Origin of the sequence: Actinomyces ruminis (assembly GCF_002154335.2) — a bacterium.
Taxonomy (GTDB): Bacteria; Actinomycetota; Actinomycetes; order Actinomycetales; family Actinomycetaceae; genus Actinomyces; species Actinomyces ruminis.
Genome location: NZ_MTPX02000042.1, coordinates 1 through 218,067, shown reverse-complemented (window position 1 = coordinate 218,067; position 218,067 = coordinate 1). Strand labels below are relative to the sequence as shown.

The window sequence follows — 218,067 nt, the reverse complement described above, 5'->3', positions numbered from 1 at the left end:
CGCCAATCACACCGCCCCCCATGGCGGCGGCCGCGCCTGCGGCACCCCGTGCAGGACGCTACCCCCCACACCGCCGGTGCGGCCCGCGCCGCCCACGCCCAGGCCTGTCAGCCCCCCGCGGCCCCGTCGCCCCGGGCCGGGCCGACGCTTGGGACTGGCGATTGTGGGCATTGCCTGCTGCTGCATCGCCGCGATTGTGCTGATCTGTTCGACCGGCCGCATGGGGCCACTGGCGGCAGGGGTCGCCATCGTCGGCACCATCACCGCATTGCTGGGGGCAGGCATCGTCATCAGCGCCCTGCGCGGGCGCCGCGGCGGCTGGATGACCGCCGCAGGCTGGCTCGCCGTACTGGTGGCCCTGCCCACAGTGGCAATCGGCGCCAACATGTCCGGAACTGTCCTAAGCGCGCGCGACTTCACGCACGGCGCCCCCAACAACACCGTCACGCTGACCTGGGACGATCTGGAACCGCAACTGGCCGCGGGCGACGGCAACGCGGACATGGTGGTGGACCTGGGCGACTACGCGGTGGGAAGCGTCGTCCTAGACCTGCGCGACATGCCGGCCGGTGCGGAGCCGCACACACGGGCGCGACTCAGCGTCGGCGTCGGCGACGTCAAGGTGCGCACGGCCACGGGCCAGAACCTGGCCGTGGACGCGGAGGTGGGCATGGGTGAGTTCACCGCCGACTTCAAGGACAACTGGCTCGCCGACGGCCAGCCGGTCAGCGACGGCGGCTACTGGCAGGAGGACCGCTACCGGGTCGATGGAACCAGCATCAACAACTACGGCGTCGCCCACTGGCAGGTGGACGAAACCACTTCGGTCACCTCGCCGGCCGCCCGGACCTCCGGAACCGCCCTCATGCTAGACATCGAGGTGGGCACGGGAAACGTTCGCATAGACGAGCAACCCAGCGAAGTTACCTGGTACGGAAACCAGAACAACGAGGTGTGGATCGTCTGGTACTGGGTGGACGCCGACGGCGACTCCCATGAGGAACTCCCGGTTCCCGGCATGACGCACGACGCGATCGACGACGACACTGCTTCTATCTGCGCGAACGCCGCGGCGGACGCCCGGGCTACCGAGGCCGCCACGGAGGACGGCGCGGAAGACGAGGATCCCTATGAAGACGACTATTGGGACGGCAGTTGGTATGACGTCTCCAGCCTGACGGGGGCCGGCCGGGAGGCCTGGGACAACTGCGTGAGCGAGGCCCTGGAGTCCGGCTCCAGCCCCATCGCCGACGCGCAGGCCGAGGCATCCGCCTCACCCTCGGCGCAGCCCTCCGGTGAGCCTTCGGCAGCCGCCACGGCCACGCCGACCGCGACTGACTGACTTGCGACCAGCTGTTTAGGAGATAACCATGAGCGAGAACACCAGCAACGCGGACGGCCGGCCCGCAGCGGCCGCGGACGTAACCGACGTCGCGGACACCACCGGAACCGAGCACAACGACACCACCGCCGTCCTGGATGTGAGCCCAGCGGAAGCGACCCGCAAGCTGGACGCCACCTCCCCCGACGCTCCCCCTACCGCCCCGCTGCCCCTGGGGGCGTCGGACTCACCCGACCCGGCCACCACCTGGCAGCTGCCGGCGGGTAAGCCGCCCGAGTCCCCGGGCCCGCAACCGCCTCATGACCTGCCGCCGCTCACCCCGGAGCGCGACGTCTGGAGCGCGCCGCGCAAGCACACCGACGCACAGGACAACGGCGTCACCTCCGGCTCGGCCCCGGGCGCACCGCGGGGCGTGCGGGCCGGCACCCTGGTGTGGGGGCTGATCCTGCTGGTGCTGGGAGGGTTGTTGCTCGCCGTCGCCGTGGGCGTGCAAGTCGACCCGGTCACCGCGGTGATTGTGCTGCTGGCGGGAATCGGCGTGGCGCTGTTGGTCACTGCGCTGCTGCCGCACCGCAGGGCAGACGGGCAGTAGCAGTCAGTAGGCCTGGCAGGCCGGACACCAGAACAGGCGCCGCCCGGCAACCTCCCGCTCCGCGACGCAGGTGCCGCAGCGCAGGCAGGGCCGCAGGGCCCGGTGGTAGACGTACCAGCGCCCGGCCTCCGCATCACCCTCGGGCAACGGCTCGGGCACCTCCGCGGCGTCGACCGTGGTGATGAAGCCGGTGGCGACCCCGTACTCCATTAGTGGCACCAGGTCGTCCCAAATCTCCTGCAGCCGCGCGGCACTGATCCGCTTGCCCTGCCGGAATGGGGACAGGCCGACGCGGAACAGGACCTCGGCACGGTAGATATTGCCGACCCCGGCCAGAATCGACTGGTCCATCAGCAGCTCACCTATGTTCCGCTTGCGGCGGCGAACGGCGGCGATGAACGCCTCGGGATCGGCATCGGGGCGCAACGGGTCCGGCCCCAGGCGACGGCGCACCGCGGCCACGCCGTCGGCATCCAACAGTTCGCAGGCGGTCGGTCCGGTCAGGTCCGCCACCCCGTGCTCCCCGGCGAGCCGCAGCCGGACGGCGCCGCGAGGTTCGGGCGGGGTCCACTCTCCGGGCGCGGCGGGGGCCGGCTGCTGCCCGTCGAGGCCGGACAAGGCGGAGCCGCCGCCGTGCGCGAGGGGCTGCTCGCCCCGCTCCCCCACTCTGCGGCGGGGCGCGCCGATGGAGTGGGGCGCGGTGAAGGCGCTGTCGCCGGCGAAGGTCCACGAGCCGTACAGGCCCAGGTGTATGCGCGTCCAGGTCACGTCCGGGGCATCCTGGGGAAGGTCGGCTACCGGCGCGAAGGCCACGAACAGCTGCTTGCCGTGTGCCTGCGCCCCCAGGAGCACCTGCCCGTTCAGGCGGGCGGCGCCGGCGGCGAAGCGTCCCTGCGGCGAGGACACTTCCAGGCGCTGGCCGCCATACAACTCGGTGAGGGCAGCTGCAAGGCGGTGGACGGTGTGACCTTCGGGCATACCGGGAACGCTACCTGCCGACTAAGGCGGCGTAGCGGGTGATCTCAATCCTGGGGATGGTTGCGGTGTGCCTCGTAGGCGGCCATCTGGTCGATGCGGTTCTGGTGGCGCTTCTCGCCGCTGAAGGGCTCGGAGATGAAGGCGTCCAGGATCCGCACCGCTTCCTCGGTGCTGTGCATGCGGGCGCCCAGCCCGGCCACGTTTGCGTTGTTGTGCTGGCGGGCGAGCCGAGCGACCTCCTCGTTCCACACCAGTGCGGCGCGCACGCCGTCTACCAGGTTGGCGGCGATCTGCTCACCATTGCCGGAGCCGCCGAGCACCACGCCCAGGCTGCCCGGATCGGCCACCACCGCCTCGGCGCAGGCGATGCAGAACTCCGGATAGTCGTCCATGCGGTCGTAGACGTAGCAGCCGTGGTCGATGACCTCGTGGCCGGCCTGCCGCCAGTGGTCGACGAGAATGCCCTTGAGTTCGAATCCAGCGTGGTCGGTGCCGATGTGAATGCGCATGAATGAATTGTGCCTCACGCGAACAAATCCGGCGCCCTCCAGCTGCGGATACGGGCGGATGTGCACCCGCGGGCTAGCGTTGCGCCATGACTGAACCGACCGCTTCTCCCGCCGACGCCCCGACGGCGCCCACCGACTCCGACGCCGCCGTGCTGGCGGGCGTGTATGACACCGCCGCCGCCGATGCCTCCGTGCGCCCGCAGGATGACCTGTACCGCCATGTGAACGGGACGTGGCTGGCGACGACGACGATCCCCGCCGACCGTCCGGCCACCGGTTCATTCCTGGTGCTGCGCGACGCCGCCGAGGCCGCCTGCCGTGACATTCTCGAGGAGCTGGCCGACGCCCCGCACGACGACGTTCCCACCACCTCCGCGGGCAAGCTCGGCGCGCTGTACGCCGCCTTTCTGGACGAGGAGCACGTGGAGCAGCTCAGTGCCGACCCGCTGATCCCCGAGCTGGAGCCCGTGCTCGCGGCGGCGGACAAGGAGGCGCTTGCCCATGCCCTGGGCGCCCACCTGGCCGCCGGCTTCACCGGGCCGGTAGCCATCGACGTCGAGGTCGACCTTAACGACCCGGACCGCTACACCACCTGGATGGCCCAGTCGGGCCTGGGCCTACCCGACGAGTCCTACTACCGCGAGGAGGACCGTGCCGAGATCCGCCGGGCGTACGTCGCCCACGTGGCACGTATGCTGGATTTGGCGGGTCTGCCGCAGCAGCTGGGGGCCGACGCCGACGCACTGGCACGGCGCATCATGGCGTTGGAGACCGCACTGGCCAAGGGCCACTGGGACGTGGTGGCCTGCCGGGACATCGAGAAGATCAACAACCCCACCGCCTGGGACGACCTGGTCGCCTCCGCGCCGCTGTTCCCATGGCAGGCCTGGCGCGAGGGCGTGAACGCGGCGGTGGCGGACGCCGGCGCGCAGCCCGGCATGCTGCTGGCCGAGACCATCGTCGAGCAGCCCGACTACCTGTCGCACCTGGCGCAGGTGTGGCACGAGATGCCGTTGGCCGACCTGCGTGCTTGGGCCGCCTGGCATCTGGTGCACGGCCGCGCCACCCTGCTCTCGCGGGACTTCGTGGAGGAGAACTTCGACTTCTACTCCCACACGCTCCAGGGGGTGGACGAGCTGCGGGCCCGTTGGAAGCGCGGTGTCGGCCTGATCGAGGGCACGCTGGGCGAGGCCCTGGGTGAGCGGTACGTCGCCCGGCACTTCCCGCCCGCCCACAAGGCGCGCATGGAGCAGCTGGTCGCCCGCCTGATCGAGGCCTACCGCCAGTCGATCTCCGCCCTGGACTGGATGAGCCCGGCCACCCGCAAACGCGCCCTGGAAAAGCTGTCCCTGTTCACCCCGAAGATCGGCTACCCGAGCAAGTGGCGCGACTACAGCGCCGTCACGGTGACGCCCGGCGACGTCGTCGGCTCGGTGCGCTCGGTGGAGGCCTTCGAGCTGGCCCGCTCCCTGCGCAAGCTGGGCGGGCCGGTGGACCGGGAGGAGTGGCACATGACCCCGCAGACGGTCAACGCCTACTACAACCCGACCATGAACGAGATCGTCTTTCCCGCCGCGATCCTGCAGCCGCCCTTCTTCGACCCGGACGCCGACGACGCCGTCAACTACGCCGGCATCGGCGCCGTGATCGGCCACGAGATCGGCCACGGCTTCGACGACCAGGGCTCCACCTTCGACGGGCACGGCAAGGTGACCGACTGGTGGACCCAGGCCGACCGCGAGGCCTTCGAGGCCCGCACCCATGCACTGATCGCTCAGTACGACGCCTACCGCCCGGAGGCATTGGTCGCCAGCGCGCAGGCCGAGGGCAAGGACGCCGACGCGTCCCGCATGTCAACGGGGAACTCACGATCGGGGAGAACATCGGCGACCTGGGTGGTCTGGGCATCGCGCTGAAGGCCTATGCGCTGGCCCTGGCGGACGCCGGGATCGAGTCGCTGCAGCAGGCGCCGGTAATCGACGATCTCACCGGCCTGGAGCGCTTCTTCTACTCGTGGGCACGCATCTGGCGCAACAAGAGCCGAGACGACTACGCCGAACTGCTGCTGACGATCGACCCGCACTCCCCCGCAGAGTTCCGCTGCAACGGGATTGTGCGCAACGTGGACGCCTTCTACGAGACCTTCAACGTAACCGAGGGCGATGCGCTGTGGCTGCCACCCGAGGAGCGCGTGACCATCTGGTGAGGCTTCGGGATGGGAGAGGCAGTGTGCATGACGACGTCGGCACGCCGCCTCTGCCGGTCGACGGCCCCGGGCCATGCATCGGCGTGTGACCGGCTCACGGTGACCTCCGCGCGGCTCGTGAGTCGACAGGAACACATGTCCATGGGAACCGACATATGAGGACTCCTCCCCGCCACCACCTGGCCTAGACACATATTCGCAGCTCTTCCGGTTTGAGGGTGTGGTGGTGGGTTGTCGACGTGATCGTGGTGTCTGAGCTTGGGCTATTGGTTGGTGTGGTTCGGGGATGTCGGGGTGATTACGGTCTGGCGGATAAGTCGGTGTTGTGCTTGGTGTTCGCGGGTTCTGTATGGCCACAGGGGACTGTGGGAGCACGGTGTCCCGTGGGTAAGCAGTCCTGGGCCGACCAGTCGGCTGCCTCGGCGGCAGGGGTGTTTCGCCGCCGGGGTGCCGGGCGTCGGCATGTTCCCGCCCCCGCCCGCCCGTTGCCGGCAAGGCGTGCATCCCAGGCGCTCGTCGGCGCCCCCTTCTTCCCCGGGTTTGGACCGCCAAACTGCGGTCGGACCCTCTAACTGCGGTTGGACCGCCTGTCTGCGGTTGGACCGCCTCAAACGCACTCTCAGAGGGTCCAAGCGCGGGAACCCGGTCCAAGCGCGGGAACCCGGTCCAACTGCGGGGACCCGGTCCAAACACCGAGGGGTTGACAACAGGCCTCCCCACAACCGAGGCGAAGCACCACGCTCGCGCCAACAACCCGTGATCGTTCGGCACGAGCTACGCTGCGAGGGTCGTGCTCGGGCGCAGGAGGTCGTACTCGGCTGGCCGGGTCGTTTTGAGGCTTGCGAGGACGTCTTCGGGCTCGCGAGGGCGTTCTCGGGCTGACAAGGTCGGTGCCGGGCAGGCAGGGACGTCGTCCTTGATCCACCAGGCTCCACCCTGAACACCCCACCCATCGCGCCACCAGGATGCGCGCGCCAATCATCACTCGGCGAACCGCCACCCGTCGGCCGCCACAGCCTCAAACACGAAGAGCCAGGCTCGGCGGGCCCTAGGTCCTAGCTTTGAGACTGATGCGACACGCGTGATGCCGCCTGGAACCAGAATCACAAACAGATCACACAAAAAGCGCTTGTCTCCAAACCGAGATCCAGGAAGGCTGGGCTCAGTCCGGCGCCGCCCCGCGCCGTAACCGTCTATCCCATCTGGAGGTTCCATGCGTCTCGGACGCTCCATCACCGCCATCGGTACCGCCGCACTCGTTGCCGCCGGCGCCGTCGTATCGACTCCGGCATTCGCCGACACCACCGATTCCGGCTTCACGCTCGACGCCCCCGACAGCCGCGTCGTCGACCCCAACTCGTCTATCACCGTAACCGGCTCCGGCTGCGGCACCTCGGAGAACCCGGGCGCAGTGGCCGTCGCCCTCACCAACAATGTGGACGGCTCCACCTACTCCACGCCCGTCACGGTCGACGCCGGTGCCGACGGCACCTGGACCGCCACCGTGGACCTGTCCGCCGCCGTCGCCGAGGTCGGTGGCGACCCCAACGTCGACCCGTGGTACATCGCGGCTCAGTGCACCACCTACAACGGTGACACGAGCGATACGGCCGGCGAGCGGATCATCCTGGACGGCACCGACTTCACCGGCAAGTACACGCTCAGCGGCGAGGCCGGCTCCCAGACCTTCAAGATCACGGCCTCGGGCCTGACCCCGGGCGAGACCGCCACCGCTGTCCTGATCCGCCAGGCCGACGCCGAGTCGGCCGACGCCACCCCTGTGGCCACCATCGGCTCCGGCACCGTTGACGCCGACGGCAACTTCAACGGCACCTTCCCCGCGCCCTCCGTCCCCGACGGAACCTACGTAATGCGCGTGACCGGCTCCCGCTACGGCGAGGGCGGCGACTCCACCTCCCTGATCACCGTCGCTAACGGCGCGTACAACCTCTCCGCCCGCGATGACAGCTCCGACGACACCGCCATCGCCCAGAACGACCCCACCACGACGACGGCGGATGACACCTCCGCGACCGTTGCGGTCGCTGTTCCGGCCAAGGCCTCCGGCAAGGAGCTGGCCAAGACCGGTGGTGAGGGCCTGGCCCCGGTCATCCTCGCGGCCGGCCTGCTCGCCTCCGGCGCCGTGCTGCTGCGCAGCCGCCGTCACGCCTGACTGGTGGCTAGTCTGCCCGGGTGATGACCTCCTCGCTAACTCGCCCACAACGGCAGGCATACTCGCCCGCGCACCAAGCGCTTTCCGCCTGGTGGGCGCGGGTGCGTGTATGGGGGCGCAGGCGTCCGCTGCGTGCCGCCGTCTGTACTGTCCTTGCTGTGCTACTGGTCCTCGGAGTGGGAGACCTATGCGTGTTGTGGACCCGCCTGGACCGCTTCAACGTCGATCTGCCCGGCCATGCCTCCGGGAGCGTCACCGCCACGGGGGACGCAGCGGAGACCTGGCTGGTGATCGGCACCGATTCGCGCACCGATCTGCCCGACGGGCCCGCCCGCTACGGCGGCGTCGAGGAGGTGGGCGAAGGAGCGCGCGCCGACGTCGTCGTGCTGGTGCAGCCGGCCGCCTCCGGTGTGAACGTACTGGTGCTGCCGCGTGACTTGATTGTGGCGCAGGGCCAGCTGTTCGCGGAGCGCCTCGCCACGTCCTTCCTGCAGGGGCCGCAGTACACGGTTAATGCCCTGTGCTCCGCCTACGGTGTGGCCGCCGACCACGTGGTCACCGTCGATATGGCCCAGTTCGCCGACATCGTTGATTCCCTGGGCGGGGTCGACGTGGCGATCGACGAGCCCGTACGCGACGCCTACTCCGGGCTTGAGATCGATGCCGCGGGCACGCAGCGCCTAAACGGCGTGGATGCCCTGGCACTGGTACGCTCCCGCCACCCGGAGGTGCAGCGCAATGGGCAGTGGGTGGCGCTGTCGGAGCAGGAGGGCGCAGAACGACGCAGCCGCTTCACCGGCGTCGTGATGCGCGCCGTCATGTCCGCCCTGTCGGAGCGAGCCCGTAGTCCTTTGGCACTCCAGTCGTTGGCATGGACGCTCACCGGAAACCTCGGGGTCGACTCCGGCACCGGTCTGCTGGACCTGGCCCGACTTGCCCGCGCCGTCAGCGGCTCGGGCGAGGGCGCTACCGCCGTCAACCTGGTGGAGGTTCCGGCAGGGCCCGTGGAGGACGGCTTCGCGGCACCGCCGACGGAGCAGACCTATGCCACCCTGGCCGCCTACGGGTACACGCCCGGCGCCTGCACCCCCGCCGACTGACTCGCCGAGATCGGTAGAAACCACGCATGGCGGCCCCGCACCGGCTGGGGATCAGCGGCGCAGGTAGTCGCCGACGGCGCGGCGCAGGTTCTCCTGGCCGTGGCGCAGGGCCTGCTCCAGGGGCTCGTCGGGCGGGCCGACCTTGACCAGGTCGCGCACCCCGTGCTCGAGCAGGTTCTCCGCCCCGTCCTTGATGCGCCCGGCGAAGACGACGCAGGGCACGCCCGCCCCGGCGGCGACGCGGGCGACCCCGGCGGGCGTCTTGCCCGCCAGGGTCTGGGCGTCCACGGATCCCTCGCCGGTCAGCACCAGATCAGCTCCGACTACGGCGTCGCCCAGGGCGACGGCGCGCGCCACCAACTCGACCCCGGGCTCGAGCTCGGCGCCGAGGAAGACCCGCAGGGAGAAGCCGAGTCCACCCGCGGCACCGGCCCCGGGCACGGCCGCCTCTTTCCCGTGTCCAGATACCCGGGCTACGTGGGCCAGGGCCCGGTCCAGAACCGACACCCACTCGGGGGTCACGCCCTTCTGGGGCCCGAATACGGCGGTAGCGCCGTCGGGGCCGGCGAGCGGGTTGGTCACATCACAGGCCACCTGGAAGCGGACTCGGGCGAGTTCTGGGAGCAGGCCGTCCAGGTCGATGGCGGCTATCCGTTCGAACTGCTCGGGGTAGGGCGTGACGGGTTCGCCGACGGCGTCGAGGAGTCGGGCCCCCAGGGCGGTGAGCATGCCCAGGCCGGCGTCATTGGTGGCCGACCCGCCAATGCCGAGGATGATGCGCCGGGCTCCGCGGCCGACGGCGTCCTTAATGAGCAGCCCCAGTCCGGCGGTGTTGGAGTGCAGGACATCCCGGTCGGCGGGGTCGATGAGCTCCAGGCCGGCGCAGCTGGCCACGTCCATGACAGCGCGGTCACCGTCGAGCCCATAGGCGGCCCGGATAGGCCGCCCCAGGGCGTCGACGGTGGGCACCGTGACGACCTCGGCGCCCCAGGCGGCGGCGATGGCATCCACGAAACCCTCCCCGCCGTCGGACATGGGCACCATGACCGTCTCGGCTTCGGGGTAGACGTCGTGCACGCCGCGTTGCATGGCCCGGGCGGCTTGCAGTGCCGTCATGTTCTCCTTGAAGGAGTCGGGCGCCAAAACGATCTTCACGGTGCTGTCCTTCCTCTCCGGTCGCGGCGGGGCCTCGGCGTACGCCTTAGGCAGTCTTCACCGGAGTGAGCGGCTCACGCCCGGCCAGCACGGCGAGAACATTGTCGACGGCGAGCCGGCACATACGGTCACGCGTCGCCTCACCCGCGCTGGCGGTGTGCGGGGTGAGCACCACCTGCGGCCGGGCGATCAGCTCGGGGTTGACGTGCGGCTCCCCCTCGAAGGTGTCGATGGCGGCGCCGCGCAGGTGCCCGGAGTCGATCGCCTCGATCAGCGCCTGCTCGTCCACGATGCCGCCGCGCGCGCAGTTGACCAGGTAGGCGCCCGGCTTCATGGCAGCCAGTGCCTCCCGGTTGATCAGGTGGCGGGTGGAGGGCAGCAGCGGTACGTGCAGAGAGACGACGTCGGCGCTCACCAGCAGTTCCTCCTGGCTGACGATCTCGACGCCCTCGACCGTGGAACCCAGCGGGCGGGTGGCATCGGTGGCGATGACACGCATGTCGAAGGCACGGGCGCGCCGGGCCACGGCCATGCCGATGCGCCCCAGGCCGATGATGCCCAGGGTGGCACCGGCGGAGATGTCCAGTCCGACGAACATGCGCGGCCCCCACACCCACTGGTTGCCCTCACGGATGAAGCGGTCGGCCTCGACGATGCGCCGCCCCAGGGCCAGGATGAGGGCGAAGGTGTGGTCGGCGGTGGCACCGTCCAGCACCCCGGGGGTGTTGGTTACCGTGACGCCGTGGCGGGCGGCGGCGGCAAGGTCGATATTGTCGAAGCCGACGGCCACATTGGCCACCACCTTCAGGCTCGGCCCGGCGGCCGCGAAGAACTCCTCGTCTATGCGCTCGGTGAGCGTGACGATGGCGGCGTCCTTCCCGGCCACCCCGTTCCAGCAGCTCCGCCCGAGCGGGCGGCGCCTCCTGGCCGACGTCGAAGCTGACCCCGGCATGGGAGTCCAGCTCACGGGTGACGGCGTCGGTCAGCAGCCGGGCGACGTACACGGACTGGGACGGCTTCACAGCCTCCACACTATTTGTAGATGTAGTCATGGAATTGCCTTTCGTTAGAGGTGACAGTTGAAGATGGGCGGCCGCGGCAGTCAGATCTCCGGCAGCGGCTCGCGTCCGGTCGCGTCGGTCCAGGAGGCGCGGAAGGCGTCCCAGCGGTCATCGTTGATGGCCACCCAATCCGGCCGCGGGCTGACCCGCCGGGAGGCAACCTCCGGCAGAACCAGGCCGGCCACGGTGGCGCCGCACATGCCCGCCGCCCCAATGGCCGGCAGGTAGGACTCGTCGACCAGGTCCAGATCGGCGTCGAGGATGTCGGCGAGCATCTGGGGGAAGGCCTCGTCGGCCCCGAAGGCGCCGGTGACGTAAATGGAGCCCGAGCCCTTGGACACGCAGGAGCCGAGCACCATGCGGTCCACTAGCAGGACGCCGTCGACTATGCCGCGGGCCACCTGCGCGCGGCTGGTCTCACGGGTGATGTCCACCAGTCGGGCGCAAGGCGCCTCGAACCACAGCGGTCCCCGCTCCCGCATGACGTGCGGGATGAAGAACGGGGCGGTAACCGCGTCCTCGCGGGAGATGTCGTAGGCGGTGCGAATCATCTCGGCGACGCCGCCGCCGGCCTCGCCGAAGCCGGCCACCAGCGCCCCGGTGGCCAGGGCGTCGCCGCCGTTGGTCACACCGTTGATCAGCCACTCCCCCGGCCGGTTGCCACAGCGTTGCAGGGCCGTGGCGCGCGTGTCCGGGGCGTCCAGGCAGGAGTTGATCACATGGGTGGTGCCCATGATGAAGAAGGGCTTGGTGCCCGGTCTGGTGCCCAGGGCATAGGAGGCGGCGGGGGTGTCGGCCGAGCCGACCGACACGGGAATACCCTCGGGCAGCCCGAATTCGGCGGCCGCCTCCGCGGTGACCGTGCCGAGGATCTCCACCGCGTGCTTGACCGGCGGGAGCGACTCCGGGTCGATATCCAGCAGGTCGATGGTCTCCTGAATCCATCCCCGTTCCGGCTCCAGCGTGTTGAAGATGCCGGAGTAGGAGGCCTGGGTGGGGTCCAGGGCGGTGCGCCCCGTGAGCAGAGCGCCGAGCCAGGTGCCGGCCATGCCGAAGGTGGCCATGCGGGCGAAGGCGTCTGCGTCGTGGTTGCGCAGGTAGGGGTGCGCCAGGGCCATGAAGGTCGACTGCGAGGGGTGATTCCCCGTGGCCGCGAGTGCCTGCTCCGAGCGCTGATCCGAGAACTGGTTGAAGTAGTAGCGCAGGATGTTGTTGTCCCACACCACTCCCAAGCCGCAGGCCCTTCCTACGTCGTCCAGCGGCACGGCGACCGGGCAGTGGACGTCGATGCCGACGCCGGCGGCGCCGGCCAGGGTCGGTCCCAGCTCGGCCAGCGCGCCGCGGATGGACTGCTCCCAGGCCCGCGGGTCCACGCGTCCCTGCACGGAGCGGGAACGCGGGTGGGCGCAGCGGGCGCGGGCAATCACCTCCCCACCGGCGTCGACGACGACGGCCTTGGTGGCCGAGGTCCCCAGGTCGATTCCGACGAATGTGCTCATCATTGAACCTCCGTCATCCTCTCGTCTTGGCGGCACCGACGGCCGTCAGTCCAGCAGCTTGACGGCCTCGGAGGGAACAACGCCGTCGTGCACCACCGCGCGCAGCGCCCGAACCATCTTGGCGGGGTCCTCGGCCTGCCAGATGTTGCGCCCGCAGGTCATGCCCACACCGCCGGCCTCCATGACGGCCGCCGCCTGCTCCAGCACATTGATGGGCTTGGGGGCGGGCGCGCCGCCGGCGGCGACGACGGGCGTGGGGACGGCGTCGACGACCTGCTTGAACTCCGCCGCGGAGCCGGTGTACCAGGTCTTGACGATGTCGGTGCCGCATTCGGCGGCAGCGCGGGCCGCGTAGACGACGGACTCGGTGGAACCCTTGCGGTCGCCCCACAGCTCCCCGGAGGGGTAGGCGTGGCAGATGACCGGCATGCCCCACTTGTGGGCTTCCTCGGTGGTCGCGGACATCATCTCCAGCATGGCGACCTGGTTCTCCGAGCCAGCGGAGATGCCAATGGCGAGTGCGTCGGCGCCCAGGCGGATGGCGTCGTGAACGTTGCCGACCGTGGCGTCGTAGGTGGGGTGGAAGTCGACGCAGAAGGTGGAGCCCTTGATGATGAGCGGCACGGTGACGTCGTTGTCCCACAGCAGGTGGCCGGCAATGCCCTTGAAAACGGTGAAGGCGTCGGGCTCGCCCTCGATGATCCGGTTGAAGGTGTTCTTGATGTCGGCCAGGCGCGGGGCGACGCCGCGGGGGACGGCCTGGTCAAGAGCCACCGACATCATGCGGCCGTCCGCGCCGAGCAGGCGCCGCAGGCGCAGCTGGCGGCCGAGGGCGGGAGTGGTGCCGACGGGGTTGAGCGAGTAGACGGACATGGTTCTTTCTCCTTGTCGGTGTGTTGATGCGTGGCTCGACCCTGCGCCGGGCCACTCGGGTGAAATCAGTCAGTGAGTCGCAAAAGGGTGTACTGGCCGAGACTCGCGGCGTGAACGCGAGCCGGAAGGGCGGTTGGGAGGAGTCGCCGGGCGTCAGGCCCAGACGTCGACGCCGACGCGCATGTCGGCACCGGAGGCGGCCAGGTCGATGGCCTCCACGGCGCGGTCCAGCGGCAGTTGGGTGCCGATCAGATCGGCCACCTTCAGCCGACCGTCGTCGATCATCGGAGCCACCTGCTGGAAGTTCTCCAGGCGGCAGGAGGAGGCGCCGACGATTTCGTACTCGTTGTAGTGGATGTCGTTGGCGACGAACTCGAGCTTGGCCTCGGAGTTGAAGCCGGCGAACACGGAGATGCGGGCGCCGGGGGCGAGCACGCCCAGGTAGGGGGTCATCGCCTCGGGACGGCCGATGGCCATGATGACCACGTCGATGCCGTCGGGGGCGAAGTCACGAATCCGGTCGGCGATGTCGTCGCTCGGGGCGAGCACCAGGTCGGCTCCGGAGGCGCGGGCGATATCGTGGCGGGCCTGGTTGGGCTCCACGGAGATGACCTGGCGCACACCTTGGGCCTTGGCCAGACGGATGTGGATCAGGCCGAGTGGGCCCGCCCCGGCCACCAGCACGGTGTCCGCCCCGGCGACCTTGGCCAGGTTCTGGCCGTTCAGGGCGCAGGAGACCGGCTCGACGATGGCGGCCTCCAGAGCGGAGACATGGTTGATCGGGATGAGGTTCTCACGGGCCCGGGCGGGGACCCGCACGTACTGCGACAGCCCGCCGTCGAGCTGATAGCCGAAGGCGACGCGGTTGCGGCAGATGTTGGGGTGGCCCTTGGAACAGGCCGAGCAAGTCCCGCACGGGACCAGCGGGTAGACGCAGACCTGGTCGCCCATGGACACGCCCTCGGGCAGGTCGCCATTCACGGCTACCACCTCCCCGGCGAATTCGTGCCCCAGCGTGGAGGGCAGGGAGACGTTGCGGGTCTTGCGGCCGGTGTAGATGCGCACGTCCGTCCCGCACAGCAGGGCCCCGGTGACCTTGAGCAGGACGTCACCCGGCTCAAGCTCGGGGATCGGAACCTGCTCGATCCGCATGTCGTTCGGAGCGTGCAGTACGGCCTTGCGCATGGTGGCCCTTAGATCGACGGTCGTGTTGACAGTCGCATTGCTGGTCATGGTTCTTCCTTGGAATTACGTGAGTCTTTGGGGCTCTGCTCGCCGGCGAGCAGAATGGTGGTGGCGCCGCGCTCCTCGAGGGCATCGATCTGCTCGGAGGAGGCTTTGACGTCGGTGATAAGTCCCCATTCGTGGGGCAGCGGGGACCAGTAAGGGTAGTCGGTGTCGTCGTCAAGCTTGGAGGAGTCGGCGATGACATACACCTGGGAAGCCTGGCGCAGCATCATCGACTTCAGCCGGGACTGGTCGTAGGTGCGCGAGGCGATGCCGCGCTCGGCGCTTACGGCGTCGGCACCGACGAAGGCGATGTTCCCGTAGATGCGGGACAAGGTCATCTCGGCGTCACCGCCGCAGATGGTCTCGTTGATGCCACGCAGGTTGCCGCCGAGAACGAGCACATGGACCTTGTCCTGTCCCACGAGCTGGTTAATGCAGCGCAGCCCGTTGGTGACCACGGTGAGTTCGAAGCGGTTGTCGATGGCGGTGGCAATACGTTCCGCCGTGGAACCGGCATCGAGGATCACCAGATCACCCTCATTGATGAGGGAAACTGCCACCTGGGCGATCGCCTCCTTCTCAACGGCGTTGCTCACCTGACGCTGCGCCATGGTCAGCTCACGCCTGCCGGGGGCCAGCGAGGCACCCCCGTAGGTGCGGGAGATGATCTCGTCCTTCTCCAACAGGGCCAGATCGCGGCGAATGGTGACCACGGATACATCCAGGGCCTGAGCCAGCTCATTCACCGACGCACGCTTGTCCGATCCCTCGCCGAGCATCTCAACGAGCCGGGCGCGCCGCCGGTCCCCCTTGGTACGGGGCTCGTCGGTGACGCCGGAGCGAACGGTGATGGCCATGGTGCCTCCCTGATCGTTGAGAATCGCTTCTGAATGCATCGTCCCACCTCCTTTCGTCGTTGTGGCGGTGTCGTGTGGTGTGAGTGGCGATTGACCCGTGTGGAGCGCGCCCACCGAATTGCGGATTCCAAGCCAACGGGGCCGTTCTCCCTGTCCCCGTCTTGGCGCGGTCTATTCCTGTTCTCACACGGTGATCACGTCCCGGGAGAAGTCGATCTGCTCTACCTTCGGGAGCATCAGGGCGAAGACCAGTGCGCCGATAATGCATACTCCGCCGGACAGCAGCAGCGGAAGCCCGAAGGTGCCGGTGGCTCCATACAGGAAGCCGATGACGATCGGGTTGAGCGCCGAGCCGATGTTGGAGAAGAAGTTCTGCGTACCGCCCAGCACACCGACGGTGGACGCGGGCACGAAGTCCGCGGGCAGGCACCAGATGGTGACGATAGTGAAGGCGGAGCCGAAGTAGGACACCGACATGAGCGCCAGTGCCAGGCCCGCCGTCGGGACGAATGCTGCCGCTCCGATGACGGCGCACAACAGCATGCCGACCACCAGGCAGGTCTTGCGCACACGAGTCACTGACCAACCGCGCTTGAGCAGGGCGTCGTTGACCAGGCCGCCGCTCCAGGACCCGATGATCGAGCAGATCGGGGGAATCGCCCCGAACAGACCGAGCTTGAGTAGGTCGAAACCGCGCTCGTCAACCAGGTAGGTGGGGAACCAGGTGAGGAAGAAGGTCACCGCGAAGTTGACGCAGAAGAAACCGATCATCATGGCCCACACGGCCCGCTTGCGCAGTAGGACGAGCACCGGGATGGCCTTTTCGGTGCCGGCCGCAGCCGCCTCGCGTGCCTCCTGCTCACGGCCCTCGTTGATGATTGCCATCTCTTCCTCGCCGATGCGACCAACGAGTTCCGGGCGACGGTATAGGGTCCACCAACCGAGCGCCCACAGGATCCCGAGCACCCCGGCGATCAGGAACACCCAGCGCCATCCCCAAAGGCCGATGATTCCGGCGATGACGGGGGTGGCGATGGCCGAGCCGATGCGCGCGCCCGAGTCGTACACGGAGGTGGCGCGGGCACGTTCCCGCTGGGGGAACCACCGAGACACGGTCTTGGCGGAAGCCGGATATGCGCCGGACTCGCCGATGCCCAGTCCCAGGCGCAGTCCGAACAGCATGCCGAAGCTGCTGGCCAGGAAGGTGGCGCCGGTGCACACCGACCACACGAACACCGAGGCGCCGAACATCACGCGCTCGCCGAACTTGTCGATGAGCGATCCCGCAGGAATCTGCATGATCGCGTAGGACCAGGAGAACGCGGAGAGGATGAGGCCCTGCTCACCCGGTGTGATGTCAAAGTCCTTGGTCATGTAGGGCAAGGACACAGAAATCGCTGAGCGATCGATGTAGTTGATAGCGAGCCCGAGGGCACAGACGACGGCGACGATCCACCGCCAGTTGGTCTTACCGGGCCTGCGCACCCGGATGTCTGCTGGTGCCGTCATGGATACCTCCTTGTACCTCGATAGTGAACGGTTCACTCACGCGAGGAACCGCGAACGATCACGCCGATCATTCCGACACAACAAGCATGCGGCGCTCGCACGCCTTCGTCAAGAGTGTTCGATCGAATCGATCTCTATATTGAACGTTTCGATCATCCCGTTCGCCCACGCCTGGGCCTTTGGTACTAACTCACGATCAATCGGCGTCGAGCCCTCCCTTCGCCGCATCCCGGCCACTGCTACGTCACGCGCCCCGATTTCTGGCCCTCGGCGCGCAGTGGGACAATCGCCCGGGACCTCGCGGCTCGCACCGCGGTTCCCAGAGCATCTGCCACTACGACTGAAGGAGCTTTCGTGCCCGGTCAGAACCTCACCCGCGAGGAGGCAGCGGCACGCGCCGCCGTCGTCTCCACCGACAGTTACGACGTCGTCCTGGATCTGTCCGGCGCCGCGGACCCCGCCAACGCCACCTTCCGTTCCACCACGACGGTCCGCTTCACCGCCACCCCGGGAGCCTCCACCTTCATCGACCTGATCGCCCCAGCCGTGCATGCGGTGACGCTCAATGGCGTCGAGCTCGACCCGCGGCAGGTGTTCGCTGACTCGCGCATCGCGCTGGCGGACCTCCAGACGGACAACGAGCTGACCGTGGTAGCCGACTGCGCCTACATGCACACCGGCGAGGGCCTGCACCGCTTCACCGACCCGGCCGACGGCGAGACCTACCTGTACACCCAGTTCGAGGTGCCCGATGCCCGCCGCATGTACACCGTGTTCGAGCAGCCCGACCTGAAGGCGATCTTCCGCTTCACCGTCACCGTGCCCGAGGGCTGGACGGTCCTGTCCAACTCCCCCACTCCCGTGCCCACGCCTGCCGCCGCCGGCACGCACACCTTCGCCTTCGCCCCCTGCGAGCGCATCAGCTCCTACATCACGGCAATCGTCGCCGGCCCCTATGTGGGCGCCACCGATGTCTACACCGCCGCCGACGGCCGCACCGTTCCCCTGGGCGTCTACTGCCGCAAGAGCCTGGAAGAGTTCATGGATGCCGAGGAGATCCTATCGATCACCAAGAGCGGCTTCGCCTACTACGAGGAGCTGTTCGGCACCCCTTACGCCTTCACCAAGTACGACCAGGCCTTCGTGCCCGAGTTCAACGCCGGCGCCATGGAGAACGCCGGCATCGTCACCCACCGCGACGACTACATCTTCCGCTCCCGGCCGGTGCAGGCGCGCGTCGAGCGCCGCGCTGAGACCATCCTGCACGAGCTGGCGCACATGTGGTTCGGGGACATGGTCACCATGAAGTGGTGGGACGACCTGTGGCTGAACGAGTCCTTCGCCGAGTACTGCTCCACCCTCGCCGTCGCAGAAGCCACTCGCTGGACGGACGCCTGGACCACCTTCCAGGTGCTGGAGAAGAACTGGGCCTACAACCAGGACCAGCTCTCCTCCACCCACCCGATCGCCGCGGACATCAACGACCTGCACGATGTGGAGGTCAACTTCGACGGCATCACCTACGCCAAGGGCGCCTCCGTGCTGTCGGCGCTGGTGGCGTATGTGGGCCGCGAGTCCTTCTTCGCGGGCATCAAGAACTACCTGGCGGCACACGCCTACGCCAACGCCACCCTGGCCGACCTGCTCGGCGAGCTGGAACGAGTCTCCGGCCGCGACCTGTCGGCCTGGACCCGGGTCTGGCTGCAGGAGGCGGGCGTGACCACCCTGCGCCTGGAGCTGGACGCCAATGCCGACGGCTTGATCACTTCCGCCACGATTGTCCAGGAGATCCCTGCGGGTTCCCCGGCCTCACTGCGCCCCCACCGGGTGGTGCTGGGCGCCTACACGCTCGGATCCCAGATCCCGGCCGCACTGGAGCGCACCGGCCGCGTCGAGCTCGACGTCGTCGGGGCACGCACCGAAGTGCCCGAGCTGGTCGGCACCGCTCGTCCCGACGTCTTCATCCTGAACGACGAGGACCTCACCTACGCCAAGGTGCGCCTGGACGACGCCTCGCTCGCCACCGGACTGGCACATGTGGACGCCTTCACCACCTCGCTGCCGCGCTCGCTGCTGGTGGCCAGCGCCTGGGACATGGTGCGCGACGGCGAGCTGCCGGCCGCCGACTTCCTCGCCGCGGCACTGCGCGCGCTGCAGACCGAGACGCATTCCAGCGTGGTGCAGGGGCTGCTGGCGCGGGTGGCGACCTGCCTGTCGGCCTACCTGCCCCCGGCCGAGCGTCGGGACGCGGCCACCGCGACCACCGACACGCTGCTGGGCCTGGCGCGTTCCGCCGAGGCCGGTAGCGACAAGCAGCTGCAGCTGGTGCGCGCCGTTGCCGCCCACGCCGTTGCCGACTCCCAGCTCGACGCCGTCTCCGCCTGGCTGGATGGCTCCGCCACCCTGCCGGGCCTGGTCGTGGACCAGGACCTGCGCTGGGAGCTGCTGGTGGGCCTGGTCGCCGCTGGACGCTGCGGCGAGCCGGAGATCGCCGCTGAGGAGGCGCGGGACCGCACCACCACGGGCCGCGAGCGCGCCGCCCAGGCACGCGCCGCCGTGCCCACCGCGGAGGCGAAGGCGGCCGCCTGGCGCGAACTGGTTGACAACGCCGGCCTGCCCAATGAGACGCAGGTGAAGATGCTCGCCGGCTTCAACATGGTGGAGCGCAACCCCGAGTTGCTGGTCCCCTTCATCTCGGAGTACGTAAAGGAGGCCGACGGCATCTGGAACTCGCGTACCTTCCACATGGCCGAGAACCTGCTGGAACGCCTGTGGTCGTCCGCCACTGTGGGGCTGCCCGACGTCGCTCCGGCCGCGGCGCTGGAGAGCTGGCTGGCCGCACATGCGGATGCGCCCGCAGCCTTCCGCCGCATTGTCAGCGAGAACCTCGATGACACTCGCCGCGTGATGAGCGTGCAGGCATGCACCCGCTCCACCGCAAGCTGACCGGCGTCGCCCCGTCCGTCCTCCCCACCGAGGTCGGTTGATATGGCGGCGGGCCGAGCACACGGCGCTCGACCCGCCGCCATCACGGCACGGTTAGTCGGAACGCCGCTTGCCCGTGGACTGCGCAGCGGTTTCCTGAGCGGCCGCAAAGCTGTCGCCGTCGTCCTCACGACCGGGGGTCTTGAAGCCGAACCTGGTGATGAGGAAGCGGAACAGGAAGTAGTAGATGAGGAAGTAGGCCAGGCCCACCCCGAGCAGGGCGACCGGGCCGGCCAAGGTTCCGCCGGACAGCTCGGCGGACTTGCCGAAGTTCAGCAGGTAATCGATACCGCCCGCCGAGAATGCGAAGCCGTCCTTGATGCCGAGGGCGTTCACCAGCGCCAGGGAGGTGCCTGTGAGGACGGCGTGGACCGCGTACAGCGGGAAGGCAACGTAGGCGAAGGCGTACTCCAGGGGCTCGGTGATACCGGTGACGAATGCGGTCAGCGCCACCGAGATCATGAGCACGCCGGTGGTCTTGCGCCTAGCGGGCAGAGCGCTGCGCCAGATCGCCAGGGCCGCACCCGGCAACGCGAACATCATGATCGGGAAGAAACCCGTCATGAAGGAGCCGGTCCAGGCATTCGTGCCATCCACCCCGGAGAAGAAGCAGGTCAGGTCGCCGTGGAGAGTCTCACCTGCCGCATTGGTGCAGTCGCCCAGCTGGAACCACGGGATGGAGTTGAGCAGGTGATGCAGACCGAAGGGGATAAGCAGGCGGTTCACGGTGCCGAATACGAAGGCCGCCAGAGCAGCGGCGACGCCGCCCTCCGTGCCGGCGGTCATCAGCCAGCCGCCAAGCTGATCGTTAATGAGCCAGTTGAACGCAGGATACAAGGCACCCATGACCAGGGCGACGCCGATCGCCGCCACCGAGGTGACGATCGGGACGAAGCGGCGGCCGCCGAAGAAGGCCAGCCAGTCCGGCAGCTTGATGCGGTAGTACCGCTGCCACAGTCTGGCCGCCACAATGCCGATGACAATGCCGCCGAGTACACCGTAGTTGATGGTGTTCTCCGCCGGGGTCTCACCGCCCGCCCCCCAGTAGGGCGCCAGCGCGCCAAACACCCCTTGAAGCACCAGGTAGCCGAACAGGCCGGCAATGGCGGTGGACCCGTCCGCCTTCCTCGCAAAGCCGATGGCCACACCGACCGCGAAGATCAGCGGCAGGTTGTTGAACACGGCGTTGCCGGCGGCGGCCAGCACGTCTGCCACCGGCTGCATCCAGGCCACATGTGCAGCCAGCCCGTCAGCCCCGAGCATGTCCGCCTGGCCGAGCCGAAGCAGCAGGCCTGCGGCGGGGAGCGTGGCGATGGGCAGCATGAGCGAACGGCCCAGGCGCTGAGCCACAGCAAAGGCACCGCCCGAGCTCTGTTTCTTGTCAGACACGATCAATTCCCTCCAGTCATGTGAGGGTGCGGCACCGGTGCCGCACCCTGGGCAGCTCGTGTAATCGCCGGTCCGCGGGCTCGCCCTTGAACACGTCCGGTCCGGCGTCTCCAGTGCAAGCCCTGCACCGCTGGTTGTCAAGGATCGTGCATCTACCCCGCGAACCGTCGCGACAAGTGGCGAACCGTCACGCCCCACCTGCCACACACCCGGACCCACGCATCAACCGTCACTCGGCGACCTCTACCCGCCAGCTCACCGCATCCTCATCCCGGAAGAGCCCGTACCCCTGCCGTTACCATGGCCGGTAGCACCGGTCGCTTCCGGCCGACTGGGCGATGGGGCACACGCGCGCCGTCGACCGGCCCGCACCGTCACGGCCGACGTGCGGCTCACCGAGGAGGACACACATGTTTCAGGCTTCAAGCGGCGTCGGCACCCCCGCCGGATCGGACGACGACACCCACGCATTCGGCGCAGGCAGCCAGGCCCCGGAGAGCGTCGTCGTCCGCGCGCCCCTGACCGGCTGCGTGGTCGCCGTCGCCGATGTGCCAGACCCGGTCTTCGCCACCGGCATGCTCGGTCCCGGTGTGGCCGTCGACCCGGACCGCGCGGGCGGGGATACCGTCAGTGCACTCGCCCCCATCGCTGGGACGGTCGCCAAGATTCATCCCCATGCCTTCATCGTGACCGACGCTGCGGGGCACAGTGTCCTGGTGCACCTAGGGCTGGACACGGTGCAGCTCGACGGGGCTGGCTTCACGCTGCATGTTGCCGAGGGAGACGGCGTCGCCGCGGGCGATCCCGTGGTGACCTGGTGCCCGGCCACCGTCGAGGCCGGTGGCCGCAACCCGATCGTGCCGGTCATCGCCTTACAGGCCGAGGGCACGCAAGTCGTCCCCGGCGCCACGGGCGGACACGTGGAGGCCGGCGCGCCCCTCTTCACCTGGGGTTGAGCGGCCACCACTGGCGTGGCCGGCGCCGGTAGCCGCCGAAACCGCTATCCATGCCGCGACGCGGGCGAGCGCACGACTCGCCCCGCCGTCGCGGCATATCAACCGAGCTCGCCGGTGATATCTACCGATCGCGGTCAGTCAGCAGCGGAACTCGTCGCGCACGGCGCCCAGCAAGCTGGCCAGGCGCACGTTGTCCGGCAGGTCCTCCACCAGCACTACCTCACCCGATCCGTCTGCCAGCGGCATCTTCCAGTTCGGGTATTCCTTGTCGGTACCGGGCTGGTTCTGGGCGCGACGCTCGCCGACGCCGTCTACCAGTGACACCCCGACCAGCGCCGAGGGGGTGCGCACCACGTAGCGGTACAGCGCCTCTACGGTCTCCCTCTCGGAGGGATTGTCTCCCAGCAGGTTGTGCTCGCGTAGGCGGGTCAGCATGCGCTCGCGCTCAATGCGGGCCTCGGTGCGCACCTGCTCGATGGGCTCGGTCAGTAGCCCGAGCCGCTCGCGCAACGTCACGTGCTCATCGGCCAGATAGCCCGCGGTGGGCGGCAGGTCGTGGGTATTGACGGTGGACAGGGCGAGGTGCCGGTAGGCGCCCGGCTCTAGCGGCCAGCCATCCTCATCCTTCTCGAACCAGAGCACGGAGGTTCCCAGCACGCCGCGGCTGGCCAGGTACTCGCGCGCCCACGGCTCCACGGTGCCCAGGTCCTCACCGATGATGACGGCGCCGGCGCGGTGTGCCTCCAACAGGACGACACCGATCATCGCCTCGTGGTCGTAGCGCACGTAGGCGCCCTGATCGGCGCGCAGACCGTCGGGAATCCACCACAGGCGGAACAGGCCGATCACGTGGTCGATGCGCAGCGCACCCGCATGCCGCAGCACGGTGCCGACCATCTCCCGCAGGGGGGCGTAGGCGGTCTCCGCCAAGCGGTTCGGGTCCCACGGCGGCTGGGACCAGTTCTGGCCCAATTGGTTGTACATGTCCGGCGGGGCGCCCACCCCGACGCCGGAGGCGAAGGCGTCAGGCTCGGCCCAAACGTCAGCGCCCTGCGGGTGCACGCCGACGGCGAGGTCATCCATCAATCCCAGGCTCATGCCGGAGGCCTTGGCCTGTGCCTGGGCCCGTCCCAGCTGCTCATCGACGATCCACTGCAGCCAGGCGTAGAAGTCGATGCGGTCCTTCAGCGTGCGAGCCTCGTTGGCGACAAAGGCACTGGAGGCGTCCTTGAGGTTTTCGGGCCAGTCCGCGAAGCTGCCGTACTTCTCCATCAGCGCACACCACAGGGCGAAGCGTTCCAGCCCCACCCCCTGGGCGGCGCGGAAGCGCTCGAAGTCGCGCTGGCGGGAGCGGGAGCGGCCGGCGGCGAAAATGACCTCCAGGGCCTCGCGCTTGGCCTTCCAGGCGGTGTCGCGGTCGATGGCGTCGGCGCTGAGGTTGGCGTCGGTCACCTCCTCATGCGCCCACTGCACCAGAGAGCGCCGCGGCCCGGACAGGCGCGATACCTCCAGGATGTTTTCGGGGCGGATGTAGATGGGGTTGACGAAGCGGCGAGTGACCGGCAGATAGGGCGAGGGGGTCATCTCGCCGACGGGCTCGGCGGCGTGCATCGGGTTGATAAGCAGGAAGTCGGCGCCCTCGTCGCCCAAGAATCCGAGCAGCTCGGTGAGATCGTCGGCGTCGCCGATCCCCCAAGAGCCGCGGGAACGTACGGAGTACAGCTGGGCCATGATCCCCCAGCCACGGCCCCCCAGGGAGGCGGGCAGATCGAGGTGATCGGGAGTGACGGCTAACACTGCGCTTGCCGAGTAGGTGCCACGGTCCGGGCCTGCGTCGACGTCGGCGATGATCGTGTGCCAGCCCAGCGGCAGGTCGTCGGGGATGACGAAGGAGGCCTGGCCGGTGAGCACGCCGTCGACCTCGCGGGGAGCGGTCCAGTCGTCGGCCTGCAGCAGCTGCAGGGTGTCGCCCTTCTCCAGATCGACGTGCATCCGGACATGGGCGCCGTCGGGCAGGTGCGCGGGAATGGTCGACTGCGTGCCGGCCCGCACCACCACGGTGGGGGGAAGGGTGCGCCGCCAGGGGGCGATATCGACCTCACGCAGGGATTCCTCGACCTCCTGCGAGTCGCCCGCCTTGACGCCCAGGGCGGCCAGGACGGCGACCAGGGTGGTGCGGGAGGGCGCGGCAAGGTTGCCGTGGTAGTCCCAGTACTCGGTGGAGACCCCGTGGGCCTCGGCAAGCTGCTTCAGGCGCTCGTCGGGGATGTCGGATGCGGCGTTGGAGTCGGTCATGGCGGTTCAGCCTCGTGCTCGGTCGCGCGTGCGCGCGAGGGCGTCCCCGGTGGCATGGGGCGCAGGAAGAAGGTGGTCGCAAGGGACGGCCCGTCGGCTGCGCCGACGCGACTGCGCGGTCGGCGCAGCGACGGGAACATCCCTTGCAGCAAGCGTTTCACACGATCCGCGCTAACGCCAGTCGCCCACGCCGACGACGGCAACCAGGGTTCCTTCTCAACCCCACCCACTTGGCGTCGAGCGGGGCGCGGCAGCCCAATGCGGCGGCCGGGACGGTCGGCCACCGGGAAGGAGGCGGCGGCCGACCGGCCGAATCAGTCGAGTTCGGCGATCTCCTGTGCGAGGGTGTCCGCGGTCGGACCGACAACTACCTGCACCACACGACCGGAACGGACCACCCGAAGGCGCCGGTGGCACGTAGAGCCTCCTCGTCAACCTTCTCCTGGTCGACTACCTCCACCCGCAAGCGGGTGATGCAGGGCTCCAGGTCGGAAATGTTCTCGCGCCCACCCAGGCCGGCGACGATCTCAGCTGCAGTACTCATGCGTGCTCCTCGGGGTTCTCGTGCTCGCCGTCACTTTATCGCAGTTCGAGGCGCTCGGGGGACAGGTCCGGGACCCGCCTATCTGTCAATCGTCATTCATCCGATGGCAAAATCGTTCCCCAAGCGCCCAAGTCGGTGCACAATGAGCCGTGACACTCGTCTCCATCGCCGTTGAGGAGCACCGCATGGCCCCGTCCGCCGCAAACCCCAACTCTCTAGCCGGTATTGGCGTGAGCCCCGGGCTCATCGCCGGCCCCGTCGCTCGCATGGCCCCCGGCATCGCCGAGCCCGAGATCGCCACTCTGGATCCGAGCCGCGACACCGAGAAGGAGTGCGACCGCGTCGCCGCGGCCGCGCAGACCGTGAAGAAGAGCCTTGAGCTGTCCGCCGCCGAGGCAAAGGGTGATGGCCGCACCCTGCTGGAAACCACTGCACAGATGGCCGCCGACCCGACACTGACCTCCTCGGCACAGGCCATGATCCGCGAGCGCCGCCTGGTGCCCGAGCGGGCCGTGTGGGAGGCGGCGGGAACTCTCGCCTCCATGCTGGAATCACTTGGCGGCTACATGGCCGAGCGCACACGCGACGTACAGGACGTGCGCGACCGCATCGTCGCGGTGCTGACCGACTCCCCCATGCCCGGTATCCCCCGCCTGCCTGAGCCCTTCGTGCTGGTGGCCGAGGACCTCGCCCCCGCCGACACCGCCCTGCTGGACCCGGAGAAGGTCGTCGCCTTCGTGACCTCCGAGGGAGGCCCGACCTCCCACACCGCGATCCTCGCCCGCGCACTGGGCATCCCGGCGATTGTCGGCACCGGCGCCGCCGTCACCGACCAGCTGTCCGACGGTGACATCGTCCTGGTGGACGGCACCAAGGCACTATCGTCGTCGACCCCAGCGAGGATCAGCTGCGGCGCGCCCGCGAGCTGGCCAGCCGTGTACGCGTATTCAACGGGGACGGCGCCACCAAGGACGGCCACGAGGTACAGCTGCTCGCAAACGTGGGCGACGGCGCCGCCGCCCGTTCGGCTGCAGCGGCCAACGCCATGGGCGTGGGCCTGTTCCGCACCGAGTTCTGCTTCCTGGACCAGCCCGAGGAGCCCAGCGTCGACGACCAGGTCGAGGCGTATAAGGCGGTTCTGGCGGCCTTCCCCGGCAAGAAGGTGGTAGTGCGCACGCTGGACGCCGGTGCCGACAAGCCGCTGCCGTTCCTCACCGACGCCACCGAGGCCAACCCGGCCCTGGGTGTGCGCGCCTACCGCACCACACGCCGGGACCCGGAGGTACTCGACCACCAGCTGGAGGCCCTGGCCAAGGCGGAGGCCGAGACCGAGGCCAAGGTGTGGGTCATGGCACCGATGATTTCCACGGCGGAAGAGGCCCAGGCCTTCACCGAGAAGGCCCGCTCCTACGGGCTGAAGACCGCGGGCATGATGATCGAGGTGCCCTCCGCCGCGATCATGGCGGACAAGATGTTCGAGTACGCCGACTTCGCTTCCATCGGCACCAACGACCTCACCCAGTACGTGATGGCGGCCGACCGGCTGCTGTCCTCGCTGGCGGACCTGTCCACCGCCTGGCAGCCGGCCGTGCTGCGCCTGATCAAGCAGGCCTGCGATGGTGCCGCCCCGCACGGGCGCCCGGTGGGCGTGTGTGGTGAGGCCGCCGCCGACCCGGCGCTCGCAACGGTGCTGGTGGGCCTGGGCGTGGCCAGCCTGTCCATGACCGCTCGCGCCCTGCCCGACGTCGACGCCGTCCTGAAGTCGGTGGATCTGGCCGAGTGCCAGCGGCTCGCCGGCCTTGCAACCAGCTCGGCGACCGCCGAGGAGGCCCGGCAGGCGGTGCGCGCCGAGCTGCCGATCCTGGAGGAGCTTGGTCTTTGACGCAGCCGTATCCCGTTCCCCCCGCCACCACCGAACCACTCGGGTCCGTTACACGGATCCTCGCCCTTGAAGAGGTGACCGGCGAGGGGGACGGGATGGAAGCGTTCACGGGTTCTTCGCTTCCCCAGATCTCCGGCCGCATCTACGGCGGGCAGGTGGTTGCCCAAGGTCTGCTGGCCGCCGCGGCCACCATGGTTAACGATGGCGACGGTCCCCGGCAGCCGCACTCCGTACACGCCTTCTTCATGCGCGGCGGTAAGCCGGGCCAGCCTCTGCGCTTCGAGGTGGAGCGGATGCATGACGGCCGTTCCTTCTCTCAGCGGCGCACCACCACAACCCAGGACGGCGTGCCGATCCTGACGATGATCTCCTCCTTCCAGGAGCAGCAGGAAGGCACCGAGGTGCAACTGCAGGCACCCGACGTGCCGCAGCCCGAGGAGTTGACCAGCGCCCTGGAGATCTTCCGTTCCATCGACCACCCGGTGGCCAAGTTCCTGGGACGAACCACCGCCTTCGACATCCGTCACGTAGAGGGCAATATCTATCTGCGTCCCGGCAAGCAGGTGGAGGGCCGACAGCACCTGTGGGTGCGCTCGCGCGGGGCGCTTCCGGCAGACACCACACAGACGGTGCACCGGGCGCTGCTGACCTACATGTGCGACCAGGTCATGCTGGAGCCGGCGCTGCGCAGTCAGGGACTGTCGTGGCGCAGCGAAGGCATGAGCCTGGCGACCCTGGACCACGCTCAGTGGTTCCACCGCGACGTCGACGCGGGCGACTGGCTGCTGTTCGTGCAGGACTCCCCCACCTCCCAGGGCGGGCGCTCCATGGCCCGGGCGGAGGTGTTCGACTCCGCCGGGCGGCTGGTCTCCACCATCGCGCAGGAGGGCATGATCCGCACTCCGACCGCTACTTCACACGGCAGCGGCGACTGGGCGATCCGCATGGCCGAGGGCGATGACGGCGGGCCGATTTCGGACGCCGGGGCTCCACAGGCCTCGGTCTGACGCCGTCTGCCGACCACCGACCGACTACTGAATGCGACGCTGTTGCCTCCCCTGCGCCGCCCCGCGGGCCATCGGGTCTGACGCCTTCATTCTGAGACGTCCATCTCTTGGATCGTCGCGCTTGCAACTGGCATGTCAGCGAACCAGTGATAAACGCAACATGCTACAACCAAGATCCGTCCAGAAACGCCGTTGCGCACCCCTGACGGTGAGTATGATGCACAATTGAAACTTGCCGCCGCGGAGTTCCGTCATCACTCTGTCCTGCGCTGTTGCGCGTTGGGGCAGAAGTGTCATTTTCCGTGGCGGCCGGTCCGGCTACTGGTCAACCCCCTTACCCGCTTTAGGAAGGAGCATCATGCGCTCCCGCGCAGCTTCACGTCTTCTGGCTGTGCTTGCCCTGGGAGTACTGGCCCTGGCTGTGGTCGTCCCCGCGGCGTTCCACACCAAGGCAAGTGCTGTTGAAGGCAATTGCACCGCCACCTCCGAGACCCCCGACATCTCGCTTCTCAAAAACAACGAGCCGGTGTCCGCCGAAAACACGGCGGTCGCCTGGGAAATGTTGAAGCTACAGTTCAACCTCGATCTCAATGACGGCCACTGCGCCGGCCAGACCTATGAGATCGACACACCGGCCGAGCTGCGTTTCGACTCCGGCACCACCTGGAACCTCGACACCGAGGACGGCTTCACCGCCGCGACCATGACCTATGTCGCCGACGAGGACGCGGACACCGGCCGCCTGGTCATCACGCTTACCGATTACGTCGAGTCTCATCAGGACATCACGCTCACCGGCTGGATCGACACCCGGCTGACCAGCGTCATCACACCGTCCACGACCCAGACGCTCACCTTCAACGCCAACGGTCAGGTCACAACCGTGGAGGTTCCCGTCGGCGTGTGCAAGGGCAACTGCACCGAGATGCCCAGTGCTCTCGCGAAGTTCGGCTCCGCGCCCGATCCTGGCGCAGATGGTGTGAGCAATGGCAGCGTTACTATTCAGACTCCCACCATCACCGAGGAGATGGCCGCAGGCGCCGATTCCGTGACGCTTGAATGGGCCGACACGCTGACCTCTCCGAACCAGGCATTCACGTGCGATGCCTCCGCTTACTCCTACACGGGCCGTAATGTGTGGGGCGACCCCACCGGTGGCACCAGCGCCCAGGTGACGGTCACCAGTTGCACCGACACCACCATCACCGGAACGATCACGATTCCGGCGGGTCAGTTCGCCCGGATCACTCTGCCGATGACCTTCACCGGTGCCGGCCCCTGGACGGACCAGGCCTCGCTCCTCGTCGGCAGCCGTACCTTGGACGATGAGACCACCGTGGTCCTTCGCAATGGCGGCGGCTCCGCCAGCGGCAACGTGCCGGTCACCCCGACGCCGTCGGAGTCGCCCACCCCGAGCGAGTCTCCGACGCCGTCCGAGTCGCCGACCCCGACCGAGTCCGCCACTCCCTCTGAGTCGCCCTCCGCAACTCCGAGTGAGTCGGCCTCGACGACACCCAGCGCTTCGGCCACGACGCCTGCGGCGAGCACGGCTGGCGCCACCACCGCGCCCGCGACCACCCCGGCCGCCACGACGCCCGCCCGCCCCTCGTTGGCTCGCACCGGCGCCAACAGCCTGGCGCTGGTGCTCGGCGCCGGCTCCCTGCTGATCGTTGGCGCAGTTGCTCTCCAGCGCGCCCGCGCTCGCGAGTGAGTCTCTGAGCCCCAGGCTGCCGGGCTGAACATTCGGCCAGGTAGCAAGCGGGTGGGGCCACGGATCGAACCGATCCGTGGCCCCACCCGCTTATTAGAAGGTTGTCGCCGTGGGCACGGCGCAAGACCAGGGGGAGCTGGAGTATTGCGGGAACCTCAGGCGGTCATGGCCTAGAGGGATTATTCCGGGACGGTGCTTGACAGCCACAGGTAAACGTGCCGACCGTGAGATCCACGGTCCCCGCAGGCAAGACCGCATTCGGCTGACACGCACCTCAGGATGGACGCCCAACTCATCGGCGATCTGGCTCTTCCGGTTTGAGGGTGCGGCGGTTCAGACCGGGCTGTGATGCCGGTGGCCGCATCCGGGCATCACCTCACGTACGACTTTCCGCCACACGTACGGTTTTCCGTCTTACGTACGCGTTTTGGAGTTCTACGGGGTTCTAGCGCGGAGAAACCTCACGCGTACGTGAGAGGCGAATGCGTACGTGAGAGGCGAATCGACAGCTGCCATCGACGGACCTACGTCCCTGCGCTTCCAAACGCGACTCCATCGCCTCGCAAACTCGAGCAAGCTCGGCTTGACTCGGCTCAGTCGCGCGTGTTCGCCCAGCGACCTGCAACGCGACTCCATCGCCTCGCAAACTCGAGCAAGCTCGGCTTGACTCGGCTCAGTCGCGCGTGAGCTTCCTATAGGTGACGCGGTGGGGGCGGGCGGCCTCGGCGCCCAGGCGCTTGACCTTGTTCTCCTCGTAAGCGGCGAAGTTCCCCTCGAACCAATACCAGGAGGCCGGGTTCTCTTCGGTTCCCTCCCAGGCCAGGATGTGGGTGGCCACGCGGTCCAGGAACCAGCGGTCGTGGGTGATGACCACTGAGCAGCCCGCGAAGTTCAGCAGCGCATTCTCCAGGGAGGACAGCGTCTCCACGTCCAGGTCGTTGGTGGGTTCGTCCAGCAGGATCAGGTTGCCGCCCTGCTTCAGCGTGAGCGCCAGGTTCAGGCGGTTGCGCTCACCACCGGAGAGCACCCCGGCCGGCTTCTGCTGGTCGGCGCCCTTGAAGCCGAAGGAGGCCACGTAGGCGCGCGAGGGCATCTCCACCTGGCCGACCTGGATGTAGTCCAGCCCGTCGGAGACGACCTCCCACAGGGTCTTGTTCGGGTCGATGCCGGCGCGGGTCTGGTCCACGTAGGACAACTTGACCGTCTTGCCGATCTTGAGCTCGCCGCCGTCGAGCGGCTCCAGGCCCACGATCGTCTTGAACAGCGTGGTCTTGCCGACCCCGTTCGGGCCCACGATGCCGACGATGCCGTTGCGCGGCAGCGTGAAGGACAGGTTGTCGATGAGGGTGCGGCCGTCGAAGCCCTTCTTGATGTTGGTGGCCTCCAGGACCTGGTTGCCCAGGCGCGGGCCCGGCGGGATCTGGATCTCCTCGAAGTCGAGCTTGCGGGTGCGCTCGGCCTCGGCGGCCATCTCCTCATAGCGGGCCAGACGCGCCTTGGACTTGGCCTGGCGGCCGCGCGCGGAGGACCGCACCCACTCCAGCTCATCCTTCAGGCGCTTGGCCAGCTTGGCGTCCTTCTTGCCCTGGACCTCCAGGCGCTTCTCCTTGGTCTCCAGGTAGGTGGAGTAGTTGCCCTCATAGGGGTACAGGTGACCGCGGTCGACCTCGGCGATCCACTCGGCCACGTGGTCCAGGAAGTAGCGGTCGTGGGTGACCGCGATGACGGCACCCTTGTATGCCTTCAGGTGCTGCTCGAGCCACAGGACGGACTCGGCGTCGAGGTGGTTGGTGGGCTCGTCCAGGAGCAGCAGGTCGGGGGCCTCCAGCAGCAGCTTGCACAGGGCCACACGGCGGCGCTCGCCACCAGAGAGGTGCTTGACCTCGGCGTCCGGCGGCGGGCAGCGCAGCGCGTCCATGGCCTGCTCCAGCTGCGAGTCCAGGTCCCAGGCATTGGCGGCGTCGAGCTGGTCCTGCAGGGTGCCCATCTCAGCCATCAGGGAGTCAAAGTCGGCGTCCGGGTCAGCCATGGCGGCCGAGATCTCGTTGAACCGGTCGAGCTTGCCCTTGATCTCGGCCACGCCCTCCTCGACGTTGCCGAGCACGGTCTTCTCCTCGTTCAGCGGCGGCTCCTGCAGCAGGATGCCGACGCTGTAGCCCGGGGACAGCCGGGCCTCGCCGTTGGAGGGCTGGTCGATGCCCGCCATGATCTTCAGGATCGAGGACTTGCCGGCGCCGTTGGGGCCGACCATGCCGATCTTGGCTCCCGGGAGGAAAGCCATGGTGACGTCATCCAGGATGACCTTGTCACCGTGCGCCTTGCGCGCCTTGATCATCTGGTAGATGAATTCAGCCACAGGTCTGATACGCCTTTCAAAGGGGTTGCTCGGATTCACTCGCGCCCCGACGACGATGCTCCCCCGACTGCGCCGGGGTGCGGCCCTCGTCGTCGGCACGCACCGCCGCCCAGCCTACGGGAGCCGCGGACCCGGGGCGACGGCGCGGGCCAGTGACGCCGTGCACGTGCGCGGCCGCCGCTGAGCATCGGTTGACGGTTTATCGACATCAAGACCGCGTCGCAAGGCGCGGTCCGAAACACACCTGGAGGCCCGGTCGCCCCGACGATGAGAGAACTCCCAGGTCCCAGGGGCTCGCGCCGGGACAGACGTGTCCAGATATAGCTCGGACTCACGCACGGATGACGGCCGTCCGAATGCCTACCGTTCAGAGATCACCCGGCCTGGCGTTTGAGTGCAGGCACCTACCGCGCCATTGCGCGACCGGCGCGCGTCTTGTGCAGAAGCAGCACGATCGCCCCGGCGACCAGCCACAGACAGCCGATGACAACCCAGGTGACCGGCTCGTCAACGGGGACGCCGGTGCTAACCGCCAACAGGTTGGAGAGATGGAATCCGCCGTGGGCACCGATGGCCGCCCAGGTCGAGCCCGACACCCAGCGTGCAGCCATCGCCGCCGCCCCGAAGCCGAAGGGCATGGCCAGATAAGTCACGTGCTCGGCCCATCCCTCCTGGCCGCCCTGTGAGATCAGGTGCATGACGGTGAAGGCAACTACCGAGACGGCCGCCGCCGTCCGGGTGGAGCCGAGTGAGCGGAACAACCAACCGCGCCACACCAGTTCCTCGGGGATTCCCTGCAGAAAGAACCCCAGGGCGATCTGAATCAGGATCGCCGACCACCACGTGTCGCCCGGCATGGCGGGCTCCTCCCGAGCAATGCCGAGCGCTTCACCTACGGCACCGGCCAGGGCCATGACCATGAAGGCGGTGATGATCATGCCGACGCACCAGGCCAGCGCACGCGGGCTCGGGCGCATTGCCAGGTCGGCTGATCGGGCGTGATCCAGACGGGTGATCAGTATCCGGGCACACAGGAAAGCGCACACCGTCGCCAGGGACATGATCGCGAGCGCTGCCAGGCATACCAGCAGCAACCCCGTATTCCCCCAGCCGAAGACCTTCCCGTCCAGCAGCGCCTCAACTCCCGGAATTGCCATGACGAGCGTCGGCACCGTCGCGCTCAGCAGCATCACCGCGATGGCAATCACCACCCGCAGCACGGCGCCGCCCGGGCCCGGCCGGCTTGCTCGCGCCTCCGGCTCCGCCTCGGTTTTGACTCCTGCCCCGGTGATCTCGTGTGCGCTCATATCGATCACACTAAGTGGTGTGGGTCACCTAATCCAGAGCCAGTGCCGATAACCAGGGCCGACACGCCGCGGACTCAGGGAACCGTCCGGGGCCTCCCCGAGGGCCTTTACCGTCCTGTGCTCGTCCGGCTATGGTTCACAGGCATGGATCAATTGACCCGTCCCCGGAAGGCCGAAGCGGGTGACAAGATTGCGGTGCTGTCGCCGTCGCTGGCGGTGCCCGCGATCGGTCCCGCTGTTCATGAACAGGCGCTGGAGCGACTCCACGCCATAACCGGTCTGGTGCCGGTGGAGTTCCCCACGACCCGCCGTCTCGGAGCCGGCGCGCGCGAGCGCGCCGATGACCTGAACGCCGCCTTCGCCGATCCGAGCATTCGCGCGATCATCGCCACCGCGGGCGGTGACGACCAGGTGTCCATCCTGCCTTTTCTGAACTCCGAGCCCGTCCTGAAAGACCCCAAGCCGGTGCTCGGCTACTCGGACAACACCAACCTGCACCAGTGGCTGTGGGAGCACGGCGTGTGCAGCTTCCACGGCGGCGCCACCCAGGTTCACCTGGGACCCGGGCCCGAGGTCGACACCGTTCATCGCGCCTCCTTGCGTGCGGCACTGCTGACGGGTGAGACTCTGGAAGTCACCGAGCCGGGAGAGTCGGAGGACTTCGGCAAGGACTGGGCCGATCCGCAAGCGCTGAGCGAATACGGGACCCGCGAGCAGACGGCGCCTTGGCTTTGGGACGGGCCTCCCACAACAGTCAGCGGGCCCGGCTGGGGCGGATGCTTGGAGGTGCTGGTGCTCGGCCTCGCCGCAGGGCGTATCCATGCAGACGCCAGAGACCTTGATGGCTGCGTTCTGATACTGGAAAACTCCGAGACGCCCAAAAACGCCTCTCGCGCTAGATCGGCGCTAGACATCACAATCTGTCGGTGCACGTATGACGCCGGTAGACGCTCGTGCCGTCTAGCGATTGGCTACGGACAGGCTAGACGTGCACGGTGATAGCAGGCGTCAAAACGATGGGTTTCCGATGGGTGCCGCCTCCGCTAGACATGGCCGAAGCATGTGTCTACCGCGTCTTGCCTCACCCGCTCGGGCTTGCGCTATCGCAAGGTGTAGTGTCAGACTCTTGCTATCACGAAAGGAGGTGGTAGATGTGGTGCCTCCGACCTCCCCAGGTCCCCTACATCATCTCACCTCCAGCCTGGAAGGAGCCGAGCATGGAGTACAACGCGACCATCACCATCCGCGCAAAGGGCGACGACGTCGACGACGCCCTGGTCGACGCGCTGCGGGACTACCACCCCGCCGTATCCCCGTCCCCGCTTGCGGAGGACGCCTGGGACGCCGTCATCACCTTCGACGCCGAGACCCTGGGGCAGGCGCTGACCACCGCCCGGGCGATCGGCGAGCACCTGGGCGGCATGATTGGCCTGGAGGTTGTACCGACCACGGCCTGGGACCGGCGCGCAGACCAGGACGTCCGCTCAGACGACGACCTGGTGGGCGTCACCGACGCCGCCAGCAGACTCGGAGTGACCCCCCAGGCAATCCGCGAGCGCCTCGCCACCGGGACGCTGCCGGGGCGGAAGATCGGGCGGGAATGGGTCATCCCCGCCCGCGCGCTCGCCCGCCGATAACGCGACGACGAGGGGCCGACCACCAAAACGGTGGTCGGCCCCTCGTGGTGTGTCGTGTCAGTCGCTGCTCGGCTCGGGCGGGTGCTCGCCTGCGGTGGTCGCTGATGTCTCGCCTGGGCCGCGGGGGAGCCGGTCGATCGGTACCCCTGCCTGGACGGCCAACGCCCTAGTGGCCCAGCACGTGGTCTCCCACGCGGCCGCCTGGCGACGCCAGCGCTGGACCTCGGTCTCGATGTCGCGGCGCTGCAACCATGAGCGGCGTACCGCCTGGGCAAGGGATAGCAGCAGCGGGGAGCCAAGCGCTGCCACGATCACGCTGACGAGCAGGTCAGGCCGAATGGTCATGGGAGGACTCCTCCCGATCTGGTGCGTCGACGTCGTCGTAGGCGGCGAGGATGTCCGCGCCGATGGCGCGCGCCGCCAGCAGGCGCGTCTCCTCCTGCCTGAGCCGCGTGTGCGGCTCGAATCCCGGCTCCCACCACCTACCCCAGATCCTCAGGACACGCTGCCCGATGAGCAGGGCGACCGCGACCACAATCCACAGGTGCCATGACAGCCACCTGTCGGACAGCACGGAGCGGGTGATACCCAGGGCGGTGACGGCGCCCATGCCCAGGACCGTGAGTGCGGCGGCGGGAGCCTCCACGCCCCACCAGCCCCGCCACGCCGCCGGCGCGGCCGCTAGCGCACCCACGATCATCAGGACAGCCCCGATACCCACGTCCGCCGGGGTGGGTCCGGGACGGGCCAGGACCGCCACGCCGCCCGCGCCCAGGCACACATAGGTGGCGGCCGCGAGCAGGGATATCACCCTGGGGGGTGTGAGCGATCCCCACACGGAGCGGGAGACGGCGAGCGGGGCGGCGCGCATGGCCGCCTCACCCCTCGGCGCCGTCGTCGGCGCGGTGCCGAGCCTCATAGTCCGATTTGGACTCACCGCCGGGCGTTACGGCCCCTGCCCAGTCCAGGACGCCGAGCCGCTTTAAGACGGCGAAGGATGCCTGGGCGTAGCCGAGGGCGACGGCCGCCTGCGTGGCGATCATGTCCGCTTGGAGCGGGTAGCTGCCCATCCACCACGCCACCAGGGAGATAACGACGGCGGCCGCGATGGCAACGAGGCGGCGGCGGTTGGCGGTCCACTCTACGCGGTCCATGACCGCCTGCACGAGCGGCCACACCAGGCCCGCGATGGTGGCAAGGGTGAGCTGGTCAGCTCCGTCAATCAGGTCAAGCACGGCGATCACTTCTCCATCAGCTTGCCGGAGTTGGCGTAGGAGCTGTTGAGCATGTGCTGGAGCATCTTCCACGTCATCTTGCCGTCGATGCCATCAACCCACTTGCCGAAGTTGGCGCCGTTCAGGTCGGCGGGGCCGCCGACTTGCTTCATCCACTGCGGCGCCTTGTGGGCGGACCAATACTGGAACACCTTCCAGGTGCGCCAGCCCGCAATGCCGTCGGCGTCCAGGATGGAACGGCCGGTCAGGTTCTTGATGTCGTTGGCGGACACCTTGGTGCCGAGGAACTTCTGGAAGGCCGCCCACATGTCGGTAGAGGCATAGCCGCGAGTGCCGGTGCCCATGACTTGGTTGAAGCGGGCGTAGGTGTGGCCGCCGGGGATGCCATCGACATCGAGCATCAACTGCTTATCAGTGGCGGTCAGCTCGGCGGACGTGGTAGCGGCGGCGGTCTGGGCCTGGAGCGCCGTGGTGCCGGCGGATGCGGCGGCGACCTTCTGACCGCGGGCCATCTGGTCCAGGCGGGCCAGGTTGGCGTACCACGTGCCGGGGCACTGCGTCGCCATCCAGTCCTTGTGACCCTTGAGTGGGAGGTCGCCGTGCTCCTCACGGATCGCGGCGACCAGCTTTGCCACCACGGCGAAATCCTGGTCTGTCATCTCGGGCCGGCACTCGATACCGATACTGCGTGGGTTACCGAGGGCGCCCGCGTGCCACGCACGGTCACGGTCCGAGATGATCTGAGTCACGCCCTGTGAGGAAGCGACGTAGTGCGCCGAGGTGTCCCCGTTTTTGCGGCACAGGTAGTTGACGACGCCGTCGTGGGTCTGCCCGTAGGAGCCCCACCAGTGGATCGTGATCGTGTTCGGAGCCCCGGCCGGGCGGCCGGCCGAGTAGTTCGGGGACTGCCGGACCGCGGTGACGGCCCGGTTAGGCAAGATGGTGGACATAGCGTCCTCTCTCTGTTGAGTTCTGGGCACGAGAAAGGCCCCGACCAGCAGGCGGGGCCAAGAACGGAATACAGGGAATGATGGGCTACTGCTGTGGCGGTGGGTCGCCGTCGACGCCGGCGGATGACATCTCCGCCAGCTGCCGCTCCAAATCCTGGACGCGTGCCTCAGCGGACAGCGCACGGTGAGTCATCGCGGCAAGCTCGGCCGCGTATGCCTTGACGAGAGATTCCATGGGTTCCTCCTTATGCGGGGATGAACAGGATGGACATCTTCTGGGGACTCCAGGCAGTGAATGCGTTGGCACGCCCTGGGGTCGCGGCACGCAGCTGCGCTTTGACAGTGAATGTGCCTGACGTGGCGAGCCCGCTTCCGATTGCGGTAATGGCGAACGATGCGCCTCCCCACCCGGCGGCGTTGTAGATCAGGGAGTTTCCACCGATACGCGTGTCGTCAGTCTTGTACAGGTTCAGCCCAGCCCATGCGGGGGACCGGGCACCCATCAGCATGTCGCCGGTCACCACGAAGATGCCACGGCCGGACGGTACCGCGTTGAACGAGACTGTCCACGTGTACGCCCCGCTAGACGTTGGGTTAGTGGTGGACGAGAACTCTTGTTCCTTGTACTGGGCACCAAAGATTGAGTTCGCGACTGAGACCAGCTTGCCGGCGGCTGAGTTGTACACGGCCAGGCCGTTGGTGACACTGGATGCCAGCTGCGCGACGACACGAGAATTCTGGATGACCCGCAGACCGTTAGCCTGTGTCATCTCCGTGCGGTCGGCTCCTGCGGACGTGCGGATCGTCGCGCCCGTGATCGTGCCGCCGATGATCTCCGCCGCCTGGCCCCTGATCTGGGTGGTGATGTCGCCGGCCGAGTTGTAGGCCCGCAGCCCGTCCTCGGTGAGCTCAATGCGTGCCCCGGTGGCGGCGGTGCGTATGACGGCGCCGGTGATTACCATGCCGTCGATCGCGCCACCAGCGATCGCATCAGCGGTAACCGAGTTAGCGGCAAGCATCCCCGCCCGAATCCGCGCGAATACGCCGTCATCGGCGGTGATGATCCGGGTCCAGATCTCCTGCAGCACCGCCTGATTGATCGACGCCTGCTCAGACACCGTCAACTGGGACGTATTGATGGTCAGGAACTCGCCGGTGACGGCGGCGAGCCTGCGGGCGACGGCCTCGGTAATCTCCGCCGCCCCCGCGGTCAGCTTGCCGACATCCAGATTGGAGATCTGCTCGGAGGAGACCTGCATCCGCTCCCAGTCGGCCCCGGTCCACCGCCACTCAGCGACAATGTCCAGTGTCGAAGCGTCCTGCACCCGCACCGTGTCACCCGTGGTCTCACCATCGAATGACGGCATCGTGTCCGGGCCGCCCTTGATGTAGTGCACACGGCCGAAGACAGTGCGCATCCGGGTGATGGCGGCCTCGACCGCACCGGCAGCAAGCGCAGCCACCTGCTGCTGATACTCATTCGTTGTCTCCTGCCACACCCGGCCGTCGTGCGAATGTACGACATCGGCGCCATCGGCGCGGTCATCCCACCCAGGGAACGTGTGCGCGCCGGGGAATGTGGATGGCCCGGGCCACTCAATGTACTCAGACATCGAACGCCTCCCCTACAGCAAGAACGCCCGGCACAAGTGCGTAGCGGTCCCCGCCCCCGTCTGGTGCCGGATCCAGAAGCTGTACTCACTACCAGGGATACCAACAAAAACCAGTGTCGGCCTGTCAGCATTAAACGCGGACGTGCGGGCACCGATGACACCGCCTCCGGGTCCCTGATCAGCCCCACCGAATCGCGCCTCCAGGATCTGCTGCGACGTCGTCCCGCCACCACCCGAGCTAAAGACGGTCGACAGCATGATCACGGCCCCGAGAGCGCTTGCGGGGACTCGGAACGTATTCGCGTTCACCTGCACGAGCGGCGAGGGCACCGTCATACTCAGATTCACCCACCCCGCAGCCGTATACGCGGAGGCGTCCGGCACCCACGACACGGTCCGGACTCCCGCCTTCGGCAGCGCCGCGTCCGCGGTCTGCTGGGCGGACGTCGCCGTCGTTCTCACAGCCGCGAGCGCCTCAGCCGTGGCCGCCCCGTCAGCGGTAGCCTTCACGGCCGCGAGCGCCTCAGCCGTGGCCGCCCCGTCAGCGGTAGCCTTCACGGCCGCGAGCGCCTCAGCCGTCGCCGCCCCGTCAGCGGTAGCCGTCGCAGCCGCGAGACCGTCCTCAATGTGGTTCAGGGCGGCGGCGGTGATCGGCGTCCTGCCGTCGTATCCGTCGACCCAGTTCTGCGCACGCGTATATGGCATTCTGACTCCTTACATGGGCTATTGGCGGAGCACGAAGACTCTGGCGTCGGGGGAGACCCAGATGCTGGAGTCGACAGTGCCCTCGTCCGGCGGGTACGGGCTGGTGGACACCAGCGAGGTTGCGACCGCAGTCATCGCGTCGGTCAGCTGCGTCATCGTCGCCAGGGTCTGCGCGACGGCTGCCTGCTGCAACGCCTGGCTGGAGGACAGGCGGGATTCGACCTCGTCGGAGATCGTGTCCACGTCGATCAGCGCCTCCAGCGTGATCAGCGCAGCCGATGACCAGTTGGAGGCGTTGCCGGACCTGTCTACGGACCGCAGGCGCACCTCCCAGGTGGTGTAGTCCAGGCCGGGGATCCGCACCTCCCGGTCCTCCGGCATGTAGGTGCGGGACACAGTCCGGGGCGTCGCACCGGGTGCGACCACGGACACCTCCACGTGGGAGAAATCGGAGGGCATCCCACCGCCTTTGTAATCCAACCCATCCCAGGTCACCACCAGGACGGACAAGGCATTGCGCGCTGATGGCTCGGAGGGCCTCTCCGGCGGAGTGTCATCCGTGGAAGTAACGAACACGAACGGGCTCGCCCATGCCGAATAAGTGCCCTCCTGGGTGGCGTGGGCACGCACCTCCACAGTGTGCTGCTCCCCAGCTGCCAGACCCTCCACGGAGCCAGCCGTGGACGAGCCCACGGACCAAATACGCGGTACGCCTCCCGCCTGGGTGACACGCAGCTGGTACTCGATCCCCTCCAACGCCACACCGCGCGTGTCAGTGGTGACCGCGCTCCAGGCGGCGTCCATCGTGGCGACCGTCGAACCGTACGACGTCGTCCAGGCTGTGGTGCGAGCCACCAACCCGGCGGGCACGGCCGGGGTGCGCTTCGCAGCGGTCGACGCCGGCCGAGTCGAGTTCCCACCGGTAGACGCCAGGCCGACGATGCCCTTCGTCCGCTTCGCCAGGCGGGAGAGGCTGTCCGCCAGGACGGTACCGAATGTGGTGTGACCGGTCAGCCCCTTGTCATCCCACGTGAGGGAAACCTGGGCTACCTGCAGGCGATCGTTACCGTCGGCTCGCTGCACCTGCATCCAATCGCCCACCTTGTAGTCGGTGAACGGCAGCCAGCGGGCGTCGACAGCCGCCCACTCCCGCTTGATCTCCTCCGAGGCGGTCGCCCCGGCTTTCAGCGTCGACTGGGCGGATAGGCGGGCGGTGGACTCCAGTTCGACGCCTCCGGCCTCCACCACGCGCTCGATGCGTCGCAGGGACGCCGGCGCCTCGTCGTTGTGGTAAGTCCAGGACGCGTTGCCCTCGCCTTTCACCAGCACCTCGGTCGCGAGGTCCGCCCAGGAGCGGGACTCCGGCGCCGACGTCGTGCCGGCAGCCAGCGGCCACACAACAGGATTCTCGTCGGCTAGCACGGTGTCCGCGTTGAAGACCTTGAGCGTTCGGCCTTCCCACTGCCAATCGCACATCCCTAGATCGGTCAGGGACCCCAGCACGGAGCCGATCGTGGTCGACGCATCAAATGCCAGGGTGGTAACTGTCGTCCATGCAGCTCCTGCGCTGTCTCCTGCGGTGGTGCAGTCCAAGCTCAGCCCCTCGCCCCATCCGCGACGTACGGCAGCATCCCAGACCGTGCGCAGGATCGTGCCGGCGGACACCGACAAGAAGTTGTATTTCCCGTCCGCATCCTGGGCCTCCTGAGGCACTTCCCAGATCAGGGCCTCGTCCAGCATGCGCGAGATATGTACCGCATCTAGCTGCGGGCCTCCGTGCCGTCAGCCAACAGGTTGCCGGACGACGACAGCGTAATGAAGCGGCATCCGGGCGGCTCCCACCAGGCGACGCCGTCATAGGACAGCTCCACACCCACCTCAATGTCCCGATCCACCAGATCGCCGCGCGTCGCAGGCTCCGGCGCATAGGAGAGACTGAGCGTCGGGGTGTCGTTACGGGGGATCGTGGCCGTCATCGAGAGCACGTCCGGCAACTGCCCGAGCTGGTCGCCCAAAATGTCGTAGGCGACGGCACGCATCTGAGCATGAAGGGCCGGCATCAGAAGCACCTCCGCGCGACCACCTCGACCACGCCGCCTTGCACGGTCAGGCCGTGGTGACCGGTCGAGTCGGGGGTCAGGTTGAAGCCGTGGGCGGGCAGAGACAGCCCGGCTGTGGCGTCCGCCTCTGTAGACCATACGGCCGCGAACTCAGCAGGCCGGATGATAAGAGTCGCGCCGCTCACCAGCGACCCCTCCCAGGCGAGCGTGTCACCGCTCACCGCGTCCTGGATTACGATGCGCTGCGCCGACGGCGTCACCCGCAAAACAGCGTCCGGGATCGGCATCGCCCCGCCGTCCAGAGCGGACAGGTCCGTGGCCGGAGCCACGGCCTCATCCACGTCCCGCCACAGCCCCGACGGAGCCTCCAACACCACCAACAGGACGGCAGCAGACCCGGCAGGGTAGAACTCCGGCTCGATCGCGCCAGACAACCGCACCATTGCCTCCCGTGCCGGGGCACCCGCAGGCGAATGCGTCAGCGTCAGTAGCCGATCGTGCCGCCGAAACATGACTGCGAGCGCACGCAGGTTCGCGTCCAGTCCGGGGCGCCCCATACCGGAGTCAGTGATGAGCAGGCCGAGGGTAATGGTGATCGGGTCGGCGGAGGTAGGCACAGTGGGGAGGACACCGGTGCGGCCGGGGACCTCGGTGCTGACGAGCCGGGGTGCTCCCCAGCTGGGCAGGGTGGTGGCGTCGGTGAGGAGCCAGCGGCCCTGGGGGTCGTCGAGGTCGTGTCCGTCGAGTTGATACTCGCTCACCCGTGGCCTCCTTAGATTGTTGCTGCGAGTCGGATGCCGGCGGCGACGTCGTCGCGGATCTTGGAGTCGGGTGCGGCGACGGGGTTGTACTGGTTGAGCACTACGGTGGGTCCGCTGCCGTTGGCGTAGCTGCTCGTGCCGAGGGCCCACGTGTTGTTATCGGAGCTGGACACGCTGATCTGGGCTCCGACCTGGATCTCATCGGTGATGTCGTCCATGGTTCGGCGCAGGGACGGGATCTCGGCGCGCAGGCCCTGCTCAAGGCCGGACATGATCCATCCTCCGGCGGGCACGAGCAGGCGGCGGTCGTAGGATTCGGGGCCTTTGTGGGACGCGATCCAGGAGCCGATGCCGGAGACGAAGTTCTTGACGCCGGCGAACGCGTTCTTGAGGCCGTTGAGGAAGCCGTTGATGATGTTCTTGCCGGCGTTCACGAGCAGTTGGCCGGTGTTTCCGAGGGCACTAACGATTCGTGAGGGGATACCGCGGACCCAGGAGACGACGGCGTTGAATCCGCTTGTTACGGCGGTCTTGGCGCCGTTGGTGGCGTTGGTCATCGTGGTGCGAAGGGAGCCAGCGAGGCTGGCGATGGCAGCGATGAACCGGCCGGGGATTCCCCTGACCCAGTTGATGATTCCGTTCCAGGCGTTGGACAGGAACGTGCTTACGGTCTTCCACAGATTGCTCCACCAGGTGCTGAACGCTGTGCCGAGGCCCTTCACCTTGTCGATGGCGGCCTGCCACTTCTGGCCCACCCAGGTCTTTATGTTGTCCCAAGTCTTGGAAATCCATGCCCCGATGGAGTCCCACAAGCCATTCCACCAGGCCAGGAATGCTGCACCCGTCGACTGAATCCATGCGGTAACGCTGTCCCAGTTGGCGACGACGGCGACGATCGCGGCGATCAGCGCGGCGATACCGACGATGATCCAGGTGATGGGACTCGCAAGCAGCGCGGAGTTCATCACCCACTGGGCCGCCGCAGCCACGCCGAGCCCGACAGCGAGCGCCCCGAGCGCTACGACCAGAGCCTGCGTCAGCGCAGGGTGCTCCTGCATCCACGAGGCGACCGCCTGCATGGGCTCAACCATCCCCGCGAGCGCGTCCGACAACATGCTGAACACAGCGGACCCGAGGGGCTCAAGGGCGAGCTGGGCGTTGTTCTTGACCAGCTGCCACTGCTCGGCGAAGTCCATCGTGTCGGCGCCGACGCCGAGGATGGTGTCACTCGTGGCACCGGTAGCGCCGACAAGATCGTCGAGTGCGAGGGTGCCGGACTGGACAGCGCCCACGAACTGGTTGGCGGCCTTGGTGCCGAAGATTCCGGAGGCGAGATCGATCGCGCCAGCAGTGTCCCCTGCAGTGATCAGGTCCTGGATCTCACCGGTGACACGCCGGAAGGCCTCCTGCGGCTCCTCCCCGTCCTTAGCGAGGGTGACCAAGCCCCTGGACATGGCGGAGAGCGTCTGCGTGGAGTTCAGGCCAGCCTTGTCGAGAGACCCGACCAGAGCGATGGTCTCCTCGAAGCTGAAGCCCAAGTTCTGCATAGCGGGCGCCGACGACTGGGCGGCGGAGGCGAGTTCGTTCATACCGACGCCAGTGGCCTGCGACGTCTGGAACAGGGAGTCCATGGCCTGCTCGACGTTGGCGCCCTCGATACCGAACGCCGTGAACGCGGCGGTCGTGGACTGGATATCGACGTCCTGGCCGAGGATGCGGCCGGCCTCCAAGTATTGGGAAGCGACAGTTGTCAGGGTGTCGCCGGACAGGCCGAGCCTGGTGTTCAGGTCGGCGACCACAGGACCGATCTGCTCAAAGTTGACTGGCACCTGGGAGCCGACCTGCTTCGCGACGTCGACCAGACCATCCAGGCTCTGGCCGGTGGCGCCGGTCCCGACCCGGATGGTCTCGGTCATGTCGTCGAAGGTTTTCCCAATGTTGTACAGGCCCGTGCCGACCCCGGCGACCGCCGCAGCGACTGCTGCGGGGGCGAGCATCCGCTTCGCAGAGGCCAGCAGACCGCCGCCGAGCGCGCCGCCGGCCGCCTGCCCGGCCTTATCCGCAACTGACCCAGTGCCAGACAGGGCAGCGGTCATCTCGGATGCGATCTTGCCCTGAGAGCCCGCCATGGACGGCAGGATCGACAGATACGCCTGCGCGATAGACGCCTCACCAGCCATGCCCGATCACCTCCGAGCTACCCGTTCTCCCACCAGGACTTGAAATCGCGGATGGGTATAGCGCCCCTGCCGAAGTGCTTCTCCTCCGTCTTGGTCCCGGGCCGCTTGATCGGCTTAGGACGAGGACTCGGAGCCTTGCGGCCAGCGTTGGCGCGCTGCCAGTTACCGATATTGATACCGTCTGCGATCACTGCGGCCAAGTGCTCCAGCAGACCCCACAGAGCCTCCTCGCCCAGGACCGCACGCGAGAAGGAGCTGTCCCGGGGCGAGTAGGTGATGAACAGCCACAGGTCCCGCCAGGACAGGCGCTCCGTCCCGAGATCCGAGAGCCGGAGACCGGAGCGCAGCAGGTCAGCCTCGATCGGGTCCCTGTGGGCGCTCAGCTCTTGGCAGACGGCGAGGATTCCCCCAGGCCCACGCTCGACTCCTGCCGCCAGGCATCCATGAGCGCCCCGATCTGGTCATTGGACAGGCGCTCATACAGGCCGGGACAGTAGTGCTCGACGATCTCCCGCTGCAAGGATGTGGACTCCGCCATGGCGAGCGGCATAGCGTCTTTATCCTCATGCTGCTCAGCGCTCTTGACTCGCGAGGCCAGCACGGCCAGGCGCTCACTGAAGTCCGCGGAGATGTACTGCATCAGCGGCAGCGAGTAGACCTTCTTCGAGCCCGGAATCGTGAACTCGAACAGGTTCTGCTTGATCGACGCCTTCGCGGCGGGAACCCTAAACGGCATGAGTCTTTCTCCTTTCCGGGGTCAGCCGCCGACGACGGTGCCGTCGGTGAGAATGATGTAGATGCAGTTCCCCGCATCGTCGGGGTAGGTGGAGAGAGTCACCGGCCAGGTGATCGCACCTGACTTGGTGAAGGTGACCTCGCCAGCATCGGTTACCTGCCCGTCCGGCACCCAGATCAGGATCCGCCGCTCACCGTCCTTGATGCGGAACGCCCACGCCCGGTGAGGGTGCTCGTGGGCGCCGAGAGCGGCCGTAATTGTCTTCCCGACCTCCGCGGTCGCTTCCTCGACGTTGACGTCTCCGGCCCAAATGCGCAGGGACTCCTCGTCGGTCTCCAGGTGCGCCCAGGAGAGCGTGCCGTTGAATGACTCGATGATGCGGCGGACGAGGGCACCATTCCACTCGGTGATATCGGTGGTGTTGTACTCGGGTGTCAGCGTCAGACCGTCCGAGGAGATATAGCCAGAGTCCTTGTACCCGGAGAGCACGTCCAGGGCGTTAGCGGGCTTGGTCTGGCCGACATCATGGTTCAGGATCGCGCCGGTGGTTTCCTGGTCGGCAGCACCGACCATTACGTTCGCTGCTGAGACTGGCATGGGTATTCCTTCTTTCGTCAGGTGGTGGACATGCGGACCGCCACCTGGTAGGAGGCGGAGACTCGGTACAGGGCAGGATTCGTGGGGTCTGGGTTCTGGTACGGGCCCGCCAGCGTGGTGACGTCGTAGCAGGACGTCTCGCCGAGCATGGTGCCCTCGGCAGCGTGCACGACCGCGTCGACATCACGGGAGAGCTCGTCCGCGCCGACCTCGGAGGTCAGATGCCGGCAGTCGATCGAGACGGTAGCGACGTCGGTGACCAGATCGCGCCGGTGCCCGCCGACTCTCGTCACATGCACCGACCTAAACGAGAACTCGGTCGGCGTCGTGCCGGCCGTGCACTCCACCGCGAGCGCCTCAGAGATACGGGCCCGGATTGCGTCGGCGACGTCGATCGTGCGGATGCGCTCCATCATCGGGCTCCCGAGGCTGCGCCGAGCGCCCTTGTGAGGGCCTTGTCCCGCGCTTCTGCTAGGCGGGCCTCGTAGGTGGCTGCGCGGACGACGGCCATGGGGCGTGGTGAGCCGCCGTAGTTGGCGGTGTACTCCTCGACCTCGAAGCCCTCGCCTGCGGCGGAGGCGACGGCGCGGCCCATGGCGTTAATGCGGTCTCTGATCTGTGCGGAGTTGAGGATGCGCTGGAACTCTTCGTGGTTCCACTCGAAGCGGACTGCGGTCGCCACGGTTCATCCTTCCCAGTCGACGAGGTTGACGATCGTGTGGTTGAGCGCGCCTGTGGGGGACCGCCACTGCTGGCCGGCGCCGTCGGCGTGGTAGCGGGTGCCTGCGACCACGACGGCGTCGTGGGCGTCGATCACGGTGCCGGCGGGGAGGTAGACGGTCAGCCGGATGGTTGTGGCTTGGCGTGCGGCGAGGGTCTCGGCGGTGCCGGCGGGCTGGACGCTGCAGCCCGTGATCTCAGTGACCTGCGCGGGGTTGTCGTAGTCGGGGATCTGCTTGCCCCGCTCGGCACGCCAGGAGGGCGTGATGATGGTGACGGTGTCGGCCGCCCAGGCAGGCAGTGGCATCAGGGCCTCCGGATGGCGTAGGGGTCGAGGGCTAGACGGTCTCGGTCGAGGAGCGTGAGACCGCCGGCGACGCCGGAGGCGGTCGTGCCGTAGGAGATGGAGACTCCGCCGGCCTGCTCGTGAGTGGCGCCGGTGGGGGATGCGAGCGCCATGGCGGCGATCTGGCAGACGGTCTGGGCGACGTCCGGGGCAGTGTCGTAGCCGTGGCTGAGTGTGATGGTGATGCCCTGGTACCGGTCGGTCCAGATGCCGTGGCGGCGGCGGAGCGTGCCCAGCCGTGACCATTCGAGGTTGGTGAGCTCGTCGGGAGTCCACTCGTGGACCCGTGCGGCGGGGCCAGGCAGGCGCTCGGTGAGCGCGTCGATGGTCTTCACGCGCATGGTCGGTAGCTCGATGATGTCGGAGCCGGAGCCGTCCAGGACCAGGGTCTCGGTGATCACTGGTGCGATGTGCCAGCCGCAGTAGCGGCGGGCGGCCTCGGACGCTGCCTCCAGAAGCGTCTTCGCACGTGGGTCGGAGGCGGTGATTGCGCCGGCCGTGTAGTTGGCGAGCTGCTGCGGCTCAGCTAGCGGAGGCAGGGCCACGGCCGGTCACCGCCTTGCGGGAGGGTCTACGCGCCTTGTTAGTCGCGTCGGGGCGGGCTTGACCTCCACCTCGGGCCCCGGGGCCGGCAGGAGCCCGCGAGCGGCGGCATCGCGGTCGGACAGCAGAAGGGTCGTGCGGGTCCCGTTGACGGTCACGGCGTAGGGCGTGAGTGTCACCTTGGCTCCTTCCACAGGTGCGGATGCGGAGTGCTTACCCATGGGCTGGTACCTCCTCGGTAGGGGCTGGTGGCCGCCCCGGAGACGTTGCGGGGCGGCCACCAGCGGGTCAGGCCTGGACGGAGGTCTGGACGAACGCGGCGGGGCGGGTAACCCCGAACGCGAGGCGCTCCTCAGCGAGGATGGCGACCAGGTTGCGGACGAAGAAGTCCGCGTGGGAGTTCGACGCGGCGATCGTGGTCTGCTCGCGATCCCACAGGACGGCCTTCGTGAAGTCACCGACCAGGCCGGTGCCTCAGCGATCGCCTCGGACTCCAGGATGGGCAGGCCCCACAGGGTGCGGGGACCCATCGCGAAGGGGCCGGCCCCAAGGAACTTGCCCGTGTTGCCGTTCTCGCGGGCGAGGTCGATGGTCTCGACGTCGACGGGGGAGAGCATGACGGCATTCGGGGCGACGCGGCCGACGGTGCGGGCCTTCGTAATGGCGCGGCGAACGGAGGTGAAGATGTCCGTGTCGAATGCCTGCTGCTGGATGCCGGAGGTGGACAGGATGCCGGTCAGGTTCTCGCCGGCCCCGTCACCGGAGAGCATCTGCGTCTCCTCGGTCTCGGCCAGGTCGGCGGCCAGCTCCGCGTTGATCAGGTCCTCCAGCTGCTTGGCGTCTGCCAGGGCCCGGTTGGTGGCCGGCACCCACTCAGCGATGGTCTTGACCGCGGTGGAGACTCGCTCGAACGCCCAGGAGCCCTCGGGCTTGTAGCCGCCGGCAACGGTGTCCGCCGTCGGAGCCTCGGCAGTAGTTGCCTCGGGCACAGGGGCGGCCGCGTTGGTGTGGGCGGTCTGGCGGACGTACTCGACGACATCGGAGCTGGTGCGACGCCGAGAGACGACGTCCCGGAGCGTGAGCGGCCGACGGCCGAGCATCTCGATGATGCCGGAGTCCTCCGGCACGACGAACGCTCCCGCCGACGTGTCGCCGGCACCGGTGAACAGGCTCTTGACCTCGACCGGCGGGGTCTGGATCTGCGCACGCTCGGGGATGCGGGACCCGAACGTCTTCATGAGTTCCTGGTAGGCGTCGGACTTGACGAACGCGGCACCGATGTTCGCCCGCTGGGGGAGCGTGTTGGAGATCGCCCCGGTCAGGTCGACATCCTCAGCCTTGACACCCCCAAGCTCGCTGGCGAACGCCTTGACCTCGGCCAGAAGATCGTTGTCCTTCTTGACGGCCTTTGCCTGTTCCAGCAGCTCGGCGGCATTTGCCATGGCGGCCTTGTAATCGTTCTGTTCGGCGTCGGTGAGGTCCCGGCGCTCATCGATGGCCTTCTGCGCGATGTCCTGGGCGTCCTGAGCGGCCTTGCTGGCCGCATCCTTGAGCATGGTGAGCTTATCCATGATGATGTGTCCCCTTCCCTGGGATCAAATGGTGTCGATGGCCGCGAGCGCGGCTCTGGCTGCCAGGGCTCTTGCGGACACCGGAGCCTGCTGGTCCTCGCTCTTGCCCGTGCGGGGTCCTCGGGCTTGGCCTGCGGGGTGGTGCTGGCTTTCTCCTGGTCGTTGGGGTTGGGGGAGGCTTCGGCGGCGTCGAGGACGTCGCCGATGGCCTCCCATGCGGTGCGGAGGGAGTCGATGTGCTTCTGGCTAGGACGCGCCCGGATTTGAGGCTGTGGGTGAGGGCTGTCGTGGCGTCCTTGACGGCGACCACGGACGTGTCCTGATTCGCGCCCACAGGCACGAAGCTGAACTCGTACACCTTGAGTTCGCGTAGTTCGTTGGCCTTGGTGCCGTCGTCGAGGGTGACGGCGCCGGAGTCGATGACGTCGAAGGCGAAAGATAGCTGGGTAAGGCGGCGGCCCTTGACGAGCCGGTAGACCTGAGGGCCCTTGGGGGAATCGAGGTCGAAGGCGCCGTGCACCCACCAGCCGTGGTCGTCCTCGCCCATGTCGAGGGCGTAGGCGACCGCGTAGTCGGGGTCGTCCATGCGGTGGCCGTAGAGCCCCGGCAGGCTGTTTCCCGACTCCTTCCACTCCTTGATGGTGTTGGCGAAGGCGCCGGGGGCGACGACGTCGCCGTAGGCATCGGCTGTGCGCGTGAAGGTGGACGGGTAGACGAGGAACTCGCCCTCGGCGAGGTTGTCCTCGGGGCCGGCCTTGATACGGACGGGCGTGACCTTGAACTCCATGACGGTCCTTCCTCGGGTTGGTCAGGGGATGATGGTGGTGACGGTGCAGGTGCAGCCGGCGACCTCGTCTGCGCCGCCCACGGGGTCGCCCGGCCAGTTCATTCCGTTGCTGAACAGGTCGTCGACGGGGACGGTCTCCCCGTCCATCGCCGCGTGCGAGGCGCGCGGGTTACTGGAGGTGACGGTCCACATCTTCATCGCGGTGGCGGGGGCGGCCTGGCGGGCGACTTCGGTCGCCGCGAAGGTCGTCAGCGTGGTCGCGAGGGTGACTGCCGCGGTGTGGCCGCGGTCGCCGGTCGCGGCATCGAACACGTCAGCCGGAGACGGCCCGTCCTCGGCGTCGTCGCGGTCGAGGGCAGCGGCGATCGCGTCCCTGGTGGTGGAGTTGATGGCTCCGGCCCGGGATTCTGCGACGGCGCGCAGGAACTTGCGGGTTCTGGCGACGTCGTAGACGTCGGCGGTGAAGCCGAGCGCCTCCGCCGCGGCGGCCCCGACCTTGGCAGTGACATCCAGGGCCAGTGACTCAAGGTCGTCGGCAAGTTCCTTGTCCCACCGCTGGGTGTCCCACCAGTCGGGGGCCTTAGCTCCGAGCGCTGACAACACAGACGCCCGCTGCCGTCGGAAGAACCGGGTCAGGGTCTGCTCGGCCGCGTCGCGGGCCTGGCGGATCTGCTCAGCAGTCGGGGCGGCCCGGCGCGTGTCTGCCTTCACAGACAGCGGGGCCGCCTTGGCCTGCTCGTCCTCCTCGTCGCCGTCGTCGTCCGGCGGGTCCTCAGGCGCCGTATCACCAGCAGTCGTTGGAGCCGCGTCCCCGCCGGTCGTGGTGACCGACAGAGGCGTGATCAGCTCGTCTCCGCCGGGCAGGGCCGGCAGGTTGCGGCGTGCGCGTACCTCGTTGCGGGTCATGTACGGTCCGCCGGCGGCCTGGTAGAGCGACTGCGCCTCCTCGTCCAGCGATCCGCGGAGCTTCGCCTCGATATTGAACTCGACGTACAAGCGGCGTGTGGGCTCGATGTCGGGGATCAGCTGCAGGGCGATCTCCTGCTCGATCATGTCCAGCCATGGGCCGAGCGTGTCCTGGTACAGCTGCTTGTGCTGCTCCCGAATGTTCGAGAATGTCGCGTGGTCGAGGATGCCGACCATGGGGGCCGGCACGTGGAAGGCCGCCGCCACTTCCTCGCGGGTGAGCTTGCGGACCTCCACGTACTGCAGCTCGTCGGCAGTCTGAGCGACTTTGACGAAGGTCATGCCGTCTTCCAGGATCGGCGTGCCGCCGCCCGACGGCGCGTTGGCGCCCGTGTACTGCGACGCCCACGAGCGAGCGAACTTCTCCCGCGCCTCGTCGCTCCACCTGGCCGCGTCCTTAGGCCGCTGCAGGTAGCCGGAGGCGCGGGCGCCGTTGCGGAGCACCTGCGAGCGCATCCGGCCGGCTTCGAAACCCTCAGCCAGCGCCTGCCGGAGGGCCTCCATTGGAGGCGTGCCGGTCAGGTCGCCGTCCGGGCTGTAGCCACGGAAGTGCACCAGCTGGTCCGGCGGCACCTTACGGGAGCCCCGATCACCGCGGAGCTCGTAATACTCCGGCGCGATCCATGACCCGCCACGCGGAGTAACCATCCTGGCGGTACGCGTACTAGGCCGAAGGCGTCACCGGTACGAATCTTGAGCCAGTAGGCGGTGTCAAAAATGGCGATGTCATGGACCAGGTCATTCAGCAGCCGGTAGCGGGTCGTCCGCGGATTCGGGGCGGATAGCAGACGCGCCAGAGGATGATCCGTGACCCGGACACGATCGGTATCGGAGACGCGCTCAAACACGTGCGGGGACAGGCTGGCGATTGAGCGGGCAAGGAAGTCCACAACCGTGCGCACGGCGTCCTGGGTGCGCCAGATGTCCTCGTAATCCACTCGCCAGTCGTCCGTGACGGCCAGAGTCAACGATGGGGCCGAGATAGGGCGAGCAAGCGCCTGGACCGCGGAGGACGAGACAACGAAGGTCACGTTGTGTCACCCCGCTATCGGCTTCTGAATGAACTCGATCTCGCCGCGCTCAACAACGATTTCCCCGTCCGCCAGCTGAGGCTCCCGCCCCTCGGCGTAGATCGTCACGTTCCGCAGGAAGAGCAGCGGCCCCGACTGCTTCACCAGCGCGCCCGCGAGTGCAGTGCCGGTTTTGAGGTTGATAATGACGTTGGCGGCGATGAGATGGCGATAGGTGCGCACGTTGTCGTCCTTTCTAGACGTACATGACGCCGTCGGTGTCGTCGTAGGCAGATCTGGCTCGTCGTGTGGAGTGGTGAGGTAGCCGACTGCGGCGGTGGCCGCGATAAGCGGGGCGGCGTCCTCGGGAGAGCCCTTGCGGTCGATGACTCGGGTGTCGCCGACGTTGCGCCAGAGTGCGGTGCCGGCGGCGACGTCGAGGACGGGCTGCGGCAGGTGGTTTATGCCCCCGAGTGCTGTGGCTGCGGGGTTCTCGGTGCTTTGTGCCGGTAGTGATGCGGCGACGAGGTCCCACATGCGGCCGAACCAGGCGCCGAGGTTGTCTCCCTGCCAGCGGATGACGTTCACGCCGTCGATCTCCTCCAGGTCGGGGAGCAGGTAGATACGGGAGCGCCCTTGCCCTGGGCAACGACGGTGATCGGGTCGTCGGGGTTGGCTCGCGCGGCGAACCAGTCGACGGTGAAGTCGGTGCGTGGCAGCCGGGCAGCGATCTCGACCTGGGGAACGTCCCGGTTGTTGATGCCGGCCGCAGCGACGTATGAGGCGCTGCGGTCCCAGGAAACGTCGAGGCCGTAGACGACCTTCTCTGCGGGGATGAATGTGTCGGTGCGGAGGCCGGCCTCCCAGGCGCCTTCCATGAACGGTGGCTTGGCGGAGGAGGAGAGCCACTGGCACTGGACCTCGGTCATGAACTCGCCCGGCGGGTCGGTAGCGGCTGATGCCGCGATCGTCTCCTCGCGGATACCGATCGACCCATCCGCCCGGCGGTGGTTCATGGAGGGGTTGGACTGCGCCCAGGAGTCGCGGTCCCAACGGGACGCGCCGGGCGGCGTAGACCACTCGAACAGCCCCAGGGACTGCGCGAGGGCGTCGGTCTCGCCGTCATCGTCCAGCCCGTTGGTTGTGTCGTCCGGCGCATCACCCCAGATGCCGTCCGGGTCTCCGAGGGCGATGTGCCCCAGGCGCCGCATATGACGCAGGACGACGCTGGCATGGTCGCCGGCGTTGGACAGCGCCAGCACCAGCCCGGAGTCCTGTGCCATCGTGGTCTTCGAGACGGCGGACCATGAAGACCAGTCCTGGTGCTCGCGCAGCTCGTCGAACACCACCAGCTGGACGTGCTTACCGCGGCCGGCACGCCGCGACGTGGCCTTCACCTTGTAGGTCGCACCGTTCCACAGCTGTAATGCCTTCATCCCAGAGCCGAGTGAGATCCGCCGGACCTCATCACCGAGCTCGTCCACGAAGTCGGGATCGTCCTCATGCTCCGAAGGGTCTACAAGCGCGACGGCCTCGGCCCACAGCGCCTCCGACGTCTCCAAATCCTGCGCAGTACCCAGCACCGACCAGCCCTTGACGTACATCAAAAACAGGAGCACCACCATCGCGACCGTGCTCTTGCCGTTCTGGCGAGCGACAAGGGTCACGACGATGCGGAATCGGAGACGCCCGTCAGGCAGCAGCTCCAGCATGTGGATGCACAGCACCGTTGCCATGGCAGCAGGTGGATACCGAGCAGCTCGGCGAACTCCACAGCGGCGAAGCCCCAGGTTGTTTCCGGTGTCAGCGGGCGAAGCGGCGGCGTGAAGATCCTCGGCGTCTCACTACCCAGACGCACTCGCCAAACCTCCTCGCAACGCCTTCAGTCGGCCTTCTCCGCGTCGCTTCGGGCGGGCAGCATCCTCGGGGAGCGCTGCAGGCGTAATCTGAAGATCTGCGCATCCCTTCAAATAGGCGGGGATAGCGCCGAACGCGGTCTTCTGCAGCGCTTCAATACCTGCGCGCTGTGCCTCGTCGATCAGCCAGGCCAGAGTCTTGACCGCTTCACACGCGCCGCGGTACTTCCCGTCGTTCAGGTGGTCTGCCGCGGTGATCGACGCCGTCGTAGCGTCGTACATCGTGCCCCGACGTCGACGCGGAGGATGCGGAGGAGCGAACTCCGCGCCCCACCTACGGATCTGCTCCTGAGCGTCCTTCGCGGCCGCGAGCGCCGGGTTCTTCACGACCTGCCCCCGGGCATCCTCGACGGTAAGCCCCTCCTCGGAGAGGGCTTGGTGCGCGCGGCGTAGATGGTCGACGGCGTAGCAGTAAGCCTCCAGCCTGCGAGAGTCGAGCGTGCCAGGCTTTGGGTGGGCGGCGACGACGTCGCGCCACACCTGCGCGGCAACTCCGGTTACATGCTGAGGCGGCTCGGTGTCAGCCATCGGGACGCGCCTCCTCATGCTCGGCTCGGATCTGCGCGACAACGTGGCGGAGTGTCCGCATGGACCCCGTCCAACTGATCCGGTACGCGATGCCGGTTGCCTTCATCTGCGGGTACTGGGCGAGCACCGCCCGGATCTGATCGCCGACTGGACCATCCGCGAGCGCATCGCGCTGGTAGGCGGTCGGCTGGGAGAGATCCAGTGCCCGGCGCACAGTAGTGATGGTCGCGCCGAGTGATGCGGCGATCTCGCCCGCGGTTTTTCCCTGGGCGGCCAGCGCCCGGATCGCTGCACGGTCATACATTGAGACGCCACTTTTCGTTGCCATTCTGCGAAAACTGGGGGATACCCGCCCCAAATCCCAGTGGGAGAAGGAGCACTGCCGGCGGACTGCGCCGCCAACCCCGCCGTAGAGATTTCCGACCCCCTCCCCGCTCACCAGTCGCGCGAGCGAAGACCGAGCTGCGCGCCAGCGTCGGTCGCACCAGCTTGCTTGTTGCACAGCTCGTGCTCTGGCCACAGATTCGCAGGATCGAGACGCTCGTCAGGATGGTCCCGCCAGGACAGACGATGGCCGAGCTGGAAGGAGCGGGGGTCGCCAGGTGGAGCGTCATAGTCGATCGGCTGCCCACACCGGCGGCAGGGCTGGGGGCGGGCGGCCCGCATCTCCTCCCGCAGCCGCCGCAGTCGGCGGTGCCCACGAGACTGCACCATGGTCACCTCCGGGGGAGGGCGCATCGAGGGGGGCGGGGTATCGCACCAGGGGGGTGGTCCACGATGGGGGCCTCACAGGGGAGGGGGGCTGAAGCCTGGGGGGTGCCTACGATCAGGGGCATGCCCGACGCCAGCACCGATACCAGGCGCTCCGCTCCTGGGAACGCTACACAGAGCCACCGCTCACAGCAGCCGCTTTGGCGTTCCTCGTCGTCTACGCATGGGAGGTCATCGCGGATCTCCAAGGAGGCCAGCGAGCCACCGCCGAGCTGATACTCAACGGCATCTGGATAGCCTTCGTCATCGACTTCGGCGTGCGGCTCGTGCTAGCTCCCGACCGGAGACATTGGCTCGCACACCACCTGCTCGACCTCGCCGCCGTGCTCCTGCCGATGCTCCGGCCACTACGACTACTGCGCCTCGTCACGCTCCTCGGAGTCCTACAGCGCAGCGCAGGCACCGCCCTCCGAGGCAAGATCACCATCTACACCGTCGGCTCCGTCGCCCTGCTATCTCTCATCGCAGCACTCGCCGTGCTCGACGCCGAGAGGCACGTGCCCGGGGCGACCATCACGTCCTTCGGTGATGCGCTGTGGTGGGCACTGGTCACAATCACCACGGTCGGCTACGGCGACCTGGCACCCGTGACTCCGCTCGGCAGAGCCACCGCGATCCTGCTCATGATCGGCGGCGTCGCACTCATCGGCGTCGTCACAGCCACCCTGGCATCCTGGATCGTCTCGCTCGTCACCGAGGAGAGCGCCGCACAGGAGGCAGCCACCCGAGCGCAGGTCGAGTCCCTGCGCGAGGAGATCCGCGCACTCCGCGCCCAGATCGAGGCTCCCGGAGACTGAGAAGCCCCGGCCGGTGCGGCTCGGGGCTCGGGTGGCGGGGCGTACTGGTCCCGCTGGCAGTAGCGTTGCAATGATGACATCCGATGTCAAGTATCGGCGCGCTGCCGCCGGAAGCCGCCGCGCCGCCACCCGGCGAGGTGGGCGGCCGCCTCCATGGTGAGCACGTCCTCCCACGCCACCCACGACTGCCTGCCTACCCGCTGAGATCGCACCCGGCCACGGTGGACCCACGACCGCAAGGTGGAAGCCGACAGGCCGGGGACCCGGTCCAGTGCGGTGACGGCGGGGACCCACTCGGTGCCGTCCGGGCCAGTCACGGACGCGCCGGTCACGATGCCGCCCCCGCTGTGGTGGCCTGGGCTCGGGCCAGTGCGGTGGCCCGGGTGTGCTGCCAGTCCTCCTCACCCAGCACCCGCCCACAGGCAGGCAGGCTGCACCGCACGGTGGTAGAGGCGCCGGCGGTGGCGGGCGGGGACACCACCAGCGACAGGCACCCGCAATGCGGGCAGCGCACGTCCGTGACCCGCCGGTCCGGCTCGGCCATGGGCCAGCGTGCCAGCGCACGAGCCGTGGCGGTCGCCAGGTCGGCCAGCATGTCCCCTGCCCACGGCTGGGCGGTGATCCACTCCAGGTGCGGGGCCAGCCACTCCACCAGCGCCGCCGTGCTGCCGGGCTCGGCGGGGCCGATGGGCTCAGCCTCCCCGTCGGCGTCGGGCACGGTCCACCGAGACAGGCCCGACGGCGGAGAGACGATGCCGCGCTCGGCGGCGACCTCACCCGCCCAGGTCGCGACCACGGCGTGCAGATCATCGACGGCGACCAGGGCGGACGGGTAGAGCATCCCCTCACCTGGACGCGACCCCGAGCTGCCGGCGTCGGTGTGGCCCGACGGGGAAGACACCGACGGCTCAGCCATCAGCAGCAGGTGATCCACCAGGCCAGGCAGGCCCGCCACCGTCGCAGTCAGCCGGCCCACACACCACGGACACAGGCAACGCCCGTCCTCAGCAGGCCGCGGCAGGCAACCCCGGCACTCCACCAGCTGGCCGCTCGGGTCGGTGGTGGTGCCGTCACAGTCCGGGGCGTGCATGCCACGGATCGTGCAGCCAGAGACGCAGGAACTCATCGCCGCTTCCTTCTTCTGCGGGGCTGAGGCAGGCAAGCGCTTCCGTCCCGGCCCAGACCCGCCCCAGGCCCAGGCCCGGCGCCGTCCCGAGCCCGGACCCGACCCGTGCCCGACCCTGGCCCGTCCCTTCCCGGACCCTTCCCGAGTCCGTCCCGTCCCGACCCGGGGAGTACGTACTCCGGAGGCTGGGAGTTCGAACTGAGTTCGAAGTCAGTTCCGAACTCATGGTGAACTCCCGGTGAACTCAAGGTGAACTCACGGTCACGGCGTGGGCGTGGTGGCGGGTCCGTGCCTGGGTCAAGCTCGGGTGCACGGCGCGGAGGCCCCCAGTGCAAGCGCCGCGGCGGCGGGAGCTGCTGGCTGGCCGGCGCCGGGGCGGGAGCGGTCTCCGAGGCTGGCGAGGAACCCGCGGGCGCACCGTGATCTGCGGTGCCGGGGTTGCCGCCCTGGAGCCCCTTCGGACGCGCCGCCGCTGGCTGCGACGACGCCGGGGGCGTGCCCAGGACGGGGACCACCTGGCCGGCTTGATCAGGGCCGGAGGCGTCCACCTGCCTAATAGTGTCGGAGTCCGCCCCCACCGGGGCGTCGGCCGCTAGCAGCCCGCGCTCGACCAGGTGCTTGCGGGACCAGTTGCCGTAGTAGGGGCGGGCCGGGGGCGGCAGGAGAGGATTCTCCTGGTCCCAGGTGCCGTCCTCGTCGTCACGACGCGCGCTGTTGCAGCGAGCGCACGCGACCACGAGGGTGTCCACAGTCCCCGGCTGGCCGGGGACGCGGTGATCCAGAGTGGCCTTGCGGTTGGACATCTTGCCGGTCCAGTGCACCTCATGGTGGCAGTACCGGCAGTGGTCCCCGTCGCGCAGGATCACCGGCCACTTCAGGTTCGGGTCGGCGTTGTCGCGTTTGCGCTGCCGGTTCCAGTCGGCCTCAGCCTTCTTGATCAAGTGGATGAAGTCTGGGTCCTCGACCAGCTTCACCCCGGGAAGTCCTCCGACGTCGACGCGCTCCAGGAGCTTGACCTCGACGCACATGTCCGTGAGCGGTCCGGCGCGGCCCACCGATCCGGCGGCCTTGACCACCTGCCCCCAGTTCAGGACGTAATCGGTGGTGTACTTCGCCGACTCCCCGGACAAAGTCGCGATGAAGCCTCGCACCTCGTTCAACGTCCTATCGTCCGCGCCGGGCAACGCCATGACCGCGAGCAGACGAGGGTCATCAGCACGTGTCACCAAAGCGTTGCCAAGCCATCCAGATAGTCCATTCAGCCGAAGAAACACAACAACAAGAGCTACCCACACACGCACGGCGGGCCACGAGAACAGGTATGCGGCATCTGGTTACCCCCGCCGTAACCGCTGAGAGCTGGCAGCTGTCTGTGCCGCCTGCAGGGCCTGTGACAGCACGGTGGCGAGTGCGTCGCCGTCCAGGCCGAGAGTGCAGGCGGTGACGGCGGCCTGGAAGGCTGCGAGGGCCTGCATCCGGTCCGGCGTCGGCGGGTTGCCGTCCTCAGGGCCCGAGTTGATGCGGGTGTCCTCGGCGACCAGGCATTGGGCGAGCAGCTCCCGGACGTCGGCGAGACGCCGCTCGGGCGTGGTGCCGGCGTGGTCGATCTCGTAGATCGCGTCCTCGACACGGGTCAGGAACAACTCGATGTCCTGGGCGATGGTGTAGGCGCGGTCGCGGTGCTTGCCGGGCAAGAGGACGGCGATGCGGCGCAGGTAGGCGGCGTCGGGATCTGTCAGCCCCGCAGCGCTGCCCTGCGGGGCGGGCCGGTGGGTGGCGCCGAAAACGTCGGGCCTGCGCGGGTAGTACTCGCCCTGCGCGTCACGGATGATCCACTCCCCAGGGCGGGCTTGTATGACGCCCTCCGGGTAGTCGATGTTTAGCGTTCTGTTCAGAAAGACAGTCACTATGGTGCCTTCGGCCCAGTGTGCGATGGCGTCGGCGCTCTCCTCGCTGCCGTCGTAGCGGATGGCCTCGACGGTGACGGGGCGTTTGATGTAGCGGCCCGGGACGGTCATAGGACAGCCCTCCAAATGACGATGGTCAGGGCCGCGAGCGCGGAGACGACGACGGCGCCGAGGCCGGCGAGGATGAGGCCGCCGATGACCCGGCCCAGGATGTAGGCGGGTCCCTGGTTGTTGGGCTCGGGTGGTTGTAGTGCTGTCATGGCTGTGGTCCTTTGCTGGTTAGTCGGCTAGTTGGCTGTCTGGTGGTGGCGGTCGCGCTTGTAGGCGGCCAGCTCGTGCACGGTGAGGTAGACGCCGGAGACCGGGTGCCTGGCGACACGGCCCGCCCGGTAGATGTCCGACAGCCAGCACAGGGCGGTAGCCGCAGACAGGATCGCGGCCTCACGCGGCACCTGGGCACAGGCGGTCACCCATAGCGGTTGGGCGTGCTGGTCGAGCAGGCTGGACCACCACAGGTCCGATCCCGTGCCCGGGCCGGCAATGGAGTCGATGGCGGCCTCGCGGGCGGTGTCGGCGTCCAGGGTGCGCCACTCGCTGATGACGGCGGCCACCTGCGTAATCCGGTCCCTGGCCGCCCGCACACGCGCTGCCCCGGTAGGTAGGCCGGTGGTGGCGAGTACCCCGCCCAGGGCGATGACCCGGGCCAGGTACTCGGCGATGCCGGGCGCGTAGGCGGAGCGCTGCGCTCCGTAGTGGGCGACCATTAGGCCCGCACCGATAGCGTCGGAGGCGGCCACCCGGGCCAGGTACGCGGCCGGCGTGTCCTGGTTGGGCCACTTCCAGTAGTCGGGTGAGACCTGGGTCATGGCATCAGCCCATAACCGCTCGAAGTCACAGGCTTCCCTCATGTCAGCCGCCCGCCCTTCATCTGGTGGCGCTGGTGGCGGCGGGCCTCGCGGTACGCCTCGTGCTTGCAGATACGGCAGTCACGCTCGATGACAATGCCTCTGCCGGAGCGGCGGCGGTCACGTACCCGGACCCGGGCGGTGGCGATCGTCCACTCGTGGCCGTGCGCGCAGGTGTCGGGGCCGCCGTCGTCGGCAAGGCGCTCCAACAGCGCGTAGGCCACCGAGTCGGGCACCGGCGCGGACGAGGACCCGGCGGGGATCAGACCGGCCAGCTCTGCCGCCGTGATGGTCATGCCACTGGTCATCAGTCCGCGTCCTGACCGGTGTGGGCGACCAAGGCGAGGTCCTCGGCCGTGTCGACGACGCGGGCCATGGCGGCGTCGTGGCTGAGCGGTGAGGCGATGTCAAGCTCTTTGAGCCGGGACGTGAGAGCGCGGATGGCCTCGGTGGGGACCACGGACAGGCCCTCCAAGTCCTCGATCCCCGCGTCGGGCTGGTCACGCAGGAGAAGACCGACCTCGTCCCCACTGTCGTACAGCCGGTAGGCTCCCGCGCCGACGCGCAGGGCGAGCAGGCCGCCGATGTCTACGCTGCCCAGGTGGCCGTCGAGTATGCGGATGATCGGCTCGGTCGGCCAGGAGCCGGCCTCCGGCTCGGGTGCGGGTTCGGGCGGCACGACGACGTCGACTAACGCGTCGGACCAGCGAATGGTGGAGCCCGCGTGGAAATAGATGACGACGTGCTCCGCGCCGTAGTCGCAGACCCTCAGGATCTGCCGGGTCTCACCATGGTGGCGGATGAGGTCTCCCCGCTCCAGCTCGGCGGCGGGCGTGGGTCGGATGGTGATGGTCTCGCTCATGATGAGGTCTCCTGGGGCGTGTAGACGTGGATGTGGAAGGTGAAGGTGCGCTGGCCGAGGATCTTGGGGGACAGCCGGCCGGACGGCTGGAGGATCAGGCTGGCCAGGTGGCGGTCGTCGTCATCCGGTAGCAGCCCGGCCCTGATGAGGCCGTCGACCAGGGGCTTGACGGTCCAGTGCAAGTTGTGGATGTCGCGGCGGAGGCGGTCGGGGTAGTCGACGTCGATAACGACGCGCGCCCGGTTAAGGTGGGGGGCGCGCCGGTAGCGGGCAGTCGCCTCAGCCACCGTGCGGATCGCCCTCGTCTTCCGGTTCTTCTCGCGCCGGCTGTCACGGTTGTTGCCGGTCAGGACGTCGGTGGCCGCCAGGCGCAGCGGCGCCTCCCACGCCAGCACCCCGCGACTGGGGGTGGTTGTGTTGGTGGTCATGCTCCCGCCTCCTGCTCGTCCCAGACACTGGGCGCGTAGTCGGCCAGGTGCCGGCGGATGCGCAGCGGCTGGAGCCCGCCGAACACGTCCGCGACCAGGCCCACAGGGGTCATGGCGACCACCAATTGTGCAGACATGGTGCGGGCCTCGGCTGCCAGGCGCCGGGCCTCGGGATGGTCGGCCAGCGGGCGGGCCCGGTAGCGGGCCCCCAGCTGGTCCAGGAGGCGGATCACCTGCTCACAGCGCGGGCAGTGGTCCTTGACGTACAGGTCGAACCAGGGGGCGCGGGGGTCGTGGGTACCCATTCAGGACTCACCCCCAGCGTTGATGCGGCTGCGGGCCTGGGATGCCGCCCAGGAGACCAGCCGGTCCGCCCAGGCCGCCTCACGGGCCATGGCAGCCACCACATCCGACCCGGACGACTCATCAACGGTCTCTGCGGGCAGCTCCTCGATGACCTCGATCGGGTCGGCCAGGTCCCGCTCGATGCGCACGATCACCTTCATGCGGCATCACCGCCCTCGCCGGCGTCATCGGGGCCGTCGGGGTCTTGGCCTCTCAGGTAGTCGCGGATCTCGGCGACGAACGCGGCCTCGACGTCAGCTCCGGTGTTTTCGCCGTCGAGGTCGGGCAGGACGGCGTCCAGCAGCGGCTCCAGCAGGTCCCCCGCGTAGCAGGACACGTCCACGAAGGTGGGCAGTGTGAGCGGGTCCTGGGAGCCCATGGTGACCCCGAGGTAGGCAGAGCCCGGCACCACCTCCTCGATGTCGTTGGCGTCCAGGCGGCGGCGGGCGGAGTAGCCCCACACCAGGACCGTCTGATCGCCGCCCATGACCCCGAGCCGGCACGACAGCGAGTCACCGACCATCGCGGCGGTACGGCCCATGGCGGTGGCGTCCTTGGCCCACAGGGCCACGTGCCCGCGGGCCACGAGCCTCGCCTGGGAGGCCTGCACCAGCATGGCCGCCGCATCAGCCCGCTCGGGGTCCAGGGGCGGGGGGTCGGTGCGCACGGTGACCTGGCGGCCGCCCCACAGCACCCCCGCCTCACGCACCGTCAGCGCCAGGTTGGGCTCGTCCACGATGACCTCGACGTCCTGGGCGTCGGCGTGGGACAGCACGCCGATCAGGTCCGCCAGCACCGGCCGGGTCACCCACACGTCCGGCACGCCGTCGTCGTCGACGTCGACCACCAGCGCCCGGGTACACACATACCGGGCCCGGTCCTTCGCGACGGCCAGGCACAGCAGGTAGTCGCCGGCGACGGTCAGGCGGGCTACACCCACCCCGACCGGCCGGTCCTCATCTCGCTGACTGGCCGGCAGGTGCGGCACCAGGCCCTGCAGCGCGCCCAGCAGGCCTGCGGCCCGCACGGTCAGATGCACACTGCTCATCAGTCCTCGCCCTCCTTCTTGTCGTCGGTGTCTTTGTCCTTGAGCCCGTCGATCAGCTCCTGCTCGATCGGGGCGGGCTCGTAGCCCCACCGGGCGAGGGTCGCCAGGTGGGTGGCGAGCATCCGGTCATACCCGTGGCCGGCGGGATCGTCCTGCCGCCAGGAGTCGCGCAAGACGGTTCCCTCCATCAGCGCCAGCGCCCAGGCCAGCAGCCCCCGCTTCGCCTCCCTCACAGATCCAGCGGCATCCCGGTCCAGGCCGGCAGGGGACAGCCCGAGGTGCTCCAGGCCCTTGTCCTTAGCCATGCCGGTGACGTTCATGTGCGCGTAGCGCACCATTGCCAGCACGTAGCCCAGGGCGTCGGTGGGCAGCACCCGGCGGGGCAGCAGCTGGTCGCGGATCCACGCCCGCCGCACCCGGTTAGCGGAGTCCATGTCCTCGTTGCGCCGGCGCACCCGGGCGCGCTCGGTCCGCACCTGCTCGTCCTGCGGCCCCGACGTCGCACCCGACGACGGCTGGGCGTACTTGTTGCGGTGCCCGTGGGCCGCCCAGTCCATGCACCCGTAGAAGGCCACCTTGTAGCGGGGGCCGGGGTCATCGCCGTGCAGCGACTTGTAGTCGTAGTCGATGACGGTCACGTGCCCCGGGCAGGAGACATGCGAGGCCTCATCGACCGGCTCACCGTGCTCGTCCAGCAGGTCCAACAGGGGCCGCGCCGTACCGGCGGCCTTGGCGAACTTCTCGCGGGTGATCACGTGGCGGGCGCCATTGGCCAGCAGCTCATCCGTGCACTTCTGGCGCGCCCGGGCGCACAGGCCGTCCCACTTGACGCGATCCACAACATGGTCCACCTGCTCGGGGTGGGCCTCGATCTCCTTGACCGCGTCCGCCAGCGCCTCCGGCGAGGCTGCCCGCTCCGACAGGGTTGCGATCTTCCCCAGGACCGTCAGGTCCATGTCCTTCATGCGGCGCCCCAGGTCGCGTACCGGCTCTGCGGCGTTGGCGATTGCCCTGGCGTTGATCAGCTCGGTGTAGCGCACACCGCGGCGCTGCAAGTCCTTGCGGGGCATGCCCAGCAGCATCAGCTGATGGATCGCGTCCGCCCGCTCGGTTGGCAGGGTGTGGGCGTGCTCGTCGTTCTCCACCAACTGCTGGCTGATCCGGTCAGCGTCGTCGGCGGGCTCGACAATCAGTGCCGGCACCAGCGTTAGCTGGGCTTCCAGGGCGGCGGCTAGGCGCCGGTGACCATCAAGCACCACCAGGCCCGTCAGCGTCGGATACACGTGCAGATCCCTCAGCACTCCCATCTCCGCGACCGTCGCGGTGAAGCGCTCATCCACCCGCAGGCCCGGCGGATATTCGGCCCCGCCTCCAGCAGGCCCGGCTCGACCATGACCCGCTCACCCGGCACCACGTTCCCCAGCGGGGAGCGGGCCTCAGCCTCCGACAGCACACGCACACCACCAGCGGGCGCGCCGGCGGCCGGGGCCGGCTGCGAGGCCGGCATGATCCCGAGCTCACGCAGCCGGGACAGGTCGTAGGTCGCCGGCATATTCGGCGTCGCCGCCACCGTGACGGTGATCCAGCCGGCCTCCAGCAGCCGGTCCAGCACCCGCCGCAGAGTCCTGGGCGACAACCCCGTCGTCGCCGCGAGAGTCGCCTGGGAGACGCACACCGTCTCCTCACCCGCCGGCGCGGCGGCAAGCAGATGCTCAGCCACCATGCGTGCCTGCTCGTCATCGGCGTCGATCGTGGGCGCGGTCTTGTCCCGCGTCACCTCTGTTGCCGTGGTCATGTGAAGAGTCCTTCCTGGGCGGGCGCCTCCTGGGCGCGTAGCTGTCTGCCGGTGGTCAGGTGGCGGCTGGTCTGTCCGGTCGGGTCGACGGTCAGGCGCAGCGTCGCGGTCAGGTAGGCGGCTGCCCACGCCACGTGGTCCTCCACCGCCGGTGCAATGGCGGCGGCCTCGGCGAGGGTCTGGGCGACACCGGCCGGGCTGCCGGTCGCGGCGGCGGACAGGGTGTTGAGGGTCAGGCGCAGGGCTTCGCGCTGCTGGTGGTCTGTCATGGCCATCCACGTCTTGCGGCGCGGCCCGGCTGAGATGTTGTTCGCCGCTGCTGTCATTAGCGCACCTGTCCTTCGGTGGGGTTAGCGGCGCATTTGTCGGGTTGGTCGTCTGCGGTGAGCATCAGGCCGGCGCCCAGGCCACCGAGGCCCAGGGCCAGCAGCGACAGGCCCGACATCGCCGGCGCCCGCCCCGTCACGGCCAGCCACGCTTGCACGCAGCCGACAATCACGCCGGCGCATAGCAGCAGCGCGCCCACCGTGATCCTCCGTTCCGTGCTCATTGGGCCGGCACCTCCTCCATGACGTTGTTGGTGAGCGAGTTCAGGTAGTTGGTGGTCTCCTCGCTACGCCGTCGTCGGCGAGGAGCCAGTCAGCCAGGCCCCATTCCGCGGTGCGGGCCACGTCCCGGAGCACGTCGACCAGACACTTCCGGTCCGCCTTGTGGCGGGGCTTGTAAGATTGGGGTCGAGCCATTGGTTGTTTTCCTTTCTGTGGCTCACTGGCTGCCAGCAATGCGACTGCTGGCAGCCGTTTCTTTTCGGGGCCCGGTTCATCCGTCGAGGCGGTCCGCGAGGCCGCGCAGGATGCGGGCGAGCTCGCGCGGGTCCGTCATGGCGTCGTTGTCCGCCTCGACGTTCGCGAACACGTCGCCGTCATCGCGCACCAGCCGGACAGTGAATGGGGCGGCGTCAAGCACGACGACGGCGTCCTCGCCCGTGGTGGGGGTGGGGTGGGCGGGGCCGGCACAGCTACGAGACGCCAGCCCCGCCCCGCACCCAGCGCCGCACGGCCGGCAGGAGTCAGGCCGGCCGGCGGCGGGGTGCACCTCCTCGGTGGCCTCATCCCCATCACCACTCACCGAGGAGGTGGCCTTCTTTTCCCGACCCGGGGCCGGGGCCTCCTCGGTAGGCTCCGCACCACTGACCCCGTCGGCACGAGAACCGACGGCGGAACCCACCGAGGAGGAGACAACATGGACACCGGAATCCTCAGCGACGTCCAAGTTCTGATTGACGACGTTCCCATGCGGCTCAGCATCGAAGCCGCCCGCTACCTGCCCGTCGTCATGCGTACCTGCCGTAAACGTCAGGGGTTCTTCTACGACGACGGCGTTATCCGAGAGTGGGTCGCTCACGTCCCCAACGGCGGGCGGCACTCCGACATCACCTTCGTCTACGACGGCGACCTCGCCCCCAAGATCCCGCCGGCCACCCGACGGCTTGAGGAGGAGGTCGAGCTGTGGATCGACGAGTGCGACCGATCCCAGGTCAACCCCGTCCTCTGCCTGCTCGACGACGGCAGTGTCCTTCTTGACGAAGACGACTCCTGACGACGGCTCGACCTCGAACCACACGAGGCCGTTGGCCGCGTCCACGTGCAGGTGCAGGCGCCCCTCATGATTAGCGACCAGGCACGAGTCGCAGCACACGCGGCCGCGGGTAACCACCTGCACCAGCCGGTCGACCGGCACGGACTGGTGATCACCACAGCAGGCACACGGCACATCAACCATGCCGTCCTCCAGCACGACGTAGATCGGTTTGTCGAAGAAACTCGGCTTGGACATCACGCGACCTCCTCGTCGGAGGAGCGGTGCGTGGCCGGGTCCTCATCCCCGGACAGGTGCCGGGCCGCGTCGTCTAGCGACCAGCACGAATCGCACACGGCCTCGTGCTCCAGGAGGGCCTCGACCGGGACGTCAGCGATCGCCGCCCCGACATTGGTGACGGCAGCGATGCCGTGCGCCTCCGCGGCGGGCGACCCGTCGACGTCGACGGCGGGGGACGGCTCCGCGAGCGCGGACACCGCAGTCGTGGTGTGGTCGGTGATCTCAGCGCGGGAGATCAGATTGGAGACAGTGGTGCCGAGCGCGGAGGCGATGGCGGCAAGCTCTTGCAGTTCTAGCTTGCCGTCCGCTACCAGGCGGCGTTGCAGGGTGGCACGCGGGATTAGAGTCGTCTGCGCTAGGGAAAATACAGACATCCCCGCAGACTCCATATCGGAGGTGATGACCTCGGCAACTCGACCGGGTGGAGGGTTGGTGACCATGACAGCACCATAGGTGCCCAGTTGGGCACCGGACAAGCACACACCTATTCCGTTATCGAACTGGCACCCCTGGTGCCCAATGTGACACACTTGACCTATGGCTACTCGTGACAAAGACCCCTCGATAGGACTGAATGCCGCAGTCGCAGCTGAGCTGCGCGCCGAGCGTGCGGCCCAGCAGCTCACCGTGGAGGCGTTAGCGGGACGGTCCGGCATTCCGAAGCGCACGCTGCTGCGGCTGCTGAATGCTGAGCGAGCGATCAGCCTGGATGCACTTCAAGCCCTGGCGGACGCATTTGGGTTGCAGATGTCTGCGCTGATCACCAGAGGAGAGGAGCGCCTTTCCCGCGAGCGCGAGCGTGACGTCGCTGAGCTGGGGAAGCGGCGTGTCGATTGGCTGGAGGGACTGCCGCCGGAGTGGGAGCTCGCCGCGCAGGTTGAACCTGGCGCTGAGCAGGAGGCGGAGGAAGGCATGGAGCTGCCCTAGCAATCGTGTCGTATGGCTGGGCTAACGTGCCTGGACATGAGCCGACCAACGATGGATGCCCTGCTCGACGACGCTGCCGAGCAGGGCATCATCGTGGATTGGGTGAATCGCATGCCGGCCGGGTTGCGGGGCGCTACCACCTGGTCACGCGGACCATCGTCCTGCAGACCGGGATGCCCGACAGGCTCGCTGTACCAACGCTGATGCACGAGCTCGCCCACGCAGACCGCGGGGACGACGGACACCAGGACGGCGTAGTCGAGGCGCATATCAACCGCCTCGTCGCATGCAGACTCATCGCCTCGGACGCCTACCGCCGAGCTGAGGCTGAAGTGGGTCCGCACCCAGGCGCGCTGGCCGTCGAGCTCGACGTCGCGCGCTGGGTCGTCATCGCCTACCAGAGCACCCTGCGTTCGACTGTTACAAGGTTGTTGTGTGATGGCCGCTCAAAACCATCCGGTCAAGACTGGGGTGGCGCAAGATATGAGCGATCTAGAACCTGCTCGTGACAACGAGCGTCGGTTCGACCTACTCCCCACGGAAAGAACCTCTCCCCATGAGCGACACCACCCCGCCTGCCCGCGTCCCGTTCTGGAAGAACAAGCGATTCTGGGTCATCGCTATCCCGGTGATCCTTGTGCTCGGGATCATCGGCTCCTTGATGGACGACGGCGAAGACAAGGCCGCGACCGAGCTCAGCACCCCTGCCGCCGTCACGACCACGACAGCGGCGGAAGACGTCACGACCGAGGCTGCTCCCGAGACCACCGAGCCTGAGCCGGAGCCAACCGAGACCGAAGACTCCGACGCTCTAGACGCTGTCTACGCGATGACCGCTTGCGAGATGTACGGCGAGCAGGTCTACCCCTACGGATTCAAACTGCACTCGATTCTCGCAAGCTTGCCGAGGAGCAGCGAGAGGACGGCTCCTGGTATCTCAAGTACGAGGTGACCGTTACCAACGAGTACAACGCCGAGGCTGACGGCAACATGGAGTGCTACGTCTCCGGCACCAACGACGCGCCGGTGATCGACGACTTCCTTGTCTACTAGCCGATCGATACAAGCCGCCTCAGATACCGGTGAGGGGTACGCCAGGCTTGGCCCCGCCACCACCCAAGCCGACATAGACAAGACACCTGCGGCACCAGCCAGGCCGGACTTCGACTGGGGCGACTAAATACCGCGTCCTCTGGGCTAACCGCTACAAGAGAGAGCAAGCCCGGAGGACGCTTGACAGCCGAGACGACGATCTGTTGCCGCTGGCTCGTTAGTCGAAGAGCGCCGGTTGCTCGTGTGGATGATGCACATCAAGTACTTGCAGAATCCAGTATCGGCGGCGCGCTCTTTGATGCTTGGGCGGATAGACGATCTCTACGACCGCGTCAATCTCGTCATCGGCCTGGAAGGAGGTGGCATGTGATGCCACGTCGCTGAGGAAGTCATCATCTTCGACCATTGCGGTGAACTCTGTAGGAAGCCCGCTGACGGAATCGGTGGTTTCGAAGCGCCATGGCCCATCATCGAACGATAACCTGAGCACCTTTAAGCGCATCTGCTTCACCTCAACAGTCTCGCCTTCAAACTCCGGAAGAGGCTCGAAGAAGGCGCGGTCCGCCGCAGTAATCTCCTCCGGGTCATCGGCCCCTACCGTCACTGAGGTAACTCCTGGCCGAGTAGTTGGACGCGTGAAGTCACGCGCGCCGTTGACGAAGACATTCGAGGACGAGACATTCAAAACGATGGTCGGTTCTGTGAGTTGCTGACCATCATCCAGTGTTGCAGTCTGCATGCCCTTGCCGACATCTTTGCGTTCGACGATCTTGCGTCCCCGCAGCTTCTTCAACACAGCAATAGGCATCTTAATCAGAGAGCCGAAGGTTACCCCGGTAACGCCTACCGCGGCACCTAGCGCGGCGACATCCTCACTTAGAAACCACTGCTTCACAGCCTCAACCCAGGTGAGGTCCATCGTCAAAATCAGCTCGGTAGCAAACGAGCCCTGTTCGGTAGCGGTCACTCGCAGGTCGATGTTCTCAGCCTTCGGAGCGGCCTCCCGAACAACCGCCTGGACCATCTGGGAGTACCCCATGAGTGCGCGCCCGTAGTCACCGGCCGTCATCGTGCCGTCGTCAACGGCTTCCCCATGGAAAGCGAAGACGACCTCTTCCTTGTACGTCTTCTTGACCATGCTCCGATCCTCCCAGACTCCACCGACATCATCGTCGAGAACAGGCTGTTCCTCTACGGGAGACTGAGATGGCGGCGAGGGGGCCATAAGGAGACCTCGGGGGGGACGTGCGGACTCCGTGAGTGTTCACGGTCGAGTGATCGCATACTAACGGCGTCCCGCATCGTCTGCCGTCATCTTGAACTATGCAGTCAGGCGCTCGACGTCGGCGCGGCGTACCAGGCGGGCGGTGCCCAGGACGGGGGAGTAGATCGTCAGCTGGCCCCGCTCGGCCAAGCGGAGCACGGGGTTCACAGAGGCGACACCGAGCAGCTCGGCGGCCTCCTTCAGGGTGATGCACTCCGACCGGGCGAGGTCGGTGGGGAAGGGCTGGGTGGCAACGGGCATGATGTTCTCCTGTCTGTCGTCTAGTGCGTCTAGCGCTTGCGCTGCACAGTAGACCATCGCCGATCCTTTCGTCTAGCGCTACGCGCGCTATCGCTATCCGGTTGTTGCGTCTATCGACGCACTAGCTCGCTCACGCTCGCTCGCGAACGCTGGACGACACTAGACGCCATGCGCTACCGTCTTGCGCATGGCCTCACCCACACTCGGCACGCTCATCCGCGCCAGCGACCTCACCTACCGGCAGATCGCCGAACGCGCCGGAATCTCCAAGCCCAGAGTCGGACAGCTCGCGCAAGACGCCTTCTCCCAGTCCCCAGCCCCCAGGACCGTGCGCGGCCTCGCCATCGCACTCGAAGTCCCCGAAGCGACCATCCGCGCCGCAATCCGTCAGACCATCCGCGGCACCGACGATGCCGAGGCCGAGGAGATCGCCCTACGCTTCGCCGCACTACCCGCGCACCAGCGCGCCGTCATCGTCTCCATGATCGACGCACTCGAACGGGCGAACCGCCCATGAGCAGACCGCCCCTGCCCGTAGGCACATGGGGCAGCATCACCATCAGGCGCACACCATCGGGCCGCTGGGAGGCCCGCACCCGCTACCGCGACTCCGACGGCGTCACCCGCCTAGTCGGCCGAACCGGAAGCAGCAAGGGCGCTGCACGCAACGCACTGACCTCCGCGCTCGCCAACAGGCAGACACCCGGCGGCGACACCATCACCGCAGACTCCACCCTCACCGCCCTGCACGACGCCTGGCTGCCCACCACCGAAAGCAAGGCAGCCGGCACCCGACGCCTATACGCGGAATCCTGGAAGAACGCCGTCGGCCCAGCCATGGGCAACCTCCGCATCCGCGAAATCACCACCCAACGCGTCCAAGGCCTCATCGACACACTCGCCACCCAACGCGGCTACTCCGTCGGCATCCGCGCCCGCACCATCCTGTCCGGAATGATGGGACTCGCCGTCCGCTACGGCGCCGCAGACCACAACCCCGTACGCGACACCATCAAGCCCCGCGAGCGCAAGAAACCCGTCGTCGCCCTCACCGTCGAGGAGATCAGCCGAGTGCGCGCCGCCCTACGCGCCTACGAGACCAGAAGCAACTCCAAGGCCGACGTGGCCGACGTCGTCGAGATCCAGCTCGCCACCGGTGCCCGCATCGGGGAAGTGCTCGCACTGCGCTGGGAAGACGTCGACCTTGCCGCAGGCACCGTCCGGATCACGGGCACGGTAGCCCTCGGCGTCGAAGACCGGCGCCCCTTCCGCCAGGACCACCCCAAGACCTCAAGCAGTGTGCGTACCATCCCGCTGCCGCGCTTCGGCCTGACGATTCTCCTCGAACGACAGGCCCGTGCCCATGCCGGCGACGTGCTCGTCTTCCCTTCCGCCCGCGGCACGGTCCGCGACACCAATGCGCTGCGCAAGTCCTTGTCCCGTGCCCTCGAAGGCACCGGCCTCGAGTACGCCACCGCAACCCACGTGTTCCGTAAGACCGTCGCCACCGTCGTCGACGACGCCGAGGACGCCGCTTCCCTCCTCGGACACCGCGACAGCGACGTCACCCGCGAGCGCTACCGGGTCGCGCCGCCGACCACCGTGAACGTCTCGGACCAGCTGGACGCGGCGTTCGGAGATGGATCTCACACGGCCTAGACGCGGGTCGAACCCGGTTCGTTTCCGATGGGTTTTCGATGGGAGTAGACAGAATAGACGAATCGCCCGGAACCGCTTTCGTTGCGGTTCCGGGCGAATTTGTACCTCCGGTGGGACTCGAACCCACAACCCTCCGAGTTGCTTCCCGGCCGGGAACTGGTGGCTGGCATGCTGCGCTCTCTGGGAGAACGCGGGGTACTCGCGGCCGCGGCCGCAGTAATGCTGGCCCGGCCGCCCGCAACCAGCTTCCAGGTCTCGCGTGACGCCCAGGCGCGTGCGCAATACCGGCAGGAGCAGACCCAGAGTGCGCTTGAGGTCATCCGGCACTACAACACGGCGGCACCGGTATGCGCAGGAGTCCCCTTCGGCCATACTCGACCCCAGTGGATCCTCCCCCACGGAGCACGCTCACCGTCGATGCCGCCTCCCGGCGGATTACCGCCTCATACGCCTGAACTCCTGTCTCACCGGGCAGAGGTCGGCAGGCGTGGGCAACCGAGCTGAACTCTGTACAACTCACTTACCGAAACGTACATTTCAGTCGTGACCACCGTAACCATGTCCCGCGCCCGTGCCGAGCTCCCCGCTCTAGTGGACAAGGCGCACGAGGACGCCGTCTTCCTGACCAAGCGGGGCCGGACCGCCGCCGTTCTCATCAGTCCAGCGGCCTATGAGCGCATGCTCGCGGCGCTGGAGGACCAGGAGGACATCGCCGCATACGACGCGGCGATGAGCGAGGAGGGCCCCAACATCCCCTGGGATGAGGTCAAGGCCGACCTCGGGCTCATCGGAGCAAGCGGACACCCATGCGCTACGAGATCGAGGTGCGCCCCGCGGCACTAAAAGCCCTACGACGCATCGACAAGCCGGATCAGCGTCGAATCCAGGGAGCGATCGCCTTGCTCGCCACCGACCCGCGTCCCCCCGGATGCCGCCCCCTCAAGGGCCGCCCCGCCTGGCGGGTACGCGTGGGCGACTACCACATCATCTACACGATCGACGACGGCCGACTCGTCGTCGTTGTGGTCACGCTCGGGCACCGCCACGACGTGTACCGCTGACCGGGCTGCCAGATCCGACACCAGTCGGCAGGGTGATCGTGCTGGGTTACTCGGAGGCCCGGGGCCCGAACGCCGCCGAGTCGCAGGACCCGGTCACGTCTGCCAGCGCAAGCGACGACGCGATCGCCCCTCGCGACCGAGGTTGTGCGCCGACGCGACGCCACCAGCACAACCTATAAGCTCATCGAGGTGACCGACGGCCATTACGCGCACGCCGGTTTTGGAAGAGAGGAATGATTAGTGTCCTGGCTTGACAATTCATCCGCCTGGGCGGTGCTTGTGGGCGCCACCACCTCCGGCTCGCACGCCTCAGCGCACTGGTTTCAAGGCTTTCTGGAGTCTTGCCGGGAGCGGAGGCTGCGCATTTGCGGTGTGGATTTCCACGAGCCTTTGCAGCACAGGGTTCCGCCCATCCCGGTGGATTGTTTGGTTACGGTGCCCGGTACCTACTCGAGCGAGTTGGACGCGGAGCAGATCGCTGCGGTGGTGCAGGAGATCCGAGCGCGCTGCCCGGGCCAGGTGGTGCTGTCCACCGCGCTCCGAGAGAACTATCAACTGCACAACAGTCAGCTTGCCCGCGCGCTGGGGACGATGGCCAACGACGAGGCCTGCATCAGGCTGATCCAGGACAAGCCTGCCTGCCGCGAGGCTCTGCGTCAGGCCGGCGTGCGTCAGCCGCAGAGCCTGCGGATCTTGGGGGCCGCGGCAGACGGGACGGCGCGGTTCGGCGAGGCGACCGGCGCGAGAGTCGAGGCACCGCATCCCGCCCCCGGCGGCTGGATCGTCAAGCCGGCGACCGGGATGGGCAGCGTAGGCGTCCACCACATTGCGTCGCTGGACGAACTGCCCGCTCTCGGTCCTGATGTCATTGCAGGGGGTTACTGTCTGGAGGAGTTCGTGACGGGGAAGGAGTTCTCCGTTGAGGGCCTCACCGTCGACGGGCGGGTCCGTGTCTACACCACGACCGCCAAGACAACCAACGAGCGCTTCGTCGAGACCGGCCACCTCCAGCCGGCCGGGCCGGACAGCATCCCGCCGTCATGCCACTTGCAGGAGCAGCTCCAAACGTGCATCGACGCACTGGGGATCCGGTGCGGACACCTGCACGCCGAGTTCTGGGTTACACCTGAGCAAGAGGTGGTGTGGGGCGAGTTCCACGTCCGACAGGGTGGAGACTTCATCGCACCCGACCTGGTGTCTGCGGTGTGCCCGGGGCTGGACTTTTACGGCGAGTTGATCGACTCCCTGCGCGGGGAGCGCTCGCACCACCCTCGAGCAACACTCGCCACGCGGGTGTGCGCTTCGTCGAGACCGCCGCCGGTACCGTCGTCGGCACCGGCCTCAACCGGGAGGTCCCGGTCGGGGTCGGCATCTACTGGGATTGCCGCCCCGGAGCAACGGTCCACGCCGTCAACGGACTGCGCGCGCGTCCGGCCGCGGTCTTAGCGTGCGGCGATGACGAGCGTGCGGTCGAGGCCATGCTGGCCGACGCGATCGACGCCTGCGAAGTCCGCGTTGTCTCGTCCTAGCTAGACGGGGAGCACAAGCCCCGCGAAATAGCTCAGCAGGAGATGGCGCTCCGGTCCTACAGCTCAGTCGCCGGCCTGCTCCTGCTGCTTGCGCCAGCGGATGCCGGCGTCGATGAAGCCGTCGATGTCGCCGTCGAACACGGAGTCGGGGTTGCCGACCTCGTAGCCGGTGCGCAGATCCTTGACCATCTGGTAGGGGTTGAGAACGTAGGAGCGCATCTGGTCGCCCCAGGAGGCCTTGACGTCGCCCGCCAACTCCTTCTTCTTGGCGTCCTCCTCCTGCTGTTTGAGCAGCAGCAGGCGGGACTGGAGCACGCGCATGGCGGCGGCACGGTTCTGAATCTGCGACTTCTCGTCCTGCATGGACACCACCAGTCCGGTGGGCAGGTGGGTGATGCGCACGGCCGAGTCGGTGGTGTTGACGCTCTGGCCGCCGGGGCCGGAGGAGCGGAACACGTCGACGCGGATGTCCGTCTCGGGAATGTCGATGTGGTCGGTGGACTCGATCAGCGGGATGACCTCGACGGCCGCGAAGGAGGTCTGGCGGCGGCCCTGGTTGTCGAAGGGCTGATGCGCACCAGCCGGTGGGTGCCGCCCTCCACGCTGAGCGTGCCGTAGGCGTAGGGGGCGTGCACCTCGAAGGTGACGGACTTCAGCCCGGCCTCCTCGGCGTAGGAGGTGTTCAGGATCTTGATCGGGTACTCGTGGCGCTCCGCCCAGCGGGTGTACATGCGCAGCAGCATCTCGGCGAAGTCGGCGGCGTCCACGCCGCCCGCGCCGGAGCGGATGGTGACCACGGCGTCGCGCTGGTCGTACTCGCCGGACAGCAGGGTGCGGATCTCCAGGTCGGACAGGTCCTTGCGCACGCCCGCCAGGTCGCGCTCGGCCTCGGCGAGCAGTTCTTCGGCGTCCGCGCCGGACTCCTCCCCCGCCATCTCAACCATGGTCTCCAGGTCGTCGATGCGCCCCCCGAGTGCTTCCACACGCTTGAGGTCGGCCTGCGCGTGCGCCAGGGCGGAGGTGACGGCCTGGGCGGCGTCGGCGTCGTCCCACAGGTCGGGGGCGGCCGCCTGCTCGGACAGCTCGGCGATGCGCCCGCGCAGCGCCTCCGGGTCCGTCACGGCGACGACGGAAGCGTAGGTGTGTCGGAGCTGCTCGATCTCGGCGGGGAAGTCTATGGCCACGGGCCCGAGTCTAGAACAGACCCGGGGCCGGCCCCGACAGACGGGATACCGACGGCGACCGCAACGCCATCCTGAGCCGCTGCCCGTCCAGCAGGACCGCCGTCACAGACTGTCCTCCGCAACCTATCCAAAGGGACCACACTCGCAAGACTGGTTTCAGCCAAGAGGTCGCGCCGGTAGGTCATGGTTTGCGTGTGGGTCGTTGGTCCGGGCGGTGGGTGGTCCAGGCGCGGTGGATGCCGGCCGTGATCCACTCGTCGCGTCGGCGCCGGATGGTGGCCGCCGAGCAGGTGGAGTCGGTGATCTTCTTGTAGGCGACTCCCAGCACCAGGACCTGAATAAGCTTGCCCGGACACAATCCGATCCGGGATGCAGGGCCGGTGACAGCCCAGCGGATGGTTGTCGACATGCTCGGACAGCAGGACGCTGAACTGGACCCACAACGGGTCACGGAGCTATGAGCGAAGATGGCAGTGCGGGCACGAGGACCCCCATGTGTAGGAACGAGCGTTGAACACCTCCTTCCTACCGGGACCTCGCACCAACACCCTGCTCCCACACCACACCTACTGAGGCGAACTCTTAGGTGCATACGTGTATGTCGTCTGCTACATCTTCCCGCTGACGCTGCGAGCTGGCGTATGGACCACGAGACTGCACGTCAACGTCCGTCAGCGGACGGATCCCAACGCGCCATCGCCCCCAGACGTCGTGCCGCCACCATCGATATGACAAGCGAGTGCCGCAACCATCCCCGGAACCCGCCAACCATATCACCGAGCCCCTAGCCATCGAGGACGTCACCCGTTACCTTGATGGTGGTTCCGGATGGTCCGGGGCCCAGCAAGCCGTTGTGGACACAGGCTCTGCCCCCGTCTTTTGATGACTCGAGGGCGTTCCCCCATATTGTGGCCAAGCGCCGACGACTAGCTGCTCGACCCGCCGCCCAGAGACGCCCCTCCCGCGAACCAGATCGCTCGTGCCCGCTACTAAGACCTGGGAGGTGTAGAGAATGTGCCCGGACGCCATGAGCTATCACAAAGGAACAATATGAGATCAGCTGAGTCCAGCACGGACTCCGCCGCCGACGAAGTCCTGCTTGCACGCATAGGCACGGGAGACGAGCGCGCTCTCGCCGAGTTGTATGCACGCTACGCGTCGACGGTATTCGCCTTTGTGCTAGCGCGCACAGAAGACCGCGACCTTACAGAGGAAGTGACGGCCGATGTTTGGCTCGGATGTTGGCGCTCCGCTCGCACGTTCAGACATGACAGCCAGGTACTTACTTGGCTATTAGGGATAGCGAAACGCCAAATATATACTCACACCCGTCGCAAACATTTGACGGTGATACCGCTTGAAGACGAGCACGACATCCCTTCAACTGCCGACGACCTGGACACCTTGGTGATTTCCTCAGAGGCAACAAATACGTTAACCAAAGCACTGAACACCTTACCCACAGATCTAACAGAAGTCGTACGTCTCGCATGGATGCACGATCTGCCATACAAGGACATCGCACAATTGATGAACATCCCAATCGGAACAGTCAAAAGCCGAATATCAAGAGCGAGACGTTTGTTACGCGAGCAGCTAAGGAACCAAGATGCCTGACAACACCGGTGGACTAGAGGACAGCAAGGTATTCCGCGAAGCACTAAGACGCTGGGACGCGGAAAACGCACCGACCACGCCGACCTTCAATTCCATATACCGGTATATCATCGAATCACCATCCCCCCTGAACGCACCCCGCTGGTCAGCAAGACGGAGCCTAAGACTGTCAATTGCGTTGACTGCGGCGCAAGTGCGGATCGTGCCGTGGCTAGTCTTCCCCGTTGCGCTGGGCATTGCCACCGCGGCGGTGTACTCAGCACGTTTCTTCGGATTGACTCAGGGGACGTCAGCCGGCTTGTCTGGATTCGCTTCGACGATGCTCGTGAGCATTGCAGCAACGGTGACGATTGCACTATCGACATACAAACCTGACGCCGTGTGCTTAGCAACTCCCCTAGGACCCCAGGTTGTCGTGCTGAGCCGCCTTGTTGTCGTGCTTACTGTCGATACGGTCACTGGCGTCGTCGCGTCTGCACTAGTAGCCGCGAACAGTTTTGCGGGCACTTTTGCAAACCTGCTCGTCGGCTGGATGGCGCCATCAGCAATAATCGCCGGCTCCGCCACATTCGTAGCAATCTGGGTCACACCGTGGGCCGGATCTCTCCTAGCTCTATCGCTGATCCCGTTCGTATCACCGGCAGCGAGCACCAGCCTTGGCGCGGCCACTGGCATACTCTGGACCACATTGACACCCCCAGGACTCCTCATCGCTGGGCTCGCAGTGCTCACCGCGGCTATTGCGTCCGCGCGTACCGCAGCGACGCGCCATCAACACGTACTGCCGTGAACCGAGGACGAAACGCTGGCTACTAACTATACGTACAGACCGATCAGTCCGAGCAGGGAGGCAGCAACAATGGCCACAGCGCTGGTCCGCGCGCAAGGACGACAAGTCGGCTGCATCGTGGTAACCGGACCGCTAATATCCGGGCTTGCCATCGCAGTTGCCGGATGGCTCATGACAACCGTATGGCCAACCGTTAGAGTCATGATACTCGTCAACTGGCTATCACAGATCTTCTTGATCTGCGTTGGCGTGTGTGTCGCGGTTGCTGTAACCGGCGACTCCCTGATCGAGTTGCACGAATCCACAGAGACATCGTTTAGAACCGTTCAGGCCATCCGTGCAAGCCTACCTACCATTGTATCCCTAGTCGGCGCCATCATAATGTTCATCCCGCTGCATATGCTGCACATCTGGCCACATGACGAAGGTTGGCTCTGCGTTGGCTCGCCTATAGGTGCAGTCATGATCATCAGTTCTGTCGCTTTCATCACATCAGCGTATTCGAAAACAACCACCGTAACCACGATAGCCGTAATTGCAGCATGGATGTTCTTGTCAATGCTCTGGGACCCCTACGTGCTCCCTCTCCCGGCGCAACGAGGAATTCCTTTGGCATTCATAATGACGATCCTTCCATTCGCGTGGCAGCGGTTAGGGAACACCGAGCTCAACATAAGGAAAGTCGCAACAATATGATGTACCTCGAATTAGCACATACGCACGCTCTAATCGCAGCGAGACAGAGGACGCTCTGGTTTGCGACCATCCCGCTCACCGCATTTGCAACGTTGATCGCGACTGTCTCGCCAGCACGCCCCGGCACCGGGGACATCAAGGACATCGCATTCACCGGGCAGGTACTTGCCATCTTTACTGGTGTCGCATATTCCGCTTCGTTCACCAACTTCATTAGTTCCCGCACAAATAACGGAATGAGGGAGTTCGAAATGTCGACACCTGCCGCAGCACTCAACTTGGCTTGGGCACGACTGCTTGGCACACTAACTGTCATAGTGGCGCCGTCCGCAACCGTCCTTATTATAATGGGAGCTTCTCAAGCTACGCATGGGACATTCCATTCGCTGTTCGGATCGATTGCTGTTACAGCAACGATCGTGTGCCCAGCAGCTCTTCTGGCGATATCGATCTCGGGGTTGGCGGGAGCATCCTACCTAGCGCCTTGGGGCGGATTGCGGCGGTACTCGTATGGTTCTACTTGGTATTTGCAAGCCCTCTAATACCTATTCCCAGCCCAAACGGTACCATCTTCTCGACGATCGGAGACGCGATTGTCGAAGGTTATTTCCACGCCGATCCGATCTACCCTGCGACTGGCCCCCTCGGATTCGATGGGTCCGCGCTGAGCGCGACTATTTCACTGCTTATTCAGGTCGCAACTATCGCTGCGCTGCTCACGGCAGGATCAGCAACCGCACGCACGCCAAACAGAAGCTGAAAGGATCCGGGATGTTCATCTCACTAGACCACATTGGCAAAGACTTCCGCGGCAAGCCTGCCGCATTGGACGAAATCACGCTCGATCTTCCCTCAGGAATGATTGGGCTGCTTGGGTCGAATGGCGCGGGAAAAACGACGCTAATGCGAATCCTATGTGGAATCATTCAGCCCACGCGCGGCGAAGTGTTCATCGACGGTCACAACTTAGCGAAGGCCAGCGTGCGGCGCACGCTGAAGAAGACACTCGGATATCTTCCGCAGGACATCGAGCCCTACCCCAATCTCACGCCTCTCGAGTTTCTCGACTACGTAGGCGTCCTGAAGGGGATCGACAGTAAGTCGTCCCGACGCCGCCAAGCCACCGAGCTTGTTTCTGTAGTCGGTCTGGCCAGCGCGAAAGACCGTCGTATTGGTGGGTTCTCTGGCGGCATGCGACGTCGAGTTGGAATTGCTCAGGCTCTGATGGGTGACCCCAAGCTGCTGATCGTCGACGAACCGACAGCGGGGCTCGATCCAGAAGAGCGCGTACGGTTCCGAACCTTGCTTGCAAGCCTAGGCCAGGAGCGCACCGTCGTGCTATCCACGCACATCCTCGATGATGTCGCACAGACTTGTCCCTACGTCTTTGTGCTGCGAGACGGACACTTGCGCTATGACGGCGCTACTAGCGGGCTCATCGGAGCGGCAAAGGGGAGGACTTGGATCACTGCGGAGCAAGTTGCGCCACCTCCAGAACGAACCACCGTTGTGAACGCAATAACGACGCCAAGGGGAACGAGATATCGTGTCATTACCGACAATCCGCCGGCTGGCGCTGTTCCGGCCGAACCCAGTCTGGAGGACGGCTACATGGCGTTGGCGATGTTGAATGAGGGAGCATAGCATCCGAGACGGCCGGTGCCGCAAATTCACCCACAACCATTGTACCAATGTAGCTACCACGACGACTATCATGTTCAAAACCAAGGAGGCCCAGCGATGAATCCGGTATCTCACCTACGACATTTGCTAACCATTCTAATGCTCTCGGTTGCATTAGTGACACCCGCGGCCGCAAATATCACTGTATCTGTCCCTGCCGGATCGACGAACCCACCCTGGTGCAGGTACCTGCCGGGCCCACTTATGTGCCACCCCAAATGATTACAGCAAGACATCTGCCGTTCAGGCCACACTTCCGAGTTCTAGCACTTACACTGAGCGCGCTGCTCGTATTTGCGCTCGACCTACACTCCCTTTTGTCCTTCTCGAGCCCAGTGTCTCCTTTATGGGAAGTCTTACAGGTTCTCACATTCGTCATCTACATCCGTTCCCGAATAGTTGGCGCCTTCGGGTTCACAGCAGTTCTTGTCGTGGCTCTGCTGCTGCCCGGTGTCCATCTGCTGTGGGCATCGGTGCTTACGTACGTTGTCGTCATCGATCTTGTCGCTCATGGCACCCACTACGCGGCTGTCGCCATCTTCCTGATCTTCTACGCAGCGCAAATCCCTTGGGCTGACGGAGCCCCAGATCTCATCAACACGATGGCATTGTGGGCCTTCATCTGCGGTGGAACAGGCATTCTGTTGAAGTGGCTCCGTAATCGCATGGAGTCTCTGATACGCGATGCGAATGCTTCTCGTGAGGCTTTTGACGTGCTCAACCAACAACTTCGAAACGACATTGCCGATGCGCTGCATAACGATCTAGCCTCGGACCTTACTCACATGATTCTGCATGCCCGCGAGTTAAGGAACGATGCGCCTGATCAGTATGCCAATGTCGCGGCGGTTGAGGCGGAGGCACGGCAAGCGCTTAGCCATTTGCGAGCGCTAATTGACAGTCTCGGAACATCCGGGCCTTATATGTTCGAGGAGTCGTCCGTTGAAGACGTTATCGCAACGAGCCGCACAGCTTTGGCGCATCGGTCTATGCTGCTTGACGCAGACTTGGATAAGACCATTCATCTCCTTCCGCAGTACGGAGCCGATGCGGGCCGCTTGCTCGCAGCACTGGTTCGCGAGTGCACGTTGAACGCACTCAAGTATAACAATGACGGCGACTTGCTATCCCTGATAGTCGAGCGACCGGTAAGCGTCTGTCGATCACTTTCACCGCCCCCTGGCGCGACATCGAACTCGCGCATGAGTTGCACGGCGGGTATGGTTTGCGTAGATTGAAGGACAGGTTCGATAAGGTCGGAGGCGTACTCGTTTCGGGCAGGCTTGATGATTCTTGGACGGTCTTAGCCGCTATCCCGATTGCGTCTGTTCCGACGCTCGACGAGAGTTCCTCCATCGGCTTCTGAGTCTACATTGTGAGCACCCAATGCATCCCGCACCCCCAACCCTGCGCATTATGATCGTCGACGACGATCCGATGATCCGAACTGTATTCGCCGAACAGATCAATAGACAACCGCGGATTGCAGTGGCCGCTACCGCCCCAGACGGACAAGCGGCTCTCGATCTCCTTGGTCGAGAGCGAGACAAGCTCCAAATCGACGTGGCGCTTATTGACGTCGACATGCCGATCCTTGATGGTAGCAGAACTGCGCTCGAGATTCGCAGGTTGTACCCTGATATCACAGTCGTAATGCTCACCGTATTTGCGAGTGAAAGCTCCTTCGCCGAAATTCTAGCTCAAGGCGTTCGTGGTTTCATCACTAAAGACGAGGTTGCGGCAGATGTAGCCGCCGCGCTAGTGCGCGCAAGTAGAGGCGATCCCGTGATGTCGTCTCGCCCAATGGAGCTTCTGGTCGACGCCTACAGGGCGCAGGAACGGCAGCGAGTGCTCGACTCGCATATACGAGCCACGATAGATCAGTTACCGGTCCATCTGCGGAATGTATATGGGTGCCTTATCAAGGGGCACACGAACCGTCGAATCTCCCAACAACTTGAGCTCTCTGAGAACACTACACGTATCTACGTGTCTGAGCTATTACGCCGTTTAGGATATTCGTCCCGGACAGAGTTAATGGCAGCACACTTGAGACCGTAGGTTACTCCTCTTTTTTCGGGACCGTTTGAGTTTTCTGCACCGAGTGCGAGGCGTGCGACCAAGCTGGCGCTCATCTTCGTCCGCCGGGGTTATCTTTCTCTTGTTGGTCGGAATGGTCGCTACCTGTACCGCCTTCCAGCCTGATTCGTGCCAGTTTACTGGCTCTTCGTGTTTGAGGGTGTGGTGGAGGGGTAGCGCGGGTGCGCGTGTCGGGGTGGTGGGTACGGGGCGAGGTCCCCGATGATTGGTGGGCTTCTAAACACAACCGATCGCAGAGACCTCGGCATGGCTGAGACTACCTTCACGGTCCCTGACCTTACTTGTTTCCTGGGGCTGGACGCGCTGGGGCTGGTTGCCACGGGCCAGCGGATCACCCCTGACGAGGCGCTGGTGGAGTGCCGCGTGCACACCTTGGCCTGAGTCGTCTCACTTTAGTGCCCTGGGTGAGCTGTAACGTGTTTGATGGAGGTGGTGAACGCAGGGAGGGATCGCTGCGGGGAGTGTACAGAGGAAGTATCCCGAAGAGGGTTGCGGGAGCGGGCTACCAGGTTGGCTGTGCAGGGGCCCGTCGGGACCCTGAGCGGTCTAAGGGGGTGAACGTGGAGGATCGCCGAGGGGCTGGGCGTCCATCCGGAGGCGTTGCGTACCTGGGTCAAGAAGGCCGGGATTGACGCGGGCGCCCGGCCGGGGACCACCAGTCAGGATGCTGAGCGGATTCGGGAGCTGGAGAAGGAAGTACGCGAGCAGGGGGCGGGCTTAACGGGAATCCTGCGCAAGGCGAGCGCGCATATGCGCCACGGGCGGAGTGTGAGCGCCGGTAGAGGTCATCGATTCATTCATCGACGGGCAACAAGGCGGACCTTGGGGCCTGTGCCGATCTGCCAGGCACTGACCGGTGCCGGCACCAGTGATCGCCCCTACCCGTCCTGCCGGGCCCGCAAGTCCCGTCCCCCATCGGCAAGGAGTAGACGCGATGACGCCTCAAGGCCGAAATCAGCAGAGTGCATGAGAAGAACTACTGCGTACTTGGCGCCCGCAAGATGCACGCCATGCTGAACCGGCCTGACGCTGCACATGGTTTGGGGCATGCGACGCCTGCTGCACCGTCGAGCGTCTGATGCGGGCCATGGGCCTGCACGGCCACCGGCCGCGCCAAATCACCGCGTACCACGCGCAGCGCGCTCAAGGAGCAGTGCCCCGCGGCCTGGTCAAGAGGCACTTCAGCGCGTTCAGGCCGAACGAGTTGTGGGTGGCGGACATTCCCCCACTTCGTGGGAGGTACCCCCACCTATGTGCGCACCCTGTCGGGCTGGGTGGTGCGCCTGCCTTCGCTCGCCGACGTCTACTCCCGCCGGATCGTCGGCTGGCAGACGTCTACGAGCTTGTACACCGACCTGGCCCAGGGGCGCCCTGAAACTGGGTATCTGGCAGCGCCAGCGCGAGGGCGCGGACCTGAAGGGGCTGATTCATCACTCCGACCGGGGTGCGGCTGTACCGGACAATACGTTACGGGCAGGCCCCTCCGACTGCGACGCCGTGGCCTCGATAGGCTCCAAGGGCGATTCCTATTACCTGAGTCGTGTCACTTTAGTGCCCTGCGGTGTTCAGGTTGTTGAGGATTTGCTGTGCGGTCTGGGTGAGCTGGGGTTGGGCGGTGATGTGGTGGCCGTTGATGGTGATAGTTACCTCTTGAAGCGACTTGAGTTCGCGGACGAGTTGTTTGATGCTGATGCCGGTGGCGGCTTGTAGGTGGCGGGCTATCGCGAGGGATGCCATGACGACGGTGAGGTGGGCCTGGATGGCGTCGCGGGTGTGGTGGAAGACGGGCCTGGCGCGCAGGTCGTGCTTGGACATGCGCAAGGGACTGGCTCCACGTGCCACAGCTCGTGATAGGAAGCGATCACCTCGTCGGCGGGCATCACGGTGGCGGGGATGTTAGTCACGTAGCCTTTCAGCCCCGCCAGGCGGCGTGCGCGGGCAAGGGCCTTCTCGTCCAGGACCTGGTCTCCCTTACGGGTGGTGACGAACCGGGTGGCCTTGGGGCGCCGATCCCCGGCGACCACCGCCCTAGCCCGGTTCTCCTGCGCGGTCAGGGTCTTATTGTCCCTGGCGAACCGCCTAGCGCTGTAGGCCCACACGGCCCGCCACGAGCCCGGGAACTCCGCTGGGCTCCAGACGGGCTCATCACGCAGCTTCTCGTCCCTCTCCATCGAGCGCGCGCCGCGGCGCGGGGTGATGGTGTCTATGACCTGCCCATCGGCCAACGCGTCCCCGTGCCAGGCGAAGTGCGCGGCCAGGTCCGCCGGCGCCTTGGCCACCCTAGAGCCCACAATGAAGCCCATACCCGCATCATGGAGGGCTTGAAGGTTGCCGGCTGAGAGCATGCCGGCGTCGGCGACCACGACCAGGTGCTCGATCCCCGACGCCTTCCGGAACCCCTCGACCATGGGGATCAGCGTGCTGGTCTCGAGGGTGTCAGATTGTTTGTGTAAGGGGTGTGGCCTGACCTGTAAGGAGACGAGACTGTGAGTGTGAATGAGGATCGGGCTGCGGCTCGTGATCGGCAGCGTGAGATCGCTGAGGAACTGAAGGCATCGGGCGCGCTGGACGAGATCTTCGCCCAGATCGACGCTGGTACCCCGTTGACCGGAGAGGATGGCCTGCTGACCGGCGTGCTCAAGGCGGCCCTGGAGCGGGGTCTTGAGGCCGAGCTGACCAGCCATTTGGGCTATGAGAAGGGCGCTGCGGACGCCTCAGCACACCCCAACTCCCTTGGGCGGCACGAGTCGTAAGACGGTCAGCACTTAAGGATCGGGGATGTCGACCTGGACGTGCCGCGGGACAGGGCCGGCACCTTCACCCCGATGCTGGTACCCAAGGGACAACGCCGCCTGGACGGCCTGGACGGGATGATCACCCGGCCTGTACGCCGGCGGAATGACGGTGCGCGATACCCCGGCACCATTTGGCCTCGACCATCGGCACCGAGCTGAGCCACGAGACGATCAGCAAGATCACCGACCAGATCGGCGAGGAGGTGCTGGCCTGGCCCCGCCGGCCGCTGGAGGCTCTCTACCCGGTGATTCTGGCTGGACGCGATCGTGGTCAAGATCCGCGACGGAGCCCATGTCTCCAACCGGGCCGCACACATCGCCGTAGGGCGCGGGGCATGGACGGGTTCAAGCATGTGCTGGGGATCTGGGTGCAGGCCCATGAGGGAGCGAAGTTCTGGGCCGGGGTGTGCGCCCGTGCCGGCACAACCGCGGCGTCCTAGGGGCGTGCTGATCGTGTGCCGGGCGGCCTGACCGGCCTCCCCGAGGCGATCGAGGCGACCTGGCCGCAGGCCACCGCCCCGGACCTGCGTGGGTAGCACCCGGTTCCGGGCCGCCACACGGTTCGTGTCCTACAAGGACCGCAAGGCCGTGTGTGCCGCGCTGCGGCCGATCTATCAGGCCGCCAATGAGGAGGCCGCCCTGGAGGCCCTGGCAGCCTTCGAGGCCAGCGAGCTCGGCCAGCGCTACCCGGCGGCGGTCAAGACCTTCACCGACGCCTGGGAGCGGAACACAGCCGTTCCTGGCGTTCCCGCCGATGCTGCGCCGGGTCATCTCTCCCCCACTGCGTGGGAGGTACCCCCTCCACCAACAGCATCGAGTCGCTGAACTACCAGCTGCGCAAGGTGTCCAAGAACCGGGGCCAGTTCCCCTCCGATGCCGCGGCGGTGAAGCTTTTGTGGCTGGCGATCTGCAACATCGAGGACAAGCGCGCCAGACAGCGCGAGAAGGAGAAGAACCTACCCGCCAGCAAACGCAAAGCGCCGGGCCGGCTCGTGGAGGGAGCGGTAACCACCAACTGGAAACAAGCCCTCCAGCAACTGGCACTGGCCTACCCAGAACGAATCAACCCCCACCTGTGACCCAACCCACTTACACAAACACATTGACAGGCTCCTGGTCTCGGCCTTGTTGCCTCCCAGCAGCCGACACGTAACGGGAAGCCGGCCCTATCCACCAGCAGCCCGACGATGACCTGCGGGTCGACCCTGCGCTCCTTGGAGTAACCCACCCGCCGCAGGTCGTCCTCCTTCTCAACCTCGAAGTACAGGGTCGTCACGTCGTACAGGCACAGGGACAAATCCCCGCGGCCGGTGACGTGCCATAGGCAGGCGGCCTGGATGCCGGTGCGCCAGTCGTGACCCGCGCAGCGGGCCAGGGACCGGAACAAGGATGCCCGCGACACGCTGCCCACCCCCAGCTCACTGACTACGCGGGTACTTGCTCCTTGCTGGTGGGCTCCACGAGTCGGGCCAGCACCATCTGCCTGAAGGCCTCATCCCCACCAGTGGCCTCACCCAGGCCCAGGGCCTCATACGCGCCACACAGCACGTCCCACAGCAGAGCCGAGCGCTTGGAGTCCACCACAGCCGGCGCGGCCTGGCGGGCGGCCCGAGGGGCCAGGCCGGCCAGGTCCAAAACGCCCTGACCGCCCCGGATCTTCTCCCTGCCGGCCTCCATCAGGGCGGCCAGCTCCACCTCGTCGTGCGCCGAGCCAGGTGCTCCACAATCCGGCGCACCCCGTGCTCCTTAGCCACGATCTGCACCGCCGTAGCCCCCGACGCGGTACGCACCTTACGAACATACGGGCTCACACACCCACACCCTACCCGCCACCGGATTAGTGCCCCACAACGACCAACCCAACCACGCCACACCAACGAAAAACCCCGATCATGACACGCTGTCACCAAAAACGGCACGAGTCAGGTATGACAACGCGCTGGCCGAGGCCCTGATACTGGCTGTACAAGGGCGGAGCTGATCCTTGGGCCGCCACTACCTCGACGCCAACGGCCCCTGGCAGGGCATCAAGGACGTGGAGTTCGCTACCGCCGAGTGGGTGCAACTGGTCTGGCACCGTCCGGCCTCACTCCGCCATCGACATGCACGCCCCTGTTCAGCACGAGCAGGCCTACACCCCACCAGAAGACACCGACACCATCGCCGAGCCCGAGGCTGAGGCCATGGACCTCGGCGAGCAGACCACCATCAACCAACCCCAGCCGGCAACCGCCGGCGCCAGATAAAACACCCTCCACAAAACCCGGGGCTTGACAGCTACAAACGAACAACCCGCCGCCCGCACGCAATCACCGCGACCTCCACCATCCCCTTGGCCATCCTCAGCCAAAACAATGACATCCGCCAGAAGACCACCCCGTATACGTACGACGGTCTAACCGTGATCACCCGCTTCACAAACTGTGAACGCAAAGGTACGCAAGTATCCAACCGACCCCCCAGCAATATCGCCGATCTCAGGCAATCCGTCATTCGCCTCGACCGCATTAAGAGCATACACCGTGCCGTCAGGGGAAGTAAAAGTCAAGGCCGGATCACCGTCTTCATCGAACTCACAGCCAACAACACCACTGTCGACATTGAGATTCCAAGAATGACCGAAATCTTCAGCGTGAACTTCCGCCGGATTGCTCGTGGCCTTAAACGTCGGACCATCGACTGGATAGTCCTCCGGATGGGTGATTCCGCAGCCACCTATCACAATAGCTGACAACGAGACGAACAACCAAAATGCAGCACGACGAGCCGCAACATACACCGACATAATAGTCTCCAATCCGAACATCGCCATCTCAAGTGTTACGAACCAAACCTACGAGGACAATTCTCAGCAAAGCAGAACAATGTACTCATTCCGCACCAAAGCCAGAGCCATCCACGCAAATGAATACTTCACGCCAGGCGGCGAACGGGCTGGCACAAGCCCGGTCAATCGGAACACAACATCTCCGAACACAACCCCGGCGCACAAACTAGCCACCCAGCTCGGAATCACACCGAACCGACAACCACCATGCCCGTGACTTGAAGCACAGCAACCCCGCACCGGCTGACGAACACGAAGCAAGAACAATACGAAATGCGCAATAGCGCGCTGAAATGTATATGATACCCCCTCCCACCTAACATGCCCGACTCCGCTAGCATCGCGGGGCTTGGCGCGCCAGCACCAAACGGACAATATCGCCGCACCAGTATCGCACATCAACACTACACCATGTCGGATGAGAGAATCAAACCAAATCCCTAGCAATGAATTCGCGAAGACAGACGGCTGAACCTCCTCCCGGCCAACCGCTCGACGCATTGCACGGGTTTGAAGCACATTCGACACCAAGTGAGCCTCGCCGCGCCGTCGACCCGACAACGACACGACCACAATCGCCCCCGGCACACTAAACAACATCGCTTAACCAACTCACTGGAGTCAAATCCCAATCGACAACACCGAGCTCCACCAAATTACACCTCCGGATCACACCCACAAGCCCTCAACAATGCGGAGCCCAATACCAAATATGCTATATTCGTGTGATAACTACTCTCAAAATGCGTAGCACCGTCCGCGCCCTCTCCATCGAGACAGCTGTCGCCGAGCCCCGGCAAGTAACCACACCGATCAATCTCAAGTATCAGCCGAACGCAAAGATCCTGATTCACAGACGACAAGTCAATAAGAGCAAGACCAGCTTCGCACTCTACGGCAAGATCCACGTCGCAGCGGCGGACAGCCGACGCAGACAACCGGCGAAGAAGGCCAGCAAGCAATAGCCTGTTCTCAGCTGAAAGCGCGCACGGACGATCACCGAACAGCGTGGAATAAAAGGCCAAATGCGTCGCAAAATACGCCTGACCTAAAGATAACGAACGCAAGCATGAGGCGGAAGCCAGGCCGCCAGCAGTGAATACTTCATCATAATCGGAACTTCCAATTTGCCCCGTTACCACCTCGGAGAGATAAACATCATCGAGGACGGCGCCAGTATGAACGTACCCCTGCCCAGTGCGCCCGTCATGCAGGAAAGAACGAAATGCGCAGCCCGAATTGCGCCCCAAACGCTCCGCTTCAACACGCCCCAAGCAAGCGAAGGCAGCTTCAACTCCCACGACGGACAAATCGTCGAGCGCTCGATGCGCAACACGTAGCAGAGCCTCTACGTCTGTGATGCTGGCCATCACTTCGTGGGGAACTCGATTAATCACCTGCAATAACTCGACTAATGGACCGAAGGGAAACCCGCTGCGCTCGGGTACATCTACCCAGCGGTCGAGCTCAAACCGACTCACGTCAGCAAGTAACCACCTTAGACAGGCCGAGACGGTTGAAGCAACCGGCAACTTACGAATCTCTACTTCATCCAACGTGGTCAATCTCCGGTAATCGCCGTGTACACCGCTGATGCGACCTCAATAGGACCGGCAGCTCCGAGAGCGAACCTAAGACTTCTCGAAGCAGCTTCGTACACCGAAGAACTCTTCGTCGGCCGAAGCACTATATGCCCATCCCCCTCCAAAGCACTAACATTGCGCTGCGTCGCAGCCTTCACCCACATCGTCTCGTTCATTGCCGGGACAACTACCGTAGGCCGCTCCATAGCAAGTGTTAGGAGCTCAACTGAATTGCGAGCAAGCCCAAGCGCAGCGCCGGCAATGTAGTTGGCCGTCGCTGGCACCACGACAAATTGTTGATACTTTCTACTCAAGGAAATATGGTTGTTCGCTGTCGTTATCTCAACAATTACCTCGTCGGCGACTGCTTCTAACAACGGAACCGGACCGAACCTTGCTGCAGTGGGTGTCAAAACTATACCCAACCTCCCCGCCGTTATGTCCTTAATGGCCGCTATATAGTCACCTATAGCAAGCAGCTGCGCAGCACCTGTGCAGCCGAGTAGAACGTCCGCTTCAAGTTTTTCCGACTGACCTACGAATCGCATCTCATTCTCCCCAATAGCCGAACTATAATCCTTACTAAACCAGCCCAACCACGCGGTCCCACTCCGGATGCAGACCGCGAGGTCGCGAGTTGCTCACGGCGTCGAGAACAAGAGCCACACCAGCCCCGCCTTCAAGAATACCAGCACCGTCCAGACGACGATAAGAACGTGCGTCCCTCCACCCCGCGGGACTATCCGGGACCCAATGACGGAAGACAAACGGCGCGTCAAAGTCCGACATGTCATAGATGAGCCGCTTTCCGAGACGATTCCCAAGGGCCCTAAGACGAGCATCGCCCGTCAACAGCCAGCACCGGTACAACACGTAAATAACCCCGGCATATCCGTGACAGAACGTCGGTCCGTCAAGATGCCAATCCCGATCCGGGATATCAAGGTGACTAAGCAGGGTACAAACGCCATCGCTGACTAGGCCCGACCGTTGAAGCAACTTACCTACACGCATCACAGTGACCGCCACGCCCGGCGTTCCATAGCACCACGCTGCGCGGGTCAACAGCGATGGAGCGGCGTCTCGGTGCAATTCGTACTCCGCCGGAACACGCGCTGGCCAGTACTGTTTCTCTCCGTCATCCTGTCTCCACGATCGGATCCAGTCTGTTGCGAGTCCTATGGCGTCTCTTACATCACTCTCAACGCCGGTCCGCTCTGCAACGGACACCAGCGACGCAACCACGCCAGGCACGCCGTGTGCCAAGCCGAGGTTCAGATCACCGTGTGTATACGTGTTCCGATCTACTTCGGTCGGCTGAGACTCTGACGGTGCCCACCAACCAGGCAGCCCATCGTCACGAGTAGTCAATACGTGCTCTAGAAGATACACGACCGTTCTTTGAACCATATCTTCCGCCTTCGACGACGGCTCGTCGAGAAGTACCCGCAGCCGTCCTGCCAAACCGTTGATGATGTCGTGCGCAGACCACGGCAAGCCTTCGTCGACAAGTCCCCTGTACTGGCGTAGCAGCTCGTCTTGAGAGTTCACCACAAACTCCGTCAACTTGCGACGCAGAATACGGTAGCTGCGGCCGTCCGCTCCCGCTTGCTGAGCGGACGCCAAGACACCGCAGGCACCGCCCATAACACCTGCGTGCTTGTTCCATCTAAGTTGCCTGACGGCCCCATTCAAGTGGACCCGGGCAACATCGCGAAAAGAGCCATCACTGTCTGACAGGACTGAATACAGCATTGCGGTACCCGCAAGACCATGACTCAAAGAACCACCTGCCCACATAGAGCCCCCGTATACCGGCTCCCGGTTGCTGTCTCTTTCAACAATTGCTTCCACGCCATCAGGCTCTCGAAGACGGCGAGCTACCTCTCGAACGAGATAACGCGCATCGGTCACAAGATCATCGTTCAGGAATGTGGCGTTGTCACATGTACTCGCGCTTGTTTGGGTCGTCTCGCTCATCATTTCTTCCACTCGTAGTCTTTCGCCAACCGAGCTGAGGCAGACCGCAGCACGCGTAGCAGTCTCCGTTCCTTCTCGGGATCGGGTCCAAATACTCGATTGAATGTCATGTGCATGTGACTTCCAAGTACACGCTCTGCAGAAGCGTACTTCGCGCCCTTCTCACACGATTCCGCGCTCAAACGTCCGGCCTCGTGCAGCTCTACCCTACCAAGGCCAATATGTTGCAGTCCGTCGGCACCCAATTCTGCCGCAACCCTCGCCCGCATTATATCCGTCCATCGCCGACGCGACGAGAATACTCCTTGTCCTTCGCGCGGTCGAGTCCTAGGCGTTCGGCCCACACGGCACATAGTTCGACCGCTGAGCCTGCGGCACCGTCTTTGTTCAACGGAGAGCATACACGCGCAAATCCGGAGCCAAACTCAACGATCATTTCAATCCACGACAATAACACGTATTCTTCCAACGATGAGTACATGTCATTGCTTCGCTGAGTTAGTGCAGTGACAACCAGACGTGAGTCCTCCGCGAACGCGCGGTGCATCCGGTCTGTCTGGCGAGGCCCGCCGTACCGCTCAATTTCGGGATCATACTCGTCCACAATGTAAGTATGGATTACGCCAGACGCTGCCAGATCTCGCAGCGCCGATGACACCGCATCAAATTGATCGTTCGTGGCAAGGAAACGCAACCGCAAGTGAGGCCCCCACTCGTCGCGGTATCTGACAAAGAAGGACAACGGGTAAGGGTTGCTAAGCGAGCGACTGAAGAAGTCGTACAGCTCGGCGCCCAAGATTGCACTCATCTCATCCGACGGCAGATACACTCTAAACGATTTCCACTCAGAACCTGGCATGAACCTAACCGACGTTGCGTCAGCACGTGCAGTATCTTTAGTGAACCGTTCCGGTGCAAACTTCGCCTGGCAGGAGTCGAAAGACACCACGAACTCGCTGGCATATATGTCATCGCCATCGCGCAGCCATCCCCACGCCTCGTTTGGTGTACGCGCTCCGCCCGGTAGCTCGCGTATCACTAGCGCCTCGTCGCTGCTTCTCAGTTCGCGCTTCAGTAACTGCAAATGACCGGTGTTTTCAAGGTCAATTGTAAGATGCATGTCTCTACTCGCGATCAGCACGAAACGTGGCACTCTCCACCGTGACCGCCACTGTTCTATGACGCTTCGATAGTCTTCGGACTCCGTCAACTTGCTTCTGAGCTCGTGCAAGTCCCATGTCGCCGATTCCAACACCACCCGGCCGTACGACACGCGCGGCCTGTACGGAACGTGCCTTAACTCCCCCCAGGACCATGGCTCCCAGATCCGCTGAAACTCCAACGCCATGTCAACCAATAGGCGCACTTCATTGGGTGCCTGAGCCGGTGCATAGACTGTGTCGTGCAAGCGGATGCGTATGGCACGCCCATCAGCGAGGTCCACGGGGAACAGTCCACGTGTAGTTGCGCGAATACCGATTCGATCCATCGGAACGTATTTCCGGTTGGGGTCATGAGCGACGCCTCCGTCGATGATCGGCTCATTGAGCTCTGAGACGTTTAGCAGATTCGCCGCTGCGTCTGCTCGAGGCATGTACTTGATTACCGCAGTGTATTCCGACGGACTGTCTATTGGCTCTGAAGCGCTGGAACGCTTGATCTCCGGGAGCACGCTCCAAAACCTGCCAGATGTACTACGAGCGAAATGCGACCCCGGATTCGCGCCCAACACAATCCGGTAGTTCCCACGCTCCAGTTCTGTCCAGCTGGGCGAGGAGATGCTGAAGTACAGCTCAGCGCCGAGCTGAGTCTCCGTCGCATCGAATTCCGAGTAGGCAAGCTCGCTGATGTCATCCGCCGAAAGACGTAGTTCTTCGCTTCCGTCGCGTATCGCCTGCACGTAATGCCCCGACAGTCTAGCCTCGCGGCGTTCGCTAACGACGTCATCGTACTTAGAATCTGGTCCGAGGTCCTGGCGTGGCCATGAGTACCCATCTGGAGCTCCAAGACCCCTGTCGGGATCCATCAACTCCAGCAACGGCACAACACGGTCAATTCCGTAACGCTCGAGGAAAGCTAAGTGATAATTTCTTACGCCACGCATCCCCAGCCGATTTTGAGACAGGCACAGCATTGCCTGCATTGCATCCTCGACGTCTTCACGTACACTTTCCGGCAGGTCGAGTTTGATTCCAGTCTTTTGTATGAAATGCAGGTAGTTTTCGCTTTTGTTGGCTCGCGACATGACATCGTACACCTGGTGAATTGTCGCGGGATCTATATGCGCCCCCCGGCTCGCATTGAGCTCATCAATTTTCGACATAGAATCTTGGACTGCGTCGGCAGACTTGCGCCCGACGCTCATTTTGTCGACAATTTCGCGAAGCGGATCTTCTCCGTTTAGAGCTGGCCGGATGCTGGTGTAGAGCACGCCTGCGCGGATCAAACGAACGATTGTGTTCACGACCGTCGTGTCGGCGCAGCCGAAACGCTTTGCCGCGCCCATACTGATAGCGGACACAGAGGCGCCCTCTTCCCCACATTCGCTCAAGATATAGTCAACAACAGGTGTTCGCGTCAATGTGACGCGGGCGAGCTGGTTTTGGCTATTCTTCGGTAGATACGTTGTTATATGCTTGCCTTTGTCACGTAAGTACGGCCACTTGTAGATTCTCGCCCGCTTGAGCAGTTCGGGATCCGTTTCAACGTCGCGTATGAAGGGCATTAGCCACCTCATATCAGCCACCGCAACTCTTTCGGTTTCCGAAGGTATGAATAGCGGCGGCCCCGGTTGTTCTTTAAAGTGGCCGGCAGCCACGCCCGCGAGTAGCCCAAATGGAGTTGGGCGTGCACTGCTTCTTATCAGGAATTTGGTGGTCGCGATCGCGAGTTTCCTTACTCTCGCCTGCTTCGGCGTTGATTGCCGTTGTATTGCACTATTCGCCGCGCTCCACAGGGTCGGCGCAGCGTGCGCGACGGCGGCGGAGAATATCGGATCACGATAAGTTGACTCGAGATACTCAAGTAGTTCGGCTTTCCCGCTTCGTGCAGCACTTGATCTTCGGCGTAGTTTTGGCGGAGAGGTCGTACCGGAATTCTCACCATGAACACATCTGACGCACGCAGCATCCCCGCGGGAGTGGCCATCTTGAACATCCTCCGACGTTTTTGTATACCTGAGTTCTCGTTCTCCAGTACAGGCGTGGTGGCCCAACAGCTTTATTGTTGGGCCACCACGTCGACCGCACTATGCTACATAGTGTGCGGCTATTTTCTAGCAGCACCAGCTGCACATGCTGCCGCCCCCTGCGCTAGTGCAACCAGCGGTGCACAGGCTGATGCTGGTGAGCATCGGGACGGAGTCGTCTGCCGTAGTGGGCATGATATCGATATCGATATCGAGTTCGATATCCGTCGCCTTCTCGGCTTCGATTGTCGCAGTCATTCTTGTTCACCTCCTCGTGATGGGATTCGCTCGTTTGTTCGATCGGCTTCCGCCTTGTTGTTAGGGTAGGCAAATCCAGACTGTCGTGTGAAGACTGACCTATGTCAGTATGTCGCGAGATTGCGACCTGCCTTGTGTGTGGTATGGTTGTCGGTGCATACATGTTTCGAGCGCAGTGCGCCAGTGTGGATGTGCTGAGGCTGCTCCGTGTAGAGACCTCTGTGTCCGAATGGGACGCATCTGTTGGAGCGCCCCGTCATCACTCCGCCATCGACCTGCACGCCCCGGCCGGACACCGTGTCTACTTGACTCCACCCCTGCCAGCAACGCCCAGTTTGTGAGCGGACCGGCATCAACCACTCCCTGTCGGCAACCACTGGCGCCAGATGTACCAGCTCCGCAAGATCCGGACTTGGCAGGGGGCGGGTGCCTACCCGGGGCGCTGGGCCGTGATCGCGGCGGCAAGCTTGGCGATTAGCCTGGCCGCCTTCGCGGTGAGTGCCGCACGCAGCCGTGCCGTCGCCACCCGCCAGACCGAATAGCCCAGACCGAATAGCTCACTCCCGTGAGGCTGCTGCCTCCGTGGCTTCACCCGCGCGGGCGCGTCAGCGAGTTATCGGCGTGAACGTGGTGTTTAAGATCGGGGTTTTGGTTGGTGTGGTGCGGGAAAGTCGGGGTGATTATGGTCTGGGGAGGCAATCCCGGGTGGTGCTTGACTTTCGCGGGTAGATGTGCGGGCCGTGAGAACACGGTCCACGCGAGCAAGGCTCTGCCCGATCTGCCAGACCCCGATGAAGAAGTCCGGCCGCACCGCTGCAGGCACCCAACGGTGGAAGTGCACCGCCTGCCGGTCCTCAACCACAGCGCCGCGCCCACCCTCACCGGGTGGGGCCGAGCGGGCGGTGCTGGGCGAGTTCATCGACTGGGCGACCGGCACTCGCTCCCAGGCCGAGGCCGCCGGCGGTAGTGACAGGGCGTTTCGCCGCCGGACGGCCTGGTGCCGGGACATCCCAGTCCCCAAGCCGCCGGTTACTGGCGAGGTGCACTCCCAGGTGTTCGTCGACGGGGTGTGGCTGGCCCACAAATGGGTCCTCCTGGTGGCCCGCAGTCCCACACACGTGATCGGCTCGTGCTGTGGGCCGCGTCCGAGAACTCCGCCGCCTACGCCGCGCTGCTGGCTCCTATCGCCCCACCCGACCTGGTCGCCACCGACGGGGCCGGCGGCGCCCTCAAAGCGCTACGCAGCCTGTGGCCCGACACTCCCATCCAGCGGTGCCTGATCCACGTGCACCGCGACACCGTCCGGGACCTGACACTGCACCCCAAGACCACCCCCGGCAAGGCCCTACTACGCCACTCCCGCAAGCTGCTGAGCATCTCCACCACCGAGCAGGCCACCAGGTGCTGGTAACCCTGAACGACTACGGCACCCAGTACAAGGACTGGCTGAACCAGCGCACCACCGCCGAGCAGGACCCCCAAACCGCCGCCCGCACCGGCCGCAAGTGGCGGCAACGCCCACCCCCGCGTGCGCCGCGCCCACCGGCGCCTGGAACGCCTGGCCAAGCAAGGCCAGTTGTTCGCCTACCTGGCCGGCCCGGACGGTACGCCCCGCCCCACCCCCGCCGAGCGCACCACCAACCCCGTCGAGTCCGCGGTGCTCAGGTCCGCGACCGGCTACGCCACCACCGCGGCGCCACCCCCGACCACCAGGCCGCCATCGCCGAGTGGACGCTGTACACCTACACCGACAATCCCGCACCCGCCCGCAACATCCTGGCCGACTGGCACGCCCAGCGCCGCCCCGAACGCACCCGCACACCCAAACCCAAAACAAACAAGCCCGCCAGCACCAGCCAGCACCCCGCCGGATGGGGCACCACACCCACCCCCGAACAAGGCCTGGAACGCCAGGTTGTTTTTGGACTTGGGGGATGGTTACTGTTCCCCGTGATCTGATAGTAAGGATGGATGGCCATGACGAAGGCGAAGTACTCTGAGGAGTTTCGTGAGCAGGTTGCTCGTGAGGTGGTTGAGGGGGACCGGTCGATCGCGTCGGTCGCCGCCTCCTATGGGCTGGTGGCCCAGACCGTGGGCAACTGGGTCGCGAAATACAGGAAGCAGCACGGCGTGGAACAGGAGCGCAAGAGCGAGTCCGAGGCGCAGGAACTCGCCAGAATGAAGGCGGAGAACTATAAGCTTCGGATGGAGCAGTGAGTTCCCACATGAAAGCGGCGACCTTCTTCGCGAAGGAACAAGAGTGACTCGCATCTACGAGTTCATTCACAGCGAAGAGGGCAACTATCCGATCGCCCGGGGGTGTGCCAGTGGGCGGGCGTGTCGAAGTCCGGTTACTACAACTGGCGTAGCAGGCCCGAGTCTGCCACCGCTGTTCGGCGCCGGGAGCTGGCCGGGCATATTCGGAAGATCTTCGATGAGTCCGACGGCACCTACGGGTATCGGCGGGTGGCCGCCACGTTGGATTGGCAGGGAGTGCCGGCCGACCCCGACACGGTGCGCTCTATCATGCGGGAGCTGGGCCTGAAAGCAGCGCGGCCGCGCCGCAAGGTCCGCACCACCATCCCGGCCGAGGACCTGGATGAGCGCCCCGACCTGGTCCAGCGCGACTTCACTGCCGAGGCTCCCGGAGTGAAGTCAGGGGCTCGGCAAAGTCGTTGGCTGGGTAGTGGGTTGTTAGGGGTTTTCGGTTTGTTGGTGCGGGTGCGGCGCGACTCCCCGGTGACGATAGGTGGTGCAAACATATCCGCCACTGCTGAGAGGTCGCGCCGCCATGTCATCATCCCCCCACCGCCCCCTTGTCGCGCCAGCCCCTGACCGGAGTGTTCAAGGGTGTCCCCGACTCGCGTGATCGGCGCGGGTGCCGTCACCGCCTCGATGTGGTGCTTGCTTTGGCGGCGGTGGGGGTACTGGCCGGGTGCCGCACCCTGCTGGCGATCTGGGAGAACGCCCGTGACCTGACCGGAGGCCAGCTGCGCGACCTGGGAATAGGGCCGGGTCGGCCGCTGCCGTCGGAGTCCACTATCCGCCGCGCCCTGCAAGGCCTGGACGCGGACGACTTCGACGCGCGGGTGGCGTCGTGGATGCTCACCCGCACCGGCACCATCGACGGAAGACACGTGATAGCCGTGGATGGCAAGACCATGCGCGGCGCCAAACCCAAGAACAACAACAGCGATGAGGATGGTGGCGGCGGTGATGGCGGGGTGCCGCACCTGCTGGCGGTCCTGGATCAGGAGTCCGGGGCGGTACTCGCCCAGCAGCGCGTTGCCGACAAGACCAGCGAGATACCCGCCCTGAAACAGCTGCTGGCACCCCACGACCTTACCGGCGCCGTCATCACCGCCGACGCCCAGCGCTCACCCAGACCGACACGGCCGAGTGGATACGCAACCGGGGCGCCGACTATGTGCTCACGGTCAAGGGAAACCAGCCCGGCCTCAGAGCCAGACTGAAGGCGCTGCCCTGGGCCGAGGTCCCCGCAGTATCGAGTGTTGACACCTCTCATGGGCGGCGGGTGCGCCGCACCGTCAAAGCAGTACAAGCACCCAAGTGGGTCGACTTCCCCGGCACCGCCCAAGTACTACAGGTGCGCCGCACCCGCACCACCCACACCCGCACCAACGGTAAGAACAGCAAGCGCAGCACCAAGCGCACCACAGAGGTCGTCTACCTCATCTGCTCCATACCGCCCGAGCAGGCCCCGCCGGAGACCGTGGCCGCCTGGATACAAGGCCACTGGGCGATCGAGAACAGACTCCACTGGATAAGAGACGTCACCTACGACGAGGACCGCCACCAGCTACGCACCGGCTCCGGACCCCAGGTGATGACGACCCTAAGGAACCTGGCCATAAGCCTCATCCGCACCGTCTGCGACGACCCCACCACCACCGGCATCGCCTCAGCCAACCGCGCCATGACACGAAGACCCACCAAAGCCGTCAAACTCCTAACAACCCCCTAACCAGCCAACGACTTTGTCGAGCCCCTGGGAGTGAAGTGGGTTGGGGATATTACCTATATTCCTACTTGGGTGGGGTTCGTGTACCTGGCGACGGTCCTGGACTGCCGTACGAAGAAGGTCGTGGGGTGGGCTCTGGCGGATCATATGCGCACCGACCTGGTCTGCCAGGCGATTGACATGGCGGTGCGGAACTGCAAACCGGTCCGTGGGGTGACGGTGTTTCATTCCGACCGCGGGTCGCAGTACACCTCCCAGCAGTTCGCCGACCACCTGGAGTCCTATGGGATTCGGCCGTCGGTGGGGCGTACGGGGGTGTGCTGGGATAACGCGTGGGCGGAGTCATTCAATGCGACATTGAAGAATGAGCGCGTGCATCGTATGGTCTACCCCACCCGGGACAAGGCTATACGGGATGTGGCGGCGTGGATTGAATTGACCTACAATCAAAGGCGTCTGCATTCGGGGATCGGTTACCGCACACCCAACCAGTTCGAACGCGAACTACAGCAGGCCGCCACCCCGAAAGCAGCCTGACAAACACACAACAACCGAGAGTCCAAAAAACACCCAGCACTCCAGCCTCTGGAAACGCAAAGGCTGGGCCGGACGAACCACCTAGAACACCACGACACGCCGACCTAAAGCACCACGTCCGCGCCGATAACCCGAAGCGGAAGGGGATGACGGGTGAGCAAAGGGCCCAGATTTGGCGGACCGTAGTCCAAACGACTCCGCCATTGATCTGGGCCCTGACAGCTCTTCTCAGTGTCTTAAGGCACTGAGCGACACCCGGTTTCCCGGGGAGTCGGGCGGTTGCCGCCGCTCGGCTCCCTGCCATGATCCCACACCCAGCCTGGCTCAGTCCAGGGCGCGCGGCTGATAGCGGGGCCAGTTGGAGGTGTCGACGGCGTAGCCCCAGGCGGCGGCATGCACGAACCAATCGGCCGGCAGCCAGGTGCGGCCCACCAGCTGAGGGTGACCGGGCAGGTACTGCGCCGCCCACATGACCAGCACCAGCTCGGCCCACTGGCCGCGCAGCTTCCACCGCGCCGACCCGGAGGCGTTGGCAGCCGCCATCACCACCTCGCCCACACCGGTGAGCTGCACCTCCTGCACGTCGCGAAGGCGATCGGCATGACGCCCTCGCCGGTGCCAGGTAGATGCCGTGAGTGGAGACCGTCAGCCGGGCGTAGGCCAGATGCCGCCACTTCTCCACGCGTCGGCCTCGGCGGCCCGCTTGCTGCGGGAGTTGAGGTAGGCCTGTCCACCGAAGAAGGCGGCCGTCAGCGCGAGCCCCACCGGTCCGCCGGCCAGGAAGAAGCCGCGCGAGGGATTGTAGGTGGCGTCGCCGCGCCGCCACACCAGCATCTCCGCGTCGCAGCTGGCCAGCATGACCTCGTCGGCGGAGAAGGCTGCGCGGATGGGGTCAATCACCGGGGATACCGGGTTGGGGCGGCGTCCGGCCCGCAGCGCGGTAAGCACGCCGGCGGTGTTCCACCACACGAAGTCTTGCCCGGTCCAGGGGCGGCGTGGGGCGGGCCGGGCCGGCGCAGCGGGAACGACGTCGGCGCCCCGGGCGGGCACCAACTCGCCCGCAGTGGAGCCGACGGCTCCCGAAGCGCCGTCGTCGGGCCGCGCGGGGCCCGACGACACGGGTGTTCCGGTCATGCGTCGTCGGCGTCGTGGGAGGCGCAGCCGGCAGCGCGCGCGCAGGCCTGGTCCGGCACGCCGTCTCTGTCCCGGCCTCCCCCGACATTCTCGGCGGCGGCGGAGGTCCCCGGCACCATATCCTCGGCGCGACGCAGCAGGTCGCCGGCGGGCTCCCAGTAGGACAACCCCACCAGGGTGCGCCCATCGAAGGTGAGCGAGGTCAGCGAAGCGAGCGCGCACTGACGCCGCCGCGGGTCGTGCGCCAACGGCCTCCCCTCCAGGTACAGACGCAGCGCCCACACGGGCAGCTGGTGAGACACCAGCAGGGCCTCGCGCCCCTCGACCTGCGGTATGGCCGCCCGGACGGCATCGCTCATGCGAGCCACCAGCTGCGTGTACGGCTCCCCCCAGCTCGGACGCAGCGGATTGACGTAGTAACGCCAGTGCTCGGGGCGGGCCAGAATCCTCCGGTCCCGGTTGACGGGCACGCCCTCGAAGTGGTTGTCGGCCTCGATCAGGCGCGGGTCGCTGGTTAGCGGCAGGCCGAACGCGGCCGCGGTGGGGGCGCCGGACTCGCGCGCCCGCTCCAGCGGGGAGGTGATCACGGCGGCGATGTCGTGGCCGGAGGCGGACAGCACGTCGGCTACCTGGTCGGCCATCTGCCGGCCGAGGTCGGACAGGTGATACCCGGGCAGGCGCCCATAGAGCACGCCCTCGGGGTTATGGACCTCGCCGTGCCGCATGAGGTGGATGGTGGTACGCGCCATGCCACGATTCTTGCACGCCGCGATCTCGCCGGCGACGTCCGCGCGGTGCGCTCCGCCGGTGCGTCCGCCCGCCTGCTGGCCCGGTCTTCACACCCCGACAACGCCGTCGCCCCTCTGTACCGTGCGTCACCGCCCGGCGTCCCGTATGGTGCGTCCATGACGACTCGCAGCGCATGGGGTCTCGGCCTGGCGACCGTGACCGACGACGGCAACACCCTGGACGTGTGGTACCCCCGTCCGGTCCTGGGCAAGGCTCCCGACGACGGCGACACCGACCTGCTGGCCACGCTCAGCTCCATGGAGCGCCGCGACCCGGCCCGCGGCGTGCACACCACCGTGGTGCGCACCTCCGCCGACCTGGACGACGCCCCGCAGACGGTGGCCGGAGCCTACCTGCGTCTGCACATGCTGTCCCACCGCCTGGTGCGCCCGAACACCATCAACCTGGACGGCCTCTTCTCCCGCCTGCCCAATGTGGTGTGGACGTCGGCGGGCCCCTGCGCGGTGGAGAACTTCGAGGCCACGCGCATCCGTCTGCAGGCCTCCCTGGGGCGGCCCGTGCAGGTGCTGTCCGTGGACAAGTTCCCGCGCATGACCGACTACGTGCTGCCCTCCGGGGTGCGCATCGGCGACGCCGCGAACGTGCGCCTGGGCGCCTACCTGTCGGAGGGCACCACCGTCATGCACGGCGGCTTCGTCAATTACAACGCGGGCACGCTCGGACGCTCCATGGTGGAAGGCAGCATCGCCCAGGGCGTGGTCGTCGGCGACGGCTCGGACATCGGCGGCGGGGCCTCCACCATGGGCCTGCCCGCAGGAGGAGACGGACGCCGGGTGGCGCTGGGCGAGCGCTGTCTGTTAGGGGCCAACTCGGGCCTGGGCATCCCGCTCGGCAACGACTGCGTGGTCGAGGCCGGCCTGTTCGTCACCGCGGGCACCCGTGTGTCGCTGATGCCGCAGGGCGGGGTGGTGCCCGGCTCGCATGGCCTGTTCAAGGAGCCGCGCGTGGTGTCGGCCAGTGCGCTGGCGGGGGCCTCGAATGTGCTGTTCCGCCGCAACTCCCAGTCCGGGGCGGTGGAGGCACTCTCCCGCGGCGGCAAGGGCATTGAGTTGGACCCGCAGGCCGCGGCGTCCCGGCTGTAGGCACTCGTCCATTCACACGCGCGACTGCGCCCCCTCACGTACGAGATTTGCTGGTTCCTCCGGTTTAAGCGTGTGGGGTTGGCGTGATGTCTGGGATGTGGCTGTTTGCGGTTCGACCGGCTGACCCGTGTCTGCTTGGACCGTCTGGCCGCACTTGGACCGTCTGGCTGCACTTGGACCGCCCCGGACGCACTCCCAGGCGGTCCAACCGCAGAATCGCGGTCCAAGTAGGGGGCCGGGACAGGTGCGGGCGACGGACCCCAAGGACCTCGCCATCGGCAGCCAGCGCACCGGGCGCCGAGTCCCATGCCAGGTGGCCCAAAGTGTCCAGGATCGGCATAAACGACTCCGACGCTGCCCGCGACCCCAGACAGAACGTTGGAATCATGCAGTTTCAGAAACGGCTCCAGCAGTCATCGACGGCCTTAGTACCGAATTTGGACATTCCGCCCCACGGCTGGGGCGCCCAGGGCACACAACGCCCACCAGCCTCCAACCCACCAGGTCGGCAACACTAACCACCCCCGCCACGCCCACAAACCGGCAGAGCCATATTGCTCTGGCGTACGCGTTTTGGAGGTTTCCCCGCGCCTGGCGGTCGAATTACTCCACAACGCGTACGTGAGGCGGAAAGTCGTACGCGAGACCCGACGTCGCGCACCAGGTACCTCCCGGGATCTGGCCTGCCCCCCCCCCGAACGCCGCTCCAGAGGCCGAGGCCATGCCCACAGCACACATGGCCATAATTCGAAACACACGGAACCGCGATACAAGACATCCACCTATCCACCCCCGTTCTTTTGTGACATGCGTTACCATAATCGCGTACCTGAACACCCATGGGTGACGCCCGCAGGACATCGTCGTCGAGGGGAGCTCTGATGCCCGCACAAACCCGCTCCCACACCCCGGCCGCCGGCACCACCGCGCCGACCGGAGCGCCGCCGCGCGGCGATCTGCCCGCACCGCGCCCACAACGCCGGTACCGCGTGTCCTTCACCGCCCTGAAGACGACCATGGCGATCACCGGCCCATCATGGGACTGTTCGTACTCGTCCACATGATCGGCAACTTGAAGGCCTACCAGGGGCCCGAGGCATACAACCACTACGCCGAGTGGCTGCGGGAAATCGGCTACCCGCTCGTCCCCCACGAGGGCGTGCTGTGGATTCTGCGACTGGTGCTGGGAACCTGTCTGATCCTACATGTGGCATCCGGTATTGCCCTATGGTCGCGGGGCCGGAGCGCCCGCGGAGCTTTCCGCCGCCGGAACATGCGTGCGCGCACCTTCGGCGCCCGCACCATGATCATCACCGGTGGTCTGATACTCGCGTTCATCATCGTGCACCTGCTCGACCTGACCATCGGCCGCCTGGTGTCGCCCGGAGGCTTCCTAGCCGCCACACACTCCGACGGGCAGATGACGGCATACGCGTACGAGAATCTGATCGCCAGCCTGTCGCGCCCGACCATGGCCATCTTCTACAGCCTGATCATGCTCCTGATCGGCGTGCACCTGGCGCAGGGGCTGTGGTCGGTGGTCAACGACCTGGGTGGCACCGGCGGGCGGCTGCGCCGCATCTGCCTAGTTATCGCCCTCGCCGTCGCCCTGGCCATCGCCATCGGCAATGGCATGCTGCCCCTGATGGTACTGAGCGGAGTGATCGCATGAGCCCCGTACCGCCCCCGGTCGACGACCTGTACGACGTCGGCCCCGACCTGGACCCGCACCTGCCGACTGCCCGCCCGAGCAGGCCTGGACGCGTCGGCGCGACGAGTACCGGCTGGTCAACCCCGCCAACCGGCGGCGAATGACCGTGATCGTCGTCGGCACGGGCCTGGCCGGCAGCGGGGCCGCCGCCACCCTGGGCCGCCTGGGCTACCGGGTGGAGTGCTTCAGCCTGCACGATCTGCCGCGCCGGGCCCACTCCGTGGCCGCGCAGGGCGGCATCAACGCCGCCCGCGCCCGCAAGGTCGACGGCGACTCCCTGAACCGCTTCGTCAAGGACTCCGTCAAGGGCGGCGATTACCGGGGCCGGGAGGCCGACGTGGTGCGCCTGGGAATGGAGTCGGTGCGGGTCATCGACCACATGTACGCCATCGGCGCCCCCTTTGCCCGCGAGTACGGCGGCCAGCTGGCCACCCGCTCCTTCGGCGGCGTGCAGGTATCGCGCACCTACTACACGCGCGGGCAGACCGGTCAGCAGTTGGAGGTCGCTTGCGCCCAGGCGCTGCAGGAGCAGATCGCCGCCGGAAGCGTGCACATGCACTCGCGCACCGAGATGCTGGACCTGATCGTCGCCGACGGCCGCGCCCAGGGCATCGTCACCCGCGACCTGCTCACCGGCGAGATCCGCCCCTGGACGGCACACGCCGTCATCCTGGCCACCGGCGGCTATGGCAGCGTCTTCCACTACTCCACCCTGGCCATGGCCTCCAACGCCTCGGCCACCTGGCGGGCCCACCGCCGCGGCGCCGCCTTCGCCTCCGCCTGCATGGTGCAGTTCCACCCCACCGCCCTACCGGTCAGCTCACACTGGCAGTCCAAGACCACGCTGATGAGCGAGTCGCTGCGCAACGACGGGCGCATCTGGGTGCCCAAGCGCGCCGGGGACGACCGGCCCCCGAATGACATCCCCGAGGACGAGCGCGACTACTACCTGGAACGCAAGTACCCGGCCTTCGGCAACCTGACCCCGCGCGACGTCGCCTCCCGCAACGCCCGCGAGCAGATCGAGTCCGGGCACGGCGTCGGCCCGCTGCACAACTCCGTCTACCTGGACTTCCGCGACGCCTTGGAGCGCTTGGGCAAGCCGGTGATCGCCGCCCGCTACGGCAACCTGTTCGACATGTACCTGGACGCCACCGGGGAGGACCCCTACGAGGTGCCCATGCGCATCGCCCCGGGCGCCCACTTCACCATGGGCGGCCTGTGGTGGACTTCGACCAGATGTCCACCATTCCGGGACTGTTCGTGGGCGGGGAAGCGTCCAACAACTACCACGGCGCCAACCGGTTGGGCGCCAACTCGCTGCTGAGCGCAAGCGTGGACGGCTGGTTCACGCTGCCGCTGTCCGTGCCGAACTACCTGGCCGGGCTCGTGGGCACCGGCACGCTGGCCGACGACGCCCCGGAGGTAACCGCCACGCTCGCCGACGCCAGCGCCCGGGTGGAGCGGCTGCTGGCGGTGGGTGGCACGCACCGGCCCGTCTGGTTCCACCGGCGCTTGGGCGAAGTCCTGTACGCCGACTGCGGGGTGAGCCGCTCCGAGGCGGGCCTGCGCCACGGCCTGGAGCAGGTGCGGGCGCTGCGCGAGGAGTTCTGGGCGGACGTGAAGATCATCGGCGGGCCGGAGCGCCTGAACCAGGAGCTGGAGAAGGCGCTGCGCGTGGCCGACTTCCTGGAGTTGGCCGAGGTGATGATCCTGGACGCGCTGGACCGCCGCGAGTCCGCCGGGGCGCACTTCCGGGAGGAGTACGCCACCGCCGAGGGCGAGGCCAAGCGCGACGACGCCGACTGGTGCACGGTCTCCGCCTGGCTGACCGACGCCTCCGGCCGACACACGCGCCGCAGTGAACCACTGGCCTTCTCGCTGGTACCGATGCAGGTGAGGGATTACCGATGAGAGTGGAACTGGAGATCTGGCGGCAGGACGGGCCGCGCGCCCGTGGCCGCTTCGAGTCCTACACCGTCACCGACGCCGAGCCGGAGATGAGCCTGCTCGAACTGCTGGACCGCCTCAATGACCAGATCATCGAAGGCGGCGGCGAACCGGTCGTATTCGAGTCAGACTGCCGTGAGGGCGTGTGCGGCATGTGCGGTTTCCTGGTCAACGGCAAGCCTCATGGCCCGCAGGACAACACCCCCGCCTGCCGCCAGCACCTGCGCGCCTTCCCCGGTGTCACCCGCTTCCGCCTGGAGCCATGGCGGTCGGCGGCCTTTCCGGTCATCCGCGACCTGGTGGTGGATCGCACCGCCCTGGACGAGCTGATCCGCTCCGGTGGGACGGTGGACGTGGCCGCGGGCACCGCCCCCGACGCCGACTCCGTGCCCCAGCCCTACCAGCAGGCCGAACAGGCACTCGACTTCGCCGCCTGCATCGGCTGCGGCGCATGCGTAGCAGCCTGCCCGAACGGCGCCGCCATGCTGTTCGCCGGGGCGAAGCTGGCACACCTGTCGCTCATGCCGCAGGGCCGCCATGAGCGCTCCCGGCGGGCGCGGCGCATGACGCAGGCGGTTAACGAACTGTTCGGCCCCTGCTCGCTGTACGAAGAGTGCGTGCCGGCCTGCCCGGCGGGCATCCCGCTGACCGCGATCGCCGCGCTGAACCGCGAGGCGCTGCGGGCCGGCCTGCGCGGACGCACCCGCGACAACTGAACCGGGCGGCGGAGACGAGGTGGTTGGTTGTGGCGCGTGGCGTCCGACCGCCCGTATCCAGGGCGTTGGTCCCGGGTGCGCCCGCGGGTAGACGCGCCCGGGTCCATCATCAACACGCATTCACGCCGCCAGCACTGAGGACAGCCCGTGTTCCTGAGGCGAACTTGTGCACTCGGCCCGCCGGAGGAGTCGACGTCGCAACACCACTGGAAACCCAGAGCGTGCTCGATCCTCGCGGCGAAGGGGAAGGAGTCCAGAAGGTCCTTGACTTCGCATCTTCGGCCTCAATCCTCGCGGCGGAAGAAGCCCGCCAAGAGCGAGGCAGAGGACCGGGACCGAAGCGCAAGGCGGCTAGGTATTCGTCACCCACGACGACGTTTCGCACCTTCCAGTGGACGCTTCGTACCGTGGCCTGACGGTTCGTACTACTAGATGCCGAACCGTCGTCGGAAGTGCCGAAGCGTCGATGCCAAGTGCCGAAGCGTCGTCAAAGCACACCCGAGCCACCACCGGGAAACACATGCCCCGCTGGCCTGGTGCCGACCGACCAAGCCATGTGTGACTAACCGCGACTGACGCCGTCGCCAGCCGGGCGTTACTCGGGCTTGTGGGCCACCAGGGCGATGCCGACCATGTCCCGCTCGTAGCGCTTGAAGGTGCGGCGCATGCGCAGCACGTGGCGACGCAACTCGGCGTCGGCCAGCACGTTGCGGGCGATGCGCGCGAGGCCGCCCAGGCCCTCATCGCGCAGGTTGCGGCCGACCTTGAGCAGCGCCATGGGAGCGGTGTCCACCCAGTCGACCACGAGCCCGGCCTCCTCCATCAGCTGCTTCCAGGCGGCCGCCGTCATGGGGCGGGCATTGACGTGGATGGCGCGGGCCAGGTCCTTGCGGAGTTTGGTGTAGTGGGCCTCGTCGATGTCGTCCGGAACCACGCCCAGCTCGTGGATGGCATAGCGGCCGCCAGGGCGCAGCACCCGGGCCGCCTCCGCGGCGATCGCCGCCTTGGCCTTGTCCCCCTGCATGCTCAGCATGGCCTCGCCGATGACGACGTCCGCGCTGGCGTCGGGCAGGCCAGTGCGCGCGGCCTCCCCCTGGCGGACGCTGCCGCGGTCACCTACAACGGCAGCCACGCGCCGGGCGGCGTCGGGGTCCCGATCGATGGCGGTATAGGAGGCCGGGCCGGCGGCGATGACCTCGCTGCGGTTCGCCCCAGCCCAGGAGCAAGCTCGACCACATCGGCGCCACTCAGGCCGGCATGCCCCAGCATGGTGGCGGACAGCGCGGCACCACCGGGCCGCAGCACGCGCTTGCCGGCACGGGCCAGCACCCAGTGGCCGGGGGCGGCGGCCACTGGGCGGTCGGCGTAGGGAAGGGCAGGTTCGGTGGAACCGGCTCCAGCGGTCACAGGTTCGGTGGCGTAGGAAGCAACGGTCTCTGAGGCACGCTCATCGTTCATAGGTGTTAGCTTAGCCTCACCTCGCCCATAGAGTGCGGGAGTGCACCACGCCGCTCACTGACGCCCCTGCAATGTCGCCTCCCGCTCGCTGATTGTCTGAATCGGTCACAAACGTCGTTTCCGGCCGCCCGAGCCGATTCCGAAACCGCATGATTCCAACGATCCGCGAACCGCTGTCCGGTGTCCGGGGCGCGTTTGTGACCATTTGCGACAATGCGGGCCTGGCCGGCGATCAGATGGCGGTGTAGCCGCCGTCGATGGGGATGGCCGTGCCCGTGACGTAGGCGGAGGCGGGAGAGGCCAGGAACAGGGCAGAAGTATCGAGCTCTCCCTCCGCGCCGTAGCGGCCGAGCGGGATGGTGCGTTTGGCGTGCTCCTGGAAGAACGCGGAGTCGAGCGTGTCCGTGGTCAGCTCGGTGTAGAAGTAGCCGGGGCAGATCGCGTTGACGGTGATGCCGTACTTGCCCCACTCGGCGGCCAGCGCCCGGGTCAGGTTGACCATTCCGCCCTTGGCGGCGTGGTAGGGGGCGGAGCCGGCCACCATATTGCCCACCAGCCCGTACATGGAGGAGATATTGATAATGCGCCCGTAGCCGGCGGGGATCATGGCTTTGTTGGCGGCGGCCCGGGCCACTCGGAAGGAGCCGAGCAGGTCGATGTCGAACTCGTGCTGGAACTGCTCGTCGGTGATGTCCTCCGCCGGGCCGATCGCGCCGGTGCCCGCATTGTTGACGACGATGTCCAGCCGGCCGAACTGCTCCATGACGGTGTCAACAACCGCCTCCACGTTGGCGGCGTCCGTGATGTCGCAGCGGATCGCCAGGGCCTCGACGCCGAACTCCTCGGTGATATCGGCGGCGACGGCTTCAATGCGGTCTACGCGGCGGGCGACGGCGACGATGCGCGCGCCGACCGAGGCCAGCGCCTTGGCCATCTGCACGCCCAGGCCGGAGGAGCAGCCGGTGACGAGGGCGACCTGCCCCGAAAGATCGAAGTAGTTGCGGTCCATAGTGCCGTAGCGGCCTTTCTCTCGGTAGTCATCGGGTGTCTGGGGGTGTTGGGAACCCGCAGGTTGCGGCCCCGTCGGCGCCCGCACCGGTCAGCAACGACCCGCGCGGGCGATGAGGCAACCCTATGTGCTCGGGTCGGCCTCCAGAAACCCTTGTCACAACAAACAGTGAGATCAGATGCCCTCGGCCCGCTGTCGGCCGGAGCGCACCCGGACACCCGGGGCCCGCGCCGACGCCGCCCGGTACCCGATTGACCGCCCCAGGATCGTGAGCCGTCCAAGCCCTCGCACACGCGGCACCCCTGACAGGCCCTGCCGGTGCCTGGCAAGGCGGCGCCGATACCTCCTACCTTGGGTGGCGAATCTTCGGTAAGCGCGGCACGGTGCCCTCATCACGGTCGGTCCGTGCCCGCTCGCCCCTGACCGATTGCATCCAGCCCTTACTTCATCCAAGGAGTCCCATGCAGACCACCGTCCTCGTGTTCCACCCTCGCCTGGCCGCCGGCTCGCGCGTCAACGCCCGCCTGATGCAGGCCGCTCAGGCCGCCAACCGCCCAGAGCACCCCGTCGAGGTGCGCGACATGTACGCGCTCTACCCGGACTTCCGCATCGACGTCGAGACCGAGAAGGCCGCCCTGACCGCCGCGGACCGCATCGTGTTGCAATTCCCCATGTACTGGTACTCCACCCCCGCACTCCTGAAGCAGTGGGAGGACGACGTGCTGGAGCACGGCTGGGCATACGGCTCCACTGGCACCGCCCTGCACGGCAAGGAGCTCGGCGTCGCCGTCTCCCCCGGCGGAGCCGGCGAACGCTACACCCGGGAGGGAGCCTTCCACTACACGGTCACCGAGCTGCTGCGCCCCCTGCAGGCCACCAGCAACCTGATCGGCACCCGCTTCCTGCGGCCCTTCATCACCACCGGGGCCATGGCGATCTCCGACGCCGACCTGGAGGCGCAGGCCGACGCCTACCCGGCCTGGCTGACCGGTAAGGTGCCCGCGCTCGGCGACTTCGAGTAAGTCGCCAAGTCCTCCCGAGCCCCGACCGACGGCCGCCCCGGCATGGGCGCCATTGGTCGGGGCGGCGGTCAGGGCAGGCGGGAGGAGCGGTAGTACAGCACCGCTATCTGGGTGCGGTTGCGCAGGCCGAGCTTGGCCAGCACGGTGCTGATGTGGTTGCGCACGGTGCCCTCGCTCAGGTGCAGCCGATCTGCTACCTCGGAGTTGTCCAGCCCCTCGCACACCGCCTCGACCACCTCGTACTCCCGCTCGGTGAGCGGGGCGAACACGGGCGGGCGCTCTGTGCGCGCCGACGGCGTTCCCGCGCTGATCCCGAGCCTCGCCGTGCGCTCCAGCACCTGCCCCTCCAGCACGCTGACCCCGGCCATGACGCTGCGCAGCGCCGGGGCGATCTGGGCCACGTCCTGCTTGATCAGGTAGCCGCGCACCCCCATGCGCAGGGCTCGCACGATGTACTCGTCGTCGGAGAAGGTGGTCAGCAGCACGATCCGGGCCTGCGCGTCGAGCCGGAGAATTCGCTCGGCCGCCGTGAGCCCGTCGCCCGCCGGCATCTGAATGTCCAGCAGCAGCACATCCGGGCGGCTCGCCGTATACGCCTCGACCGCCTCCGGTCCGCTGAATCCCAGGCCGACGACGTCGATGTCCGGCTCCGCGGCCAGGATCGTGGCCAGAGACCGCGCGAGCAGGGGGTCGTCGTCGACGATGAGCACCTTCATGCGGTCTCCTTCGGGATCGTGGCGAGCACCGTAAACCTTGGGTGGTACAGGATGCGCAGACTGCCGCCCAAGGACTCGACCCTATCGCTCATGGAGCGCAGGCCGAGTCCGGCTCCAAGCAGGTCCGGCTCCGCCGCCTCCGCCGGGCTTCGGGACTCGTTCCGATTCGGTACGACCCCGTCGTTGGCGACCGTGAGCCGCCAGAACCCGGGGAAGTCGGTGACGGTCACCGAGGCATTGACGGCTCGCCCGTGCCTGGCCGCATTGGTAAGCGCCTCCCGCGTCACCGCCACCAGACAGCGCGCCACCGGCACCGGCGGAGGCTCGCTTGGCGCACAGTCGACCCTGACCGTCTCAATGCCGCTGCGGTTCGCAAGCCGGTTCAGCGCCACCGCCAGGTCCTCGCCCTCGTCTGCGAGCGCATGAACCGATGCGCGCATGGAGGCGAGCGCCTCATCGACCGTATCCGCCATCTGAGTCAGCTCGGCGACCACATCGGGAGCGTCTCGATGGGACACCTGTGCCGCACGCATCTGAAACAGCAGCCGGGTCAGCAGGTGGCCGACGCCGTCGTGGATCTCACGGGCGATCCGGGTGCGCTCGGACAGGGCGGCGGCACGCATCTCGTGCTCCTGGGCCTCCTCAAGCCGCATCTGCGTCTCCTGCAACGCGGTGACCCGGTGCTGCAGATCATCCCGGACGGCATGCAAGACACCACGGCTTCGCTCCACCTGGCCGGTGCGCACCGCCAGCAGAGCAGCCACCGCCGCAAGTACCGCCGCCACCGACACAACAGCGTCAGGACCGCGCCGCAGCGCCACCGCCAGCGGCGCCATGCACACCGCCGCCCCGCCCCAGACCCAGCGGCCACGGCCCGCGGTCCCCTGCATCAACTCGTAGACGGCTACAGGAAGCCCCACGACGGCCGCCGAGTCGGCACATCCCGCCAGCAGGTAGGCGGCCGGCAGGGCGCCGACGACCGGCCACCGTCCCCAGGCGGCACAGGCCCCGGCGCAGATGACGGCGACCAGGAACCACACAACCGTCGTCGTCGAGGGCATACCGGAGCCCAGCGCCAAGACGACGCAGGCTCCCAGCACCACAGCCCTGTCCGTCAGCTCCCTCACGCCTCGATTATTGACGATGCCAGCCCGTCCGGTGGACCGACTACGGCTGCCCCCTGACGTTTGTCACGCCCGCGCCGCCGCCTCATGACAGCAGGCACTTCCGGCACCGTGCCGCCTCGCGCAACCATGTCCCCGAACACGGTCGACGGGCGGAAGGAGACAACGTGGCCGATTCAGCGGTAGTCGTTAAAAACCTGGTCAAACGCTACGGGGAGCTGGTCGCCGTGGACGGGCTCTCCCTTGAGGTGGCCGAGGGCGAGATCCTGGGCCTGCTCGGCCCCAATGGCTCGGGCAAGACCACGGCGATCAACTGCATCCTGCAACTGCTTACCTACAACCGGGGCGAGATCCGTGTATTCGGGGAGCCTATGTCGGCCACCGCCTATGAGCTCAAACGGCGGATCGGGGTGGTGCCGCAGGAGGTGGCCGTCTTCGAGGAACTCACGGTGCAGGAGAACATCGACGCCTTCTGCGCCCTGTATGTCTCCGACCGCACGCACAGGCGGGAACTGGTGCAGGAGGCGATCGAATTCGTTGATCTGGGGCGGTTCGCGAAGTTCCGCCCCAAGAAGCTATCCGGCGGGCTGCTGCGTCGTCTGAACATCGCCTGCGGCATTGCCCACCGGCCAGAACTGATCATCCTGGACGAACCCACCGTGGCCGTCGACCCGCAGAGCCGCAGCGCCATCCTCGACGGGATCAAGCGCCTCAACGCCCGCGGCGCCACCGTCATCTACACCAGCCACTACATGGAGGAGGTGGAGCAGCTGTGCACGCGGATCAGCATCATGGATCGGGGCAGGCAGATCGCCGGCGGCACCGCCAGCGAGCTCAAGGCGATGATCGGCACCGGCGAGCGTATCCGCGTGGAGGTCGTCTCCCCCACAGAGCTCGGTGAGCGTGAACTGGAGGCGGTGCGTCGAGCGGAGCATGTACGCACCGTCGTCTACGAGGCGCCCGAGCTGGTCGTCGAGTGCAGTCCGGGGGCGCACAACCTGGCCGACGTTCTCGAAGCACTCGCCAGAGCGGGCGTGTCATGTGGGCGGATCACCTCCGAGCCGCCGACCCTGAACGACGTGTTCCTGGAGATCACCGGCCGAGCCCTGCGCGACGAGGCGGCCTGATATGCGCTCCGTCTTCTCCTACCAGGTGCTGCGCCTGCTGCGCGACAAGATCCTGCTGCTGTGGACGCTCGGTCTGCCGATCGCACTCTCCCTGCTGTTCATGATGATGTTCTCCGGGCTGGAGGAGGGTTACGCCGTCGACCCCATGCGGGTCGGGATCGTTCACGATGACGCCTACGCGGCCGAGGCCGGACTGGACGGCGCCCTGGCAGCGGTATCCGCCGCCGACGCCGAGCCGCGGCTGCTCGACCCCGTGGCCTACGACACCGCGGAGCAGGCCGCGGCGGCTGTTCAGGAAGGTGAAACAGTCGGCTATATCGCGGTCGAGGACGGCGGGCCCGCGCTACACCTCACGCCCGCATGCAATGACCTGGCTACGACCCCGGTACTGCGTGCCGCGCTGGACGCTACGTGCAAAGCCGTGATGAGTTCACCGGGCTGGTCACTGCGGGCGCCGATCCCGCGCAGGCGTCCGCAGCGCTGCAGCTCCGGCACGAGTTCACCGAGGAGTTGCAGGTGACCCGCGTACCAGGGAAGCCCGCCGTGCCCTACTACTTCGCGCTGCTCGCCTTCACCAGTGGCATGGGCATGACCATCGCGGTGGTGGCCATTCGGGAGATCACCGCGCCCTCCGGCCCTTTGGCGGCGCGCCGCAACCTGGGGGCGCTGCCACGCTGGCGGGTGCTGGCGGGCACCCTCGCCGGGGCGTGGTTGTGCACCTGGGCCTGCCTGGTACTCGCCTTCATCTTCATGCGGTTCGTGGTGGGCGTGGACTTCGGCCCGTATGCGGCCCTGTGCCTGGTGGCCATCGCCGTCTCCAGTCTCATGTCCTGCGCGGCGGGCGCCGCCCTGGGGACGATCCCGCGGCTGCCGCTGGGCGGAGTGTCGGCAATCAGCTGCCTGCTGGGGCTGTTCTGCGGCCTGTACGGCACCGCCTCTCAACGGCTGACCAGCACCATTGAGGTCAATGCCCCGCTGTTCGCTCAGCTCAATCCCCTGTGGCAGGCGACCCAGTGCTTCTTCGGGCTGCTGTACTACGACTCCCTGGTGCCTTTCGCCCGCAGCTGCGCCGTGCTGGCGGGTATGAGCGTCGTGTTCCTACTGATCGCCCTGATGCGCATGCGGAGGATGAGCTATGAGCACCTTTAGGACCTCGCTGCGGATCGTGGCCGCGCACCGCGTCTATGTCCTGATTTATCTGGTGTTGATGAGCGTGGGCGGCCTGTTCACGGGCCTCGGCGCCGGCACCGAGACGGAGGCCGGGATAACCCAGCCGACGGCGGATGTGGCCGTGATCGACCGCGACGACTCCGTGGTCTCTCGGGCGCTGGCCGACTACGTCGGCTCCGTCGGCGAGCCGCAGCCCCTGGAGGACAGTCCGGTGGCCCTCCAAGACGCCACCGCCAAGGACCGTATTCAGTACATCCTGATTATCCCCGCCGGCTTCGGTCAGGATCTGCAGGACGCGGCACGGGCGGGAACTAAGCCGCCGAGGCTGCAGACCGTCATCAGCTACCGCTCCTACGCGGGCTCGCTCATGAACGTGCGCACCGGCTCCTACCTGAACCAGGTCTATGACTACCTGAGTGCCGTGGACACCGATTCCACCGGCACGCAGACCGCGGATGCCGCAGGCGACTGCGCGGAGCGGGCCGTGAGCCTGGCGAATCAATCCATGCAGGGTAGTGCAACAGCGCGGCTGATCACCCAAGAGTCCCTCCCGCTGCCGGAGACGCTCAAGGTGTATCTACTGTTCTCGCTCTTCCCGCTGATGGCGTCCAGCGTGGTGACAATCGCAATGCTGATGGCCTCTTTGAACCGGCGCGCCGTGTACTCGCGCGTATCGGCCGCGCCCGTGACCGGCCGCTCACGCGGCCTGGGCCTGCTGGGCGCGTGCCTGGTGATCGGCGTGGTCGGATGGGCGTGGTTCTTCTGCCTGGGAACGGCGGTGTTCGCCGGCGACCGCATCGGCGACTCCGCACCGCGACTGGGAGTCATCGGCCTGGCATTGGCGGCGTACACCCTCAGCGGGGTCGCCGTGGGCTTCCTGGTGGGCCAGCTGCGATTGGGAGAGAACGCCGCCAATGCGGTGGCGGCTATCGGCGGCATGGCGCTGTCCGCGCTGGCGGGTGCCTGGGCACCCCTGGACATGCTGCCCGACGCCGTGGTCGTGGTTTCGCGGCTCACCCCCGGCTACTGGGCGACCCAGGCAGTCAGCGGCGCCTTCAGCGCAGACACGGCCTCGGCGCAGGAGCTCATGCCGCTGATCGGGGACTGCGGAGTGTGCGCACTGTTCGCCGTCGCGATCGCCGCCGTCGGCCTGGCCGTAGGTCGTTCACGCGCGCGGGAGTCGCTCTAGCCAGACATCGAGTCACCGGTAGAGATGTCCATCGGTGCCCAGTTTCACCGCAACCAACCCATAGTTTCATTATGAAACCGAAGTAAAACGGCGCAACCACGTAGGGCCCCAAAACAGCGCCCAGGCCCTCCACCGTGAAAGTGGTCACGGATGGACACTTTTTCCTCTCGGCACGTCACCCCGGACAAGCTCCGCGAAGGCATCGTCGGCCGAGGCCGAGCGTTCGGGGCGGCCCACCGTGTGCCGCCCCGAACGCCATGTCGTTCCCAGCCCCGAACCGCGAGCGTAGCTCAGCCGAGGTTGGCGCTCAGGAACTCCGCGATCCTCTCCCAGGGGATGGCGCCGTTCTCGCCGCCGTCGTACAGGTCGGTGTGAGTGGCGCCGGCGATGGAGACGAACTCCTTGTTGTCACCCTGGAGTCGGGCGAAGGCGTCCTTGCCCATGTAGTAGGAGTGGGCCGCCTCCCCGTGGACGATCATGACGGCGTTCTCGATCTCCTCGATGCAGCCCAGCAGGGTCGCGTTCATGAGGGACGACCCACCAATGACGGCCCACCCGTCGTTTGAGTTCAGGGAGCGGGGGTGGTAGCCGCGGGGCGTCTTGTAGTAGGCGTGGTAGTCCTTGACGAAGTCGGGGGCGTCCTCGGGCAGCGGATCCACCACGCCGCCGGCAAGGGCGTAGGTGCCGGAGCGGTAGTCGGCGGTGCGCTGGGCCGCCACGGATGCGCGCGCCTGGTTGCGGGCCTCGGCGGAGTCGGCGGAGTCGAAGTAGCCGTTGGCGGCCACGCGGCTCATGTCATACATGGTGGAGGACACGGTGGCCTTGATGCGCGGGTCGGCGGCCGCGGCGGCCAGGGCCATGCCGCCCCAGCCGCAGATACCGATGATGCCGATGCGCTCGGCGTCTACGTCCTCGCGCACGGACAGGTAGTCGACGGCGGCCTGGAAGTCCTCAATGTTGATGTCCGGGGAGTTCATGAAGCGGGGCGTGCCGCCGGACTCGCCGGTGAAGGACGGGTCGAAGGCGATGGTGAGGAAGCCGCGCTCAGCCATGGTCTGTGCATACAGGCCGCTGGACTGCTCCTTCACCGCGCCGAAGGGGCCGGCCACGGCCAGTGCGGGCAGGAGCCCGCTCGCATCCTTGGGCTTGTACAGGTCGGCGGCGAGGGTGATGCCGAAGCGGGTGTGGAAGGTGACCTTCTCATGGTCCACGGCGTCGGACTGGGGGAAGACCTTGTCCCACTCCTGAGTCAGCTTGAGGTTCTCGGTGCTCATGTCCTGATGCTCCGTTTCTTCGGATCTGTGGCTGTCGGCGCGCTCCGGCACGATGCTCGGGCGCTTCCGACATCCAAATTAACCGCCCGGATGAGATGACGCTAATGACTATTCGGCATGTTCGATATGCCAGCTCGGCATATCATACTGGGCGTGGAGATTCGCACGCTGCGCTACTTCGCCGCCGTTGCCCGCGAGGAGAACATGACCCGGGCCGCCGCCCAGTTGCACGTGTCTCAGCCGACCCTGTCCAAGCAGATGAAGGCGCTGGAGCGGGAACTGGGGCACAAGCTGTTCGTCAGGCACTCCTTCAGCATCGAGCTCACCGCGGAGGGCCGACTGCTGCGGGAGCGGGCCGAGGACCTCATCGGCCTGGCGGACCGCATCGAGAACGACTTCCTCGCCCTGGGCGATGTCACCGGCGGCGACCTCTACCTGGGGCTGGCCGAGTCCTACCAGGTGGGACTGCTCGCCCGTCAGCTCAAGCGCCTGAAGCAGGAGTGCCCCGGACTCCACTACCACATCACCAGCGGCGACACCGAGCAGGTTACAGAGAAGCTGGATCGGGGCCTGCTCGACTTCGCCGCGATCGTCGAGGATCCCGCCGGCGACCGTTTCAGCCGGTACGAGGTGCTGCCCCTGCCCGTGGCGGACCGGTGGGGCGTGGTACTGCGGCGCGACGACGCCTTGGCCGATAAGGCGGCCGTCACCGTGGATGACCTGGCGGGGCTGCCACTGTTCTGTTCGGAGCAGTCCTGGGAGCGGGACATCCCGGCCTGGGCCGGCAGCCGCATGGGCGAGCTGCAACTTGAAGGCACGTTCCGCCTGCCCTACAACGGCTCGGTGTTCGCGCGCGAGGGTCTGGGCTACCTGCTCACCTTCGACCGCCTGGTAGACACGAGCGAGTCCAGCGGCCTCGTCTTCCGGCCGCTGGAGCCCGTCCTCGAGTCGCGGATGTACCTCATCTGGCGCAAGCAGCAGGTTCTCTCCCCCATCGCGGAGCGCTTCCTGGCCCGGCTGCGGGCCTCACTGGCCGACGACGGCGCTATGCCCGCGCCATCCACTAGCCTGTGAGTGCGGTCGCGGTCGACCATGAGAACGTCGGGAAGGGATTGATCACGTGTACAGAGTTCTGGTGGTGGAGGATGACGCGGCACTCGCTCGCGGCATTGTTGGCCTGTTGGGGCGCTACCAGTACGACTGCACCGCGGCATCTGACTTCGGAAACCTGCTGCGCGAGGTCGAGCGGGTTGATCCGGACGTCGTCCTGTTGGATGTGAACCTGCCGCGCTACGACGGTTTCTACTGGTGTCGCCGGATCAGGGAGGTCTCCAAGGTCCCCATCATCATCGTTTCCGCCCGGGACGCCACCGGTGATCAGGTACGGGGCATCGAATCGGGCGCGGACGACTACCTGACCAAGCCCTTCGATCCGGAACTGCTGCTCGCGAAGGTGGGCGGCGTCATTAGACGCGCCTACGGGGAGCTGAGCTCGACCGACGCCGACGACGCGCTCACGGCCCGAGATCTGACGCTGTTGCCCGGGCGCCAGCTCGCGGTCATAGGTGGAGACGAGGTGGAGTTGTCCTTCACGGAGACCAAACTACTGCAGGCACTGCTGCACAGGTATCCGGATGCTGCCTCGCGTGAACAGCTGCTCGTCTCTGCGTGGGAGGACGCCGCCTATGTAGAGGACAACACCCTGACCGTGAATATTCGTCGGCTGCGCGGCCGCCTGTCTGGGCGTCGCGCAGCAGTGGAGCTCAGGGCCGTGCGCGGATACGGTTACCGGCTGGTCATCGGGGCGGATGACAGCGGCGGGGGAAGCACGGCATGAGACTGTTTCTGCGCGAGCATCTCGGCATTATCGCGCTGTTCGTCCTCGTTGTGTGCGGACTGCTGCCGCTCTATCAGGGGGTCGGCGGATTCAACACCACCGGCGGCATGGTCTACTTCTTGTGCCTGTCCGGTTTCCTGTTGGCCACTACCCTGGCGGTGCGTTACTTCCGGCGTCGGCGGATGTATCGCTGGCTCGGATCCCCGGGCCGGGTTCTGGAGGAGCTGCTCGGAGAAGAGTCCACCGATCCGCTTGTCAATGCCTTCATCCAGCACGGCAATGCCAGTTATCAGCGCTACCTGGGGCTGCTCACGGAGCAGCAGGCTGCGACCGAGCAGTGGCGCACCCACATCGTCCAGTGGGTGCACCAGATGAAAACACCGATCAGTGTGATCCGTTTGCTGGCGCAGGACGGCGATGGGAACCGAGATCCCTTCCCGATCCTGTGTGAACTCGACCGGCTGCAGCGGCAGTTAGACCTGGTGCTGAGCCTGGCGCGGATCGAGCGCTTCGAGAATGACCTGGTGACCGAGCAGGTGCACCTGGACGATCTGGCGCGTGCGGTCATGCACCAGAATCAGCGGCTGTTTCAGCAGAGCGAAGTGAGCGTCGCCTGCACCGGAGAGGACGTCGTGGTGAACACGGATCGCAAGTGGATCAGCTTCGTCGCGGACCAGCTTATCCACAACGCCGTCAAATTCTCCGAACCAGGATCCTCGGTGGAGGTACGCATAGGCTCCCGACCGGAGGGAGCACAGCTGAGTGTCATCGATACCGGCTGCGGCATACGCCCCCGCGACCTGCCGCGCGTATGCGACCTGTACTACACCGGTTCTAATGGTCGGTCGGGCTCTCAGTCCTCCGGGGTGGGTCTGTACCTGGTCAAGCAGGTGCTCGAGCGGCTTGGGCACACGCTGCGGATCACCTCGGCCGTCAATGAGGGAACCACAGTCACCGTGCGCTTCGGTACAAGCGCAGCCGCAGCTGCCTGACCATGCCGCGGGTGACAGCGATTGTCACTCGCCGTCACCCACTTCGATGGTTCACGCTCCGTACGGGCAATAGCTTTGACAGCAGTTGCCGAACAAAGGAAAGGGGCTAACAATGACCGAAACGGCAATACGAAACACCGTAACGCACCAGCCCGAACCTGCTGTGGTGTCGCTGGAGGGCGTAAGCAAGATCTACGGGGACGCGGTCAGGGTCAAGGCTGTCAACCAGCTCTCGTTGCGCATAGACGCGGGCGAGCTGGTCGCGATCATGGGCCCCTCGGGCAGTGGCAAGTCCACGGCCTTGAACCTGGTGGCGGGAATCCTGCCGGCCACCTCAGGCACCGTACGCGTGGGCGGTCAGAATCTGGCCGACCTGAGCGAGGAGGAGGCCGCAGGCTTCCGGCGGAAGCGACTGGGATTCGTGTTCCAGGACTTCAACCTGGTGGACACGCTGACCATTCAGGAGAACATCATGCTGCCGCTAATGCTGGCGGCGGAGGAGAGCCCGGCCAGCATGCGGCGTCGTTCCCGGGCGGTAGCGGAACAGCTCGGCATCGGGGACGTCCTGTCCCACCGGGTGCACGAGGTTTCGGGCGGCCAGGCGCAACGGGCCGCCATTGGGCGGGCGATCGTTCACGGACCGCAGCTCCTGCTCGCGGATGAGCCGACCGGGAACCTCGACTCCGCGGCCGCGCACGACGTTATGCGCATCTTCTCCGATCTCAACGAGCGCCAGGGCGTATCCACCGTGGTGGTCACCCATGATGCGCGCACCGCGAGTTGGTGCAAACGGGTGGTGTTCATCAAGGACGGGGCCGTGCACTCCGAGTTGTATCGGGAGAACGACCGACTGGCCTTCTACGACCAGATCCTGAACGTGCTCAAGCTCATCGGCGGTGAGGGACGATGACCCTCTGGCAGTTCGCGAAGCATAATGTCCTGCGCGATGCGGAGACCTATATCGCCTACTGGTTGAGCAGCGTCTTCACCGTCACGATCTTCTTCATCTTCGCCGTCAACGCCGACCACCCCGAACTGGATCAGGGCGGCGGTAGCATCCAGCTGTTCATGCGGATGGCCTCGGTGATCGTGCTTGTGTTCGCGGTCGTGTTTCTGTCGCTTTCGATCTACTCCTTCGTGGATCGGCGCAGGCGCACCTTCGGCACCCTGCGGGCCATGGGCATGTCACGCCGCCAGCTACGTCGCATGTTGTTGGCGGAGAACTCCCTGATCGGGGCCAGTGCGATTGTGGTCGGCATGCTCGTGGGGACGGCGTTCGGCCACCTGTCGGTACTGATCATGGCGCGCATCGTCCGCCTGTCCAACATCACCTGGAAGACTCCCCTGGAGCCGATCCGCGATACGGCGATCGGATTCGCAGCGGTGTTCGTACTGGTGACTCTGTTCCTGGTTCGTGGCCTGTCCCGGCGTCCCGTACTCGAGCTGCTCTCCTCCCAGGGGCACGAAGCCAAAGGCGTGCGCTTCTCCCGCCCGCTGGCGGTGCTGGGGGCCGTGGTGCTGCTCCTCGGCTACGCGCTAACCTTCTACCCGCGTTACGCGGGATCCGCCCCGGCGCTGATCGATCACGCGCTGGAGAAGACGCTCAATTACGTACTGATTGGGTGCTTTATGGTGGGCACGTTCCTGATCCTGAGTCAGTTCGTCTTCCTGGCCATCACCGGCATGCAGAAGCACTCACGCCGCTACCTGCGCGGCGGCAACGCACTGTGGGTCTCGGGGCTGCTGTACCGCCTGAAGAGCGGGGTGACCTCCATGTTCATCTCCACCATGCTGCTCACCGCGGCGTTCTGCGCCATCACCGCATCCATCTCCCTGGCCATGTCCGTCCGCGCCGATATCGCGGCCAGCACCCCCTTCGCCGCCACCTACTACGCATTCGGCAATAGCGATAGGGAGGCCGGGGACATCGCACTCATAGAGAAGGAGCTGAACGGCAACGGCATCGAATACCAGCAGCACACGCTGGACTTCATCCTCCTGGGAGAAGGAGACGATGTAGGCCTGGTGGACGCCAAGTTCGTGTCCGCGGAGCAGTACGGACGGGTGACCGGAGAGCACCCCGACCTGGCGGCCGGACAGGCTCTCGACATCAGCGGAGCAAGCGAAACGACCGGGAGCACGGTCGGTGTGGATGGCGTCGGCGAGCTCGAGGTGGTGGGCACCGGCACCCGGCTGCTCGACAATCCGCGCAACATTGACTGTTATGTGGTCGCCGACCAGACACTGCAGGAAATCGCCCAGCAGTCATACACGACCTCCATGCGTGCCCACCTGTTCGACTTCGACGACGCACTGCATGACTCCGGCGCCCGCGCCTTCTCCACGACCGTGCGCAACGCGATCGGCGTCGGGATGATCGACGGCGAGAGCTTCCTGTTCATCCCGCGCATTGACGAGATCGACGCCGACGAGTTCAGCCACCAGATCTTCACCTACGTGGGCGTGCTGTTCTCCGCGGTCTTCATGGCCGCCTCGGCCAGCCTGATCTACTTCCGGCTGGTCTCCAGCGTGCGGGACAACCTGCCGATCACGCGGAACCTGCACCGCATGGGCATGTCGCTGCGGGAGATTCTGCGGGTGCAGCGCAGGCAGCTGCTGGTGCTGTTCGCCATTCCGGTGCTGTTGGCGGTCATCAACACGGGCTTCGCCATGAACTACCTGGTGATGGCAAGGATCGCCTCCGGACTCCTGTACGGGCGCTTCCTGATCATCCTCATTCCGCTGCTCGCCCTGCAAGCCGCCTATTTCGCCTTCCTGAGCAATCGCTTCTCGGCCAAGGTGCGCGTTTTCTTAAAGGCCCCGCGGTAGGCGGACGCATATTCCGAGCACCTCAGGCGGTGGGAGGATCGGGCCGGCCATCCGGCTCGATCTCCCCACTGCCGCGAGCGATGAACTGTGTGGGGATCACGATGTGCTCGGGAGGGAGGGCCTCGCCCTCCAGGCGGCGGAACAGGCGCTGCGCGGCTACCCGCCCCATGCGCCGGGGGTCCTGCCGCACCACGGTGAGTGCGGGCTGCAGCATGTCCGCCAGCGGCAGGTCGTCGAACCCTATATGCGCCACCCGATCGCGCAGTTCCAGCTTGTGCAGCGCGTGCAGCGCCCCCTCGGTGAGGAGGTTCTGCCCGCTGAAGATCGCCGTCGGCGGGAGTGGCCCGCCCATGAGCTCGGCGACGGCGCGCTCGGCCGCCTCCGCGCTCACCAGCCCGGACACCACGATTGCGCCGTCGGCGTCGGCGCCGCGGGACGTGAATGCGGCAGCAAATCCCTCTCGCCGCTCCACCGCCGTGGCCACGTTCAGGCGCTCGGTGAGCAGGGCGATACGCCGGTGTCCCCGCTCCAGCAGATGGGCCGTCGCCCGCTCGGCCGCGGCCCGGGAATCGCTGGTCACGCAGTCGGCCTCAATGCCGTGCGGCGCCCGATCTACGAAAACGATCGGTACCCCCAGGTGCAGCACCCGCTCCAGCGCAGCCCCGTCCGCCGTGGTGGTGTTGACGATGATGCCGTCCACGTGGCGCCTAATGGAGTCCTCCACCGCCGCCACCTCCCGCTCCGGCTCCTCATCCAGACTGGAGGCCAGCACTGCCACGTCGTGCTCCCGGGCCACATCCTCAACACCCCGGTGGAGTTCTCCGGCGAAGGGGTTGTCCACGCTGCCCACCAGCAGCGCGATCGTGCGCGTCGCCCCGCCGGGCCGCCGCAGGCTGCCGGCGCGCAGGTCCACGTGGTAGTCGAGTTCACGCACCGCCTCCCAGACGCGCTCAGCGGTGGCGTCGGCGACATTGGGCTCACCGTTGACCACACGGGAAACCGTCTTGACGCCGACTCCCGCCAGGCGCGCCACCTGCTTCATGGTGGCGCGCCGTTGCGACCCAGCCGCCGAGCCGGCTGACGAGTATGACGCCACTGTCTCCTCCCCAATTCTCGAAACGCACTTGACCCGAACGGGAACCAACCGTACCATCGGACTCGCGATTGACATCGTTGTCAGTACTGGAATGCCGCGCTTGGAGGCGTTCCAGTAGTACTTCCCCAGCGGCCGCTCCGGCGGCCCTCCCAGCCGTGCCCGGCACTGTCGAGCACGGACCCGCATCAAGCAATGGAGCAGATATGGCACCACCAAACCCACCCCGGCTGAGACTGACCGACGTCTCCAAGTCCTTCCCCGGAGTGCAGGCACTCAGCGGCGTCTCCTTCGACCTACTGCCCGGGGAGGTGCACGCCCTCGTCGGAGAGAACGGAGCCGGCAAGTCCACCCTGGTGAAGATCCTCACCGGCATCCACCCGGACTTCGAAGGGACCTACGAGTACGACGGCGCCCCCGCCGCCTTCCGCTCCATCCGTGATGCACAACAGGCCGGAATCGCCATCGTCCACCAGGAACTCAACATGATGGCCGACCTGACCGTGGCGCAGAACATCTTCATCGGACGGGAGTCATCCTCCCTGCTGATCTCCGACCGTGCGCTGAACCGGCGCGCCCAGGAACTGCTCACCGAGCATGAGGTCGACGTCGCCCCGCAGACCCTGCTGCGCGATCTGTCGGTATCCAAGGCGCAGCTGGTGGAGATTGTGCGCGCCATGTCCTTCGAGGCCACCAAGGTGCTGATCCTGGACGAGCCGACGGCGGCGCTGTCAGAGGCGGAGAGCGCGGAGCTGCTGGAGCGCGTGCGGCGCCTGCGGGAGCGCGGCGTAGCGGTCGTGTACATCTCCCACCGCATGCACGAAGTCATGGCGATCGCCGACCGCATCACGGTCCTGCGCGACGGCGCCCATGTCGGCACGCTCAGGACGGCCGAAACCAACCTCGACGAGATCATTGAGCTGATGGTGGGGAGGCAGGTCGTCAACACCCCCAAGGCCGCCTCCGAGGTGGCTCCGGACGCCCCCGTCGTCATGCGTGCCGAGCATCTTGCCTCGAGCGAGGTCAAGGATGTCTCCTTCACGCTGCACCGCGGCGAGATCCTCGGCTTCGCCGGCCTGGTGGGTGCCGGCCGCACGGAGACCATGCGTATTGTCGCCGGCGCCGATCGGGCGACCTCCGGCCGCCTGGAGGTCAATGGCGCCGAGGTGTCCTTCCACCGCCCCAAGGACGCCATTCGTGCGGGGATCGCCTACCTGTCCGAGGACCGCAAGCGCTTCGGCCTGGTCACCGGCCTGTCCGTCTCCGATAACACGGTCCTGGCCTCCTACGACGCCTTCACCACCGCCACGGTCGTGCATGAGCGGGCCATACAACGGGCGACCCGCAAGTACGTCGACATGCTGCGCATCAAGACCCCGTCCACCCGCCAGCGGGTGCGCAACCTGTCTGGCGGGAACCAGCAGAAGGTCGTGCTGGCCAAGTGGCTACTGCGCGACGTCGACATTCTCATCTTCGATGAGCCGACGCGCGGCATCGACATCGGCGCACGCGCAGAGATCTACCAGCTCATGCGCGACCTGGTCGCGCAGGGGAAGTCAATCATCCTCGTCTCCTCCGACCTCGATGAGGTCTTGCACCTGTCCGACCGCGTCGTGGTCATGCGGGAGGGACGCAAGACCGGGGAGCTCGACGCCGCCGAGGCGTCTCAGATCAAGATCATGGAACTGGCCACCAAGCAGGAAGAAGGTCGCGCAGCATGAGCGCAAACATCATCAAGAAGAACCCGGTGCGCGCGCTGCCCATGCAGCAGCTGATGGCACTGGCCGCACTGGTCATCCTGTACGCGTTCTTCGCCGTATTCGGCAACCACTTCCTTTCCCCCAGCACCTTCGTGTCGATTCTCGACTCCTCCTACTACATCGGCTTTCTGGCCATCGGCATGACCTTCGTGATCATCACGGCGGGCATCGACCTGTCCTCAGGGACGGTGATGGTCGGCTCCGCACTGGTCGGAGGCGTGGCCTACAACGTCTGGCACCTGCCGATTGCCCTGGCACTACTGGTGGTGCTGGCCACCGGGATCGCCTTCGGCATCGGCAACGGGATCCTGGTCGGCTTCCTGCACATCCCGCCGTTCATCGCCACTCTGGGCATGCAGTTCGCCTCGCTGGGCCTGTGCGCGGTCATCGCCCAGGTGCAGACGCAGACCTACCCGAGCCTTACCTCCGACGACGGCTGGTTCAAGACCGTCCTGTACAAGGCGGGGAACCTGCCCGTAGGCATCCTCTGGCTGGCGGCCTTCTTCGTGATCGCCTGGTTCATCCTCACCCGCACCAAGCTGGGCCGCTACACCTACGCCATCGGCTCCAACGAGGAGGCCGTCGAGCTGTCGGGCGTCGTCGTGTCCCGCTGGAAGTTCTGGGTCTACGTGCTCAACGGCTTCTTCTGCGGGCTGGCAGGTGTAATCTACGCCGCCACCTTCTCCTCCATCACCCCGCAGACCGGCAACGGCCAGGAGATGTACGCCATCGCCGCCTGCGTGATCGGCGGCACCTCGCTGGCGGGCGGCGTCGGCTCCCTGTGGGGCACCATCATCGGCGTCTTCGTCATCTCCGTGCTCAAGACGGGCCTGCTGTCCATGGGCCTGCCGGTGCAGTGGCAGCAGGTCCTCATCGGCGTCGTCGTGGTGCTCGCGGTGCTGCTCGACGTCATCCGCTCGCGTCGCGCCGGCCGCGCCTGATCACGTCAATCGTTCTTCTCCCCCACCCCATGAAAGGAAACCACACCATGGCCATCACCCTCACCCGCAGGTCCGCTCTGACCGCGGCGCTCGCCTCCGCCTGCTCGCTCTCACTGCTCGCCGCGTGCAGCGACGACGGCGGTTCCGCGAGCTCGGACGGAAAGATGAAGGTCATCATCATCTCCAAGAGCTACCAGAACCAGTTCTACCAGGCCGCCTTCAAGGGTGCGCAGGCCGCCGCCGACGAGCTCGGCGTCGAGTTGGAGACCAATGGGCCCGACGCGGAGAGCAACGTCTCCCAGCAGGTGGAGCAGCTGGCCTCCGCAGTCAACCAGCGGCCGGCCGCAATCGCCCTGGCCGCCTGCCAGCCCGACGCGGTGCAGGACGCCCTGGTCAACGCCAAGAACCAGAACATCCCGGTGATCGGCTTCGACTCGGGCGTGCCCGACGACGCCTCCGGCGCGGTGCTGGCAACGGCCACCACGGACAACGAGGTGGCCGGCGGCAATGTGGCCACCAACCTCGCCGCCAATGCCGACCTGCAAGCCGCCCTGGCCTCCGCTAGCGCCGACTCACCCGCCGTCATCGGCGTGCTCGCACAGGACTCGACCTCCGGCTCGATCGTCCAGCGCGTGGACGGCTTCACCGCCACCCTGGTCACCGAGTTGGAGAAGCTCGACGGCCTGGCAGGTGCGGTCGACGTGTCCGGGCAGCAGCGCTGGACCACGCCGTCCTCCAACCCGGCCAAGGTGAAGATCGTCGTGACCGTGCCTCCCACCACCAGCCAGGCGGACATTCAGTCCGCGGCCACGTCAATCCTGTCCACGGACGGGCTGGTCGCGCTGTTCGCCGCGAACCAGGACGCGGTCAACGGCGTCATCAGCGCCACCGGGGACGCCTCCCAACTGGACCGCGACTCCGGCCGCTACAAGGACCTGCTGGTCGTCGGCTTCGACGCCGGCACCTCCCAGAAGGACGCCGTGCGCTCCGGGGCATTCCTCGGCTCGGTGACGCAGGACCCCTACCAGATGGGATACCAGGCGGTCACCCTCGCCGTGCAGGCTGCGAATGGCGAGAGCGTGGAGGACGTTGACACCGGTTCTCACTGGTACGACTCCTCCAACATCGACGATGAGGACATCTCCGTGCTGCTGTACGACTGAGCACATCTGGACGACGTGGCGGTCGGACGGCCTATTACCGCCCGACCGCCACGCGTCTTCCCACGATGCGGCCGGATGAGGAGCACTCCTCACCCGGCCACACGATCGGCCGTGACCCCCGGGGCTGCTCTGCACCCAACGCGCAGCCTGGATCCTTCGACGCAGAGGAGACGGCATCAGAACCTGTCAACGAACTCCGCGGCAATCTCAAGGGGGACCGGGTCCCATTTCCTCACATACTGGATGGCGGACACACGACCTCTTTTACCCGAATCGCGTGTGCGCCCGAGGACGACCCCACCGGCCCGTGGGCGACCTTCGTGTCGTTGTTCCGAGTTCCGATACGCCGTGTTTTCATGCATGTATCACGCCCTGAGGTCGTGAACCTGTATGAGGGTGGGTGCCCGTGCCTGAAGTCCGGGCTGGTCGGGATGCCGAGTGCGTACCCGGGTGGGTTGTGGCGTGCGGGTCATTGCGGGGCGGTGGTGTCGGGCGGCGTCCCGGAGCGGACGGTTCGTATGTTTGGCTGACGGTTCGTGTGTATCGGTGACGGTTCGTCAGTTCGCAGCAATGGTTCGTACCTTGTTGTGACGGTACGTACGGTAGGGGTACGAACCGTCACAACAAGTGCCGAATCGTCGACCTGAAGGTACGAACCCTTACGTGGAGGTACGAACCGTCAGGCGAAGATACGAACCCTCACGACCCGCCGCGAACCGCCGGCATCCGCAGCAGTCCGTCGACATCCGCCGCGGACCACTGAAACTCGCGATGCTCTACCGCACCCACGCCCATCCACCACACCCCTGCCGCCCGCCCGACGAATGAAGCGGAGGCGGACCCTACCGATCCGCGGCCCTCTGCCCGGGAGCGGGGGCGACGCCGTCACCCTCCATCAGATTCAGAACATCCTGCGTACGGGTGAGGACGGGGCGCAGCAGCAAGTAACCTCCCAACGTGAGCACCATGACTACGGCGGCGATCAGGAAGGCCATCTCCGAGCCGTTGGTCAGAGCAGTGACGTGCTGATTGCCCGGCAGCGTGAAGGAACGGTAGGCGATGATCGTGAACACAGCGGTTCCGATGGAGCCGGTGACCTGTTGGATCGTGTTGTTCAGCGATGATCCGTCGGGGTACTCCTCGGAGCGCAGACTGGCCAGCGAGTTGGAGTTGAGCGCGGTCATCGCAAACGGCAGCCCCGCCGCGTAAACGGCGCAGCACACGGCGAAGGCGGGCTTACCCAGGTTCTGATGCATGGTGACGGCGACGCCGATGTACCCGAGGGCGGAGACCATGAGCCCGGCGGGCACCACGCGAGTGCCGAAACGGTCGTAGGCCATGCCCGCAAGCAGGTTGGCGATCGCAGTGACGACGCCGCTGGGCAGGATCAACAGGCCTGCCGCCGATGCGCTCATGCCCCAGGTTTCCTGTAGGAACAGCGGGCCGACAAGGATTGTGCCGAAGAGCACGGCCTGAAGGATGCCTACGAATATGATCGACGTGCGGTAGCGGGCGTTGGCGAAGATCCGCAGATTCAGCAACGGCTGTTCGAGCGCCACCTGTCGACGCGAGTACAGGATCAGAGCGGCGGACCCCAGGGCTGCAGGTACGAGCGTCGTGGGTGCGGTGAACCCGGCGGAGGCGGCGTTGCCGACGGCGTAGACCACACCGCCGAAGCGAGGATCGACAGCGCCACGGAAGCGGGATCGAGCGTCGCCTCCCGCGGTTTGATCGTGTCCGGTAATAGCACGGTGAGCGCGGCAATCACTGCTAGGAGCACGGGGATGATGATGTAGAACATCCAGGACAGTCCCAGGCTGGACAGGATGAAGCCGGCGATCGTCGGAGACAGGGCCGGAGCCGCCATGAGCACGAGCATCATTACTCCGTTGTAGGTACCCAGCTTCTCCTTGGGCGCCAGCGTGATGATGACGGCCATCATGACCGGGATGAAGAAGGCGCATCCGAGCGCCTGAATGAGGCGCCCGGCCAGCAACATCCCGAATCCGGGAGCGAAGGCGGAGATACCAATGCCGATGAGCAGGAGGGTCAGGGCGTACAGCACGGTCTTGCGGGATCCGAGTCGCCCCATGGCGAAGGCTGACAGGGGCATGAAAGTGCCAGTGACGAGCATGTAGCCGGTGGTCAACCACTGTGCGGTGGCAACCTCAATGCCGTACAGCTTGGAGATGGCGATCAGGGCGATGTTCATCTCGGCCTCGTTGAAGAGGCAGACGAATCCGGCCAGGACCAGCAGGGCCATGGCCGGCAGTGACGAGTTCTTGGTCTTCATGCGTTAACTTCGATTCTCTGGCTCGCCGGGCTGTCGGAGGCGGGAAGCGGTGAGACCGCAGCGGCGGAAAGGTTGTGGCGGGCCTTGGCTATTAGGCGCTGGAACTCGGCGGACTCGGCCGCGGTGAATCCATCAAGAACCTGCTCGTCGACCGCGTCAATGCTGCGACGTGCAGTCTCCATGGCGGTCAAGCCGGCGGCGGTAATCTGCACAGCGCGGCGCCGCTGGTCTGCGGGATCGGTACCGACGGCGACGAACCCCTTGGAGTGAAGGCGTTTTACGAGGCCGGAGACCGCCGGATTGGAGACTCCGAAGTACTCCTCGATCTGCCGCTGGGATGTGGGTTCCCCGGCCCGACCGGCGAGGAAGCTCAGTACGCCGGCCTGACTGTAGGGGACGTCGCCGTCGGCGAGCGCTCGCATCAGCGCGCGTTCGAGCGCCTTGTTGAGGTGCTTCAGGTTCCAAGAGATCGAGTGAGTGCGGGGCATAGCCATGCCTTTCATGGGTTCAGGTCCACGCCACCCAATCATATAACGGGCTATATGTTCCAAGTCGGCGCGAGCTTGAACACAGCTCGCGCCACGTCTCTACCCCACGGTCAGCCGCAGCGCTCCCGCTTCGCTCCAGCGAATACGCCAGGTGATGGAGGTGGTGGCCTCCACCAGAGCGGCGTCGTGGGAGACGAGCAGCAGTGCCCCCGGGAATGCCGCCAGCATCCGCTCCAGCGCGCGGATCGAGCCGAGGTCAAGGTGGTTGGTGGGCTCGTCCATGACAATGAGCTCCGGACGGTCGAGGACGCCGAGTGCGAGCATGAGCTTGCGCATCTCTCCGGGACTGACCACATCCCCCTCCAGGACCCGCTCCGGAGAAGAGTTGAGCCCCGCCACGATCGACAGCACCCGGCCACGGCGTTCGGCGTCCAGCCCCGCCAGGCGCGCCAGCGTCGCCTCCTGCACCGCCCGGTCGGGCTCCTGGGGCACGTACAAGCACGCAGTGTCGTCGGGCAGACGCTCCAGCAGGGCGCGGATGAGTGTGGTCTTGCCGGTGCCGTTGTCGCCCACCAGTGCCACATGGTCGCGGCTGTCCAGGTGCAGTGCCGGGGTGCGCAGCGTCGTCGTCTCCCCCAGGGACAGCGTTAGCGGCCCGGTGCGCATCAGCACGGGCCGACGGCTCGGGGAGGCGTCGACCCACAGGTCGGCGTCGTAGCGCTTGTCGATCCTGATGGCCTCCACTTCGGCGTCGGCGCGGGCGAGCCGGGCTCCATGCGGGAGGCGAGGCGGCCCGTCTTGCCGTCCTGGCCGCTCACCACGGCCAGGCGAATGCGGAAGCGCGCATCATTATCGTGCTTGGCGATGTCGCGTCCGGAGCGGCGGGAGGCGGTGCGGGAGGCCTCCTCGCGGCGCCGCTGGGTCTCCCGCGCCAGGCGCCGCTGCTCGCGCTTGGCCGCCTCGCGCCGCTGGAGAGCGGTGTCGCGCTCCAGCTCCGCCTGGGCAGCCGCCTGCGTGTAGCCGCCCGGGCGCATGACGGCCGTGCCGGGGGCCATGAACAGACATTGGGCGCACAGGGCGTCCAGCAGGGCGCGGTCGTGGGAGATGAGGATGCCGACGCCGCTGAAGCGCGCCAGGGCGGTGCGTATGGCCGCGCGGGCGGCGGCGTCGGCGTGGTTGGTCGGCTCGTCCACCGCCAGCACGTCCGGTTGCTCCCACAGGGCGCAGGCGATCTGGACCAGTTTGCGCTGGCCGCCCGAGAGCGTGTCGTAGCGCCAGGCCCAGTCGTCATCGATGCCGAGGTCGCGGCGCAGCCGCATGGCGACCTCGTCGTAGGCGCAGGCGAAGTCCGTCAGCGTCGACGGCGGTGTGGTGGCGTCCTGGGCGCAGTAGTGGGTCACCAGCCGCTGAGACTGCGGGAACAGCGCGCCGGCGTCGGGTACCAGCCGGCCGCAGGCGATGCGGGCGAGGGTGGTCTTGCCGCAGCCGTTGTCGCCGACGACGCCGGTCCAGCCGACCGGGAAGGTGACCGTGATGCCGGCCAGCGCCGGGGAGGCGGCCCCGGGGTAGGTGTAGTGGATATCGGACAGGGTGAACTGCATGCGGGCCTCCTGGGGTCGGGAGGCCGTGCGGCGGTGCAGGCTGCTCTCAGGAACAACGCTCGATGGGCCGCGAATGCGCGGGTAGTCACCCCGTGGGTGGGTGGCGCCCAGTTGGCCGACGACGGTGCAGGCTCGGGCGAGGCGGCTCATCGGTATGGAGGTCAGCGATGCTGCACCCCGGGCACGGCCTCATGAACTGAGTTTGGATCCGTGCGCCCGTGGGGGCATCGCTACTTCCTCATGGGTGCGACGCTACTGGCTGGGCGCGCATTCGTCCAGCCCTGCCGCAGGCTTTGCGCCCGCCCGCTGGTCTCCCGGGCGGGCGCACCCGAGGTTGCCGCTACTTGAGGACGGCGGTGCCGGCGAGCGGCTTGTCGCCGGGGCGGGCGAGCGGGCCGACCAGCTCGTGGGGCTGGTAGGGCTCCTCGAGGTAGGCGACCTCCTCAGCGGTGAGCTTCAGGTCCAGGGCGCGCACGGCGTCGTCGACCCGGCTGGGCCGGGAGCAACCGACGATCGGCGCGGCCACGCCCCGCGCCCAGTGCCAGGCCAGCGCCACGTCCGCCATGGGCACGCCGTGCTTCTCGGCGGTCTCGGCGACGCGCTCGACGATGGGCATGTCGATCTTGCGGTCGCGGTCGTACTTGGAGCGCATGGTTGCGTCGGTGGTGGAGCGCACCGAGTCGGAGTCCCAGGTGGGGCGGGTCAGGTGACCGGAGGCGAGCGGGCTGTACGGGGTGAGCGACATGCCGTACTGCTGGCACACGGGGATCAGCTCGCGCTCGTCCTCCCGGTAGAGCAGGTTGTAGTGGTTCTGCATGGAGGCGAAGCGGGTCCAGCCGCCCGCGTCGGCGGCCAGCTGCAGGTTGTGCAGCTGGTAGCCGTACATGGCCGAGGCGCCCAGGGCGCGGACCTTGCCGGCCTTCACCAGCGAGTCGAGGGCCTCCATGGTCTCCTCGATCGGGGTGTCGTAGTCGAAGCGGTGGATGATGTACAGGTCCAGGTAGTCGGTGCCCAGGCGCTTCAGGGTGCCCTCGATCTCACGGTTGATCGCCTCCCGGGACAGGTGCCCCTCGTTGAAGTAGACCTTGGAGGCGAGCACCACGTCCTCGCGCTTGACGCCGAGCTGCTTCAGGGATGCGCCGATGAACTCCTCGCTGGTGCCGCGGGCGTAGACGTTGGCGGTGTCGATGAAGTTCACCCCCAGCTCCAGCGCACGGGCGATGACGGCCTGGGTGGCTTCCTGGTCGATCACCCACTGGTGGAAGTCGGGGAAGACCTTCCCGAAGCTCATGCCACCGATGCACAGGCGAGGGATGGTGATGTCCGTGGTACCGAGCTTGGTGTACTCCATATGCGTTCTCCTTGCTGTTTGGCGGCGCGCCAGGTACGCGCGACGACGACGCCGCTGCCGCCTTCCCGTCCATCCTGCCCCGGAACCGGGGGGCGCAGCCAGGACCTGACAGATCCCCCCATGCCGGCGAGACCGCTAGGCGCGAGCCTGCGCGGCGGCGGCCAGGTAGGCTCCGGTGCGAGAGTCGGGGCACGCCGTCAACTCTGCGGGCGTGCCGGCGAAGAGCACATGCCCGCCCTCGCTGCCGCCGGCGGGTCCCATGTCGATGACCCAGTCGGCCTTGGCGATCATCTCCAGCCGATGCTCGACGATCACCACCGTGTTGCTGCCGTCGACCAGTTGACGCAACAGGGCCAGCAGCTCCGCCAGGTCGTTGTTGTGCAGGCCGGTGCTGGGCTCGTCCAGGATGTAGACGTTGCCGCGCTTGTGCAGCTCGCTGGAGAGCTTGACCCGCTGGACCTCGCCGCCGGACAGTGTGGAGGTGGGCTGCCCGAGCGTGAGGTAGCCGAGTCCGACGTCGACCATGGTGCGCAGCGGGCGACGCACCCGCTCGTCGTCGAAGAAGTTCAGGGCCTGCTCGATGGTCAGGGCCATGACCGTCTCAATGTTCCTGCCCTTGTAGGTGTAACCCAGCGCCGTGGGGTTGTAGCGGTGTCCCCCGCACTCCTCGCAGGGGACCTCTACGGGTTCGGCGAAGGCCATGTCGTAGGTGACCTTGCCCTTGCCCTTGCAGACCAGGCAGGCGCCCTTGGAGTTGAAGCTGAACCAGCCGGCGCCCACGCCGTTGGCGCGGGCGAACAGCTTGCGGATCTCATCCATGGCGCCGGTGTAGGTGGCGGGGGTGGAACGGATGGAGGTGCCGATGGGCTTCTGGTCGATGGTGATCGCCTCGGGGCGGCGGGCGGCGAGCTCATAGGTGGCCAGCGTGCTCTTGCCGGAGCCGGCCACCCCGGTGATGGCAGTGAGGATGCCCTTGGGGATGGTGACGTTCACGTGTTTGAGGTTGTGGCAGTGGGCGTCGGTTATCTCAAAGCCCTCGCTCCAGGGAAGCGGGTTGGGGTTGATCTCCACGGGTCGACGCAGGGCCCGTGCCGTAGCGGTGTCTGCATCGGCCAGGCCGGCGAGATCCCCCTGGTAGACGACTCTCCCGCCGTGCTCGCCCGCGGCCGGGCCGAGCTCGATGATGTGGTCGGCGAGCTGGAACATCTGGCGGCTGTGCTCGACGATCAGCACGTTGTTGTGCCGCTCGCGCAGGCTGACCAGGAGGCGGCCGATGCGTTCGGCGTCGGCCGGGTGCAGGCCGGCGGTGGCTCATCGAAGATGTAGGTGATGTCCGCCAGGCTGCTGCCCAGGTTGCGGACCATCTTGATGCGCTGCGCCTCTCCGCCGGAGAGCGTGTCTGTGCGTCGCGAGAGCGAGAGGTAGCCGATGCCGACGTCGACCATGCGTTCCAGGTAGGCCGTGATCTGGGTAGCCAGGGAGGTGCCGCGCGGGTCGCCGATCCGCCCCAGGATGGGGATCAGATCGCGCACCGGCAGGTCGGACAGATCCACGATGTTGTAGCCGTTGATGCGGGAGGCGAGCGCCTTCGGGTTCAGGCCGGTGCCGCCGCAGGTCGCACACGGCCCCTGGTGCACGTGCGCGCGGATCTCCTCCTGCAGGCTCTTGCGGAGCTTGGAGACGTCGCGGTTCAGGTAGAGCCGGTTGAAGCGCGGAATGACGCCCTCGTAGTCGACGGTGTCCACCCGGCCGGTGTTGTTGGAGCGGATCTCCACCTTGACCGGCTGCGGGGAGCCCTCGCGCAGCGTGCGCCACTCCTCGGCGGTGAAGTCGCGTAGCTTCTTGTGCGGGTCCAGCAGCGGGTTGGCCTGCCAGAGGTAGGTCTGCCAGCCGGAGGAGAACTGGCTGAAGCGGATCGCGCCCTCGGCAAGGGGCTTGTCCACGTCGAAGAGCGTGTCCTCATCCAGCACCAGCCGCTCCCCCAGGCCCGTGCACTCCGGGCACATTCCCAGGGGGTGGTTGAAGGAGTAGGCCATGGAGCCGCCGGCGCTGGGCTCGCCCACGCGCGAGAACAGCAGGCGCATCAGTGGGGCGACGTCGACGGCCGTGCCGACGGTGGAGCGGGCGCTGGTACCGACCGGCCGCTGGTCCACCACGATCGCCGGGGTCAGGTTGCGCAACTCCTCCGCCTTGGGACGCTCATAGTGAGGCATCTTGTTGCGCAGGTACAGCGGGTAGGAGGACTGCCACTGACGGGCGGACTCGACGGCGAGCGTGTCGAAGGCAAGCGAACTCTTGCCCGAGCCGGAAACGCCGGCGAATACCACCAGCCTGCCCTTGGGAATGGTTACGTCGACGTGCTTGAGGTTGTTCTCGGCGGCGCCGATGACCTCGATGCTGTTCGGGGCGGGATCATGCGTCATGGCTGGTTACCTCCTCGCGTTCGAACTCGCTGTGCAGCGCGTTCAGGAACTCATTGCGCAGGGCCACGTAGCGCTCCGCCTGACTCAGCCCCATGGCGGTTACGGCCTGCTCCTCCGCCTGATGAGCCGCTCCACGGTGGAGCGCACGAATGCCTCTCCGGCGGGCGTCAGTTGCACGTGCTTGCAGTTGTGCGTGCCCGGTATCGGCTCCAGTCGCAGGTAGCCGCGCCTGACCAGGGAGGAGACCGCGGAGTTAATGGTCTGCTTGGGGAACATCATCAACTCGATGAGCTCGTGCTGAGTCAGGGGCGTTTCCGCGGTCCGGATGAAGTAGAGCACCCACATGGCGCACTCCGAGACACCGAAGGCCGACGCCGCCCGCCGGTAGATGGCGGCGAACCGCTTGTCCTGCCTGCCCATGGTGTCCAGGTATTCCCTGGCGCCGCTATCCATATCGGCCTCCCGTCCTTGTTGCCCCGGGCGGAGTTTCCGAAATCGGACACTACCATGAGTGTCTGGTTCCTGTAGTTTTCGGCACGCACAGCCACCTCACGCCGAGCGACGCCCACACCACCCGCATCCACTCGCACACAGCCACACCCCAGCCGGCACATCTCGACCGTGCGACATCCCTTGACAATCAGCCCCTCAAGCAGTGTCCGACAGCACAGCAGCGCCAATCGCGAAGGAGCAGGACGTGGGCACGATCAACGCTGCCCTGAGTAACAAGCGTGCCACCCCCGACGCGTCGGTCCACCGCTACAGCCTGGAGACCGCCGCCGACGGGCGGCTCCACGCGGTCAAAGAACCACAAACCATCATGGCAGGACTGTGCTGCGGGGAGCCTTGCGGCATCGGCTGGGCGATTCTGCGCCAACACGCCGACGCCTTCCTCGCCGTCCCCGACGAGGTCGCGGCAACCGGCATGCGCATCCTGGGTAATCCGCTTACCGGCGACCGGCCGATCATCTCCGGCGAGAGCGGGGCCGCCTCGCTGGGCGCCGTCACCGAGCTTCTGCGGAGGGACTGCTATGCCGACCTGCGGCGCGACCTGCGCCTCGGGGCGGACGTGCGGGTCCTGTGCATCTCCACCGAGGGCGACACGGATCGGGACAACTACCGCCGAGTGGTGTGGGACGGCCGCTACGCGAGCGCGTAAGCGGTCAGTGGCGCAAGCAGGCCAGGGGGATGACGAGCACGCCGTCGTCACGCCGGTAGGCGGTGGCGCCCGCGGTGATCACGGCGAGGAAGGAGGGCTCCCCCATACGGGCTGTATCCACGCGGTCGCGCAGCCGCCGCAGGTGGGCGGCGGCGTCGTCGAGTTGGCGCGAACCGAGCTTCACTTCCAGCGGCGCCCACCGTCCGTCGGCGAGGACAACGACGGCGTCGGCCTCCAGCCCGGTCTTGTCACGGTAGTGGAAGAGCGTCCCGTCGTTGGCTTCGGCGTAGACCCTTAGGTCGCGCACGCACAGCGACTCGAACTGCAGTCCGAAGGCCTCGAAATCGCGCATCAGGTCGGCCGGCGCCCACCGCATGACGGCCGCACCGATTGACGGGTCCACGAAATGACGCGTCGGGCTGGTTCGGATTGCGGTCTTCGAACGCAGCGCGGGATTCCAGGCGGGCAGGTCCTCAATCACGTAGGCACGCGACAACGCATCGAGGTAGTCGCTGACGGTGTTGGGCGCCATGGTGGCATCGTCGACGGCGAGGTCCGCGGCGATCGTGGCCTGCGCGGCCTGGGTGGAGACGTGGCGGGCGTAAGCGCGCATGAGTACGCGCATGCGCGTCGAGTTACGGGAGACACCGTCCATGCGGGCGACATCGGAGTCGATCAGGCCCTCTACATAGTTGCGCGCCAGGCGTCCGGGCGACGCCGTCGCACCTGCGGTGACGGCGGCGGGCCAGCCGCCGCGGCACAGAATCCGCGCTATGTCTTCCACGTCTAATGCGCTGACACCCGCGACCTCCACCTCCCCATCGAAGAGCGCCCGCAGGGACACCTGCCCGGTGGACTCCTCCGACTCGAACAGCGTCATGGTCCGCATGACGAGGGTAGCAATCCGCCCGACGCCGGAGTGCGCCCCCTGGACGGTCGGCGTGGCCGAGCCGGTGAGGATGAACTGCCCGGGCTCCCCGCGACGGTCGACGGCGAAGCGGACGGCGTCCCACATCTGTGGCGCCATCTGCCACTCGCCTATGAGCCGCGGAGTAGCCCCCTCCAACAGCGCGGAGGGCTTGGCGTCCGCGAGCGCGAGGTAGGACCGGCTGCGATCGGGATCCTGCATGTAGACGACGCTGCCGGCCTGCTGCAGGGATGTGGCGGTCTTGCCGCACCACTTCGGGCCCCTGACCTGCACAGCACCACTGGTTGCTAGAGCGACGGCGAGCAGGTTATCTGCCACACGCGGCAGATAACGCATCAGTTCCTCCTCCTGCTTGCTAAACCCGCATGCCTCCGCCTCTAAGCCCAGCCGATTGCGTGAATTGGACGAGTTCTATTGCGTCAGTTGGACGGGTTTCGTTGCGTGAGCTGGACCGTGCGGCGCCGCCGACCGCAGCGATGACGGGCGCCTGCACGAGTCGCCACCTCCGCAGCCCGAACCGGCGTCGCCAGCCGGGCCAAAACCGCAGCCTACTGCTCCTTCCAGCGGCGCAGCTGGGGCAGGACCGCGCTCAGGTAGGAGACGGCCTCATCCTCCGTGATGTGTGCACTCTCGGACATGTACGGGGCGCTGTGCTCGATCAGCTCCTCCAAGGTCTCCGGACCAACAAATGCGCCGTCCTGGTAGCACATGGAACAGTAGTCCTCGGACTTGACCCCATTGGCCTCGTTGCCGTGCTGCTCCGTCTTCGGAATGGGCATGCCGCAGCTCTGGCAGTGCGGGCCGGGCGGCACCTCGAGCAGGCGCGTTACCGGCACGTCGAGCGCGGTGGCCAGCAGCTTGCACATGTCGACGCCCGGGGTGGTGGCGCCAGTCTCCCAGCGCGAGACCGCCTGCCGGGTCACCATGACCCGCTCCGCGAGCTCCCCCTGAGTCATCCCCCGCGACCCCCGGACGTCGGCGATGATCTCTCCGATTGTCATGTCGTTCTCCTGTTCCGCGGCGCTCCAACCGTGCCGCAGCACAAGAACACCACAGAGCCCCCATCCCGTCGAGCAACGGGTTGTTGCATCGCCGCTCCAATCGCCGATCACGGACACAAGGCGCTCAGGGGAAAGGCGGGGCGTCGTCAGACAGCTTCATGGTGGGTCCGCCATCGAACTCGAGGACGGCGTCGGCTTCCATCCCCGACTTGTCTCGGTAGCGGTATACGTACAAGGCCGCGATGGCGACATGGCGTGTCAGAGAACGAGGAAGTGCATAAAGCCTGCTCCGACCCGGGAGTTGGCATCACTCGAACCGGGCAGTTGGCGCCACTTCAACCGGGCAGATGGCGTTCGGGAGCAGCACAGCAAGACACAGCGGCAGGCCACCAATTCACGCGTGGGGCCCGGCTGCTCCACTGGGCGCCCCAGCACGAGGGCCGCGGCCGGGGCGTTCTTTTTCAGCGAGCAGGTCGCACACCATTAGCCATTCGGTCTCATCGCTGCCGTCACCCACAATGCGGAAGCCCAGCCGCTCATACAGGTGCACGGCCCGGTTGCCTTGACGACGCCGAGCGAGGCGCGCTCGTAGCCGGCCTCTCGCAGCTGTTCGAGCATGTGCTGCATCATGCGCGTTCCGATCCCCCGGCCCCGGAACTCCCGATACAGGGAGATGGCGAAGGCCGGCGTGTGGTCGTCGTCGAGGCGGCCGTAGCAGTCGGTCGTGCGCACCCAGCAGGCGCCCACTACTCGGCCATCGACTTCCGCAACCAGCGCCCGGTCGTCCGGAAGGGTTCCGAAGCCCTCGAAGTGTGCGCGGCACTTGGGGTCGTCGTGGATGACGCTGCGTGGCACCTGCCCGGTGAAGTCCTCGGGCACGTAGACGGCCTCCAGCAGGAAGTCCTCCAGCAGGGGCGCCTCCTCGCGCCGCAGGGGTCGAATTACAACTGCATCGTCTTCGATCGTCATCGGGCGCAATTGTAGGTTCCCGCACACATGCGTACCGGCGTCCCTGTGGTGCGTACGCCGGAGCGGAATGTCCAAAACCGGCAAAAACACCGCCGATGCCACTGTAAGCCGTTACGGCAGCCGCATGATTCCAACGTTTTGTTCGCGGCCTCGGACGCCGTCGGCCCCATTCGTGCCGAATTTGGACATTTCCCGCCAGCCTCACCGCGACAGGGATCCGACCGTCTACTCCCATTCGATGGTGCCGATGGGCTTGGGGGTCAGGTCGTAGGCCACGCGGCACACGCCGGGGACCTCCGCCAGGATGCGGTCGGTGATCCGCCGCAGCAGCGGCCAGTCGAGCTCGGGCACCTCGGCGGTCATGGCGTCGACGGTGTTGACGCAGCGGATGATGACGGGCCAGTCGAAGGCGCGCTTGCCGTCGCGCACGCCGGTGGCACGCATGTCGGGCACCACGCAGAAGTACTGCCAGATGTCCTGGCCGGCGGCTCGATCTCCTCGCGGACGACGGCGTCGGCCTCGCGCAGCGCCTCCAGGCGGTCGCGGGTGATCGCGCCCAGGCAGCGCACCCCCAGCCCCGGGCCGGGGAAGGGCTGGCGCTCCACCATGGACTGCGGCAGGCCGAGCCGCCTGCCGACCACGCGCACCTCGTCCTTGTACAGCAGCTTGACGGGCTCCACCAGCTCGAAGTCCAGGTCCTCGGGCAGGCCGCCGACGTTGTGGTGAGCCTTGACGCCGTCAGCGGACTCAAGAATGTCGGGATAGATCGTGCCCTGACCCAGGAAGCCGACACCCTCAAGCTTCGCGGCCTCCTCGGCGAAGACGTTGATGAACTCCGCCCCGATGAGCTTGCGCTTGGCCTCGGGCTCGGCCACACCCGCCAGCAGTTTCAGGAACCGGTCGGCGGCGTCGACGTAGACGAGGTTGGCGTCCAGCCCGTCCCGGAAGACCTCGATCACCTGCTCGGACTCGCCCTTGCGCATCAGGCCGTGGTTGACGTGGACGCTGATCAGCTGCTTACCAATCGCCTTGATGAGCAGGGCGGCGACGACGGAGGAGTCGACGCCGCCGGACAGGGCCAGCAGCACCTTGCCGTCACCCACCTGCGCGCGCACGGCGTCGACGGCCTCGGCGATGAAGGCGTCCGCCAGCTCTGGGGTGGTGATGCGCTCCATGTCGGCGGGGCGCTGGTTGGAGGTGAAGTCCACTGCGGTCTCCTTCATTGTCGCGTGCGCGGGTTCGATCCCGACTCTACTGCCAATCCCCGAGACGGCGCGGAAGCAGCCGCTCCACCTCTCCCCCGAGTCACCCAAGCGGCAGGATCGCTCTCAGGGCCGGGAGGCGCGATACTCGCTCGGGCTCGTGCCGGTCCATGCGCTGAAGGCGCGCAGGAAGCTGTTGCGCTCGATGTATCCCAGCAGGTAGGCGATCTCGTCGGTGCGCATCTCGGTGTTTCCCAAGTAGTGCTTGGCCAGGAGTTCGCGCGTGTGGTTGAGCTGCGCCTGGAAGGTGGTTCCCTCGTCGGCCAGGCGGCGTTGCATCGTGCGGCGGCTCATGCCGAGTTTGCGGGCGGCCTCCTCGGCGTCGGAGGCACCGGCCGGCAGCATCTCGGTGAGGGTGCTGCGGACGCGGGCGGAGAAGGTGGCGTCGGCATCGAGCTCCGCCCGACGCCTTGCCATCTCGGGCTCGAAGTAGCCCCACATGGCGTCGTTTCGAGTGACAAAGGGGATTCGCATGTCTGAGGCGGAGAAGGCGAGGACATTGCGGGGCTCGTGCTCCACGGCACATCCGAGGAATGCCATGGCGGCATCGTCTGCGAAGGCCTTCTCCGTTGACGCGTGGACGGGAGTGATCTGTTCCTTGGTCGCACGGCGAAGAATGTTCACAAGGAACGCCGCCTCGCACATGGCGAGGAAGCCGGGGATCACCCTGCCTGCGTCGTCGAGCATTTCCACCGTCAGCGTGTCGGCCTCCTCGGAGACGCTGAACGATAGTGGCCCTATTAGCTTCTTGTAGCGGGCCAGGCGCTCAACGCAGGTGCGCCCGTCGGGCGAGCAGAACGCGGCGAAGATGGGAGGGCTGAACTGCTCCAGGCCCTCACAGGTGGCGAGTTCAAAGGCTGTCTCTTCGTCCGGACACATACCGCCCACAGCCTCCATGAAGGCGTAGTAGCCTCGGCCGTCATCGTGGGGTTGGGGTGGTTGAATGTGTCTTCGGGAAGGCGCGCCTTCAGCAGGGGCTCCCGCACGTCAATGCCATGCGCCTCAAGCAACTGGCCGTAGCGCCCGTCGAGCATGAACCGCCTCATCTGGCCTCCTTCGGATCGCCCATGGTCATGCCTGGCCCGGGGCGCTACTTCTTCGCGCTGCCCGCCACCTGCTGGTCGTAGACGAAATTCAGCATCCTCTTCTTGGGGAAAAGCGGCGCGAGTCTCATCATGGGACGCTGCCAACCAGGCAGGCCGCTGGTCACATTGAGCTTGCCCGCGAGCATCCCGTCGTAACCGTCCTGGGCGACCGCCGTGGGGTCGACCGCATTGGCGAACAGGCTGGTGTCTGTGAGGCGCCCGCGTCGGCGAAGCCGGTACGCATGGCGCCGGGCATCAGGCAAGTCACGGTGACGCCCGTGCCCGCGAGCTCGCGCCACAGGGCGTTCGACCAGGAGGTGACATACGACTTCGTGGCGTAGTAGACGGCCTGGAGGGGCCCGGGCATGGTGGCGGCCGTGGAGCTGACATTCAGGATCTTGCCGCTGCCGCGCTCGATCATGTCGGGCAGGAAGAGCTTGAGCATGCGCGTGGGGGCCTCGATGTTCACGGCGATCATCGAGAGGTCCTGCTCCATGGTGCGTTCGCGGGCGAAGTCGCCCTGGCCGCCGAAGCCCGCGTTGTTGATGAGGTAGTCGGGAAGCCAGCCGTTGTCCCGGCAGGTTTCGTAGATGTGCTGGACGTCGTCGGCCTTCGATAGGTCTGCAGCGATCGTCTCGACGTTCACGCCGTACTTCTCCCGCATCTCCTGCGCTTGCGCGTCGAGCTTGGCCTGACTGCGGCCGACCAGGATGAGGTCGCCTCCGGTCTTGGCGTGGATGTTCGCGAAGCAGGTTCCGAGCCCGCCGTAGCTTCCCGTGATGAGCGCCGTCTGCGCCATGCCTTCCGCCCTTCCGATCATTGTCCTGCGGTTGATAGCGAGAACAAGCTAGCGGACGACGGAGCGCTCGCGAACATCATTGCGCGCCAACCTGCTATCAGATCGCGCCAGCTTGCCCTGAGGGGCAGACAAGGACTGTGAACACTTGAGGCTGCGCCAGTAGGTCGTGGCTCAGTCATCCCGGGGCACGACGTGTTGATCCCGAAGACTGGGGTCGTCTACTACGCCAGTTCGTGCTCTACTACGCCGGTTAGGTGTTTGTTGAAGGGCTGCGGAGCCTTCAGCAGACGCCCAAGGGGCGTAGTAGACGCCGAAGAGGCGTACCCAACACCTTCTTCCGCGGTCCCCGCACCTCCGCCGCTCCCCGTGCCGCGTACTCCCAGCACCTCCGTGCCGTGCAGCGTCGACCTCTCGCTAGCATCGGAAGTGTTTGCCATCGGTCCTGACACACCCGTACCCATCAACTCCCATGCCCCAAACCGGAAGAGTCTCTTAAGGTTACTCGTGCCTACCCCAGGCCCAAGACGGCGACGAGCTGCCGCGAGATCTCGGCCATGTCCACTTCGTCCAGGATGCCAACTCGCTTACCGAGAAGTTGTTTGTCCACAGTGACGATCTTCTCGGTCATCACATAGCTCGGCTTCGCAAGCCCGTTTCCTTCACTCGGGTTGACAGGAACTTGCGTAGGCGTCGTCCCGCAGCGTCCAAACCTCACCGCGCTTCATTGATCGTCTTCAGGGAGAGATCGGTTGCGAATCGGATGGCGTCCTCCTCGGTCGCGAAGGGCTCGACGTCCTCCGAGAGGCGCACGTCGTAGGGGAAGCCACAGTGGCTGTTGAAGGCGGTCACAAACATGCGCAAAGCGTCCGCCGTGGTGGTGCCGAGCTTCCTCGTAGTCTCCTTGAAGAGCTCAGCCTGCTCCGCGTCGACCCTCGTGGCGATCTGCCTCATTGCCACGACATGCCTCTTTCCATCAAGACACATCATATCAGCGAAGCGGTGCAAAATATACCTGTATGCTAGCTCTGCCTCGCCGCCCAGGAGACGTCAGCCGTTACTCCCACTCAATGGTGGCGGGGGGCTTGCTGGTCACGTCCAGCACCACGCGGTTGACCTCCGGGACGACGTTGGCGATGCGTGTGGAGATGCGGGCCAGCACGTCGTAGGGCAGCCGCGTCCAGTCCGCCGTCATGGCGTCCTCGCTACTCACCGGCCGCAGCAGCACCGGGCAAGGTTCGAGCTCCGTTACCCGACACGGAAGAGTCGACTGTTGTAGGACTGAGATGAGCAAAGGTACGCGAGACGCCGCCCAGCCTTGTAGCAACAGTTAATCTGTCTCCACGTAGATACCGTACTCGAAAAGGATCCGCGTTCATGAGCGCCTGCCCCCGCTGCCATACCCAGGTGGCCCCCGAAGCCCGTACCTGCCCCGAGTGCGGCTACACAGACAGCGCCACGAACCGCCCGATCGCAACGACCAAGGTACAGGGGGAAGTTGTCGAACCGCGATACCCGACTGATGCCACCTCCATCTGGAATCCCGTCCGGGACAGCGCAGACTTCCGAACACTTTTCCTCAACGCCACTAATCTCCAGCGAACTGTGCCTAGCATCATCGATTGGATCCGCGCCAACCTCGGCGAACAGTACCTCTCGCCGACATACCTCGAGGCCTCCAGAAACTTATCGACGACGGAACGCTGACCTTCCAGTTCGACAAGACAGGTGAAATACTCCCTACTCTCATCAATCAGCATAAACGGTACGAACATACAATCCGCCTCGAGGAACTTACTCTCACTCCTGATCTTGCAGGTGCGCGAGCTAACCTTGCCACTCAGATCGCGCTCAATCAGGTTCTTGCTGAACTCGATGACCTCCGATCCATCATAGCTTCCATTACTGAGGGCCTTCAGGATGACCGCCTCGCTCTTGTGGAATCCGCATGGTATCAATTCGAACAGGCGCGAAGCATCCGCTCGGCCCGGCAGCGTGAGGCTCGACTCATGGAAGCTCAGACCCGAGCAATCGACGGACGCACACAACTCACCGCCTCAATTCGCCGAGACCTAGATTTCCTCACCAGCAAGATGCACCCTGGCGCGCTGCAGACTGCGAAGGATGCAATCAACCCAAACAGCAGGCCCACGAATGCCGCCACCGCCGAGCGTCTCTTCATCGCTCTCGAACAAGTTACTAGAGCAACCCAGATAGAAGCGGCCACATACTTAATTCTAGGGGAACCCGAAGCGGCAAGAACAGCACTCCGCCAGTTCACACGGACCATCGAAGATCTCGACCTTCACGAACACGAAACTCTCCTCGCACTGAATAGTTTTACAGAACGCGACATGCACCGCGTCATCAATATCCTGCATGAAGCACACACTAATGCGACCTCATTTCTCGCCGACCAAAATGGACCCACCCAGACCATCCACCCGCCACCAGGAATAGAACAATGCGCCGTACCGACGATCCCATCAGAGACAATTAGCCCCGACTCTGAAGACAACACTGCCATCCAGTACCACGCCCCAACCAGCCACACCAAGGACCACGATGAACATAGCTCCTGACCCCAAAATCGGCCCCACAGAAGCAACTACCGAAAACCACTGTAAACAATGCACCAAAGCCATCCCTCAAGGGGAAACGATTTGCCGAAGCTGCGGAGACAAAAAGAAGAGTCGAATCGCCTGGATCGGCACTGCTGCAGCCGCCGCTGCCACCTTCGCAGTACGGTTCAAAACTCAGATCGGCGCCGCCATCCATCGCGGAGGCAAAATAGTCGCCATTACCAAAAACTTCATACGGTGACACACCTCGGGCGACTTCCAGAAACTCAACTATAAGCCAATGGCCTGCGGCCGCCCACCCGCCTTCAAAGCGCCAATTTCACCAACGACATGTCGCACATTTAGTAAAACATGCCGTCATAATGCTCCGGCTCACGGTCAACAGACATGACCAGCCCAAAACGCCTTTACACTGCTCAACCAGGTTGCCGTCGGTTGCTTTACTGTCCCGTTGCCGATCGGAACGACGTGACGGCGGCAAGTCGAGCGTATCTCCATAAAAAGGTGCCCGACTGTCGTCAGTACGTCACCCAGCCAGAGACAGATCATTCCCACTCGATGGTGGCGGGGGGCTTGCTGGTCACGTCCAGCACTACGCGGTTGACTTCCGGGACGGCGTTGGTGATACGCGTGGAGATGCGGGCCAGCACGTCGTAGGGCAGACGCGTCCAGTCCGCCGTCATGGCGTCCTCGCTGCTCACCGGCCGCAGCACCACGGGGTGCCCGTAGGTGCGCCCGTCACCCTGTACGCCCACCGAGTGCACATCGGCCAGCAGCACCACCGGACACTGCCAGATCTCCTCATCCAGCCCGGCGGCCGTCAGCTCCTCGCGGGCGATCGCATCCGCCGCCCGCAGAATGCGCAGGTTCTCCGCGGTCACCTCACCGATGACGCGAATACCCAGCCCCGGCCCGGGGAAGGGCTGGCGGGACACGATCCCTTCGGGCACGCCCAGCTCCCGGCCGATGGCGCGCACCTCGTCCTTGAACAGGGCGCGCAGCGGCTCGATCAGCTCGAAGTCCAGGTCGTCCGGCAGGCCGCCCACGTTGTGGTGGCTCTTGATGTTGGCCGCGCCCTCGCCGCCGCCGGACTCGACCACGTCCGGGTACAGCGTGCCCTGCACCAGGAACTTGATCTCTCCCCCGGCGGCGCCGACCTCCGCGACCACGCGCCGCTGGGCGGCCTCGAAGGAGCGGATGAACTCCCGGCCGATGATCTTGCGCTTGGCCTCGGGCTCGGCGACGCCCGCGAGCGCGGTCATGAAGCGCTCGGACTCGTCCACGGTGATCACGCGGATGCCCATGCCCCGGGCGTAGTCGCGCTCCACCTGCTCACGCTCGCCGGCGCGCAGCAGGCCGTGGTCCACGAAGATGCAGGTGAGCTGGTCCCCGATGGCCCGGTGCACCAGGGCCGCGGCCACGGAGGAGTCGACCCCGCCGGACAGGCCGCAGATGACGTGGGCGTCGCCCACCCGCTCCCGGATGGCCTCGACCTGCTCGTCGATGATGTTGCCCGGCGTCCAGGTGGCGGGGATGCCGGCGCCGTCGCGTAAGAAGTTCTCCAGCGCCCGCTGCCCGAACTGCGAGTGCAGCACCTCGGGGTGCCACTGCAGCCCGTACAGGCGCCGGGCGGGGTCCTCGAAGGCGGCCACCGGCGTCTGAGCGGTGGAGGCCGTGACGGCGAATCCGTCCGGGGCGGCCTGCACGGCGTCGCCGTGGCTCATCCAGACCGCCTGCCGGGCGGGAGTGCCGGCGAACAGGCGGGAGTCGGTGGCGACGTCGGCGTCGGTGTGCCCGTACTCGCGCGTGCCGGTGCGCCCGACGGTGCCGCCGAGGGCCTGGGCCATGGTCTGGAAGCCGTAGCAGATGCCCAGCACGGGCACGCCCGCGTCGAACAGGGCGGGTCGACCCGGGGCGCGTCGGCATAGACGGAGGCCGGGCCACCGGACAGGATCACGGCGGCCGGATGCTTGGCCAGCATCTCCCCCGCCGGCATGGTGTGGGGCACGATCTCGGAGTAGACGCTCGCCTCGCGCACGCGGCGGGCGATGAGCTGGGCGTACTGGGCGCCGAAGTCGACCACGAGGACGGGGCCGACCCGGTCCTGCTCGCTCACGGTGGCGCTGTGGGGAGATGTCGTCACCGGCACAGAATAGCGGCATTGCACCCCGCGACGACGACGGCGTCCGGGCCCCGCGGTCTCGCCCGGCCCGGCCCGTCGGCGCCTGTGAGGCCACCCGCCGACGCCTCCGGCCCACCTCACACCAGCAGGTAGGCGGCAGACAGGACCGTCAGCACCGTGACCAGCGGGTCGAAGATCTTGTTGTTCATGCGCCCGGCCAGCCACCGCCCGCCGAAGGCCGCGACCACCACCACCGGTACCAGCACCAGGTCCATCCACAGCGTGTCGGGGCGGATGATGCCCAATCCGATAGAGAAGGGCAGCTTGACCAGGTTCACGATGAAGTAGAACCAGGCGGTGCTACCCAGAAAGGTGAGCACCGAGAAGCGGGAGGCTAGGAAGTACATGGTGGTGACCGGCCCGCCGGCGTTGGCGGCCATGGTGGTGAAGCCGGCCAGGGTGCCGTAGATGGCGCGGCCCACCCGGCCCTGGAGCTGCGGTGGATGCGGCAGGCGCATGAGCAGCAGCGTGACGGCGATCAGGGCGATCAGCAGCACGCCGATGAACCTCTTGGTGACCTCGTCGGAGGCCAGGCGCAGGAACAGCGCCCCGAGCACCACACCGGCCAGCACCCCGGGCACGAGACGCCGCAAGGTGCCCCAGTCGGCGTCGCGCCGGTACATGATGATCGCCAGCACGTCGCCCACCAGCAGCAGCACGAGCATGGTGCCGGTGGACTCCTTGGCAGGCAGCACGGTAGCAAACAGGGCGACCGCTAGCGTGGCCGCGCCGGGCAGGGCGGTCTTGGCCAGGCCGATGGCGGCAGCGGCCACGATGAGGATAAGCCACGTCGGAGTGGACAACATTGTCAGCACAAAGGCATTCTAATCCCTGTATGCCCCATCGTACGGGGCCCATGGTCGCAGTCTGGCGATGCCGCCTGCAGGCGGCCCCTCCCGGCAGGAAGGCGATTGATGACGACCGCTAAGCGCACCCCGGCGCAAAGGCACCTGCGGGCTCTGCTCGTCAGCTCCACACTGGCCTCCGGCGCCGCCTGGGGCGCGATCGGCAACTCCCTGGCCGACGACGTCGCGCGCGGGCTGCGCTGACCGCCCACGGAGGCACCGCCTCCGCAGCCCTGCCGGCCGTTCTGTTGACACTGTCCGCCCTGCCGGTGGGCTCCCTGGTGGGAGCGCCCGCCCTGGACTTCGCCTCCCGCACCTGCGGGCGCCGTCCGGCGGTGCTCGCGTGCGCGGCCCTGACGGCGCTCGGCTGCCTGATCGCCGCTGTGGACGGGCCGCTCCTGCGCGCTACCGGAATCGGGGTGGTCGGCCTGGGCGTGGGCGGCTATGCGATCGTGGTACCGAAGCTGGCCCACGAATTGGCCGAGCATGGGCACCGCCGCTTGATGCCGCGAGTGCGCGCCACGGTCCCCGCGGGTGCCGGCCTGGCGGTGCTAGCCGGAGCCCTGGGCGCGCGGCTGGGCCCGGATCAGAGCGCGGTATGCGCCTGGCTGGTGCCCCAGTTGGCGGCGCTGGCCTCGCTGCTGCTGGCACTGACCCTGCCGGAGACGCCCCACTGGTACGCGGCGCTGGGGCGGCCGGAGGCCGCCTACGCGGCGCTGCAGCGAATGCTGGGCAGCCTCGAGGCCGCGGTTGGCATCGACTGGGTGATGATGGATACCGGCACGCTGGGCGAGCAGCAGCCGCTCGGTCGCGGAGACCTGTCGATTGTGCGTGTGCGGCGCACCGTTGTGGCCGGGCTGCTGCTGGAGGTCGTACAGGCGCTTCCGCTGGGGCTGGCGGCGCTATGTCTGGGCCCGGCCCTGCTGACAGAGACGGCCGGGACCGTCACCGGATCGGTATCGACTCCTTTGCCACTCGGGATCGCGGCGCTGCTGGCGGCAGCCTGGACGGCGGCCGCGGTACTCGGCACCAGGCGGCGCGGCGACCACTTCACCTACGCCTGGATTCTTGCGGGTATCGGAACGTCCGCCTGCGGCATCACCCTGCTGGCCTTGACCGATACGGTCCCCGACGTCGGCCGGACGACGCTTTTGGTCATCGTCGACGTACTGCTGGTGGCCTGCCAATTCACGGCCGTCGCACCGGCCTGCACCGGCAGCATCGACCACTCGTGCCGCCATGGCTGCTGCGCTCGCAACGACGGGCGACCGCCTCGATCAGGCCCCTGGTGCAGTTGGTGGCCGTATTAGGGCCGGCGTTGTTACTGGCACTGGCACCCGCTCCCGCGGCGCTCGGCGTCGTGCTCAGCTGCCAGGTCCTCAGCCTGGTGAGTGCGGTAGCGGCGCTGCCCTGGGCACTGGAGGCTCTGCGCTGAAGGTATCGAAAAGCGCCGACCGTCAGAGGAATCAGGTCGGCGCTCGGTTATCGGTCTGGGTTCGCAGGCCTTGGCCGCGGCCGGGCCGTCGGCGACACATTGCTGCGCGGCCTGCGTTGCCCGCGCAGCTCAGGAGGAGTGGGCGCCCGGCCCGCTCTCCAAGGCAGTTCAGTGATTCAATCGGCTAGCAAGTTCACGGCGGTGTGCACGCTCGCGAACATGGCGACCGCAGCGAACAGCACGGCGGCGATCAGCAGCGGCGCAGAGGCGGTGACCAGACCGACCACGGTCATGACCATGAGCACCGCACCGATGACCAGCAGACCGATCTGGAAGGTGAGCAGGTCGGTGGCCTTGAACTCGCCCCGCGTGGAGGTGGTGGACTGCGAAGTGGTGACGGCGACGGCGTCGACGACGGGAGGTTCATAGTGGCTTTCCTTCCGGTTCCTGTGCGGAACCGGTCGGGCGGCCCGCACGGCGGTGTGCCCGACCTGCCGGTCGGCACCGGCCTGACTGGCCGGCAACCCGTACCTTAGAAACCTCCCCCTCGGTTTGTAAATACAAATCGTTGATAAGCGCGTCACGCCCCGACCTCCACCCAAGCTCACCCACCGCCGACCGCATCCCACCTCCAGAACCCGTCCCTTATCCTGAGGCAGTCAGCCCGCCTTCGCCACGGCACCTTGAGCACCTTGAGGAGACGACTTGTCAAGCACCTCGCGTCCGGTGTCGGCTCACGCCACCCAACAGGACGTCGCCGACGCAGCCGGTGTCTCACGCGGCCTGGTGTCATTGGCACTCAAGGGCGAGGGGCGCATGTCCCAGGAGACCCGCCGTCGCATCCTGGACGCCGCCGCCCAACTCGACTACCACACCAACGCCGCGGCGGCAGAGCTGGCGGCACAGCGATCCCGACGCCTAGCAGTGGTACTTCCCTACCTGGACAATCCTTTCTTCGACCTGCTGCTGCGCGCCCTGCGCCGCCGCGCTAAGCGGGCCGGGTACACCCTGATCACCCTGGTTTCCGACCTGGTAGACAAGCTGGAAAGCTCCACCATCGACGATGTGTTGTCCCTGCGCCCGGCCGGACTCATCCTTCCGGGCACCTCCATGACACCTGAAGAGCTGAGAGAGCTGGGGCAGCAAGTCCGCCTGTGCGTCGTCGACCGCACCCTGCCGCAGTCCGCCGGCATTGCCACGGTGCGACTAGACGAGACCGACGCCGCCCGCTTGACCGTCGAACATCTGAGCTCTCGGGGTTACAGCCGCCTAGCGTTCCTGTCTCCCGCCGCCCGGCTGCGGGAGACGATTCTGGGCGAGCGGGTGGAAGAATGCCGCGCCCAGGCAGCGCGGGCGGGGATGGACTTCACCGAGATCGACGCCGAGGCGGGGGTGCGCGAGGCCATCTCGCGCGCGCTGGCCGACGGCGAGGGACCGCTCGGGCTGATCGCCTACAACGACCTGCTGGCGATCGACGCCGTCGCGGCCGGACTGAGCCTAGGACTGGACATTCCCCAACAGCTAGGGATCTCCTCCTACGACAACACCGCTCTGGCGGAACGCGCCGAATTGCACATCACGAGCATCGATCAGAATCCGGACATGCTGGCGGCCGGCGCGCTAGAGGCACTACTGATGCCCGGAGACGTTTCCGGCTACTGCCAAGTCATCCCCGCCCGTCTGGTTCAGCGTTCCTCGACCGCCCGACTCTGATCCGGCCGGCCTGCGGGGCAGGGGAATGCGCGGGAACTGTCCAAGATCGGCAGAAACACCCCCGCACTCGGGCCTTGCGTCCACGAGAACCGCATGACTCCAACGCGCCCGAGCCAGCCGCGTGCCGTCATCGCCGCGTTCATGCCGATCTTGGACATTTTGCCGACCACACCGCGGCCACATAGGCACCCAGCAGGCTCCCGAGCCGACATCCGGAAGACCACGGCACCGCCTCTTGACAGGACAATTGCGCCACCCGTAGACTCGCTCACACGTCATCGCTGACGCGCGTTACCACGCTGGTTACGCCGTTTTTAAACGCCGCAATGCCGACCACGGCGGTCGGCGAAGGAGTCACCCATGAGCACCAAACGCAAGCTGGGAGTCGGAGTCATCTCCCTGGGCTGGATGGGACGCCTGCACGCCCGCAGCTACCGCGCCCTGTCCGAGCGCTTCCCCGAGCTGGGCGTCGAGGCCCGCCTCGTGGCCGCCGCCGACCCGATCGAGGAGGCGCAGCGGGCCGCAGTCGAGGACCTCGGCTTCGCACGCGCCTGCGCGGACTACCGCGAGCTGCTGGCCGACCCGGAAGTCGACATCGTCTCCATCGCCTCCCCCAACTTCCTGCACGAGGAGATCGCACTGGCCGCCGTCCAGGCCGGCAAACCCTTCTGGATCGAGAAGCCCATGGGCACCTCCGCGCAGCAGTCCGAGAACATCGCCCGCGCCGCCGAGTCCGCCGGCCTGGTCACCTGCGTCGGCTTCAACTACCGGCACGTACCCGCCATCGAGTACATGCGCGAACTCATCCGCTCCGGGAAGCTCGGTCGCATCACCAACGCCCGCGTCTGGTTCATCGCCGACTACAACTCCTCCCCCCGCAGCCCGCTGACCTGGCGCGCCTCCCGGGAGAAGGCCGGTGCCGGCGTCGTCCCCGACCTGATGAGCCACGGAGCGGACCTGGCCCAGTACCTGATCGGCCGCATCGCTCGGTGACCGCTCTGACCGGCACCTTTATCAAGGAGCGCCCCATCCCCACCAAGATGGGCATCGGCCACTCCGGCTTCGAGATCGGCGACGAGGTCGGCGAGGTGGAGAACGAGGACTACGTGGGCATGCTCGCCCGCTTCGACTCCGGCGCCGTTGCCACCATGGAGTCATCCCGCGTGAGCGTCGGCCCACGCGCCGAGTACGTGGTGGAGGTCTACGGCACCGAGGGCTCGGTGCGTTGGAACTTCGAACGACTCAACGAGTTGCAGGTCTGCCTCGGCGTCGACGGCGGCCCCACCCACGGCTACCGCCGCGCCATGGCCGGCCCCGCCTGGGGCGAGTGGCACCGCTACCAGCCCGCCATCGGCACCTCGATGGGCTTCGACGATCTGAAGTCCATTGAGGCCGCCCAATTCGTCCGCTCCGTCCTGACCGGCGAGCAGCACGCCCCCTCCGCCGCGGACGCCTGGTGCGCCGCCGAGGTCGACGCCGCTGTCGTCGCCTCCGCCGCCGACGGCCAGTGGCACGACGTCGCCCGCGTCGAGGGCCGGACCACCTTCGACGCCTGACCCATCCACCGATTACCACCACTACGGATCCACCCCGTCCGCATCAAAGGAGATCTCATGAGCTTCCGCCTCGACCCCGCCACCGCCATTAACGACCCCCACGGCATCACCTGGGGCATGCACCCCATCGCCTGGCGCAATGACGACATCAAGGAGATCGGTGCCTTCAACACCCTGGAGGACATGCTTTTGGACCTGGCCGACCTGGGCTACCGCGGCACCGAGGTGGCCGGCTGGTTCCCGGCCAAGGAGGTTGCCAAACAGCGCGCCGACGCCCGCGGCATCAAGATCGTCGCCCAGTGGTTCTCCTCCTTCATCGTGCGCGACGGCGTGGACGCCGTCATCCCGGAGTTCACCGCCACCTGCGAGTACCTGCAATACCTGGGCGCCACCCGCGTGGTCGTCTCCGAGCAGACCGGCTCCGTGCAGGGCCAGCGCGACGTGTGCATCTTCACCAACAAGCCGGTCCTGACCGAGGAGCAGTGGCCCGTGCTCGCCGCGGGCCTGAACCGCCTCGGCGAGATCGCAGGGGAGCACGGGCTCACGCTGGTTTACCACCACCACCTGGGCACGGTCATCCAGACCAAGGCCGAGACCATCAAGCTCATGGAGCTGACCGACCCGGATAAGGTCAGCCTGCTGTTCGACACCGGCCACGCCTTCGTGGGCGACGGCGACGTCATGGGCCTGCTTCAGGCCACCATCGACCGCGTGGCGCACGTGCACTTCAAGGACGTGCGCCCGGAGAAGCTGGAGGAGTCCAAGCGGCTGGAGCGCTCCTTCCTGGACTCCTTCCTAGCGGGCATGTTCACCGTCCCCGGCGACGGCATGATCGACTTCACCGAGCCCTACCGGTTCCTGATCGACCACGGCTACCGGGACTGGATCCTGGTGGAGGCCGAGCAGGACCCGGCCATCGCCAACCCGCACGAGTACGGCGCCAAGGCCCGCGCCTACATCGAGTCCACGCTGCTGCCCCTCTGAGCGGTCCGGCGTCCGCCCGCCGACGCCGCCACACGACGAGGCCCCGATCCCATGGACCGGGGCCTCGTCGTCGACCGGACACGACACGGGAGTCGCCGGCGCTGACCTCTCACGTACGAGTTTGTCTCTCACGTACGCCGTTTGGAGGTTTCTCCGCGCTAGAACATCGAAAAGCTCCAAAACGCGTACGTGAAGCGGAAAACCGTACGTCAGGCACACCCGCCTCACAGGCTCATGTCCACCACGGCGCGACCCTGGATCTGGCGATTGCGCAGGGCCGCGTAGCCGACGCCGGCCTCCTCGAGCGAGAAGCGGCGGGAGACGACGTCCTTGTAGTTGATGACCCCACGGGCGGCCAGGTCGACCACGGCCGGCAGGTCCTGGCGGGTGCGGGCGCCGTAGGAGCCGAGGATCTTCTGCGAGCGGCGCACGGTGCGGTTGATCTCCACCTGCGCGGTCTGCACGCCGGCCCCCAGGCCGATCGGAACCATGCGGCCGCCGTCGGCGAGGACGTCCAGGGCGGTCTTCCAGGTGGCGGGGATGCCGAGCGCCTCGAAGGCGACGTCGACACCCTTGCCGCCGGTGAGCTTCAGGACCTCCTCGCGGGCGTCCTGGGTGACGGAGTTGACCACCGCGGTGGCGCCGTAGCCGGGCATGGGGGCGAGCTTGTCGTCGGAGACGTCGATGGCGATGACCTGGCTGGCGCCGAAGGCGCGCGCGACCTGGACGATGTTGGTACCTACCCCGCCGGTGGCGACGACGGCGACGGTCTCTCCGAAGCGCAGGTCGGCGCCGCGGCGCACGGCGCCGTAGCCGGTCATGGCGGCACAGCCGAGGATGGCGCCGGGCACGAGGTCCAGGGTGTCGGGCACGGGGGCGACGGAGGTGGCCGGGATCACCGCGTATTCGGCCAGGCCACCCATGGAGTACATGTAGATGGGGTCGCCCTCGAGGGTGGCCAGGCGGGTGGTGCCGTCGTAGAGCAGGCCCTGCAGGCGGTTGAGGTCAAAGAAGGGACCACACAGCTCGTCGTGTCCGGCAGCGCAGGCCTCGCACTGGCCGCAGGGCATGAGGAAGCCGCCGGCCACGTTCTGGCCCACCTTCAGGCCGGTGTGCTCGTTGCCGGGGCCGACCTCGACGATGGCGCCGGTGACCTCATGGCCGAGCACGGCCGGAAGCGGGAAGCGATAGCGCCGCCGATCACGTGAAGGTCGGAGTGGCACAGGCCGCAGGCGGCGACCTTGATCAGGACCTCCCCGCTCTTCGGGTGGGGAGTGCGGATGGTTTCGACCTCGAGGCCGACCTCGGGGTCGCGCAGCACCGCGGCGCGCATGGTTTCCGGGATGGTGGTGTTCTGGACTGCTTCGTTGCTCGTCATGTGGGTGTCTCTCTCGAAGCGGACGCGACGATCGCGCCCCCGGCGCGTGGCCTGGGTGCAGACTACCACGCCAATACGATATTTGTCAGGACAAATGCCCCTGCGTTTGAGAGTCCGAGCGGCAGGCACCGCTATCCGGAGCAACGTCGCATCCACCACATCGGCTAGAGTCCCTTCCGTCCGCCCGAGCGCGGACGGAAGGGAATGCCATGTCTGTCAGCGGTCACGACGTCACCCAGTCAGACGTCGCCGCGGCTGCCGGAGTCTCACGCAGCCTCGTCTCCCTGGCACTAAGCGGTTCTCCCAAGGTCGCCGAGGAGACACGTACACACATCCTGGAGGTGGCCGCCTCCCTCGGCTATCGGATCAATACGGCAGCCTCCGCCCTCGCCCGCCAACGCTCCAACACCATCGGCCTGGTACTGCCCAACCTCAGAAACGCCTTCTTCGAGCAGGTCTCCCGCTCCCTCGACGACGTCGCCGCCCAGCAGGGACTGACCGTATTCGTCACCGTCGGAGCCGAGGATCAGGAGCGCCTGCAACGAGCTATCGACTCTCTGTTGGGGGTGCGTGTACTCGGAATCATCCTCGTCTCCCCCTGGCTTACGGATGCGCAACTGGTGGCCCTCGGCGAGGAGGCACCCACCTGTCTGATCGGCCGGCGCTCCCCCGGCGGACACGTCGACTCCGTGCACATCGACGAGACTCATGCCGCAGAGCAGATCGTCTCCCACCTTCTCGCACAGGGTGTCAACTCCTTGGGATACGTCGCCCCCAAGATCGGAGACGACGCCTCCCGCGTGATCCGCGAGAAGTCCCTGGCCCGGGCCGCCCACCAGGCCGGACTCGCCCTGACCACGGAGGAGGCGAGCGCCGACGACGCCGGTACCGCCATTCGCAGGCTGCTGAGCACCGCCGCGCCGCAGATGGGGCTGATCGCGCACAATGACATGCTCGCCATCGACGCCGTCGCCGTGCTGCGCAAGCTAGGACACGAGGGCGGGGGACACATACCACTGGCCTCCTACGACAACACCTACCTGGCCCGACGCACCGAGTTCGCCCTGACCAGCCTGGATCAGCCCGATCAACAGATGGCTCACGAGGCGGTGCGGCTCCTCGTCGAGCGAGCCTCCGCACTGACCCGTACGCCGGGCAGGCCGCCGGCCCCGCAGGACATGCCGGCCGAGGGACACCTGGTCATCCGCGCCTCCTCCACCGGATGACCGCACACCCCGGCCACACCCCACCGAGAGGGAATGCGCTGAGGTATTGACGCCCCATCGGGAACGCGAGAGGATGAAGCCGTGAATTCACGCGCGTGAATCGCGCGGATTCAGCCGCCCGGCAACGCCGCCCGGCCTCCAACACCAGCGCTGCCCGACCCGCCTGAGTCCGGGCGGCCCCGAAAGGAATCCTCATGCAAACCTTCGCCCTCCTGGGCGCCGGTTTCATCGGCCGTGTCCACGCCGAGAATCTTGCCGCCCAGCCCGCCGTCGACTTCGCCCGCGTCTTCGACGTTGATGCCTCCCGCGCCGCCGAAATCGCCGACCGCTACGATGCCGCCGCCACCGATGACATCGACGCCGTCTTCACCGACCCGGCCATTGATGCCGTCTTGATCGCCTCTTCCACCAATACTCACGCCGACCTGCTCAAGCGCGCCGCCGCTGCAGGCAAGGCGGTCTTCTGTGAGAAGCCCATCGACCTGTCCCTGGAGGTGGCCCGCGACGCGGCCGCCGCCGCCCGCGCGGCCGGCATCCCCGTGATGATGGACTTCAACCGCCGCTACGACGCCGCCTATGCGGCCGTACACGACGCCGTCCAGTCCGGTGAGGTCGGCCAGGTGGAGCTCGTCTCCATGACCACCCGCGGCCCCTCGCTGCCGCCAATCGCCTATCTGGAGGTCTCCGGCGGGCAGATGCGTGATCAGACCGTGCACTTCTTCGACCTGCTGCGTTGGATCACCGGCCTGGAGCCGGTAGAGGTGTACGTCGCCGGCGCCGCCTGGTGGACCCGGCCGTGGCCGAGGTCGGCGACGTCGACACCTCCGTGGCCGTGCTGCGGCTGGTCAATGGCGCCCTGGTGCAGATCGACTCCCAACGGCGCATCGGCTACGGCTACGACGAGCGCATCGAGGTCAACGGCTCGGTGCGCATGGTCGAGGCCGCCCGTCACCGCACCGGCTTCGTCAACCACTACGGTCCCGGCGAGCTGCGCACCAACGGCCTCGATGCCGGCTGGTTCGAGCGCATCCGCGGCACCTACCGCAAGAGCCTGGACGCCTTCGTCGATGCCCTGGAGCGCTCCGCCCCGATGCCCGCCCCGCTCGATGACGGCCTGCGCGCCCAGGTGATCGCCGAGGCGGCCACACAGTCCCTGCGCACCCATCAGCCGGTCGCCATCCCTGAGGGTCTGTAATGCCGTCGACGTCCCGACAATCCACCCGCAAACCGGCGGGCCCCGAGTTGGCCCACCACCATCCCGATCGAAGGAGATCAACCATGAAACTGTCCATGAATGTCACCTCCACCTTCCACGGCACCGCCTCAACGACATCACCGTCGCCAAGGACGTCGGCTTCGAGGGTATTGAGCTGCAGAGTCCCAAGCTGTGGCGCTACCTGGACGCGGGCTTCTCCCCCGAGTCGCTGCTGCCACACCTGGAGGGCATTGAGGTCTCCGGCATCGGCGCCCTGCAGGAGGCCGAGCCCGAGGCCTTCCGCGCCGAGGCGGAGAAGCTCGCCCACGTCGGCCAGGTCGTGGGAGCCCCGGCCATGCAGATGTGCACCGGCCCGGTCGACGTCACCGTTGTGCAGGACTTCCGTGCCGGCCGACTAGCCGACGACGACCCCCGCTTCCGCGGGCTGCTCGGCCGCCCCGAGGCGGAGGTCATTGAGGAGACCGCCAAGAACGTGGCGCTGGCGGCGGACATCGCCGCCGACCACGGCCTGGACCTGTTCCTCGAGCCTCTCGGCTGGGCTCCGGTGTGCCACGTGAACCAGGCCCTGGACATTCTGGAGCGCATAAACCGGCCCAACGCGAAGATCGTCGTCGACTTCTGGCACTTCTGGGTGACCGGCTCGACCCCGGAGGAGGTCGCCAAGCTCGACAAGGATCTGATCAGCGCCGTCCACGTGTGCGACGGCGTGCCCGTGCCGGCCGGCGAGGTGCCCGACCAGAATGTCTCCCGCAACGTGTGGACCGGCGGCGGCTCCATCCCGCTGCAGGAGTGGGTCGACGCCGTCAAGGCGACCGGCTACGACGGCTGGTACTGCTCGGAGATCTTCCACGACCACTCCGCCGAGCTGGACTTCCACCTGGTGGCCCAGACGCTGCTGAACGAGATGCGAATCCTCACCGCCTGAGTAGTCCACGACAACGAGCGCGTCCCAGCCGACCCGAACTTCATGGGCCGACTGGGACGCGTCACTGGTGCCGGTCTCGGCACATCGACGCCGGACTACTTGCCGCGCTTGAAGATAGCACCGCTCATGACGTCGGCCTCCAACTGCTCCAGCGTGCGGCCCTTGGTCTCGGGCACGAAGGCGAAGAAGAAGATGAAGGCGATGACATTGAGGACGGCGAAGACCAAGAAGGACCTGGACAGCCCGATGGCCGAAATGACGCTGGCGAAGCCCAGGCTCAAGAAGGAGTTGGTCATCCACAGCACGAAGACCGACAGCCCCATGCCGAAGGCGCGCATCTTCAGCGGGAAGATCTCCGAGAGCGTCACCCAGGTGGCCACATTGAGGCACAGCTGCATCGAACCGACGAAGAACACGATGAGAGCCAGCAGTATGAAGGGCCTGGCGCCGCCTTCCGGCAGAACGCTGGCCGCAGTGGCGATGAGCACGTGCGTGATCGCCACCAGCGCGTAGCCCCACAGGAAGGTCTTGCGGCGGGAGAAGCGGTCCATCATCTGTAGGGCGATGATCGCGGCGATCACCGAGATGGTGGCCGGGGCGATATTGGCGATAAGCGCCGCACCCGTGCTGAACCCGGACTCCTCCAGCACCCTCTCCCCGTAGTAGAGGATGGAGTTGATGCCCGTGGTCTGCTGGAAGAAGCCGATTCCGCATCCGATGAGGACGATACGCACCAGGTTCTTGTTGGAGAAGATCTCCCCGACGCTCATGTTGACCCGGCTGGCCTCCTCCCTGCTGGCGGCCTGGATCTCCGCGAGTTCGGGCTTGGCCCGCCCCTCGGGCCTCAGGTTGTCCAGAATCTTGAGAGCCTCCTCCTCGCGTCCCTTGTCGGCCAGCCAGCGGGGGGACTCGGGCAGGCGGGTCACCCCCAGCAGCAGGAGAATGGCCGGGACGGCCGCCAGCGCGAACATGGCGCGCCACACCCACGGTACTCACTGCCCCAGACATTGCCGATGATGGCGTTCATGATGATGGCCAGGAGCTGGCCGGTCACGATCATCATCTCGTTGCGGCCGGCCAACGAGCCACGGATCTCGTAGGGTGCGAGCTCGGCCAGGTAGACCGGCACCACCACCGAGGCCGAGCCGACAGCCAGCCCCAGGATGACGCGGCCGAACGCCAGCATGGGCAGGTTGACGGCGGTGACGACGATCACCACGCCCACGATGAACATGGAGGCCATGAAGGTGATCGCCGTCTTACGACCAATCCTGTCAGAGATCCGTCCGCCGGTCAGGGCGCCGACAGCGCTGGCGAACAGCAGCGAGCTGACGGCGATGCCGAGGCCGAAGTCGGTGAGGTTCAACTGGTCGGGCCGGACCATGAAGCTTTGGGCGCCATTGATGACGCTGGTGTCGTAGCCGAAGAGCAAACCGCCCAGTGTGGCGATCAGGGCAACGACAGTCAGACGGGCCCGGTAGGGACCGGGCGTGAGCGGGGGCAGCTTGGTGCCACCAGCCGGTGCGGTGGCAGTTGGACTATGCGACACATTGACTCCTTTGTCGGTTCGTACGATGGGGCAACGCTAACACGAATAGCGACTATTTGTCAGGACAAATTTCCGCAAGCGCTTCGCCCCACCCTTTGAGATTGTCTGTAGCGACTGCATTGACTTACGGGGCCGGTCGCTCCGCGGCGTGCGGAGCGACCGGCCCGGGGATTAGGCGCCGAGCTCCTGGGTCAGGCGCTCCAGCGCGGCCTTGTTGTACTCGTCGGCCCACTCGTGCCAGCCGAAGATGCACACGGACACCACGCCGTCAAAGCCGACCTCGCGCAGTGCCGAGAACACCTGGTCCCAGGGAACCTCGCCGTTGCCGATGGCGTTGTGCTGGTGGACGGTGACGTCGGCGCCCGGCGGGTTGATGATGTACCGGTTGCCGTCATTGATCCGGTGGTTGAAGCCGTCGGAGACGTGCACCTCCCGGAGCTTGCCCGCCGCCGCGGCGGTGCGGATCATGCGGTCGGCGTCGCCCGCGCCGTCGGACAGGTGGAAGGTGTGCGGGCAGCAGTACTCGTACCCGAGCCAGTCCTTGTCCACGGAACGCACGAGTTCCAGGGCCCGGTCGTGCAGCTCGACGAAGTCGTAGGGGTGCGCCTCCATGTTCAGGCGGATGCCGTACTTCTCGAAGTGCGGGATCAGCTCCTCGATGGACTTGTACCATTGCTGCTCCGAACGGCTGGCACGGTTGCGGTCGCCGGAGAACTCCGAGACGATGTCACGCACGTCCAGGGCGTCGGCCAGCTCGAGCAGACGCCGCCAGTTGCGCACCTGCGCCTGCCGCTCGGCCTCGTCGGGCGAGGACCAGTTGAACACAGGGTTGAGCGTGCGGACTTTGACGCCGGAGTCCTTCTCCGCCTGCTTGAGCTCGGCGATGAAGGCGCGGTCGGCCTTGGGGTAGTGGTGCCAGAGGTGGAACTCGTCGTTGGGTGACAGCTCCACGTACTTGAACCCGAGCTCGGCAGCCTTGTGCAGGGTGTCCGCGGTGGACATGCTCAAGTAGTACATGTTCGGGTCGAGTGCGATGTCGACCATGGGTCTCTCCTTTCGGTTCGCCTTCCCGCCTACTGTCAGGCGTAGAAGTCCGGCTTGTCGATGAGCGTGACGTCGACCAGCGGGGAGGTCTCGTCCTCCAGGGAGGCGACGGCGGCGTCGACGACGGAGGTGGCGGCGTAGCCGTCCCAGGAGGTCGAGCCGGTGTGCTCGTCGCGGGCGACGGCGTTGATCCACTCCTGGAACTCGCGGTTGAAGGCGCCCTGGAAGCGGTCGATGTGCGACTGGCACATGGCGTTGCGGTTGCCGTGGGCGTCGCGGATGTGGATCTTCTCCTGGTCGCCGAGGCGCACCGCCGCGGTCTCGAGCACGAGCTCGCACTCGATGGAGTAGGCCCACTGCAGGTTGACGTTGACCTCGTCGTCGATGCGCACGCCGGACTCGGTGTACATGACCACCACGACCGGGTCGATCAGGTGCTCGAAGCGGTGGGTGGTGGACTTCGGGCGCTCGACGCGCACCTTGACGATCTCCTCCCCCAGCAACCAGCGCATGGTGTCGATCTCGTGGATGGCGGTGTCGTCGATGGCCATGCGCGAGGTGTAGGACTCGGGCACCGAGGGGTTGCGGTGGCGGTTGTGCACCAGGAGGGCCTGGCCGTTCTCGCCCGCCTCCAGCACGGCCTTCATCTCGTTGTAGGCGGCGTCGAAGCGGCGCATGAAGCCGACGGTGACCAGCTTCTTGCCGGCCTTCTGCTCGGCCTCCATGATCTTGATGCAGTCCTCGGCGGTGGTGGCCAGGGGCTTCTCGCACAGGACGTATTTGCCGGCCTCGATGCACTTGATGACGTCGGGGGCGTGGACCTTGCCGAAGGTGGCGATGACGACGGCGTCGACCTCGGGGTCGCCCACCAGCTCGTCGGAGGTGTCGTAGGCCTTGGCGCCGTAGGGCTCGGCGGCCGAGACGGCGGCGTCGTGGTTGATGTCCGCCACGGCGACGATCTTGCCGCCGGACAGCTCGTTGGTGATGCGGGCGAGGTGGGCGCGGCCCATGCCGCCGGCGCCGATGAGACCAATGCGTACGGTCATGATTCTCTTCCTTGAGGATTCGTTGTGGAGCTGTGTTGGGGTTATTGGAGGACGCTTCGGGGGCGGGGCAGCGGTTCGCCGACGGCGCGACCCGCCGGCGCGCCCCGCTCAGGCCAGGCCCAGGCCGCACTCGGCCAGGTACTTGCGCATGTTGATGGCGTTGGGCTTGGGGAAGGACGGCTCGCAGGGGTAGCAGTCCTGCTCGCAGATGCAGTAGATCGGCTTGTCCAGCTCGGCGAGCGCATCGACGAAGGCGTGCATCTCGGGCAGGCCGGCGGGTGGGCAGACCGAGGCGCCCTTGGTGACGGCCTCGCCGAAGGGCCAGTCCTTCTCGTGGGCCTCGCGGGTGATGTCCTCGTCGAAGGCCTTGATGTGCACGTAGGTGATGCGCTCGGGGTACTGCTTGCACAGCTCGACCGGATCACCGCCGCCGTACACGACGTGCCCGGAGTCCAGGCACAGGTTGACGTAGGTGGGGTCGGTGGCGTCGAAGATGCGGGCGATCTCCTCGGGGGTCTCGATGTGGGAGTCGCCGTGCGGGTGCAGCACCATCTTGAGGCCGTACTCGTCCAGCAGCATCTGCCCAGGGCATTGGCGTGCTCGACGTAGAGCTTCCAGGCGTCGTCGGACAGGACGCGGTCGTCGGTCCATTCCCAGGTCTTGTCGTCGCGGTACAGCGGGGGCAGGTGGACCATGTACTCGGCGCCGACGGCGGCGTGGGTCTCGGCGATCTCGCGGAAGTGCTTGATTGTCTCGGGCCAGGCCTCGGCCTTGTGCAGGATGCCCCAGCCGGTGCCGGCGACGACGCGCATGCCGAACTCGTCGCACCACGTCTGCAGTTCCTTGGGGTCGGTGGGGAAGTATCCCCAGGGGCCGGTCTCGATGACCTCGAAGCCCGCCTCGGCCATCTCCTGCCAGGCCTGGCGGGGCGGCATCTGCTTGGGGTCGTCGGGGAACCAGACGCCCCACTGGTCGGGGCAGACGCCGATGGTGAGCTTGGAGTACTTCGGGTCGTTGGTGTTGACAGCCTTCGAGGCGGTTGACGTCATTGTCGCTCCTGAGAGTTCTGATGGATTGCCTGAGTCGGCGCAGGGCCCGACCCAAACGTCCGAATCGTTTCGGACGGTTTTGAGTCTAGTGGTCGAGCACGCAAAACACCAGGGATTTGTACTGACAAATTTCAGTTGTTGTGAGGTCCGCACCGCGCGCTCGCCTGGTCTCGACAAGCACACGGCGTGCCCCCGCAGCCACGGGATGCCGCGGGGGCACGCACGTGCGGACCGCGCCCCACGAGCGTGGGCTACTCCTCGCGCTGGAAGGACATGGTGGCGGCGTAGGTCTTCTCACTGGGCCAGCGGGAGGTGACCGCCTTGGCCCGGGTGTAGAACTTCACGCCCTCGGGGCCGTGGATATGGGTGTCCCCGAGCAGAGACTCCTTCCACCCGCCGAAGGAGTAGTAGGCCACCGGGTGGGGATCGGCACGTTGATGCCGACCATGCCGGCCTCCACGTCCAGCTGGAAGCGACGGGCGACACCACCGTCGTTGGTGAAGATGGCGGAGCCGTTGCCGTAGGGCGAGGCATTGACGATTTCGATGGCCTCCTCGTAGGTGTCGGCGTGCACGATCACCAGAACCGGACCGAAGACCTCTTCCCGGTACAGCTCGGAGTCGAGCGGCACGTTGTCCACGATGGTGGGGCCGAGGAAGTGCCCGTTCTCGTGGCCGGGAATCACCAGGCCACGGCCGTCCAGCACCACGTCGGCACCCTTGGACTCGCCCTCGTTGATCAGCCCGACGATCTTCTCCTTGGACTTGGCGTCGATGACCGGTCCCATCTCCACGCCCTCGTCCATGCCGTAGCCGACCTTGATCCTCTCGGCGTGCGCCTTGACCCGCCGGGCCAGGTCCGGGCCGATTCCGCCGACGGCGACGACGACGGGCAGCGCCATGCAGCGCTCGCCGGCGGCTCCGAAGGCGGCGGCCGAGATGTGCTGGGCGGCGAAGTCCAGGTCGGCGTCGGGCATGACGATGGCGTGGTTGTTGGCACCGCCGAGCGCCTGCACCCGCTTGCCGTGGGTGACGCCGGTGTCCTGCACGATGTGCGCCACCGGGGTGGAACCCACGAAGGAGATGGCGTTGATGCCGGGGTGCTCCAGCACCTTGGTGACCATCTTCCGATTACCGGCCACGACGTTGAACACGCCGTCGGGCAGGCCGGCCTCCTTGTACAGCTCGGCGGTGAGCAGGGCCGCCGACGGCGTCATGGACGCCGGCTTGAGGATGAAGGCATTGCCGGTGGCGATGGCGATCGGGTGCATCCACATGGGCACCATTGCCGGGAAATTGAAGGGCACGATGCCCGCGACCACGCCGACCGGCTGGCGCAGGGTGTGGATATCCACGCCCGTGGAGATGTCGAAGGAGCACTCACCCTTCAATGCGAGGTTGATCGCGGTGGCGAAGTCGAGGGTCTCCCGGCCACGCTGAATCTCGCCGATGGCGTCGGAGTAGTTCTTGCCGTGCTCGGCCACGATCATCCGTGCCATCTCATCCTGGTGCTCCAGCACCAGGTCGCGCATGCGGAACATGATCGCCGTGCGCTTGGCCAGGGAGTACTTGGCCCACTCCTTCTGTGCTCGGGTCGCCACCTCGACGGCGTAGTCCAGGTCCGCGTCCGAGGCCTGCAGCAACTCGGCCTCCACCTCGCCGGTGCCCGGGTTCTCCACCGGGAAGCGGCCGATGGGGGTGCCCTCGTAGGGCTTGCCGTCGATCCAGTGGCTGATGGTCCGCAGGCCCGAGGCCGCTGGCGTGCTCTGTGTCATCGCTGACTCCTTGGGGTGTTTGTTTCAGGTGTTCTTCAGGCGTTGGGCAGTCGGGCGCTCACAGATAGTGACGCTGCGGCTTGCGGTCCTCGACGTACTGTTTGTAGGCCTTCTGGGTGGACTCCAGGTTGGAGACGGAGGAGACCACCACGTCCCACCAGGAGGAGGCCGGCGGGTTCGGGCCGTACAGGTCGGTTTCGATGTGGATCATGGCGGCCTCGTCCCCGGCGTGTGCCTGGGCGTAGGCCTCCTTGAACTCCGCGATTGTGCTGACGCGGTAGACCTTCAACCCCCAGGACTCGGCGTTCGCGGCGATGTCTACGCCGGCGATCTTGTCCTCGTCCTGCAGGTGCCCACCCTGGCCGCGGCGGCGGTACTTGGTGCCGAAGCGCTGGGAGCCGTGGGACTCGGACAGGGAGCCGATGGAGGCGAAGCCGTAGTTCTGCAGCAGCACGTAGATGACCTTGATGCCCTCCTGGGCCACGGTGGCCAGCTCCATGGGCAGCATCTGGTAGGTGCCGTCCCCGACGATGGAGACGACCTCGCTGTCCGGCCGGGCGAGCTTGACGCCCAGGGCGGCGGGGATCTCGTAGCCCATGCAGGAGAAGGCGTACTCCACGTGGTACTGGGTGGGGGTGCGGGCCTGCCAGAGGGCCTGCAGGTCGCCGGGCATGGAGCCGGCGGCGTTGATGACCACGTCCTCGTCGCCGAGCAACTCGTTGAGGGCGCCGAAGACCTCGGTCTGGGCGGGCAGCGGGGTGTGCCCCAGGTGGTAGCACTTGTCGGTGGCGGCGAACCAGGCCTCGCGCTCGCGGGCGATCTCCTCGGTGTAGGCGGGCTCCACGTGGTAGTCGGCCAGGGCCTCGGTAAGCGCGATCAGGGCCTCGCGGGCGTCGGCCACCACCATCTCGGCGCTCTGCTTGGCGGCGTCGAAGGCGGCCACGTTGACGTTGACGAACTTGACGTCGGGGTTCTTGAACTGGGTCTTGGAGGCGGTGGTGAAGTCGGAGTAGCGCGTTCCCACACCGATGATCAGATCGGCCTTGTCCGCCAAGTGGTTGCCGGAGTCGCCGCCGGTGGAGCCGACCCCGCCGACGGCGCAGGGGTGATCGAAGTTGATGGCGCCCTTGCCGGCCTGGGTGTCGGCCACCGGGATGCCGGTTGCGGTGGCGAAGGCGCGCAGCTGCTCGGAGGCCTCGGAGTAGATGGCCCCGCCGCCGGCGATCAGCAGCGGGCGTTTGGCGTCGCGGATGAGGGCGACGGCGCGCTCGAGGGCGGCGGGCTCGGGCACGGGGCGGCGTACGTGCCACACGCGCTTGCGGAAGAACTCGATCGGCCAGTCGTGGGCCTCGGCCTGGACGTCCTGCGGCATGGCGATGGTGACGGCGCCGGTGTCGGCCGGGTCCGTGAGCACGCGCATAGCGCCCAGCAGCGAGGGGATGAGCTGCTCGGGCCGGTTGATGCGGTCGAAGAACCGGGAGACGGGCCGGAAGGCGTCATTGACGGTGATGTCCAGCGTGGTGGGGTCCTCGAGCTGCTGGAGCACCGGGTCGGGCACGCGGGTGGCGAACTGGTCGGAGGGGAACAGCAGCACGGGCAGGCGGTTGGTGGTGGCCAGGGCGGCACCGGTGACCATGTTGAGCGAGCCCGGGCCGATGGAGGCGGTGCACATGTAGGTCTGCAGCCGGTTCTTGGTCTTGGCGAAGGCGGCGGCCGCGTGTACCTGTCCCTGCTCGTTGCGGGGCATGATGTAGGGCATGGGCTCCTCGCCCTCCAGCGGCGCCACCTCGTTCTGCAGCAGCGCCTGGCCGATGCCGGCGACGTTGCCGTGGCCGAAGATGCCGAAGGCGCCGGCGATCAGGCGCTGCTCGACGCCGTCGCGCTCGGAGTACTGGTTGGACAGGAAGCGGATGGTGGCCTGGGCGACGGTCAGGCGGATGGTGCCCGCGTAGGCTTCGTTGCTCATATGTCTTCTTCTCTTCTGTGTTTGGGCGATTGGTGACGAGTTCTGTTCGGGTGATCGAAATCAGTGGGTCATGGGCAGCCGGGGGTCGATCTCCTGGGTCTCCCAGGTACCGCGAATCCAGTGGTGGGCGGGGTCGTCGGGGGCTAGCCACACCAGGTCCTCGGCCGGGCCGGCCATGACGTTGAGGTAGTACATGTCATACCCGGGCGCGGCCACGCACGGGCCGTGGTAGCCGTAGGGCACCAGGGCGACGTCGCCCTGGTGCACCTCGGTACACAGGTCGATGGGGCGGTCGGGGCTGGAGGCATAGGTGCGGTGCAGCCCGAAGCCGGCGTTACCGTCGGGGGCGGTGCGGATCTCGAAGTAGTAGATCTCCTCCAGCTCGCGCTCGTCGACGGAGGCGACGTCGTGCTTGTGGGCCGGGTAGGAGGACCAGTTGCCGCCGGGGGTCAGCACCTCGCAGCACAGCAGGTGCGAGGTGGTCACGCCGTTGTTCAGGGCGTAGTTGTTCACCTGCCGGGAGCAGTCCCCCGCGCCGCGCAAATCGGTGCGCACCTGGTCGCGGCCATAGTAGGCGACCGGCAGGTCGCGGGAGGCCACGGCCGCCGGCAGGGCGAAGCGCCCCCGCCCGTGGGAGGTGATGGTGAAGGTCTTGCCGCGGGGCACGTACAGGTAGTCGGTGATCTCCTCGAACACGCCCGTACGGCCGGCGAGCTCGTAGGACTGCCCGTCCACCAGCACGGTGGCGGCCCCTTCCAGCGGCAGCACCAGCAGTTCGGACTCACCGGTCTCCAGGATGGTGGAGCGCTCGGGCGCGAGCACGCACACGCGCAGGCCGGAGTAGGTCCAGCCGGCGCGGGCGGGATCGACGTCGACGGTGAGGGTGCCGTGTCCGCTGGAGCCCGCGGGCACGTAGATGTCGGATGCGTCTGGGGCGGTGGTGTTCATGAGAGCAGTCCTACGGTGTTGTCGACGGCGGCGGCGACGTCGTCGTCTGGGGGGAATAGGAGGGAGCGGCCGATGACCAGCCCCTTGACGGTGGGCAGGGCGAGGGCTCTGGCCCAGGACTCCCGGGCGGCGTCGGCGTCCGCGGAGACGGCCCCGCCCAGGATGAGGGCGGGGAGCGTGGAGGCCTCCATAACCCGCTCCATGTCCGCCACCGCCGGCAGCTTGAGCCAGGTGTAGGCGGAAGTGCGACCCAGGCCGGAGGCGATGGCCATGGAGGTCATGACGGCGTCGGGGCTGAGGTCGTTGACCACGCGCCCGGACTCCCAGCGGGAAATGAACGGCTCGACCATGGCCATGACTCCTCGCTCAGCCAGGGCGTCGACGGCGGCGGCGCAGGCGGCGATGGTGTCGGCGGTGGCCGAGTCGGAGTAGTTGATGCGCAGCAGCATCTTGCCGCCGTCCAGGCCCGCATCGACCACCCCGCCGGCGTCGTAGCCGGTGAAGCGGTCGTCCATCTCGAAGGCGGCACCGGCCAGGCCGCCGCGGTTCATGGAGCCGTAGACGAGCTTGCCGTCCAGGGCGCCCAGCAGCGCCAGGTCCTCGATAAGGTCGGCGGTGCCGAGGAAGCCGTTCACCCCGGGCCGCGACAGGGCCGTGACGCAGCGGGCGAGCACCTGCTCCCGGGAGGCCATGGCCATGGGGTCGTCACCGGCCGCGAGCGCCCCGCGGGCGGGGTGGTCGCAGGCGATGATCATGAGCTTGCCGTCGCCGTCGGGCAGTGTGCCGCGGGGACGCTCGGCCAGGACCCGGGCGATGCGCTCGGGGGCGTGGGCACGGATCTCGACGATCCGGTCGGTCAAGGGCGTGTCAGACATGTGCTGCTCCTCCTCACAGGTCTTGCAGGGTGGGTACGAGCTCGCGGTGAGTGCGCATCAGGGTGAGCAGCTCCGGCTCGGTGGGCATCGCCGTCGAGCACTCCAAGCGGGAGGAGACAATCGCGCCGGCCGTGGAGGCTGCGAAGATCGTCTTCTCCAGCGACCAGCCGGACAGCAGCCCGTGGCAGACGGCGCCGCCGAAGGCGTCACCCGCGCCCAGGCCGTTCTTGGTGACCACCGGGGTCACGGGGATCTCCACGCGCTCATCGCGGGTCTTGGCGAGGGTGCCCTCCAGGCCCTGCTTGACGATAGCCAGTTCAACGCCGGCCTCCAGCAGGGCGTCCGCGGCCTTGTCGGGCTCGGTCTCCCCGACGGCGACGCGGCACTCCTCTCGGTTGCCGATGGCCACGGTGACCTTGGACAGGACAGCGGAGACCTCGCGGTGAGCGGTGGCCTCGTCCTTCCAGAACATGGCGCGGTAGTCGAGGTCGATGATGGTGTGCTGTTTGCGCTCGCGCAGGTCCAGGGCGGCGTGGTGGGCGGAGCGCGAAGGCTCCTTGCTCAGCCCGGTGGCGGAGATCCAGAAGATGGCGGCGTCGCGGACGGCATCGCCGGGGATGTCGTTGTCGGTCAACTCCAGGTCGGGGGCGGAGGGCTCGCGGTAGAAGTACAGGGGGAAGTTGTCCGGCGGGAAGATCTCGCAGAAGGTGACCGGGGTGTTGAAGTCCGGCTTGGTGACCACGTAGTCGTCGTAGACGCCGAGGCGCCGCATCTCCGAGCACACGAAGCGCCCGAAGGGGTCGTCACCCACCCCGGTGATCACCGCGGAGCGGTGCCGGTAGCGCGCCGCGGCCACGGCGACGTTGGTGGGGCTTCCGCCTAAGAACTTGCCGAAACTCTCCACGTCCTCCAGACCGACACCGACCTGGAGCGGGTAGATGTCGATTCCACAGCGTCCGATTGTCAGTACATCGAGCGGCGGCGTGCTCGACGGAGCGGTCATGATGGTCTCCCTTTCCACATCATCGGGGCGGGGCGCATCGGGGCGCCCGCGAGGGCCCGCTGCCAGAAGTCTGGCCCAGCGACCGCCACCCCGTCAAGGGATTTGTCAGAACAAATCTGCCCGGCTCGACCGCACCGACGAACCACAGGACCCGCGCCACCACCAGCGGTGAGGCCATCCACTGCGCCGCTTCGCGGTCTACTACGCCACTTCGCGGTTAACAACGCCGGTTAACGGTCTACTGAAGGGCTCTGAGGTATACAGCAGAACGTTAAGTAGCGTTGTTAACCCCTAACCGGCACAGTCAACGGGCTCTTCCGGCTTGAGGGTGCGGCGGTTCAGGCCAGGCCGCGATACCGGTTGCCACATTCGAGAACAAGGGGACACGTTCGGGCCGACGAAGTCGTTCTCGCGCAGATGAGGTCGCGATCGGCGGGCGCCTCTGACCAACCACCGTCACCACAGCCCACACCCTCGAGACCCCGCCAACCCCAGCAAGTAGACCAGCACCACCCCAGTGGGATACAGGGCCCCACGCGCTTCCAGCGAAACCGGCGCACCACAATCGGAATCCGATTAGTACCCCCGCCGCGCCATTTGCGCCGTACCATGTGTCTAACGTTCGCCTCTTTCAGAGAGCTTGCATGTCGGATACGCCCTTCCAGCCAGAGATCACCATTGATCGCTCCAGCGAGCTTCCGCTATACGCCCAGATAGCGGAGGCCCTCGGTGCACTCATTCTCGAGGGCCAGCTGGCACCGGGAACCCGCATTGAGGACGAGGTCTCGATGGCCAAGCGCCTGCAGGTCTCCCGCCCCACCGCGCGCCAGGCCCTGCAGTCCCTGGCAGATCGCGGCCTGGTCTCCCGTCGCCGCGGCGCCGGCACGGTGGTCGCCTCTCCGCATGTGCGTCGCCCCATGGAGCTATCCAGCCTGCTGTCGGATCTAACCGCCGCCGGGCACAAGGTCTCCACCGAGCTCCTGGAGTACACCACGCACCCCGCCGACGAGGAGGAGGCCGAGCGCCTGGAGATCGACCCCGGTACCGAGGTGACCCACCTGCGTCGCCTGCGCAGCGCGGACGGCGAGCCGATCGCCTTGATGGACAACCTGCTGCCAGCGGCCATCGCGCCGACCCGTGAGGAGTTGGAACATGCGGGACTGTACGACCTGCTGCGCGGGCGCGGAATCGTGCCCGCGACCGCCAAGCAGGTCATCGGCGCCCGCAACGCCACCGCCAAGGAGGCCGCGGCCCTGGACGAGCGCCGCCGCGCCGCACTGTTAACCGCCAAACGCACCACCTATGACGCCACTGGCCGGGTAATCGAGTACGGCGACCACATCTACCGCGCCTCGCGCTACTCCTTCGAGACCTCCCTATTCACCGGCTGACCCCACCCGACCGCCTCAAATTTGTCAGTACAAACTCTTGACAGTGGCGGCGCTCCGGGTTTGAATTGGGCCAACGGGCCACGCTGTCGAAGACGCCGGTGGTCCTCGCACATAACCCAGGAGCACGCCGATGAGCATCGAATACACCCCCGGCCCCCTTCTCGAGGCCGCCCGCACCACCCCAACCGCCCTGTGGAATGACTCGGCCGACCCCGACGAGTTGAGCCAGTCCATTTCCTTCGGTGGCGTGGGCGCCACCTGCAATCCAACGATCGCCTACACCTGCATCAACCAGAAGAAGGAGCGTTGGCTCCCGCGCATCGCCGAGCTCGCCGAGGAGATGCCCGAGGCCAGCGAGTCCGAGATCGGCTGGCAGGTGGTGCGGGAGCTGAGCGTCGACGCTGCCAAGCTACTGGAGCCGATCTTCGAGGAGCACAAGGGTCGCAACGGCCGTCTGTCGATGCAGACCGACCCGCGCCTGGCCCGTTCCGCCAAGGCGCTGGCCGATCAGGCGGAGGAGTTCTCCAAGCTCGCCAAGAACATCATCGTCAAGATCCCCGCCACGGCCACCGGCATTGAGGCGATCGAAGACGCCACTTACCGCGGCGTGTCCGTCAACGTGACCGTGTCCTTCTCCGTACCCCAGGCCGTCACCGCCGGCGAGGCGATCGAGCGTGGCCTCAAGCGGCGTGAGGCCGAGGGCAAGGACACCTCCGCCATGGGCCCGGTCGTCACACTCATGGGCGGTCGCCTGGACGACTGGCTCAAGATCGTCGCCAAGCGGGACAACCTGTTCATCGACCCGGGCCACCTGGAGTGGGGCGGCGTGGCCGCCCTCAAGCGCGCCTACCAGGAGTTCCAGGCTCGTGGCCTGCGCGCCCGCGTTCTGTCCGCCGCCTTCCGCAACGTCATGCACTGGTCCGAGTTGGTCGGCGGCGACCTGGTGGTTTCCCCGCCCTTCAAGTGGCAGAAGCTCATTAACGACTCCGGCTACAAGGTCGAGCCCCGAATCGACGTCCCCGTCGCCCCGGAGATCATGGAGACGCTGCTGTCGATCCCCGAGTTCGTCCGCGCCTACGAACCCGATGGCATGACCCCGGAGGAGTTCGAGTCCTACGGCGCCACCCGCCGCACACTGCGTGGCTTCCTCCAGGCCGACGCCGACCTGGACGCCTGGTACGCGACGTCATCATGCCCCAGCCGTGATGAGGAACCTCTGAGATGCTCAACATCGCCATCATCGGTGCCGGCCGCATCGGCCACGTCCACGCCCGCACCGTAGCCGCCCACCCACAGGCCAACCTCGCGCTCGTGTGCGATCCCTTCGGTGACGCCGCGCAGAAGCTGGCCTCCCAGTACGGGGCCCGCTCCTGCAAGGACGCCGAGGAGGTCTTCGCCGACCCGGAGGTCGACGCCGTCGTCGTCGGCTCCCCCACGCCCCTGCACATCCCCCACCTGCTGGCGGCCGCGAAGGCCGACAAGGCGGTCCTGTGCGAGAAGCCCATTGCCCTGGACATGAAGGATGTGGAGGCGGCCAGCGCCGAACTGGACGCCGTCACTACCCCCGTGATGTTCGGCTTCAACCGCCGCTTCGACCCCTCCTTCGCCACCGTGCATGCCGCGGTTCAGGACGGCAAGATCGGCGCCCTGGAGCAGCTGACCATCATCTCCCGCGACCCGGCCGCCCCGCCGGCGGAGTACATCAAGGTCTCCGGCGGCATCTTCCGGGACATGACCATCCACGACTTCGACACCGCCCGCTTCTTCCTGGGCGACATCGTAGAGGTCCACGCCGTGGGCCAGCACCTGGATCCGGCCATCGCCGAGACCGGCGACTTCGACGCCGCCGTGGTCACTCTCAAGGCGGCCAGCGGCGCGGTGGCGACGATCATCAACAACCGCCACTGCGCCTCCGGCTACGACCAGCGCCTCGAGGCGTCGGGCCGGGACGGCGCCCTGCTGGCGGAGAACGTCCGTGCCCACACGGTGCGCCTGTCCAACGCCGAGGTCACCGACGCCCAGGAGCCCTACCTGGACTTCTTCCTCGAGCGCTACGCAGACGCCTACCGGCTGGAGCTGTCGGCCTTCATCGAGGCGGTCGAGGCGGGAACCACTCCCCCAACCGGCATCGCCGACGCCGTCGCCGCCCTGCGCCTGGCCGAGGCCGCCACCGAGTCCGCCCACAGCGGGCAGCCGGTACGCCTGGCCTGAACCGCGTCGGGGGCGGCTTCAGCCCCTTCCCCTCTGCTTGACCCGGTCGTCCCATGGCGGACGGCCGGGTCAAGCCGTGGAGCCGCGCACGACCAGTGCGGGCGTGACTAGATAAGCCCAGCCACCCTGAGGACGCGCCTCCCGCACGACGTCGTCGGGCAGCTTCGGCGCCGCCTCTCTGTCCGAGCCCCGGTGCACTCGCGCCAGCAGGGTGCGCACCGCCACCTCAGCGATCAGTGCCGCGTCCTGGCGCACCGTGGTCAGGGAGAAGGCGGCCGAGGCGGTGACGGGGATGCCGTCGTAGCCGCATACGGCCACGTCCTGCGGCACCCGGACGCCACGTCGTCGCAGCTCCATGAGTGCCCCGACGGCGGCGTGATCGTTGAAGCACACCAGAGCCTGGGGCGGCTCCGGCTCCTCCACCAGCACGCCCGCACCGCGGGCACCGGCGTCCTCGTCGGCCCCGCCGGGAATCACGCGCACCAACTCGCCCAGGCCGTGTGCCGTCATGGCGGTGCGATAGGCGGCCACACGCGCGGCCGAGGCGGACTCCCCACCACCGTCGAGGTAGACAATGCGGCGCCGACCGGTGGCAACCAAATGGTCGACCAGGACAGTGATACCGACGTCGTCGCGCGAGCGCACCTCATCGACGCCCTCCGCGGCGGTAGTCCGACACACTACGACAGTCCGCACCCGCTTCTCGGCGCGGGAGAGTTCGGCCTCGGAGATGGCCGGGTCCACCAAGACCAGTCCCTCGCAGTGGTCGGCGAGCAGGGCTCGCATCCCCTCAGCACCGCCGCGGTGCGCGGTGACGGCGGCGAGCACTAGAGAATGGTCGAGCTCGGCGCAGGCCCGGTACAGGCCGTCAATGATCAGCCCTGGAATGCCTGCCCAACGGTGAAGCTCGCGCCGATTAATCCGAGTGGCTGCGCCGCAGCAGGCGCGCACGGGGATCGGCCTCGTAGCCCATGTCGCCGGCGATCCGCAGGATCTCCTCCCGGGTGGCGGTGGCCACACCCGGAGCGCCGTTCAGCGCCGCGGACACGGTGGACACCGACCGGCCACAGCGCGCCGCAACCATGGTGATGGTGACGCGCGAGCCGTTACCTCGAGGCATGCACTTCCTCCTCCAACGCTGCATACAGACGGCTGCCCGAGCTCCTCTCACCGATCCGGGCGGACGGTGTGATTCGCGCATTCTATGAGCCTTGCCGAAGCCGGAAGGGCGGGCGTCCCCGGTTTGGACCGCGTAAGTCCATTTGGACCGCGTAAGTCCATTTGGACCGCTATCCCCTGTTTGGACCGCTGTTGTGTGTCGCGCAAGCGGTCCAAACCGACGCAAGGGGTCCAAACCGACGCAAGGGGTCCAAATCGACGCAAGGGGTCCAAACCGACGCGGGATGACCGGAACCGATGCCAGCATCCGGTACGACTGCGGCGAAGGCCCAACAGGCGCTGATCCGCGAACGATTGTCCTGACTAAGTCAAAGTTCGCCGACACAGCCCCTTGACTCTGCCCGCTCTGGCAGAACATACTGGTGACGCCAATTCACGCGCGTGAATTAGCGTGTTGCCGCGTTTCTTGCCGCTGCCCGCAGTCGGTATTCGCCGTCGCTCACGCACACGCCATCACATCCACCGTCAACGAGGACACCAACTATGAACACCAGCACCTCCCTATCGGTCGCCGTCATCGGGGCCGGCATGGCCGGCACCACGCACGCCAACGCCTGGCGCCAGGTCGGCACCGTCTACGACCTGGGGCTGCCCAAGATCCGCCTGGCCGCCATTGCCGACGCGTACGAACCTTCGCCCAGGACGCCGCCGAGCGCTACGGCTACGAGAAGGCCGTCACCGACTGGCGCGACATCGCCGACGACCCCAACATCGACATCGTCTCCATCGTGGTCGGCAACGCCCTGCACCGCGAGATCGCCGAGGCACTCATTCGCGCCGGCAAGCACGTACTGTGCGAGAAGCCGCTGGCCGACACCCTGGAATCCGCCAAGGCCATGGCGGAGGCCGAGCAGGCCACCGACACTGTCACCGCCGTCGGCTTCACCTACCGCCGCAACGCGGCCATCGCCGAGATCGCCAAGCTGGTGCACGAGGGCCACCTGGGCGAGATCAACCACTTCGAGGGCCGCTACTGGTGCGACTACGGCGTCGACCCCAACACCCCGATGGCCTGGCGCTACTCCGGCCCCATGGGCTCCGGTGCCCTGGGTGACGTCGGCAGCCACCTCATCGACACCGCCGAGCTCATCTGCGGACCGCTGGTGTCCGTCTCCGGCGGCGCCATGATGACCTCCATCAAGCAGCGCCCCGTCGCCAAGGGGCACGTCACCCGCGGCACTGCCCTGGACACCTCCGCGGTGGAAATGGCGGACGTGACCAACGACGACGTCGCCACCTTCACCGGGCACTTCGCCAGCGGCGCCGTAGGCACCTTCTCCTGCTCCCGGGTGGCCTGGAACATGCCCAACGCCATGATGCTGGACGTGCTGGGAACCAAGGGACGGGCCTCTTGGGACCTGGCCCGCTGCGGAGAGATCAAGCTCGACGACGTCGCCTCCCCCGCCGGCCTGGGCGGCGCCCGGCAGGTGCTGGTCAACCCGACCTTCCCCTACTTCGCGCGCGGCTCTTCCATGGCCTTCGGCGGTGTGGGCCTGACCCAGATTGAGCAGTTCACCTACCAGGCCTACGCCTTCCTGCAGCAGTCGCCGGCGTCACCGAGGGCGCGCTGCCGCCGTGCGCGACCTTCGCCGACGGCTACCGCGAAATGCTCATCGCCGACGCCGTGGCCAGCTCCGCGGCCAACGGTGGTGCCGCCGTCGACATCACCCCCTTCAACAAGTGATCCGGGGCCGTCCACCCGCCCCGGATCACCACCCACCACGACATCGCATATCCAAGGAACTACAAGGAGAGACTCTTATGGCACTCAACTACGGCGCCTACACCGCCTGCCTGTCCGACCGACCCCTGGAAGCCGCCCTCGACGTCCTCAAGGAGGCCGGCCTGACCGGCGCCGAGGTCAACGTCGGCGGCTTCATCCCCTCCCCACACTGCCCCGTTGACGCGCTGCTCGCCTCCCAGGCGGCTCGGGAGGACTACCTGGGCATCTTCGCCGAGCGCGGCATGCGCCTGTCGGGCCTGAACACCTCCGGGAACCCCACCTCACCGCTGCCGCCGAGGGCATCAAGCACGCCGAGGACATCCGCAACGCCATCAAGCTGGCGGGCCTGCTAGGCGTCGGCGAGATCGTCACCATGTCCGGCACTCCCGGCACCGACCCGACGGCGAAGTACCCCACCTGGGTGGTCAACCCGTGGAACGGGATCGACATGGAGATCCTCGACTACCAGTGGAGCGTGGTGGTGCCCTTCTTCAAGGAGATCGACGCCCTGGCGCGGGACCATGACGTGCAGGTCTGCTTGGAGCTGCACCCGCGCAACCTCGTGTTCAACATCCCCGCCTTCGAGCGACTCGTGGAGGCGACCGGGGCCACGAACCTGAAGGTGAACATGGACCCCTCCCACCTGTTCTGGCAACAGATGGACCCGATCGCGGCCACCAAGCGCCTGGGTAGCCTCGTCGGCCACGTGCACGCCAAGGACACCAAGATCTTCCCCGGCGCCGCCTACCGCGGCGTGCTCGACACCGACTTCGGGCACGTCCCCGCCGAGGCGGAGAACAAGACGCCGGTCGCCTACGGATACTGGTGCACCGCCTGGCCGCAGGACCCCGCCTGGCGGTTCGTCGCCCTCGGCCTGGGGCACGACACCGACTACTGGGCCGAGTTCCTGCGCACCATCGCCTCAATCAACCCGGACATGAACGTCAACATCGAGCACGAGGACGCCGAGTACGGCAACGTCGAAGGGCTGCAGCTCTCGGCCACCAACCTGCTTGAGGCGGCCGCCAAGCTCTGAACAGCCGGGAGTCGATTGACCGCCACGAAGCGGGAGGGAGGAGGGGTCGAAGGCGCGGCCGGGGCTGGCGGGAGCGGGCCGAGGAACGAGGACCGCGGATGGTAAGCCGAGACTCTCTCCTCCCGCCCGCGCCCGTCCCACTGCTCCCGCCCGGCACGTGACCAAAAAGTCGGACATAAACGTGCGTAGGCCGACTCTGCGGCCCCCAAGATAGCGCCAATTGGGGCAGACTTAGGTCCGATGCGCTACGGCCGCCCGCGGCGCACCCCACTCGACGTCGAGACGCAGAAGAAGGACACCTAAACCGTGGCGCGCAGCATTTACATCGCCTCCCCCAATGCCAGCACCGGCAAGTCAACCGTAGCCCTCGGCCTGGTCGCCTCCCTGACCAAAGTGGTGGCGAAAGTCGCGTCTTCCGCCCCTTCGTCGCCTCCCGCGAGGACGAGCCCTTCCTCGAACTGCTGCTACGCCGCTGCGGCTCCACCACGCCGGCCGCGCGGTGCATCGGCGTGACCTGGGATGAGTTCCACGCCGACCCCGACGAATCTCTCTCCCGCATCGTGGACGCCTACCGGGCGGTGGCCCGCGACCACGACGTCGTCATCATCGACGGCTCGGACTTCTCCGACGTGGTCGGCAACCCCGAGCTGGCCCTCAACGCCCGCGTCGCCGCCAATATCGGCGTACCCGTGCTGCTGGTGGTCTCCGGGCAGGGCGACCCCGAGGATGTGCGTGGCAGTGTGGAGGTCTCCATGGCGGAGATCGCCGACAACCATGCCCGCACCGTCGCCGTCGTGGCCAACAAGTGCCCGGCAGACACACGCGCTGCGGTTGCCGCTGCCCTAGCCGGCCTGGAGGGCGTAACCACCACGACCCTGCCCGAGGTGCCGCTGCTGAGCGCCCCGTCCGTGCGCGAGGTGATGGACGCGATCGACGGCACCCTCATCTGCGGCGACGAGGCCCTGCTCGACCGCGAGGCAGAGGGCGTACTGATCGCCGCCATGGATGTCTCCCACGTGCTGGAGCGCCTGAACGAGGGGCAGGTGGTGATTGTCCCCGCCGACCGCTCCGCGGCCCTGATCTCCCTGGCGGCCGCCCAGGCCTCCGCCGGCTTCCCGAACCTGTCCGGCCTGGTGCTCAACGGCGGCTTCGAGGTGGCACCGCACGCGCTGCGTCTGATCAAGGGTCTACGGCTGCCGCTACCGGTAATGACCTCCCCGCTTGACACCTTCGCGGCCGCCTCCGTCGCCGGCCCTCTGCAGGGCGGCCTGGGCCAGGCCTCCTCCCGCAAGCTCGACGTCGCCGTGACCACCTTCGAGCAGGAGGCCGACGTCGACGGCCTGCTGGCCGCCCTGGAGGTGGAGCCCAGCGAGGTCGTCACCCCCATCATGTTCCAAGCCGAGCTGATCGAGCGCTCCCGGGGCGACCGCAAGACGATCGTGTTGCCCGAGCCCGACGACGATCGCATCCTGCGCGCCGCCGACGTCATCGCCCGCCGCGGCATCGCCGACCTGATCCTGCTGGGAGATGAGGCCACGGTGCGGGCCCGCGCCGCCGAACTGGGCCTGGATATCTCCGCCGCCCGGGTCGTGTCCCCCACCGACCCTGAGCTACTGGAGAAGTACGCCGAGGAGTTCGCCCGGCTGCGCGCCAAGAAGGGCGTCACCCTGGAGCAAGCGCGGGAGCAGGTCCAGGACGTGTCCTACTTCGGCACCATGATGGTGCACATGGGCGACGCCGACGGCATGGTCTCGGGCGCCGCCCACACCACCGCCCACACGATCGTGCCATCCTTCCAGATCATCAAGACCAAGCCGGGCACTTCCATCGTGTCCTCGGTGTTCCTGATGCTGCTGGAGGACCGGGTGCTGGTGTACGGCGACTGCGCCGTCAACCCGGACCCGACCGCCGAGCAGCTGGCCGACATCGCGATCTCCTCCGCGCAGACCGCCCGCCAGTTCGGGGTGGAGCCCCGCGTGGCCATGCTGTCCTTCTCCACCGGCACCTCCGGTAAGGGCGCCGACGTGGACAAGGTGCGCGAGGCCACCGAGATCGTGCGGGAGAAGGCGCCCGAGCTGGCCGTCGAAGGCCCCATCCAGTACGACGCCGCCATTGACCCGACCGTGGCCGCCAAGAAGGCTCCCGGCTCGGAGGTGGCGGGCCGCGCCAATGTGTTCATCTTCCCCGACCTGTCCAGCGGCAACATCGGCTACAAGGCGGTGCAGCGCTCGTCCGGTGCCGTCGCCATCGGCCCGGTGCTGCAGGGCCTGAACAAGCCGGTTAATGACCTGTCCCGCGGCGCCCTGGTGGAGGACATCGTCAACACCGTGGCCATCACCGCCGTCCAGGCACAGGCCTGAGCAGTGCCCCGGCGCCCCGGCCGGGGCACTGCCGGCTGCGGCCGGATACCATCCCGTTACCCGATTCGTCAGCATCCAACCTTACGAAAGGCTCATTGTGACCACCCGGACCGTCCTCGTCATCAACTCCGGTTCCTCCTCCATCAAGTACCAGCTAGTCGACCCCGACTCCGGCCAGTCCCTGGCCTCGGGTCTGGTTGAGCGCATTGGTGAGGAGACCGGCACGATCATTCACCGGCACGCCGGTGAGAAGGTCCAGCTCGACGAGCCGGTGCCCGATCACGGTTACGGCTTGTCGGAGGTACTGCGTCTGTTTGATGAGAAGGGTCCGGCCCTGTCCGACGCGAACATCGTGGCCGTGGGGCACCGGGTGGTCCAGGGCGGCCGCTACTTCTCCGGCCCGGCCTGGTAGACGAGGACGTGATTGCCAAGATCAGCGAGCTAGTGCCGCTCGGCCCGCTGCACAACCCCGCCCACCTCAAGGGCATTGAAGTGGGCCTGGAGCTGCTGTCCGACGTGCCGCACGTGGCCGTGTTCGACACCGCCTTCTTCCAGGACCTGCCGGAGGAGGCGGCCCGCTACGCCCTCAAGCGCGACGTCGCCGACCAGTACTCCATTCGCCGCTACGGCGCGCACGGCACTTCCCACCAGTTCGTCTCCGGCGAGGTATCACGCATGCTGGGCCGCGACGACCTCAAGCAGATCGTGCTGCACCTGGGCAACGGTGCCTCCGCCTCCGCGGTGGTGGCCGGACACGCCGTGGACACCTCCATGGGCCTGACCCCGCTGGAGGGCCTGGTTATGGGCGGGCGTACCGGTGACATCGACCCGGCGGCGGTGTTCCACTTGGCCCGTGTGGCTGGTATGAGCGCCGACGAGATCGACTACCTGTTCAACCGGGAGTCCGGCATGAAGGGCCTGGCCGGGGACAACGACATGCGCGAGGTCTGGAAGCGCATCGACGCCGGCGAGCAGAACGCCCGCGATGCCATGGACATCTACCTGCACCGGCTGGTCAAGTACGTGGGTGCTTACACGGCCGTCATGGGCGGTCTCGATGCCCTGACCTTCACCGCCGGCATCGGCGAGAACGACAGCCGCCTGCGTAGCGAGCTGATTGAGCGCCTGGGCTTCATGGGCGTGCAGCTCGACGCCGACAAGAACGCCGTCCGCTCCGGCGACGGACGCATCATCTCCACCCCGGACTCGGCCATCGCCGTGCTGGTCTACCCCACCAACGAGGAGCTAGCCATCGCCCGCCAGGCCATGACGCTGGTCTGAGCTCCGCGCAGCAACGGCGGCAGGAGCGTTAGAAGAGCGTGTCGGCCCCGGCCGACACCTGTCGCCGTGATTCGGTGCCCGTCTCCACGGAGCCGGGCACCGACGCGTCCCGGCCCAGGGGCGTGCTTCCACCGGGCCGGGTCCAGCCGGGGCCCGTCGGCACGCTGCCGCCCCGCTGGTAGGCGGTGGCGGCGGCGCGGGCGCGCTGGTCGGCGGCCTCGTTGAGGGGGTGGCCGACGTGCCCGCGTACCCATTCGAAGCGCACCTTGCGCCCGCGCATGGCCGCATCCAGCTGCTTCATGAGGTCATCGTTGACCACCGGCTTGCCGTCGCCCTTGCGCCAGCCGCGTCGCTTCCAGCCGTGGATCCACTTGGTCAGGGAGTTGATGACGTACTGGGAGTCGGCCTGGATGAGCAGTTCCTCATCGGCCAGCCCCGCCTGCGCCGTCGCCCGCAGCAACTCCAGCACAGCGGTGAGCTCGCCACGATTATTGGTGGAGTTCTCCCAGCCGCCCGCAGCCCAGCAGTCCTCATCCACATACCAGGCCCAGCCTGCCGGGCCGGGGTTTCCCAGGGCGGAGCGTCCGCCGCCGCAATGATCGTCATAGGCGCACCCTACCGGCTCAGCCCACCGTCCTATCTCACCTCACTCCGGCAGGCCTACCGAATAGGCGCCGAGGTAGATCGATATGGCGGATTATCGGCGCCACTGCGTATGTAGGATCAGGGCTTTTCGTTGACGTGGTGGGCGGGAAAGTAGGGATCATTCAGGGGTGGAGCATGATTCAGCATGCCTCGCACTTACAGGCCGTGTTGTGCGGTATGCGGATCCGGGATGAATTGGATCGGCCCCGCCGCCTCACTGGAGACTGGACTGTCTTGGTGCCCGTAGCCCCACCCACGTGACCGGCTCGCGCTGTGGGCCGTATCCGAGAGCGTGGCGCCCCCCGAACCACTGACCCGCTCCACGTTTTGCACGACCCCGGGCCACGTTCCACGACCTTGGTGCCTGTTGCACGACCACCCCGGGGTCGTGGAAGGCGCACCAAGGTCGTGCAGTACCGCCCAAGGTCGTGCAACGCCACCCCAGCCACCATGCCGTTCTAGCCGTGGGTTTACTGCCCACGTCGGTTTGGACCCCATAAGTCTGTTTGGACCGCCCCAGTTACACACTGCGGCGGTCCAAATGGAGGTCGGCGGTCTAAACAGGGCAGTCCGCCGACGACCGCGCCACGACACACCGACCTAAAGCACCACACTCGCGCCGGTAGCCCCGACCGGAGGCTGAAGGATTCAGAAACAAGCGAAGCCCCGGAATCTTACGTGTCCCGAGGACCATCGCCGCGATGCCGTCCCGCTGCAAAGAACGCGCCACCTGCGATTCCGCCTCAGGGAGGCGGAATCGCAGGTGGCGCGTCTTGCGCGGTTAGCGCGTCAGGCGTCGAGGTCGGTCTCGAGCAGGGCCTTGAGCTCCTCCAGAGCACCGTCGGCACCGTCGGCGTCGGAGGCGAGGGTGACGACGTCGCCGAAGCCGGCACCGAGCGTCATGACGCCCAGGATGGAGGAGGCGTCGACGGGGGCGCCGCCCTCCTTGGCGATGGTGACGGGAACACCCTTCTCGGCGACGGCCTTGACGAAGGTCGCGGCGGGGCGGGCGTGGAGGCCGACCTTGGAGGCGATAGTGGCGGTGACCTGGGCCATGTGTACTCCTTAGAGAAAACCGGGTTCGGCGCCCGCGGTGCGGGACTGCACCTGTACGCCGATGCGAACCAGCGCGATGGCTGGTGTCGGGTTCACACTACCCGACTTTGCCATCTCCTGGCGGCGAATATCGCCACGAATACGGTCATGGGCGTTCACTCACTGTGAGCGGAGGTTTCGAACAGCAGATTGACCTGGTCGTTGTAGCCGGTGAGCGTCGACGCCGGCACCCGGTCCACCCATACCGCGTCCACCGCCGGTGTGATGATCGCGTTGACATCGGCACCGAAGTAGGTCAACGGGAAGAAGAAGGTCTGCCCGCCCTCCTCCAGGTGCACGGTGAACGGGTCGGTTGACAGGCCGGTCTCCTCGAACACCTCGATGGCCTTGTCCGTGGAAGAGGAGATCGCCGGGAACACGATGCCGTAGGAGGCGACGATGTCCTGCGCCTCGGCCGTGCCCAGGAAGGCGACCCACTGTGCGGCCAGATCGATCTTGTCGGAGTCCTTGACGATCGAGTCGCCCAGACCGTTGAACAGGGAGGCCCGGTTGCCGTTGGGTCCGATCGGGGTAGGCGCGATGCCCACGTTGATGTCCAGGCCCGCGAAGGTGTTGAACATCCAGGCTCCGTGGATGGCCAGCGCGATCGAGCCCGAGCCGAGTTGAATGTCCGTGCTCGTGGCATCGGAGAAGGCCCCGTTGGGGTTCATGTATCCCTTGTCCACCAGCCCGAAGTACCAGTCCAGCGTGCGCTGGAAGTCCTCCTCGTCGTAGCGGTAGTGGGTGCCCCAGGTCTCCTTGTCCGTGTAGTGCCAGTTGCCCACCGTGGCGGTGAAGGGGCTCCACTGAGTCTGACCGTCGTTGGACCCGGAGTCCTGGATCCCCAGGCCATAGACCTTCACATGCTTGGGGTCGAAGCCCTCCTGGTCGCCGCGCACATTGTTTTGGTCGATGGTGAGCCGGGCCAGGATCCGCTCGAAGCTGCCGCCGTCCTCAAGGTTCCAATCGCAGTTCTGGATCTCCTCCTCGGAGATACCGGCGTCGGCGAGCATGTCCTTGTTGTAGAAGATGGCCTCGGTGTCCCAGTCCTTGGGGCAGCCGTATTGGCGTCCGTCCTCGCCCTTCCACAGGTCCAGCAGGCCCTCCTGGAAGGCGGACTCGTCGACGCCGCTCCAGGCGGGCTGCTCGTCCAGCGGCACGAGCACGTCCAGGTCGACGAACTGGGCGAACTTGGCAATGTGGTCGACGAATACGTCCGGGCCGGTGCCGGCGATGAATCCGGCCGTCAGCTTGGTCCAGTAGTCGTTCCAGCCGATCTGGGTGATGTTGACGGTGATGCCCGTCTTCTCCTTGAACCGCTTGGCGCACTCCTGGTAGGCGGGCTCTTGGCTGGCGTCCCACAGCCAGTAGTCGATCGTGTTGGACTTGGACTGATTCTCGCCGCCTGAGCAGGCCGCCAGCGTCGTCGCCGTGGCGCCGGCGAGGGCACCGGTGAGCAGGCCCCGGCGGGTGAGCATGAGCTTGTGGTTCATCTCGTTCCTCACTTGATTCCGGTGAAGCCGATGGAGTTGACAATGCGCTTGGCCGCCGCCATGAACAGCAGCAGCATGGGCAGGGCGGCCACGAGCGTGGCGGCCATGAGGCCGGACCAGTCCGTGCCGGACGTGGGTGCCTGGGACCGGAACACGGCGACGGCCACGGTCAGCACGCGCGAGGAGTCCGTGTAGGACACCAGCAGGGGCCAGAAGTAGTCGTTCCAGGCGGTGATATAGGTGATGATCGCCAATGTGCTGATGGGCGCGCTGGCCATCGGCAGGATCAGCTGGAAGAACACCCGGATCTTGGAGGCGCCGTCGAGCAGGGCGGCCTCCTCCAGCTCCCGGGGGATGTTCATGAAGAACTGCCGCAGGAAGAACACCGCGAAGGGCGTCATGAACATGGTCGGCAGGGCAACACCCAGCAGGTTGTCGATCAGCCCGATCTGCTTGACCAGCACGAAGTTGGGCAGCAGCGTGAAGATCGAAGGCACCATCAGGGCCGCCAGGAACAGGGTGAACACGGCGTCCCGGCCGCGCCAACGCAGGCGGGCGAAGGAGTAGGCGGCCATGGCGGAGAAGAACACCTGGCCGGCGGTGACCAGCGTGGCCACGATCACCGAGTTGCGCAGGTAGATCCAGAAGTTCATGGAGGCGCCGGAGCCGCCGTCGGCCAGGGCCTCCTCGGTGGACTGCATGCCGAATACGCGGGCGAAGCCGCGCAGGTTGAAGTCGACCGGCAGGATCGAGGTGGGATCGGAGGTGATCCCCGCGTTGGAGGACAGGGCGGTGCGCAGCACCCAGTAGAAGGGCAGGATCGTGATGATCATTACCAGGGCCATGAAGATCCAGGCGATCACCCGCCCGACGGAGACGCCGTTCTTGCGGGTGCGGCGGCCCTCGACGGCGGGGCTCGTGTCGGGAGCGGTAGTAGTCAAAGCGCTCATGTCTGCTCGTCTCCTCTCAGTCCAGGTCCGTCTCGCCCGCACGGGTCATGCGGTATTGGAGGATGGTGATTGCGGCCAGGACGATGAGTAGCCCCACCGCCATGGCGGAGGCGTAGCCGAACTGGAAGCGGCCGAAGGCCATGTCGTAGATGTAGTACTGCAGCACGCGGCTGGCGTTGACCGGCCCGCCCTGGGTGGTCACCGAGACGGTGTCGAAGACTTGGAAGGAGCCGATCATCGTCATAATCAGCACCAGCGCCAGAATGGGGCGCAGCAGCGGCACCGTGATCTTCCAGAACATGGTCCACTCGCTGGCGCCGTCCATCTTGCCGGCCTCGTAGACCGTGTTCGGAATGGACTGCAGACCGGCGAAGATGAGCAGGGCGGTGTAGCCCACGTGCCGCCACACATTGATCACGGCAATCGTGGGGATGGCCAGGGTCGAGGAGAAGAAGTTGACGCTCTCCCCGGTCAGCGCCGAGATGATCTCGTTGGAGATGCCCAGGGTGTTGTCCAGGATCCACAGCCACAGCATGGCGACGACGACATTGGAGACCAGGTAGGGGGTCAGCACGATCGAGCGCACCAGCGTGGACTGGGTCAGGCGCTGCATGAGCACGGCGATGATCAGGGCGAGGATCGTCTGGAGACCGATGTTGATCACGACGTACTCCAAGGTCACCTTCACGGCGTTCCAGAAGATGGAGTCGCCGATCATGCGCTTGTAGTTGGCCAGGCCGGTGAACTGCTCCGGGGTCAGCAGGTTGTACTCGGTGAAGGACAACCAGACGCCCCGAATGAGGGGCCAGATGTAGAAGGCGATCAGACCGATGCCGGCGGGAATGATGAAGGCGATGCCCAGCAGGCGATCATCCTTCGGTTTCCTGCGCAGCGACGGCTCTGTCGCAGCGGCTGTTGTGGACATGGGCGATACTCCATTCCTGGCGGGATTTGGATCGGGAGATACGGGTTGGTAGTAGATCGCTCCGATGCGACGACGCGGGCAAGTCGGGCGGTGCGCCGCCGGGGGCGCGCCGGGCGGCTCAGACGGCGGTGACGCGCACGAGCAGCATGTGGTCGGGGTGAATGACGGGCAATGACAGGCCGGTGTTCACCAGGTACGAGCCGGGCAGGACCACCCCCTCGGGGCGGGTCCAGGCGGCCTCGTAGATGTGGCCCTCGTACAGGGGCGTTGCCAGCTGCACCCGGTAGGTGCGCTGCGGGTCCAGGCCGGGCAGGGGCCGGGGGGCGCCGGGCCAGGCGAGTGCCTGCCCCAGGCTGGTCAATCCGAACAGGGCGTCGGAGTGGTCTGGGGCGACGACGCCCTGGATGCGTACGGCGTCGTCCTCGTCGACGTCGGCGTGGACGACGGTGCCGGCGTGCAGCAGCGGGCGCAGCTGCTTGTGCAGACCAATCAGTTCCGCCAGGCCCTGCTTATCGGCGTCGGTGGCGCTCAGCAGGTCCCATTCCACGCCCATGTGTCCCCACAGGGCGGTGGCCGCGCGGAAGGAGATGTCCAGGCTGCGCAGCGTGGTGTGGTCGCGCCCGGAGCCGACGTGGGTGCCGATCAGCTCGGGCGGCAGCAGCAGCATGGTGCCGCGGTTGATGTTGGCACGGTCGTGGGCGTCGTTGCAGTCGGAGGTCCACACGCGCTGGGTGTGCTCGATGATCCCCAAGTCGATGCGTCCGCCGCCGCCGCAGCAGGACTCGATCTCCAGCTTCGGGAAGCGCTCGTGGAGGGCGTCCAGCAGCCGGTACAGGGCGAGGGTCTGCTCGCGGATCGCCGGGGCGCCGTAGCGGGTGCCGAGTGCCGCGTTGGGGGCCATGTGCCCGGCGGCGAGCACCGTTGAGTTGTGGTCCCACTTGATGTAGGCCAGGTCCAGGCGCTCCACCAGGCCACTGAGGGCGCCGAACAGGTAGTCCCAAGCACCCGGGGCGGTCAGGTCCAGCACCCGCTGGTGGCGGTGCTCCACGGCGCCGCCGGCCCCGTCGGACAGGATCCAGTCCGGGTGGGTGCGGGCCAGCTCGGAGTCGCGGTTGATCATCTCCGGCTCGAACCACAATCCCAGTTCCATGCCCAGGCCGTGCACGTGATCGGCCAGGGGCTCCATCCCGGTGGGCCAGACCTCCGGGGAGACCTGCCAGTCGCCCAGGCCCGAGGTGTCGTCACGGCGCGACCCGAACCAGCCGTCGTCGACGACAAAGCGCTCGATGCCGATGGCGGCCGCCTCATTCGCCAGGGCCTTGAGCGTGTCCAGGTCGTGGTTGAAGTAGACGGCCTCCCAGGTGTTGAGCAGCACCGGGCGCGGGCGCGAGGGGTAGGAGGGCAGGGCGCGCACGTGGGCGTGTGCCCGCGCGGCGAGCGCGTCCAGGCCCTCGCCCCAGGAGCCGACGACCCATGGGCTGGTGTAGCTCTGGCTGGGGCCGAGCACGACCTCGCCGGGCTGGAGCAGCTCCCCCGCACCCAATAGCCGGTAGCCCTGAGCGGGATGGGAGGCCAGGGCGCGGGTGTTGCCGGACCAGGCGAGGTGTACGGCGTGAACGCGGCCGCGGCGCCAGCCGAAGCGGGGGGTGCCGGCGGCCAGCCAGGTGGCGGCGTCGTGGCCTGTACGCCCCTCCCAGGACTCCCGCAGGCGGGTGCCGGGGGTGAAGGGGGTGCGGACCGGCTGCCGTTCGAAGGCGTGGTGGCCGGTGAAGTCGAGCAGCTCCGTGGCGTCGGCGGGCACGGGCAGCAGCGGGGTGAGTTCATCGACCTCCAGCGGTGCGGCGTCGGAGCCGGCGGCGTCGGTGACCTCGGCGCGTAGCCGCACCAGGCCGGTCGGCTCCAGGCGCAGCACGGTGGTCAGGACAATGCCGTGGACCGGGTCGGTGGCGGTGGAGGTGACCTGGTCGGCCTGCCCGCCGGGGGTGTCGATCGTCTCGACGGTGTGCGCGACGGTCTCGGGGTGGACGGAGAAGGCCGAGCCGTCGGCGCGGTGCAGCAGCACGGCGGGACGGGCCGACCAGCCAGGTGCGGCAGCGGCAGCACGGGCAGGTCGGGAGTGGTCCAGGTCTGGTTGGAGCCGGTGGCCGTGTTCTGGGCGACGGCGACGTCGGCCAGGGCTACACCATCGAACTCGCCCAGATCCTCACCCCAGTGACGTACGACCGGGTGCCGGTCGGGCATCAGGTCCAGGACCAGCGAGGTGCCGCCGCGGCGCAGGTGGACGGTACGAGAGTGGGACACGGGGTCTCCTTCGACTTGTGTGGGATCTGCGGCTGGGATTGCGGACGGGTGCCCGCGGGCTGGCCGCTGCGGCGCGGCCGAACGAACGCATAGCGATTATTTCTTAGTCGAAGAAATGCGTGACGTCAACCACCCAGCGCCATGATCTCGTCCCGTTCCGGCACGGCACACCGTCAGCTCGCCCGGGCGGCTCCTGGCAAAACGGGCGCTCATGGGCCACGATCTCTCCATGACGCAGGTCTCCTCGCCCGCCCCACCCGCGATCCCCGCTCTCGGCACCAGCCCGGTGCGCGCCGTGCTGCTCGACGCCGACGGCGTGCTGCAGCTGATCGGCACACCCTGGGAGCAGGCGCTGACCGACGGCGGCGGGGAGCTCTTCTGCCGCCGCCTGCTCGCCGAAGAGGGACCCGCTCTGAGGGGCGGCGAGGATCTGCGCACCCTGATCGACCGGCTGATAGACGAGTTGCGACTCGGCGCGAGCGCGGACGAGTTGCTCGATCTGTGGTGGCAGGCCACACCGGACCCGCTCGCCTGGCAGACGGTGCGCGACCTCAAGGCTGCCGGCTACACCACCGCGTTGGCGACCAACCAGCAGCACGAGCGTCGTGCCTGGATGCGCTCGACGCTCGGGTACGACGGTCTGTGCGACGTGGACGCCTACTCGTGCATGCTCGGCGTGGCCAAGCCCAGCCCCGAGTATTTCCACATGGTGCTGGACCTGGTGGGCGTCGCCCCGCAAGAGGCGCTGTTTGTGGACGACAGCGCCGCCAATGTGTCCGCGGCGGCGGCGCTCGGCATCCGTACGGTGCATCACCCGGCGGACGCCGGTGGCGTCCTGCTGCGCCAGGAGATCGTCGCCGCCCTCGGCGGCGCTGCAGCCTAAGCCGCCTCCAGCAGGTCGTTCGGGCGCTCCGCCGCCTCTGCGGGCGCAGGTACGTGAATCTCACCGAACCCGCGGCGGTGCTCCTCCTGCAGTAGGAGGAGCAGCCGGTTGTTCTCATACTTTCGGAATCCAGACTTCATCCGCACGGAGTTGCGAGGAACCCGCAGACGCACAAAACTCGGTTCCGTAGGCGCAGCGGAGTCGGCGCCCGGAAGGAAGATCATGACGAGCATTACGACGTCCGGCAATGCGCGGGGGCAGCGTCCAGTTTCTCCCGCGGGCCGGACGTCGGATGCCGTGAAGGCCACGGCCGCCGCCCGGCGTCGTTTCGATGCCCGCCTGCAGGATCCGGCGCGCCGCGCCCCGCGGGTGTTTCTGCACCTCATCGACCGCATCCACCGGCTGCTTCCGGGATTCGTTCGGCGCCGTGTGCCGGTGACTTTCGTCGGCTATGCGCTCATCAATGGCTCCGGCTTCCTGATCGACATCGGCTTCCTGACAATGTTCTATGAGCGCCTGCACTGGTTCTACCCGCTGGCCGTCACCGTGGGATACGCGATCGCGGGCGTGTACTCGCTGCTGCTCAACCGCTGGCTGAACTTCCAGGCGCACGGGTCGCTGGTCTCGCAGGGGTCGCGCTACGCCGTCGGGCTGGTCTCCCAGTACGTGATCTTCATTCTGGGCCTGTCCAGCCTGCTGCACCTGGTGGGCGTGAACGCGGAGCTGGCGCGACTGATCTCGGCCTGCTGCGAGGGGATCTACCTGTACGTGCTGATGCGCCTGTGGGTGTTCCGCGGCGCGCCCGAGCCCGCCGCCGAAGCCGTCTGAGGACCCGGCTCCCTCGCCGTTTTCCCGGCAGCAAGGGCGCCGCCAGCCCTTCACCAGAATGCGCGCGTGGTCTCCGTTGGCCCGTCCAGTTCGGTGAAGCCCGCGTCCACCACCGACACCGGCCGTGACCGCTCCCGCCAAGACGCCTCCGGCGGAAAGACAACGCGGACCCGGTACCCCTGCGCGGCCCAACGCTGGCGCAGTTCGGCTGGCAGTTGCGGGCTCTCCCAGGCGAGTTGGGCCGCATGGGCGACCTGTGCGCACAGCTTCCCGCTGGTCATCTCCTCCAACGGGGTGACCTCCACCGTTACCAGGGCCTGTTGCGAGGCGGAGTCGGCGGTGAGCACCACCCCGCGGGCGGCTTCGGGATCTCTGGCGATGGCGGCGGTGATCGCGGCCGGCGGCGGGGGCAGCTCGTCCCCGTGTGGAAAGTGGGTGCCCTCCACCTGGGTCTTGGCCAGCGCGGGCGGCAGCGGACGGACCGGCCCGGGCACGATCGCGCGCGCCTCGGCCCTGCCCCAGCCCTCCGGCCCGTCCTGGGCGACGGTGACGCCCGGCAGCTCCTGGATCTCCTCCCAGCGCCGGCCGCGAGCGCGGCGCACCAGCTTGCGGATGCGTCCGTCGCGCCAGTACTCCACGGCAGCGTGCCAGGGGCCGCCCGGGGCGGACTCGGGGGCGGCGAGCAGAGCCACAACAGCGCGGGCACTGGCCTCCGCAACGTCAATGCGGCGGGGTGGGTGGACCTTGTCGTAGTGGACGGCGATTTGCATGGCCCAGGGGACGGGATGGTCGGCATGCCCGGATGGGGAGAGCGAATCCGCCGCGCCGGGGGCGGTTTGCGGGGACAATGACTGCATGCGTCACATTATCTGGGACATGGGCGGCACCCTGGTGGACACCTACCCGGAGGTCGACCGGGTGCTGTGCGAGGCGGCCTTCGGCGACGCCGACCCCGCCCACTTGCATCACGTGACCGAACTGACCCGTCACTCCATCGCCCACGCGATCGCCACGCTCAGCGAAGAGCAACGCCTCGAACCCCGTGGTCTGGAGGAGGCGTACGACGATCTGAAGGAACGGTGGCGCACGCAGCCGGCTCCGGTCATGGATGGGGCGCGGGAAGTGATGGCGCGGGTGAGCGAATTGGGCGGGCTGAATCTGCTGGCCACGCACCGGGACCGCGACTCCGCCACCGCCCTACTGCAGGGCCTGCATTTGCAGATGGATGACATCGTCTGCGCCCCGGACGGGGTGGCCCGCAAACCCAGCCCGGACATGAACCTGCTGCTGGCGCAGCGTCACCTACTCGACCCGGCGGAGGTGCTGTGCGTCGGGGACCGGCCGATCGACGTCGTGGCTGCGCGGGAGGCGGGGATGCCCGCGGCGTTGCTAGTGCGCCCGGGCACGTCGGTGACCCTGCCGGACGACGCCCCGGGAGCGCTCGTAGTAGCCAGCCTGCGGGACTTGCTTCCCCTGGTGGACTGAGCCGCGCACCTTCCGGCCCTCCTGGTTCCCCATTCGGCCCGCTCCGAAGTCAGTGATCCGCTGCGCCCGGCAGGCGCATGAGCAGGGCGTCGCCGTCGAAGACAAGGCCCGCGTAGCCGTCCACATGGGCGGCCTCCTTGAAGCCGGCGGCCAGGTGCGCAGCCACGGAGGCGTGGTTGGCCGTCTCGACAACACTGAACAGGTCCTCCCCCGGCTCGATCTCCTGCACGGCGACGCCGACCGCGGCCAGCAGGGCGCGGCCAATCCCGCGGCTGCGGGCGCCGGGGTCGACGATCAGACCGGAGACCATCCACCGCTCCGGGCGTCCCTCCTCCAGGTCGCCGGGCAGCAGGAAGGCGCCGGACAGCGCGATCGGGGCCGCCGTGTCGTCGTCCCCAACCGGCGGGTCAATCGCATCGAGTTTGGGCGGCTGCGAAGCCCCGCCATCGAGCCCGGCGAGTTCGACGTCGTCGGCCGGGAGGGAGGCCAGCAGCAGTACCGGTAGGGCGGCGATCATGCGCGGCGCCTGTTCCAGCGCCTCCTCCACGCTGATTCCGCGCAGGGCCAGCAGACGGGCCACCCGCGGGGCATCTTCGGGACGAGCGGGGCGGATGATAACGCCCGACGGCACGGCACTCATGCCCGCCCTCCCTCTGTGGCGATGGGCGCCGCGGGGACCGAGGCGACGGTGAGGACGAGGTGGTCGATGCCGGTGACACGCATGGGAGCCATCATGCACCCGTGGGTCCCGGCGCCGCCTGCACGACGACGCTGGGACCCACGGACTGGTCCGGTAACCCGGCCGGCCCGCCCAAGCCGCTTGTCACGGCCCCGCTATGACACGCGCCCTAGCGGGTGCGTTCCGGGACGCTGGGAGGCCGCCCGCACCCCATGGCGGGGAGTGTGTGGCCCGCTCGCAGCCTCGTTGGTGTGCGGATGCGGCGGGTTGACCAGGATGGCGTCGCCGACGGCGTGGTCGGGCTCCAGCTGCCAGCCGGGCCGCCGTAGCGCGTAGAAGATCAGCGGCGGCACGCCCAGCACCACGATCACCAGCCGACCACCAGGCGTAGCCGACGGTGCTCAGCCCCGTGAACCCGGACGGGCGCACGAAGGACAGCACGAAGGCCACCGCGCAGGCCAGGAAGCCGACGCCGGCCACCAGCCCCATCGCCGGGGTGCGGTAGGTGCGCTGCACCTGCGGGCGGGTGGCGCGCAGGCGGATGGCGGCGGCGAACAGCATCATGTACATGATCAGGTAGAGCGCGGCGGCCATGTCGATCAGCGTGACGAAGGCGGTGTTGCCGTTGGGGATCACCACGAACAGCAGCGCCAGGATGGTCACGATCACCCCCTGCAGCACCAGGATCGAGCGCTGCACGCCGGCGCTGTTGCGCTTTTGCAGGGCCGGCGGCAGCAGGCCAGTGCGGGCGGCGGCGAGCAGGCCCTTGGAGGGGCCGGCGATCCAGGTGACCACGGAGGCGAAGGCGCCCAGGGCGATCAGCAGCGAGATGATCGGGGTGCCCCAGGCCAGGTGCCAGTGGTCGAAGAAGGTCTGGAAGGCCAGGTTGATGCCGTCCACCACTCCGAGACTAGCCTTGGGAACCGCGACGGCGATCGCCAGCGTGGGCAGGATGAAGATCGCCAGGATCATGACGGCGGAAATCAGCACCGTGCGCGGGTAACCACGGCCGGGGTCGGACAGGTCGTTGGCGTGCACCGCGTTGACCTCCATGCCCGCGTAGGCGAGCACATTGGACACGATCAGCACGATGGAGGCCAGGCCGGTCCAGGGCGGCAGGACCGCCGACGTCGTCAGCTCCGTCTGGGAGGGCGTGCCGGAGATCAGCCAGGCGGCCCCGAAGACGATCAGCAGCGCCGCCGGAAAGAGCGTGCCGATGATGCCGCTCCACGAGCCCACCTTGGCGAACAGGTTGCCGCCGGCCAGGGTGATGAGGGTGGAGACCCAGTACAGGATGATGATGACGCCGGCCACGTACACGCCGTTGTTCGCCAGCGTGCCGCCGCCCACCACGTAGGACAGGCTCACAGCGATGAAGGCGATCTGGGTGGGGTACCACACCACGTTCTGCACCCACTGCAGCCAGATGGCCACGAAGCCCCAGCGCTCCCCGAAGGCCTCGCGCACCCAGATGAATACGCCGCCCTTCCAGCCGGTGGCGAGTTCGGCCGCTACCAGCGCCGTGGGCACCATGAACAGCACCGCCGGGATGATGTAGAGCACCACCGAGGACAGGCCGTAGCCGGCCATGGCGGGCAGCGAGCGCAGGGAGGCCACGGCCACCACCGTGAGCATGGCGAGGTTGAACACACTCATGCCGGCGGAGGGGCGGGCCGAGTCGTCCTCGGAGGAGACGGCACCGCGGGCGGGCAGGTCCCCGAGGGTCCCGGCGGGCGCGTGGCCGGACGGGACGGCGGGCGCACCAGCCGTCGTTCCGGCGCTGCCGGAAGCCCCGTCGTCGGGGCCGGTTGGGTTTCCGATCACGTTGTCGGAGGTTTTGAGTGACATTTCGACCCCTCAGTGGTGGAAGGCGGTAGGGCGGTCCGACTCGTGGGGCAGCGGCCCATCGAGCCGGTCGAGGTAGGCGACCTCGGCACGCATGTCCTCCAGGAAGGCGTCGGCCAGGTCGTGGCTGAGCCCGTTGCGGACGACGATCCGCTGCACGGTGACGTCGGTGAGGTCATCCGGCATCGGATAGGCGGGGACCAGCCAGCCCTTCATGCGCAGCCGGTCGGACAGGTCGTACAGGTTCCACTTGTCGGCGTGGTCGGCGCGCAGCCGCCAGGCGAACACGGGAATGTCCGAGCCGTCGTTCCACAGGTCGAAGGGACCCATGGCAGCGATCTGGTCGGCCAGGTAGCGAGCCACGTCGCGGCTGTTGGCCTGTACCCGGCGGTAACCGTCGAAGCCGAGCCGCAGGAACATGTAGTACTGCAACAGCACCTGGGCGCCGGGCCTGGAGAAGTTGAGCGCCAGGGTTGGCATCTGCCCGCCCAGGTAGGACACCTCGAAGATCAGCTCCTCGGGCAGGGCGGCTTGCTCGCGCCACACCACCCAGCCGATGCCGGGGTAGACCAATCCGTACTTGTGCCCGGAGGTGGAGATGGAGGCGACTCGGTCGACGCGGAAGTCCCACTCCAGCTCCGGCTGGATGAAGGGCGCGATCATCCCCCCGGAGGCGCCGTCGACGTGGATCGGGATGTTCAGCCCGGTGCGCTGTTCAATGGCGTCCAGGGCCTGGGCGATCTTGGCGACCGGCTCGTACATGCCGGTGTAGGTGACCCCCATGATCGCCACCACGCCGATGGTGTTCTCGTCGACGTAGTCCTCCAGGCCGTGACCGTCCAGGACCTTGTGGTCCTCGCTGATGGGCACATACCGGGGCTCGACGTCGAAGTAGTTGCAGAACTTCTCCCAGCACACCTGCACGGCGCTGGACATGATCAGGTTGGGCCGATCGGTGGGCCTGCCGGCGGCGCGGCGGGCCTTCTGCCATCGGCGCTTGAGCGCCAGGCCGCCGAGCATGCAGGCCTCGGAGGAGCCGATGGTGGAGGTGCCGATGGTGTGGCGCGGATCCGGGGCGTGCCACAGGTCCGCGAGCATCGTCCAGCAGCGGGTCTCGATCTCCGCGGTGCGCGGGTACTCGTCCTTGTCGATCATGTTCTTGTCGGCCGCCTCCAGGTAGAGGCGGTCGGCGTGCTCGTCCATCCAGGTGCTGACGAAGGTGGCGAGGTTGAGGCGGGCGTTGCCGTCCAGCATCGCCTCGTCGTGCACCACCTGGTAGGCGGTCTCGGGCAGGGCCTCCCCGGAGGGGAAGCGGAACTTCGGCAGGTCATAGGCCTCGCCGGGACGGGCGAACAGCGGGTTGAGCTCGCTGCTGCCCGGATCCGGGGCGGTGGAACCGTTTGATGCTGGCCGTGACATGTCGGGTCTCCTCTCGGTTGACAACGATTGACATAGGAATATCACTGCGCTGTGTTTGCTACCACGAACACAGAGAGATAAGGGTCCATTCGCAATTTACCATGGCTATCTTCCCAGCTTTCCGAAACAATCTCGACATTTGCCAGCATCCCTCAAGCTTTTCTTTATAACCGACGCCACCAAGAGCTGCTTTAAAAACATCGGGAAGCACGCTGGGAATAGTCGCATAAATCCGTCAAAGCACGAAGACGTCCACGGACACCCACAATTTGAACAGCACCTGAAAGCGTCCCCGGAAAAGCCTGAACCGGCCACCGTATTTGTGTCCGCACGGACCGTGACAAGACGGGCTCTTCGCATTTGCCGATGCGTTGGCTGCTTGCTCTTCCGGCTCCGGGGGTGTGGTGTTGGAATCCGGCGCGACCTCGGGTGCGCGGGGTGGAGGCCTGCCCACCCACACGGCCTGCCGTTAGTGCCGGACCCCGCGCGGCGGCCCAAAGTGTCCGGGATCGGCATAAACGACTCCGACGTCGCCCGCAGCCCCAGGTAAAACGTTGGAATCATGCGGATTCCGGCAGGTGGCAGGCGACCACGAACGGCGTTCGTGCCGAATTCGGACATTCCGTCCCACGGCAGGGAGCCCGGGCGCACACCACCCACACCAGCACCCAGCCCACCAGGCCGGCAACACTCTCCACCCGCCACACCCACAAACCGGACAGGCCCGTTGGAAGTCGCGCACATCCCCGCTGACCATGCCGTACCGGAGACTGACAATGCCGTGCCGGTTCGCCGTGCCCGAGTCGGCCGCCAGCACCCCCGCGCCCGGAAACGGGGCCATCCGCTACGCCACTTCGCCATCTACAACGCCACTTCGGGGTTAACAACGCCTGTTAACGGTCTGCTGAAGGGCTCTGAGGTATACAGCAGAACGTTAAGTAGCGTTGTTAACGCCCAACCGGCTCAGCAGACACCTCAGCCCACCCCATCCCCAAACACGAAGAGCCATGAATCCGGCCGGAGCCGCCGGCGGTTGACTTGTTCGTGACATTATGACTGCGTGAGTTCCCCGAATCAGTTCCAGCCCGGCCCACACGGCAAGTCGTCCTACGGGCTGGTGCCGCAACCTGGCGGCTACCAGCAGCCGACGGCCCAACCGGGCGTCTGGCAGCAGCAGCCGCGGAACCTGACTGCCGGGCAGTATCCGCCCCCACAGCAGAGCCCGTCTGGTTTCCCCGCATATCCGAACGCGCAGCAGCCGACACCCTACGGGTACATTGCCGCACCACCCCCGGCTGCGAAACGGCCGAGACGGAGACAAGTGGCGCTCATATCCGCGCTGGCGGTCGTCCTCGTGCTGGCCATCACGGGCTCCATCGTCCTCGTCTTACGGGGACGCGGCACCGACGACGTCCCTGAGAACAGCCTCTGGTCGCAGGCCTGGGTGAATGGCTTCGAGGAGGCCTGGTCCCTGGAGGCTCCCGCTGACTTCCGTGGACAGGAGATGTCGACGCGCGTCCACGACAACCGTCTGGTGAGGATTACCAGCACGTCCACGACTGCTACCGTCACCGTTTTCGACATCTCCGGAGATAGTCCCAGGCAACTGTGGGAGACCCGGCAAGAGGTTACCGAAGCCGTTGACAGGACAAGAGTCTGGGACCGTCAGATCATCGTCGAGAACACGCTGATAGACGTTGACTCCCAAGAACGCATCACCGCCCCCTGGGACGCGGAGGCCAGGGTAAGCATCACGTCAGCGGGTGCCATCGTCTGTGTCGAAACCATTTGCCGCTGCTGGTCGAGTCCCTCCGAAATGCTGTGGGAGACCGACTTCGCTACGGATAGCCCGATGACGGTGCTGTCATACGCAATCGTGGACGGGCATGTACTCGCCAGCTCATCCGATTACGACTACTTCGTGGTCGACTTGAACACCGGCGCCACAAACCAGCTGGACGCGGACACGTACACCATTCAGCAACCACTCGCCGACGGCTGGCTGGTTCACACCAGTGGCGGTTTACATACCGACGCAACCATCGACTTGTATGAGGCTGATGGCACCTTGAGCGAATCATTCAAGTTCGACCCTGACACGCCGTTCTCCACCTACCCATGGTCACCTACGGCTTTCACACGAGAACAAGCCCGCCTTTGGCTGGAGAACTTCGACACCTCCTGGGCGCCATCGACCTACACCATCTCAGAAGCAGACCCCGAATGCGAGTCGATCACCATCAACAGCAACGACGTCGTGCTCGGCGAGCCTAACTCCCTGGTCAGGGCGGAGCGCGAGGGAGAGTGCACATCCACCAGTGCCCTTCAGGCGTTGTATCACTCCGGGCAGGGACAGGTACAGAGCTTCAACGAGACGGACGGGGACGAACAATTCCTGGTGCTGGTGGATATGGTCACCGGACGCGCTTCAGAACCGATTCCACTTGGCACGAGCGAAGAATTCGCAGGTTATACACCTCTCGGAGACATGCTCATTGTCGAAGTAGAATCCGGCGAAATCCTCGCCTACCGGCCAACCACATCGTAATCAGGCTCGTCCGGTTTGAGGGTGCGGTGGGCTGACGGTTCGGTTCGCCGGGCGGCTGGTTGGCGTGCGCGTCTCGGAGGCGTGATGAGTGGCGGGTCAGGCAGGGCTGCAGGGTGGCTCACGGTGGATCAAGCGCGACGGCTCGCTTGTTCGGGTCGACGGTTCGTGCGAACCGTCCGCCCCACCACACGCCAGCCCGACTAGCCCGGCACAGCGGCCCCTTCAGCCCTACATGGCGCCGCCGGCTCGACGACGTCCTCGTCGGCCCGAGCACGACCTCCCACTCCCGCAGGCGACCACCGCACAGCGGCCGCCGGGACCGAACCACCACACCGACAAACACGAACAGCCCGTCATCAGACCCACGCCGCGACGTCGTTGTCTCAGGATGAGTCTGCGGTCAAGCATCGAGCCAACCGCACAGGAGCGGCGCCAAATAGTACCAGCAGTTGGCCTATTTGTGACATTATCAGCAACATGACCCAGCCCGGCCAACCCCAGCCCAACCGGAACAACACGCCTCCCCCGCGGGCTCAAGCCGGCGGCTTCCAACAGCCACAACACCAGCCCGGAGCCTGGCAGCAGCAACCGCAGTACCCACCTCCGGCGCAGTATCCGGCCGCGCAGGGCTCTCCCCAGTACCCGCCCCCGCAGCAGCCGGCGGGAGCTTACGGGTACGTCGTCACACCTCCACAGGCCCCGCCGGCGCAGTATCCGGCCGCACAGAGTTACCCCCCATACCCGCCCCCGCAGCAGCCGGCGGGAGCCTACGGGTACGTCGTTACACCCCCACAGGCCCCGCCGACGCGGTCGAAGCGGAAGCGAGTGGCGCTCGTGTCCGCGTTGGTGGTCGCACTCGTGCTGACCATTGGAGGCGTCACCCTGTTCATCCGGAGCCGCGGCACCGATGGTCCTTGGTCGCGCGCCTGGGTGGATGGCTTTGAAGAGGCCTGGTCCTTGGAAGCGCCGACCAATTCCTACGGCAAAACGTTGTCCACAGCCTCCCTTGAGGATCGGCTGGTGCGTGTAGCCAGTACATCCAGCACCGCAACCATCACCGTGTACGACATCTCCGGGGATGACCCCGAGCAACTGTGGGAGACCACGCAGGACGTTACCGACACCGTCGTCTGGCCGGCGCTCTGGGACCGCCAAATCATCATCGAGAACACGTTCATAGACATTGATTCCCAAGCGCGCAGCGACGCACCCTGGGACGCCGACGCCAGCGTGACGATCATGTCAAACGGCGCGGTCGCCTGTGTTGACACCACCTGTCAGTTCTGGTCGAGCCCCTCCCAGAAGCTGTGGGAGACAGAATTTCCCACCGACGCCGCCGTGGAAATGTGGTATTCCCTCGCCGACGACTATTCAATCGTCAGTTCGATTGAGTATGAGGACTTCTTCGTGGTCGATTTGAAGACCGGGAACATGAACCGACTTGACGGCGAGAAGTACGCACTCCCATATAAACTGAACGACGGCTGGTTGACATACGAGGGCGATGGTTCAACGGAGCCACCACTTTTCACCTGTACGAGCTCGACGGCACCCCCAGTGATTCATTCGAATCCGACCACCGGTACGACTTCTCCGAGTATCCTTGGTCGCCAACGCCTTTCACTCGGGAGCAGGCTCGGCTGTGGCTGGAAGACCTCGACCTCTCTTGGGCTCCCGCCACCTATACGGTCTCGCAGACAGACTCGGACTGCGAATCAATCACCGTCAACGGTAATGACGTCGCACTCGGCGAGGCCAATGCCCTGACCCATGCAGAACCTGGTGGCGAGTGCACGGGAACCTTCCCCGTGCAGGCGCTGTTCTACTCTGGCTACGGCCAGGTCGAAGGCTTGAGCGTACAGGATGGAGACAAGCGCTACCTGATGCTGGTGGACATGCTCACCGGGCGCTCATCAGAGCTGATTCCCCTCGGCTCGTTCGATGATTTCGCAACCTATATCTTGTCCGACGACCTACTCCTTGTCACATATCAGTCCGGCAAAGTCGTCGCCTACCAGCCCACCTCCTAGCCGGACCTTGATCAGCTCGCATCAAGCAGATCGCGGATCTCCTGGGCGGTCAGGCGGGTGCGGCTGGCCGGCGTCGCCCCGGCGTGCGCTGCTGACTCACTGGCCGCACCGTCTGTCGCGGCATCGGCGGAGCCTCAACCACACGGTCGAACAGTTCGGCCTTCTTCTCCTTAAGCTCCATGACCTTCTCCTCAATGGTCCCGGCAGACACCAACCGGTAGACCATGACGGGCCGGTCCTGGCCGATACGGTGGGTGCGGTCCACCGCCTGCTCCTCGGCCTGCGGGTTCCACCATGGATCCAGCAGGAACACGTAGTCGGCCTCCGTCAGCGTCAGCCCGAAGCCACCGGCCTTCAGCGAGATGAGGAAGACGTCGGCGCCCCCACCCCGGAAGCGTCGATGACCTCCTGCCGATTGGTGGTGGTGCCATCCAGGTAGGCGGTACTCATGCCGGCGGCCTCGAGCGCCTCGCGCACCCCACTCAGGTACCGAGTGAACTGGCTGAACACCAGGGCCCGATGCCCCTCGGCGAGCACCGACTGCAGCGTCTCCAGCAGCACCTCGACCTTGGCCGTGTGCCCGCTCCGCCGGCTGGTCTCAGAGTTCTGGGCGTCGGGCCCCTCGACCAGCGCCGGGTCGAGCGCCATCTGCCGCAGGATCGTCAGTGATTTCAGAGCTGTAAAACGCGACTGGGAGGTGTCCTCCTGAAGCAGTCCCAGCACCTTCTGCCGTTCACGCGCAAGCCGGCGGTCGTAGGCGCGTCGGTGTGCGGGCGCCAATTCCACCGCCAGGATCTGCTCGTTCTTGGCGGGCAGCTCGGCGGCAACGGCCTCCTTGGTGCGGCGCAGCATGAAGGGACGGATGCGGGCACGCAGCGCCGCCAGAGCGGCGTCGTCTCCGCGGTCGATTGGCCGTCGGTACAGCTCGGCGAAGCGGTCGGGGCCGGGCAACAGCCCGGGGGCAGTGATTGACGCCAGGCTCCACAGGTCCATCAGCGAGTTCTCCAGCGGCGTGCCGGTGATCGCCACCGTCGACGGCGTACGCAGGCGCCGCACGGCCTTGTAGGTGACCGCGTTGTGGTTCTTCACGAACTGAGCCTCATCCAGCACCGCCCATGCCCAGTCCACGGCGGCGAAGTCCTCCTCCTCGATCCGGGCGATGGTGTAGCTGGTGACCACCAGATCGGCGGCGGAGCGAATCGCCTCCAGGTCTTCCTCCCGCTTGGTGCGGGTGCGGGTGATGGTGCGCACGCGCAGCTCGGGGCAGAAGCGGGCGGCCTGCTCCGCCCAGGCGCCGACGACGCTGGTGGGGGCGACTACCAGCACCGGGTCGGCCGGTGCGCGGCCGTCCGACGCCGATCCGCCCGGTTGTGTGGCACCCTCTGCCGCCCGCTGCTCCACCAGGCGCTGGACGACGGCGAGCACCTGGAGGGTCTTGCCCAGGCCCATGTCATCGGCGAGGATGCCGCCGAGCCCGGTGGACTGCAACAGAGCGAGCCAGCGGTAGCCGTCCAGTTGGTAGGGCCGCAGTTCGGCTTGCAGTCCCGCTGGCACCGGCGCGTCTACGACGTCGGCGGCGTGCGGCTCGCCCGCACCGCCAGAAGTGCTGTTCCCCTCGGCGCCGTCGGCCGCGGTCATTACGGCCAGGAGCCGCCCGACGCCTTCGCGCCAACGCCGGGCCTCCTGGCCGATAACGCCCAGCTGCTCCAGCTCGGCGTACAGGCCCGCCTGGAAGGGCGTGACCGAAAGGTCGCCGGCGCTGTGGGCCTGCGGGTCGCGCAGGTCGCGGCCCTCCTCCATGAGCCGGGCCAGGCGCACGATCTCGGGGCGGTTGGCCAGGTTGATCCACTTGCCTGAGTCGAGCAGCACCTCGTCCGCACCGGTGGCGACCGCCGTCATCAGCCGCTCCAGCGGCACTGCCTCCTCCCCCACTTTCACGCGCACCCGCAGGGAGAACCAGTCCGGATTCTCTTCGTCCTCGGCGACGTCGGTGGTGATCAGTGGGGCCTCCTCGGCCTCCCGATAGTCGGGCACCTGCCCGCTCACCTCGACGACGACGCCGTCGATCGCCTCCAGTGCGGGCACGGCCTGGGTGATCAGCCGGGCGGTGTCCATGCCGGTGAAGTGACCCGGCCGCCACAGCGGCCCGTGGGTGGGGGCCAGTGGCGCGCAGGCATCGATGATGCGGCGGGCGAGGGCATACTCGCTCGCGGCATCGCGGATTGCCGGGACCTGGCCATGATCCCGACCAGGTCCGGACTCCGTGAGCGACGTGGTGCGGGATTCGCCGTCGGCGCTCGCTCCCGCCGTGGCGGAGGTGCTGGCAGGCCACTGCCATTCCGCAGGCCCGGGGTCGGCAAGGAGTTCCGTAAGACTGCCGACGGCGACCTCGCCGCAGCTGACTCCGGATGCGGTCACGTAGCGGATTGACCAGGAGGTCTCGGCGTGATGCCGAGCGGCGTGACTCACGTGCAGCACCGCAACCGGCGCACCGACGTCGGGCACATGCAGGGCGGGATCGAGCTCGATGATGGGCACGGCTGCGGCGAGCCGCCCCAGGTGGTCGCGTTCGAAGCGGCCCACGTCCGCGGCGGGAATGGTGAGCTGCTCATTGCGCGTCAGCAGTCGGCCCAGCACCTCGCCCGGGGGCGGCTCCAAGGGCATGAGGTTGAGGGCGCCGTCGGCACCCATGAGCGCATAGGCGTGCGTGGGGTTGCCCAGCGCCCGGGCCTCGGCGTGCTGTCCTTCGCCTGGCTTGAGCCCCGCGACGCCGTCGAGGTCCAATGCCGGTGCGATCAGGGCGGTACCGTCCGGCTGGCGGGTGACTCCGACGCCGGCGCGCAGGCCAGGCAGAATGCGTACCGGGTTGCCGCTGTGTTGGGCCGTTGTCAGCGTCACCCCGGCGGCGACCGCGCGCCGCAGCGCGCCCCAAACGCGGGCCGGCAGTGCGCCCAGATCGATGACGGAGTTGGTGTAGTAGAGGTCGCCGTAGGGTCCATGACCGCCAGCTCGGTGAGGGCGGCCAGCACATCCGGTGCCACTTCACCGGTCAAGTCACCATTCGTGAGGCCACGCCAGGAAATGCCCTGCTTGACCCAGCCGCGTTTGCCGGCAATCAGTGGGCGCAGGTGCAGGCGGCCCGGCTGGGTGATGCTGGATCCGAAGCGACCGGCGCGACGGGAGGCGGCACCGTGGCCAGCGGCCTCAGTATCGACCACCTCGATGGCGACGGCCCGGCGCGCGGTCGGCCGGGTGCGCAGCAGTTGGGTCAGGCGGCGCTCCCAGTCGGCGTCGCCTGGCGGCGCGGAGGGGGCAGTCGCCAGGCGGCGGGCGGTCAGCACCAGGGCGGCCGTGTGCTTGCAGTTCCCGCCTACCGGGCAGGAGCAAGTGCCCGACCATTTCACCCGCTCGCCGGAGAGGCGGGCATAAACCATGGTCTGATAGATACGCCCCGGCGTGCCGCGCACCGCGGCGGCAAGAATCTCACCGTTGCCCGATACGGAGAGGTTGGCCACCCGTCCCTGCTCCGCGTAGCGGCGTCCGCGACCGAACGCAGCCTGGCCGACCACAGCCGCGATCTCGGCATCGGTCACCCGTGCCGGCCAGTCCTCGGGCGTGATCTCTCGGGCCATGCCTTCACCATACGGGCGGGGTCCGACACGTTGCGAGCCGACATAACGGTGCGCAGGGTTCCACGCCTGGGCGCCCCGCATGGCCACCCCAACTACTCAGCGCCGTCGACGCACGATCTGAGCGATCAGTTCCCGACTGCAGCCGAGCGCCTGGGCGAGCGCAGTGTAGGACCAACGCTTCGGCTCGGCCGCACGGAGCCGATCGATGAGTTCGTCGCGCTCGGCCCGGTAGCGAGCGGCCAGGGCATCGGCCTCGAGGGCCTGGGCATGCAACTCGGCGGCCCTGGCCGCCAGCGGGTCGGACACGCCCGTTGAGCGCACCGGAGGGCGCCGTCCCCGTCCGGGACGGCCGCCCTCCGGTTGCGCACTGTGCGCAGCGGGTCAGAGCCCATTTGAGAGCCCCCGCGAGAACTCCGTGACCAGGCTCGGCACCGCGGTGTCGAAGCCGACGACGTCGAGCATGCCCGCGTCGTCCGGGTCGGCGATGGTGAAGCCCGTGGAGGTCATTCCCTCCACGACGAGGCGGGCGGAGATGCCGCTGTGCTCGCGGTAGCGGCGCAGCGCCTGGAACGGGTGGATGTCACCGGCCCAGGTCTCGTTGTCGGTGTAGATGACGAAGGTGTCCACTTCCAGGTCGTGCTCGGTCGCATACAGCATGGGCAGTGCGCAGTCCGTGCCGCCGAAGGGCATCGCGTCCACCGCCTTCAGCGCGTCGTCCAGACGACGCCGGGGGCTGATGTCCAGCGGCGCCATGGCAGCCGGCTGCCAGTATCCCGGACGAGCACTGGTGAAGGCGAAGGCGGCGGAGCCCGGCTCGGTGGCCAACTGCACCAGCGCCAGGGCGGCCGCCGCCTCGCGGGCGGTCAGGGCCATGCCGGAGATGGGCATGCCCATGGAGCCGGAGACGTCCACGGCGAGCATGGTGCGCTTGCCTGCGGGCTCGACGGCGCCGAAGGCGCGTAGAAGGCGGCGTCCAGGGCGTCGGCGACCTTCGTCGTCGACGTCCAGGAGGCCTTGCCGCGACGGGAGAACCCGGAGGCATAGGTGCGCTGGGCGACCAACAGGCTCACCGGGTGCACGCGGGCGGCGCGCAGGCGGGCGGCGTCGGTCAGCTGCCCCGCGATCTCATCGGTGCGACCACCCATGGCGGGCAGCAGACCCAGCCGGGTCAGACGCGGCAGCTGCCGCATGAGCGCAGTCAGCGGCACGCCGACGTCGAGCAGCGCCTCCCAGACCTCGGGCCGGGTCAGTGCCGCATCCGGCAGCATCTCCCAGGTCAGGTGGTAGTCGCACACGATCCGCGCCCAGGTGGCGGCGGCGTCGGTCCGGGTGGCGTCCGCCTCCCGGGCCTTGACGAAGCCCTCTATGAGGGTGGGGGTCTCCTCGCCTACGGTGCCGTGGGCGATCCAGTCGAGGGTGGCGCGCAGTGCGGGATCGTCGACCTTCGGGTGCGCCAGGCGCAGCAGGTCGCGGTGCGTCCAGCCGTCGCGCTGGCGATACTTGACCGCCTGGTAGGCCAGAGCATCGGCGTCGCGGGCGGTGTACCAGGAGCCGACGGCGCGGCGCAGGCCACGCCCCCAGCCGCGGAACTGCTCCACGTAGGTCGCGAAGGTGAACAGGTGCGTTCCGGTGCGGGCCACCTTGGGCAACGCGGCCAGTGCGGCGTCGCGGGCCTCGGGCACAGAGGTCGCATAGGCCAGGGCGAACAGGGCCGGGTTCTGCTTAGGAGCAGCACCGGATAGGGAGACCTCGGTGATCGTGGTCACCAGGCCCTGCGGGTCGTCTGCGGCCAGCCGGCGCAGGACCTCGGTGTTCTCGAGTGCCAGCGTTTGCGCATCGGTGTAGTAGGTGCCGCCGTCCACACCCAGGATCAGGAAGCGGCGCAAACGGGCGGCGTCGTCGAGCGCGAAGGCGTAGCCGCCGGCGGAGTTGCGTACCTGGCCGGTGGTGGCCGGGCGGCTCTGCGGCGTGCGCCTGATGCTGATGCCTTTCAAGATGTCCATTTCTTCTTCCCTTCCTTTCCTGTTTCCGGCGACGGATGTGCACCTGGGTGGCGGCGGACGTGTTCTTGCCCGCCGGACAAGCGGTGTCAACCGCGCTGTTCGAGAGCGATAACCGACCGGCTTCGGCCCGCCGCCACCCCGGGCGGGCGCAGGAGCGCGCCCGCCTTATGACTACGTGAACGGCGATGCGGGGCATGTGTTCGGCCTCCGGATCCTCCGAGGAGGGCTGGGGTCGAACCAACTAATTCCGATAACCGAAGACCTTCCGGCCCGCCGGCACGCCGTTCGCGTATGTCGACCACGGCCGACCCGCAGGAGTGTAGACCCCTACACAACCGGAGCTCAACCCACCTCCATTACAGATCTTGTGAGGTGACACACTACTGCAGGACAGCGCGGACCACCGCAGAGCCCCCGACTTCGACCCGCATCTCGCACACGAGTTGCTCTCAAAGACACGAGTTCTAGAGCTTTGCATGCGCCAAGCACGTGTAAACCTCCAAAGCTCGTGTTCCTGACGCAAACTCGTGTTCCTGACGCCGCCTGCGCCAACCGCCACGCAGCCCACGGTGAACTAGCACACGGGTCCGCCACTGAGCATGCAGAAAAACGCCTTACGCGCACCTGGGTAGCGCGCTCACAAGCCGTCACGCGCCATAAGCCCCGGGCGCGTGCGCGCAAGGACAGGCGTGAATAGAGACAGGCGTCCGAACGGGCGTGGCGCGATGACCGGAGCCGGCCGCTCTATCCTTGAGCTACCGACGAAGTGCCGACGGGGATTCGAACCCCGAACCTGCCGGTCCGATAACCGACCATCTCCGGCCCGCTCGAACAACCGGACTTTAACGCCCACCCGATACCCAGTCAACCACCCCCGACACACAGGCCACCCGAGCCAGAATCAACAGATCCGAGTTCATCCGACAGGCCATTACGGCCTCTGCGGCATGAAGGCCCACCCTTCCGCAAGCAAACACGGCATCACCCCGACCATGCCGTCCACGCCGCGAGTTGGGCACTGTGGATCGAACCTTTGGACGACGACGATTGGCCCATAGAGAACTACGCCTTGGCTTTGACGCGGCAACCAGACTAGTGGAACCGCCGCGTTGATCTTCCTCAACGGGCATGAAATCATAATCCACTCGATGCCGGAGCGCAAGCGCTATCTCGAGCTACTGCCATAGCCACTGGAGCGAGTACCCCTTTGATGGCTCCTCAGGTTTGCAGGTGTGATGGTTTCGGCTCGTGGGTGTGGTGTGGGAGTCGTGGTCGGGCGCGGGAGGAGGTTTTCGGACCGATGAGGCGCCGTCGGACGGCCGGGGCTGGTTGTGATTGGGGGTCGGGTTCGGCGGTGCCGTGCGCGTTCCGGAGCTTCGCGTTGTCCTGCGGCGCCGGGCCGGCGCCGGGGGTTTGCACACAAGGGCCGTTCGGGCAAGCCCACCCAAGTCCCGGTTTCCCTTGGAAATACGCGGAAATTGCTGCTGGGCCCGATTCCTGTGGCATCGCTCCAGTGTGCAACGGGCCCCGCGCTGCACACTGGAGCACTGTCATGACACCAGGGTCGCAGGTAAAATCCGCGCAATCACGCGGATTCCCCCTCAGGACTCACCGCTCAAGTGTGCAAAACCACCACAGGAGCCCGAACAACACCACCCAGCGAGCACACCGGCCAACGCCAACCACCGACACCAGCACCCGCACCACACCCGCAAACGCGAAGAGCCCCTATACCCGCCTTGCTCCAGTTCTCGGCGTCGATGCGCACCATGATGGCGGGCTGATCGAAGTCCGCGGTGAAGGCCGCGACCATGTCCACCTCGACCGCAGTGTTCTGCTCCAAGGGGGCCAGCAAGGCGTGAGCGGTGTCGGCGATGAACCCGTAGCTGACGCGCCGCCACGCGTCGAATTCCTCCACAGCGGTGACCAGCAGGTCCCCACCCCTGTCCTCGACGGCGGCGGGCGGGTTCAGCCAGCGGCCTGCGGACCAGGGAAGCGTCATCATGACACGCCCCTTCCCCGAGCACGCCTGCCGGGGCGTACGGCGGCATACAGACCCTCATTGAAACCCGTCTACTCGCACCGAGGTCAGCTGACCCATGGGAACCGAGTCAGGCACAGCGTCCCCGATACAGGCCGTTGCAGATGGGACGGGAACCGCACTCCAAGCAGTTGCCGTCGAACCTGGGGACGTGCAGCTCGGCGGCGGGGATCTCCCAGCCGAGCGGGGCGCGCAGCTGCCAGGGGCGGCGGCTACGCGCGGCGTAGGACAGGCCGGAACGGTGCGCCTGCACGGACTGGTTGCGCTTGGAACCCATCGAATAGGTGCGTCCGTCCTTGATCAGCGTGGAGCCGGTCTCGATGAAGGTCATGGACACGTCCGCCTGCTGACACTGTGCCCGCAGGGAGCGAACCCAGTCGACGTCGAGTGGCCGAGCACCGCCGTAGTTCTCCCCGCCCACGATCAGCTGCTCGATCTGTCCGTCGGCGAGGTAGCGGGACAACTCGATGGGACCGATCAGGGGCGCGGCCATGGCACCCTTGTGAACGAAGGGCAGGTCGAGCAGCACGGGCAGGCGCTGATCGGTACGGCGCTGGTTCTCGACGGACACCGAGAGCATGACGTTGTCCCAGCCATCACCCCAGTCCTCGGGCAGGCAGCGGGCGACGCGGTGGGGGCGTTTGGTCAGCAGGAAGAACTTCACATCCGGCCGGGCGCGAATGATGTCCCAGGCCTCCTCACGCCAGGGGTCGGCCTGGCGCAGGAAGAAGTCGCTGGTCATACATACACGCAGCATCTCCCCGGCACGGACCTTGTAGGCGCCGGTGCGGTCCACGGCGAGCGGGTAGCGGAAGCCGGCGGGGCCGACGCGGCGAATAACCTCGCCGTCCACGCCCCAGGAGGCGTCCCGGAACATCATGAAGCAGTGGTCACAACCCTCGGAGACGCGACGGCAGCCGTGCCAGGGATTCCAGGCGTCGTGCACGTTCCTCCTCTCCTGGCGAGAGCCGAAGGCTCTGGCCCGGGTGCTCGGCCATCAGGCAGGTAGACCAAGGCGCCGGCGATTCGCATCGATTCGACGCTAAATGATAATGGTGCCGGCGGCCGTCCGCGCATCACGGAATCGGCGGCCGCGGTGAAACCTTGGAGTCAGTCTGCCCCGACGACGACGCGCTCCTCGCCGGTTTGTGGCGAGGAGCGCGTTCGGACTGTGTCGAGCAGCGAGTGCGGCGTTTAGAAGCTCAGGCCTGCGGCTGGCCGTCTGCCGGTTGCTGCGGATCGGTCTGCCGCTGGGGCTCGAATGCCTGCGGTACCTGCGGCTGCGGGGTCTGCGGCGCCTGGTACGCCTGCGGTTGCGGTGCCTGCGGCTGACCGTAGTCCGGCTGCTGGGGCTGGAATGCCTGTGGAGCCTGCGGCTGCGGCGCCTGATACGCCTGCGGCTGCGGTGCCTGCGGCTGACCATAACCGGGCTGCTGCGGGGCGCCGTAGGCGGGGTAAGCCGGAACCGGCCCAGCAGCGTCCTTCTTGATCAGGGACATGATCGAGTAGATGGCGATCGCGACGAAGAGGATCAGGTCGATCAGGACCATGAAGTAGCCGAAGCCGCGGGAAGCACCGTAGTCGAAGGCCTCGTTGTTTCCGAACAGCTCAGCGAGGCTCAGCAGGGTGCCGACGATGGCGACGCCCGGAATGACCCACATGACCCCCTTGGCGACCTTCTCCTGGAGGAAGACCAGGACCGTGGCAGCGATGGTGCCCACCAGCAGGATCCAGAAGAAGGCCCCATCCTGACTCCCTGCCAGGGACACCGAGTCGGAGTAACCCCACAAGGAGATGGAGGCGAATGGCGTGAACAGTGCCAGAAGCGTCACCAGCACGGAGGCTGCAGACAAACCGCCGAGAATATTGCGCACATTGGTCGGGAAGTGCGGGCTCGGCTTGGCCAGGAGGTTCTGGAACTGCGCCTGAGCCTGCTGCTGGAAGCCGGGCTGGGCAGCGGCCGGGACGGCCTGCTGCTGCGGGGCGCCGTATGCCTGCTGGGGAACCGGTGGAACCTGCGGCGCCTGTGGAACACCGTATGCCTGCTGCTGAGGCTCGGAAGCGCTCTGCTGCGGAGCGCCGTGCTGGGCGGATGAAGGCGGAACGGAGTCGGCGGGAACGCCGGACTGGGGTTCAGGAGACACTGGGTTGCTCATGCGTTTACCCTATGTCGCGCCCGCCGGAGACGGCATGGCAGCCACGGCACGGTGGAGTAACAGGATTCAGACTCGGCGGGCGATCGCCAGAGCCTCCGTTTCCCACCGCGCCACGGCTGCCAGTTCCCGTGGCGCGTGCAGCCAGTGCCCACCGCCCTCGATCACGGTCAGCTCGGCGCCGAAGCGGCGGCAGAAGCTCTCCACGGACTGGTTCGGAAGCAGTTCATCCCGCTCTCCTATGAGGACCGCTGTCGGCGTACCCCAGACGGTCACGCGGTTGGCCTCGGCGTAGGTGAGATAGCGCCAGGAGAGTGCTCCCGCATTGGTGGGAATCTCACCCCGCCGGGCCAGCTCGGCGCGCGTTACGCCCGCCTGGTGCAGCATCTGCTCGATCAATCCGAGCATGTCCAGCGCTGGGGATTGCAGCAGGGCCAACTCCAGGCGCTCATTTCCCAGTGCGATCAGGGATAGCCACGCCCCGATACTGGTGGCGCGCAGCCCCAGCACAGGCCATCGCCGCCGCATCCGCGCCGCCAGGTCACGCAGGTAGGGCACGCAGTCCCAGGGCAGTAGTCCCTCGGGCAGGTCGCAGGCGACGGTCTGCCAGCCGGCCTGCGCGGCACGCAAAGCGAATCCCTCGGCGTCGCGCCGCGAACCGCCCGCCCCGTGAACGCATAGGAAGACACGCGGCGCCGGATCACCCCAGATGGTGACGTCACCGAGGGCGGGATCCTCATGCAATTGCTCGCCTACCACAAAGCCAGCCTATTGGCGTAACTCGCCCGGCGCCGCCGCCTTAGCGAAGAGGGCGCCGGGCGAGCCTGCCTCCATCACAGGTAGTGGGCACGCAGGTCCTCGGGGGTCCTGGCGGACAGGTCGGCCAGCGTCACGTCGAAGACGGTGCGGGCGCCGGACTCGCCGCGGGCGGCCAGCTTCGCCACCGCCCGCCCCATGGCGGCCACCACGGAGCCGGTGAACTCCGGGTTGGAGTCGAGCTGCAGCTCGAAGTTCACGGTCTCGGCCACCCCGTCGGAGGTGTGCCCGCGGCGGATGACGGTGCCGCCGTGCGGGATGCCGGCGTGCTCGGCGGCCATTTCCTCGGCGGTGATGAAGGTGACGGTGGTGTCGTAGTCGGCGAAGTAGTTGGGCATCTCCTTGATCTCCCGCTCGATGCGGGCCAGGTCGGCACCCTCCTCGGCCACCACGTAGCAGTCGCGCGTGTGCATGGAGCGGGTGGTCAGCTCGACGTCGTCACCGGCCTTGACCGCGGCGACGGTCGCCTCCACCGGGCGGGTGTACTGCTTGGCATCGGCGACGCCGTCGATGCGGCGCAGGGCGTCGGAGTGCCCCTGGGAGACGCCGGGCCCCCAGAAGGTGGTGGTGGCGCCGTCGGGCAGGACGGCCTCGCCCAGGACCCGCAGCATGGAGAACAGGCCCGGGTCCCAGCCGGTGGAGATCAGGGCGACGTGCCGGATGCCTTGGCGGCAGCGTCGACGGCGGCGAAGTGCTCGGGGATGCGGGCGTGGGTGTCGAAGGAGTCGACTGTGTTGAACAGGGCGGCGGCCGCCGGGGTCTGCTCGATTAGGTCGGTGGCCGAGCCGCCGCAGTTCAGGCAGACGTCGATCTTGTCGGCCCAGGCGGGCATGTCGTCCACGTGGGCGACGGGGGCGCCCTGGGTGGTCACGGACGCCGGATCGCGGCGGGTGAAGACGACGACGAGCTCCATGTCCTCGTTCTTGGTGATGGCCTGCTCGGCGCCGCGTCCGAGGTTGCCGTATCCGTTGATCGCTACCCTGATCATGCTTCCTCCTGGTGTGCTTGCTTCGGGGCGATCCTAGAGAGCGGCCGTGTTGCCGCCGTGTGACAGGCCAGGAAGTGGTCCCCCTGCGGCTTCACCTTGGCACGTACGCGTAAGCGACAATGTGTCCCGCCATTGGCACAGCGCAAGCAGGGGGATGACATGATCGACGTGCTCAGGGAACGGTTCGAGGCGCACCCGCAGCGGCACGAGGGCATCTCCTGGGATGAGGTCGCCGCGCGCCTGGCCGCCCGCCCCGAGGCGCTGGCCGCGCTCAGGCGCATGGAGGACACGGGCGGGGAGCCCGACGTCGTCGGCTACGACGGGCAGGCGGACGCTTTCGTCTTCTACGACTGCGCGGCCGAGTCCCCCGCGGGCCGGCGCAGCCTGTGCCTGGATGAGGAGGCGCTGCGCTCCCGCAAGAAGAATCCGCCGCGGGGCAGCGCCGCGGGCGAGGCTGCGCCTTCGGCGTGGAACTGATGGGCGAGGCCGAGTACCACCATCTGCAGAGCCTCGGGGAGTTCGACCTGAAGACCTCCACCTGGCTGGCGACGCCGCCGGAGGTGCGCGCCCTCGGCGGGGCGCTGTTCGGCGACCGCCGCTTCGGCCGAGTCTTCGTCTACCACAACGGCGCCGAGTCCTATTACGGTGCGCGCGGCTGGCGCGGCGTTCTGCGGGTGTAGCGGTCGCGCTCAGCGCGCGGCCGGGGTCAGCCGATAGACGCTCATGCCGTCTTTGAGGTTTTGGAGGCAATGAAGGCATCAAAGTCGAAGGGCTCAGCAGGCCCACTCGCCTCGCCTTCCGCAAGCGCCTCACGCAACGCCGATGCTTCCGCCGCGCGGCGCACGATGCCTATCGCCCGCGGATCGTCGGGCAGGGCCACGAGGCCGTCGGTGGCGCCGGTCCAGTGCAGGGGCAGGGCGTACCCGGCGCGGGCCAGCGCCGCGCGAATGGCGGCGGCCCGGGGGTGGGCTATCACCGGCGGATAGGCGGCACCGGGGTTGATGACGTACAGGTCGGCGACGGCGTCGTGCAGGTGCGCCAGGCACGCACGGCGGCGGGAGAGTTCGACGTCGAGTTCCGGCGCGGCAAGTCGAGTGCGGATCGCGCCGGGCATGGGTGCGGGGGCCCAGGCGACGTCGAGTAGGTCCTCGACGGCGTCCTTGAGCGCGGGCGCCTCGGGGCGGCGTTCGGCGATCTCGGCGACGGCGGCCAGATCCGCGTTCACGGGGTCCTGGGAGAGCTCGGGCGAGCGGGCCAGCCCGCAGACCACGCCGCCGAGTGGAATAGGCAGCAGCTTGCGCAGGCTGGCGACTAGGTAGTCGGCGTCGGGGCGGTCTGCGGGGCTGGCGTCGTTAAGCAGCTCCCCGGCACGCGACAGCGCAGTGTGGGTGACGTCGGCGACGACGCGCGCCCCGGTGCGGCGGGCGGCGGCCAGAGCGGCGCGGAGTTCACCGTCGGCCCGGTTGCCGAAGGCTCGGCGTGCAGGATCAGCGGCGGACGGTTGCAGGCCGCGAGCGCGGCGGCGAGCGCACCGGGTTCGAGCAGGCCGGCCGGGCCACAGTCGACGTCGGTGACGTGCAGGCCCTCGAGTTCGAAGGGGACGGCCATGGCGGTGCAGCGCACGCGGGGCGCGAGGATCTCACGGACGCCGTCGGCGCGGGCCTCGCGGGCCACCAGGCCCAGTGCGTGCCGCCCGGCGGCGGTGAACACGAGCGGGGTCTGCGGAGCCGGCGACATGCGGCCAGGGTATGCCCGGCGCACACTGGTCGTATGAAGGACCTGTCGATCCCGCCCGGCCCGGGCTGTCCGCGGGGGCTGACGGTGCCGGCGGCGGAGCTGAGCGAACAGTTCACGCATGCTTCCGGACCCGGCGGCCAGGGCGTCAACACCGCCGACTCCTGCGTACAACTGAGCCTGGACCTGGCGACGACGACGGCACTCGACGCGCGGCAGCGGCGGCGGGCCCTGCAGAACCTGAATGAGCGTCTGACCGGGACCGTGCTCACGGTTACCGCCGCCGAGCACCGTTCTCAGTACCGCAATCGGATGGCGGCGCGGGAGCGCCTGGCGGGGTTGCTGCGGGGCGCGCTGGCATCGCCGGTGGCGCGCCGGGCCACCAAGCCCACCCGTGGCTCCCAGCGTCGTCGCCTGGCAGCCAAACGACGACGGGCGGAGGTCAAGACCCTACGGCGCCGACCGCCCGCCGAGTAGCGGCACAGGCGCTTGCCGGGCGGCAGGGGTACGGCCGAGCGGTCTCAGAGATCCGAGAGCGTCTGCGGCGTGTTCTCACCCGTGAGCGCACCGGGGTTGCGCAGACCCGCGCCGGCCAGGCGGGCAAAGCCGAGCCTTTCGTAGTACGGCAGCATTTCCGGATCGCAGCACAGGTCGACGGCGTACATGTCGCCGAGCTGAGCGAGCAGTCGGCGCACCAGCTCCGCGCCGATCCCCCGGCCCTGATAGTCGGGGTGGACCTCGAGCCAGGGGATGAAGACGTTGAGCACGCCGTCGCTGATGGCGTTTATGTAGCCGACGACGCGGTCGCCGTCGAGCGCCCAGACGCGCCGGTAGCTGCCGTCCATGACCGCCACCAGCTGCGCCGCGGAGGGAGGGGACGGCCAACCGACGAACATGCCCTCGATCTGGTCGGGCGCGACGGCGCCGCGGCCGGTGAGGTAGGTCAGCTCTCCCATGACGGGGATTCTAGGGCGCGACCCCTGACCGCATATATTGCCCTGGGCCCGTGCGAGCCTCGCCGGTCGGGTGGTGTCAATACCGCCGGTGTTGCGCTTTGAGGCGCGATCACTCCTCAATGATCGGGAAGCACGCGTCCGTCACCCAGGTGGAAGGGTCCGGGTTGTGCGCCGGGCCGACCCGGTAGATGTTGAACATGGGTCCCGTGCGCAGGTTGTGAGCGGCGATGTAGCCGCCAATCGCCGCGGTGGCCTCGGGCATGCCGTCGTAGCTGCCGTGGAGGGTTGCAACCACGACGTCGCGCGCGGGCACCTCACGGCATTCCAGCGGCGCCACCGGCGTGAAGGGCGTGGGGACCCTGATCCAGACCTCGACGTCGACGTCGGAGTCCCGGTACTCCGGGTCGAGGTAGGTGGTTCCACCCAGTCCCTCGTCGTGCTCGGGCAGCACCAGACCGCTGCGCTCCATCAGCGGCACGACCTCCTGCCACAGCTGGCCCTCGTCGTTGTAGGACGACAGCACGCGGCGCAGAGCCGCTACCGTCATGGCGGGCATGTGCATCTGGCGGACGTTGATGTCCATGGTCGACTCCTTGAGGTAGGCGTTGATCCGTTCAAATGCGGCGCTCACGCGCCCCAGGCGTTCCTGCTCGGCGGCGAGGCGGTCGCCGTGGGCGGACATGATGGCGCGCACACGCTGCGGATCACCACGGTTGGCCATGATCTCGGCGATCTCGCTGACCGGCATGTCCGCGTCACGCAGTCGGGTGATCCAGTGCGCGTCGGTGAGCTGAGAGGGAGCGTAGGACCGATGCCCGGTGAACGGGTCGACAGCCGCGGGCTCCAGCACGTGCTGTTCCTGGTAGTAGCGCAGCATCCTCACGCTGATCGCGGCCAGCCTGGAGAACAGTCCGATGCGCAGCAGCCGTTCGTCGTGATCCATGCAGCCATGAGACATCCTCACACCATGTCAGATGCAACGGGGCGCGCCACCCCCTTGTGCGGGCGCGGCAATCCGGCTGACTTCCTGCTGACCATTGACGACTACCACCGACTCGGGGAGACAGGCGCCTCACTAGTCGACAGGCTGAGCATGGATGACGACGTCGACGTCGAGTTCGAGCCGGCGTCCATTGGTCTGAAGGTCCCCGAGTTATGAGCTACCTACTGGACACCAATGTGGTCAGTGAGCTCCGCAAGCCCGCACGCAGGGCCGACCCCCAAGTGCGCTCATGGGTCACTTCACGAAGGCCGTCGGATCTGCACCTCTCGGTGATTACGATTCTTGAGGTGGAACTGGGTATAGCCAGGATGCACAGGCGGGATCACGCCCAGGCGCAGCGGCTGCAGTCATGGCTGGACGAGCGGCTCCTCGACGCGTTTGCGGGCCGGATTCTCCCCGTCGACCTGGCCGCAGTCCGCCGCGCCGCACACCTGCACGCCCCCTTCCCGCGACCGGAGCGCGACGCACTGATCGCAGCCACCGCGGCGGTCCACGGCCTGACTGTCGTCACGCGCAATGTCAAGGACTTCGCGCCGCTGGAGGTAACGGTCGCCAACCCGTGGGAGAGCAGGCCCCGATTAACGAAGCTGTCCGGACAACGTAGTTCCGTCAGTCCAGGAAGGCATGGACCTGCGAGGCGAAGAGGTCCGGCTCCTGGAAGATGGCGCCGTGCCCGGCACCGGGGTAGAGCTTCTCAAGCCTGGCGGCGGGCAGACGCGTCCCAGGTCCAAGGTGTTGGAACTGGGAACCATGAGGTCGTTGTCGCCGTTCACCACCAGGACCGGGTGGCCGATCCGGGACAGTTCCTGCGGTCTCTGCCGCCCCCAGCCATGCACTGCCCTGAGCTGGCGCAGCAGGCCGGGCACCCGCGCGGACCTGTCGGGACGTTTGCGGGCCGCCACACGGCCCAGAAACTCATCCGCCCTGCCCCACAACGCCACGGGGAAGAACAGGTAGTGACGGGCGCCTTCCGGGTCACGGCCGCCTGCGCCATAGCCCGGAAGGTCGGGCCCGGCACCCGGGTAATGCGGCTCTTCCGGTTTGGGGGTGTGGTGGTTGGGGTCGGGGCTGCGGTGCGGGTGGTCGTTCTCGGGCTCACGAGGACGTACTCACCGGACCAGGGCCGCTCTCAGGCAGACGAGGTCAATACCGGTTGGGCGGTACCGGCTTGCGACGATTCGCTGGGGCCGTTGGGACCGCCTGGGCGCCGGACCGGGACTGCAACCATTGACAACGCACACCGATGATCTTGGTGCCCCGCTCAACACGCCCCCGGGCCAGGACATGACCGCCCAGGCACAGGCCTGGCGTGCCCGCACGAGCGCCCCGGATGGCGGTTCGCCACTTCGCATGACGGTTCGTCACTTGGCACCAGCGCTTCGGCACTTCCGACGACGGTACGTATCCCCACCGTGCGAACCGTCACAAGAAGGTACGAATCACTGACCAGAGCGTACGAACCCTGACGCGAAGGCACGAACCGTCCATCAACACACGAGCCCCAGGCCCACACACCCTCGAACCGGAAGAGCCGGTAATCGCCCGCTTGCCGTGCACGATCTCGCTGATCCGACACGGAGGCACACCGATCGACACGGCGAGCTTGTGCTGCGTGATGCCGAAGGCGTTAATGAAGTCCTCCATCAGGACCTCGCCCCGATCGCCGGGCTCAGCTCATCGAAGATCTACCTCAATCTCCGCCCACCTCACCCAACACGGGCGACCCAAGAACTCCGGCGTCGGCAGCAGAGGCCGCACCCCGCTGCAGCGTCGCAGCTTGCCGCCACCCGACAGCCTGAATACAATGTATTCACGAAACACGAGAGGGACCCGACCGTGAGCACCATGACAGTGCGCATGAACGAGCAGGATGCCGAACTCGTCCGCAAGTTCGCCCAGTTCGAGGGCGTAACCGTCTCCGATTTCGCCCGTACCGCGATCCTGGAGAAGATCGAGGACTCCTACGATCTACAGGAGCTGCGCGAGGCGATCGCACAGGATTCCGGCGAGCGCTTCAGCATCGACGAGATCCTGTCCGAACTCGCCTCATGACCGCGCAGATCAGCCTGTACCGCGTCGAGTTGACCACGCGGGCCCGCAAACAACTGAAGAAGATGGACCGGTTTGACGCCAGGATCCTCGCCACCTGGATCAAGAACAACCTCGATGGGTGTGCCGACCCCTGCGCCTTCGGCAAGGGGCTGACCGCGAACCGCTCGGGCGAATGGCGTTACCGCGTGGGCTCCTACCGGATCCTCGCGCTCATCCACGACGACATCGTCACGATTGAGGTCTTCTCCATCGGACACCGCAACAAGGTGTATGACAACTGAGCCGACTCGCTACACATTAAACCGGAACTCCACCACATCACCGTCGGCCATGACGTAGTCCTTGCCCTCCATGCGGACCCGCCCGTGGGCGCGGACCTCGGCCATGGAGCCGTACTCCATGAGGTCGTCG

Annotated in this window: 218 protein-coding genes and 23 pseudogenes; 96 read left to right on the top strand and 145 right to left on the bottom strand. The window is 66.9% G+C overall.

From position 1 onward, the window contains the following. Positions 1-148 precede the first annotated feature (148 nt). On the top strand, positions 149-1,342 hold the full coding sequence (locus tag BW737_RS09145) for a DUF2029 domain-containing protein (RefSeq protein ID WP_143233355.1): 1,194 nt from the start codon (positions 149-151) through the stop codon (positions 1,340-1,342). A 28-nt stretch (positions 1,343-1,370) separates the two neighbouring features. Next, a complete protein-coding gene (locus BW737_RS09140) occupies positions 1,371-1,934 on the top strand; it encodes a hypothetical protein (RefSeq protein ID WP_086614161.1) in 564 nt (187 codons plus the stop codon). 3 nt (positions 1,935-1,937) lie between these two features. Here BW737_RS09140 and BW737_RS09135 read toward each other — a convergent pair whose 3' ends face one another. Further along, positions 1,938-2,912 carry an Fpg/Nei family DNA glycosylase gene (locus tag BW737_RS09135; RefSeq protein ID WP_086614162.1) on the bottom strand — a complete coding sequence of 325 codons (975 nt, stop codon included), beginning with the start codon at positions 2,910-2,912 and terminating at the stop codon, positions 1,938-1,940. A gap of 44 nt (positions 2,913-2,956) precedes the next feature. Further along, positions 2,957-3,421 carry a ribose-5-phosphate isomerase gene (locus BW737_RS09130; protein ID WP_086614163.1) on the bottom strand — a complete coding sequence of 155 codons (465 nt, stop codon included), beginning with the start codon at positions 3,419-3,421 and terminating at the stop codon, positions 2,957-2,959. 86 nt (positions 3,422-3,507) lie between these two features. Between BW737_RS09130 and BW737_RS09125 the strand changes: the two are divergent. From BW737_RS09125 to BW737_RS09115, 3 genes and pseudogenes are all read left to right on the top strand, one after another. Continuing rightward, positions 3,508-5,627, top strand: a pseudogene (locus BW737_RS09125) (M13 family metallopeptidase). 1,213 nt (positions 5,628-6,840) lie between these two features. Next, complete coding sequence (locus tag BW737_RS09120) at positions 6,841-7,800, top strand: hypothetical protein (RefSeq protein ID WP_086614164.1); 960 nt, start codon at positions 6,841-6,843, stop codon at positions 7,798-7,800. Positions 7,801-7,823: 23 nt separating this feature from the next. Continuing rightward, positions 7,824-8,900: an LCP family protein gene (locus BW737_RS09115; protein ID WP_086614165.1), complete on the top strand. Its 1,077-nt coding sequence runs from the start codon at positions 7,824-7,826 to the stop codon at positions 8,898-8,900. Positions 8,901-8,951: 51 nt separating this feature from the next. Here the strand turns inward: BW737_RS09115 and BW737_RS09110 are convergent, their stop codons facing one another. The 7 genes from BW737_RS09110 to BW737_RS09080 all read right to left on the bottom strand — a co-directional run bounded on the left by BW737_RS09110 (position 8,952) and on the right by BW737_RS09080 (position 17,084). Beyond that, positions 8,952-10,055, bottom strand: a complete 1,104-nt coding sequence (locus BW737_RS09110) for a glycerate kinase (RefSeq protein WP_086614166.1) — start codon at positions 10,053-10,055, stop codon at positions 8,952-8,954. Positions 10,056-10,101: 46 nt separating this feature from the next. Next, positions 10,102-11,022 carry a 2-hydroxyacid dehydrogenase gene (locus tag BW737_RS09105; RefSeq protein ID WP_218961881.1) on the bottom strand — a complete coding sequence of 307 codons (921 nt, stop codon included), beginning with the start codon at positions 11,020-11,022 and terminating at the stop codon, positions 10,102-10,104. 135 nt (positions 11,023-11,157) lie between these two features. Next, positions 11,158-12,618, bottom strand: coding sequence for a xylulokinase (locus BW737_RS09100; protein ID WP_086614167.1), 1,461 nt, complete (start codon positions 12,616-12,618; stop codon positions 11,158-11,160). Positions 12,619-12,660: 42 nt separating this feature from the next. Beyond that, positions 12,661-13,488 carry a class I fructose-bisphosphate aldolase gene (locus tag BW737_RS09095; RefSeq protein WP_086614168.1) on the bottom strand — a complete coding sequence of 276 codons (828 nt, stop codon included), beginning with the start codon at positions 13,486-13,488 and terminating at the stop codon, positions 12,661-12,663. Positions 13,489-13,641: 153 nt separating this feature from the next. After that, complete coding sequence (locus BW737_RS09090; protein ID WP_218961880.1) at positions 13,642-14,721, bottom strand: alcohol dehydrogenase catalytic domain-containing protein; 1,080 nt, start codon at positions 14,719-14,721, stop codon at positions 13,642-13,644. Further along, positions 14,718-15,614 carry a DeoR/GlpR family DNA-binding transcription regulator gene (locus tag BW737_RS09085; RefSeq protein ID WP_086614169.1) on the bottom strand — a complete coding sequence of 299 codons (897 nt, stop codon included), beginning with the start codon at positions 15,612-15,614 and terminating at the stop codon, positions 14,718-14,720. The genes BW737_RS09090 and BW737_RS09085 overlap by 4 nt, the downstream gene beginning before the upstream one ends. A gap of 144 nt (positions 15,615-15,758) precedes the next feature. Next, positions 15,759-17,084 carry an MFS transporter gene (locus tag BW737_RS09080; RefSeq protein ID WP_086614170.1) on the bottom strand — a complete coding sequence of 442 codons (1,326 nt, stop codon included), beginning with the start codon at positions 17,082-17,084 and terminating at the stop codon, positions 15,759-15,761. A gap of 354 nt (positions 17,085-17,438) precedes the next feature. On the opposite strand from BW737_RS09080, the gene pepN reads away from it, so the two are divergent. After that, entirely contained in the window at positions 17,439-20,030 is a 2,592-nt protein-coding gene (gene pepN, locus BW737_RS09075) for an aminopeptidase N (protein WP_086614171.1), read from the top strand. Between the two features lie 93 nt (positions 20,031-20,123). Here the strand turns inward: pepN and BW737_RS09070 are convergent, their stop codons facing one another. Then, the gene (locus BW737_RS09070; RefSeq protein ID WP_180272159.1) at positions 20,124-21,458 is read right to left on the bottom strand and encodes a PTS transporter subunit EIIC; all 1,335 of its coding nucleotides are present in this window, start codon (positions 21,456-21,458) and stop codon (positions 20,124-20,126) included. 410 nt (positions 21,459-21,868) lie between these two features. Here BW737_RS09070 and BW737_RS09065 point away from each other — a divergent pair, with 410 nt between their 5' ends. Continuing rightward, on the top strand, positions 21,869-22,414 hold the full coding sequence (locus tag BW737_RS09065; RefSeq protein ID WP_086614172.1) for a PTS sugar transporter subunit IIA: 546 nt from the start codon (positions 21,869-21,871) through the stop codon (positions 22,412-22,414). Between the two features lie 138 nt (positions 22,415-22,552). Here the strand turns inward: BW737_RS09065 and malQ are convergent, their stop codons facing one another. Beyond that, the gene (malQ, locus tag BW737_RS09060) at positions 22,553-24,709 is read right to left on the bottom strand and encodes a 4-alpha-glucanotransferase (RefSeq protein ID WP_086614173.1); all 2,157 of its coding nucleotides are present in this window, start codon (positions 24,707-24,709) and stop codon (positions 22,553-22,555) included. A gap of 314 nt (positions 24,710-25,023) precedes the next feature. Continuing rightward, a pseudogene (locus BW737_RS09055) lies at positions 25,024-25,253 on the bottom strand (PTS sugar transporter subunit IIB). Between the two features lie 185 nt (positions 25,254-25,438). Between BW737_RS09055 and ptsP the strand changes: the two are divergent. The 3 genes and pseudogenes from ptsP to BW737_RS09040 all read left to right on the top strand — a co-directional run bounded on the left by ptsP (position 25,439) and on the right by BW737_RS09040 (position 29,853). After that, positions 25,439-27,135 (top strand): annotated as a pseudogene (ptsP, locus tag BW737_RS09050) (phosphoenolpyruvate--protein phosphotransferase). Beyond that, a complete protein-coding gene (locus BW737_RS09045) occupies positions 27,132-28,142 on the top strand; it encodes an acyl-CoA thioesterase (protein WP_086614174.1) in 1,011 nt (336 codons plus the stop codon). Before ptsP ends, BW737_RS09045 begins: the two are co-directional and overlap by 4 nt. 358 nt (positions 28,143-28,500) lie before the next feature. Further along, a complete protein-coding gene (locus tag BW737_RS09040; protein ID WP_086614175.1) occupies positions 28,501-29,853 on the top strand; it encodes an Ig-like domain-containing protein in 1,353 nt (450 codons plus the stop codon). Between the two features lie 673 nt (positions 29,854-30,526). Here the strand turns inward: BW737_RS09040 and ettA are convergent. Next, positions 30,527-32,209 (bottom strand): energy-dependent translational throttle protein EttA, encoded by a 1,683-nt coding sequence (gene ettA, locus BW737_RS09035; protein WP_086614176.1) that lies wholly within the window; start codon positions 32,207-32,209, stop codon positions 30,527-30,529. A 404-nt stretch (positions 32,210-32,613) separates the two neighbouring features. Further along, on the bottom strand, positions 32,614-33,516 hold the full coding sequence (locus BW737_RS09030; RefSeq protein WP_099330368.1) for a CPBP family intramembrane glutamic endopeptidase: 903 nt from the start codon (positions 33,514-33,516) through the stop codon (positions 32,614-32,616). 144 nt (positions 33,517-33,660) lie between these two features. On the opposite strand from BW737_RS09030, the gene BW737_RS09025 reads away from it, so the two are divergent. Both BW737_RS09025 and BW737_RS09020 read left to right on the top strand, forming a co-directional pair. Continuing rightward, on the top strand, positions 33,661-34,515 hold the full coding sequence (locus BW737_RS09025) for an LD-carboxypeptidase (protein WP_086614178.1): 855 nt from the start codon (positions 33,661-33,663) through the stop codon (positions 34,513-34,515). A 218-nt stretch (positions 34,516-34,733) separates the two neighbouring features. Continuing rightward, the gene (locus BW737_RS09020) at positions 34,734-35,153 is read left to right on the top strand and encodes a helix-turn-helix domain-containing protein (protein ID WP_086614179.1); all 420 of its coding nucleotides are present in this window, start codon (positions 34,734-34,736) and stop codon (positions 35,151-35,153) included. A 57-nt stretch (positions 35,154-35,210) separates the two neighbouring features. Here BW737_RS09020 and BW737_RS09015 read toward each other — a convergent pair whose 3' ends face one another. From BW737_RS09015 to BW737_RS15735, 26 genes are all read right to left on the bottom strand, one after another. Then, entirely contained in the window at positions 35,211-35,498 is a 288-nt protein-coding gene (locus BW737_RS09015; RefSeq protein WP_086614180.1) for a hypothetical protein, read from the bottom strand. Next, entirely contained in the window at positions 35,482-36,072 is a 591-nt protein-coding gene (locus BW737_RS09010) for a hypothetical protein (protein ID WP_143233354.1), read from the bottom strand. The genes BW737_RS09015 and BW737_RS09010 overlap by 17 nt, the downstream gene beginning before the upstream one ends. Next, the gene (locus BW737_RS09005; RefSeq protein WP_143233353.1) at positions 36,032-36,388 is read right to left on the bottom strand and encodes a hypothetical protein; all 357 of its coding nucleotides are present in this window, start codon (positions 36,386-36,388) and stop codon (positions 36,032-36,034) included. The genes BW737_RS09010 and BW737_RS09005 overlap by 41 nt, the downstream gene beginning before the upstream one ends. 5 nt (positions 36,389-36,393) lie before the next feature. Next, entirely contained in the window at positions 36,394-37,338 is a 945-nt protein-coding gene (locus tag BW737_RS09000; protein WP_086614183.1) for a peptidoglycan recognition protein family protein, read from the bottom strand. A gap of 85 nt (positions 37,339-37,423) precedes the next feature. Next, positions 37,424-37,573, bottom strand: coding sequence for a hypothetical protein (locus BW737_RS16255; protein ID WP_180272158.1), 150 nt, complete (start codon positions 37,571-37,573; stop codon positions 37,424-37,426). A 10-nt stretch (positions 37,574-37,583) separates the two neighbouring features. After that, a complete protein-coding gene (locus BW737_RS08995; protein WP_086614184.1) occupies positions 37,584-38,951 on the bottom strand; it encodes a hypothetical protein in 1,368 nt (455 codons plus the stop codon). 12 nt (positions 38,952-38,963) lie between these two features. Further along, positions 38,964-39,656 carry a hypothetical protein gene (locus BW737_RS08990; RefSeq protein WP_086614185.1) on the bottom strand — a complete coding sequence of 231 codons (693 nt, stop codon included), beginning with the start codon at positions 39,654-39,656 and terminating at the stop codon, positions 38,964-38,966. 18 nt (positions 39,657-39,674) lie between these two features. Then, a complete protein-coding gene (locus BW737_RS08985) occupies positions 39,675-41,396 on the bottom strand; it encodes a phage tail protein (protein WP_086614186.1) in 1,722 nt (573 codons plus the stop codon). Positions 41,397-41,416: 20 nt separating this feature from the next. Continuing rightward, positions 41,417-41,716 carry a hypothetical protein gene (locus tag BW737_RS08980; RefSeq protein WP_086614187.1) on the bottom strand — a complete coding sequence of 100 codons (300 nt, stop codon included), beginning with the start codon at positions 41,714-41,716 and terminating at the stop codon, positions 41,417-41,419. Further along, on the bottom strand, positions 41,716-42,477 hold the full coding sequence (locus BW737_RS08975) for a hypothetical protein (protein ID WP_086614188.1): 762 nt from the start codon (positions 42,475-42,477) through the stop codon (positions 41,716-41,718). Before BW737_RS08975 ends, BW737_RS08980 begins: the two co-directional genes overlap by 1 nt. 11 nt (positions 42,478-42,488) lie before the next feature. Then, positions 42,489-44,657, bottom strand: a complete 2,169-nt coding sequence (locus tag BW737_RS08970; protein WP_086614189.1) for a phage tail tape measure protein — start codon at positions 44,655-44,657, stop codon at positions 42,489-42,491. 379 nt (positions 44,658-45,036) lie between these two features. Next, positions 45,037-45,393 carry a hypothetical protein gene (locus tag BW737_RS08965; protein WP_086614190.1) on the bottom strand — a complete coding sequence of 119 codons (357 nt, stop codon included), beginning with the start codon at positions 45,391-45,393 and terminating at the stop codon, positions 45,037-45,039. Positions 45,394-45,414: 21 nt separating this feature from the next. Continuing rightward, the gene (locus tag BW737_RS08960; protein WP_143233352.1) at positions 45,415-45,990 is read right to left on the bottom strand and encodes a phage tail tube protein; all 576 of its coding nucleotides are present in this window, start codon (positions 45,988-45,990) and stop codon (positions 45,415-45,417) included. A 17-nt stretch (positions 45,991-46,007) separates the two neighbouring features. Continuing rightward, complete coding sequence (locus BW737_RS08955) at positions 46,008-46,406, bottom strand: hypothetical protein (protein WP_143233351.1); 399 nt, start codon at positions 46,404-46,406, stop codon at positions 46,008-46,010. After that, positions 46,403-46,672: a hypothetical protein gene (locus BW737_RS08950; protein ID WP_086614193.1), complete on the bottom strand. Its 270-nt coding sequence runs from the start codon at positions 46,670-46,672 to the stop codon at positions 46,403-46,405. Before BW737_RS08950 ends, BW737_RS08955 begins: the two co-directional genes overlap by 4 nt. 3 nt (positions 46,673-46,675) lie before the next feature. After that, positions 46,676-47,017: a hypothetical protein gene (locus BW737_RS08945; RefSeq protein WP_086614194.1), complete on the bottom strand. Its 342-nt coding sequence runs from the start codon at positions 47,015-47,017 to the stop codon at positions 46,676-46,678. After that, complete coding sequence (locus BW737_RS08940) at positions 47,017-47,601, bottom strand: hypothetical protein (RefSeq protein WP_086614195.1); 585 nt, start codon at positions 47,599-47,601, stop codon at positions 47,017-47,019. The genes BW737_RS08945 and BW737_RS08940 overlap by 1 nt, the downstream gene beginning before the upstream one ends. A gap of 6 nt (positions 47,602-47,607) precedes the next feature. Further along, the gene (locus BW737_RS08930; protein WP_218961879.1) at positions 47,608-49,170 is read right to left on the bottom strand and encodes a phage major capsid protein; all 1,563 of its coding nucleotides are present in this window, start codon (positions 49,168-49,170) and stop codon (positions 47,608-47,610) included. After that, the gene (locus tag BW737_RS08925) at positions 49,163-49,957 is read right to left on the bottom strand and encodes an HK97 family phage prohead protease (RefSeq protein ID WP_218961878.1); all 795 of its coding nucleotides are present in this window, start codon (positions 49,955-49,957) and stop codon (positions 49,163-49,165) included. The genes BW737_RS08930 and BW737_RS08925 overlap by 8 nt, the downstream gene beginning before the upstream one ends. Positions 49,958-49,978: 21 nt before the next feature. Next, positions 49,979-51,496 carry a phage portal protein gene (locus BW737_RS08920; protein WP_180272156.1) on the bottom strand — a complete coding sequence of 506 codons (1,518 nt, stop codon included), beginning with the start codon at positions 51,494-51,496 and terminating at the stop codon, positions 49,979-49,981. Continuing rightward, positions 51,442-51,954: a phage portal protein gene (locus tag BW737_RS08915; protein WP_086614197.1), complete on the bottom strand. Its 513-nt coding sequence runs from the start codon at positions 51,952-51,954 to the stop codon at positions 51,442-51,444. Before BW737_RS08915 ends, BW737_RS08920 begins: the two co-directional genes overlap by 55 nt. A gap of 6 nt (positions 51,955-51,960) precedes the next feature. Continuing rightward, positions 51,961-52,521: a hypothetical protein gene (locus BW737_RS16940; RefSeq protein ID WP_218961877.1), complete on the bottom strand. Its 561-nt coding sequence runs from the start codon at positions 52,519-52,521 to the stop codon at positions 51,961-51,963. Continuing rightward, positions 52,518-53,669 (bottom strand): hypothetical protein, encoded by a 1,152-nt coding sequence (locus BW737_RS08905; protein ID WP_086614198.1) that lies wholly within the window; start codon positions 53,667-53,669, stop codon positions 52,518-52,520. Before BW737_RS08905 ends, BW737_RS16940 begins: the two co-directional genes overlap by 4 nt. A 108-nt stretch (positions 53,670-53,777) precedes the next feature. Continuing rightward, positions 53,778-54,377: a P27 family phage terminase small subunit gene (locus tag BW737_RS08900; RefSeq protein ID WP_180272155.1), complete on the bottom strand. Its 600-nt coding sequence runs from the start codon at positions 54,375-54,377 to the stop codon at positions 53,778-53,780. Next, the gene (locus BW737_RS08895) at positions 54,370-54,681 is read right to left on the bottom strand and encodes a hypothetical protein (RefSeq protein WP_086614200.1); all 312 of its coding nucleotides are present in this window, start codon (positions 54,679-54,681) and stop codon (positions 54,370-54,372) included. Before BW737_RS08895 ends, BW737_RS08900 begins: the two co-directional genes overlap by 8 nt. A gap of 131 nt (positions 54,682-54,812) precedes the next feature. Further along, complete coding sequence (locus tag BW737_RS15735) at positions 54,813-55,091, bottom strand: HNH endonuclease (RefSeq protein ID WP_143233350.1); 279 nt, start codon at positions 55,089-55,091, stop codon at positions 54,813-54,815. Between the two features lie 95 nt (positions 55,092-55,186). Between BW737_RS15735 and BW737_RS08890 the strand changes: the two genes are divergently transcribed. Further along, positions 55,187-55,945, top strand: coding sequence for a potassium channel family protein (locus tag BW737_RS08890; protein WP_086614201.1), 759 nt, complete (start codon positions 55,187-55,189; stop codon positions 55,943-55,945). An 86-nt stretch (positions 55,946-56,031) separates the two neighbouring features. Here BW737_RS08890 and BW737_RS08885 read toward each other — a convergent pair whose 3' ends face one another. The 19 genes from BW737_RS08885 to BW737_RS08805 form a co-directional block, all read right to left on the bottom strand. Continuing rightward, positions 56,032-56,277 (bottom strand): hypothetical protein, encoded by a 246-nt coding sequence (locus BW737_RS08885; RefSeq protein WP_086614202.1) that lies wholly within the window; start codon positions 56,275-56,277, stop codon positions 56,032-56,034. Next, on the bottom strand, positions 56,274-57,071 hold the full coding sequence (locus tag BW737_RS08880) for a hypothetical protein (protein WP_086614203.1): 798 nt from the start codon (positions 57,069-57,071) through the stop codon (positions 56,274-56,276). The genes BW737_RS08885 and BW737_RS08880 overlap by 4 nt, the downstream gene beginning before the upstream one ends. After that, positions 57,068-58,231 carry an HNH endonuclease gene (locus tag BW737_RS08875; RefSeq protein WP_086614204.1) on the bottom strand — a complete coding sequence of 388 codons (1,164 nt, stop codon included), beginning with the start codon at positions 58,229-58,231 and terminating at the stop codon, positions 57,068-57,070. The genes BW737_RS08880 and BW737_RS08875 overlap by 4 nt, the downstream gene beginning before the upstream one ends. Positions 58,232-58,405: 174 nt before the next feature. Beyond that, a complete protein-coding gene (locus BW737_RS08870; protein ID WP_086614205.1) occupies positions 58,406-59,089 on the bottom strand; it encodes a hypothetical protein in 684 nt (227 codons plus the stop codon). Further along, on the bottom strand, positions 59,086-59,238 hold the full coding sequence (locus tag BW737_RS16245; RefSeq protein WP_180272154.1) for a hypothetical protein: 153 nt from the start codon (positions 59,236-59,238) through the stop codon (positions 59,086-59,088). The genes BW737_RS08870 and BW737_RS16245 overlap by 4 nt, the downstream gene beginning before the upstream one ends. Before the next feature lie 27 nt (positions 59,239-59,265). After that, positions 59,266-59,844, bottom strand: coding sequence for a hypothetical protein (locus BW737_RS08865; RefSeq protein ID WP_086614206.1), 579 nt, complete (start codon positions 59,842-59,844; stop codon positions 59,266-59,268). 38 nt (positions 59,845-59,882) lie between these two features. Then, positions 59,883-60,191 carry a hypothetical protein gene (locus tag BW737_RS08860; RefSeq protein WP_086614207.1) on the bottom strand — a complete coding sequence of 103 codons (309 nt, stop codon included), beginning with the start codon at positions 60,189-60,191 and terminating at the stop codon, positions 59,883-59,885. Further along, positions 60,191-60,745: a hypothetical protein gene (locus BW737_RS08855; RefSeq protein ID WP_086614208.1), complete on the bottom strand. Its 555-nt coding sequence runs from the start codon at positions 60,743-60,745 to the stop codon at positions 60,191-60,193. Before BW737_RS08855 ends, BW737_RS08860 begins: the two co-directional genes overlap by 1 nt. Then, entirely contained in the window at positions 60,742-61,173 is a 432-nt protein-coding gene (locus tag BW737_RS08850; protein WP_086614209.1) for a hypothetical protein, read from the bottom strand. Before BW737_RS08850 ends, BW737_RS08855 begins: the two co-directional genes overlap by 4 nt. Then, positions 61,170-61,478: a glutaredoxin family protein gene (locus BW737_RS08845; RefSeq protein ID WP_086614210.1), complete on the bottom strand. Its 309-nt coding sequence runs from the start codon at positions 61,476-61,478 to the stop codon at positions 61,170-61,172. The genes BW737_RS08850 and BW737_RS08845 overlap by 4 nt, the downstream gene beginning before the upstream one ends. Next, positions 61,479-61,679 (bottom strand): hypothetical protein, encoded by a 201-nt coding sequence (locus tag BW737_RS08840; protein ID WP_086614211.1) that lies wholly within the window; start codon positions 61,677-61,679, stop codon positions 61,479-61,481. Next, the gene (locus BW737_RS08835; protein WP_086614212.1) at positions 61,676-62,566 is read right to left on the bottom strand and encodes a hypothetical protein; all 891 of its coding nucleotides are present in this window, start codon (positions 62,564-62,566) and stop codon (positions 61,676-61,678) included. Before BW737_RS08835 ends, BW737_RS08840 begins: the two co-directional genes overlap by 4 nt. Next, positions 62,566-63,873, bottom strand: a complete 1,308-nt coding sequence (locus BW737_RS08830; protein WP_143233349.1) for a ParB/RepB/Spo0J family partition protein — start codon at positions 63,871-63,873, stop codon at positions 62,566-62,568. Before BW737_RS08830 ends, BW737_RS08835 begins: the two co-directional genes overlap by 1 nt. Next, positions 63,861-64,361 carry a winged helix-turn-helix transcriptional regulator gene (locus BW737_RS08825; RefSeq protein ID WP_086614214.1) on the bottom strand — a complete coding sequence of 167 codons (501 nt, stop codon included), beginning with the start codon at positions 64,359-64,361 and terminating at the stop codon, positions 63,861-63,863. Before BW737_RS08825 ends, BW737_RS08830 begins: the two co-directional genes overlap by 13 nt. Next, complete coding sequence (locus BW737_RS08820) at positions 64,358-64,687, bottom strand: hypothetical protein (protein WP_086614215.1); 330 nt, start codon at positions 64,685-64,687, stop codon at positions 64,358-64,360. The genes BW737_RS08825 and BW737_RS08820 overlap by 4 nt, the downstream gene beginning before the upstream one ends. After that, a complete protein-coding gene (locus BW737_RS08815; RefSeq protein WP_086614216.1) occupies positions 64,687-64,911 on the bottom strand; it encodes a hypothetical protein in 225 nt (74 codons plus the stop codon). Before BW737_RS08815 ends, BW737_RS08820 begins: the two co-directional genes overlap by 1 nt. Positions 64,912-64,951: 40 nt before the next feature. Then, entirely contained in the window at positions 64,952-65,104 is a 153-nt protein-coding gene (locus BW737_RS16240; protein ID WP_180272153.1) for a hypothetical protein, read from the bottom strand. A gap of 76 nt (positions 65,105-65,180) precedes the next feature. Beyond that, positions 65,181-66,197 (bottom strand): hypothetical protein, encoded by a 1,017-nt coding sequence (locus BW737_RS08810; protein ID WP_086614217.1) that lies wholly within the window; start codon positions 66,195-66,197, stop codon positions 65,181-65,183. Then, positions 66,197-66,679 (bottom strand): helix-turn-helix domain-containing protein, encoded by a 483-nt coding sequence (locus BW737_RS08805; protein WP_180272152.1) that lies wholly within the window; start codon positions 66,677-66,679, stop codon positions 66,197-66,199. Before BW737_RS08805 ends, BW737_RS08810 begins: the two co-directional genes overlap by 1 nt. Before the next feature lie 97 nt (positions 66,680-66,776). Between BW737_RS08805 and BW737_RS08800 the strand changes: the two genes are divergently transcribed. Both BW737_RS08800 and BW737_RS08790 read left to right on the top strand, forming a co-directional pair. Further along, complete coding sequence (locus tag BW737_RS08800; RefSeq protein WP_086614219.1) at positions 66,777-67,166, top strand: helix-turn-helix domain-containing protein; 390 nt, start codon at positions 66,777-66,779, stop codon at positions 67,164-67,166. A gap of 556 nt (positions 67,167-67,722) precedes the next feature. Then, positions 67,723-68,219 (top strand): annotated as a pseudogene (locus BW737_RS08790) (YPYG domain-containing protein). 217 nt (positions 68,220-68,436) lie between these two features. Here the strand turns inward: BW737_RS08790 and BW737_RS08785 are convergent. Beyond that, complete coding sequence (locus BW737_RS08785) at positions 68,437-69,357, bottom strand: LAPAL motif-containing putative phage structural protein (protein WP_086614222.1); 921 nt, start codon at positions 69,355-69,357, stop codon at positions 68,437-68,439. Between the two features lie 183 nt (positions 69,358-69,540). Then, positions 69,541-69,744 (bottom strand): helix-turn-helix domain-containing protein, encoded by a 204-nt coding sequence (locus tag BW737_RS08780; protein ID WP_086614223.1) that lies wholly within the window; start codon positions 69,742-69,744, stop codon positions 69,541-69,543. Positions 69,745-69,931: 187 nt separating this feature from the next. Here BW737_RS08780 and BW737_RS16235 point away from each other — a divergent pair, with 187 nt between their 5' ends. The 6 genes from BW737_RS16235 (at position 69,932) to BW737_RS08755 (ending at position 73,910) form a co-directional block, all read left to right on the top strand. After that, entirely contained in the window at positions 69,932-70,261 is a 330-nt protein-coding gene (locus BW737_RS16235; protein ID WP_180272151.1) for a hypothetical protein, read from the top strand. After that, the gene (locus BW737_RS08775; protein ID WP_180272150.1) at positions 70,258-71,403 is read left to right on the top strand and encodes a tyrosine-type recombinase/integrase; all 1,146 of its coding nucleotides are present in this window, start codon (positions 70,258-70,260) and stop codon (positions 71,401-71,403) included. The genes BW737_RS16235 and BW737_RS08775 overlap by 4 nt, the downstream gene beginning before the upstream one ends. 168 nt (positions 71,404-71,571) lie before the next feature. Beyond that, entirely contained in the window at positions 71,572-71,907 is a 336-nt protein-coding gene (locus tag BW737_RS19965) for a hypothetical protein (RefSeq protein WP_086614225.1), read from the top strand. Positions 71,908-71,946: 39 nt separating this feature from the next. Further along, entirely contained in the window at positions 71,947-72,246 is a 300-nt protein-coding gene (locus BW737_RS08765) for a type II toxin-antitoxin system Phd/YefM family antitoxin (RefSeq protein ID WP_180272149.1), read from the top strand. Continuing rightward, a complete protein-coding gene (locus tag BW737_RS08760; RefSeq protein WP_086614227.1) occupies positions 72,210-72,464 on the top strand; it encodes a type II toxin-antitoxin system RelE family toxin in 255 nt (84 codons plus the stop codon). The genes BW737_RS08765 and BW737_RS08760 overlap by 37 nt, the downstream gene beginning before the upstream one ends. A 435-nt stretch (positions 72,465-72,899) precedes the next feature. Next, positions 72,900-73,910 (top strand): ATP-grasp domain-containing protein, encoded by a 1,011-nt coding sequence (locus BW737_RS08755; RefSeq protein WP_218961876.1) that lies wholly within the window; start codon positions 72,900-72,902, stop codon positions 73,908-73,910. Between the two features lie 146 nt (positions 73,911-74,056). Here BW737_RS08755 and prfB read toward each other — a convergent pair. Then, positions 74,057-75,177 (bottom strand): peptide chain release factor 2 gene (gene prfB, locus BW737_RS08750; RefSeq protein ID WP_099330362.1). Its coding sequence is split into 2 segments (ribosomal slippage): positions 74,057-74,562 and positions 74,562-75,177, totalling 1,122 coding nucleotides; the frame shifts between segments, so codons are not numbered across the junction. A gap of 229 nt (positions 75,178-75,406) precedes the next feature. Continuing rightward, positions 75,407-75,672 (bottom strand): annotated as a pseudogene (locus BW737_RS08745) (IS5/IS1182 family transposase); the annotation flags it as partial. A 555-nt stretch (positions 75,673-76,227) separates the two neighbouring features. Here BW737_RS08745 and BW737_RS08740 point away from each other — a divergent pair. The 8 genes from BW737_RS08740 to BW737_RS19960 all read left to right on the top strand — a co-directional run bounded on the left by BW737_RS08740 (position 76,228) and on the right by BW737_RS19960 (position 83,080). Then, positions 76,228-76,794: an RNA polymerase sigma factor gene (locus BW737_RS08740; protein ID WP_086614228.1), complete on the top strand. Its 567-nt coding sequence runs from the start codon at positions 76,228-76,230 to the stop codon at positions 76,792-76,794. Continuing rightward, on the top strand, positions 76,787-77,584 hold the full coding sequence (locus BW737_RS15730; RefSeq protein ID WP_143233347.1) for a hypothetical protein: 798 nt from the start codon (positions 76,787-76,789) through the stop codon (positions 77,582-77,584). The genes BW737_RS08740 and BW737_RS15730 overlap by 8 nt, the downstream gene beginning before the upstream one ends. Before the next feature lie 69 nt (positions 77,585-77,653). Continuing rightward, positions 77,654-78,280 (top strand): hypothetical protein, encoded by a 627-nt coding sequence (locus BW737_RS15725; RefSeq protein WP_143233346.1) that lies wholly within the window; start codon positions 77,654-77,656, stop codon positions 78,278-78,280. Between the two features lie 771 nt (positions 78,281-79,051). Beyond that, on the top strand, positions 79,052-79,924 hold the full coding sequence (locus BW737_RS08735) for an ATP-binding cassette domain-containing protein (protein WP_086614230.1): 873 nt from the start codon (positions 79,052-79,054) through the stop codon (positions 79,922-79,924). Positions 79,925-80,394: 470 nt separating this feature from the next. After that, positions 80,395-81,201: a sensor histidine kinase gene (locus BW737_RS15720; RefSeq protein ID WP_143233345.1), complete on the top strand. Its 807-nt coding sequence runs from the start codon at positions 80,395-80,397 to the stop codon at positions 81,199-81,201. A 178-nt stretch (positions 81,202-81,379) separates the two neighbouring features. Then, complete coding sequence (locus tag BW737_RS08730) at positions 81,380-82,024, top strand: response regulator transcription factor (protein ID WP_257210661.1); 645 nt, start codon at positions 81,380-81,382, stop codon at positions 82,022-82,024. Positions 82,025-82,309: 285 nt separating this feature from the next. Beyond that, a complete protein-coding gene (locus BW737_RS18295) occupies positions 82,310-82,444 on the top strand; it encodes a hypothetical protein (protein ID WP_257210667.1) in 135 nt (44 codons plus the stop codon). Between the two features lie 186 nt (positions 82,445-82,630). Beyond that, on the top strand, positions 82,631-83,080 hold the full coding sequence (locus tag BW737_RS19960) for a hypothetical protein (RefSeq protein WP_143233357.1): 450 nt from the start codon (positions 82,631-82,633) through the stop codon (positions 83,078-83,080). Between the two features lie 531 nt (positions 83,081-83,611). Here the strand turns inward: BW737_RS19960 and BW737_RS08720 are convergent. Further along, a pseudogene (locus BW737_RS08720) lies at positions 83,612-84,492 on the bottom strand (IS1634 family transposase); the annotation flags it as partial. 57 nt (positions 84,493-84,549) lie between these two features. On the opposite strand from BW737_RS08720, the gene BW737_RS18285 reads away from it, so the two are divergent. From BW737_RS18285 to BW737_RS18270, 5 genes are all read left to right on the top strand, one after another. Beyond that, positions 84,550-84,816: a transposase gene (locus BW737_RS18285; RefSeq protein ID WP_257210658.1), complete on the top strand. Its 267-nt coding sequence runs from the start codon at positions 84,550-84,552 to the stop codon at positions 84,814-84,816. Positions 84,817-84,855: 39 nt separating this feature from the next. Further along, the gene (locus BW737_RS19955; RefSeq protein ID WP_420835731.1) at positions 84,856-85,017 is read left to right on the top strand and encodes a hypothetical protein; all 162 of its coding nucleotides are present in this window, start codon (positions 84,856-84,858) and stop codon (positions 85,015-85,017) included. Further along, positions 84,990-85,298 (top strand): transposase, encoded by a 309-nt coding sequence (locus BW737_RS18280; RefSeq protein ID WP_257210657.1) that lies wholly within the window; start codon positions 84,990-84,992, stop codon positions 85,296-85,298. Before BW737_RS19955 ends, BW737_RS18280 begins: the two co-directional genes overlap by 28 nt. A 124-nt stretch (positions 85,299-85,422) precedes the next feature. Beyond that, on the top strand, positions 85,423-85,683 hold the full coding sequence (locus BW737_RS18275) for a transposase (RefSeq protein WP_257210656.1): 261 nt from the start codon (positions 85,423-85,425) through the stop codon (positions 85,681-85,683). Continuing rightward, positions 85,644-85,937 carry a transposase gene (locus tag BW737_RS18270; RefSeq protein WP_086614235.1) on the top strand — a complete coding sequence of 98 codons (294 nt, stop codon included), beginning with the start codon at positions 85,644-85,646 and terminating at the stop codon, positions 85,935-85,937. Before BW737_RS18275 ends, BW737_RS18270 begins: the two co-directional genes overlap by 40 nt. 44 nt (positions 85,938-85,981) lie before the next feature. Here BW737_RS18270 and BW737_RS19950 read toward each other — a convergent pair. Beyond that, positions 85,982-86,669: pseudogene (locus BW737_RS19950) on the bottom strand (IS1634 family transposase); the annotation flags it as partial. A 291-nt stretch (positions 86,670-86,960) separates the two neighbouring features. On the opposite strand from BW737_RS19950, the gene BW737_RS16230 reads away from it, so the two are divergent. Next, positions 86,961-87,104 carry a hypothetical protein gene (locus BW737_RS16230; protein WP_180272147.1) on the top strand — a complete coding sequence of 48 codons (144 nt, stop codon included), beginning with the start codon at positions 86,961-86,963 and terminating at the stop codon, positions 87,102-87,104. A gap of 149 nt (positions 87,105-87,253) precedes the next feature. Here the strand turns inward: BW737_RS16230 and BW737_RS08695 are convergent, their stop codons facing one another. From BW737_RS08695 to BW737_RS19935, 7 genes are all read right to left on the bottom strand, one after another. After that, positions 87,254-87,643, bottom strand: coding sequence for a superoxide dismutase (locus BW737_RS08695; protein ID WP_257210655.1), 390 nt, complete (start codon positions 87,641-87,643; stop codon positions 87,254-87,256). Between the two features lie 698 nt (positions 87,644-88,341). Next, positions 88,342-89,166, bottom strand: a complete 825-nt coding sequence (locus tag BW737_RS15700) for a DUF6895 family protein (protein WP_143233343.1) — start codon at positions 89,164-89,166, stop codon at positions 88,342-88,344. Positions 89,167-89,246: 80 nt separating this feature from the next. Further along, positions 89,247-89,816, bottom strand: coding sequence for a flavoprotein (locus BW737_RS08690; protein WP_086614237.1), 570 nt, complete (start codon positions 89,814-89,816; stop codon positions 89,247-89,249). Positions 89,817-89,850: 34 nt separating this feature from the next. Then, the gene (locus BW737_RS19945) at positions 89,851-91,068 is read right to left on the bottom strand and encodes a lanthionine synthetase C family protein (protein ID WP_420835732.1); all 1,218 of its coding nucleotides are present in this window, start codon (positions 91,066-91,068) and stop codon (positions 89,851-89,853) included. A gap of 179 nt (positions 91,069-91,247) precedes the next feature. Next, entirely contained in the window at positions 91,248-91,517 is a 270-nt protein-coding gene (locus BW737_RS19940; protein ID WP_420835730.1) for a lantibiotic dehydratase C-terminal domain-containing protein, read from the bottom strand. Then, positions 91,517-94,462, bottom strand: coding sequence for a lantibiotic dehydratase (locus BW737_RS08680; RefSeq protein WP_086614239.1), 2,946 nt, complete (start codon positions 94,460-94,462; stop codon positions 91,517-91,519). Before BW737_RS08680 ends, BW737_RS19940 begins: the two co-directional genes overlap by 1 nt. Before the next feature lie 60 nt (positions 94,463-94,522). Next, positions 94,523-94,693 (bottom strand): gallidermin family lantibiotic, encoded by a 171-nt coding sequence (locus BW737_RS19935; protein ID WP_086614240.1) that lies wholly within the window; start codon positions 94,691-94,693, stop codon positions 94,523-94,525. 731 nt (positions 94,694-95,424) lie between these two features. Here BW737_RS19935 and BW737_RS19930 point away from each other — a divergent pair. From BW737_RS19930 to BW737_RS08645, 8 genes and pseudogenes are all read left to right on the top strand, one after another. Further along, positions 95,425-95,547: pseudogene (locus tag BW737_RS19930) on the top strand (transposase-like zinc-binding domain-containing protein); the annotation flags it as partial. Positions 95,548-95,822: 275 nt separating this feature from the next. Continuing rightward, the gene (locus tag BW737_RS08670) at positions 95,823-96,104 is read left to right on the top strand and encodes a hypothetical protein (RefSeq protein WP_086614241.1); all 282 of its coding nucleotides are present in this window, start codon (positions 95,823-95,825) and stop codon (positions 96,102-96,104) included. Next, the gene (locus tag BW737_RS08665; RefSeq protein ID WP_086614242.1) at positions 96,095-96,652 is read left to right on the top strand and encodes a hypothetical protein; all 558 of its coding nucleotides are present in this window, start codon (positions 96,095-96,097) and stop codon (positions 96,650-96,652) included. Before BW737_RS08670 ends, BW737_RS08665 begins: the two co-directional genes overlap by 10 nt. A gap of 18 nt (positions 96,653-96,670) precedes the next feature. Beyond that, on the top strand, positions 96,671-96,910 hold the full coding sequence (locus tag BW737_RS08660) for a transposase (RefSeq protein ID WP_180272145.1): 240 nt from the start codon (positions 96,671-96,673) through the stop codon (positions 96,908-96,910). Positions 96,911-97,030: 120 nt separating this feature from the next. Next, on the top strand, positions 97,031-97,528 hold the full coding sequence (locus tag BW737_RS08655) for an IS3 family transposase (protein WP_180272144.1): 498 nt from the start codon (positions 97,031-97,033) through the stop codon (positions 97,526-97,528). Further along, a complete protein-coding gene (locus BW737_RS18265) occupies positions 97,510-98,166 on the top strand; it encodes a transposase family protein (protein ID WP_257210654.1) in 657 nt (218 codons plus the stop codon). The genes BW737_RS08655 and BW737_RS18265 overlap by 19 nt, the downstream gene beginning before the upstream one ends. Then, on the top strand, positions 98,121-98,678 hold the full coding sequence (locus BW737_RS18260; protein WP_257210653.1) for an ISAs1 family transposase: 558 nt from the start codon (positions 98,121-98,123) through the stop codon (positions 98,676-98,678). The genes BW737_RS18265 and BW737_RS18260 overlap by 46 nt, the downstream gene beginning before the upstream one ends. A gap of 30 nt (positions 98,679-98,708) precedes the next feature. After that, positions 98,709-99,212 (top strand): IS3 family transposase, encoded by a 504-nt coding sequence (locus BW737_RS08645; protein WP_257210652.1) that lies wholly within the window; start codon positions 98,709-98,711, stop codon positions 99,210-99,212. 324 nt (positions 99,213-99,536) lie between these two features. Here BW737_RS08645 and BW737_RS18255 read toward each other — a convergent pair whose 3' ends face one another. From BW737_RS18255 to BW737_RS08635, 3 genes are all read right to left on the bottom strand, one after another. Next, positions 99,537-99,794 carry a hypothetical protein gene (locus tag BW737_RS18255; protein WP_257210651.1) on the bottom strand — a complete coding sequence of 86 codons (258 nt, stop codon included), beginning with the start codon at positions 99,792-99,794 and terminating at the stop codon, positions 99,537-99,539. A gap of 63 nt (positions 99,795-99,857) precedes the next feature. After that, entirely contained in the window at positions 99,858-100,346 is a 489-nt protein-coding gene (locus BW737_RS18250; protein WP_257210650.1) for a hypothetical protein, read from the bottom strand. After that, positions 100,343-101,095 (bottom strand): histidine phosphatase family protein, encoded by a 753-nt coding sequence (locus BW737_RS08635; protein ID WP_086614246.1) that lies wholly within the window; start codon positions 101,093-101,095, stop codon positions 100,343-100,345. Before BW737_RS08635 ends, BW737_RS18250 begins: the two co-directional genes overlap by 4 nt. A 156-nt stretch (positions 101,096-101,251) precedes the next feature. On the opposite strand from BW737_RS08635, the gene dapD reads away from it, so the two are divergent. From dapD to BW737_RS08615, 5 genes and pseudogenes are all read left to right on the top strand, one after another. Continuing rightward, positions 101,252-102,238, top strand: a complete 987-nt coding sequence (dapD, locus tag BW737_RS08630) for a 2,3,4,5-tetrahydropyridine-2,6-dicarboxylate N-succinyltransferase (RefSeq protein ID WP_086614310.1) — start codon at positions 101,252-101,254, stop codon at positions 102,236-102,238. Positions 102,239-103,119: 881 nt separating this feature from the next. Then, positions 103,120-103,302: a hypothetical protein gene (locus BW737_RS18245; RefSeq protein ID WP_257210649.1), complete on the top strand. Its 183-nt coding sequence runs from the start codon at positions 103,120-103,122 to the stop codon at positions 103,300-103,302. After that, positions 103,275-103,910: a succinate dehydrogenase cytochrome b subunit gene (locus BW737_RS08625; protein ID WP_257210648.1), complete on the top strand. Its 636-nt coding sequence runs from the start codon at positions 103,275-103,277 to the stop codon at positions 103,908-103,910. The genes BW737_RS18245 and BW737_RS08625 overlap by 28 nt, the downstream gene beginning before the upstream one ends. Beyond that, positions 103,907-105,863 (top strand): annotated as a pseudogene (locus tag BW737_RS08620) (fumarate reductase/succinate dehydrogenase flavoprotein subunit). Before BW737_RS08625 ends, BW737_RS08620 begins: the two are co-directional and overlap by 4 nt. Then, positions 105,860-106,615: a succinate dehydrogenase/fumarate reductase iron-sulfur subunit gene (locus BW737_RS08615; protein ID WP_086614247.1), complete on the top strand. Its 756-nt coding sequence runs from the start codon at positions 105,860-105,862 to the stop codon at positions 106,613-106,615. The pseudogene BW737_RS08620 and the gene BW737_RS08615 overlap by 4 nt, the downstream one beginning before the upstream one ends. A gap of 595 nt (positions 106,616-107,210) precedes the next feature. On the opposite strand, the pseudogene BW737_RS08610 reads toward BW737_RS08615, so the two are convergent. Both BW737_RS08610 and BW737_RS08605 read right to left on the bottom strand, forming a co-directional pair. Then, a pseudogene (locus BW737_RS08610) lies at positions 107,211-108,022 on the bottom strand (class I SAM-dependent methyltransferase). Positions 108,023-108,305: 283 nt separating this feature from the next. Next, the gene (locus BW737_RS08605; protein WP_086614248.1) at positions 108,306-109,082 is read right to left on the bottom strand and encodes an SDR family oxidoreductase; all 777 of its coding nucleotides are present in this window, start codon (positions 109,080-109,082) and stop codon (positions 108,306-108,308) included. Between the two features lie 461 nt (positions 109,083-109,543). Here BW737_RS08605 and BW737_RS08600 point away from each other — a divergent pair, with 461 nt between their 5' ends. Then, positions 109,544-110,104 carry an NAD(P)H-dependent oxidoreductase gene (locus BW737_RS08600; RefSeq protein ID WP_086614249.1) on the top strand — a complete coding sequence of 187 codons (561 nt, stop codon included), beginning with the start codon at positions 109,544-109,546 and terminating at the stop codon, positions 110,102-110,104. Positions 110,105-110,172: 68 nt separating this feature from the next. Here BW737_RS08600 and BW737_RS08595 read toward each other — a convergent pair whose 3' ends face one another. Continuing rightward, positions 110,173-110,820, bottom strand: coding sequence for a response regulator (locus BW737_RS08595; RefSeq protein WP_086614250.1), 648 nt, complete (start codon positions 110,818-110,820; stop codon positions 110,173-110,175). Next, the gene (locus BW737_RS08590) at positions 110,817-111,947 is read right to left on the bottom strand and encodes a sensor histidine kinase (protein ID WP_257210647.1); all 1,131 of its coding nucleotides are present in this window, start codon (positions 111,945-111,947) and stop codon (positions 110,817-110,819) included. Before BW737_RS08590 ends, BW737_RS08595 begins: the two co-directional genes overlap by 4 nt. Positions 111,948-112,111: 164 nt before the next feature. Here BW737_RS08590 and BW737_RS08585 point away from each other — a divergent pair, with 164 nt between their 5' ends. From BW737_RS08585 to BW737_RS08575, 4 genes are read left to right on the top strand one after another with little or no spacing between them, the layout of a single operon-like run. After that, on the top strand, positions 112,112-113,071 hold the full coding sequence (locus BW737_RS08585) for an ABC transporter ATP-binding protein (RefSeq protein ID WP_086614251.1): 960 nt from the start codon (positions 112,112-112,114) through the stop codon (positions 113,069-113,071). Position 113,072: 1 nt separating this feature from the next. Next, the gene (locus BW737_RS18240; protein WP_257210646.1) at positions 113,073-113,591 is read left to right on the top strand and encodes an ABC transporter permease; all 519 of its coding nucleotides are present in this window, start codon (positions 113,073-113,075) and stop codon (positions 113,589-113,591) included. Beyond that, complete coding sequence (locus BW737_RS18235) at positions 113,588-114,220, top strand: ABC transporter permease (protein WP_257210645.1); 633 nt, start codon at positions 113,588-113,590, stop codon at positions 114,218-114,220. The genes BW737_RS18240 and BW737_RS18235 overlap by 4 nt, the downstream gene beginning before the upstream one ends. Then, complete coding sequence (locus BW737_RS08575) at positions 114,207-115,430, top strand: ABC transporter permease (protein WP_180272141.1); 1,224 nt, start codon at positions 114,207-114,209, stop codon at positions 115,428-115,430. Before BW737_RS18235 ends, BW737_RS08575 begins: the two co-directional genes overlap by 14 nt. Before the next feature lie 290 nt (positions 115,431-115,720). Here the strand turns inward: BW737_RS08575 and BW737_RS08570 are convergent, their stop codons facing one another. After that, positions 115,721-116,704, bottom strand: a complete 984-nt coding sequence (locus BW737_RS08570; RefSeq protein WP_086614252.1) for an alpha/beta hydrolase — start codon at positions 116,702-116,704, stop codon at positions 115,721-115,723. Positions 116,705-116,857: 153 nt separating this feature from the next. Between BW737_RS08570 and BW737_RS08565 the strand changes: the two genes are divergently transcribed. The 5 genes from BW737_RS08565 (at position 116,858) to BW737_RS08545 (ending at position 122,362) form a co-directional block, all read left to right on the top strand. Beyond that, positions 116,858-117,778 carry a LysR family transcriptional regulator gene (locus BW737_RS08565; protein WP_086614313.1) on the top strand — a complete coding sequence of 307 codons (921 nt, stop codon included), beginning with the start codon at positions 116,858-116,860 and terminating at the stop codon, positions 117,776-117,778. Positions 117,779-117,839: 61 nt separating this feature from the next. After that, a complete protein-coding gene (locus BW737_RS08560) occupies positions 117,840-118,541 on the top strand; it encodes a response regulator transcription factor (RefSeq protein ID WP_218961875.1) in 702 nt (233 codons plus the stop codon). After that, positions 118,538-119,533, top strand: a complete 996-nt coding sequence (locus tag BW737_RS08555; RefSeq protein ID WP_086614254.1) for a sensor histidine kinase — start codon at positions 118,538-118,540, stop codon at positions 119,531-119,533. Before BW737_RS08560 ends, BW737_RS08555 begins: the two co-directional genes overlap by 4 nt. A 112-nt stretch (positions 119,534-119,645) precedes the next feature. After that, entirely contained in the window at positions 119,646-120,443 is a 798-nt protein-coding gene (locus BW737_RS08550; protein WP_086614255.1) for an ABC transporter ATP-binding protein, read from the top strand. Then, the gene (locus BW737_RS08545) at positions 120,440-122,362 is read left to right on the top strand and encodes an ABC transporter permease (RefSeq protein ID WP_086614256.1); all 1,923 of its coding nucleotides are present in this window, start codon (positions 120,440-120,442) and stop codon (positions 122,360-122,362) included. Before BW737_RS08550 ends, BW737_RS08545 begins: the two co-directional genes overlap by 4 nt. A 22-nt stretch (positions 122,363-122,384) precedes the next feature. Here the strand turns inward: BW737_RS08545 and BW737_RS08540 are convergent, their stop codons facing one another. Beyond that, the gene (locus tag BW737_RS08540) at positions 122,385-123,458 is read right to left on the bottom strand and encodes a LacI family DNA-binding transcriptional regulator (RefSeq protein ID WP_218961874.1); all 1,074 of its coding nucleotides are present in this window, start codon (positions 123,456-123,458) and stop codon (positions 122,385-122,387) included. A gap of 203 nt (positions 123,459-123,661) precedes the next feature. Between BW737_RS08540 and BW737_RS08535 the strand changes: the two genes are divergently transcribed. From BW737_RS08535 to BW737_RS08525, 3 genes are read left to right on the top strand one after another with little or no spacing between them, the layout of a single operon-like run. Continuing rightward, entirely contained in the window at positions 123,662-125,176 is a 1,515-nt protein-coding gene (locus tag BW737_RS08535) for a sugar ABC transporter ATP-binding protein (RefSeq protein ID WP_086614258.1), read from the top strand. Next, on the top strand, positions 125,173-126,156 hold the full coding sequence (locus tag BW737_RS08530; RefSeq protein ID WP_086614259.1) for an ABC transporter permease: 984 nt from the start codon (positions 125,173-125,175) through the stop codon (positions 126,154-126,156). The genes BW737_RS08535 and BW737_RS08530 overlap by 4 nt, the downstream gene beginning before the upstream one ends. A gap of 47 nt (positions 126,157-126,203) precedes the next feature. Then, positions 126,204-127,319: a substrate-binding domain-containing protein gene (locus tag BW737_RS08525; protein ID WP_180272140.1), complete on the top strand. Its 1,116-nt coding sequence runs from the start codon at positions 126,204-126,206 to the stop codon at positions 127,317-127,319. Positions 127,320-128,161: 842 nt separating this feature from the next. On the opposite strand, the gene BW737_RS08520 is transcribed toward BW737_RS08525, so the two are convergent. The 9 genes from BW737_RS08520 to BW737_RS08490 form a co-directional block, all read right to left on the bottom strand. After that, positions 128,162-128,986 carry an MFS transporter gene (locus tag BW737_RS08520; protein ID WP_086614261.1) on the bottom strand — a complete coding sequence of 275 codons (825 nt, stop codon included), beginning with the start codon at positions 128,984-128,986 and terminating at the stop codon, positions 128,162-128,164. Continuing rightward, a complete protein-coding gene (locus BW737_RS08515; protein WP_086614262.1) occupies positions 128,899-129,612 on the bottom strand; it encodes an MFS transporter in 714 nt (237 codons plus the stop codon). The genes BW737_RS08520 and BW737_RS08515 overlap by 88 nt, the downstream gene beginning before the upstream one ends. Beyond that, a complete protein-coding gene (locus BW737_RS08510; RefSeq protein ID WP_180272139.1) occupies positions 129,609-130,100 on the bottom strand; it encodes a MarR family winged helix-turn-helix transcriptional regulator in 492 nt (163 codons plus the stop codon). The genes BW737_RS08515 and BW737_RS08510 overlap by 4 nt, the downstream gene beginning before the upstream one ends. 99 nt (positions 130,101-130,199) lie before the next feature. After that, complete coding sequence (locus tag BW737_RS16935) at positions 130,200-130,844, bottom strand: AAA family ATPase (protein WP_218961873.1); 645 nt, start codon at positions 130,842-130,844, stop codon at positions 130,200-130,202. Then, a complete protein-coding gene (locus BW737_RS16930) occupies positions 130,766-131,701 on the bottom strand; it encodes an ATP-binding cassette domain-containing protein (protein WP_218961872.1) in 936 nt (311 codons plus the stop codon). Before BW737_RS16930 ends, BW737_RS16935 begins: the two co-directional genes overlap by 79 nt. A 340-nt stretch (positions 131,702-132,041) precedes the next feature. Beyond that, on the bottom strand, positions 132,042-133,052 hold the full coding sequence (locus BW737_RS08500) for an aldo/keto reductase (protein ID WP_086614264.1): 1,011 nt from the start codon (positions 133,050-133,052) through the stop codon (positions 132,042-132,044). A gap of 135 nt (positions 133,053-133,187) precedes the next feature. Continuing rightward, entirely contained in the window at positions 133,188-134,258 is a 1,071-nt protein-coding gene (locus BW737_RS16925; protein ID WP_218961871.1) for an ATP-binding cassette domain-containing protein, read from the bottom strand. A 20-nt stretch (positions 134,259-134,278) separates the two neighbouring features. Further along, a complete protein-coding gene (locus tag BW737_RS16920) occupies positions 134,279-135,475 on the bottom strand; it encodes an excinuclease ABC subunit UvrA (RefSeq protein ID WP_218961870.1) in 1,197 nt (398 codons plus the stop codon). 99 nt (positions 135,476-135,574) lie between these two features. Then, positions 135,575-135,928, bottom strand: a complete 354-nt coding sequence (locus BW737_RS08490; protein ID WP_086614265.1) for a MarR family winged helix-turn-helix transcriptional regulator — start codon at positions 135,926-135,928, stop codon at positions 135,575-135,577. Positions 135,929-136,172: 244 nt separating this feature from the next. Between BW737_RS08490 and BW737_RS08485 the strand changes: the two genes are divergently transcribed. After that, on the top strand, positions 136,173-136,634 hold the full coding sequence (locus BW737_RS08485; protein WP_086614266.1) for a PALP domain-containing protein: 462 nt from the start codon (positions 136,173-136,175) through the stop codon (positions 136,632-136,634). 4 nt (positions 136,635-136,638) lie between these two features. Here the strand turns inward: BW737_RS08485 and BW737_RS08480 are convergent, their stop codons facing one another. From BW737_RS08480 to BW737_RS08460, 6 genes are all read right to left on the bottom strand, one after another. Further along, the gene (locus tag BW737_RS08480; protein ID WP_086614267.1) at positions 136,639-137,898 is read right to left on the bottom strand and encodes an ATP-binding protein; all 1,260 of its coding nucleotides are present in this window, start codon (positions 137,896-137,898) and stop codon (positions 136,639-136,641) included. 212 nt (positions 137,899-138,110) lie between these two features. Further along, on the bottom strand, positions 138,111-138,563 hold the full coding sequence (locus BW737_RS08475) for a zinc ribbon domain-containing protein (protein WP_086614268.1): 453 nt from the start codon (positions 138,561-138,563) through the stop codon (positions 138,111-138,113). Positions 138,564-139,046: 483 nt separating this feature from the next. Beyond that, positions 139,047-139,532 carry a GNAT family N-acetyltransferase gene (locus tag BW737_RS08470; RefSeq protein WP_218961869.1) on the bottom strand — a complete coding sequence of 162 codons (486 nt, stop codon included), beginning with the start codon at positions 139,530-139,532 and terminating at the stop codon, positions 139,047-139,049. A 225-nt stretch (positions 139,533-139,757) separates the two neighbouring features. Next, complete coding sequence (locus BW737_RS16915) at positions 139,758-139,976, bottom strand: GMP synthase (glutamine-hydrolyzing) (protein ID WP_218961868.1); 219 nt, start codon at positions 139,974-139,976, stop codon at positions 139,758-139,760. Further along, positions 139,892-140,740, bottom strand: a complete 849-nt coding sequence (locus tag BW737_RS08465) for an asparagine synthase-related protein (protein WP_218961867.1) — start codon at positions 140,738-140,740, stop codon at positions 139,892-139,894. Before BW737_RS08465 ends, BW737_RS16915 begins: the two co-directional genes overlap by 85 nt. A 120-nt stretch (positions 140,741-140,860) precedes the next feature. Further along, positions 140,861-141,739, bottom strand: a complete 879-nt coding sequence (locus BW737_RS08460; protein WP_257210666.1) for an AraC family transcriptional regulator — start codon at positions 141,737-141,739, stop codon at positions 140,861-140,863. 50 nt (positions 141,740-141,789) lie between these two features. Here BW737_RS08460 and BW737_RS18230 point away from each other — a divergent pair, with 50 nt between their 5' ends. Next, on the top strand, positions 141,790-141,921 hold the full coding sequence (locus BW737_RS18230; RefSeq protein ID WP_257210644.1) for a hypothetical protein: 132 nt from the start codon (positions 141,790-141,792) through the stop codon (positions 141,919-141,921). Positions 141,922-142,000: 79 nt separating this feature from the next. On the opposite strand, the gene BW737_RS08455 is transcribed toward BW737_RS18230, so the two are convergent. The 4 genes and pseudogenes from BW737_RS08455 to BW737_RS08440 all read right to left on the bottom strand — a co-directional run. Further along, complete coding sequence (locus BW737_RS08455; protein WP_218961865.1) at positions 142,001-142,678, bottom strand: SDR family NAD(P)-dependent oxidoreductase; 678 nt, start codon at positions 142,676-142,678, stop codon at positions 142,001-142,003. 508 nt (positions 142,679-143,186) lie between these two features. Then, positions 143,187-143,393, bottom strand: a complete 207-nt coding sequence (locus BW737_RS19925) for a type II toxin-antitoxin system PemK/MazF family toxin (RefSeq protein WP_420835726.1) — start codon at positions 143,391-143,393, stop codon at positions 143,187-143,189. Continuing rightward, positions 143,390-143,629 (bottom strand): type II toxin-antitoxin system RelB/DinJ family antitoxin, encoded by a 240-nt coding sequence (locus BW737_RS08445; protein WP_180272138.1) that lies wholly within the window; start codon positions 143,627-143,629, stop codon positions 143,390-143,392. Before BW737_RS08445 ends, BW737_RS19925 begins: the two co-directional genes overlap by 4 nt. Positions 143,630-143,732: 103 nt before the next feature. Next, a pseudogene (locus tag BW737_RS08440) lies at positions 143,733-143,906 on the bottom strand (GMP synthase (glutamine-hydrolyzing)); the annotation flags it as partial. A gap of 146 nt (positions 143,907-144,052) precedes the next feature. Between BW737_RS08440 and BW737_RS19920 the strand changes: the two are divergent. Genes BW737_RS19920 through BW737_RS15690 form a run of 3 tightly spaced genes read left to right on the top strand, consistent with a single transcriptional unit; the run spans position 144,053 to position 145,498 of the window. After that, a complete protein-coding gene (locus tag BW737_RS19920) occupies positions 144,053-144,382 on the top strand; it encodes a zinc-ribbon domain-containing protein (RefSeq protein WP_420835725.1) in 330 nt (109 codons plus the stop codon). Further along, the gene (locus BW737_RS15695) at positions 144,298-145,257 is read left to right on the top strand and encodes a hypothetical protein (protein WP_143233340.1); all 960 of its coding nucleotides are present in this window, start codon (positions 144,298-144,300) and stop codon (positions 145,255-145,257) included. Before BW737_RS19920 ends, BW737_RS15695 begins: the two co-directional genes overlap by 85 nt. Then, on the top strand, positions 145,241-145,498 hold the full coding sequence (locus tag BW737_RS15690) for a hypothetical protein (RefSeq protein ID WP_143233339.1): 258 nt from the start codon (positions 145,241-145,243) through the stop codon (positions 145,496-145,498). Before BW737_RS15695 ends, BW737_RS15690 begins: the two co-directional genes overlap by 17 nt. A gap of 304 nt (positions 145,499-145,802) precedes the next feature. Here BW737_RS15690 and guaA read toward each other — a convergent pair. Next, positions 145,803-147,373, bottom strand: a pseudogene (guaA, locus tag BW737_RS08430) (glutamine-hydrolyzing GMP synthase). 143 nt (positions 147,374-147,516) lie between these two features. Continuing rightward, the gene (locus tag BW737_RS08425) at positions 147,517-148,254 is read right to left on the bottom strand and encodes a sulfite exporter TauE/SafE family protein (protein WP_086614271.1); all 738 of its coding nucleotides are present in this window, start codon (positions 148,252-148,254) and stop codon (positions 147,517-147,519) included. 99 nt (positions 148,255-148,353) lie between these two features. Here BW737_RS08425 and BW737_RS18220 point away from each other — a divergent pair, with 99 nt between their 5' ends. The 3 genes from BW737_RS18220 to BW737_RS18215 are packed head-to-tail and all read left to right on the top strand — an operon-like array spanning position 148,354 to position 149,719. Further along, positions 148,354-148,488 carry a hypothetical protein gene (locus tag BW737_RS18220; protein ID WP_257210642.1) on the top strand — a complete coding sequence of 45 codons (135 nt, stop codon included), beginning with the start codon at positions 148,354-148,356 and terminating at the stop codon, positions 148,486-148,488. A gap of 44 nt (positions 148,489-148,532) precedes the next feature. Beyond that, the gene (locus BW737_RS08420; protein WP_257210641.1) at positions 148,533-149,594 is read left to right on the top strand and encodes an MFS transporter; all 1,062 of its coding nucleotides are present in this window, start codon (positions 148,533-148,535) and stop codon (positions 149,592-149,594) included. Then, positions 149,573-149,719: a hypothetical protein gene (locus BW737_RS18215; RefSeq protein WP_257210640.1), complete on the top strand. Its 147-nt coding sequence runs from the start codon at positions 149,573-149,575 to the stop codon at positions 149,717-149,719. Before BW737_RS08420 ends, BW737_RS18215 begins: the two co-directional genes overlap by 22 nt. A 176-nt stretch (positions 149,720-149,895) precedes the next feature. Here BW737_RS18215 and BW737_RS08415 read toward each other — a convergent pair whose 3' ends face one another. Then, complete coding sequence (locus BW737_RS08415) at positions 149,896-150,243, bottom strand: hypothetical protein (RefSeq protein WP_257210639.1); 348 nt, start codon at positions 150,241-150,243, stop codon at positions 149,896-149,898. A gap of 181 nt (positions 150,244-150,424) precedes the next feature. Between BW737_RS08415 and BW737_RS08410 the strand changes: the two genes are divergently transcribed. The 3 genes and pseudogenes from BW737_RS08410 to iolE all read left to right on the top strand — a co-directional run bounded on the left by BW737_RS08410 (position 150,425) and on the right by iolE (position 153,972). After that, the gene (locus BW737_RS08410; RefSeq protein ID WP_257210638.1) at positions 150,425-151,432 is read left to right on the top strand and encodes a LacI family DNA-binding transcriptional regulator; all 1,008 of its coding nucleotides are present in this window, start codon (positions 150,425-150,427) and stop codon (positions 151,430-151,432) included. A gap of 360 nt (positions 151,433-151,792) precedes the next feature. Continuing rightward, positions 151,793-152,988: pseudogene (locus BW737_RS08405) on the top strand (Gfo/Idh/MocA family protein). Positions 152,989-153,045: 57 nt separating this feature from the next. Then, positions 153,046-153,972 (top strand): myo-inosose-2 dehydratase, encoded by a 927-nt coding sequence (iolE, locus tag BW737_RS08400; protein ID WP_086614272.1) that lies wholly within the window; start codon positions 153,046-153,048, stop codon positions 153,970-153,972. Positions 153,973-154,196: 224 nt separating this feature from the next. Here iolE and BW737_RS08395 read toward each other — a convergent pair. Then, a pseudogene (locus BW737_RS08395) lies at positions 154,197-155,350 on the bottom strand (zinc-binding dehydrogenase). A gap of 209 nt (positions 155,351-155,559) precedes the next feature. Here BW737_RS08395 and BW737_RS08390 point away from each other — a divergent pair. The 4 genes and pseudogenes from BW737_RS08390 to BW737_RS08380 all read left to right on the top strand — a co-directional run bounded on the left by BW737_RS08390 (position 155,560) and on the right by BW737_RS08380 (position 158,717). Next, complete coding sequence (locus BW737_RS08390; RefSeq protein ID WP_086614273.1) at positions 155,560-156,576, top strand: LacI family DNA-binding transcriptional regulator; 1,017 nt, start codon at positions 155,560-155,562, stop codon at positions 156,574-156,576. Between the two features lie 194 nt (positions 156,577-156,770). Next, positions 156,771-157,295, top strand: a pseudogene (locus tag BW737_RS19915) (Gfo/Idh/MocA family oxidoreductase); the annotation flags it as partial. A 77-nt stretch (positions 157,296-157,372) separates the two neighbouring features. After that, complete coding sequence (locus tag BW737_RS18205; protein WP_257210636.1) at positions 157,373-157,771, top strand: Gfo/Idh/MocA family oxidoreductase; 399 nt, start codon at positions 157,373-157,375, stop codon at positions 157,769-157,771. Further along, positions 157,740-158,717, top strand: a complete 978-nt coding sequence (locus BW737_RS08380) for a sugar phosphate isomerase/epimerase family protein (protein WP_218961882.1) — start codon at positions 157,740-157,742, stop codon at positions 158,715-158,717. Before BW737_RS18205 ends, BW737_RS08380 begins: the two co-directional genes overlap by 32 nt. Positions 158,718-158,812: 95 nt before the next feature. Here the strand turns inward: BW737_RS08380 and BW737_RS16910 are convergent, their stop codons facing one another. The 5 genes from BW737_RS16910 to BW737_RS18200 all read right to left on the bottom strand — a co-directional run bounded on the left by BW737_RS16910 (position 158,813) and on the right by BW737_RS18200 (position 162,935). Further along, positions 158,813-159,688, bottom strand: a complete 876-nt coding sequence (locus BW737_RS16910) for an MFS transporter (RefSeq protein WP_218961863.1) — start codon at positions 159,686-159,688, stop codon at positions 158,813-158,815. After that, positions 159,640-160,266 (bottom strand): MFS transporter, encoded by a 627-nt coding sequence (locus tag BW737_RS16905; RefSeq protein ID WP_218961862.1) that lies wholly within the window; start codon positions 160,264-160,266, stop codon positions 159,640-159,642. The genes BW737_RS16910 and BW737_RS16905 overlap by 49 nt, the downstream gene beginning before the upstream one ends. A gap of 171 nt (positions 160,267-160,437) precedes the next feature. Next, the gene (locus tag BW737_RS08370; RefSeq protein WP_086614274.1) at positions 160,438-161,310 is read right to left on the bottom strand and encodes a sugar phosphate isomerase/epimerase family protein; all 873 of its coding nucleotides are present in this window, start codon (positions 161,308-161,310) and stop codon (positions 160,438-160,440) included. A gap of 35 nt (positions 161,311-161,345) precedes the next feature. Continuing rightward, complete coding sequence (locus BW737_RS08365) at positions 161,346-162,356, bottom strand: Gfo/Idh/MocA family protein (RefSeq protein WP_086614275.1); 1,011 nt, start codon at positions 162,354-162,356, stop codon at positions 161,346-161,348. Positions 162,357-162,464: 108 nt separating this feature from the next. Continuing rightward, entirely contained in the window at positions 162,465-162,935 is a 471-nt protein-coding gene (locus BW737_RS18200) for a sugar phosphate isomerase/epimerase family protein (protein ID WP_257210635.1), read from the bottom strand. A 17-nt stretch (positions 162,936-162,952) separates the two neighbouring features. Between BW737_RS18200 and BW737_RS18195 the strand changes: the two genes are divergently transcribed. Next, positions 162,953-163,399, top strand: a complete 447-nt coding sequence (locus tag BW737_RS18195) for a hypothetical protein (RefSeq protein ID WP_257210634.1) — start codon at positions 162,953-162,955, stop codon at positions 163,397-163,399. Between the two features lie 257 nt (positions 163,400-163,656). On the opposite strand, the pseudogene BW737_RS08355 reads toward BW737_RS18195, so the two are convergent. The 5 genes and pseudogenes from BW737_RS08355 to iolC all read right to left on the bottom strand — a co-directional run bounded on the left by BW737_RS08355 (position 163,657) and on the right by iolC (position 169,971). Next, positions 163,657-165,149, bottom strand: a pseudogene (locus BW737_RS08355) (CoA-acylating methylmalonate-semialdehyde dehydrogenase). 88 nt (positions 165,150-165,237) lie between these two features. After that, positions 165,238-167,145, bottom strand: a complete 1,908-nt coding sequence (gene iolD, locus BW737_RS08350) for a 3D-(3,5/4)-trihydroxycyclohexane-1,2-dione acylhydrolase (decyclizing) (RefSeq protein WP_086614276.1) — start codon at positions 167,143-167,145, stop codon at positions 165,238-165,240. A 60-nt stretch (positions 167,146-167,205) separates the two neighbouring features. Beyond that, positions 167,206-168,093 carry a 5-deoxy-glucuronate isomerase gene (iolB, locus tag BW737_RS08345; protein WP_086614277.1) on the bottom strand — a complete coding sequence of 296 codons (888 nt, stop codon included), beginning with the start codon at positions 168,091-168,093 and terminating at the stop codon, positions 167,206-167,208. Beyond that, on the bottom strand, positions 168,090-168,968 hold the full coding sequence (locus BW737_RS08340) for a Cgl0159 family (beta/alpha)8-fold protein (RefSeq protein ID WP_086614278.1): 879 nt from the start codon (positions 168,966-168,968) through the stop codon (positions 168,090-168,092). Before BW737_RS08340 ends, iolB begins: the two co-directional genes overlap by 4 nt. Before the next feature lie 13 nt (positions 168,969-168,981). Further along, positions 168,982-169,971 carry a 5-dehydro-2-deoxygluconokinase gene (iolC, locus tag BW737_RS08335; protein ID WP_086614279.1) on the bottom strand — a complete coding sequence of 330 codons (990 nt, stop codon included), beginning with the start codon at positions 169,969-169,971 and terminating at the stop codon, positions 168,982-168,984. A 644-nt stretch (positions 169,972-170,615) separates the two neighbouring features. Between iolC and BW737_RS08330 the strand changes: the two genes are divergently transcribed. The 3 genes and pseudogenes from BW737_RS08330 to iolG all read left to right on the top strand — a co-directional run bounded on the left by BW737_RS08330 (position 170,616) and on the right by iolG (position 173,573). After that, positions 170,616-171,362 (top strand): GntR family transcriptional regulator, encoded by a 747-nt coding sequence (locus BW737_RS08330; protein ID WP_086614280.1) that lies wholly within the window; start codon positions 170,616-170,618, stop codon positions 171,360-171,362. Positions 171,363-171,492: 130 nt separating this feature from the next. Continuing rightward, positions 171,493-172,568: pseudogene (locus tag BW737_RS08325) on the top strand (transaldolase family protein). 15 nt (positions 172,569-172,583) lie between these two features. Beyond that, positions 172,584-173,573 (top strand): inositol 2-dehydrogenase, encoded by a 990-nt coding sequence (gene iolG / locus BW737_RS08320; RefSeq protein WP_086614281.1) that lies wholly within the window; start codon positions 172,584-172,586, stop codon positions 173,571-173,573. Positions 173,574-173,642: 69 nt separating this feature from the next. Here iolG and BW737_RS08315 read toward each other — a convergent pair whose 3' ends face one another. Further along, entirely contained in the window at positions 173,643-174,401 is a 759-nt protein-coding gene (locus BW737_RS08315) for a LacI family DNA-binding transcriptional regulator (protein ID WP_257210633.1), read from the bottom strand. 88 nt (positions 174,402-174,489) lie between these two features. After that, complete coding sequence (locus BW737_RS18190; RefSeq protein WP_257210632.1) at positions 174,490-174,693, bottom strand: helix-turn-helix domain-containing protein; 204 nt, start codon at positions 174,691-174,693, stop codon at positions 174,490-174,492. 421 nt (positions 174,694-175,114) lie between these two features. On the opposite strand from BW737_RS18190, the gene BW737_RS08310 reads away from it, so the two are divergent. From BW737_RS08310 to BW737_RS08295, 4 genes and pseudogenes are all read left to right on the top strand, one after another. Beyond that, entirely contained in the window at positions 175,115-176,656 is a 1,542-nt protein-coding gene (locus tag BW737_RS08310) for a Gfo/Idh/MocA family protein (RefSeq protein WP_338063886.1), read from the top strand. Then, positions 176,547-177,511: pseudogene (locus BW737_RS08305) on the top strand (sugar phosphate isomerase/epimerase family protein). Before BW737_RS08310 ends, BW737_RS08305 begins: the two are co-directional and overlap by 110 nt. A gap of 458 nt (positions 177,512-177,969) precedes the next feature. Then, positions 177,970-179,871, top strand: coding sequence for a phosphate acetyltransferase (gene pta, locus BW737_RS08300; RefSeq protein WP_338063889.1), 1,902 nt, complete (start codon positions 177,970-177,972; stop codon positions 179,869-179,871). A gap of 97 nt (positions 179,872-179,968) precedes the next feature. Then, positions 179,969-181,152 (top strand): annotated as a pseudogene (locus BW737_RS08295) (acetate/propionate family kinase). A 28-nt stretch (positions 181,153-181,180) separates the two neighbouring features. On the opposite strand, the pseudogene BW737_RS08290 reads toward BW737_RS08295, so the two are convergent. The 7 genes and pseudogenes from BW737_RS08290 to BW737_RS08265 all read right to left on the bottom strand — a co-directional run bounded on the left by BW737_RS08290 (position 181,181) and on the right by BW737_RS08265 (position 188,322). Beyond that, a pseudogene (locus BW737_RS08290) lies at positions 181,181-181,758 on the bottom strand (ribonuclease H family protein). An 828-nt stretch (positions 181,759-182,586) separates the two neighbouring features. Next, positions 182,587-182,853: an HPr family phosphocarrier protein gene (locus BW737_RS08285; protein ID WP_073328472.1), complete on the bottom strand. Its 267-nt coding sequence runs from the start codon at positions 182,851-182,853 to the stop codon at positions 182,587-182,589. A 9-nt stretch (positions 182,854-182,862) separates the two neighbouring features. Beyond that, positions 182,863-183,012 (bottom strand): hypothetical protein, encoded by a 150-nt coding sequence (locus BW737_RS16220; protein ID WP_180272137.1) that lies wholly within the window; start codon positions 183,010-183,012, stop codon positions 182,863-182,865. Further along, on the bottom strand, positions 183,009-184,385 hold the full coding sequence (locus BW737_RS08280; RefSeq protein ID WP_086614282.1) for an ABC transporter substrate-binding protein: 1,377 nt from the start codon (positions 184,383-184,385) through the stop codon (positions 183,009-183,011). The genes BW737_RS16220 and BW737_RS08280 overlap by 4 nt, the downstream gene beginning before the upstream one ends. An 8-nt stretch (positions 184,386-184,393) precedes the next feature. Then, positions 184,394-185,335, bottom strand: coding sequence for a carbohydrate ABC transporter permease (locus BW737_RS08275; RefSeq protein WP_086614283.1), 942 nt, complete (start codon positions 185,333-185,335; stop codon positions 184,394-184,396). A gap of 16 nt (positions 185,336-185,351) precedes the next feature. Continuing rightward, positions 185,352-186,260 (bottom strand): carbohydrate ABC transporter permease, encoded by a 909-nt coding sequence (locus BW737_RS08270; protein ID WP_086614284.1) that lies wholly within the window; start codon positions 186,258-186,260, stop codon positions 185,352-185,354. Positions 186,261-186,378: 118 nt separating this feature from the next. Next, a complete protein-coding gene (locus BW737_RS08265) occupies positions 186,379-188,322 on the bottom strand; it encodes an alpha-galactosidase (RefSeq protein WP_257210630.1) in 1,944 nt (647 codons plus the stop codon). A gap of 468 nt (positions 188,323-188,790) precedes the next feature. Here BW737_RS08265 and BW737_RS08260 point away from each other — a divergent pair, with 468 nt between their 5' ends. Continuing rightward, entirely contained in the window at positions 188,791-189,444 is a 654-nt protein-coding gene (locus BW737_RS08260) for an HAD family hydrolase (protein ID WP_086614315.1), read from the top strand. Here the strand turns inward: BW737_RS08260 and BW737_RS15685 are convergent. Next, positions 189,441-189,668, bottom strand: a complete 228-nt coding sequence (locus BW737_RS15685) for a hypothetical protein (RefSeq protein ID WP_143233338.1) — start codon at positions 189,666-189,668, stop codon at positions 189,441-189,443. The two genes, BW737_RS08260 and BW737_RS15685, sit on opposite strands and share 4 nt — an antisense overlap. On the opposite strand from BW737_RS15685, the gene BW737_RS08255 reads away from it, so the two are divergent. Beyond that, positions 189,667-190,272 (top strand): GtrA family protein, encoded by a 606-nt coding sequence (locus BW737_RS08255; protein WP_086614286.1) that lies wholly within the window; start codon positions 189,667-189,669, stop codon positions 190,270-190,272. The genes BW737_RS15685 and BW737_RS08255 overlap by 2 nt on opposite strands. Before the next feature lie 50 nt (positions 190,273-190,322). Here the strand turns inward: BW737_RS08255 and BW737_RS08250 are convergent, their stop codons facing one another. Continuing rightward, positions 190,323-191,042 carry an aminoacyl-tRNA hydrolase gene (locus BW737_RS08250; protein WP_086614316.1) on the bottom strand — a complete coding sequence of 240 codons (720 nt, stop codon included), beginning with the start codon at positions 191,040-191,042 and terminating at the stop codon, positions 190,323-190,325. A gap of 85 nt (positions 191,043-191,127) precedes the next feature. Between BW737_RS08250 and BW737_RS08245 the strand changes: the two genes are divergently transcribed. After that, positions 191,128-191,757, top strand: a complete 630-nt coding sequence (locus BW737_RS08245; RefSeq protein ID WP_086614287.1) for an HAD-IA family hydrolase — start codon at positions 191,128-191,130, stop codon at positions 191,755-191,757. Between the two features lie 49 nt (positions 191,758-191,806). Here BW737_RS08245 and BW737_RS08240 read toward each other — a convergent pair whose 3' ends face one another. The 3 genes from BW737_RS08240 to gad form a co-directional block, all read right to left on the bottom strand. Next, the gene (locus BW737_RS08240; RefSeq protein ID WP_086614288.1) at positions 191,807-192,397 is read right to left on the bottom strand and encodes a GNAT family N-acetyltransferase; all 591 of its coding nucleotides are present in this window, start codon (positions 192,395-192,397) and stop codon (positions 191,807-191,809) included. A gap of 183 nt (positions 192,398-192,580) precedes the next feature. After that, positions 192,581-194,284 (bottom strand): glutamate/gamma-aminobutyrate antiporter GadC, encoded by a 1,704-nt coding sequence (gadC, locus tag BW737_RS08235; RefSeq protein WP_218961861.1) that lies wholly within the window; start codon positions 194,282-194,284, stop codon positions 192,581-192,583. Positions 194,285-194,293: 9 nt separating this feature from the next. Further along, positions 194,294-195,700, bottom strand: coding sequence for a glutamate decarboxylase (gad, locus tag BW737_RS08230; protein WP_086614289.1), 1,407 nt, complete (start codon positions 195,698-195,700; stop codon positions 194,294-194,296). Between the two features lie 1,321 nt (positions 195,701-197,021). On the opposite strand from gad, the gene BW737_RS08225 reads away from it, so the two are divergent. From BW737_RS08225 to BW737_RS08215, 3 genes are all read left to right on the top strand, one after another. Beyond that, positions 197,022-198,248 (top strand): hypothetical protein, encoded by a 1,227-nt coding sequence (locus BW737_RS08225; RefSeq protein ID WP_086614290.1) that lies wholly within the window; start codon positions 197,022-197,024, stop codon positions 198,246-198,248. Positions 198,249-199,238: 990 nt separating this feature from the next. Next, positions 199,239-200,015, top strand: a complete 777-nt coding sequence (locus BW737_RS08220; RefSeq protein ID WP_180272136.1) for a hypothetical protein — start codon at positions 199,239-199,241, stop codon at positions 200,013-200,015. A gap of 41 nt (positions 200,016-200,056) precedes the next feature. Continuing rightward, positions 200,057-200,278 carry a hypothetical protein gene (locus tag BW737_RS08215; RefSeq protein WP_086614292.1) on the top strand — a complete coding sequence of 74 codons (222 nt, stop codon included), beginning with the start codon at positions 200,057-200,059 and terminating at the stop codon, positions 200,276-200,278. Between the two features lie 49 nt (positions 200,279-200,327). On the opposite strand, the gene BW737_RS18185 is transcribed toward BW737_RS08215, so the two are convergent. The 11 genes and pseudogenes from BW737_RS18185 to BW737_RS08160 all read right to left on the bottom strand — a co-directional run bounded on the left by BW737_RS18185 (position 200,328) and on the right by BW737_RS08160 (position 211,911). After that, positions 200,328-200,636 (bottom strand): helicase-related protein, encoded by a 309-nt coding sequence (locus BW737_RS18185; protein ID WP_257210663.1) that lies wholly within the window; start codon positions 200,634-200,636, stop codon positions 200,328-200,330. Then, positions 200,633-203,176, bottom strand: a complete 2,544-nt coding sequence (locus BW737_RS08210; RefSeq protein WP_257210629.1) for a DEAD/DEAH box helicase — start codon at positions 203,174-203,176, stop codon at positions 200,633-200,635. The genes BW737_RS18185 and BW737_RS08210 overlap by 4 nt, the downstream gene beginning before the upstream one ends. Then, entirely contained in the window at positions 203,173-203,910 is a 738-nt protein-coding gene (locus BW737_RS18180) for an SWIM zinc finger family protein (protein WP_099330361.1), read from the bottom strand. The genes BW737_RS08210 and BW737_RS18180 overlap by 4 nt, the downstream gene beginning before the upstream one ends. A 96-nt stretch (positions 203,911-204,006) precedes the next feature. Next, positions 204,007-204,231, bottom strand: coding sequence for a hypothetical protein (locus BW737_RS08200; protein WP_257210628.1), 225 nt, complete (start codon positions 204,229-204,231; stop codon positions 204,007-204,009). Between the two features lie 60 nt (positions 204,232-204,291). Next, positions 204,292-204,831 (bottom strand): hypothetical protein, encoded by a 540-nt coding sequence (locus BW737_RS18175; RefSeq protein ID WP_257210627.1) that lies wholly within the window; start codon positions 204,829-204,831, stop codon positions 204,292-204,294. Further along, positions 204,774-205,913, bottom strand: coding sequence for a TROVE domain-containing protein (locus tag BW737_RS08195; RefSeq protein WP_257210626.1), 1,140 nt, complete (start codon positions 205,911-205,913; stop codon positions 204,774-204,776). The genes BW737_RS18175 and BW737_RS08195 overlap by 58 nt, the downstream gene beginning before the upstream one ends. Positions 205,914-207,528: 1,615 nt before the next feature. Continuing rightward, entirely contained in the window at positions 207,529-207,918 is a 390-nt protein-coding gene (locus BW737_RS08185) for a DUF1349 domain-containing protein (RefSeq protein ID WP_086614293.1), read from the bottom strand. A 106-nt stretch (positions 207,919-208,024) separates the two neighbouring features. After that, on the bottom strand, positions 208,025-208,900 hold the full coding sequence (locus BW737_RS08180) for a DUF5131 family protein (RefSeq protein WP_086614294.1): 876 nt from the start codon (positions 208,898-208,900) through the stop codon (positions 208,025-208,027). A 256-nt stretch (positions 208,901-209,156) separates the two neighbouring features. Continuing rightward, a complete protein-coding gene (locus BW737_RS08175) occupies positions 209,157-210,110 on the bottom strand; it encodes a hypothetical protein (RefSeq protein WP_143233336.1) in 954 nt (317 codons plus the stop codon). A 66-nt stretch (positions 210,111-210,176) separates the two neighbouring features. After that, complete coding sequence (locus BW737_RS08165) at positions 210,177-210,851, bottom strand: alpha/beta hydrolase (RefSeq protein WP_086614297.1); 675 nt, start codon at positions 210,849-210,851, stop codon at positions 210,177-210,179. An 89-nt stretch (positions 210,852-210,940) separates the two neighbouring features. Beyond that, positions 210,941-211,911, bottom strand: a pseudogene (locus BW737_RS08160) (diaminopimelate dehydrogenase). A 159-nt stretch (positions 211,912-212,070) separates the two neighbouring features. Between BW737_RS08160 and BW737_RS19910 the strand changes: the two are divergent. Then, positions 212,071-212,591, top strand: a pseudogene (locus tag BW737_RS19910) (DUF4256 domain-containing protein). 41 nt (positions 212,592-212,632) lie between these two features. Here the strand turns inward: BW737_RS19910 and BW737_RS08150 are convergent. Together BW737_RS08150 and BW737_RS08145 are read right to left on the bottom strand one after the other, a co-directional pair. After that, on the bottom strand, positions 212,633-213,181 hold the full coding sequence (locus tag BW737_RS08150; protein ID WP_257210625.1) for a type II toxin-antitoxin system ParD family antitoxin: 549 nt from the start codon (positions 213,179-213,181) through the stop codon (positions 212,633-212,635). Between the two features lie 41 nt (positions 213,182-213,222). Beyond that, the gene (locus BW737_RS08145) at positions 213,223-213,648 is read right to left on the bottom strand and encodes a hypothetical protein (protein WP_086614298.1); all 426 of its coding nucleotides are present in this window, start codon (positions 213,646-213,648) and stop codon (positions 213,223-213,225) included. Positions 213,649-213,681: 33 nt separating this feature from the next. Between BW737_RS08145 and arfB the strand changes: the two genes are divergently transcribed. Further along, entirely contained in the window at positions 213,682-214,122 is a 441-nt protein-coding gene (gene arfB / locus BW737_RS08140; RefSeq protein ID WP_086614299.1) for an alternative ribosome rescue aminoacyl-tRNA hydrolase ArfB, read from the top strand. Positions 214,123-214,166: 44 nt separating this feature from the next. Here the strand turns inward: arfB and BW737_RS08135 are convergent, their stop codons facing one another. Beyond that, entirely contained in the window at positions 214,167-214,601 is a 435-nt protein-coding gene (locus tag BW737_RS08135) for a GNAT family N-acetyltransferase (RefSeq protein WP_086614300.1), read from the bottom strand. Positions 214,602-214,710: 109 nt separating this feature from the next. Then, a complete protein-coding gene (locus BW737_RS08130; protein ID WP_086614301.1) occupies positions 214,711-215,544 on the bottom strand; it encodes a MerR family transcriptional regulator in 834 nt (277 codons plus the stop codon). A gap of 24 nt (positions 215,545-215,568) precedes the next feature. On the opposite strand from BW737_RS08130, the gene BW737_RS08125 reads away from it, so the two are divergent. Both BW737_RS08125 and BW737_RS08120 read left to right on the top strand, forming a co-directional pair. Continuing rightward, the gene (locus tag BW737_RS08125; RefSeq protein WP_086614302.1) at positions 215,569-215,760 is read left to right on the top strand and encodes a hypothetical protein; all 192 of its coding nucleotides are present in this window, start codon (positions 215,569-215,571) and stop codon (positions 215,758-215,760) included. Further along, positions 215,757-216,851: a type II toxin-antitoxin system VapC family toxin gene (locus tag BW737_RS08120; protein ID WP_086614303.1), complete on the top strand. Its 1,095-nt coding sequence runs from the start codon at positions 215,757-215,759 to the stop codon at positions 216,849-216,851. The genes BW737_RS08125 and BW737_RS08120 overlap by 4 nt, the downstream gene beginning before the upstream one ends. 265 nt (positions 216,852-217,116) lie before the next feature. On the opposite strand, the pseudogene BW737_RS18165 reads toward BW737_RS08120, so the two are convergent. Further along, positions 217,117-217,248, bottom strand: a pseudogene (locus BW737_RS18165) (helix-turn-helix transcriptional regulator); the annotation flags it as partial. A 201-nt stretch (positions 217,249-217,449) separates the two neighbouring features. Here BW737_RS18165 and relB point away from each other — a divergent pair. Both relB and BW737_RS08105 read left to right on the top strand, forming a co-directional pair. Further along, positions 217,450-217,656, top strand: a complete 207-nt coding sequence (relB, locus tag BW737_RS08110; protein WP_257210451.1) for a type II toxin-antitoxin system RelB family antitoxin — start codon at positions 217,450-217,452, stop codon at positions 217,654-217,656. After that, positions 217,653-217,937 (top strand): type II toxin-antitoxin system RelE family toxin, encoded by a 285-nt coding sequence (locus BW737_RS08105; RefSeq protein ID WP_086614305.1) that lies wholly within the window; start codon positions 217,653-217,655, stop codon positions 217,935-217,937. Before relB ends, BW737_RS08105 begins: the two co-directional genes overlap by 4 nt. Positions 217,938-217,946: 9 nt before the next feature. Here the strand turns inward: BW737_RS08105 and BW737_RS08100 are convergent. Continuing rightward, positions 217,947-218,067: DUF933 domain-containing protein (locus BW737_RS08100; RefSeq protein ID WP_143233335.1), on the bottom strand; the 121-nt coding region annotated here is incomplete at its 5' end.

What these genes read in the sequence shown, in the direction of transcription:
- BW737_RS15725 (WP_143233346.1), top strand. Translation starts at nt 77,654, where the DNA reads ATGGCCACAGCGCTGGTCCGCGCGCAAGGACGACAAGTCGGCTGCATC.
- BW737_RS08625 (WP_257210648.1), top strand. Translation starts at nt 103,275, where the DNA reads ATGGGACTGTTCGTACTCGTCCACATGATCGGCAACTTGAAGGCCTAC.
- BW737_RS08905 (WP_086614198.1), bottom strand. Translation starts at nt 53,669, where the DNA reads ATGGCAACGGTGCTGTGCATCCACATGCTGGAGCTGCTGCCTGACGGG.
- BW737_RS16235 (WP_180272151.1), top strand. Translation starts at nt 69,932, where the DNA reads ATGGCCTCACCCACACTCGGCACGCTCATCCGCGCCAGCGACCTCACC.
- dapD (WP_086614310.1), top strand. Translation starts at nt 101,252, where the DNA reads ATGACGACTCGCAGCGCATGGGGTCTCGGCCTGGCGACCGTGACCGAC.
- BW737_RS08285 (WP_073328472.1), bottom strand. Translation starts at nt 182,853, where the DNA reads ATGGCCCAGGTCACCGCCACTATCGCCTCCAAGGTCGGCCTCCACGCC.
- BW737_RS15690 (WP_143233339.1), top strand. Translation starts at nt 145,241, where the DNA reads ATGAACATAGCTCCTGACCCCAAAATCGGCCCCACAGAAGCAACTACC.
- BW737_RS19945 (WP_420835732.1), bottom strand. Translation starts at nt 91,068, where the DNA reads ATGTGGGCAGGTGGTTCTTTGAGTCATGGTCTTGCGGGTACCGCAATG.
- BW737_RS15735 (WP_143233350.1), bottom strand. Translation starts at nt 55,091, where the DNA reads ATGGTGCAGTCTCGTGGGCACCGCCGACTGCGGCGGCTGCGGGAGGAG.
- BW737_RS08735 (WP_086614230.1), top strand. Translation starts at nt 79,052, where the DNA reads ATGTTCATCTCACTAGACCACATTGGCAAAGACTTCCGCGGCAAGCCT.
- BW737_RS16910 (WP_218961863.1), bottom strand. Translation starts at nt 159,688, where the DNA reads ATGTTCGCGCTGGCGGCCGTCCCGGCCATTCTCCTGCTGCTGGGGGTG.
- BW737_RS08985 (WP_086614186.1), bottom strand. Translation starts at nt 41,396, where the DNA reads ATGCTGGACGAGGCCCTGATCTGGGAAGTGCCTCAGGAGGCCCAGGAT.
- BW737_RS08525 (WP_180272140.1), top strand. Translation starts at nt 126,204, where the DNA reads ATGGCCATCACCCTCACCCGCAGGTCCGCTCTGACCGCGGCGCTCGCC.
- BW737_RS09040 (WP_086614175.1), top strand. Translation starts at nt 28,501, where the DNA reads ATGCGCTCCCGCGCAGCTTCACGTCTTCTGGCTGTGCTTGCCCTGGGA.
- iolD (WP_086614276.1), bottom strand. Translation starts at nt 167,145, where the DNA reads ATGAGCAACGAAGCCTACGCGGGCACCATCCGCCTGACCGTCGCCCAG.
- BW737_RS18175 (WP_257210627.1), bottom strand. Translation starts at nt 204,831, where the DNA reads ATGCTCGCCGTGGACGTCTCCGGCTCCATGGGCATGCCCATCTCCGGC.
- BW737_RS09020 (WP_086614179.1), top strand. Translation starts at nt 34,734, where the DNA reads ATGGAGTACAACGCGACCATCACCATCCGCGCAAAGGGCGACGACGTC.
- gad (WP_086614289.1), bottom strand. Translation starts at nt 195,700, where the DNA reads ATGTCACGGCCAGCATCAAACGGTTCCACCGCCCCGGATCCGGGCAGC.
- BW737_RS08955 (WP_143233351.1), bottom strand. Translation starts at nt 46,406, where the DNA reads ATGATGGAGCGCATCCGCACGATCGACGTCGCCGACGCAATCCGGGCC.
- BW737_RS08815 (WP_086614216.1), bottom strand. Translation starts at nt 64,911, where the DNA reads ATGAGCACGGAACGGAGGATCACGGTGGGCGCGCTGCTGCTATGCGCC.
- BW737_RS16230 (WP_180272147.1), top strand. Translation starts at nt 86,961, where the DNA reads ATGCACGCCCCTGTTCAGCACGAGCAGGCCTACACCCCACCAGAAGAC.
- BW737_RS08125 (WP_086614302.1), top strand. Translation starts at nt 215,569, where the DNA reads ATGTCAGATGCAACGGGGCGCGCCACCCCCTTGTGCGGGCGCGGCAAT.
- BW737_RS16255 (WP_180272158.1), bottom strand. Translation starts at nt 37,573, where the DNA reads ATGGAATCTCTCGTCAAGGCATACGCGGCCGAGCTTGCCGCGATGACT.
- BW737_RS08690 (WP_086614237.1), bottom strand. Translation starts at nt 89,816, where the DNA reads ATGCGATTCGTAGGTCAGTCGGAAAAACTTGAAGCGGACGTTCTACTC.
- BW737_RS08575 (WP_180272141.1), top strand. Translation starts at nt 114,207, where the DNA reads ATGAGCACCTTTAGGACCTCGCTGCGGATCGTGGCCGCGCACCGCGTC.
- BW737_RS08600 (WP_086614249.1), top strand. Translation starts at nt 109,544, where the DNA reads ATGCAGACCACCGTCCTCGTGTTCCACCCTCGCCTGGCCGCCGGCTCG.
- BW737_RS09115 (WP_086614165.1), top strand. Translation starts at nt 7,824, where the DNA reads ATGACCTCCTCGCTAACTCGCCCACAACGGCAGGCATACTCGCCCGCG.
- BW737_RS08445 (WP_180272138.1), bottom strand. Translation starts at nt 143,629, where the DNA reads ATGAGGCAGATCGCCACGAGGGTCGACGCGGAGCAGGCTGAGCTCTTC.
- BW737_RS08130 (WP_086614301.1), bottom strand. Translation starts at nt 215,544, where the DNA reads ATGGATCACGACGAACGGCTGCTGCGCATCGGACTGTTCTCCAGGCTG.
- malQ (WP_086614173.1), bottom strand. Translation starts at nt 24,709, where the DNA reads ATGACCGACTCCAACGCCGCATCCGACATCCCCGACGAGCGCCTGAAG.
- BW737_RS09100 (WP_086614167.1), bottom strand. Translation starts at nt 12,618, where the DNA reads ATGATGAGCACATTCGTCGGAATCGACCTGGGGACCTCGGCCACCAAG.
- BW737_RS19965 (WP_086614225.1), top strand. Translation starts at nt 71,572, where the DNA reads ATGCTGCGCTCTCTGGGAGAACGCGGGGTACTCGCGGCCGCGGCCGCA.
- BW737_RS08835 (WP_086614212.1), bottom strand. Translation starts at nt 62,566, where the DNA reads ATGAGCAGTGTGCATCTGACCGTGCGGGCCGCAGGCCTGCTGGGCGCG.
- BW737_RS09095 (WP_086614168.1), bottom strand. Translation starts at nt 13,488, where the DNA reads ATGTCCGTCTACTCGCTCAACCCCGTCGGCACCACTCCCGCCCTCGGC.
- BW737_RS08135 (WP_086614300.1), bottom strand. Translation starts at nt 214,601, where the DNA reads ATGGGAGAGCTGACCTACCTCACCGGCCGCGGCGCCGTCGCGCCCGAC.
- iolE (WP_086614272.1), top strand. Translation starts at nt 153,046, where the DNA reads ATGAGCTTCCGCCTCGACCCCGCCACCGCCATTAACGACCCCCACGGC.
- BW737_RS09025 (WP_086614178.1), top strand. Translation starts at nt 33,661, where the DNA reads ATGGATCAATTGACCCGTCCCCGGAAGGCCGAAGCGGGTGACAAGATT.
- BW737_RS09010 (WP_143233354.1), bottom strand. Translation starts at nt 36,072, where the DNA reads ATGAGGCTCGGCACCGCGCCGACGACGGCGCCGAGGGGTGAGGCGGCC.
- BW737_RS08635 (WP_086614246.1), bottom strand. Translation starts at nt 101,095, where the DNA reads ATGGCGCGTACCACCATCCACCTCATGCGGCACGGCGAGGTCCATAAC.
- BW737_RS08840 (WP_086614211.1), bottom strand. Translation starts at nt 61,679, where the DNA reads ATGAAGGTGATCGTGCGCATCGAGCGGGACCTGGCCGACCCGATCGAG.
- BW737_RS08960 (WP_143233352.1), bottom strand. Translation starts at nt 45,990, where the DNA reads ATGCCAGTCTCAGCAGCGAACGTAATGGTCGGTGCTGCCGACCAGGAA.
- BW737_RS08970 (WP_086614189.1), bottom strand. Translation starts at nt 44,657, where the DNA reads ATGGCTGGTGAGGCGTCTATCGCGCAGGCGTATCTGTCGATCCTGCCG.
- BW737_RS08730 (WP_257210661.1), top strand. Translation starts at nt 81,380, where the DNA reads ATGATCGTCGACGACGATCCGATGATCCGAACTGTATTCGCCGAACAG.
- BW737_RS08930 (WP_218961879.1), bottom strand. Translation starts at nt 49,170, where the DNA reads ATGGATAAGCTCACCATGCTCAAGGATGCGGCCAGCAAGGCCGCTCAG.
- BW737_RS09135 (WP_086614162.1), bottom strand. Translation starts at nt 2,912, where the DNA reads ATGCCCGAAGGTCACACCGTCCACCGCCTTGCAGCTGCCCTCACCGAG.
- BW737_RS08965 (WP_086614190.1), bottom strand. Translation starts at nt 45,393, where the DNA reads ATGCCGTTTAGGGTTCCCGCCGCGAAGGCGTCGATCAAGCAGAACCTG.
- BW737_RS08275 (WP_086614283.1), bottom strand. Translation starts at nt 185,335, where the DNA reads ATGAGCGCTTTGACTACTACCGCTCCCGACACGAGCCCCGCCGTCGAG.
- BW737_RS08825 (WP_086614214.1), bottom strand. Translation starts at nt 64,361, where the DNA reads ATGACCACGGCAACAGAGGTGACGCGGGACAAGACCGCGCCCACGATC.
- BW737_RS08500 (WP_086614264.1), bottom strand. Translation starts at nt 133,052, where the DNA reads ATGGAGTACACCAAGCTCGGTACCACGGACATCACCATCCCTCGCCTG.
- BW737_RS08245 (WP_086614287.1), top strand. Translation starts at nt 191,128, where the DNA reads ATGCGTCACATTATCTGGGACATGGGCGGCACCCTGGTGGACACCTAC.
- relB (WP_257210451.1), top strand. Translation starts at nt 217,450, where the DNA reads ATGACAGTGCGCATGAACGAGCAGGATGCCGAACTCGTCCGCAAGTTC.
- BW737_RS16925 (WP_218961871.1), bottom strand. Translation starts at nt 134,258, where the DNA reads ATGTTCCAGCTCGCCGACCACATCATCGAGCTCGGCCCGGCCGCGGGC.
- BW737_RS16245 (WP_180272154.1), bottom strand. Translation starts at nt 59,238, where the DNA reads ATGACAGCACTACAACCACCCGAGCCCAACAACCAGGGACCCGCCTAC.
- BW737_RS16240 (WP_180272153.1), bottom strand. Translation starts at nt 65,104, where the DNA reads ATGGCTCGACCCCAATCTTACAAGCCCCGCCACAAGGCGGACCGGAAG.
- BW737_RS08850 (WP_086614209.1), bottom strand. Translation starts at nt 61,173, where the DNA reads ATGACCACCAACACAACCACCCCCAGTCGCGGGGTGCTGGCGTGGGAG.
- BW737_RS08895 (WP_086614200.1), bottom strand. Translation starts at nt 54,681, where the DNA reads ATGTATGACCGTGCAGCGATCCGGGCGCTGGCCGCCCAGGGAAAAACC.
- BW737_RS18190 (WP_257210632.1), bottom strand. Translation starts at nt 174,693, where the DNA reads ATGCCTCGAGGTAACGGCTCGCGCGTCACCATCACCATGGTTGCGGCG.
- BW737_RS08470 (WP_218961869.1), bottom strand. Translation starts at nt 139,532, where the DNA reads ATGACGATCGAAGACGATGCAGTTGTAATTCGACCCCTGCGGCGCGAG.
- BW737_RS08240 (WP_086614288.1), bottom strand. Translation starts at nt 192,397, where the DNA reads ATGAGTGCCGTGCCGTCGGGCGTTATCATCCGCCCCGCTCGTCCCGAA.
- BW737_RS08880 (WP_086614203.1), bottom strand. Translation starts at nt 57,071, where the DNA reads ATGAGTTCCTGCGTCTCTGGCTGCACGATCCGTGGCATGCACGCCCCG.
- BW737_RS19940 (WP_420835730.1), bottom strand. Translation starts at nt 91,517, where the DNA reads ATGCGGGCGAGGGTTGCGGCAGAATTGGGTGCCGACGGACTGCAACAT.
- BW737_RS08120 (WP_086614303.1), top strand. Translation starts at nt 215,757, where the DNA reads ATGAGCTACCTACTGGACACCAATGTGGTCAGTGAGCTCCGCAAGCCC.
- BW737_RS08175 (WP_143233336.1), bottom strand. Translation starts at nt 210,110, where the DNA reads ATGAGCAACCCAGTGTCTCCTGAACCCCAGTCCGGCGTTCCCGCCGAC.
- BW737_RS08370 (WP_086614274.1), bottom strand. Translation starts at nt 161,310, where the DNA reads ATGGTCGACATCGCACTCGACCCGAACATGTACTACTTGAGCATGTCC.
- BW737_RS08845 (WP_086614210.1), bottom strand. Translation starts at nt 61,478, where the DNA reads ATGGGTACCCACGACCCCCGCGCCCCCTGGTTCGACCTGTACGTCAAG.
- BW737_RS15730 (WP_143233347.1), top strand. Translation starts at nt 76,787, where the DNA reads ATGCCTGACAACACCGGTGGACTAGAGGACAGCAAGGTATTCCGCGAA.
- BW737_RS08515 (WP_086614262.1), bottom strand. Translation starts at nt 129,612, where the DNA reads ATGAAGACCAAGAACTCGTCACTGCCGGCCATGGCCCTGCTGGTCCTG.
- BW737_RS08595 (WP_086614250.1), bottom strand. Translation starts at nt 110,820, where the DNA reads ATGAAGGTGCTCATCGTCGACGACGACCCCCTGCTCGCGCGGTCTCTG.
- BW737_RS08255 (WP_086614286.1), top strand. Translation starts at nt 189,667, where the DNA reads ATGACGAGCATTACGACGTCCGGCAATGCGCGGGGGCAGCGTCCAGTT.
- BW737_RS08865 (WP_086614206.1), bottom strand. Translation starts at nt 59,844, where the DNA reads ATGACCCAGGTCTCACCCGACTACTGGAAGTGGCCCAACCAGGACACG.
- gadC (WP_218961861.1), bottom strand. Translation starts at nt 194,284, where the DNA reads ATGTCACTCAAAACCTCCGACAACGTGATCGGAAACCCAACCGGCCCC.
- BW737_RS08820 (WP_086614215.1), bottom strand. Translation starts at nt 64,687, where the DNA reads ATGACAGCAGCGGCGAACAACATCTCAGCCGGGCCGCGCCGCAAGACG.
- BW737_RS08785 (WP_086614222.1), bottom strand. Translation starts at nt 69,357, where the DNA reads ATGGTCAAGAAGACGTACAAGGAAGAGGTCGTCTTCGCTTTCCATGGG.
- iolG (WP_086614281.1), top strand. Translation starts at nt 172,584, where the DNA reads ATGCTCAACATCGCCATCATCGGTGCCGGCCGCATCGGCCACGTCCAC.
- BW737_RS18180 (WP_099330361.1), bottom strand. Translation starts at nt 203,910, where the DNA reads ATGGCCCGAGAGATCACGCCCGAGGACTGGCCGGCACGGGTGACCGAT.
- BW737_RS08555 (WP_086614254.1), top strand. Translation starts at nt 118,538, where the DNA reads ATGAGACTGTTTCTGCGCGAGCATCTCGGCATTATCGCGCTGTTCGTC.
- BW737_RS08760 (WP_086614227.1), top strand. Translation starts at nt 72,210, where the DNA reads ATGCGCTACGAGATCGAGGTGCGCCCCGCGGCACTAAAAGCCCTACGA.
- BW737_RS08830 (WP_143233349.1), bottom strand. Translation starts at nt 63,873, where the DNA reads ATGGGAGTGCTGAGGGATCTGCACGTGTATCCGACGCTGACGGGCCTG.
- BW737_RS18220 (WP_257210642.1), top strand. Translation starts at nt 148,354, where the DNA reads ATGACGACCGCTAAGCGCACCCCGGCGCAAAGGCACCTGCGGGCTCTG.
- BW737_RS08260 (WP_086614315.1), top strand. Translation starts at nt 188,791, where the DNA reads ATGACGCAGGTCTCCTCGCCCGCCCCACCCGCGATCCCCGCTCTCGGC.
- BW737_RS08605 (WP_086614248.1), bottom strand. Translation starts at nt 109,082, where the DNA reads ATGGACCGCAACTACTTCGATCTTTCGGGGCAGGTCGCCCTCGTCACC.
- BW737_RS18200 (WP_257210635.1), bottom strand. Translation starts at nt 162,935, where the DNA reads ATGCTGCTGGACGAGTACGGCCTCAAGATGGTGCTGCACCCGCACGGC.
- BW737_RS08280 (WP_086614282.1), bottom strand. Translation starts at nt 184,385, where the DNA reads ATGAACCACAAGCTCATGCTCACCCGCCGGGGCCTGCTCACCGGTGCC.
- BW737_RS08860 (WP_086614207.1), bottom strand. Translation starts at nt 60,191, where the DNA reads ATGACCAGTGGCATGACCATCACGGCGGCAGAGCTGGCCGGTCTGATC.
- BW737_RS08995 (WP_086614184.1), bottom strand. Translation starts at nt 38,951, where the DNA reads ATGTCTGAGTACATTGAGTGGCCCGGGCCATCCACATTCCCCGGCGCG.
- BW737_RS09120 (WP_086614164.1), top strand. Translation starts at nt 6,841, where the DNA reads ATGCGTCTCGGACGCTCCATCACCGCCATCGGTACCGCCGCACTCGTT.
- BW737_RS08185 (WP_086614293.1), bottom strand. Translation starts at nt 207,918, where the DNA reads ATGATGACGCTTCCCTGGTCCGCAGGCCGCTGGCTGAACCCGCCCGCC.
- BW737_RS08480 (WP_086614267.1), bottom strand. Translation starts at nt 137,898, where the DNA reads ATGCGTTATCTGCCGCGTGTGGCAGATAACCTGCTCGCCGTCGCTCTA.
- BW737_RS08615 (WP_086614247.1), top strand. Translation starts at nt 105,860, where the DNA reads ATGAGAGTGGAACTGGAGATCTGGCGGCAGGACGGGCCGCGCGCCCGT.
- BW737_RS18250 (WP_257210650.1), bottom strand. Translation starts at nt 100,346, where the DNA reads ATGACCGGAACACCCGTGTCGTCGGGCCCCGCGCGGCCCGACGACGGC.
- BW737_RS09015 (WP_086614180.1), bottom strand. Translation starts at nt 35,498, where the DNA reads ATGACCATTCGGCCTGACCTGCTCGTCAGCGTGATCGTGGCAGCGCTT.
- BW737_RS09130 (WP_086614163.1), bottom strand. Translation starts at nt 3,421, where the DNA reads ATGCGCATTCACATCGGCACCGACCACGCTGGATTCGAACTCAAGGGC.
- iolC (WP_086614279.1), bottom strand. Translation starts at nt 169,971, where the DNA reads ATGACCGCTCCGTCGAGCACGCCGCCGCTCGATGTACTGACAATCGGA.
- BW737_RS08810 (WP_086614217.1), bottom strand. Translation starts at nt 66,197, where the DNA reads ATGTCCAAGCCGAGTTTCTTCGACAAACCGATCTACGTCGTGCTGGAG.
- BW737_RS08775 (WP_180272150.1), top strand. Translation starts at nt 70,258, where the DNA reads ATGAGCAGACCGCCCCTGCCCGTAGGCACATGGGGCAGCATCACCATC.
- BW737_RS08695 (WP_257210655.1), bottom strand. Translation starts at nt 87,643, where the DNA reads ATGTCGGTGTATGTTGCGGCTCGTCGTGCTGCATTTTGGTTGTTCGTC.
- BW737_RS08805 (WP_180272152.1), bottom strand. Translation starts at nt 66,679, where the DNA reads ATGGTCACCAACCCTCCACCCGGTCGAGTTGCCGAGGTCATCACCTCC.
- BW737_RS08455 (WP_218961865.1), bottom strand. Translation starts at nt 142,678, where the DNA reads ATGGCGCAGACGGCGCTCATCACGGGAAGCTACGGCGGGCTCGGAACC.
- BW737_RS08270 (WP_086614284.1), bottom strand. Translation starts at nt 186,260, where the DNA reads ATGTCCACAACAGCCGCTGCGACAGAGCCGTCGCTGCGCAGGAAACCG.
- BW737_RS09085 (WP_086614169.1), bottom strand. Translation starts at nt 15,614, where the DNA reads ATGCATTCAGAAGCGATTCTCAACGATCAGGGAGGCACCATGGCCATC.
- BW737_RS08340 (WP_086614278.1), bottom strand. Translation starts at nt 168,968, where the DNA reads ATGTCTGACACGCCCTTGACCGACCGGATCGTCGAGATCCGTGCCCAC.
- iolB (WP_086614277.1), bottom strand. Translation starts at nt 168,093, where the DNA reads ATGAACACCACCGCCCCAGACGCATCCGACATCTACGTGCCCGCGGGC.
- BW737_RS19935 (WP_086614240.1), bottom strand. Translation starts at nt 94,693, where the DNA reads ATGACTGCGACAATCGAAGCCGAGAAGGCGACGGATATCGAACTCGAT.
- BW737_RS18295 (WP_257210667.1), top strand. Translation starts at nt 82,310, where the DNA reads ATGGCTGAGACTACCTTCACGGTCCCTGACCTTACTTGTTTCCTGGGG.
- BW737_RS09030 (WP_099330368.1), bottom strand. Translation starts at nt 33,516, where the DNA reads ATGAGCGCACACGAGATCACCGGGGCAGGAGTCAAAACCGAGGCGGAG.
- BW737_RS16920 (WP_218961870.1), bottom strand. Translation starts at nt 135,475, where the DNA reads ATGACGCATGATCCCGCCCCGAACAGCATCGAGGTCATCGGCGCCGCC.
- BW737_RS19920 (WP_420835725.1), top strand. Translation starts at nt 144,053, where the DNA reads ATGAGCGCCTGCCCCCGCTGCCATACCCAGGTGGCCCCCGAAGCCCGT.
- BW737_RS08660 (WP_180272145.1), top strand. Translation starts at nt 96,671, where the DNA reads ATGACGAAGGCGAAGTACTCTGAGGAGTTTCGTGAGCAGGTTGCTCGT.
- BW737_RS08390 (WP_086614273.1), top strand. Translation starts at nt 155,560, where the DNA reads ATGTCTGTCAGCGGTCACGACGTCACCCAGTCAGACGTCGCCGCGGCT.
- BW737_RS09080 (WP_086614170.1), bottom strand. Translation starts at nt 17,084, where the DNA reads ATGACGGCACCAGCAGACATCCGGGTGCGCAGGCCCGGTAAGACCAAC.
- BW737_RS18230 (WP_257210644.1), top strand. Translation starts at nt 141,790, where the DNA reads ATGCGCCTCAAGCAACTGGCCGTAGCGCCCGTCGAGCATGAACCGCCT.
- BW737_RS08570 (WP_086614252.1), bottom strand. Translation starts at nt 116,704, where the DNA reads ATGAGCACCGAGAACCTCAAGCTGACTCAGGAGTGGGACAAGGTCTTC.
- BW737_RS08780 (WP_086614223.1), bottom strand. Translation starts at nt 69,744, where the DNA reads ATGCCCGTTGCCACCCAGCCCTTCCCCACCGACCTCGCCCGGTCGGAG.
- BW737_RS18240 (WP_257210646.1), top strand. Translation starts at nt 113,073, where the DNA reads ATGCGCTCCGTCTTCTCCTACCAGGTGCTGCGCCTGCTGCGCGACAAG.
- BW737_RS09000 (WP_086614183.1), bottom strand. Translation starts at nt 37,338, where the DNA reads ATGTCCACCATCTTGCCTAACCGGGCCGTCACCGCGGTCCGGCAGTCC.
- BW737_RS08510 (WP_180272139.1), bottom strand. Translation starts at nt 130,100, where the DNA reads ATGCCCCGCACTCACTCGATCTCTTGGAACCTGAAGCACCTCAACAAG.
- BW737_RS08980 (WP_086614187.1), bottom strand. Translation starts at nt 41,716, where the DNA reads ATGCCGGCCCTTCATGCTCAGATGCGTGCCGTCGCCTACGACATTTTG.
- BW737_RS08365 (WP_086614275.1), bottom strand. Translation starts at nt 162,356, where the DNA reads ATGACCGTACGCATTGGTCTCATCGGCGCCGGCGGCATGGGCCGCGCC.
- BW737_RS15685 (WP_143233338.1), bottom strand. Translation starts at nt 189,668, where the DNA reads ATGATCTTCCTTCCGGGCGCCGACTCCGCTGCGCCTACGGAACCGAGT.
- BW737_RS08870 (WP_086614205.1), bottom strand. Translation starts at nt 59,089, where the DNA reads ATGACCGTCCCGGGCCGCTACATCAAACGCCCCGTCACCGTCGAGGCC.
- BW737_RS18245 (WP_257210649.1), top strand. Translation starts at nt 103,120, where the DNA reads ATGCCCGCACAAACCCGCTCCCACACCCCGGCCGCCGGCACCACCGCG.
- BW737_RS08535 (WP_086614258.1), top strand. Translation starts at nt 123,662, where the DNA reads ATGGCACCACCAAACCCACCCCGGCTGAGACTGACCGACGTCTCCAAG.
- BW737_RS09090 (WP_218961880.1), bottom strand. Translation starts at nt 14,721, where the DNA reads ATGACCAGCAATGCGACTGTCAACACGACCGTCGATCTAAGGGCCACC.
- BW737_RS08740 (WP_086614228.1), top strand. Translation starts at nt 76,228, where the DNA reads ATGAGATCAGCTGAGTCCAGCACGGACTCCGCCGCCGACGAAGTCCTG.
- BW737_RS08900 (WP_180272155.1), bottom strand. Translation starts at nt 54,377, where the DNA reads ATGGCTGACACCGAGCCGCCTCAGCATGTAACCGGAGTTGCCGCGCAG.
- BW737_RS08855 (WP_086614208.1), bottom strand. Translation starts at nt 60,745, where the DNA reads ATGAGCGAGACCATCACCATCCGACCCACGCCCGCCGCCGAGCTGGAG.
- BW737_RS08250 (WP_086614316.1), bottom strand. Translation starts at nt 191,042, where the DNA reads ATGCAAATCGCCGTCCACTACGACAAGGTCCACCCACCCCGCCGCATT.
- BW737_RS16930 (WP_218961872.1), bottom strand. Translation starts at nt 131,701, where the DNA reads ATGCAGTTCACCCTGTCCGATATCCACTACACCTACCCCGGGGCCGCC.
- BW737_RS08330 (WP_086614280.1), top strand. Translation starts at nt 170,616, where the DNA reads ATGTCGGATACGCCCTTCCAGCCAGAGATCACCATTGATCGCTCCAGC.
- BW737_RS08105 (WP_086614305.1), top strand. Translation starts at nt 217,653, where the DNA reads ATGACCGCGCAGATCAGCCTGTACCGCGTCGAGTTGACCACGCGGGCC.
- BW737_RS08145 (WP_086614298.1), bottom strand. Translation starts at nt 213,648, where the DNA reads ATGTCGCCGGCTCCGCAGACCCCGCTCGTGTTCACCGCCGCCGGGCGG.
- BW737_RS08925 (WP_218961878.1), bottom strand. Translation starts at nt 49,957, where the DNA reads ATGGAGTTCAAGGTCACGCCCGTCCGTATCAAGGCCGGCCCCGAGGAC.
- BW737_RS16915 (WP_218961868.1), bottom strand. Translation starts at nt 139,976, where the DNA reads ATGCGTGCCACCGGCGTGCGCGACGGCAAGCGCGCCTTCGACTGGCCC.
- BW737_RS08800 (WP_086614219.1), top strand. Translation starts at nt 66,777, where the DNA reads ATGGCTACTCGTGACAAAGACCCCTCGATAGGACTGAATGCCGCAGTC.
- BW737_RS08550 (WP_086614255.1), top strand. Translation starts at nt 119,646, where the DNA reads ATGACCGAAACGGCAATACGAAACACCGTAACGCACCAGCCCGAACCT.
- BW737_RS08945 (WP_086614194.1), bottom strand. Translation starts at nt 47,017, where the DNA reads ATGCCACTGCCTGCCTGGGCGGCCGACACCGTCACCATCATCACGCCC.
- BW737_RS08490 (WP_086614265.1), bottom strand. Translation starts at nt 135,928, where the DNA reads ATGGATAGCGGCGCCAGGGAATACCTGGACACCATGGGCAGGCAGGAC.
- BW737_RS09140 (WP_086614161.1), top strand. Translation starts at nt 1,371, where the DNA reads ATGAGCGAGAACACCAGCAACGCGGACGGCCGGCCCGCAGCGGCCGCG.
- BW737_RS08530 (WP_086614259.1), top strand. Translation starts at nt 125,173, where the DNA reads ATGAGCGCAAACATCATCAAGAAGAACCCGGTGCGCGCGCTGCCCATG.
- BW737_RS08195 (WP_257210626.1), bottom strand. Translation starts at nt 205,913, where the DNA reads ATGGACATCTTGAAAGGCATCAGCATCAGGCGCACGCCGCAGAGCCGC.
- BW737_RS08545 (WP_086614256.1), top strand. Translation starts at nt 120,440, where the DNA reads ATGACCCTCTGGCAGTTCGCGAAGCATAATGTCCTGCGCGATGCGGAG.
- BW737_RS09065 (WP_086614172.1), top strand. Translation starts at nt 21,869, where the DNA reads ATGTTTCAGGCTTCAAGCGGCGTCGGCACCCCCGCCGGATCGGACGAC.
- BW737_RS08990 (WP_086614185.1), bottom strand. Translation starts at nt 39,656, where the DNA reads ATGCCATATACGCGTGCGCAGAACTGGGTCGACGGATACGACGGCAGG.
- arfB (WP_086614299.1), top strand. Translation starts at nt 213,682, where the DNA reads ATGAAGGACCTGTCGATCCCGCCCGGCCCGGGCTGTCCGCGGGGGCTG.
- BW737_RS08475 (WP_086614268.1), bottom strand. Translation starts at nt 138,563, where the DNA reads ATGACAATCGGAGAGATCATCGCCGACGTCCGGGGGTCGCGGGGGATG.